A 230,686-nucleotide genomic window follows, 5' to 3' on the forward strand; every position below is an offset into this window, starting at 1 on the left:
TGTGCAGCACGACATCAGCCCACCGCGCCGGCGTCTTGAAACCCTATCGCTGACCCTGAGTCGGCGTTACGTGGAGTGCAGTGAGGCGGTCTGGGTCGCGCCGTTGGATGCCGTCAGGCAAGACCTGAGCCGCGGTACATTGGTTGAGTTGGATTTGGGCATTCGTGAACCGGGCGGCTCGGTTGGCATGTGCAGCAACCCCGCGCTGCACATGCCACTGGCGACCCAATGGTGCGTGGAGGTGCTGCGCGAAGTGGGGGAGGAGTATCGCGAGGGTCGCTATCCATAACCATTTGGATATGGATAGCGGCTGTTTTTTCAGTTTTGGATCAGGTCTTGCCGGGAGAAACTGGGCGACAGGCTGCTGCCCATCAGCCGTTACCCATAACAACCAAGGAGACTGATATGTCTGATGCGGACAACGCCCGCTTCGTCATCCGTGACCGTAATTGGCATCCCAAGGCCTTGACCCCGGATTACAAAACTTCGATCTTGCGTTCCCCCCGGCAAGCCCTGGTCAGCATTCCTCAGTCTCTCTCGGAAATCACCGGGCCGGACTTTTCCCACCTGAAGATGGGCCAGCACGATAACGATCTGCTGCTCAACTTTAACCACGGTGGGCTGCCCATCGGCGAGCGCATCATCGTGGCCGGGCGGGTCTGTGACCAATACGGCAAGCCGATCCCCCACACCCTGGTCGAGATGTGGCAAGCAAATGCCGGTGGTCGCTACCGGCACAAGAAAGACAGCTACCTGGCAGCCATCGATCCGAATTTTGGTGGCGTTGGCCGGGCCTTGACCGACCACGACGGCAACTACAGTTTTCGCACGGTCAAACCTGGCCCGTACCCGTGGCGCAACGGACCCAATGACTGGCGGCCTGCGCACATTCACTTCTCGATCAGTGGCCCGTCTATTGCTACCCGCTTGATTACTCAGCTGTATTTTGAAGGCGACCCGCTGATCCCCATGTGCCCGATCGTCAAGTCGATCGCCAATCCGGATGCGGTGCAGAGCTTGATCGCCAAGCTCGACATGAGCATGGCCAATCCGATGGATTGCCTGGCTTATCGCTTTGATATCGTTTTGCGCGGTCAACGCCAGACCCATTTCGAAAACTGCTGAGGAGGCACGCGCATGCCCGTTCAACTTTTACCAGAAACCCCTTCGCAAACGGCTGGCCCTTATGTACACATTGGCCTGGCGCTGGAGGCGGCTGGCAATCCGCCCCGCGAGCAGGAAATATGGAACGAGATGGCCAAACCCGGAGCGCCGGGCGAGCATATTCTGCTGGTGGGTAATGTCTATGACGGCAATGGCCACCTGATCCGTGACTCGTTCCTGGAGTTTTGGCAGGCCAACCACGAGGGTGTGTACGACGTCGAATACAACCTTGAAAACCCCTTCAATAGTTTTGGCCGGACCGCCACCACGGATGTCGGCGAGTGGACGTTGAAAACCATCAAGCCGGGCGTCGTTCGCAACGCAGCCGGTGTGCCCATGGCGGCGCATATTAATGTGTCGTTGTTTGCCCGTGGCATCAACATTCACTTGCAGACTCGCCTGTACTTCGACGATGAGGTCGAGGCCAATTCCCTCGACCCGGTGCTTAACCTGATCGAGCAGCCGCAACGTCGGGAAAGCTTGATCGCCAAGCGTTGCACCGTTGACGGCAAGCTGGCCTACCGCTTTGACATTCGTGTTCAAGGTGAGGCGGAAACAGTGTTCTTCGACTTCTAGGGTTTCAAGCCTGCGTGCGCTGTACCGGTTGTTTTCCAAGCGTTTAATAAAAATAAAGGAAATTTCGCATGACTGTCTCCGTACCTGCGCCGGTGGCCGGCACGCTCGATGTCGAGGCGTTGATCAACGCCAAAGTACTTTCCACCTAACAATGGCTGATCGTGTTGCTGTGCTTTCTGATCGTGTTCCTGGATGGTCTGGACACGGCCGCCATGGGTTTTATCGCACCGGCGCTGAGCCAGGACTGGGGCATCGATCGCGCCAGTCTGGGGCCGGTGCTCGGCGGAATCTTGCCATTGGTGGTGCCCGCGGCGCTGGCCACCGTTGCGGTCGTGATCAAGGGGCTGGTCAGCCATGCGGACGCCACCTGAGATGACCTGACTGATTTCTGAATTCTGGAGTAATGGCGTGAACAGACCCACCAATCAACTCTTCGATAGCTATTTCACACAGTCGACCATGCGCGAGGTCTTTTCCGATCAGGGGCGGGTGCAGGGCATGCTTGACTTCGAAGCCGCTCTGGCCCGCGCCGTAGCCGACATGAAGCTCATTCCCTTTGAGGTACAATGGCGTGACCCGTGATGAGATCAAGGAAGTCTTGATGCAGAATGCTATCTACTGTGGCATTCCCGCTGCCAACGCGAGCTTCCATCTTGCTGAATCCATCTGGGACGAAGTGGGCGTGGAGTCGTTGTGAAACTCCAGATTTACTGACTGGCAGTAAACCTGGACTATTACGGTCTACCTCACCCCGCAATATACAACCCCCCATTCACATGCAGCACCTCACCCGTCATGAAGCTTGACCCGTTGCTGCACAGAAAGGCGATCACCGAGGCGATCTAAAGGCTATCGAAACCCAGTCGTTCAAGCTGCATTATCAACCGCAGATAGAAGCGCTCGGGTCGGGTGGTCGGGGTCGAAGCGTTGTTGCGCTGGGAGCATCCGGAAAAAGGATTTATCTCACCTGCGGTGTTTGTACCGGTGGCAGAGGACAGTGGTCAGATCATCCCGCTGAGCCTTTGGGTACTCGATACGGCCTGCGCGCAGCTGCGCCAGCTAGGCGAGCAGGGCATCACGGGCATTTCGATGGCGGTGAATATTTCGCCGATGCATTTCCAGCGTGGCCAGTTCGTCCAATGTGTCCAAGCCGCCTTGGAGAAACATGGTCTGCGTGGTGAGCAGTTGGAGCTGGAGATCACCGAGTCGCTTCTGTTGCATAACGCTGAACAGGCGATCGATACGGTGCACCGGCTCAAGGCGTTGGGGGTGCGCATTGCGCTCGATGATTTCGGCACCGGTTTTTCCAGCCTCAGCTACCTCAAGCGGTTGCCCATCGACAAGATCAAGATCGACCGCTCGTTCATCCAGGACATCGCCACCGACCATCATGATGCAGCGATCACCCAAGGCATTATTTCCATGGCCCATCACCTCAGCCTGACGGTGGTCGCCGAAGGCGTGGAAACGGCGTCTCAGGTGGATTTCCTGAGAGGCAGTCGCTGCGATGTTTTTCAGGGGTATTACTTTGCCAAACCGATGCCCTCTGCGGAAATCGAAGCGTTCCTGAGCCAGCCCGCGTCCCGTCCCTGACCGGCCATTCTGAGAAATCCAGAGTGAAGTTTTGAAAGCTTTCAAGCAGTAGCAACTTATCGGTGCTCCATGGGAGTTCCATGGTCGGTGATCAATGGCCGTAGGCTTGATTGGAGAAACTATTTACAAAAAACGCCCCTGCAAGTAATCGGCGTTAAGCGGCGTGAAGCAGTTGATGCCCTACGCCAATAGTTATTTTTAGCATTATGCAGGAAGCCCTCTATTCAGTTTTCAGTGTTGATACAAATGTAGCCAGCGAAGGATCTTTTTCAGCATTTTGCTTGTGCCTGCCGATGAAAATCCACTCGTCCTCTGTCCAAAGAATTCGTGTTGTCTTAGGTGCTTTGCAGTCAAAAACAACCTGATAGATTTTTGTTTCTCGCTGCTGGACGACGACGCATTGCTCAAGGCAAACCCACAATCGCTGCCCGGGCACCAGTGTTGGCGCATTGAGCGGGACACACAGCTTAATTTCTGTTTTTCGCATGATGACTTTCGTCCCTAAAATTCAGAAACCGTACGCGGTAAATCGAAAGACGGTGGTTCTGCTAATGACTAGCCTCCGAGGGTGCATATGTGCATAATATTATCATGCAGTGATAATAGAAAGGCAATCTGCTCGACCTTGCCTCAGGCAGGCGACGTCTTTTGCTTAACTGCCGGGAGGCAAAATCACGCATGAGAACAGCAAGATTTGAGCGCTTGGAGAGCTGCATGAGACGTGAGGACGTAAAAATAAAACACGCTGAAGGCATTCAGTTTGACACCCATTTGATTGCCAATCCGGCCAACACCCAGGAGTGGATCGCCTTCTTTAAAAAGGATGCAGGAAGAAGCTTTTTCCTGGTCAATGACAACGAAGAAATCGAACCCTTCCGACACCTTGATGATTTGATTCATGAGCTGCGTGAAATCGGCATCAAGGTGGCTGAAATTCATTTGTGAATTATTTTTCCTTGGAGTGTCGTCATGTCTGTCAGGGTCGAACATCTGTCTGGTCAGAGTGAAGATCTATGGTCCGTGTGTGTAGGTACCCGGCGAATTCAGTTCCGCAATGAACAGGGTGCAAAGGACTACGCGGCAACGCTGAAACAGCGGATAGAAGCTCCACATATGTACCCGTATGCAGTGCCGGCAACCGGTAACGGAAACTGCAGTAAGTAATTGAAGGTGTTGCCCTTGTTTTGGCTGGACGGTGATCACCATGGACCTTTCGCTCTCGGCCCGGAGGGAACAGATATAAAACGCCAGCTCTGACTGAGCTGGCGAATACGTCTATCTAGTCACGCAAGTAGGCTACCAGGGCGTCAGCGAAGGACTCGGTCGTTCCGCTTCCCCCCATGTCCGGTGTCACCTGATCGCGGGCGGTTTTCAGGACAACGCGGATAGCGGTACGAATGCGTGTCCCCTTGTCCACCATGCCCAGATAATCAAGCATGTCCGCGGCAGCCAACAACAATGCACAAGGGTTCGCGATGTTCTTGCCAGCGATGTCCGGTGCCGAGCCGTGGACCGCTTCGAAGATGGCCGCATCGGCACCGATGTTCGACCCGGGCGCCAAGCCCAATCCACCCACCAGGCCTGCGCACAAGTCTGAAAGGATGTCGCCAAACAGGTTGGTGGTGACAATGACATCGAATTGATGGGGGTTCATTACCAACTGCATACAGGCGTTATCGACGATCATTTCGTGGAATTCGATTTCCGGATAGTCCGCAGCGACCTCACGCGCGACCTCAAGAAACAAACCGGAGCAAGACTTGATGATATTGGCCTTGTGCACCGCGGTAACTTTCTTGCGGCCTTTGCTACGAGCCAGCTCGAACGCGTATCGCACGATGCGTTCGGAGGCTGTGCGTGTTACGCGAATGCTCGCCAAAGCGACTTCGCCGTCTTCGGAAATACTCTGTCCTTCGGGTAAGTACGCCCCCTCGGTATTTTCGCGCACCGTGATGATGTCGATATCTTCGAAGCGCGAACGGGTCCCCGGGAAACTGATCGCCGGTCGGACATTGGCGTAGAGATCGAAATGGCGGCGCAGGTGGACGTTGATCGATGAGAACCCGCGGCCAATCGGTGTCGTCAGCGGGCCTTTAAGTGCGATGCCATGTTTGGCGATCGTATCGATAGAGGCGGGCGGCATCAGCTGTCCATGTTGCTGCAACGCCTCCAGGCCGGCCTCAACGAAGTCGTAGCGAAGATTGCAGTCAAGGGCGTCGAGTACGCGTAGCGTCGCTTGCATGATCTCGGGGCCGATGCCGTCGCCCTTGATGATTGCGATTGTTCTGCTCATGGTCTCTTCCTTAACAGAGCTTTGTCAGCCTGCTGTATTGATTGGTTGATTGAGACGGGTGTCGCGAATATGCGCATAACATTACCATACAATGTTAATGTTATGCGGCGGGCGCGCTCAGCAAAAGTCATTGGCTCACTTTCGCATGACGCGGCGGACAAAAAGCCTGACGTCATCAAAGGCAGGCACGATTGCCAGCGTCACCAGAACCATCGCGAGCGGTACCGTTGAGATGTAACCAATGTGCTTGAACCCAAATGCCCCCACCACGCCGCCGAAGAAAAAATTCAGCGCCAGCAGTATCAGTATTTTGAGCCGGGTCCGATTGGCGAGAACTTTTGGGTGTGTCGATGGGCTGGCGGCATTCCAGTAAAAGAGTTTTCCCAACTCGATTCCGATGTCCGTGATGATGCCGGTGATGTGTGTCGTGCGGATTTCGGCTTTTGAAATTTTGGTGATCACCGCGTTTTGTAGCCCCATGATGAAGCACAGGAGCATCACGGTGACTGACACGAACAAACCATTCACTGTGGAGAGTCGGGCGCCCAGAAAGCCAAAGCAGATAAGCAGAAAGGCCTCGACCAGAAGGGGCACTGCAAACTCACTGTGCATCCGTCTGCGTCGGGAGTAATTGACCATGACCGCAGAGCACGCAGCCCCAACCAGAAAAGACAACAATGCGCCGGTGCCACTGAGCACCAGGTCGTAGGCGCCCAGCACACTGTTGTCTGCCATCGAAGAGACGATGCCGGTCATGTGTGAGGTGTACTGCTGCACTGCCAGGAAACCGCCAGCGTTGATTGCTCCCGCGACGAAGGCCAAGGCAAACCCAAGATGTCGGTTTGCAGCGGTGGTACGCCTTCGCCCGGTGAGACTCCTGACATATTTGATCGGCATTTATTCACCGTTGTCTCAAGCATATGAGGAGCAAAAGCTTAAAGCGGGTAGTGCGCCGGGTAATGCAGCTTTGCAACGCCGGTGTCGATAGCGGCCTTGGCCACAGCACCGGCTATTGCTCCGAGCAGGCGAGCATCGAGCGCTTTGGGGAGAATGTAATCGCGGCCAAACTCAAGTTTATCGACGTTGAATGCTTGCAGCACTTGCACCGGTGTCGGCTCCTTGGCCAATTGGCGCAGGGCTTCCACCGCCGCAATTTTCATCGCTTCGTTGATCCGGGTTGCGCGAACATCCAGCGTTCCGCGGAAAATGAACGGAAAGCCCAGGACGTTATTGACCTGGTTCGGGTAATCAGAGCGACCGGTCGCCATGATCAGGTCATCACGTGTGGCCATGGCCAGCTCGTAGCTGATTTCAGGGTCCGGGTTAGAGCAGGCAAACACGATCGGGTCAGGTGCCATCGCTGCCAATGCTTCTGCCGGGAGGAGATTGGCTCCAGACAGGCCGACAAACACGTCAGCGCCGGTCATGGCTTCCATCAGCGTACGAGGGCCACCGTCGTTGACGAACTGTGCTTTGTATTGATTGAGGCCTTCCCGAGCGGAGTGGATAACACCGACACGATCGACCATGTACAGGTTGCTTTTCTGAGCGCCGAGACTAAGCAGCAGGCGCATGCAAGCAGTGGCGGCGGCACCGGCGCCGAGGCAAACAATTCTCGCATTCCCCAGGGTTTTGCCCTGGATCTCAAGTGCATTGAGCATGCCGGCGGCCGTGACGATGGCCGTACCGTGCTGGTCGTCATGGAAGACTGGGATGCTGCACTGTTCGATCAGTGCTTCTTCGATTTCAAAGCACTCGGGCGCTTTGATGTCTTCCAGGTTGATGCCGCCAAAGGTGTCGGCAATGCGCACGACGGTCTCGATAAAGGCCTGGGAGCTCTCGGCATTGACTTCGATATCGATCGAATCGATTCCGGCGAAACGCTTGAACAGCAATGCTTTGCCTTCCATGACCGGCTTGCTGGCCAAGGGGCCTAGATTGCCGAGGCCCAGAATGGCCGTGCCGTTGGTGATCACGGCCACCAGATTTCCTTTACCGGTGTAGCGGTAAGCGTTCTCCGGGTCCTTCGCAATTTCGCGTACGGGCTCCGCTACGCCTGGGCTGTAGGCCAGTGCGAGTTGGGCGGCTGTGTCGGCGGGCTTGGTCAGCGCGATGCTGATTTTTCCTGGGGTTGGGAATTCGTGGTAATCCAGTGCGGCCTGCTTGAAGTCGGTAGTCATGCGATCACCTGATTAGACATTGATTATAACCACATGTTAACACTATTATAATGCGAGGCAGCGAGGTCCTGACCCACAGACACGGATCAAATTGCCGGCTGAACGCTGCTGATGAAGGGGTTTGTCAGCAGCGGACCCACTCTATTGGCCCTGAGACTTCAGGGTGGGCCTGTATCTGTTGGTCAATAGAGATCCTCCTGTGCTTGAACCCGCCTTAGGCCACCTCGTGTGGCCATTTTTTTGCGCGCTCGAATGTCCCCGGCGTCAAGACGCTGAAGTGACGGACGTGGCTCAAATGAAGGCGGTGATCAAAATAGCGGGGAGCGAAAGGGGAGCAGGCCATGACAAAGGCGCTGAGACAACAGTTCAGGTGTCGTTCCGAGCTGTCTTTCGAACAATCAGAAATGGACTTCGGCGGACTTGATACCCAGCGCTCGAAGCTCGCGGATCAGTTCATCGAGTTGTCCAAATGACTCGATTTCCTCGTTGTCATTGACCAGGAAATAGCTTCTCCCAGCTTCCTTTTTGAAAAGGATGATCCATTCGTGCGTATTGGCCGGGTTGGCTATCACATGCGTGTCGAAATGCATGCCTTCACCGTGTTTGGTTTTGACGTCTTCGCGTTTCATTCGGGGTCTCCGGGCATATGTTTATGCGCTCTCGACACTGTATCTACTGTGTCGCTGGTGTCGTACGAGGCCAGGCCAATTGCTTTACTATTATCACTACGTGTAAATAGTATGCACATGCCATCAAAGCGAGGCTAGTCATGATTGCGATACGAGAAGCTTGGAAAGCAGGCTTGTTAGGGCGCGAGCATTGGCTTCGAAATATCGTCTCGGGGGTCATCGTCGGCGTCGTGGCGCTACCCTTGGCCATGGCATTTGCCATCGCCTCGGGCGTCAAACCTGAGCAAGGGATTTACACCGCCATTGTCGCGGGTCTCTTGGTTTCGCTCTTCGGCGGGAGCCGTCTTCAGATAGCTGGCCCGACAGGGGCATTCATTGTCATTTTGGCGGGTGTGACCGCCAAATATGGCGTTGATGGCTTGCAGATCGCGACGATGATGGCCGGTGCAATATTATTGCTGCTCGGCATCACCAAGCTTGGCGCACTAATCAAGTTCATTCCCGATCCCGTGATCGTTGGGTTCACCGCCGGCATCGGGGTCATCATTTGGGTCGGGCAATGGAAAGACTTTTTGGGCTTGCCGAAAATCAGTGGCGACCATTTTCATGAGCGGCTCTGGCACCTCGTCCAGGCTCTGCCCGGCCTCCATGTGCCCACGACCCTGTTAGCCTTTTTAAGCCTGCTGTTGGTGATACTCGCGCCTAAAGTACCCGGCGTAAGGCGTGTTCCCGGTCCTCTGATTGCCATGGTCGTTGTGACGGCGTTGCACGCCTGTTTTCAATTCGATGGCGTGGCAACGATCGGGAGTGCATTCGGGGGGATTCCTCAAGGACTGCCCAACATTGGCCTTCCTGAAATAACGCTGCCGCAGATCATTGAATTGATTGGTCCTGCGTTCGCGATCGCGATGCTGGGGGCGATCGAGTCGCTGTTGTCTGCTGTTGTCGCCGACGGGATGGCCGGCACCAAACATGACTCCAATCAGGAGTTGATCGGACAAGGCATTGCCAACCTGGTCACTCCTCTGTTTGGTGGCTTTGCTGCGACAGGCGCGATCGCTCGAACAGCGACCAACATCCGCAACGGTGGCAACAGCCCCATTGCCGGTTTTGCGCACGCCGTCACGTTGATTTTATTGATCCTCTTCCTGGCACCTCTGGCTTCGGATATCCCGCTGTGCGCGTTGGCCGCGATCTTGTTCGTGGTCGCTTACAACATGAGCGAACTGAAGCACTTCAAACGCATGGTCAAACGAGCCCCAAAAGCGGACGTTGCGATCCTTTTGATCACGTTCAGCCTGACCGTTTTCAGCGACCTGGCGATTGCAGTGAATATCGGGGTCATTCTCGCCATGCTGCAGTTCATGCGTCGGATGGCTTCATCTGTAGGGGTGCAGTTAATGGTCGAAAAAGAGCTGGAGGCAGAGTTGCGCCTGAATGGGCATGTACATCTTCCACCTGGTGTTTTGGTTTACACCATTGAGGGGCCTCTCTTCTTTGGCGCCGCAGAAACCTTTGAGCGGGTTTTGGCTCAGACGCACACCGATCCCGGGACGTTGATTATTCGTCTGAAGCGGGTGCCGTTCATGGATATCACGGGCTTGCAAACGCTGCTCGAAGTGATTGAGCAGCTGCGTAAACGCAGCATCGTCGTGAAGTTGTGTGAAGCCAACGAAAAAGTCCTTGGCAAGCTCGACAAGGCAGGGGTTCTTCAGGCACTCGGCTCACAGCATTATCATGCTGACTTCAGTGGTGCACTGGGCAGCTACGCCGAGATCGACAAGCCCCAGGGCTAGCGATGAGGTGCAACAGAGTAGAAGGCGCGATGAGCAGGCATTCGTCGTGCCCGCTCATGCGCAGATGAATCACTTGCCATTGGCCGCAGTTTTGCTTTTGGTGGCGTAGGACACGCCGTGCGTCTCCAGATAGTCCCGAATAAGCTGACGAACGACCTGAGAGGGCGTCAGATCCTGAGACGCGCACAGCTCTTCAAGCGCTTTTTTCTTGACGGGATCAATGAGCACAGTTAGTCGTGCAGTCTTATTTTCCATGGAATTGCCACTACCCTAAAACGGTCGATGTTAATCAAATTGTAATAGTCGGGGATTTATTTGTCACCGATTAGGTTCGTGGAAGCGCTTTTCCCTCCATCACCGGCTTGCTGGCAAGAGATCCCTGGTTGCCCGGATGCAGAATCGACGCTCCGTCGGCAATGATCGCGACGAGGTGGCCTTTACCTCGCACGCCTCAGCTGTGCTTTTATTATCATACTATGATAATGTTATTAGACCTTGATGTGTGTCTTTGAGGGCGCTTCATTTCAAGAACTTCTCCCATTTGCAGTACAGGCTGGTTCCGTAGATGAAGGCTTACCACGCTGATTGGGTGATTTATTACTGTGAGTTGTCAGGCGTTGCAGCCTTCGCAGTGACCGGCACCCTGATGGCAGGGCGAAAATCGTTGGACTGGTTCGGTGTAATCACCCTCAGTTTGGTCACCGCTTTAGGCGGCGGTGCCTTGCGTGACGTACTGATGGCACATTATCCGATCGAGTGGATTTCCAATGAGAATGGCTTTTTGGTAGCGGTCAGTGCTTCGCTAGGAACCATGATTTGGGCGAGGACCTTGAAAACCTTCAACGAGAAGGTGTTGTTGGTAGCCGATGCATTTGGATTGGCAGTATTTACGGTCAGAGGAACAGATATGGCTCTTCAGCAAAACCTCCCTCCCAGCATCGCAGTGATCATGGGTGTAGCTACCGCAGTCGCCGGGGGTGTGATACGTGATGTGTTGTGTAACGAAATACCGTTGGTGTTTAAACGTGAGGTTTATGCATCCATCAGTATTCTGGGTGCCGTCGCCTACATCACGCTGTTGAATTTGCAGATGTCTCTTGAAGTAGCGTCTGCAATCGCCATTGCGTTCGTTTTCGTCAGCCGTATTGCCGCCATTCATTGGAAATGGAAGCTACCCAGGTTCCATGTAGTCGATTGATCTTGTTGCCTGGCCGACAACGCTACGCTCTATAAGAAAACATGAGTGATGCCAAGTCTCTCTGCCGGTGATTTCGCTGATATTCAGGTCCGCAGTTGCCTCGAGCCAGACGATTTCCTCGTGGTCGCGCTGATAGTTTTTGGTCATGCCCTCGCTCGTATGCCCTGCAGTTTTCTGCCCGTCCTTTCCGGCTTGCCGGCGGAGCGCTCGATGATGTGAGAGGCGTTCGTGCCCTTGGCGACGACCTGGTAGCGAATCGCTCAATGAATCATTGAGTGACCTCATGGTCATAGCACTGACTTTTTCCATCAGGACTTTAAATGAAGCGCGCAGTAATGATTTTCTTGGCTGTATCGGGGTCTATCCTGCTGGTCGGCTGCGGGCATCACCGTGACGGTGGAGACAGGCATGATCGGGGCCACCACGATCGTGGCTACGAACGTGGTCATGATGATCGCGGGAATGGTCGATACGATCGTCGTGATGATTATCAGCGGCATAATCGGGATCGGGATCGGGATCGTAGAGACGACTGACCCCTGACAACGACGCCCCGTAGCGGGGCGTCTGTAGCGCAATACCCGGTCAACCCATCACAGCGGGTTGACCAGATGCCCGCCATCCACGGTCAACACTGCACCCGTCATGAAAGCGCCGGCATCGCTGGCCAGCAGCAGAAATGGCCCTTCCAGTTCCCGCAGCGCACCCAGGCGGCGCAGGGGTACGCTGTCGCGGATGTAAGCCTGGCCTTTGTCGCTGTCAAAGTAGTCGTCGTTCATTTCGGTCTTGAAGTAGCCCGGTGCGATGGCGTTGACGCGAATCTGATAGCGCGCCAGTTCCAGGGCCAGAGACTTGCTCAGCTGGACCACGCCGGCCTTAGCAGTGCAGTAGTGGCTATGGCCGGTGCCGACACGCAAGCCCAGGATCGAGGCAATGTTGACGATGCTGCCGGGCTTCCCGGCCTTGGCCAGGCGTTGCGCAGCGACCTGGGCGACACGCCAGACCCCGTCGAGGTTGGTCGAGAGCATCTGCCGCCAGTCTTCCTCGCTGACGCTCAGTACCTGTTGCGCGTTACCGATGCCGGCGTTGTTGAGCAGCACGTCGATCACGCCGAATGCCGCTTCGGCAGCATCGAAGGCGGCCTCGACGCTGGCCCGATCGGTGACATCGAGTGTCACGGCCAGGGCCTGGCCGCCTTCGCGCTGAATGTCTTCAGCCACGTTGCCCAGACGTTCCAGGCGCCGGGCCGCCAGCACCACTCGGGCGCCAGCCTGCGCCGCCACCCGAGCCAGGTGCGCGCCGATGCCACTGGAGGCGCCGGTGACCAGTACGGTTTTGCCAGCCAGGGAAAAGCTGTTGAAAATGTCCATCACAGCACCTCGAACAGGCCGGCCGCACCCATGCCGCCACCGACGCACATGGTCACCACCACATATTTCACACCGCGCCGTTTACCTTCCAGCAGGGCATGGCCGACCATCCGTGCGCCGCTCATGCCGTAAGGGTGGCCGATGGCGATCGCACCGCCGTTGACGTTCAGTTTGTCCGGATCGATGCCCAGGGTGTCACGGCAGTACAGGACCTGGCAGGCGAAGGCCTCGTTAAGTTCCCACAGGCCGATATCGTCCACCGTCAGGCCGTGTTGCTTGAGCAGCTTGGGCACCGCCAGCACCGGGCCGATGCCCATTTCTTCCGGGGCCAGGCCGGCCACGGCAATCCCGCGATACAGGCCCAGCGGCTTGAGGTTGCGCTGCTCGGCGAGGCGCGCCTCCATCAGCACGCAGGCGCTGGCGCCGTCCGACAGTTGGCTGGCGTTGCCGGCGGTGATGCAGCCGCCGTCGATCACCGGCTTGAGTTTGCTCAGGTCACCCAGCACGGTCTGCGGGCGATTGCCTTCGTCCTGGTGCAAGGTGACCTGCTCGTGACTGACGGCGCCGGTAGCCTTGTCGACCACTTGCTTGGTGGTGGTGACCGACACAATCTCGTGGCTGAACAACCCGGCCTGTTGGGCCGCGGCGGTGCGCAGTTGTGACTGCAGGGCATAGGCATCCTGGGCTTCGCGGCTGATGCCGTAGCGCTGGGCGACCCATTCGGCGGTCTGCAGCATCGGCATATAGGCATGCACGGCGTTGCGGACGACCTGCGCATCCTGCTCGGCCATGGCCCATTCCATATGGTGATTCTGCACCAGGCTGATGTGTTCCTGGCCGGCGCCCAGGGTGACCTGCATGCCGTCGACCATGATTTGCTTGGCGGCGGTGGCGATAGCCATCAGGCCCGAGGCGCACTGCCGGTCCAGGGTCTGGCCGCTCACGCTGGTGGGCAGGCCGGCCGCCAATGCGGCCATGCGGCCCAGGTTCCAGCCGGCGGTCCCGGCCGGCATGGCGGTGCCCATCACCAGGTCCTCGATTTCGTCGGCTTCGATACCGGCACGCTCGACGGCTGCGCGAATGGCGTAGCTGGCCATGCTCGGCGATTTCAGGTTGTTGAACGCGCCTCGAAAGGCTTTGGCGATCGGCGTGCGGGCGGTGGAAAGGATGACGGCTTCACGCATTTTCAAATGTCCTGTGCAGGGTGAGGGCGGCCATCGGTTGATGGCCGCACAAAAAAAATCAGCGCCGTTCGATGATCAGATTTTCTCGATCCGGGTCTTGCCGGCGGCGACCAGGCGCTCGAGCAGCGGGGCAGGCTGCAGCCACATCCGGCCGTAAGCCCCCAGGCTCTGGCGGTAGTGCTGGATGCGGCTCAGCAGCACATCCAGGCCGAGTGTCTCGGCATAGTGCAGCGGGCCGCCGCGCCAGGCCGGGAAGCCATAGCCGTTGATCCAGACCAGATCGATATCGCTGCTGCGTTGAGCGATGCCTTCGTCCAATAGCTGGATGCCTTCGTTGATCAGCATGAACAGGCACCGATCATGAATTTCCTGGTCGCTGATCGCGCGTCGTTCAATCCCCAGGTCGCCTGCGATGTCCTCGGCAATCGTGACTGTCTCGGGGTCTTCAAGGCGCTCGCGGCCCCGGTAAATGTAGAAGCCCCGCGCCGTTTTCTGTCCGTAACGACCGAGGGCATAGAGTGCGTCGGCGACCTTGCAATAGCCGGGGTCTTGCTCGATCACATCACGGCGTGATTCGCGCACCAGGAAGCCAACGTCGATGCCGGCCAGATCGGACATGCTGAACAGGCCCATGGCCAGTCCGAGGTCGGTCAGTACCTTGTCCACCTGTGCCGGGCTGGCGCCTTCGAGCAACAGGCGATGAGCTTCGCGGGAGTAGGGTTCGAGCATGCGGTTGCCAATGAAACCAAAGCACACACCGGACACCACCGGGATCTTGCCGATGCGCCTGGCGATCTTCAGCGTGGTGGCCAGTGCATCGGCTGCCGTGGCCTGGCCGCGCACCACTTCCAGCAGGCGCATCACGTTGGCCGGACTGAAGAAGTGCAGGCCGACGACATCCTGCGGGCGGCGGGTGACAGCAGCAATGGCATCGACATCCAGGGTCGAGGTGTTGCTGGCGAGGATGGCTCCAGGCTTGCACACCTCATCCAGGGTACGGAACACCTGCTGCTTGACGGCCAGGCTTTCGAATACGGCCTCGATGACCAGGTCGGCATCGGCGATGTCGGCATAGTCGAGGGTGCCGTGAAGCAGCTCCATGCGCTGTTCCAGTTGCTCGGCGGTCAACTTGCCGCGCTTGATACTGATCTGGTAGTTGTTGCGGATCTGTAGCAAGCCACGGTCCAGCGCTTCAGGCTTGAGCTCAAGCAAGGTGACCGCAATACCCGCGTTGGCAAAGCACATGGCAATGCCGCCGCCCATGGTGCCAGCGCCAATGATGGCGACTTTGTCGATGGGGCGGATCGGCGTCCGGGCATCCACCCCCGGCAGCTTGCCCACTTCACGCTCGGCGAAGAACACATGCCGCAGGGATGCCGACTGGCTGGACGATTCGACTTGCCGAAACAGTTCGGCCTCTTGCGCCAGGCCCTCGGCCAGCGGCAGGGTGCAGGCGGCTTCGAGTGCGGCCAGCACCTGCTGTGGGGCGAGCTGGCCTTTCCAGCGGCGCTCGTTGGCGCTGCGGTATTGAATGAAAAAATTATCCGGCAGGCCGCTGGCCGGATTCGGATAGGCAGGGCAAGGGCGGGCCGGGGCGTGGCTGGCGAGCAGTTCCCTGGCCCATGCGCGAGCCTCGTCCAGCAGGCTCTCGGCGCGGCCGGCCAGGCGTTCGAGCAAGCCTTGCGCCAATGCTTGCCGGGCATCGATCGGTTGGCCGCTGGCGATCATCTCCAGCGCCTGTGCCGCGCCAATCAGGCGGGGCAAGCGCTGGGTGCCGCCGGCGCCAGGGATCAGCCCCAGTTTGACTTCCGGCAGGCCAAAACGGGCATTGGGTTCGCCGATGCGGTAGCCGCAGGCAAGGGCCAGTTCCAGGCCGCCGCCCAGGGCCACGCCGGAGATCGCGGCAATCAGCGGCTTGTCCAGTTGCTCCAGGCGCTGGAGTATGGCGGGCAGGTGCGGGCTGGCGAACGCCGCCGAATGGCCGAACTCGTTGATGTCGGCACCGGCACTGAAGGGCAAGCCGTGACCGTGCACGATGATGGCGTGCACGGCCGGGTCGGCGGCCGCCTGCTCGAAGGCTTGCAGCAGCTCGGCACGCATGGCCTGGCCGAGTGCATTGACCGGCGCGTGAGACAGGCCGATCAGGGCCACTTGATGGTCGACTTGATAGTGGATCAGGGCACTCATGGAGCGTCTCCTTGCAGTCGTTGAAATGTGTGTGGGAATGGCTTCAGAACCAGCGGTCCTGCATGTCGAGGCAGAGGCGATTACCCGCGCTCAACAGGCGCGCACAGGCCTCGAGCGGCGCCAGCTCCCAGTCCATGAAGTAGCGGGCAGCCTGTAATTTGCCCTGATAGAAGTGGGCTTCGCTGTTGTCCGCGCTCAGCCCCGGCTGGTTCAGTGCGCGACTGGCGAGCAGCGCCTGGCGTAGCCATAGCCAGCCCACCAGCACCCGTCCGAACAGGTCAAGGTAGGCGGTGGCATTGGCAAGGCCGGCGGTGGCATCGGCAGCGACCTGGGCCTGCAGGTCAGCGGTGACCCGTTCAAGGATGCCCAGGGCCTCCTGCAGCGCCCCGGCCAGTGGTGCACAGGCGGCATCGTCGCGGGCCTCGACCAGGCTGTTGCGCACGACGGCGAGAAACAGTTGATAGCCTTCACCTCCCTTTGGACCCAGTTTGCGTCCCAGCAGGTCCAGGCCCTGGATGCCTTCGGTGCCTTCATGAATGGGGTTGAGCCGATTGTCGCGGTAGTTCTGCTCCAATGGGTATTCACGGGTGTAGCCCGCGCCCCCCAGGACTTGAATGCCAATGTCGCTGGCAATCACGCCGTAGCGCGACGGCCAGGACTTGACCATGGGGGTGAGCAGGTCGAGCAATTCAGCGGCGTCGTGGCGTGCTTGCGGGGTCGCGGCGCTGTGGGCATCTTCAACCAGCGAGCTGGCATACAGGCACAGGGCCAGGCTGCCCTCGGCATAGACTTTTTGTTGCAGCAGCATGCGGCGTACATCGGCGTGCTCGATGATCCGCACCTGCGGTGCCAGCGGATTTTTGCTGTCCGGCAAGCGACCTTGCGGGCGTTCGCGGGCGTAATCCAGTGCATGCAGATAGCTTTGAACGGCCAGGCTGGCCGCGCCCAGGCCGACACCGATGCGCGCCTCGTTCATCATCTGGAACATATAGCCCAGGCCTTTGTGAGCCTCGCCCAGCAGATAGCCGACGGCACCCCCTTGCTCGCCGAAATTGAGCACCGTGGAGGTGGTGTTGCGGTAGCCCATTTTGTGCAGCAGGCCCGCCAGCGCCACGTCGTTGCGTGGGCCGATGCCCTGATCTTCATTGACCAGGAACTTGGGCACCAGGAACAGCGAAATACCCTTGACCCCAGGCGGTGCACCTTCAATACGGGCCAGCACCAGGTGCACGATATTTTCAGTCAGTTCGTGGTCCCCCCCGGAGATGAACATCTTCTGGCCGAATACCCGGTAACTGCCATCGGCTGCGGGTCGCGCCACGGTGCTCAGGTCACCCAGTGCCGAGCCCTGGCCTGGCTCGGTGAGTGCCATGGTGCCGCTGAAGCGGCCATCAAGCATGGGTGGCAAGAAGCGCTCACGCAGCTCATGACTGGCGAAATTGCTCACCAGGTTGGCCGCGCCAATGGTCAGGAACGAATAGGCGACAGTCGAGATGTTGGCGGCATTGAAATAGGCCATGCATGCCCGTAACAGCACTTCTGGCAACTGCAGGCCGCCATCCGCGAAATCGTGGTGAGCGGCGAGGAAACCCGCCTCGGCAAACGCGTTCCAGGCCACCTTGGTTTCGGCAATCACCTGCACTCGCTGGCCGTCGAAGGTCGGTTCCTGGCTGTCGCCCTTGTGGTTGTGCGGGGCGAAATACTGCGCTGCCACTTGGCGTGCGGTGTTCAGGGTCGCGGCAAACACGTTGCGATCATGATCGGCGTAACGAGGGCGCTGCAACAGCGCCTCGGTGTCGAGCAGTTCGTACAGCAGAAAGCTCAGGTCGCGTTCATTGAGTAACAGGTCAGTCATGGCGGCTCTCGACGAATGCAGGAAGACGTGCCATGGACGAGGGATCCATCAGGCAGCGCATGGCTCGACTTTTTAGCAGGCGTCGATGTTCCGCGCGTCCTACCTGAGGTGGATTTAGGGGTGGAGCCGCTTTGATGAGGGTGGAGGCGCGAACCTCAGTCGATCAATTTCAAGGTGCGTGCCGCTTGCAAGGCACTGTCGCGGTCGCTGGCATCCAGCTTGCGGAACAGGTTGTTGATATGGGTCTTGACCGTGCTGAGGCTGATATACAGGCCTTCGGCGATCTGCGGGTTGCCCTGGCCCCGGGCCACTCGGCGCAGCACGTCCTGCTCGCGGCGGGTCAAGGGCTCCAGTAACCCGGGCGTTTCAGCGGCCCCGGGGATGGACGGGGGGCGCGGCAGGAAGATCAACTGTTCGCGCGACGGCAGGGGTTGTTGCAGTTCAAGCTGGCGCCGGGTAGCGGGGTTGAGCAGTTGCTTGAACAGCTCGCCAAATGGGCGACCTTCGTGCTGCAGCAATTGACCGAAGCCATGGCGGGCTGCCAATTGCATCGCCTGTTCGAGCACGGCGAGGGTGGCGCTGCGTTCGTCGTGATCTTCATGCAGGGTGGCCTGGAGCAGATACAGGTCAACCTGCAGTTGCTGATTGTCCTCCGCCCGCGCTTGCTCCTGCAGGTTGCCGACAATGCTCTGGGCGGCCTGGTGCTGGCCCAGATAACGCTGGACCCAGGCATACGCCAGCCACTCTTCGGGTTGCAGCTCATGGCCATAGCGCCGCTGGCACCAATGCCAGTCCTTGAGCCATTGGGCGATGAAGGCTTGATCGTCCTCGCGCACTGCAAGCCGGGCGCGACAGGCGTTGGCCTGGCGATACAGGGCATACAGTTTGAACTCGCGAGCGAGTCGCCGGACTTCATCCCAGCGCTCGCGGGCCTGGGGCAGGTTGCCTTGCGCCGCCAAGGTGCACGCCTGGTAGTGCAGGACCCATGGCAAGCCCGCGCTATGCGGAAAATGCAAGGCGATGACCTCCGCCTGGTTGAGGCATTGGGCTGCCTGTTCCAGGCGATTTTGTTGCAGCAGGACCAACCCCAGCCCCAGATGCCGGTACAGGTCATAAAAGCTGCGGGGTATGTTCGCGGGCAGCGGCTGGTCGAGTGCGAGGAAGCGCTTGCGGGCCAGTTCGGGCGTACCTTGGGCCAATTCGATCTGGCCGAGCAGCATCTGCACGCTGTTGGTGTAGCCGCTGAGCGCCAGCGTTTGCAGTTCCGTCAAGGCGCGCTGCGCGTCCTGTCGGGCCGCCTGCAATTGTCCCAGGGCAAACAGGCCACTGGCGCGATTGAACAGCAGCACCGCGGTAGCCGCGTTGGTTTGCGGATACTGCGCCAGCGCCTTGTCGACAATGTCCAGGCCGTGGCTGAAGTTGCCCCCCAGAAAGGCCAGGCGACTGCGCAGGAAAGCCAGGGTCTGGTGCACACGCTCCGGGTGCTTTTCAGGGATCACCTGGCGGTGCAATAAACGCTGCAGTTGCGCCATGCAGACGCTCGCACGGCCAATGTCGTTGGTGACGATGAGCGTACTGGCTTCGGTGATTGCCAGGGTGAAATGATCGATCCCGATCTCGCCCGGCACATCGGCGAGGCAGTCGACGATGGACTTGACCCGGCCTTCGCGCAACAGGTCGAAACTGTGGTGCTCGATCACCGCGAGCAGGCGGTTGAACTCTCTGGCGCGCCCTAATTGATAAACCGTTTCGGCATAGCAGCATTGTTCCTGCAGCCAGTCCGCGGCCATCCGGTGCAGGCGCAAAAGTTGTGGCTGATCTCGGCGGCGCAGGCGCTGATACAGGGTGCGCCGCAGCATTGGGTGATAGCTGTAGGGCAAGCGTTCGCCACAGCGTTGCTGGATAAACACGTCCTGGCTCTGCAATTGTTGAATCAACCGAGGTGCGTTGCTCTGCCCACTCAGTTTGACGGCCAGTTCGCCGTCGAAGGTGTTGACGACCGAAGTGCGCTCGAGAAAGGACAGGAGCTCATTGGGCAGGTGCCGCAGCACTTCTTCCTGCAGAAACCGGGCGGTGTAGTCGACACTTGCGAGAGCCGTCACGCCTGTTTCCGCAGACTCGTGGGTGATCGGGTGCGCATGTTGATCATGGTTGCCAAGGCCGAACAGAATGCCGCTGATCCAGCCTTCGCTGGCAGCCAACAGGTGGTAGCCGCTGTCACTGCTCAGCGCCACACCGCGTGCGGTGGCCAGTTCCCGGACCTCCATGCTGTCGAGTACCAGGCTCTGCGCGTCCAGTATCTGCAGCCGATCGTCCCGCCGCAGATGAGTGAGACGCAGGGCCGGCGTACCTTCGCAGGCCGCCATCAGCCGCAGGTGGGGAGGGGCGTACCGCAGCAATTCGTCCAGGTAGCGGCAAGACCCTTTGGCCCTTAACAGATGCAAGTCATCGAAGAACAGCGTGAAGCGTTCATGACGCTGTTCCAGGTCCGTGAGGATCGCGGCCCAGAGTGACGGCTCATCACGGGTGCTCAGCGAACGCTCGGGCAAGGGCAGCCGCAGGAGCCTGCTCAGGTGCGCGAGAAAACTCAGCGGCTGGTTGTCGCTGGCATCACAGCGGTACCAGGCCCAGGGCTCGCCCAGGCTGGCGGCATACTGGGCAAGCAGGGTGCTCTTGCCATAACCGAGGGGGGTGGCGATCAGGGTCAGCAGGCAACCTCGTTCGGCGGATGCCTGCAGGCGTTGCAGCAACTGCGGTCGCACAATTGCGCGGGAGGGTAAGGGCGCCGAGCGCAATTTGCTCGGTTGGATCGAGGGTTGGTTCAGCGCCATTGTGTATTTCCCACACTCTGCTATCGGACGACTTTATTGTGCTGTGCCTGCAAATAGCAACCGCCCGGTGAGCGCGCCCTGTGTCGAGCCAGGCTTGCGTCAGCGCAGCAGCGACGCCGTTGCTATTGCAGTCGCCGCCAAAGCGTAGATCGACTGATGCCCAGTCGAGTCGCCGTTTGCGCCAAGTTGCCGTCGCAGGCTTTGAGCATTTGCTGTACGTACTGCTTTTCTTTTTCCTTGGCGACGCTTTTCAAATCGGTGATTGCCGCTGCTGCCGGGTCCGGAGCCTGGGGCAAGGTCTGACGGTTCAGCAACTCGGGGATCACCAGGGCGAGGCCCAGGTCATCGATCGCTGTGCCTTGCAACAGATCCTGGGCCGAGAGGGTGGCGCGTTCGATGATGTTTTCCAGTTCGCGGATGTTGCCGGGCCAGTGATACGTCATGAGGTTGGGCAGCAGTGCGTCCAGCAGTCGCGCTTGCAATGGCGAAGGAGGATTGTCGCCGTTCAGGCGATGCACAATGTCGCGAGCAATGAGGGCGATGTCTTCACTGCGCTCCCGTAGCGGCACCGTCTGCAGGCGCAGGATGTTCAGGCGATAGTAGAGGTCGCTGCGAAATCCCCCGGCGTCGATGGCTTGAGAGAGGTCCTGATGGGTGGCAGCGATGATGCGGATGTCGATGCTGATCGGTTCTGTCGCGCCAAGGCGCAGGACTTCGCGCTCTTGCAGAACGCGCAGCAGGCGGGTCTGCAGTGAGACCGGCATGTCGCCGATTTCATCAAGGAACAGCGTGCCGCGGTGGGCGGCTTCGAGCAGGCCGGGTTTACCGCCTTTGCGCGAGCCGCTGAAGGCGCCTTCCTGGTAGCCGAACAGTTCGCTTTCCAGCAGCGATTCGGGGAAAGCCGCGCAATTGATCGCGACGAACGGGCCACGCTGGCGGCTGCTGATATTGTGGATGCCTTGCGCCAGCAACTCCTTGCCGGTGCCACTTTCGCCAGTGATCAGCACGGTAGAGGCGGTCGCCGCGTAGCGCTCGGCCAGCTTCAGCATCTGTCGGGTGGCCTGGCTATTGCCGCTGATTTGCTCAAGGCGGTATTTGGCCGAGAATCCGCCAGGACGGTGGGTGGAACGAATGCGCTGGTCGGCGCGTTGTACCGCCGAGGTGTCCTGGCAAGTCAGCACCAGGCCTGTGCGTTGGCCGTCTTCCAGGATCGGCAGGATATTGCTGACGACCATGTGCTGGCCCAGGCGGATCACGGTGTTTTCTTCGCCGACGCCGCCGCGCAGCACCTCGTCCAACGCCAGTTCCGGGCAGAGTTCCTGCAGGGGGCGGCCCAGCATCCGGCTTGCCGGCATCCCCAATAGCGCTTCCAGCGCAGGGTTCAGCGATTGCACGATGCCCAGGTTGTCCACGGCGGCAACGCCTGTCGGAATGTGCTGCAGCACCCCGTCCAGATGCCGGCGTTTAGCGATCTCGATGCGCTGGCTGTGCAGGATTCCCAGCGCCTCTTCCAGCGCTTTGCGCACGGTGTCCTGGCTCAAGGAAAGCACCCCGTGCAGGCCGGCCCGTTCCGCCAGTTCGACCACGGTCGATGAGCCAATCACTGTCTGGCAGCCAAGGGTGCGAGCGCGCTCGACCGCCTGCCGGGCTTCTTCGAGCGTGATGTAACACGCCTGGTGGATCTGCACCGTGAACAGCGCCGCCATCGAGTCGAGGTCGGCGTTGATCCGCGCGTAACTGAGGACTGCGATGTGCGGGGAGCGCAGTCGCGCTTGTTCCAGGGCTCGCAGCAGATCGGCACCCCCCACCCGCATCGACAGGACGGGGCGAGTCAGGTGTCTGCGCAAGTAGGCAGCGGTAGCGCCTGCGCAGACGAACACTTCAACCTCGTTGTTTTTTTCCAGCTCGCGAGCCAGTGGCAGGGCCTCCTCGACGGTGGTGTCCAGCACCCGGATGCTGGTTTCGGCCGAGTACTCAGGCAGCACGCTGTTCACCACCCGAGCCAGATGGCTCAGTTGCAGTGGGTGCTCCAGGTGGCTGATCAGGACGATGATCCGGGGGTGGCGGGGTTGCATGGCCAGTGAGCTCTTTCTGCTGTTTCAAGTAGGTGTCATATATGACTGGAGTTGTTTCCAGATTGCAACGTCGAGGGCTCATGCAACGTCCTGCCAGCAGCGGGCTGGATGGCTGGAGCGCCCGTGTTGCCGAGGGTTGAACCCTCTATCGCCACGGGATGAAAGAACTGGCCCGGCAATTGCTCAAGCGAAGCTGCCATCTTTAATTCCTACATAAATCCAACAAGTCAGGTGCGGCGATTCATGAGAGGTCCGAACGAAGCAGCGGTGACAGTGCCGCAGCCCGAAGAACAGCTGAAACAAACCCGGCTTGAAACCTTCCTTTGCGTCCAGGCTGGCGCGCAACGGGTCACCCTTGAACAGCAGCAGCGCCTGTCTGGCGGCGCTATCCAGGAGAACTGGTTGCTGGACGTGAGCGTGGAGGGCGGCCCGTATGCGGGTCGCCAGCGCTGGGTCCTGCGCAGCGACGCGCAGTCGGCGGTACAGGAGAGCCTTAGCCGCGCGCAGGAATTCGCGGTGCTGAGCTCGGTCCACCGTGCTGGCGTCAAGGTGCCGCAGCCACTCTGGCTGTGCGAAGACGCCTCGGTGCATGGGCGGGCATTTTTCATCATGGCGTGGGTGTCCGGCATCGCCGCCGGTCACCGGCTCACCAGCCAGTTGGGCGCTGAAGGCGATCCACAGTTGGCGGCTGACCTGGGCGCCAACCTGGCGCGCATCCATCGCATCTTGCCTGCCCAGGCCCGACTGGATTTCCTTGGCGACCCGCAACAGGTATCGGTGCAGGCTTCGATTGACTCCCACCGCGTGGTGATCGACCGCCTTGAGGTGTTTCAGCCCGTGCTGGAGTGGGGGCTGCGCTGGTGTGAAGCAAACGCGCCGAAAACTTCTGCCCCGTGTTTGCTCCATGGTGATTTCCGCACCGGCAACTACCTGGCCGAGTCCAGCACGCTGCAAGCGGTCCTGGACTGGGAATTCACCGGTTGGGGCGATCCGCGTGAAGACATCGGCTGGTTCACCGCCCGTTGCTGGCGGTTCTCCCGACCTGATCTGGAGGCCGGCGGCATCGGTACGCTGGAACACTTCATGCGTGGTTACAGCGAGGTTTCCCCGCTCAGTCTCGAGCGCGACGAGTTGGTGTTCTGGCAGGTCATGGCCACGTTGCGTTGGGCGGTCATCGCCCTGCAACAAGCCCAGCGGCACTTGTCCGGTGAGGAGCCCTCGCTGGAACTGGCGCTGACGGGAAGGCTGATCCCCGAACTGGAGTTGGACATATTGCGTTTGACTGGAGGCTTGCGCCGATGAACATCCGTCCCGATGCGAGTGAGCTGCTGGCGATTGCCCGCCAGACCCTGCTCAGCGAGTTACTGCCGCAGCTACCGGACAGCTTGCGCTACAAGGCGCTGATGGTCGCCAATGCCATGGCGATTGCCGGGCGCGAGTGCCGTGACGGCGAGTGTGCGGATGCCGTCGAGGCTCAGCTGCTTGCGGCACTGCTGGACGATAGCGAGGCGTCACTGACGGATGCCCGTCAGGCCCTTTGCCAGGCTATCCGCCAGGGCCGTTTCGATGAGCCCGGGCCTGATCAGGATCGCCTGTTCCCGGCGCTCTCGGCGATCACCCGGGCGCGGCTGTCCATCAGCAATCCGAAGGCGCTCGGCCAATGAATACCCAGCCGGTCTATCGTCGTCGTTGCTACCTGGTACGCCATGGTCATGTGGATTACTTTTCGCCCGCCGGCCAGCCGTTGGATCCGCGCAACGTGCCGCTCTCTGCCCTGGGAGAAGATCAGGTACGCCAGCTGGCGCAGGTGCTGGCGTCAGTCAGTTTCGACCGTGCGCTGTGCTCCGACTACCCGCGAGCCCGGCAGACCGCTGAAGTGTTGCTGGGTGATCAGCCGATTGAGCTCCAGGCATGCGCGCAGCTACGGGAAGTGCGTGCCGGCCGCCTGCGCGAGATTGCGCCTGAACAGGTGCAACGGCAGGTCAGCTACGCCTTTGACAGTTTCGCCGAGCCTGACGGCAGATTTATCGGCGGCGAGCGCTGGAGCGATTTCGACAGCCGCATCATGGCCCGCTTCGAGGAGGTCCTGGCCGAGCCCGACTGGCAGAGCCTGCTGCTGGTCAGTCATGACGCCGTCAATCGCCTGCTGCTGGGCTGGGCCCTGGGTGGCGCGCGCGGTTGCGCCGCGGGCCTGGAGCAGGACAACGCCTGTCTGAACATCATCGATATCGACATGCAGGCCGGCCGCATCCTGCGCCGCTACGTCCGTGTCGTGAACCTGACGCCTTACGACCTCCCCAAGGCAGGCCAGCGCCAAACCGTGATGGAGCGCATCCACGCGCAACTCGCGCCTCTTACCGAGCAACGACCCTAGTCGAATAGCACCAAGGACCCTCATGAACTTCACGATCCCCCAAGAATTGCAGGACCTGCGCGACAAGACTCGCGCGTTTATCGCCGAGCAGGTGATCCCCATGGAAAACGATCCTCGGCTCACGTCTCACGGCCCCAGCGAAGACTTGCGTCAAGAGCTGCTGGCCAAAGCCCGTCAGGCCGGTCTGCTGTGCCCGCATGCCAGTCGCGAAATGGGCGGTGCAGGCTTGAGCCACTTCGCCAAAGCGATCGTCTTCGAGGAGGCCGGCTATTCACCATTAGGCCCCATTGCGCTGAATATCCATGCGCCGGACGAAGGCAACATTCACCTGATGGACGAGGTGGCCACGCCGGCCCAGAAAGATCGCTGGCTGCGGCCTTTGGTCAGTGGGCAGATTCGTTCCTGCTTTGCCATGACCGAGCCTGCGCCTGGCGCCGGCTCCGATCCGTCGATGATGAAGACCGTCGCCGTGCGTGACGGCGACCACTACGTCATCAATGGTCGGAAGTGGCTGATTACCGGGGCCGACGGTGCCGGGTTCGCGATCATCATGGCGCGCATGGAAGACGACTCCGCGACCATGTTCCTGGCTGATATGAACACACCCGGGATCATCCACGAACGGCAACTCAAGACCCTGGACAGCTGCTTTGCAGGCGGCCATTCAATCCTGCGTTTTGAAAATGTGCGGATTGCGGCCACCGATGTGCTGGGCGAAGTCGGCAAGGGCTTCCGCTACGCGCAAGTGCGCCTGGCGCCCGCGCGGCTGACCCACTGCATGCGTTGGCTGGGCGCTGCCCGCCGGGCCCACGATATCGCCTGCGACTACGCGCGAACCCGCGATTCGTTCGGCAAAACCCTGGGTGAACACCAGGGCGTCGGCTTCATGCTGGCGGACAACCAGATGGCGCTGCACAGCACGCGCCTGGCCATTTGGCATTGCGCCTGGGTGCTGGACGAAGGCGGTCGGGGCAATGTCGAGTCGAGTATGACCAAGGTGCTGAGCGCCGAAGCCCTGTGGCATGTGGTCGATCGCTGCGTGCAGATTCTGGGTGGCCGCGGTGTGACGGGGGAAACCGTTGTCGAGCGGATCTTCCGCGACATCCGTCCATTCCGTATCTACGACGGCCCGAGCGAGGTGCATCGCATGAGCCTGGCGAAAAAGATCCTCGACGGCCACAAGGACTTTGCCTGAGCCCTGCCGTTACTCGCTTGCGACGCCAGTCGCGCCGTGACCGGCAGCGAGATAGCGGTGGATGCAGGGCACTTGTGCAGCACGTTATAGATGAATTTTTGATGAGGGCCACGAGCCCTTATCTGATCGGACTGGACGTTTAAACCAACATGAACCCACTGCACAACAAAGTCGCCGTGATTACCGGTGCCGCCAGCGGCTTCGGTCGTGAACTGGCAATTGCCTGTGCCAACGAAGGCATGCGCCTTGCGTTGACCGACATCGATGAGAAAAACCTGCAGGGCACGGCTGACTTGCTGCCATCGGACACGCACGTGCTGACGATGAAATGTGATGTCGCCCAGGCCGAACAGGTCGAGCAGCTGGCGGTGGCGACCTACGCGCGCTTCGGCGCCGCGCACCTGCTGTTCAACAATGCCGGCGTTCTGGTCGGCGGCCCGCTGTGGACCACGACTGCGCAGGACTGGGCGTGGATGATCGGCATCAACGTGATGGGCGTGGCGCATGGTATCCGCAGTTTTGTGCCGCGGATGCTGGCGCAAAAGGATCAATGCCACATCGTCAATACCGCGTCGGTCGCCGGCCTGCTGTCGGTGCCTGGCAACGGGATCTATTGCGCGACCAAGCATGCGGTGGTGACGATGTCTGAATGCCTGCAGCTGGAATTGCAGGAGGAAAACGCCTCGATCGGCGTGTCGGTGCTGTGCCCGGCCTTTGTACCGACGGGCATCGCCGATGCCGGGCGAAACCGTCCGGCCGAATTGGCTGACACCAATCCACTCAAGGAGAAGTACGAAGCACAGGTGCGCAAGGCGACGCAGGCCGGGAGGCTCAGCGCGGCCGACATCGCGCGCATTACGCTTGATGCAGTGAAGCAAAACCGCTTCTACATTCTGCCTCATCAAAAGATCAAGAGCCTGATCGAGATGCGCATGGGCGACATCCTCGACGAGCGCAGTCCGACCCAAACCCCACGCTGAAGCATCGCTTCCCGGGCTGCCGCTTGCGGTGAGGTCCGGGATCGCGAAGTTTACTCGAGCCCAGAGACGCGACGTGGCTTTGACGTGAGCAGCGCGCGATTGGAAACTCATTTTAAAGCCAATAAAAGTAGATGTTTTGTCGAAAAAAATAGCATTTTTCGGCGGTAAATTTCGCGTAAAAATTTATTTGAATCCTCGCTTGGAATAGCTTTTTTCTGCGCTCCTGTTTTTGACCAGGAAACACTTTTTTCATCTAAAAATCGATTTAGATTATGTAAGCCATTGATTAATAAAAATAAAGTATCTCTCTGGCTGGTTTTTAGATGCTTGCAAAATTGTTACCGAGATGTGCGTCAGTGGTGCAATCCTTCAAAAAATGTACCGAAAATACACACTATTTTATTTGTGAAAATTCAATTGACAATTCACGTAATTATTACGATTTTAGATTAAGCATTCGACAAGCCCTGACGGTCGGACTCATCGGTAAAAACGCACTGCGCGACGGATAAAAATCGGTGAAAGGCATGACGATCGTCGTCGAGGAATTGGCATTGGGACGCCGGGCCCGGTTGGAGCAATCAGCCCATAAAATCGTCCATTTATTAAGGATGTACGTCATGTACAGTTGCCCGCGTCAACGTTCTACTAATGCGAACCTCGTTTGCCGGGCTCTGCGCCTGGGCTTGCTCGGCCTGGGGCTTGGCGCGATTGCGCAGCAAGGCTTCGCCGCTGAAGTGAAGATCAAGCGCGACCATTACGGCGTCCCGCATATCTACGCCCAGGATCTACGTGGGCTGTATTACGGTTATGGCTATGCGGTTGCCCAGGACCGTTTGTATCAGATGGAAATGGCCCGTCGCTCCAGCAATGGCACGGTTGCCCAGGTGCTGGGCAAGGGCTATCTGGAGGCCGACAAGGCCACTCGCTCAAATTTCGATCCCGCCAGTATTCGCGCGCAATTGCAGGCCTTGCCTGCCGATGACCGACAGATTTTTGAAGGCTATGCGGCGGGTTTCAATGCCCGCATCAAGGAAGTCCTGGCCGACAAGTCGCGCTTGCTGCCGATAGAGTTTGTCGAGGAAGGTTTCGAACCCGCACCCTGGAGTGCTGAAGATGTCGCCAATATCTGGGTTGGGCTGATCCTTAACCGATTTTTTGCCGGTACCCAGGAAGTCGCCAACCTGCAATTGCTGGAGCGACTCAAAGCATCGCGTGGTGATCTGATTGGGCAACAACTGTATGACCAGATGCGTTGGCTTGAGGACCCGAAAGCACCGACAACTTCGGCAAAGGCCGCCGGACCGCTGCGAAACTACAATGCGGTGCAAAACCTGCGACCCTTGTCGGTCGCCGCGGCACAGGATTGGCGTAGCCTGCAGGTCGCCCGTTTAGGTGAAGCAGCGGCGGATGCCATGCCTACCGCCAGCAACGCCTGGGTCGTTGCCCCGGCGAAAAGCCAGGACGGTCGTACAGTGCTGTTCAACGGTCCACAGCAGGGGTGGTTCAACCCCAGTATCACCTACAGCGTTGGTTTGCACGGGGCCGGTTATGACTTTACCGGCAGTACCCCGGTGGCCCTGCCGGCCATTCTGTTCGGCAGTAACGGCCATATCGCCTGGGGATCGACTGTCGGGTCCCTGGACACCAACGACGTCTATCAAGAGCAACTCAACCCGCAGAATCGTTTTGAGTATCGCCACGACGGCCATTACACGCCGATGCACAAGCGAATCGAGACCATAGCGGTGAAGGGCGAGGCGCCCTACACGCTTGAGGTGTACTCGACCGTCCATGGTTTTGTCAGTACCTGGGACGTACCCAATCAAACGGCTTACAGCCAGAAGCGCAGCTGGGAAGGGCGTGAAATCGAAAGCCTGCTGGGGTGGGCCAACCTGGCCAAGGCCCGCAGCTGGGATGAGTTTCTGCTTCAGGCCGAGCGGGTCAGCGTCTCCATCAACTGGTTCTATGCGGACGCCCAGGGCAATATCGGGCACGTGGCGGTGGGCAAGCAACCACAACGCCCGGACAACCAGCCGGTACAGTTTCCGGCATCGGGTGATGGCAGCATGGAGTGGCAAGGTTTCCTGCCCTTTGACGCCAACCCGCGCAGCTACAATCCGGACCAGGGGTATCTGGTCAGCTGGAACAACCAACCCGCACCGGGCCTACGCGCCGACGGTGCCAACTACTCCCATGTCGATCGGGTCAACGAGTTGATCGAGCCTTTGCAGGCCAAGGCAAAACTCAGCCTGGACGACATCTGGAATGTGGATCGCCGTGGCGCATTTGCTGACCTCAACGCGCGCTATTTTGTGCCTGCGATCGTCGCGGCCACCCGCAGCCTGCCGGGTTCCGATCTAGCGCGCCAAGCCGCCGATATCCTGCAACAGTGGAATCTTCAAGGCCGTGACGATCAGGGCAAGGGCGTCTATGACAGCCCGGCGGTGCCGATCATGCGGGCGTGGTTGCCGGCCATGTACAGTCGGGTATTGCAAGATGATCTGCCGGCAGAGATCTTTCAAACCTATGCCCAGGCCGGTTACCCGGACCAGTACAGCGGTGCCTCGCCACAGCCAGGGAAAGCCTCGAAGTTGTTGTGGAATGCGCTGCAGGGCAAGCAAGCCAGCGTTCCCCAGCGGTATGACCTCTTTAATGGAGAGTCGCCTGATGCGGTGGTCCTGGAAGTCCTGCGCTCCACGATCAAATCCTTGCAAGCCACCCAGGGCATAGACCTGCAAGCCTGGCGCACACCGGTGACCAGCATGCGTTTCGCTGCAGTCAACTCGATTGGTGTGCCTTGGGCTTCGAAAGACCGACAACCCACCCTTGCACCGTTCATGAACCGTGGCAGCGAAACCTTCAGGGTCAGCCTGGGTCGCGACGGGGTGAGCATGTGCTCTGCGGCGCCTCCGGGTCAGAGCGGTTTTGTCGCGGCCAATGGAGAGGCGGACAAGCATGTGGCGGATCAGTTGGCGCTTTATCGTGAGCATGGCTGCAAGCAGGATTGGCTGAGCGAGGAGCAGGTCGAGGCAAATCTTGAGTCGAGCATGACGTTGCATTACTGATGGCTGATTTGGGCTAGGACGAAAAAGCCCGGCGCTTGGCCGGGCTTTAGATTTTCAACTGCTCAAACTTTCCAGGCGCGGTAAATCGCCAAGCAACCCTAAAGGCAGCGCCGCCACTTATCAGCTCTGATTGTTGAATTATTGAGGGCCACCATTTCACGAGGTTCTGCGCCTTGCTCCAATACGGCTCCTGACCCCATTGTTTTGCTAGGCAAAAAATGGGCAAGCCGCAGTCGCGAAAAGCCTTTCGCTCCGCGTCGCCTTTGGTGAATTTGTCTTGCGACACGACAGTCCATCGCCCGTCGGCTTTCAACTCTGAAATCCAATCGATATCGCTGGCGTTTTGCTTGAACTTATCCCGAAGGGCTACCACTTGGTGCCCTTCTGGTTTGCATAGCTCATGAAGGGCTCGTGCTATCGCGGGTGGGAGATTGTTATCAATCAGAAAATTCAAGCAGCAATCCTATGCTCAAAGGTCACTGCCGCATCCACTGCGGCAGCCGGAATTTCAAAAATCATTGAGACGCGTTTTGCATCCTGCCCTTCGGCCAGATATGCATGGTAAATCGCCGCGGTGTCGACGCCAGTGGAAGATAAGACAGGCTTGCCAAAATTGCGATTTGGGTCCAGCACGATTGCCTTGCTTCGCTTGACTGGATACCAGCGCTGCGCCATTCCCTCACCTGTGTAATCGATCCCCTCATAAAGTGAGGGACCGATTACCTGCCTGAAAGCATATTGTCGCTTTGCGAGGTCGAGAATTGCTTCATCGCCAGTTTCGTCAAAGACTGTCGCAAAGATACTCCTGCCATCGGTTTGGAAGCGCTTGCAGGTGAAAGGGTAGCTCTGATCAAAAATCTCTCTGGCCTGCCTGGAGGCCGAGCGGATTGCCTGAAGGCTTACGCCGTGCCTTCGAAAGGCATGCACGAACCTGATCTCCAGGAGATCATGGAAACCCAACAGTTTTTCCTCTGAAAATTCTAGCTCCGGCATCCAAAGCCCGGAATGCTGAATGCCCTCGGATTTGTAGCCAAACATCCATCTACGGATATCTTTCGCCGGTATGCCCGTGTATATGGCTGCCTCTGCCGGCGTATAGATCCCCACCCCAATGAGGCGGCTTGCGGCGTCTACTTTTTTCATGCTCCCTCCTTGGTCCGTGGGCTTGCCAAAAAATCCATTTTGGAGATGAATGAGATTTCGTTCAACAAATCTTAGACGGAGTGTATCTGGAAAGGTTACTTTTCGGCCGACATTTCCACTTCGAGAGCGCCGCCGCGTGCACCTCAAGCAATGTCGTCAGGGGTCCAGGCCGCTCAATCAGGTATGAACCCATGGAAAGAGGCAAAACTCTCAACCGGTTCACGTGATGTTTCAAGGCTGTTTTCCGGTGCATCACGATCCTCGTGGCCGAGCGCGATGCCGCAGACCAGAATGTCATTGTCTGCGAGGGGCAAGTGCGCGCGTATGACCTGGTGATACCACGCGAATGCCGCCTGGGCGCAGGTATGCAAGCCCTGGCCTCTGGCGGCGAGCAGAATGTTCTGGATGAACATGCCTAAATCCATATAGCTCCCCGTGTTGAGTCGGCGGTCAAGGCTGATCAGCAGACCGACCGGGGCATCGAAGAACTGATAGTTGCGCAGCATTTGCCGGTCACGTGCTGCGGGATCATCGCGCTTGATCCCGAGCTTTTCGTACAGGCTGAAACCCACTTCGCGGCGGCGTTGCTGATAGGGTTCAAACCATTCAGTGGGGTAGTACTCATATTCGGCGGCATGCTGCCCGGCTTCGTCGGTTGCTGATGCGATGATGTCGTTGCACAGGTTCTGCTTTGCCTGACCGGTCAATACGTGGACATGCCAAGGCTGTACATTGTTGCCGCTGGGGGCTCGTGAGGCGACCTTCAGGATATGTTCGATCACTGATTTCGGGACGTTCCACGGCATGAAGCTTCGAACGGATTTACGCGAGCGGATCGCAGCATCTATATGCATTTCAGGAGTCTCCTAGGCGGTTTTTCAGCGAAATGTGGGCGAGGATCACTTACCAGAATTTAAAGGTGTAGCCGACGATAATACGGTTCTCATCGATGTCTGTGGTGCGGCTTCCGCGGTAGGCGACGTTGCGCAACCGCAGGTTGATGTTTTTCAGCGGTCCGCTCTGGACCACATAGGCGATATCGACATTGCGTTCCCATTCCTTGGCGTTGGTACCTGCGATTTCAAAGTTGTCGCCTGACACATAGCGCGTCATGAACGTCAGCCCGGGCAATCCGACCGTCGCTAGATCGTAGTCGTAACGCAGCTGCCAGGAGTCTTCCCGGGCACGCAAGAAATGATGGTAGGTGACGGTGTTGAATGCCCATGGGTCGGTGCCGCCGCCGATGAAGGGCATGCCGGTGTCGCCGCTCTGGTTCTGGTAGCTGGCGCCGAGGGCGTGACCTTTATAGGACAGGGTCAACATCGTTCCCAGGTTGCGGTTGTCGACGTTGGTGCGACCCTCATGTTCACTCTGGAAATAACGGACTTCCGACCTCAGGTTCAATCCCTCGGCCAATGGCTGGGTGTGAATGAGATTGCCGTAGTGCTGGCTGTAGTTGTCCTGTAACTCGGCGAAGAAGTAGGTGGTGGTCAGGTTCGGCAGCAGCGCGTAAGTAGCGCCCGCATAGTTGAAACGGTCAGACGCGACGCCCCCGCTGGAACCATCGGCAAACATGCTCATGTCTTCGTAGTTGGTCGAGTTGCGCAGGCGGGTGGCGCGAAACTGGCCGCCGGTCAGGGTGAGCTTGTCGATGTCACTGGAGACGATCTGCGCCCCTTCAAACGTCTGCGGCAGCAAGCGGGTGTCATTGCGAAACGCGATCGGCAGGGTCGGTGCGTGAGTGCCGACAGTCAGCAGGCTCTTGGCCATTTTGACTTTAGCGGTAGGGCCGATAAAACCAAAGCTGTCCGGGACCTCGCCATCTCTCTGCACGGGCAGGGCGCCCGCACCGGTCGTGCCGCGACCGGCATCCAGTTTTACCCCAAGCAGCCCGAGCGCATCCACACCAAAGCCCAGCGAACCCTCGGTGAAGCCCGAGTTGTAGCGCAACATGAAGCCTTGGCCCCATTCTTCAGCCTTGTGATGGGCCGTGTTGGGGTTGTCCCGAAAATCACGGTTGATATAGAAGTTACGGGCTTCAAGCGTCAGGTGGCTATCGTCGTTGAACTCGGCTATGGCCTGTTGAGCGACGATGCTGGTACTGATTGCGAGTGTGATGGACCAGGTTCTTGAGGGGTTATACATGGTTCGACCTCTTGTTTTTATTGTGGTGAACGGCCAGCTATTGGGTTCAAGCGGCGATCTTTTTTTCGGGACGAGTCATCCCGTAAAACGAACCTTGAAATTCGCTTTTTGTTGTCGCTGATCAGTCGCTGAAGGTTATTCAGTTGAGCTCGGCGTAGCCCCTGATTCGGATGTTTCCTTTTTCATTGGTGAGTACAAGTTCACGTAACCGGGTGCCTGTTTGATACAGCCGAGGCTGATCGCCCAGCGCGATGGGCGACAGGAATCGCACGCCAAAACGCCGCAGGCGGGCGGCACTCAATAGTGCGCCGAGCATTCCCATACCCAGCATCCCCTGGGCGAAAACATCTGCATGCCCGGCTCGGCAAGCTATGGCTGGCTCCAGATGCACGGGGTTCGGATCTCCCGAGGCGAGGGCGAAGGTGTTGATTTGCTTCAACCGGCACCACGCCCGTGGGCATGGAGAAAAACCAATCTGCGTCGCGACGCATGGCAGGAAGAGCGGCCTGTCCGGTATGGGCCTAGTCCTCGAGCCTTGCCTGCTGCTCCTCGCCGAATGAAATCCTGGCCAGGTCGTCTTTGAACTTGTTCAGGTAGTGCAGGAAATTGACGGTGTCGTCGAAGCTGAAGCCCTGCAAACCTTGCTGATAAAACTGATAAATCCGATCTTGCAGCGCGTTCCAGTATTCCCGACCCTGTTCGGTCAGCCGGACCAGGCGAGCGCGCCCGTCATCCGGATGAGGCACGCGCAGCACGTGGTTATCCCGCTCCATGCGCTTGAGCACGCCATCCAGGCTTTGCCGGCTGACGAACAGGTACTCCGTCAACTGGTTGAAGGAGATACCCTCCTCGAAACCGGCTCGGGACAGGGCGCCCAGTACCGCCCATTGCACGGTGCTGATGCCCATCTCGTTCTGCACTTGGCGCTGCAATACGTTGCCGGTTTGAAACAGCCGGAAAAATAAAGTGTTCGGTATGCTGCGGTTTTCGTTAGCGTCCATTACATGTCCTCGCTGCCCGGTGGGCGTCGGTAGGCCGATAAGGTCACCTGCCTGCCGGTGCAGACAAGGTGTTATTTGGGGATGTACTCGCGAGCGATGATATTTTTCATGATTTGCGCAGTACCGTCACCGATCTGCAGGCCAAGTACATCACGAAGACGCTGGGCAAATGGCAGATCTTCACCCCAACCGGTGTGGCCATGGGCGAGCAGGCACTGCTTGACCACGTCAAACGCCAACTTGGGTCCCCACCACTTGTTCATCGCCGCTTCGGCGTTGTGCGGTTGTCCAGTATCTTTGAGCCATAGCGCGTAGTAACACTGCAGACGCGCAGCTTGCACGTAGGTCTGGAATTCCGCCAGAGGGTGAGTCAAACCCTGGAATGCCGCCAGTTGCTGCCCGAATGCCTCGCGCTCGGTCAGCCATTTCCAGGTCTCATCCAGCGATTGCTGGGCTATCGCCAGGCACTGCAGGCCAATCAACGCGCGGCTGTAATCGAAGCCCTGCATCACTTGCTTGAAGCCTTTGCCTTCATCGCCCAGGCGATGGCTGGCATGCACCTCGACGTTGTCGAAGAAGATCGAACCACGTCCGATGGCGCGCTGGCCGGCGTCTTCAAAGCGGGTGGTGCTGATGCCGGGCAACGTCATCGGAACCAGGAAGGCACTGATACCGTTGGCGCGGGATTCCTGGGTGCCGGTGCGGGCAAAGACCACCGCAACGTCGGCCTGATCGGCCATCGAGATGGAGGTCTTCTCGCCATTGAGCACATAGGTGTCGCCCTTGCGCTCGGCCTTCATCCGCAGGCTCGCGGCGTCTGAGCCGCCACTGGGTTCGGTCAGGGCGATGCAGACGATTTTCTGCCCGCCAGTAATTGCGCCCAGCCATTCTTTGGCTAGCTCAGGCGAGGCGTGTTGGGCGATGATCTGGCCGTTCAGCGAAGCCAGCAGTGGTATGTAACCCACGTTGAAATCACCGCGCGAGATCTCCTCGATGATGATGCCGGCGGTCACGCAGTCCAGGCCGCTGCCACCGAATTCTTCCGGCAGTTCGCCGCCGAGCAGACCCATTTCACCCATCTGCCGGATCACCGTGCGTTCAATCTGGCCGCTGATGTCGCGCTTGCGGTAACCGGGCGCAAGTACTTCGGCGCTAAAGCGGGCAACGCTTTCACGAATAGCGTTTTGTTGTTCGTCGAATGCGAAGTTCATGATGCTCTCCAAGCCAGGGCCGGGGGACCGGCAGCGGATAAACTGCCGGTAATAGGGTCACTTGTAGAATTTGCGGAACTCGGGCTTACGTTTTTCCTTGAACGCGGCGACGCCTTCCTTGGACTCTTCGGTGTCGTAATACAGGCTCAGGGCCTGCATGCCGAGGGCACCGATGCCGGCGATATTGGCGCTGTCGGCGTTGAATGAGCGCTTGGCGATGGAGAGGGCGGTCGGACTCTTCTCGAGAATCTCGTCACACCATTTCTGCACTTCGGCATCCAGCTCTTCATGTGGCACGACCGCGTTGACCAGGCCCCAGTCGTAAGCTTGCTGGGCGCTGTATTTGCGGCACAGGTACCAAATCTCGCGGGCGCGTTTTTCGCCGATGATGCGCCCCAGATAGGCCGTGCCGAAGCCCGGATCTACCGAGCCGACTTTCGGGCCGACCTGGCCGAACACGGCTTTTTCGGACGCGATGGTCAGGTCGCAGACGACGTGCAGGACGTGACCGCCGCCGATGGCAAAGCCGTTGACGCGTGCGATTACCGGCTTGGGCACTTCACGGATCAGGCCCTGCAACTCTTCTACCGGCAGGCCGATCAGGCCGCGGCCATCGTACTGGCCTTCATGGGCCCCCTGGTCGCCGCCGGTGCAGAACGCTTTGTCGCCGGCACCGGTGAACACGATGACGCCCACTTCCTTGTTCCAGCCAGCACGGTTGAAGGCGTGGATCAGCTCCATGCAGGTCTGGCCGCGGAACGCGTTGTAGCGATCAGGACGGTTGATGGTGATGGTCGCAACACCTTCGACTTCGGTGTACAGAATGTCTTCGTAATGCATGGGAGTTCTCCTGGTTAACCGGCCATGGTCAGGCCGCCGGACACGGAAATAACCTGTCCGGTGATGAAATTGGCGTCGTCGCTGGCCAGCAGGGCGATGATCCCCGGGTAGTCTTCCGGTTGACCGAGGCGGCGCATCGGCACGGCGTTCTTGAAGGCTTCCATCAGCTTTTCCGGGTTGCTCGAGGTCGCCGCTACGCTTTTGAGCAGGGCGGTATCGGTCGGGCCGGGGCAGACCACATTGAAGTTGATGTTTTTGGTCGCCAGTTCCCGCGCCAGGGCTTTCGACAGACCGACCAGTCCCGCCTTGCAGGCGGCGTAAACGGCTTCGCCGGAGGAACCGACACGGGCCGCATCGGAAGCCACATTGATGACCTTGCCACCCCCCGCTTCAAGCATCTTCGGCAGGACCACGTGGTGCATGTTCAGCGCCCCGGTCAGGTTGATCGAGATCAACTGTTGCCACATGGCCGGCTCGGTTTTGAGGAACGGCATGAAGCGGTCGAAGCCTGCGTTGTTAACCAGTACGGTCGGTACACCGAGGTCTTTTTCAATGGCCGCGACGGTGTCGACAATGGCGGCGTAATCGGTGATGTCGGCGGCGTAAGCCTTGGCCTTGGCCTTGCTGTCCGCTTCGTTGATCAGGTCGACGGTGGTTTGTGCGGCACTGGCATCGCGATCAAGTACGGCGACCAGGCAGCCTTCGGCAGCGAAGCGCAGGCTCACGGCCCGACCAATGCCGCCACCGCCGCCGGTGATGATTACGGTTCTTCCAATAAGACCTTTCATGCAGCAGTCCTCATCTTGTTTTGATTGATTTGCGGGCATTGCCAATCATTGGCGCGTGGCTGAACCCAGCCGGATATCCATGGCCAGTTCGCGCAATTTGAATTTCTGGATTTTTCCCGATGGGGTGCGCGGCAAGGCCGGCAGCACTTCCAGGTATTCGGGCAGGTAGTTCTTGGTCAGGCGCTGTTGCAGGAGGAAGCTCACCACTTCTTCCAGCGTCAGGCTGGAGTGGCCGTTGTGCAGCGTCACATAAGCGCACAGGCGCTCTCCCAGGCGTGGGTCCGGGCAACCAACCAGCGCCACGGCACAAATGGCCGGGTGCTTGTAGAGCAGGTTTTCGATCTCCACCACGGGAATGTTTTCGCCGCCGCGAATAACCACATCTTTGGTGCGACCCGTGATGCGGATGTAACCCTGTTCGTCCATGCGCGCCAGGTCGCCGGTAGCGAACCAGCCATGGTCGTCCACGCCGTAAAGTTCGGGGCGCTTGAGATAGCCGACGAACAGACTGCCGCCGCGTACCAACAAGTTGCCTTCCGTGTCGCGGGAGACTTCCCGACCATCCTCATCGACGATGTTCACCTCCATGAACGGCAGGGGCAGGCCATCGGTATGAATGGCGCACTGGGCATCGTCGTGTGGGCGGGTCATGGTCACCGCGCCACTCTCGGTCATTCCCCAGGCGGAAATCACCTTGGCGTTGACCGCCGTACCGGCCTTTTCCACCAGGGCGCTGGGGATAGGGGCGCCCGCGGCAACAAAGGTCTGCAGCGATGACAGCGCTTCGCGGTGATCGGGGGCCATATCGATCAGATCGGTCAGGAAAGGTGTCGACGCCATGGTGAAGGTCGGCCGTTCGGCTTCAATGACTTTTACCGCGAAGCGTGGATCCCAGATGTCCTGCAGCACCGCGGTGCTTTTCAGGTAAATCGGCATCATCAGCCCGTAGAGGAAGCCGGTCTGGTGCGCGATGGGCGAGGCCATGAAGACGATATCTGCAGACCCCAGCTGCAAGCGTTCGGCATAGGGGCGTACGTTGCTGAACAGGGTGTTGGAGGTGTGCAATACGCCCTTGGGCTCGCCGGTCGTGCCCGAGGTGTAAAGCAGCTGCACGACATCGTCACCGCCCAGGCGGCGTTCGGCAAACAACGCCGCCGTGTCTGTTTCTTCCTCCCAGGCGCGTTGCAGCAAGACCTGCTCGAAACCGTCAGCGCGGTGGTCGCCACCTATCACCAGTACATGCTCGAGCGCGGGCAACTCGCCGCGCATTCCTTGCACCATGGCGGCGTGATCGAACCCTCGGAAGTGATGCGGGATCACCAGCACCCGGCTCTGTGCGTGGCCGAGCATGAAGGCAAGCTCGCGCTCACGAAAAATCGGCATCAGAGGATTGAGAATCGCGCCGATACGTACGCAGGCCAGGTGCAGCGCGGTGATCTGCCACCCGTTTGGCAGCTGGCAAGACACCACGTCTGCCTTGGCGACACCCAATGCCGCCAGCCCCGCCGCCATGCGAGTCACCAGGCTATCCAATTCGCGGTAGCTGAAAGCCTGCCGTTCATCCTCGTTCACCCGGTAGGCAATCACCGCCACCGAATCTGGCGCGGTCAGCACCGCCTGATCCAGATAGTCTGTAATGATATTGTCATTCCATGCACCTGACTCAATCATGGCGGAACGTCGTTCTGGCTGCATGTTTGTCTTGGTAGTCATTGTTAGCACCAGTGGATAGGCGATTTGTTATTGTTTTTCTGCGAGAGCTTGCGCTTTCCGATGGAGGTGAAGATACGCGCTCTATTTTTAATATGTCAATATGTTGTCTTTATTTTTTGATGTCGATAGACTCGGCTGCAAGCGTCCGAAGCCGTGCAGCGGATCTTCGGGTCATGCGGCTTGCCGCAGTCAGGAACGAGTGGTGAATGTCATGCCCTACGACAATATTTTGGTGGAGCGTCATGAGAGCGTCGGTCTGATCCGGCTCAATCGACCCGCGATGCACAATGCGTTGAGCGACGCGCTGATGAGTGAGTTGGGCGAGGCATTGCGTGCCTTCGAACGGGATGACGGCATCCGCGCCATGGTGATTACCGGTAACGACAAGGCCTTCGCCGCCGGTGCCGATATCGTCGAGTTGCAGTTCAAGGGGTTCGCTGACGTCTATCTGGAAAATTTTGTGACGGCGAACTGGGAGGAGGTGACCCGCTGCCGCAAGCCGGTGATCGCTGCGGTCGGCGGGCTGGCTTTGGGCGGCGGGTGCGAGCTGGCGATGATGTGCGACCTGATCATCGCGGCCGACAGTGCGCGTTTTGGTCAACCGGAAGTGAAGGTCGGCACGCTGCCGGGTGCCGGCGGTACCCAGCGCCTGGCCCGCGCGGTAGGCAAGGCCAAGACCATGGACCTGTGCCTGACCGGGCGCACGATGGATGCGGCCGAAGCGGAGCGCAGCGGGTTGGTCAGCCGCGTCGTGCCGGCGGCGAGCCTTTTGGACGAAGCACTGCAGATCGCCCGGCAGATCGCCGAATTTTCGGCGATGGCCGTCAGGCTCAATAAAGAAGCGGTCGATCGTGCCTTTGAAACCACCCTGGCCGAGGGCGTGCATTTTGAGCGGCGCCTGCTGCACGCCTGCTTTGCCAGCGAAGATCAGAAGGAAGGCATGCAGGCGTTCGTGCAAAAGCGAAAACCACTGTGGAAACACCGTTGAACGGATTTTTTGCCCGGTCAAAACAACAATAAAAGCAGGCGAAACGCTTGCAGGAGTTACCCGATGTCATCTCCCGTGCAGTGGTCCCGCGAAGGGGCGATAGCTGTTGTGTGCATCAATAATCCGCCGGTCAATGCCCTTGGCCACAGCGTGCGCGCAGGCTTGCTGGCAGCGTTCAACGCCGTCGAGCGGGATCCCGGGATCAAGCTGGTGCTGCTGTATTGCCTAGGCAGAACCTTTATAGCCGGTGCCGACATCCGCGAGTTTGGCAAACCCCCGCAAGCGCCGATCCTGCCGGACGTCACCTTGTCTCTGGAAAACTTCACCAAGCCGTCACTGGCCGTGCTGCATGGCTCGGTGTTGGGCGGCGGTCTCGAGGTGGCGCTGGCCTGTCATTACCGCATCATCGAGGCCAACGCCAAAGTCGGACTGCCAGAGGTCAAGCTGGGGCTGTTGCCGGGTGCCGGCGGGACCCAGCGGTTGCCACGCCTGGCCGGTGTCGCCAAGGCACTGGAGATGATCGTGGGTGGAGAGCCGATCAGCGCGGCCGAGGCCAAGCGTCACGCCATTGTCGATGAGGTGTATGAGGGTGAGCCGTTGGCCGCTGGCCTGGCGTACGCCCGGCAGTTGTTGGCGCAAGGCGTGCAGCCACGCCGCAGTGGCCATGCCTCGATACCTGCGGGTGTCAGCGGCACTGCCGAGTTGCTCATGGCCAAGCGCGATGAGGTGCAACGCAGCCAGCCAGAGTCGTTCTCGCCGGTACGTTGTATTGCCGCCATCGAAGCGGCGACCTCACTGTCCTTGAGCGATGGCCTGCAGCGCGAGCGCGCGCTGTTCCTTGAGTGCATGGCATCACCCCAACGTACGGCGTTGATCCAGGCATTTTTCGCGCAGCGTCAAGCGGCTAAAGCGGTGGGTCCCGATGCATCGGTTCCCCCCTGCACACCACCGGCGCCACTGCTGGAACGCCGGGTCGCCGAAGGCAAGACAGTTGCCGAGCTGGATCAGCAAGGCTGAACAGGTCGCTTGCGGCCAGCCAGCCTGACGCTGGCCCCACCCCCATCGAGGACTTTGCATGGACATCAACTACACCCCCGCCGAACTTGAGTTTCGCGATGAGGTACGCGCCTTCCTCAGCGCTGCCGTACCTGACGACATTGCTGCAAAAGTTCGCCTCGGCAAGCATCTCGACAAGGAAGACCACCTGCGTTGGCAAGGGGTGCTGGCCAGGCGCGGCTGGTACGCCGCCAACTGGCCGGTAGAGCAGGGTGGTACTGGCTGGAGCGTGGTACAGCGCCACATCTTCGAAGAGGAGTGCGCCGCGTTCGGTGCGCCGCGGTTGATCTCGTTCGGGGTCAACATGGTCGCCCCGGTGATCATGAAGTTCGGCAGTGAGGCGCAAAAGGCCTACTACCTGCCGCGCATCCTGTCCGGGGAAGACTGGTGGTGCCAGGGCTACTCCGAGCCGGGAGCCGGTTCCGACCTTGCCAGCCTGAAAACCCGCGCGGTGCTGGACGGCGACCACTACGTGGTCAATGGCCAGAAAACCTGGACCACCCTCGGTCAGCACGCCAACCTGATTTTCTGCCTGGTGCGCACTGACCCACAAGCCCAGCAGCAGCGCGGCATTTCCTTTCTGTTGATCGATATGGCGACGCCAGGCGTCACGGTGCGGCCCATCATCACCCTGGAGGGCGAGCACGAAGTCAATGAAGTGTTTTTCGACAACGTGCGTGTGCCCGTCGCCAATCGGGTGGGTGAAGAAAACAAGGGCTGGACATGCGCCAAGTTCCTGTTGACCCATGAGCGCACCGGTCAGGCGGGCATTGCCCAGTCCAAGGCAGCGCTGGCGCAACTCAAATCGGTCGCATCTCAGGAATTGCGTAACGGCCTGCCGCTGCTGGATGACCCGCTGTTTCGGGTACAAGTTGCCGAAGTGGAAATGCAATTGATGGCCATCGAGATGAGCACGCTGCGCATCCTCGCGGCCGTGCAGGGCGGTGGTGTGCCTGGGGCGCAAAGTTCGATGCTGAAGATCAAGGGGTCCGAGATTCGCCAGGCGATCAGCCACCTGATGCGCAAAGTGTTGGGCGTGCATGCCTTGCCTTTCGCCGAGGAAGAGCTGGACTACGCCTTTGCCGGTGAGCTGTTGCACACCGACTACAGTGCCGCGCCAGCCGGCCAGTATTTCAACCTGCGCAAGCTGTCCATCTACGGCGGCTCCAACGAAATCCAGAAGAACATCATTGCCAAGATGATTCTTGAGCTCTAAGGAGGCACCCCCATGGACTTCAATCTCAGCGAAGAGCAGCAGATGCTGCAAGACACCGTCGCCCGTTTGACGCGCGACCGTTACAGCTTTGAACAGCGTGAGCAGTTTTACCGCAGCGAGACGGGATTTAGCCGTGAGTTCTGGAACCAGCTCGGTGAGTTGGGCCTGAGCGCCGTACCCCTTGCCGAGGAATACGGTGGCTTCGGCGGCAGTGGCGTCGACACCCTGCTGGTGATGACTGAACTGGGCCGCAACCTGTGCCTGGAACCTTATCTTCAGTCGCAAATACACGGCGCCGGACTGCTGCAGCAACTGGGCAGCGCGGACCAGCGTGGCCAATGGTTGCCGCAAGTGGCGACCGGTGAGCTGCAGCTCGCGGTGGCACTGGAAGAACGCCAGAGCCACTATCACCTGCACGATGTGCAGAGCCGCGCCGAAGCCGTCGAGGGCGGATGGCGCCTGACCGGGCATAAATGCGCGGTGGTCGGCGGCCACAGCGCCGGTCTCATTCTGGTCTCGGCGCGCACCGCTGGCGGCGCTCTCGACGAGTCCGGCATCAGCCTGTTTCTGCTGGACCCGCAGGCAGCGGGTGTGCGCCGCCGTGAATACCCGTGCATCGATGGCCCCCGCGCGTGCGACCTGTATTTGGATGGCGTCGTGCTCCAGCACAATCACCTGCTGGGTCCTGCCGGCCAAGCGCTTGCGGCATTGCGTTACCAGCAAGGGCGGGCGGTGGCGGCGCAATGCGCGGAGGCGATCGGCAATATGCAGGAAGCCTTCAGTCTGACGCTGGACTATCTGAAAACCCGTCAGCAGTTCAGCGCGCCGATCGGCAAGTTGCAGGTGTTGCAACACCGCATGGCGGACATGCGTGGCGAGCTGGAATTGGCGATTTCCATGGCCACGCTGGCCGCCTGTATCGCTGACGACCCCGACAGTGACGAACGCAGTCGCGGTCTGGCCGCCGCCAAGTTCATCGTCACTCGCGCCGCCCGGTTCATTGCCGAGCAAGCGATTCAATTGCACGGCGGCATCGGCATGACCTGGGAATACAACCTTGCCCACCATGCCAAGCGTCTGGTCATGCTCAGCCACCAGTTGGGCGACGACGACCATCATTTGCAGGCCTATGCCGATTTGATGCGCAACGCCTGAACACCCTTTACGGCCGGACACTGCGCTGGCGGTCTACTACAGGAACAGATCATGAAAGTACTGGTCGCGGTAAAACGTGTGCTCGATTACAACGTCAAGGTTCGCGTCAAGGCGGACACTTCCGGCGTCGACCTCGCCAACGTCAAGATGTCGATGAACCCGTTCTGCGAAATTGCCGTGGAAGAAGCCGTACGCTTGAAAGAGCAGGGCATTGCCAGCGAGATCGTCGTTGTCAGCGTCGGTCCCTCCACCGCCCAGGAGCAACTGCGCACCGCGCTGGCGCTGGGGGCCGATCGCGCCATCCTCGTCGAATGCGCTGAAGACCTGACGTCCCTGGCGGTGGCCAAGCTGCTCAAGGCTGTAGTCGACAAGGAACAGCCGCAACTGGTGATCCTTGGCAAACAAGCCATCGACAGCGACAACAACCAGACTGGCCAGATGCTCGCAGCATTGAGCGGTTATGGTCAGGGCACGTTCGCATCCAAAGTCGAGATCAGCGGCGACACGGTTGCCGTGACTCGCGAAGTCGACGGCGGCGCGCAGACGGTTGCCCTGAAACTGCCGGTGATCGTCACCACCGACCTGCGTTTGAACGAGCCGCGCTACGCGTCGCTGCCCAACATCATGAAAGCCAAGAAGAAGCCTCTCGAAGTAGTGACTGCGGACGCTTTGGGCGTTTCCACCGCCTCCACTAACACCACCTTGAAAGTCGAAGCGCCGGCTGCACGCAGCGCGGGGATCATGGTCAAGTCGGTGGCTGAGTTGGTCGAGAAACTGAAAAACGAAGCGAAGGTGATCTGAATGACTATTTTGGTGATTGCTGACTATTCCAAAGACGCGCAGGACAACACAGTGCTGGCCCCGGCCACGCTGAACACCGTGGCGGCCGCTGTCAAAATCGGTGGTGATATTCATGTGCTGGTGGCCGGCGCTTTTGTCGGCGCGGTGGCTGAAGCCGCGGCGAACATCGCGGGCGTGGCCAAAGTGCTGGTGGCCGACAACGCCGCCTACGCGCATCAGCTGCCGGAAAACGTCGCTCCCCTGGTTGCAGCTCTTGTTCAAGAAGCAGGGGCTGCGGGCTACAGCCACATCCTGGCTGCCGCCACTTCCAACGGCAAAAACATCCTGCCGCGCGTTGCCGCGCAGCTGGACGTTGACCAGATCTCCGAGATCATCTCGGTAGAAAGCGCTGACACCTTCAAGCGCCCGATCTATGCCGGTAATGCCATCGCCACTGTGCAGTCAAATGCATCGGTCAAAGTGATCACCGTGCGGGCCACCGGTTTTGACCCGGTCGCTGCTGAAGGGGGTTCGGCGGCTGTTGAAGCCGTTGCGGCTGCCCACGACGCTGGCATCTCCAGCTTCGTTGGCGAAGCACTGGCCAAGTCCGATCGCCCGGAACTGACCGCTGCCAAAATCGTCGTGTCCGGCGGCCGTGGCCTGCAGAACGGCGACAACTTCAAATACCTGTACACCCTGGCCGACAAGCTGGGCGCGGCTGTTGGCGCTTCCCGCGCCGCGGTCGACGCCGGTTTCGTCCCCAACGACATGCAGGTCGGACAGACCGGCAAGATCGTCGCGCCACAGCTGTACATCGCGGTCGGTATCTCCGGCGCGATCCAGCACCTGGCCGGCATGAAAGACTCTAAAGTGATCGTGGCGATCAACAAGGACGAAGAGGCGCCGATCTTCCAGATCGCCGATTACGGCCTGGTGGCTGATCTGTTCGAGGCGGTTCCAGCGTTGGAACACGCGCTTTGAGGAGTTCTTATGACCACGTTTAAACAGATCGGTGTCATCGGTAGTGGAGCAATGGGTCGTGGTATTGCCCAGTTGTTTGCCAGCGCAGGGGTCGAGGTGCTGCTGCACGACAGCCGCAGCGAAGCGACCGAACAAGCGCTTGGGCACAATCGCGAATTACTGGAGCGTGCAGCGGCCAAGGGCAAGATCAGTGCCGAAGCACTGGCCGGCACCCTTGGGCGTATGCGCGCGGCGCACACGCTGCAGGAACTGGCGGGTTGCGACCTGCTGATCGAGGCCATCGTCGAAAATCTCGAGGCCAAACAGAACCTGTTCCGGGAGTTGGAACAACTGGTTAGCCGCGATGCAGTGTTGGCCAGCAACACCTCGTCGCTGTCGATCACCCTGATCGCCAGCGCCTGTGTGCATCCTCAGCGGGTCGCCGGTTTTCACTTCTTCAATCCGGTCACGCTGATGAAAATTGTCGAGGTGGTTCGCGGGGAACGGACCGATCCGCAGGTCATCGAACGGCTGTCGGCGCTGGCACACCACGCCGGGCACTTCGCCGCAGTGACCCCGGATTCGCCAGGGTTTCTGGTCAATCATGCTGGCCGCGCCTACGGCCCGGAAGCGCTGCGCATTCTCGCCGAAGGTATTGCCACGCCGGCGCAGATAGACCGGATTCTCAGGGATTGCCTGGGCTTTCGCATGGGGCCGTTCGAGCTGTTCGACCTGGTCGGTCTGGACATTTCCCATGCGGTGATGGAGTCGATCCACGACCAGTTCTATCAGGATCCGCGCTACACCCCTTCATCGCTGGTGCCGGCACGCCTTGCCGCTGGCTTGCTCGGGCGCAAGACCGGGCAGGGCTTCTATCGCTATGAGGAAGGCCGAGTGGTCGAAGACGCCCGAGTGGAGCTGCCGCAGGTGGCTATCAATCAGCCGTTCTGGCTGGACTGCCGTGAGGCTGCGATGCGCGACAAGATCGGCGCCGTGCTGGCGAGTGCCGGTGCGGTGCTGGAGCAGGGTGAGCAACCTGGCTCGAATGCTATCTGCCTGGTCACGCCGCTGGGTGAAGACGCCAGCAGCGCGATCGCCCGCCGGCAACTCCCTGTCGCCCGCAGCCTGGCGCTGGAAACCTTCGCCGGTTTTGACGTCCGCAGAGTGCTGATGCGTCATCCGGGGCTGGATGCCAACGTACTGGCGCAGGCGCGGCAGGCGTTAGGCGCGGATGGTGTGCCGGTGGAGGTGATCAACGACTCGCCCGGTTTCATCGCCCAGCGTGTGCTCGCCAGTATCGTCAATCTGGGGTGCGAAATCGCTCAGCGGCGCATCGTCGATCCCGCCACCCTGGACCGTGCGGTGCAGCTGGCATTGGGATACCCCCACGGCCCGCTGGGTTTCGGCGATCAATACGGGGCCATGAACATCCAGCAGATCCTGCAGGCACTGCACGATCTCTATCAGGAGCCACGTTATCGGCTCAGCCCTTGGCTGCGCCGCCGCGTACAGCTCGGCCTGCCCCTGACCACTCCCGAGGAATCAGCATGAATGCCTACATCTACGACGGCCTGCGTTCGCCCTTTGGCCGCCACGCGGGCGCCCTGGCCAGTGTGCGCCCCGATGACCTGCTGGCCTCGGTCGTGCGCGCCCTGATAGCGCGCAACCCGTTCGCTGCCCAAGACTACGAAGACCTGATTGTCGGCTGCACCAACCAGGCCGGTGAGGACGCACGTAATTTGGGTCGCCACGCGGCTTTGCTGGCAGGGCTGCCACCTACGGTGGGTGGCCTGACCGTCAACCGCCTGTGCGGTTCGGGGTTGGCATCAGTGCTCGACGCTGCCCGCGCAGTGCAAGTCGGGGAGGGTGAGCTGTTTATCGCGGGCGGTGCCGAGAGCATGAGTCGCGCGCCCTTCGTGATCGCCAAAGCGGAAAATGCCTACTCGCGAGAGTTTCGCGCCTTCGACAGCACCATCGGTGCGCGCTTCCCCAATCCGCAGGTGGAAGCCGAGTTCGGTGCCGATTCGATGCCGGAAACCGCCGACAACGTCGCCCGCGAGCTCGGTATCAGTCGCGAGCAAGCCGATGTCTATGCGGCGCGCAGCCAGGCACTTTTCGAGGCAGCCGTACAGGACGGTTTTCATGCCGGCGAAATCCTGCCAATCGAAGTACCGCAAGGTCGCAAGCAACCACCCAAGCGGGTCGAGTGCGATGAGCATCCGCGTCCCGACAGCAATTTTGCCAGCTTGTCGCGACTGCGCCCGTTATTCGAGGGGGGCGTAGTCACGGCCGGCAATGCTTCGGGGGTGAATGATGGTGCGGCCGCATTGCTGATCGGTTCGCAGGCCATTGGCGAGCAATACGGGCTTGAACCACGCGCGCGGATTCTGGCCGGCGCCATCGCCGGCGTTGAACCGCGGCTAATGGGGCTTGGCCCGGTGCCGGCGATTATCAAGGCACTGCAACGGGCCAATCTACGCCTGGCCGATATGGATCTGATCGAAATCAACGAAGCCTTCGCCGCGCAGGTACTCGGCTGCGCCAAACAACTTGGCCTGGCGTTCGATGATCCGCGCCTGAACCCTAATGGCGGGGCCATTGCCATCGGTCACCCGCTGGGCGCCACCGGTGCGCGCCTGGCGTATAGCGCGGTGCGTCAATTGGAACGCAGCCATAGTCGGTACGCCCTGGTCAGCCTGTGCATTGGCCTGGGGCAGGGCATTGCCTGCGTTATCGAACGCCTCGACTGACAAAACAAAAACACCCAAGAACGGACCCGGAGAATTACCCATGGCCAACAAGGCAAGCTTCAACTGGATCGACCCGCTGTTGCTGGATCAGCAACTCACCGAAGAAGAGCGCATGGTGCGCGACAGCGCCCAACAGTTCGCCGCTGACAAACTGGCGCCACGGGTGCTGGAGGCGTTCCGGCACGAGCAGACCGATCCGGCGATCTTCCGCGAGATGGGCGAAACCGGACTGCTGGGCGCGACCATTCCCGAAGCCTACGGCGGCAGTGGCCTGAACAATGTGTGCTACGGCTTGATCGCCCGTGAAGTGGAACGTGTCGACTCCGGGTACCGCTCGATGATGAGTGTGCAGTCGTCGCTGGTGATGGTGCCGATCAACGAATTCGGCAACGAAGCCACCAAACAGAAATACCTGCCCAAGCTGGCCAGTGGCGAATACATCGGCTGCTTCGGCCTGACGGAACCAGACCATGGCTCGGATCCGGGCTCAATGATCACCCGGGCGAAGAAAGTCGACGGCGGGTACCGCCTGACCGGTGCCAAGATGTGGATCACCAACAGCCCGATCGCCGACGTGTTTGTGGTTTGGGCTAAAGACGATGCCGGTGAGATTCGCGGTTTCGTTCTGGAAAAAGGCTGGCAAGGCCTGAGTGCTCCGGCGATTCATGGCAAGGTCGGCTTGCGTGCGTCGATCACTGGCGAAATCGTCATGGATAACGTGTTCTGCCCGCAGGAAAACGCCTTCCCGGATGTGCGTGGCCTGAGAGGTCCTTTTACCTGTCTGAACTCTGCCCGTTACGGTATCAGTTGGGGAGCGCTGGGGGCAGCCGAAGATTGCTGGCATACCGCTCGGCAGTACTGCCTGGATCGCAAACAGTTCGGTCGCCCCCTGGCGCAGACCCAACTGATCCAGAAAAAGCTTGCCGACATGCAGACCGAGATCACGCTTGCCTTGCAAGGCTGCCTGCGCCTTGGTCGAATGAAGGATGAAGGCACCGCAGCGGTGGAAATCACCTCGATCATGAAACGCAACAGCTGCGGCAAGTCGCTGGATATCGCCCGCCTGGCCCGGGACATGCTTGGTGGCAACGGTATCAGCGACGAGTTTGGCGTAGCCCGGCATCTGGTCAACCTGGAAGTGGTCAACACCTATGAAGGTACCCACGACGTGCACGCTCTCATCCTGGGCCGAGCGCAAACCGGTCTGCAGGCGTTCTTTTAGACTGCTCTCGGATTCGGCGAATCGGATGACTCACGATTCGCCAGGAATCAACAGCCGCCCAATAAGACTACGCAAGGCATCGCGCTCGGTAGCACTCAGGTGTTGCGTCAGGACCTGCTCGACGTTTTCTACGCGTGGCTTCAACTCGTTCAGCAGGGTCTGGCCAGGCGTTGTCAGGGACAGCGCCTTGCGGCGCTTGTCCTGCAGGTCGCTGACCCGCGCCACCAGACCGTTGCGCACCATGCGCGCCACCAGTTCGGCAATGGTGGCGCGGTCCAGGTCAAGGGGCTCGGACGGTAACGGGTAGCCACCCCTGCGGTGTATTTGCCGGCTTGCACAAAGTAGGCTTGCAACTCTGTCGGATCCACGCCCCCGGCAGCGGGGTTCAGCGGGTCTTTTGGTCGTGCACCGATCATGGCTGACCATTCCTTGTCGAAGCCGATCAGCTCTTGCGCCACTGGCTGGCGTTCTTGTGAATAGCTGGCCAACAGGCTGGAGGGGCTGCGGCCTTCAAGCACGGCTGCCATTTTCCAACCCAGGTTGAAGGCGTCCTGCATCGAGACATTCATCCCTTGCCCGGCCTTGGCGCTGTGGGTATGACAGGCGTCGCCCGCAATGAATATTCTGGGTTCGCGATCGTTCCCCGCGGCGTCGACAGAGTCGTCGAAACGATCGGTCAGGCGTTGGCCGACTTCGTAGACAGAAAACCAGGCGACGTTTTTCACTTCCAGTGTGTAGGGTTGCAAGATCCGCTGCGCGGTGGCGATCAGTTGCTCGGCACTGGTCTCGCGGATCGTTGTGCGGTTTTCCTCGGTCACCTCGCCCAGGTCGACGTACATGCGCACCAGGTCAATGCGGATACGGCATCGTGACCAAGTCTTGCTCGGACTCGGTCAATACCTTCTACGGTGCGCTCATAGGCGTCTTTTGAAGGTGTCGGCCGGTTGGCATTGTGCAAAAACGCAGGACCGTCCAGAGACGTTGAAAATTGGAATTTATGCTGCTCCGCGAAATCCAGGACTTCGTCAGTCAAATGGTGGAGCGTGGTCGTGATCACATATTGGATGCTTCGTTGCTCGGCTACATTACGAGCCGCTACTAATCCAACAATTTGTCGAATTCGGTCGAAGGCCAGAAGTGGTTCGCCGCCCTGAAACTCGACGGTGATGACGGGAGAGGGCGATTCGAACAAGCGATCTACTGCCAGCTCGGCATGCTCAGCTGACATGTCATGACCCGAGCCACCGAGCGGGGCTCGCGAGACTTGGCAGTATCGGCAGGTGTGGTTGCAGCGCAACGTGACAACAAATATGTGCAGTGCCGGACCATCAAGGACGAAGGATTTACGACTACGATATTGAGCCGCCATGTCAGGGACGGGATTGTGTCCGTGGGGCTCAAATATAAAATAGATGTCTTTGTTTTTCGACGCGGTCGTCCGGAATGGCTAGAGACGACCCAAGACTGCGCAAATGGCGGCTATGACCTGATGGGCCTCACTAAACAACAGGTGATTGACGACGTGCTCGAGCGCTACGAGGCCCACCTCGCGTTTCTCACCTTCGCTACGGAGAGCGATATCGCATCGGTGCTCACTCCGCCGATATAGAGCCAGGATTATTACTTATCGGCGCGCGGTCGGAGGGGTGGATATTGCTCATGGGGTATCCCCAGTCAGGCGCTGCCCTCCGTGACCGCATCCGCAGCACAATGTATTGTCAGATTTGGGAACTCAGGGAGGATCTTGATGTTTTGGTACGGCAGCAAAAAAGACAGATTCCGGGTCCAGCGGTGGATATCAATCATCGTGCTGTGTGTAGGCGCACTTTTTTTGATATCGGGTATATATCAGTACGTTTCATGCCAGGGGCCTGGGTACCCGATATTCAAGGCGCTCGTCATGATGGGTGTCGCAAGTGTCATGTTTTACATTGCTGATAAATGGTGATGATGGCCATGAGTGTTGTGATAGCGCACTGGGATGTATCAAGAGGCTCTTCATTCCCTCGCCTGAACGAAGAGCCTCTTCATCATCAGCGCACACACTACGCGCCTGAGTAGCGGGCGGCTTCGCCTTTGGCCGGCCAGTCATCCTCGTCAGCTTTTTCGCCACCTTCAGCCTGCTGTCCTTCTTTCTCAAGCTGCTCTCGAGCGAGCCGCCAATAATGGCCTTCAGCGCCATCCGGACGAGCATCCCTTTCCCACAATTCATAAGCTCTTTGGCGGATTATCGATTCGTCAATCATGGTCATTCCTCCAGTGATCGAGCGTTCCTCAGAATAGGGGCTACGCCAGATCGTAAAGGTTCAACCTGATTCAGGCAGATGTGTTGCAGTGCCCGTTGCGGGTCAGTCTTCTGGCAGGTTATTGAATATGATTTCCAGGGTGCTGTTCAGCTTGGTGATCTGGGCTTCGGTCAGGCCTTTGAAACTGGTGCGGAAGATATCGCTGGTGCCCCGCTGGATTTCTTCGATGGTATGGCGGCCGATCTCGGTGAGAGAGACCTGGGTCACCCGCCCGTCGCTGGCGCTGGTATTGGTCTCTACCAGGCCGTCGGCTTTCATGCGATAGACGATTTTGGTGATGGTCGAGAGCTTGGCGATGGCATGGATGGAGATTTCCGAAATGCTCGACTCGCCGTTCTCCTTGAGGATGAACAGAATCCGCCAGCGCGGGATGTCCATATCGATTTTTTTCAACGCTTTCTCCATGGCCATGGAGTAGCGGCCGTGCAGGCGAGCCAGCCAGTAGAAGGGGAACTCTTCCTTCTTGAAATCCTCGCTGGCGGGGTTGTATCGGCTCAGGCGCTTTTTCGGGGTGGTCATAAAGGTTGGCGTAGTCTTTCTGTGAACTGGGTTTGATAGCGGGCGTCATTGTCGCGCCGCCCGCGGCAAAAAACCAGCGGACACGCCGCAGCGTGTCGGGCCTGATGCTCGAAGCTCGATAAACTCAGCCCTGAACAAAGCGCTGGGCCAGGTCCAGTTGGGAGTTGGCCAGTTGATGCAGCTCCTCGCCGATCTGGGTGCTGCGTCGGGACTGATCGCTGCTGGTCTGCGCCAGGCTCACGATCTGGGAAATCTGCCCGTTGATCTCCTGGGCGACTTGACCTTGCTGTTCGATGGCCGAGGCCATCTGCAAACTCATGCCGGAGATCTGCCCGACTTCCTCGCAGATGCGTCGCAGCGCCGTCTGTACCTGTGCCACATCTTCGCGGGACTCGCGCGCGGCCGTTTCGCCGCGTTGTGCGGTGGAAAGCGCCAGGGCGCTGCCGTCGCGCAACTGCTCGATGGAGCGCTGGATCTGTTCGGTGGATTCGCGGGTCCGGGTCGCGAGGCTGCGCACCTCATCGGCGACCACCGCGAAACCGCGTCCGGTCTCTCCGGCACGGGCCGCTTCGATGGCCGCGTTCAGCGCCAGCAGGTTGGTCTGTTCGGCGATGCTGCGAATCACATGCGCGACACCGCTGATGGATTCGATCGACTCCGCCAGGTGGCTGACCGCCTGACCGATCTCCTCGACCGAAGTGCACAGGCCGGTCATCGAACGCTGGCTCTGCCCGGACATCCGGTCGCCTTCGCGGGCCAGGCGATCCACGGCTTGAGTGGCCTCGGCCGCGTGTTGCAGGTTGCGCGACAGCTCCTGGATCGTCGCACTCATCTGATGCACCGCCGCGGCGGACTGCTCGGCTTCCTCGAGTTGCCGTTGCAGGTGACCCGACTGGGCCTGCACCAGCGTCGATGATTCTTGCGCGCGTTGGCGCACGGTCTCGCCGTTGATCCGGATGCGCGCCATGACCGTGCGCATCCGCGTGTTCTGGCTGTGGAGGGCCATGTCCAGGCGGCTGGCGACGCTGGCGCTGCCGTCCTGCAGCGGCGCCAGCAAGGCATCGCTGTAGGCCTGAGCATGGCGTGCCATGATCCGGCGAACATCCGCCTGCTGCGTGGCTCGCCATTGCCAGGCCGCGGCGATTACGCCGCCAAGCACCAGCAGGCCCGGTACCAGCTCGATCTGCCCGCCGAGCATGGCGCCGGTGACCCCGAGCCCCAGCAGCCAGGCGATCCCCTGATGGCTGGCGTGTTCCTGCACGCGTCGGCTTAACGTCAGCGGGTTGTGGCCGTCATTCAAGCGGCGATAGAGCTGTTCCGCTCGCAGGCGCTGGGCGTCGTCCAGCGGGTGATACGCGGTCCCCAGCGCGTTCAGCTGACCGCCTTCGAACAGCGGCACCACATAGAGATTGCACCAGAAGGTCGTGCCTTGTTTGTCGCGGCCGATCATGGGCGCGGTCCACGGCACGCCGCTGCGCAGGGTGTCCCACATGCGATCCATGACTCGCTCGGGCATCAGCGGGTGATTGATCAGTTCATGCGGCTGGTTGAGCAAGTCTTCGCGGGCGTAACCGCTGAGCGCCAGATAGGCATCGTTGCAGGCCAGCAGATGACCGCGGACATCCAGGCGCGAGATCGGGACTTCTGGCGGTGCCGCAACGATCACCGGCGGTGTGTGTTCCTTTGAGTTAGCCACGCAACGCTCCTGCGATTACCAGCACTGGCCGCGTTCGGCGCGCATTTTGCGAACCATGGCGTCGAAAAATTTTACGGCGAAGCCGCTGTCCCGGATCAGCATGGCGGTGAGTTCGGCGCACTTCTGGCTGATCGCCTCGGGCAGCGGATTGTCTTCACCCCCCAACGCGCCGGCCTGGCACTGGATTTCGGCGGCGCGCTGCACCGTCCACAGCAGGAAGAACGCCTTGGCGATGCTGCTTTCACCGACGGCAATCCCATGGTTGCGCAGCACCAGGATGTGCTTGTCGCCGAGGCTGTCGATCATCCGGGCTTTTTCGTCATCGAACAGCGTGATGCCTTCGAAGGTGTGGTAGCCGATGCGCCCGTAGAGTTGCGCCCCGTAAAAGTCGTGATGGGCAAAGCCGGCCTTTTTCATGACGATCGCCGAAATCGGCGTGGTGTGCGTGTGGATCAGGCACTGGATGTCTGCTCGGGCGCCGTGCACCGCGCTGTGCAGGGCGAAACCGGCCGGGTTGCCGTCATAGGGCGAGTCTTCGAGCTTCTTGCCGTGCAGGTCGACCTTGAGCAGGTTGGCCGGCGTCACTTCGGTGTAATTGAGGCCGAACGGGTTGACCAGGTAATGGTGCGCCGGGCCGGGCAGGCGTGCGGAAATATGGTTGAAGATGGTTTCGGTCCAGCCGAAGTAATCCACCAGGTGGTAGCAATGCGCAAGTTGCACGCGCAGTGCCCATTCTTCGTCGCTGTACGCGTGGGGTTTTGCCATTGGGCTGTGGTCCATGTCGGAGTCCTTGTGGGTGTGGGTCAGTGACGGGCCTGTTCGCCGCGAAAGCGCGCCAGGGCGATGAGGTGCCGGGTGACGGGCATCGGGATGGCCATGCAGTCGGCCAGCTCCAGCACCGCGTCGCCGATGGCGGCCAGCTCCAGGGGACGGCCTTTCTCATAGTCCTGCAGCATCGAGGTGCGCACCGCGCCCATGCCGGCACCGAGCTCAAGAAAGGTCTGTGGGTCGATGCTCACTCGCGCGCCATACGCGGCGGCGGTCAGCAGCGCTTCGTGCAGGCAGCTGCTGACCAGGTCGCGCAACTCCGGCAGGCTGTAAAGCTGCTCGAGGGTGGCGCCGGTAATCACCGAGAGGGGGTTGGAGGTGAGGTTGGCGATGATCTTGGTCCACAGGTTGTCGCGGATGCGGTCGGTGGCCCGCGCTTCGATGCCGACACTTTCGATCAGTGCGCGCACACGTTCCAGGCGCGGGCTGAGGCGGTTGTCGGGCTCGCCGAAAATCATCAGGTGCGGGGTGTGCGATTCGGCCACGGCGTTGGCCGGGCAGTGCGCGGTGATGAACACCACGCAGCCGATCACGTGGCGCAGGTCCAGGGCCTGGCTGAGCATTGACTGCGGATCGACCGCGTGCACCCGTTGCCCGTCGTAGCGTCCGCCTTCGCCGTGGAAGTACCACCACGGCACGCCGTTGACCACCGGGACCACCACCGTTTCGGCGCCGATCATCGGTTGCAGTTGCGGCAGCAGAGTGGCCAGGGCCTGGGCCTTGGCGCAGAGAAAAATCAGGTCCTGCTCGCCAAGGCTGGCGGCGTCGTCGCTGGCCTCGACGCGCACATGGTGCTGGCCGTCGAGGTCGGACAGGTGGATGCCGTCCCGGCGGATGACGCCCAGGGTTTCACCTCGGGCCAGTACCTTGACCTGGTGGCCGCTGACAGCCAGGCGTGCCGCCAGGGTGCAGCCGATGGCACCGGCACCGGCGATGCCGATGCGCAAGGGGGAAGCGTTCATCGTAGCTCCGGATTATTCAAAAGGGCCTTGCCAAGCGGTAATGGCTGTTCAGGGCGATATGATGTTTATGCCTTCCGCACATGCCGCCGATCCCCTGTGTAGGAGCCGGCTTGCTGGCGAAAGCGGCCGAAAGGTCGATGCAAGACATGGGGGCCTCTTCGCTGGCAAGCCAGCTCCTACAGCGAAAGCGTCCGACCAGTCGATAAATACATCGACTGACCCACCGCAATCGCCCTGTAGGAGCCGGCTTGCTGGCGAAAGCGGCGGCACATTCAACTGAGATGTTGACTGATAGAACGCCTTCGCTGGCAAGCCAGCGCCTACAGGGGGCGGTGTCGTATTGAAGTGTCAGGTGGCGAGCATTTCCTGATGCTTGCTGGCCAGGCCCAGGTACGCTTCGATCACCCGTGGATCGTCAGCCAGTTGCCGGGCCGGGCCCTGCATGGCGATCTGCCCGGTTTCCAGCACATAGGCGTAATCGGCCACCCGCAACGCGGCGCGTGCGTTCTGCTCCACCAGCAGGATCGACACCCCTTGCTCGCGCAGGGCGGTGATGATGCGGAAAATCTCCCGGGTAATCAGCGGCGCCAGGCCCAGGCTCGGCTCGTCGAGCATCAGCAACTTGGGCTTGGCCATCAGCGCCCGGCCCACGGCGAGCATCTGCCGTTCACCGCCGGACAACGTCGCCGCCAGTTGCTCGCGGCGTTCCCACAGGCGCGGGAACAGTTCATAGACTTCAGCCAGCGTCTCGCTGTAGCGCCGGTCCCCCCGGCGATGGCGTTGAAAGGCGCCGAGCAGCAAATTGTCGGCCACGCTCATGCTGGTGAACAGCTCGCGTTTTTCCGGCACCAGGCCCAGGCCCCGGGAGACCATCACTTCGACTTCCGGCAGGCTTTCCAGGCTGCCGTCGAAATGCACCTGGCCCCGGGAGCCGAGCACGCCCATGATGGCCGACAGCAGGGTGGTCTTGCCGGCGCCATTGGGGCCGATCACCGTCACGATCTGGCCCTTGCCGACCGTCAGGCTGGCGTCGCTCAGCGCTTCGACTTTGCCATAGGCCACGCTCAGGCCCTTGATCTCCAGCACGGCGTCGTCGACCTGGTTACGCGGCGCGAGGTGCGATTCCACTTGCATGTTCATCATTCAACTCCTCCCAGATAGGCTTCCAGCACCGCCGGATCCTTCTGTACGTCTTCGGGCAGGCCTTGGGCGATCCGCTGTCCGAACTCCATGACCACCACGCGATCGACCAGGCCCATGACGAAGTCCATGTCGTGCTCGACCAGCAGGATCGCCATGCCTTCGCTGCGCAACCGGCTGAGCAGGACGCCAAGGGCTTCCTTTTCTTTCAGGCGCAAACCGGCGGCGGGTTCGTCGAGCAGCAGCAGGCACGGATCGGCGCACAAGGCGCGGGCGATTTCCAGGATCCGCTGTTGGCCGAGGGCCAGGCTCCCGGCCTCTTCGTACAGGTAGTCACCGAGGCCTACGCGCTCCAGCTGACGCCTGGCCTCGCCGAGCAGCTCGGCTTCTTCGCGACGATCCAGGTGCAGGGCCGCCGACAGCACGCCTTGCTGGCCACGCAAGTGCGCGCCGATGGCGACGTTCTCCAGCACGCTCATGTTGCCCAGCAGTTTCACGTGCTGGAAGGTGCGGCTCATGCCCATGCGCGCCACTTGCCGCGAGTTCATGCCGTTGATCTTTTGACCCATGAACAGCACTTCGCCGCTGCTCGGGGTATCGACACCGGAGAGCTGGTTGAACATGGTGCTCTTGCCGGCACCGTTGGGCCCGATCAGCGCGAGGATTTCGCCGGAGCGGATTTCCAGGCTCATGTCGTTGTTGGCCACCAGCCCGCCGAAGCGCTTGGTCACATGCCGAGCCTCAAGGATCAGCTCGCCATGCCTGGGCAGTGGCCGGCGAGGCAGGGGCGCAGCCGTGGCGTCTCCATTGCGGACCTTGGCTCGCACCCTGAAGCGGGCGGGCACCAGGCGTGTCAGCAGTGGCCACAGCCCCCCGGGCGCACGCTGCATCAGGATCACGATGAGGATGCCGAACACGATGATTTCGTAGTTGCCGGTGTTACCCAACAGGTGCGGCAACCAGTCCTGCAGCCATTGCTTGAGCATGGTCAGGATGCCGGCGCCGAGCAGGGCGCCCCAGACGCTGCCGACCCCGCCGATCAAGGCCATGAACAGGTAGTCGATGCCCATGCTCAAACCGAAGGGCGTCGGGTTGACGAAGCGTTGGGTGTGCGCATAGAGCCAGCCGGAAATCGCCGCGAACACCGCCGAGATGACGAAGATCACCATCTTCGAACGGAAGGTGTTGACCCCCATCGACTCGGCCATCACCTGGCCGCCCTTGAGCGCACGGATGGCGCGGCCTTCACGGGAATCCAGGAGGTTCTGGGTGATGACGATAGCCAGCAACAGCAAGGCCCAGATCAGGTAGAAAATGTGCTCGCCTTTATCCAGTTTCAGTCCGAACAACGAAATCGAGGGCAAGCCGCCGACGCCGGTGTGGCCGCCCAGGGATTCCAGGGTGCCGAACAGGTAGTACAGCGAAAGGCCCCAGGCGATCGTACCCAGCGGCAGGTAGTGTCCCGACAGCTTGAGCGTCAGCGCGCCGAGAATCAGCGCGACCGAGGCGGTGAGCACCACCCCGACCAGCAGCGTCAACCAGGGAGACGTCCCGGCCCAGGCCAGCCACGCCGGCAATTGTTCGGTGGTGGTCAGATAGGCAGAGGTGTAGGCGCCCAGGCCGACGAACGCGGCCTGGCCGAAACTGGTCATGCCGCCGACACCGGTCAGCAGCACCAGCCCCAACACCACCATGGCGTACATGCCGATGTAATTGAGCAGGGTGACGTAGTACGGCGGCAACAGCAGCGGCGCGACGCCCACCACCAGCAACAGGGCAAGCAACAGATAGCGCGGATTCATTCTTCTTCCTCCACATGACGACTGGTGAGCGAACGCCAAAGCAGGAACGGAATGATCAGGGTGAACACGATGATTTCTTTATAGGTGCTGGCCCAGAACATCGAGAATGCTTCGATCAGGCCCACCGCCAGGGCGCCGAGGGCGGCGACCGGATAGCTGACCAGCCCGCCGATGATCGCGCCGACGAAGCCTTTGAGGCTGATGACGAAGCCGGAATCGAAATACAGCGTGGTGATCGGTGCGATCAGGATCCCCGAAAGCGTGCCGATCAGGGCCGCGAGCACGAAGGTCGACTTGCCCGCGAGGGTCGGTGAAATGCCCATCAGCCTGGCGCCCATGCGGTTGACCGCGGTGGCGCGCAAAGCCTTGCCATACAGCGTGCGCTCGAAGAACAGGTACAGGCCGACGATCAGCCCCAGGGACACCGCCAGCACCCAGAGTGTCTGGCTGTTGAACGTCACCGGGCCCAGTTCCAGCCCGGCTTCGGAAAACGGCCGGGTGCGGGCGCCTTCAGGCCCGAACAGCAACAGCGCGATACCGACCATGCTGACGTGCACGGCGATCGACACAATCAGCAGGACCAGCGAACTGGCCGAGGCGATCGGCTGGAACACCAGGCGGTAGATCTGCGGCCCCAGCGGCACCACCAACGCCAGGGTCAGCAACGCCTGGACCGCCATCGGCAACTCGGCCAGCGGCAAGGTGTTGATCAGTACCGCCAGCAGCCCTGCATAGCCGAGCTTGAAGAGAATGCGCACGGGGAACCGAAAGGCCTGGCTCGAACGCGCCGCGCCCCACAGATCGAGTGCGCAATCGATCAGCGTCAGACCGAGCAGCAACCAGACCAGAGCGGTCGGGTGACCACTCTGCAAAGTGGCCATGGTCAGGGCGCCATAGGTCACGAATTCACCCTGGGGGATCAACAGGATCCGGGTCACGGTGAACACCAGGAGGATCGACAGGGCCAACAGCGCATAGATCGCGCCATTGGTCATGCCGTCCTGGCCCAGCAGCATGGCTATCTGGAAATTCATAATGAGAGCTCTTTTCTACAGATTGAATATCAGGCCCGCCTGCCGGCGCAGGTCGACTCGTCGGCAATCGGGCAGGGCGCGCAGTGGGCTGTGCGCCCGGGTTTCGATCAGTTGTCGTGCAACAGCGTCCAGTTGCCGTTCTTGACCACGATCAACTCGCGACCGCGTTCGTCGAAGCCGCTGTGGTCTTGCAGCGTCATGTTGTAAACACCCTGGGTGCCGGCCAGTTCATGGCTTTGCTCGAGTGCATCACGCAGGGCCGCACGAAACTCGGGGGTGCCTGGCGCCGCTTTCTTCGCCGCAATCGGGATCGCCTGCTGCAGCAGCAGGCCGGCGTCGAAGGTGTTGCCGCCGAAGGTCGCCGGTTTGCTGCCGTTGAGCTTTTCGTAGGCGGCGGTGTAGTCGCTGGCGATCTTCTTCGACGGGTGACTGTCCGGGATCTCATCGAGTACCAGCATCAGGCTGGCGGCCAGGACGGTGCCCTCGACTTTTTTGCCGCCCAGCTTGAGGAAGTCTGGCAGTGCCGCGCCGTGGGTCTGGTAGACCTGGCCGCGATAGCCCTGGTCGAACAGCGTGGTCTGCGGCATCACGGCCGAGCTGCCCGGCGCTGCGACCAGCACCGCGTCGGGACGGCTGGCGAGCACTTTCAGGCTCTGGCCGGTGACCGAAGTGTCCTGGCGCTGGAAGCGCTCGTTGGCGACCACCTTGATGTTCTGCGCCGCTGCCAGGCCGGCCATGACCTTGGCCCAGTTTTCGCCATACGGGTCGCCGGTGCCGATGAAGCCGAGGGTCTTCACGCCTTTTCTGGCCATGTGTTCGAACAGTGCCTTGGCGATCAGGTCATCGTTCTGCGTGGTCTTGAACACCCATTTCTTCTGCTCGGTCATGGGCAATACCACCGCTGCGGTGCCCACCGGCGCCAATAACGGCACGCCTGCCTCGGCGGCGAACTGGATCACGCCCATGGCGTTGGGCGAACCGCTCGGGCCGATGATCGCATCGACATTTTCTTCGTCGATCAGTTTCTTCAGCGCCTTAACCGTCGCGGTCGGATCGCTCGCGTCATCCAGGGAAATGTACTTCACCACCTGGTCGCCGGCCTGGGTCGGCAGCAAGGGCACGGTGTTTTTCTGTGGCAGCCCGACCAGCGCGATCGGCCCGGTGGAGGAGGTAATGACACCGACTTTCACTTCCGCCTGCGCGGCGGCGGCGCAGGCGGCACTCAACAACAACGTGGACACGGCTTTTCTGAAAAGCATGACTTTCTCCGAAGAGTTGCAACGCTGCAAAAGGCTAATGGCCGGCCGCCCCGACCACCACGTGGTGCGAGTACGGCCCAAGGTACGGCCCTGTTTTTTTTTGGCGAACCGCTGTGGCACCCGGGGTCTGTTACCGAGCCATCCGGGTGCCGGTCGACCATGAGCGATCGGTCGAGGGCGATGAGGGCAAAAGCAGATTGCATGCCAGAAATTTTTTCGTGCATGGCGCAAGGCCGCTACTTCGATCTCCGCTACGCACGGTTCGCAGCAGCCTGGCCTGGACATTCTGACGGTGTGTCGGAGGGCCATCAGAGGGGCCGCTGAAATCGGCAGCACGCCATACCGAACAAGGCTTTGATCTGGATCATGGAAGCCTCAAAAAGGCAGAAAAATAGCGACAATAAACACTAAAAAAATGATGATTTTTTAGGTGTTTTTCAGGGGTTGTTTTTGCTCGGATTATTTTTTGTAAATGGTTTTTGGCAGACGATCCGCTTCGGATATTTTTCCAGATGTTTCGCTGTGACAGGCATGTAGAAATAGGCTTAAAATCATGTTTTATAACAATAAAATGTAAAAAATACGGATTATTAAGGCTTTTTTCAGGTGTTACCAAAGTGCACGCCATTGGGGCGGTACGGGAAAATATGCACCGAAAATACACACTCTTTTATTTGGTAAAATTCAATTGACATTTCACGTAAATATTACGATTTTAGATTTAAGCATTTGCCCCGGCCTTCATGCCGAGGTCATCCATCCCGGTGACACATAACGAGCAGGTAAAGAGCATGTCGATCGTTGTCGAGGATTTAGCCTTAGGAGGGAGCGGCCTTTCGGTCATGGTGAAAGACACCATCGATATCGCTGGCTACCCGACCCGCGCTTCAAGCAGCGCACTGGCCGATGCTCCGGCAGCCGGCGAACATGCCCAGGTGGTCCGGGCGCTCCTGGACGCGGGCTGCCGGATCAGCGGCAAAACCAGCCTGCATGAGTTGGCGTTCGGCACTACCGGCCTCAACGCCTGGACGGGCACTGCAGCCAATCCGCGTTACCCGGGCTATATACCGGGCGGCTCTTCCAGTGGTTCGGCGGCCGCGGTGGCGGCGGGACTTTGCGACTTCGCATTGGGCACCGATACCGGAGGTTCGGTACGGATTCCAGCGGCGTGCTGTGGTGTCTACGGCCTCAAGCCGACCTTCGGCCGTGTCAGCCGCAAGGGTGTCATGCCAGCGCACAGCACCCTCGATTGTGTCGGGCCGCTGGCACGGGATATGGAATGCCTGATCGACGCGATGCATGCCATCGACCCGACGTTCAAGGCGGTATCGGTGCCGGAAAATCTGTCCATCGGCGTCGTCGCCGTACACGCCGACGAACACATCCGTGCGGTGGTGAGCCAGGCCCTGGGTCGTTCGCGCTTCGCGCTGGTCGAGCAATCGCTGCCCGGCATGTCGGCGGCGTATGGCGCGGGAATGGCGATCATCAACGCCGAAACCTGGGCCGCGTGTGGCCATCTTCTGCAAACCGGTCGGGTGGGCAACGATGTCGCCGACCGTCTGCGCGCGGCCAGCCTGACCTCTGCCGAGGCTGTAGAAGAGGCCGAAATCATCCGTCGCGCGTTTACCGCAGAAGTGGACGCAGCCCTGGCCATCACCCCGATCCTGGCCCTGCCGACCATGCCCGATTTTCCGTTGCTGGTCGCCGATGCGGCCGACACTCGCGCCGCCCTGGGCATGACCTCCCTGGTGCGCGCTTTCAATCTGTCCGGTCACCCGGCTCTGAGCATTCCTCTGGAAAGCGCTTCGGGACTTCCGGTCGGCCTTCAACTCATTGCCGCCCATGGCGCGGACGAACTGCTGTGCGCAGTCGCCCGCGAGCTGGTCCGGCGCCTGGAAGAGTAATCGTCATGCTTACTGTGGAGAAACCCATGACTGCGCCAAGCGAGCTGCATCAACAGCGCCGCGTGCCGATCACGGCCAATGAAGCCTTTCAGAAACTGCTGGGCGAGATTCGTGCGCGTGCCCGCAGCGAAGAATTCGACCAACAGAAATTCATCTCGCAGGATGTCATCGAACAGTTCCGCGAGCTCGGCGTCTATCGGGCCCTGGTGCCCAAGCGGTTTGGCGGTGACGAGCGTTCGCCGGCCGAGTTTTGCCAGATGGTGGAAGACATCTCCATCGCCGACGGGTCCGCCGGTTGGGTCGCCAGCTTCGGCATGAGCCCGGTTTACCTGGCGGCGCTGCCACTGGAAACCATCAAGAAAATTTATGCCGACTCGCCTGACGTGGTATTCGCCGGCGGGATCTTCCCGCCGCAGCCGGCGTCCTTTGTCGACGGTGGCCTGGAGGTCAACGGCCGCTGGAAATTTTCCAGCGGTTGCATGGGGGCGTCGCTGATCGGCGTGGGCATCAGCCCGAAAAACGGCGAGATGCTCGGCCTGCCACGGCTGGCAGTGATGCCTCGGGAAAAAGTACGGATCGAGGAAACCTGGAACGTCGTCGGCCTGGTCGGCACCGGCAGCCATGACGTCGTCGTCGAAGGCGTGGTGGTACCGGAGGAGTGGACCTTCGTCCGCGGTGGTCCGTCGAATCTTGACGAACCGTTCTTCCGCTATCCGTCACTGTCGTTCGCCACCCAGGTGTTGTCGGTGGTCGGCCTGGGCGTTGCCCGCGCGGCACTCGATGAGTTGAGCGGCATGGCCAGTGGACGAATCTCCGTGACCGGTGCGCCGTCGTTGTCCGACCGGCCGCTGGCCCAGGTCGAGATGGCCAAGGCCGAAGCGTCGCTGCGCGCTGCGCGTTCGTGGTTCTACCAAGCCATCGACGATGCCTGGGACAGCGTGCTGGCCGGCGTTCCGGTGAGCGTCGAACAGACCAACATGCTGCGCTTGTCTTCGACCCACGCCACACGCGTCGCGGCCGATGTCGCGCGCACCGCGCAAATGCTCTCGGGCATGAGCGGGGTCTACCGCACCAGCCCTCTGTCGCGCTTCGTCAACGACACCCAAGTCATTACACAGCACGCCTTCATGGGCGATATGACCTACCAGAACGCCGGCGCAATCTTCTTCGGCAATAAGCCGCTGCCGGGCTACCTGTAATTTTTTCCTACTGATTGGTGAATCCCATGACTGATAAAAAAGCGTTGCGCGTCCTGTTCTGCATCGGCATCAACCAGAATTTCTTCGATGCTCCACGTCCCGAAGCGCTCGAAGTCTGGGCCGCGTTCGGCGCCATGTGGAACGGCATCGCCGACCTGCCGGGCGTCACTGTGCTGGGCAACATGGACGACGATCAGAGCATGGTCGGCCCGTCCGCCGGCTGGCCCTGGACCACGTACCTGTTGGCCGATGTGCCAGACATCGAGACCGTCCACGCCGCCTGCAATCTGTTTCGCACCACAGAGGTCGGCGATGGCCCTTACAAACTCTGGAAGTATTGCAAGGTCGAGGCCCGTACCGGTCGCGAACTGATCATCCAGCGCTGAGTCGAGAGAAGTCGCCATGTCATCACAAGAACATTTGCGCGCGCTGGAGCAGCGGCTCGAACAGCTGGAAAGCGAGAACGCGATCCGCGCCTGCATGAACCGCTACATGGTGCTGTGCGATGAGCTTGGCGTGGATTCGCCACTCGAGGAGCTGGCCGGTTTGTTTACTGCGCAGGCGGTCTGGGAAGGCAAGGGCGCCAGGTACCAGAACAGCTTCGGCGGTTACCAGGGGCGCGAGGCGATCAAAGCGATGTTTGCCACCTACATGGTCGAACCGGCGCATTTTTCGCTGAACGTGCACTTCCTGACCTCGGAACTTATCCGGGTCACTGGCGATACCGCACAGGCCAGCTGGGTGATGTTGCAGACCTCGACCTTTGCCTCGGGTGCCTCGCACCTCAACAGTGCCCGCCTGACCGTGCGGTTCGCGCAGGAACAGGGGCAGTGGCGCATGGCGCACTTTCAGACCGAGAACCTGTTCAGCCGTCCGGTTGACACCTGGAACAGCGCCGCGCACTTGCCCGTACCCGGCCAGTCCGGCCAGTCCTGAACGGTACTGAACAGCAACGCCCAGAATTCTTAGAGTCGGCGAGCCATGCCGACGAGGAGTGATCGTGAATAACCTGATAAACACCGTAACCCTGGACGCCAGTCCGTCCGACCTGGTCCTGCATGACCGCGTCCACACGTCGTTGTACACCGACGGCAAGATCTTCGATCAGGAGCTGGACAAGATTTTCTACAGCACCTGGATCTGGGTCGCCCATGCCAGCGAGATCCCCGAGTCCGGCAGCTACAAGAGCACCTACATCGGCAAACAGCCGGTGATCGTGGTGCGCGACCGCAAGAAAGACGTGCATGTGTTGCTCAACCGCTGCCGCCATCGTGGCGCAACGGTGTGTGAACACAAGAAGGGCAAGACCAACAGTTTCGTCTGCCCTTATCACGGCTGGAGCTATGCCCTCGACGGCAGCCTGCGCGGTGTGCCGCACCCGGAAAGCTACGCCGATTGCCTGGACAAGGCCGAGCTGCCCTTGGTCAGCCTGCGTGTCGAGCAGTACAACGGCATGATCTTCGCCACCTTCAAGGATGACATCGAGCCCCTCGTCGACTTCCTCGGCCCGGCAAAGAAGTGGATCGACCTGTTCATGAAGCAGGGTGCCGGTTACCCGGTCAAGGTGGGTGGCGAGCATCGTTTCCGCTTCCCCGGCAACTGGAAAATCCAGCTGGAAAACACCACCGACGCCTATCACTTCCCGCTGGTACACAAGTCGTTCCTGTCGTCGGTGGATGAGCAGACCCTGGAGTTGTTCGATTTCGTCAAGGGGCCGGGCTATGTCGAAGACCTCGGCAACGGCCACAGCGTGATGGTGATGATCCCCGACCTGGTCGATCTGGAAGCCAACCTCGACCTGCCGATCCCGGAGCGTTTCGAAGACCTGGCCGTGCAGCTGCGCGCGGAAGGCCAGGACGAACAAGCGGTACGCCGCATCGTGCGTGCGGTCGGCGGTTCGGGCTTCAACCTCAACCTGTTCCCGAACATCGCCTGTTCCATGGCGTTCTTCCGGGTGCTGCAACCGATCGCGGTCAACGAAACCGAGATCCATCACGCGGTGATCACCATGGACGGCGGCCCGGCCGTGGCCAACCGTTATCGCCTGCGCCTGCATGAGCACTTCCAGGGCCCGATGGGTTTTGGCACCCCGGACGATTCCGAAGCCTGGGAGCGCGTGCAACGCGGTGCCAGCGCCGGCACCGATCTGTGGATCATGCTCAACCGCGGCTTGCCGGGTGAACGAGCGTCCGAAGACGGGCTGGTGAGCGATGTGAGCGCCGAGACCGGCATGCGCGCTGGCTACCAGCAGTGGAAAAAGATGATGTCGGCCTGAGTCGACGGAGAACACCATGATTAATCTGCAATTGCTCAACCAGGTCAGCGCTTTCATCTGGCAGGAAGCGGACATGCTCGACCACGGCGATTTCGTCGAATGGCTGGATCTGTGGACCGCGAACGCGACCTACATCATCCCGATCGATCCGCTGGAAACCGATTTCGAGAACACCCTGAACTACGCCTACGACGATCACCACATGCGTCAGTTGCGCGTGACCCGCCTGACCAGTGGCGAGTCGATTTCGACCACCCCGCGGGCACGCACCGTGCGCAGTCAGTCGCGCTTTCGCCTGTTGTCGGATGCAGACGGGGTGGTCACCGTGCGGTGCGCGCAGAACCTGCGCGAGTTCCGCAAGGATGTGCTCAAGCAGTACACCGCCGATGTCACGTTTGAACTGGTGCGCAGCGGTGACAGTTTCAAGATTCAGCGCAAGCTGATTCAGCTGATCAACTCCACCGATACCCTCGCCGGTATCGGCTACATCCTCTGAGGACGTTGCCATGACACAGGTTGCATTGGTCACCGGCGCGGCCCAGGGGCTGGGCAAGAGCATCGCCGAACAACTGTTGAACGCCGGCTACCGGGTGGTCGTCAGCGACCGTTCGTTGGAGTCGGCACAGGCCACCGCCGCCGAACTCGACGGCACGGGCGAGCGGGTGCTGGCGCTCAAGCTCGACGTCTCGAGTAAGGCCGATTTCGAAGACGCGCTGGCGGCCGTCGTGGCGCATTGGGGCGAGTTGCAGGTGGTGGTGAACAACGCCGCGATGACCATGACCACACCGGTGATGCAGATCAGCCCGGAAGAGTTCGACCGTGTCGTGAGCGTCAACCAGCGCGGCACCTTTGTCGGCTGCCAGGTGTTCGGCAGCTACCTGGCGACCCGCGGTTACGGGAGGATCATCAACATGGCTTCCCTGGCCGGGCAGAACGGCGGCACCGCGACCGGCGCGCATTACGCCGCGTCCAAGGGCGCCATCATCACCTTGACCAAGATCTTTGCCAAGGAACTGGCGGCGTCCGGTGTCACGGTCAACGCCATCGCCCCAGGCCCTATCGAGTCACCGGCGGTGCGCGCCGCCGTGCCGCCCGAGCGCCTGGAAAAACTGATCGAGGCGATCCCGGTCAGGCAATTGGGCAACGCCGCGTTCATCGGCAAGCTGATCGTGCAACTGGCCAGTGAAGACGCCTACTTCACCACCGGGGCGACCTGGGATGTGAACGGCGGGATCTTCATGCGCTGAAGTTTTACGGATTGGAAAAGCAGCGGGGGCGCGCAGATGCGCTCCCTTACAACACATTCGGGATGGCCTGTATGAGCGATCAATTATTGAAAGTCGTCGTGCGCAAGCGCGAAGAGCAGGGCGAAGGAGTCGTCGTACTGGATCTGCGCGATCCGTCGGGACAGCCTTTGCCCGCCTTCGAGGCGGGCGCGCATGTCGATATCCACCTCAAGACCGGGCTGGTTCGCCAGTATTCGCTGTGTGGTAACCCGGCCAACGCCGACGCCTACCGCTTGGGCGTACTCAAGGATCCCGCCTCGCGCGGCGGTTCGGTGGCGGTGCATGAATTACTGCAGGAAGGTCGCGAGATCGAGATCAGCCTGCCGCGCAATCATTTTCCGTTGGCGAGCGATGCCCGCCGCTCGATCCTGATCGGCGGCGGTATCGGTATCACCCCGATGGTCGCCATGGCCTACGCGCTGAATGCCCGCGACAGTGATTTCGAACTGCATTATTGCGGCCGTTCGCGTAGCCGCAGCGCCTTTCTCGAAGAGCTGGACAGCGCTGCGTTCGCTTCGCGGTTGCGCACGCATTTCGACGACGAAGCAGCCGAACAGAAACTCGACCTGCACGCCGTGCTGGGCACCGCGCAGGCCGGCGTGCATGTGTATGTCTGCGGACCGGCCGGTTTCATGGACTGGGTCATTGCCCAGGCCCTGGCAGCGGGGTACGCCGACGATCATGTGCACCGCGAATACTTCCAGGTCGAAGTCGACGCCTCGGGCGCCGGTTTCGAAGTGGTTGCCCGGCGCAGCGGCAAGACCGTACAGGTTGCCGAGGGCCAGAGCATCGTCGAGGCGCTGACTGCCGTGGGCATCAAGATTGAAGTGTCCTGTGAGCAGGGCGTTTGCGGCACCTGCTTGTGCGACGTCATCGAAGGCGAACCGGATCATCGCGACGTCTATCTCACGGATGACGAAAAATCCGCCAATGACCAGATTCTGGTGTGCTGTTCCCGGGCCAAGTCCAAGAAACTGGTGCTGGATATCTGATAGACCGGAGGGTAAGACCATGGTCGATACAACTGGATTTCGTAACTCAATGGCAATGCTTGGTGGCGCGGTTTCGGTCATCACCACCGATGGCCCCGCGGGTCGTTTCGGCTTTACCGCGTCTGCGGTGTGCAGCGTGACCGACCAGCCGCCGACGTTGTTGGTGTGCATGAATCGCTCGTCGTTTTCCAATGTGCATTTCAAGAGCAACGGCGTGCTCAGCGTGAACGTGCTGACCCCGGGTCACCAGGAGGTGTCGGGGGCGTTCTCCAACCGCCATCTCGATACCGAGCAGCGTTTTTCCTGCGCCTCCTGGAGCACCCTGGAAAGCGGTGCGCCGCTGCTGGATGAGGCACTGGTCAGTTTCGACTGCCGAATCGCCCAGGCTCATGAAGTGGGATCGCACACGATTTTCTATTGCGAAGTGCTGGGTATTCGTAATGGCGAAAGCGAGGAAGGCCTGGTGTATTTCAATCGCGCCTACCACCGGTTGGGAGATGCCTCCAAAGCAACTTCCTGAACCTGTCGTTATCCGGGAAATACCGATAAGACTTTCCAATATCGTTGAGTTTGATAATAACTAGAAAGCGGTTGTCGCTGTTTTGGCGAATGGCTGTGTTACGACTTTTTTGCAGTAAGTGGTTATAAAAACAATACTGCGGATTGACTGCCAAAGTTGCACTTTTGCTGAATTGATCTGCTTCCACTAGCCGTGCCTTTGTGCATGTAAAAAAGAAGGAAAGTTTGATGTTTCAGAAGAGCTGGGTAAGCCGCGGCGTCGCCACTGCGGCGGTGATGGGGATCTTCACACCGGTGGTTGCGCATGCCGACTTCGTCGACGACAGCCAGGTCAGCCTGGGGATGCGCAACTTCTATATCGACCGCGATTTCAAACAGCATGACGCCCCGCAATCACGGGTCGGCAGTTGGACCCAAGGCTTCGATTTTCGCGCAATCTCGGGTTACACCGAGGGCACGCTGCAGTTTGGCCTGGACCTCTCGGCGCAGTACGCCTATCGCCTGGACGGCGGCGGTGGCCGTGGGCCGGACACCATCATTCCGTACGACACCAGCAAGGGCGAGCAAGTCCGGGACTATGGCCGGGCGGCGCTGACCGGGAAGGTTCGTTACAACAAGACCGAGCTGAAGATCGGTGAGCTGCGTCCGACGTTGCCGGTGGCTTACATCGACGACTCGCGGCAATTGATCACCACCTATCACGGGGTGCAGATCGAATCCAAAGAAGTCGACAAGCTGACGCTGACCGGTGGCCGTTTTACCGAAATCAGTTCCCGGGAGTCTTCCAATACCGAAAAGATGTACTTGTTCAATGGGCCCAACATTAAACGTCGCAGTGACGGCCTGAACTTCGGTGGCGCCACCTATGCGTTTACCCCGAACTTGTCCGGTACGTATTTTTTCGGTCAGCTGGAGGATATCTATAAACAACACTATCTGGGCTTGACCTACAACCATGACCTGGGTGCCGGTTACGGCTTGAAGACAGACCTTCGTTACTTCAATAACAGTGAAGACGGCAAGGCACTGTATGGCGATATCGACAACAAGTCCTACGGGGTCATGACCACGTTGAAGAAGGGGGCTCATGCCATCGGTGTCGGCTACCAGCGCATGCTTGGCGAATCGACATTCCCGACGCTCAACGGCTATGCGCCGCAGCCTTACCTGGTGAACTGGTCGACAGTGGCGTTCGTCAAGCCGAACGAAAGCTCCTGGCAACTGCGTTATGACTACAACTTCGCGGGCATCGGTTTGCCAGGGTTGAAATTGATGACGCGTTACATGCGCGGCACCGGTGTCGACCGGGGCAGCAATGCCCTCGACCAGAACGTCGAAAGCGAACGCAACATCGTGCTCGGTTATGTGGTGCAAAGCGGAGCGCTCAAGGACGTGGGTTTCGAATGGCGCCGCATCGACGTCAAGACGCGCTATGGCAATGGCAATGCGTCGGGACCGGACTATCAGGAAAACCGCCTGGTCACCACATACACCTGGAAGTTCTGAAGTCCCCCGTGAGCCCTTCGCGGCTTGCGGGTCTGCCCGCGCATCCGGGCAATGTCGATGTTCACTGTTTTTCCTTGGCCCGGGGCGCTCCTCCCGGGCTTTTTTTCGCAGCGGTTTTTAGCCCGCCCTTCAAGGATTGCCTATGCGTCGTTTCTATACCGGCTCCGACTTGAATCGTGTGCACAGCATTGCCGAACTGGCCGACATGGCCCGGCGACGCTTGCCTTACTTTGCCTGGGAATACCTCAGCGGCGGTGCGGAGGCTGAACTGACGCTCAAGGATAATCTCGACGCGTTCAGTGCTTATGGCTTGCACGCCAGAGCCATGGTGCCGTGCCATGTCCCCGACACTTCCCGGGTCTTGCTCGGCCGGGTGTTGCCCTTGCCGATGCTGATCGGGCCGACGGGCTACAACGGCCTGCTGCACCGCGATGCCGACATTCACCTGGCCCGGGCGGCGACAGCGCGTGGTTTGCCTTTCAGCCTGAGTACCGCGTCCAACACCTCGCTGGAAGACCTTGTCGCGGCGGTGCCCGGCGTCGACCTGTGGTTCCAGCTGTACGCCATGCGCGATCCGCGGGTGCAGAACGATTTGCTGCAGCGGGCCGCCGCCGTCGGTTGCCGGACCCTGGTGTTGACCTGTGATGCGATGGTGCTGGGCAATCGCGAATGGGATCGGCGCAACTTCGCCAGGCCGCGGCAGCTGGCATGGCGCAACAAGTTCGACGTGCTCCGCCACCCGCGCTGGCTCAAGCAGGTGATGTGGCCATCCGGGCTGCCGGGCATGGGCAACCTCGAACCGTACTTGCCTCCGGCGGAGCGTAATCCCCTGGGATCGATGGCGTTTATCGGCAAGCAGATGGATACCTTGCTCGACTGGGACATGCTGGCGCGTTTGCGTGACCGATGGGGCGAGCGACTATTGCTCAAGGGCGTGTTGCATCCGGCGGATGTGGAGCGCGCCATCGCCCTGGGGCTCGACGGTGTGGTGGTGTCCAACCACGGCGGCCGCCAATTGGACGGCGCCCTCGGCAGTCTCGACGCACTGGCGGCCATCGCCCCGCAGGCACAGGGCAAGCTCAGCCTGCTGCTCGACGGCGGGATCCGGCGTGGCAGCGATATCGTCAAGGCGCTCGCCCTGGGGGTCGATGCCGTGTTGCTGGGGCGTTCCACGCTTTACGGTGTCGCGGTGGCGGGTGAAGCCGGCGTCGGCAAGGCGCTGGACGTGTTGACGGATGAACTGGCGCTGACCATGAACCTGATGGGCTGCACCCACCTCAACCACCTCGACCGCGACAGCGTGTTCGCGCGTCGACGCGCATAACCCCCTGTAGGCGCTGGCTTGCCAGCGAAAGCGGAGAGTCAGGCGAAGCAGATGTTGAATGTACTGGCCTCTTCGCTGGCAAGCCAGCTCCTACAGGGTTCGGCGGTGCCAGCCCCTCGCGTGAACACCGCAAACCCCCTGTAGGCGCTGGCTTGCCAGCGAAAGCGGAGTGTCAGGCGAAGCAGATGTTGAATGTACCGGCCTCTTCGCTGGCAAGCCAGCTCCTACAGGGTTCGGCGGTGCCAGCCCCTCGCGTGAACACCGCAAACCCCCTGTAGGCGCTGGCTTGCCAGCGAAAGCGGAGTGTCAGGCGAAGCAGATGTTGAATGTACCGGCCTCTTCGCTGGCAAGCCAGCTCCTACAGGGTTCGGCGGTGCCAGCCCCTCGCGTGAACACCGCAAACCCTCTGTAGGAGCTGGCTTGCCAGCGAAAGCGGAGTGTCAGGCGAAGCAGATGTTGAATGTGCCGGCCTCTTCGCTGGCAAGCCAGCTCCTACAGGGTTCGGTGGTGCCAGCCCCCTCGCGTGAACACCGCAAACCCCCTGTAGGAGCTGGCTTGCCAGCGAAAGCGGAGTGTCAGGCGATGTAGATGTTGAATGTACCGGCCTCTTCGCTGGCAAGCCAGCTCCTACAGGGTTCGGCGGTGCCTGCGCCCTCGCGTGAACACCGAAAACCCCTGTAGGAGCTGGCTTGCCAGCGAAAGCGGAGTGTCAGGCGAAGCAGATGTTGAATGTACTGGCCTCTTCGCTGGCAAGCCCGCTCCTACGAGGATCGTGGTCGCACACGACCAGGTGATTGCGTTGCAGAATCGGAATGACACTTGCGCGTTTCGGGCAGTGGGGCGCCGGGGCCGTTGCTAGGATCGAAGCTCTTCTACAGCCATGCCACACCTGACGGGCTTGCTGCCCGGTATCCGCACTTCGATATGCGCACCCGGGGTAAAGCCGGCCGGATATTGCGTAAATACGCGAACCGGGCATCAGGCGCGGAGTAGGGCAAAAGCGACATACCCAGCCCAAAATTAATTTGACATATGTTATTTGTGATCACATATTGGAGCCATAAGAACGTCCAATGTGAGCCCTTCCTCATGACAGATCGCCCAATCCTCCTGCCCACCATGCGTCAGGTTTCCCGCGACACCCTGCAGGATCAGGTCTACCGCCAGATCCGTGAAGCGCTGATGAGCGGCCGCTTCCAGCCAGGCCAGAAACTGACCATCCGCGGTCTTGCCGAGGCGCTGGGTTCCAGCCCGATGCCGGTGCGCGAAGCACTCAATCGACTCAGCGCAGAGAACGCCTTCGAAGTCACCGAGACCTCCCGCCTGCGTGTGCGCATGATGACCCCCGAACGACTGCGCGAGATCCGCGACGCCCGGGTTGCGCTCGAAGGCCTGTTGGCCGAGAAGGCCGTCATCCTGCTCAACGACGCCGACCTTAAAGACATCAGCCACCTGTGCGACCAGATGCAGCAAGCCGCCGACAGCGTCGATGTGGCCCGCTACCTGTGGACTAACTTCGCCTTCCACCGGCGCATCTATGCAGTGGCCAAAGCTGACCTGACCATCGCCGCCGTGGAGAATTTCTGGCTGCACATGGGCCCCTGCTTTGCGCTTGTCGCACCGGACAAAGCGCACCTGCAGCGCTCGATGGAAGCGCACAACCGCATCGTCGAGGCCCTGGCCGCGCGTGACGGGGCTGCGGCCCGGGCGGCAGTCACCGACGACATCATGCAGGCGGCCGACTCCCTGGCACGCCTGATCGACAAGGGCGACCGGTCACGGTCGCCGGTTTCTGGAGTAAAGAAAGCATGAGCGTTCTCAATCGACTGATTCCCTACACCGGCCTGCGGGTGCTGATCTCTGGCGGCGCGGCCGGGATCGGTGAAGTGCTGGCAGCGGCTTACATGGAGGCGGGTGCAAAAGTGCATGTGTGTGATGTCAGCGAAGCCGCCATTGCAGCATTCCGCGACCGTTACCCGGACAGCGTTGCCACCCGTGCCGATGTGGGTGACCCGGCGCAGATTGAGGCGGTATTCAAGGTTCAGCGCGAACAGTTCGGTGGCCTCGATGTCCTGGTCAATAACGCCGGGATCGCCGGGCCGACCGCCGGGATCGATGCGGTCACCGACGAGGAATGGCAGCGCACCATCGACATCAACCTCACGGCGCAATACCGCTTTGCCCATCACGCGGTGCCGCTGCTCAAAGCGTCACCCAACGCACATCTGATCCACATCGCGTCGGTGGCCGGCCGCCTGGGTTACGCCTGGCGCACGCCGTATGCCGCGACCAAGTGGGCCATCGTCGGCCTGATGAAATCCCTGGCATCCGAGTTGGGTGAAAGCGACATCCGCGTCAACGCCTTGCTGCCCGGCATCGTCGAAGGCCCGCGCATGGACGGGGTGATTCGCGCCCGCGCCGAGCAGATGAACGTGCCAGAAGCGCAGATGCGTGGGGAGTACCTGAAAAAGATCTCGCTCAAACGCATGGTCACCGCCGAGGACGTTGCCGCCATGGCGCTGTTCCTGTGTTCGCCCGCCGCACGCAACGTGACCGGCCAGGCCATCAGCGTCGATGGCAACGTCGAGTACCTCTAAGCGTCTCGACTTCGGTTACAACAACGGCCGGACATAATCCGCGTCGAGTGACCCCAATAACTTTCTCGCCAAGAACAAGAACGGAGAACACTCATGTCCAAAAATCGCCCGATCATCATTACCTGCGCCGTCACTGGCGCCATCCATACGCCGTCGATGTCGCCGCACTTGCCAATCACCCCGCAGGAAATTGCCGACGCCGCCATTGGTGCCGCCGAGGCCGGCGCCTCGATTGTGCACCTGCATGCCCGCGATCCAATCGATGGGCGGCCGAGTCAGGATGTCGACCTGTTTCGTCAGTTCCTGCCGCAGATCAAGGCCAAGAGTGACGTGGTGATCAACATCACCACCGGCGGTGCGCCGACCATGGGCGTGGAAGAACGCCTGCAGCCTGTGGCACAACTCAAGCCGGAACTGGCGTCGCTGAACATGGGATCGATGAACTTCGGGCTGTACGAAATGCTCGATCGTTTCACCGAATTCAAGCACGACTGGGAGCGGCCATACCTGGCCGAGAGCGACGACCGGATCTTCCGCAATACCTTCCGCGACATCGCTCACATTCTCAACGCCTGTGCCGAGAACCGTACCCGTTTTGAAATTGAATGCTACGACATCGGCCATCTGTACACCGCCGCACACTTCCTGCAGCGCGGGTTGCTCAAGGCGCCGATTTTCATTCAGTCGGTGTTCGGTCTGCGCGGCGGCATCGGTGGACATCCCGAGGACCTGGCGCACATGCGCCGTACGGCCGACCGCCTGTTCGGCGACGCGTACCAGTGGTCGATTCTCGGTGCCGGCCGCAATCAGATTCCGCTGGGCACCATGGGCCTGTCGATGGGCAGCCATGTACGCGTCGGCCTTGAGGATTCGCTGTGGGACGGGCCCGGCAAACTGGCCGCGTCCAATGCCGATCAGGTCAAGCGCATTCGCACGGTGATCGAAGCCCTGGGCGGGCGCGTGGCGACGCCGGATGAGGCGCGGGAAATGCTCGATCTCAAGGGCAAGGACCAGGTCGATTTTTAATAGCGTTGTCATGATGGCGCCGGCCTGGGTGGTCGGCGCCTGGTGTTGACAACGAAACCTGTCCTCTTCATAAAAACAGTCAGCTCAGCTTTTTTTTGCTCACGGCGGCCAGCGTTGCCGGGGCTTCTCTACAGCTGTAGCTGCAAGAGGTTTGCGCGATGACAATAACAAGAACCATCGGAACACCTGATACCCCCCGAGACTCGGCGACGCTGAACAAGTTGATGTTCGTCAAGCTGATGCCGTTGCTGATTGCGGCCTACGTGCTGAGCTTTCTTGACCGGACCAACATCGCGTTGGCCAAGCATCAACTGGATATCGACCTGGGCATTTCCGCTGCCGCCTACGGGCTGGGAGCCGGGCTGTTCTTTCTCACCTACGCACTGTCGGAAGTGCCCAGCAACCTGATCATGCACAAGGTCGGCGCGCGGTTCTGGATTGCGCGAATCATGGTCACCTGGGGTTTGATCTCGGCGGCGATGGCGTTCGTCCAGGGCGAAACGTCGTTCTACGTGTTGCGCCTGCTGCTGGGCATCGCCGAAGCGGGGCTGTTCCCTGGCGTCATGCTGTACCTGACATACTGGTTCGGCCGCGAACAACGGGCGCGGGCCACCGGTTATTTTCTGTTGGGCGTGTGTTTCGCCAACATCATCGGCGGGCCACTGGGTGCCGCGCTCATGCAACTGGACGGTGTGTGGGGCTGGCGTGGTTGGCAGTGGATGTTCATGCTCGAGGGCCTGCCGGCGGTGTTCTTCGCCATGGTGGTCTGGAAAAAATTGCCGGACCGTCCCAGCAAGGCGCCTTGGCTGAGCGCCGCCGAAGCCGAGCAGATCGAACGGCGGTTGGCCGCTGAATCGGAGGAGGGCGCCGGCGCCGGCGGTCACTCGTTCAAACAATGCCTGACCCCGCAGATTCTGTTGGCGATCCTGGTCTACTTCTGCCACCAGATCACGATCTACACGGTGATCTTTTTCCTGCCCGGCATCATCGGCAAATACGGCGAGCTGAGTACCTTGCAGATCGGCTTGTTGACTTCCCTGCCTTGGCTGGCGGCCGCTGCGGGCGCTATCGCACTGCCCCGATTTGCCACCACGCCGGCGCGTGCCCGGCAAATGCTGGTCGCGGGTTTGCTGACCATGGCCGCAGGCCTGGGAATCGCCTCGCTGGCGGGACCGGTGATCAGTCTGCTGGGCTTCTGCATATCGGCGGTGATGTTCTTCGTCGTGCAGTCGATCATCTTTCTCTACCCCGCTTCGCGACTCAAGGGCGCGGCGCTCGCAGGAGGGTTGGGATTCGTCAACTCGTGCGGCCTGCTGGGCGGTTTCGTCGGCCCCTCCGTGATGGGGTTGATCGAGCAAAGTACCGGCAATGCCATGAACGGCATGAAAATCGTGGCGATTATCCTGGTGCTCGCGGCGATAGCGGCATTGCGATTGCGTCAGGGCCATGAGCACAAGGTGGATAAACAACGGCTGCAAAGTCGGCGACAGCCTGTGTGAGTGCGCGCTGATAACAATGCTGCCGGTCGGGGGTGGGAGTGGTCGTGGTATCCGCGACATTTCCACCTCGGTTTCCCATCGGACTGGGCGCTGTTGAATTTGCGTTATGCCCCGGTCCTGCCATTTGAGATTCGACCCAAGATCGTGATTGGTTTATTTTTTGTTCTTAAAGCACCCTTTTTGGTGCTTTTTTCTTGTTTTTTTAAACCCGTTTGGGGTCGGTGAATCATGTTCGGGAATGAGTTCCAACTGCGAACCGTGCCGAGTATCTGGCCAGACGAATCGGCCTTGGCGCCGCTTGGCAGAAATGCGGTCCCGAAAAAAGAGACCGCAGCACAGGCCGCAGGGCTTACTCACATTCGGCCTCAGTCAACCCCAGCTACTCACGCGGATCGATCTGATTCAGCACCTGATTCGCCGTGATTTCTGCCAGCATGATGCTATTGGAAATGCCCAACAAGGCGTGACGCGACCCGCCGTCCAGATGATCCACCACGTGATGAACAATCACATCGACCGAGGCCAGCGTTTCGACCAGATAAACCATGAGGGTCTCGGTCGTCGCCTTTGGGTCGACGGTAAACAGCGTGCTGGGTGTGCGCGGGGTGGCTTTGATGTCGGCAGTCGAGGGGAAGTGAAAATCGAGGGCGTGTTCGGCAGCCTCGTTGTGTATGTTTGAATCGGGTTCGTTTGGGGATGCTGGAACGGTGTTCGGAGGATTGGGTGTGACCTTGAACATATCTTAGGTTCCTGAAGGTGTGCCAACCCCCCTGCTGCTAAACGAAGAGGGTGGCAGCTGCACGCAGGTTAGCAGACCGGTGAACCTAAGAAACCGGCGCGCCCAAGGGCGCCCTGCGCACAGCCACCATCAAAATGCAGGCAAAAAACCTGGCTGATAGGAGCGTTGCACGTCTTAGGTTATCTATGGGCTGCTAAACCCGATCACTGATGGGCAGTGACGCGAATCAAGTTACCTAGCGGCCCCAAGGCGCACAAGCCGGCGGATTCTGGCGTACCCGTAGGCAACGGCGCAAGGTGTTGTAGCTTTCAGAAGGTAAGCAGTAGGACGTTTAAACACGCGCCTTGCGCGGATGTTTAATTTGCAAGCGAAGGTGACGGCACGTCTTATTTTCGCAAGACAGGAGACCTGGCGGTGAGCCAACGGATTTATATCAGCGGAGCTTCAGGGGCAGGCGTGAGCACGTTAGGAGCAGCATTGGCTGAAAGGCTTCGCATACCTCATGTTGATGTCGATGATTACTATTGGTACCCGACGGATCCACCCTTCGAAAAATCACGTCCGCCTGAAGAGCGACTGGTTCTGATAAAACGAGTGCTGGCTGATCTCCCTTGGGCGCTGTCCGGATCATTGGATGGCTGGGGGGGCGAGGTGATTCAAAGCGCTGATCTGGTGGTATTCGTTGACACTCCGACACCGCTCCGTATGGAGCGCTTGAGGTCACGCGAATCACGACGGTATGGCCCGCGCATTTTGCCTGGCGGCGATATGTATGCGAACCACCAAAAATTTCTCACATGGGCGCAAAGCTATGAAGCAGGCAGTCGAGCGGGCCGTAGTAGACCTAGACATGAGCTGTGGCTCAAGCACTTGACTAAACCAACCCTCAGATTGAACGGAGAGATCGCGATCGCAGAAATGGTGATGACTGTAGTCGCGGCGATTTCAGAGTTGACTCACCAGGAATCAACAAGCGGTTGAATCGCTCTAGTCCCGAAATAGATCAGTCACCCTTTTTGGTCCACGGTAACGCCGGACTTGGTCTGGCTCCCGCGTTGACGTTCAGTGCTGCGTCCCTTGCCATGTTTGAGATCCGGGGCGGCGCTGTTGGCACTGGTAGAGCTGTCTTCGGGTTCGGCTTTTTTTTGTGCCGCAAGTTGAGCACGAAGCTTGCCAATTTCCTGATCCAGCTCCAGAGTTTTCTTGCTCTGCAATGACTTCCAGTTGGCTTCAAATTGCGTGGAACCAAAAGAGCTGGGCTTGTAAGACTGATACCAATCACGCGCATTCTGCAAGGATGCTCTCGTTGCTGGAAATATTGGAACCCACAGGCATTTGCAGTGCAGGCTTCAGAACCGCTTTCAAAATTTATGCCAGTTAAATTTAATTCATTATTTATCGAGTGTATCAATATATAGTCGAAGATTAAGCCCGTTATTTTTATCTAAATTTGAGATAAGTGTGCAAGAAGTTGCGCAGTTTCTTGCGCATGCTGACGATTTGGTTTTGGTCGGTGGCCGCGTCGTGAGCGGGCGGGGTGCTTCAAAAAACTCATCTAAATTAAATTTTTTGTTTGCGATGCTGCGTAAGTGATTGTTCGCACATTGATAATATTTTTAAGGATAAGGTGTTTTGATAGATGGAGTGCGGGAACTTTCAGGTTTTTACTTTGCATGAGAAATGATAAGATATGGGCCTTCAGTTTGCATGTATAAGGATATTTTAATGGTCGGACGCGTTTTATTACCCCTTTGCACTTTACTGCTGCTTACAGGCTGCCAAGCGCAACCTTCCCCTCTACCAAAAAGCGAAAAACTCTCACCCTATAAGGTCTCTCAGATTGCTGCGACCATTGAACAGAAATACCCAAAACTTTCCACCGAGGTTCGCGGCAAGCTACTGAATACCGTGGTGCAGTCATTGGATAACATGGTGTTTGTCGAGGGTGGCGAGTTCCAGATGGGCGATTTTGGTTGGCCGTATGATGATGACCCTACAAATATGTGCGACTGGCCATGCGGTGTGGCCCCGGAACGGATGGGCCATATCAGCATGGACGGCGATGACGACTTCGTCCATCCGGTCAAGCTGAGCAGTTACTCCCTGTCAAAATTTCAGGCAACACTGGGCGATTTCGATTTGTTCTTTATTGCTCAGGGCAAACCGTTGTTTGATGCTGAATATCGTGAACGAGAAAATTTAAAGATTAAGCGTTACGCACCGAACCTACCTGCACCGGCCAAAAGCTGGCAAGAAGCCAAGGACTACTGTGGTTGGTTAGGGGAGCTAAGTGGTTTTCCAGTGGATCTACCCACAGAAGCCCAGTGGGAATATGCAGCCCGCAATCGTGGTCAACATGTGATGTTCTCCACCGACAATGGGAGCTTGAACTATGGACGAAACTTTCCCAAACCAGGCTCAGGTCATACCTTTGCAGTTGATAGCTTTGTCCCTAACCCACTGGGGATTTATAATCTGTCTGGGAATGCCACCGACTGGGTCAATGACTGGTACGACAAAGACTATTACCGCCACTCACCACTCGAGAATCCTACCGGCCCTGAAACGGGCACACATCGGATTCACAGAGGATCGAATTATCCAGAAGATCCATTGCTCAGCGCTAGTACAGTACGACGGTGGGCTGATAAGCCTGTAGCTGAGGGGTACTTTCAAGGGAATGGTTTTCGCTGTTCTATTCAATTCAATAAGCCGCTATAAACTCCGAAAAATAAGAGGGCGCTATTACGCCCTCGTTATTGGTTCACGATTTATGCCAGCCCATCAAATCTGCCACTGTTCTGCGCAGCCACCAGCACAGCCTCCTTACGCCATGCGTTGCTAGGGCTCCAGGCCACTCGGACCGGACTGTCGGAAGTCTGATTAATCGCCAGGCTGTCAATAAAACGATTGAACTGGTCTTGTTCGTGCCCATTGAGCAAGGCGTTGATCCGTTCCAAACTCGCCATGGCCTTGACCTTTGTCCCGTCGAGGGAACAATGCTCCAGCACTTCAATAAATTGCCGCCTGCGACGTACCTCGGACAGAAGAATGACCAGGGCCTTCTCCTGCTTTTCGTTGAAGCTACCAGTCCCCCTGGCAATAACCCCTTCTGTTAGCAGGTAGACCATCGGCCCAATGGTTTTAGGTGGCAGCATGCTACTGGAATATCTCGCTCCCGAAGCCGCTTCCTTATAAACAGTTGGTTGTGCAACTTCTTGCGCATGCTGGCGATTTGGTTTTGGTCAGTGTTTACATAGTAAGCGGACGGGGTGCTTTCAGAAAAAATCATTTGAGTAAATTTGGTCGTTTGCGATGCTGCATAAATGGTTGTTCGTACATTAATGACATTTTTAAGAATAAGGTGTTTTCGTAGGTGAGAGGCAACGATTTTCAGTTTTTACCTTGCATGAAAAATGATAAAATTTTGCCTTTCAGTTTTCCTTCATAAGGATATTTGAATGGTTGGGCGCATTTTATTACCCCTTTGCACTTTACTGCTGTTTACAGGCTGCCAAGCGCAACCTTCCCCTCTACCAAAAAGCCAAAAACTCTCACCCGATAAGGTCTCTCAGATCGCTGCGACTATTGAACAGAAATACCCAAAACTTTCCACCGAGGTTCGTGGCAAGCTACTGAATACCGTGGTTCAGTCACTGGATAACATGGTGTTTGTCGAGGGTGGTGAATTCCAGATGGGAGATTTTGGTTGGCCTTATGACGATGACCCGACAAATATGTGCGACTGGCCATGCGGTGTGGACCCGGAACGGATGGGCCATATCAGCATGGACGGTGATGACGACTTTGTTCATTCCGTTAAACTGAGCAGTTACTCCTTGTCGAAATTTCAAACAACACTGGGGGATTTCGATTTGTTCTTTATTGCTCATGGCAAACCGTTGTTTGATGCTGAATATCGTGAACGAGAAGAGTTACAGGAAAAGCTTTACGCGCCCAAGCTGCCAGCGCCGGTCCAAAGCTGGCAAGAAGCCAAGGACTATTGCGGTTGGTTAGGGGTGCTAAGTGGTTTTCCTGTGGATCTGCCCACTGAGGCCCAGTGGGAATATGCCGCACGCAATCGTGGGAAGCATGTGGCGTTCTCCACCGACAATGGGAGCCTGAGCTATGGACGTAACTTCCCTGCATCGGGTAAAGGTAAACGGACCTTTGCGGTTGATAGTTTTGTTCCTAACCCCTTGGGGATTTACAACCTGTCTGGAAATGCCACCGACTGGGTCAATGACTGGTATGACAAAGACTATTATCGCCACTCACCGCTTGAGAATCCGACCGGCCCCGAGACAGGCACACTCAGAATTCGTAGGGGTTCGGGGTATGGCGAAGACCCATTGCTCAGCGCGAGTACCGTACGACGGTGGGCAGATGAACCTGTAAGAAAACGGCACGCCCCAGGCTATAGCTTCCGCTGTTCAGTGCAATCCGATCAGCCGCTATAGAGCAGAAACAATGAGGGCGCTATCAATACGCCCTCATTATTTGCTCAGCGTTTAGGCCAAACCATCAAACCGGCCGCTGTTCTGTGCGGCCACCAGTACTTTCTCCTTGCGCCAGGCATTGCTGGAGCTCCAGGCCACTCGGACCGGAATGTCGGAAGTCTGATTAATCGCCAGGTTGTCAATAAAACGATTAACCTTTTTCCCGTCAAGGGAACAATGTTCCAACACTTCGATAAATTGCCGCCAGCGACGTACCTCGGACAGAAGGATGACCAGAGCCTTCTCCTGCTTTTCGTTGAAGCTACCAATCCCCCTAGGAATAACCCTTCTATTAGCAGGTAGACCATCGGCCCAGTGATTTCAGGTGGCAGCATGCTCAGAGGAACATCTCGCTCCCGAAGCCGCTTCCTTATAAGCAGTTGGTTGTGCAACTTCTTGCGCATGCTGGCGATTTGGTTTTTGTCGGTATCTACAAAGTAAGCGGGCGGGGTGCTTTCAGAAAAAATAATTTAAGTAAATTTGTTCGTTTGCGATGCTGCATAAATGGTTTTTCGTACATTAATGACATTTTTAAGAACAAGGTGTTTTCGTAGGTGAGAGGCGACGATTTTAAGTTTTTACCTTGCATGAAAAATGATAAAATTTTGTCTTTCAGTTTTCCTTCATAAGGATATTTGAATGGTTGGGCGCATTTTGTTACCCCTTTGCACTTTACTGCTGCTTACAGGCTGCCAAGCGCAACCTTCCCCTCTACCAAAAAGCCAAAAACTCTCACCCGATAAGGTCTCTCAGATCGCTGCGACTATTGAACAGAAATACCCAAAACTTTCCACCGAGGTTCGTGGCAAGCTACTGAATACCGTGGTTCAGTCACTGGATAACATGGTGTTTGTCGAAGGTGGCGAGTTCCAGATGGGGGATTTTGGGTGGCCATATGACGATGACCCGGCAAATATGTGCGACTGGCCATGCGGTGTGGAGCCGGAGCGGATGGGGCGCATCAGCATGGATGGTGATGACGACTTTGTTCATCCCGTTAAACTGAGCAGTTACTCCCTGTCGAAATACCAAACAACACTGGGCGATTTCGATCTGTTCTTTATTGCTCATGGAAAACCGTTGTTTGATGCGGAGCTACGTAAGCGTGAGGATTTACAGTTCCGCTATCAACCCGACTTACCAGCTGCTACCCAAAGCTGGCAAGAAGCCAAGGATTATTGCGGCTGGATAGGTAAATTGAGCGGTTCCCCTGTGGATTTACCTACAGAAGCCCAGTGGGAATATGCCGCCCGCAGTCGTGGCCTGCATTTGTTTTTCCCTACTGATAACGGCAGTTTGAACTACGGACGCAATTTTCCTCTCGAAGGAAAGGGGCGCACATTTGCTGTAGACAGCTTTGTTCCTAATCCGCTAGGACTATACAACATGTCAGGCAACGCTACCGACTGGGTAAACGATTGGTACGATAAAGACTATTACCGCCACTCGCCATTGGAAAACCCTCAGGGTCCTGCTACAGGAACGGAACGAATCCGTCGAGGCACAAATGCAGGCGAAGATCCTTTGCTCACGGCTAGTACTGTTCGGCGATTCCCTAATGAGCCTGTAAGAAGCAGGCATTTACCTGGCACAAGTTTTCGTTGCGCGGTTCAATCCAATCAGCCACTTTAAAGCACTTCAGCAACCAACAAAGGCGCTTTCAAGCGCCTTTGTAGTCGTTCAGAATTATGCCAAACCAGCAAATCGGCCACTGTTTTGTGCCGCCACCAGTACGTTTTCCTTACGCCAAGCATTGCTGGGGCTCCAGGCCAATCGGACCGGACTATCGGAAGTTTGATTGATCGCCAAACTGTCAATAAAACGATTGAATTGGTCTTGTTCACGGCCGTTAAGCAAGGAGTTGATTCGTTCCAAACTTTCCATGGCATTGACCTTTGTCGAATCGAGTGAGCAATGCTCCAGTACTTCAATAAATTGCCGCCATCGACGTACCTCGGACAGAAGAATGACTAGGGCCTGTTCTTGTTTTTCGTTAAAACTACCAATCCCCCTGGCGATAACACCTTCCGTTAGCAGATAGACCATCGGGCCAATGGTTTCAGGCGGTAATACACTCAAAGGAATGTCCTGCCCCTGAATCCGCATGATCTTATCTGTTTTGTGACGAATGAGATAATCGGCTAGCGCTCCAGCTTCAACTTTAGTTGCTTGTCGATCTTCCCACCAAGCAAGCATTTCTTCGCGTCCTAACTCAAACCCCTCAATGGTCTTTTTCACTGGAGAGGTCGCCACCTGATACAGTCCTGAAGCCAAGTAGCTGAAAGCGTCTTTCGTCACACCCAGCAGATGCCTGTAATCCATATACGCCAAGGCATTGCAAAACAGCAACGTCAGCTTCCCAACCTGCTCAAGATCCACCACCGTACCAAACCCACCACCGGCACCAGGACCGAATACCAGTGAGCCTTTGCAGTTAAACGCTAATCGGTTCTTCGCGATGCTGAAGCCAAACTCACCGCTGGCACCGATCCCCAAAGCGACGTTTCCTTCAGCCTTGATCTCGGCCAGCTTAACCCAGTTGTTACTGGCATTAGTCTGGCTGAAGACTGCCTTTCCTATCCCTTGCTTTTCCGGTTCAACCCACTCAAACGCACCACTCAGCGCACCACCAGTTTGAGCACCGGCAAAGGCCTCGCACTTGACGCCGATGTTGCCACTGGGACCGATCTCCATAGCCGGCGTACCCAGCAGCGCGGTGGCGCCTGCGGGTGTTTCCGTTGGCTTGTATTGTGTTTTTACACCGGCGTCGCCCTGTAACTTCGCTCCTACAAAACATGACAGCTCCAACTTGCCGCTCATGCGAAACACGCCCATCGGGTGAAGCACTTCTTGTTTTAGGGCATTACGATAGGCCATGTTTGCCACGTATCCGCCCTGATCAGGAAAATACGAATTGAGGGATGCTGATGCTTCCGCCAGCGAGAACGCCGCGCTCCCTTTAACCCCCACGTCGATATTGCCCTCTTTGGGGTTCCAGTTGTTCACCCCTGCACTAGCACTCGCGGCGAAGCGCAAGATATGGGCTTCGGCGTATATGGCATAGGGCGATGCATCACTTTCATTAGAAGTCCAGGACACTTCCTGATGCAGCGTGTTGAGCAGGTTGTCCTGTTTGCTGGTCCAGGTACTGATCTTGAGTTCCAGATTGCCCAAGGGTCCGGCTTTGCGTCCTCCACCGACCGCATTTTTTATGTCCTTGATCAGGTCAGCGGCCAGTTGCTTGTTGAAGGGTTTTCCGGCGATGACGCGGGTAGGGACTCGGACATTCCATGGGGTGGTAGTTCGCCACGGGATCGAGATGTAATGACGCCGAGTCGGGTCGCTGAATAGGATGATTTCAACTACGGTAACGCCGGACTTGGTCTGGCTCCCGCGTTGACGTTCAGTGCTGCGTCCCTTGCCATGTTTGAGATCCGGGGCGGCGCTGTTGGCACTGGTAGAGCTGTCTTCGGATTCGGGTTTTTTCTGGGCCGCCAATTGAGCGCGGAGCTTGCCGATTTCCTGATCCAACTCCAGGGTTTTCTTGTTCTGCAATGACTTCCAGTTGGCTTCAAATTGCGTGGCACCAAAAGAACTGGGTGTGTAACGCTGATACCAATCACGCGCCTCCTGCAAGGCCGCCATTGTCCCCTGAAGATCTTTATCGGTGGTCAGCGGTGCGGCTGTAGTTTGCTGGGGCTTGGTGTCACGCGTCAGCAACCCGGCGCCTTCGGCTTTGACCGCCCAAGCATCTTTGACACAGCCGGAGCACGCGCAGCTGGCGTTGGGATCTTGAGTCTTCTTGCACTGCGTGGTGGGCAGCGCCTTAGCGAGATTCTGATGCAGCTCATCCATCAGTTTCTGGACAGCCCCGATTTCCTGCTTCAGTGCCTTGGACTGTTTGTCGGTCAGGACATAAAAATGCGGCTCGCCGGTAATGTGGGCCACATCGACCAGCTCTTCATCACACTCGGCCTGCCCCTTGAGTGCGGTGGAGGTGGCACTGTCTGCATGCATCGGTGGCGGCAGTGCCGGCTTAGGCGCGGTGTTGGGGAGCTTCAGCTCCCAGCCAGGCTTGATGTAGTTGGGATCGGTGATGATCGGGTTAAGCGCTTGTATCTCAGCCGTTTTAGCGCCGTGTTGCTGGGCAATTTCCCCCAACGTATCGCCGCTTTTAACCGTGTAGGTGTTGTTCATCGGATCATCGTCCTTGTGATTCAGAGACGCTCAAGCTCGATTAGCTTGTCGCCAAGGCCCAAGTCATCACGGGCCAATAATTCGGTATTTGGGGAACTGCTCCAGAAGCCATCGCCCTGACGCAACGCCAGGCGTAACCAACGCTCATGCTCGGCCAGTTGCAGATACCCTGTTTGCCGGGCCCCGAGCAGTTGCCGATGAACGAACTCCACCGGTTTAGGCATTGACAATGCCGCCTGATAATCCAGGGCTAACCGTCCGGCCAGTACTTTTAAGCGGTGCTCATCCATCTGAGCCTGGCGCTCGAAGCTCAGGTGCAACCAGCCAGGCTCCTGAATCTCAACGTCCGGGTCAGGTCGAGGGTTAGCCAGATGGCGCCAGCCCAGCTCGTTGCGCCAGACCATATCGGTGAGCGGCCCCATGAACTGCAACAGCTCCGTTTCATCGAGGCTGTTCAGTAGCGGCTCCAGCCAGCGCGGATCGAAAAAACGCATCAACTGGGCCGGCGTGTCATCGGTGCTGATGGTCAGCAGGCTGCGCCAATGTTCAACGGCCCTCTCGAAGGATTGCTCATCCTCCATATAGGCAACACACCCGGCATCGGCCCGCTCCAGCAGCCTGCTGGCGTGCTCCATCGAAGCACCGGGTGCAGGACACAGCAATGCAAATGGCCCGGCAGCTTGCAACCCGGCATACGGGGTATCGTCGAAGAGCGGTATACAACGTTCGACGCCATAGGCAGTGAACTGATCTACATAAGTTGGTAAATCCGGGTCAAAACTGGCATCCAGAATCACACACAGGACGCCCGGTGCCCCAGACGTCTGAAAGGGCGAGGAGATGGACTTGATCATGCCGTCTTACCTGGATGGTGGATTGGGCAATGACCTGAGGCATCGAGCTGACAACCAGGAATAGGTAAGAGAGCACCTGCCATCGCCTGCTTTTGGTAAAAAGGCAGGCTGGGAAGCGGCAATGCTTGTGGCGCCGTCATCCCTTCAAGCATTCCGGGCAACACCGGAGCCGCAGCGGTTCCCGAAGCGGGTGCGCCACCTAGTTGAATCTCGGTGCTGCTGAAAATACCGCCAGGGCCAATCACGATATGCTGGCCACCGCCTTTCAAGGTGATGCTGGCCCCTGCGTCCAGGATCAGATGGGCACCGGCCTTGAGGTGGACTTGTTGACCCGCCTCAATCACCACCGTTTGCCCTACACGGGTGTGGCTGCTGGCGGCTACCTGCAAATAGTCATTGGCTTTGAGCTGGACTTTGCGGTCCGCGGTGACGGTGCGTTGCTCTTCAGCTTCCAGCACCGCAATGCTGTTGCCCTTGATGGTTTCCCGGCGTTCGTTACCCACTTCCAATCGACTGTCGTTTTCGACCCTCTGCTCCATGTCACGCTGAGCCCGCAGGTAGATCAGTTCCTGCCCAGCACGGTCTTCAATCGACAGCTCGTTGTAACCTCCACTGGCGGGCGAGCTTTGGCTACGCAGGACCGTTTTGGTTTTGTTCGCGGGCAAGGGGTACGGCACCGGCGTGACCTTGTTAGGCACGCAACCGGTAATCAACGGATTGTCGGGATTACCTTCCAGGTAGGTCACCACCACTTCCATGCCGATGCGCGGGATGGTCACCGAGCCGAAACCTTCTCCCGCCCAACTGGAGGACACCCGTAGCCAGCAACTGCTCTTGTCACTGCCCAGTTCGGCGCGATCCCAGTGGAACTCGACCTTGACCCGCCCGTACTCATCGCAAAAGATTTCTTCCCCTGCTGGACCGGTGACTCGGGCAGTCTGACTGACCAATACCGATTTACGCGTGACCAGCGGTGGACGGTAGAACACGTCCCAAGGGATTGCGCTGAAGGTATTACGGTAACCTTGGGTGAAGCCATCTTCGGGTTTGGTGTCGCTGGTGACCGACTCCTCAAGAGCCTGGGGCTGCTTAGCTGAGTGCGTCACACTGAGCAATAGCCACAAATCGTTGCACTGCTGACGCGGATGTTTAGTCAGGTCAAAGAAGTGGCCACTGCGCAGGATTGGCTGGTCGCTTTGACCCTCGGCCAACTGGTAGTCGGTACGGTGTCGCTCCAGGGCTTGCCGGGCAAGCTGGTTGCCGAGCTTTTCATTTTCGATTCGCACCGGGTAACGGTAGTCTTCAAGCGCAGGACTGAACTCGGCAGTGAATTGGCTTTCCAGCAGCAGGCTTGGACGTTTTAAATCGTAGCCCCGGCGTGTGGCCGTGCTGGTACGAGTGCTGAAGCGCATGGAGAACTGGCTGACGACCGGGTGATCAGCCGCCAAGCCAGAGCCTTGCTGATAAGGCGTGCCGCCCAGCTTGGGGAAAAAGGTCTGATCGTCGGTGAATACGAGCTGATGACCATCCTGGCTGTGTTGGTGGTGCCACGAAATCCCATCTTCACTGCACAGCCGCTGAATGAATTCGAGGTCGTTTTCACTGTATTGAGTGCAGTATTCGCGCTCAGGGCTGGTCCTGACGTGAAAGGTATACGCGTCGGCTTGGATACCGTGTCCGTTGAGTACCTGGGCGATGATTTGTGGCACCGTCAGGTGCTGGAAGATCCTTTGATTGTGGCTGAATTGCAAATAGTGCAGAGCAGGCACCAAGGTCAGGTGATAGCGGGTCAGTCGCTTACCCGCTTCACCCACAAAAACATCTTCGATACGCCCATGAATACCTTCCCCATTCAGGCCAAACTGGAGAAAAGCCGGCTGACTGAGCAGGCTCTCAAGATCGAAATCAGGGGATTCACTGACGAGTTCAACCTGGATCGCATACAAGCTGCTGATGGCTTCCGTGCCCTTAAAGGCCAGTACCTTGAACTCGTTGCGAACAGAGGGAATCAGTAACGTGAAGTGCGCAGCATTGGCCGGCGCGAACATACGCTTATCCTTAGCTGAGAGAGGAGACAAAACGCGACGCCCACTTAGACGTAATAAACGGCATCAACCGCTAAAAAGATCGATGCCGTGAGACAGCTAGTCAGTTTCAGCCTGCAACTGGGGTGCGCCAGTCATCAGAACCAGAGGTGCCAGACACTTCATGGGTCCAGGTGATTTTGCGGTAGGTGAACTCAACGTCTTCCAGATGCGTGAAGTGCAAGTTCGCCGGGTCCTGGCAGTTATGCATGTAGTCCTTGATGTCGACGATGATCGCGTCTTCAAGTTTGGTGGTGTAGTAGTGCTCTTGAGTGCCTGCTGCGGAGGTGCGGTACCATTGGATGGTAATCTCGGTCAAGCGCTCACCGGAAGTCAGTGCAGACAGCAGCAATGGCGAGGACTTGTCGAACACCTTCGTGATTTTGACAGGTTTGTGAACGCGTTGACCGGTTGGTTGACCCGATTGCGGATCGCGAGGAATGATCATTTCGTGGCTGAAGCCCTGAACCATGACCTGGTCTTCATGCCCTTCCTGGTAGGTGTTGCCGACTGAGTCGGCGGTGAAAGCACCGGCGGTGATCAGACCCTGCTTGGTACCCGTGATGGACATATATGCTGGCGTAGCCATGGATGCTCTCCTTGCTGAAAAATATAGGAACCCGCAGGCATGTTTGCATTGCAGGTTCCAAACTACGATCAAGGTTTATGCCAACGATATTAAATTCCTTATTTATCAAGGACATGCTTGGTAAGACGAAGATTAAGCTCGTGGTTTAAATAGAAAGCCCACATAAAAGTGCGCAGGAAGCTGCGCAGCGCTGTGCAACTTATGGCGCAGTTGTCTGTACGTGATGAAATATATGTTCTGCAGAGATCCATCCACAGGGTTGTCCACAATTGCGTGTGCAGTTTTTTGCACACTTTGCGCGATGCGCTAATATTTGACTGCTACAAAATGCCAGGAAGGTGTGCGGGAATTTTCCTAGCGAACTTTAAGAATCTTCCTACATTTTATCTGTCGCAATGACTGTAAGATTGCTGAATGATTCTTTGCATTCATCTCGCCTGATCTTGGCATGCTCTAAAATCGCCAGACGAAATGGGAAATGCCAGAAGATATAGCCACATTGCAATTGTTTGGGTCTGGCTGACGTCTACTTATGTATTAATGCAATGGCGCGACGTTTGATGCTTTATAGATAAAGCTCATTGGGCTATGAGGGTTCTGTAATTTCGCATGCGCGCCCTTGAAATGGCGGTGCAAGGCTTCGTCGTTTTTTTTCTGCTGTCCGACACCATTAAAGTTCCAATGAGTGTGGCGCGGAAATCTTAATTAAAGGTCATGGATGTCTTACACCAGTAAACTTTCTGCCCATTATCTTGAGCTCGCGAAAGCCTCTATTTCCCAAGAAGGCTTTGCGGGTGAGGACGTTCGTTTTTCTAGCGAGTATGAAGCATTGGAAGGCGAGCTGGGTAAAGCCCAATCCATGCACGAAAGCGGTCAGATCGATTGGCAGAAAATTTGCGAAAACAGTGAAACCTTGCTGCGCACACTGTCCAAGGATTTACGAGTTGGGGCTTGGCTGACCTGGAGCCTGTACCAGCGCGAATCCTTCCAGGGGCTATTGGCTGGTCTCGGACTTCTGCAATATCTGTGTGAGCACCATTGGGCTGAGATTCATCCGAACAAGACCCGCACCCGCGCTGCTGCCCTGAGTTGGCTGGTTCCGCGTCTTGAGCAAGTGCTAAACGAAAATATCGCGATCAAAGAGCAGTTGCCGCTGTTCCGCCGCCTGGTCGAACACCTTGAGGGCCTTGATTCCGCGTGTACAGAGCATTTGGGCGATGACGCGCCACTGCTACTGCCGATCTCCCGCCGTCTGAAAAACATGGTCCAGCGCGCCGCCGATAACCAGCCGGAGCCCGGCGGGGTGGGTGCTGCGGTTGCGCAGGTTAAACAGGTTGCTACGCAGTTGTTCACCCCTGGTGCGCAGATCGACAATGAGAAAGAGGCCCACAAGGCTTTGCGTGCCCAGCAGGAAAGCGCCCGTCCATTGTGCGCCTGGTGGCTCAAGCAGAAAGCCACCGATCTGCGCGCGCTGCGCCTCAATCGCACGCTGTTGTGGCTGCCCATCGACGCGATTCCTGAGCGCAACACCGAGCAGATCACCGCGTTGCGCGGTCTGCCGGTGGACAAGCTGAAGACCTATCAGGATCGCTATGATCAAGCCAAATACGCAGACCTGATCGTGGAGCTGGAGGTGAGCTTGGCGAAGGCGCCATTCTGGTTCGATGGCCAGCGAATGGTCTGGGAGTGCTTGCAAGGGCTGAACGCTGAGGTGGCAATGCGCGAAGTGGAGATTCACTTCGCGCTATTTATGCAGCGCCTGCCCGGCATCATCGAACTGCGCTTTCACAACGGCACCCCTTTCGCAGATCCGGCCACTCGCGCTTGGATCAGTGCCAACGTCACGCCGCACCTGCAAACCTCCAGTGCACCACGCAAGGTTGAAGCAACCGATACCCAATTGGCCTGGGAGCTGGCCCTGGAGGAAGTCCTGCCGATCTTGCGCAAAGAGGGTCTCAAGGCGGCCGTGCAGATCCTCAAGCAGGGCCTGCAAAGCGCCCACGGCGGGCGAGTTCGGTTTTTCTGGCAATTTGCCCTGGCGCGGCTGTGCTTCGCAGCCAAGAAATACGAACTGGCCAAGACCCAGCTCGAAACCCTCGATCAAACATTACACGACTCAGGTCTGCAAGACTGGGAGCCCGATCTTGTGCTCGAAGTGCTGCATTTGCTGCATAGCTGCTGCGAGTTATTACCGCAGAACCATGCTGTGCGAGAGCGCAAAGAAGAGATTTATCGCAGGTTGTGCCACCTCGATCTCGAAGTGGTACTCGAATAGGCCCCAGGGCCACCACCGCAAGGAGAAAAGCCATGGCCAAAGAAGGCTCTGTAGCCCCCAAAGAACGCATCAATGTCACCTTCAAACCCGCCACTGGCGGTGCTCAGGAAGAGATTGAACTGCCGCTGAAACTGCTGGCAATCGGTGACTACACCCACCGCAAGGACGAACGTAAAGTCGAGGATCGCAAGCCGATCAGCATCGACAGGATTACCTTCGACGAAGTGCTGGCCAAGCAAGAGTTGGAGCTGACGCTGAGCGTGCCGAACCGTCTTCAGGAAGAAGGTGACACTGAAGAGCTGGCGGTGAAATTGCGCGTCAGCTCAATGAAGGACTTCAACCCGGCCTCGCTGGTCGAGCAGGTACCTGAACTGAAAAAACTGATGGAGTTGCGCGACGCGTTGGTGGCCCTCAAAGGCCCGCTGGGTAACGCACCTGCGTTTCGCAAAGCTATCGAAGGCGTTCTCGCCGACGACGAATCCCGCAGCCGCGTACTGGGTGAGCTGGGGTTGAACGCCGTAGCCCAAGACGCTTGAGTCTTTATCAGCCAAGGAAGCCAACACAATGAGCACCAGCGCAGCACAGCAAAAGAGCAAAGAGAGCGGCGAATACAGCATTCTCGACAGCATCATCGCCGAAACCCGTCTGACGCCGGACGATGATGCCTACAATATTGCCAAGCGCGGCGTGTCGGCCTTCATCGAAGAGCTGCTCAAGCCCCAGAACAACGGTGAACCGGTCAAGAAGGCCATGGTTGATCGTATGATCGCCGAGATCGATGCCAAACTCAGTCGCCAGATGGACGAAATCCTCCACCACCAGCACTTCCAGTCACTGGAGTCGTCGTGGCGCGGCCTACAGTTACTGGTCGATCGCACGAACTTTCGCGAAAACATCAAGATCGAAATCCTCAACGTCTCCAAAGAAGACCTGCTGGATGACTTCGAAGATTCGCCGGAAGTGATGCAGGCTGGCTTGTACAAGCACATTTACACCGCTGAATACGGTCAGTTCGGTGGTCAGCCTGTGGGCGCGATCATCGCCAACTACTTTATGTCCCCAAGCTCGCCGGACGTGAAGCTGATGCAGTACGTGTCCAGCGTTGCCTGTATGTCTCACGCGCCATTCATTGCTGCGGCCGGCCCGAAATTCTTCGGCCTGGAAAGCTTCACCGGTCTGCCGGACCTGAAGGATCTGAAAGATCACTTCGAAGGCCCGCAATTCGCCAAATGGCAGAGTTTCCGTCAGTCGGAAGACTCCCGTTACATCGGCCTGACGGTCCCGCGGTTCTTGCTGCGTAACCCGTACGACCCGGAAGAAAATCCGGTCAAATCGTTCGTCTACAAAGAAACCGTCGCCAACAGCCACGAGCATTACCTGTGGGGCAACACCGCCTACGCATTCGGTACCAAATTAACCGACAGTTTCGCCAAGTTCCGCTGGTGTCCGAACATCATTGGCCCGCAAAGCGGTGGTGCAGTTGAAGACCTGCCGTTGCACCACTTCGAAAGCATGGGCGAAATCGAAACCAAGATTCCTACCGAGGTTCTGGTTAGCGACCGTCGTGAATACGAACTGGCCGAGGAAGGCTTCATTTCCCTGACCATGCGCAAAGGCAGCGACAACGCCGCGTTCTTCTCCGCAAGCTCAGTGCAAAAGCCCAAGTTCTTTGGCATCAGCGCAGAAGGTAAGGCAGCAGAGCTGAACTACAAGCTCGGCACTCAACTGCCGTACATGATGATCGTCAACCGCCTGGCCCATTACCTGAAAGTGCTGCAGCGCGAGCAGCTCGGGTCGTGGAAGGAGCGTACCGACCTGGAGCTTGAACTCAACAAGTGGATCCGCCAGTACGTCGCCGACCAGGAAAACCCAAGCGCCGAAGTCCGTGGCCGTCGTCCACTGCGCGCTGCCCAGATCATCGTCAGCGATGTCGAAGGCGAGCCTGGCTGGTACCGCGTCAGCCTGAACGTACGCCCGCACTTCAAATACATGGGCGCTGATTTCACCTTGTCGCTGGTTGGCAAGTTGGACAAAGAGTAAGCGGAGCCTAACTCATGACCGGATACGGCAGCCTTTTCGAACGCCTGGGTGGCGACGCGGACAAACGCGTCGGCTGGAGCCGCGAGATTTCCGCCATGGCGTCCGTGGCTGCCCATCTGGCCAAGATGCTCAGCACCCGTGCGGGCAGCGTGCAAACGCTGTCCGATTACGGGCTGCCCGATCTCAATGACATGCGTCTGAGCCTGCACGACTCCCTAAGTCAGGCCCGTTTGGCCATCGAAAATTTCATCGAAGCCTACGAGCCACGCCTGAGCAATGTGCGTGTCATCTCCCTGCCGCGTGATCACGATCAGCTTCGCCTGTCCTTCAACATCGAAGGCCTGCTGGAAGTGGATGGTTTCAAGCGGCAAGTCAGTTTCGCCGCGTGCCTGGATGGCAGCGGTCAAGTCAAGGTCAGCTAATGAAATTCGTATGTCATGACGTCCAAAAAGGCAGGAAGCGAATAGTCATGAACACGGTTGAAGCGCAGGGTTACCTGAACGGTGTGACCGTGGGTGATTTGTTCAGCAGTCTGGCATTTAGGACAGCTTCTTTATGAGATCCAATACCAGGCAGGTACCCCGTGTCCTTTAACCACTACTACCAAAGCGAACTCACTGCACTTCGTCAATTAGGCCGTCGCTTCGCCGAGCGTAGTCCGGCGCTGGCGCCTTTCCTCGGACAGGCCGGGCGGGATCCGGACGTGGAGCGGTTGCTGGAGGGGTTTGCGTTCCTGACCGGACGTCTGCGCCAGAAACTCGATGACGAGTTACCGGAGCTCAGCCATTCGCTGATGCAACTGCTGTGGCCCAACTACATGCGGCCGCTGCCGTCGTTCAGCATTCTGCAGTTCGATCCGTTGCAACGCTCTGGTCCGGCATTGATGGTCGAACGCGATACACCAGTGGAAAGCGTTCCGATTGATGACGTGCGTTGCCGCTTTCGCACCTGCTATCCGACTGAAGTCCTGCCGTTGGACCTGACTGCACTGAACTACTCGGTGAAGGGCGACGGCTCGCTGTTGAGCCTGCGTCTGGAAATGAGCGCCGACGGTCACCTCGGCGAGTTGGAATTGAGCCGCTTGCGTCTGCACTTTGCCGGTGAGCGCTACATTAGCCAGATGCTGTACCTGAGCCTGTTGCGAAACCTGGAAGGTATCGAACTGATCCCGCTGGATGCCACCGGCAAGCCCATCAACGGAGTCAACGGCACGCCGATGGCGTTCAAAATGCCAGGTGACCGCGTGCAGCCGGTGGGGTTTGCCGAAGAGGAAGCGTTGATCCCGTATCCGCTGAACACGTTCCGCGGTTATCGCTACCTACAAGAGTATTTTGCCTTCCAGGACAAATTTCTGTTCGTCGACATTAACGGCTTGGACCTAATCAAGGCTTTACCGGTAGACATCCTCAAACAGGTACGCGGCCTGGAGTTGCGTTTCGACATTCGTAAGAGTGGAGTCCTGCGCATGCGTCCGACTCTGGACAACGTGAAGCTTCACTGTACTCCCATCGTTAATCTGTTCACGCACCATGCGTTGCCGATCCGCCTTGACGGCAAGCAGGACGAGTACCTGCTGCTACCCGCCGAGTACGACCTGGAAAACTGCGGTGTGTTCTCGGTGGAAACCGTGACTGGCTGGAAACCTGGCGGCCTCGGTTATCAGGAGTATGTTCCGTTCGAATCCTTCGAGCACGACCCTAGTTTCGACGTACCCAACAGCCGTCCTCATTACAGCATTCGCCAGCGTTCTTCCTCGCTGCACGACGGCCTCGACACTTATCTTAGCTTCGGTATTCGCCACACCGAATCCCAGGAAACCCTGTCGATTGACCTGATGTGTACCAACCAGAACCTGCCACGCAAGCTCAAGCTCGGCGACATCAGCGAGGCTTGCGAAGAGACGCCGGAGTTCCTGAGTTTCCGCAACATTACCGCGGCCACTTCGAGCTTCGCGCCGCCACTGAATCGCGACTTCCTGTGGAAGCTGATCAGCAACATGTCGCTCAACTATCTGTCGCTGGCCGACGTCAACGCGTTGAAGGTGATTCTCGAAACCTACGACTTGCCGCGCTACTACGACCAACACGCTGAAAAAGTCAGCAAACGCCTGCTCGGCGGACTCAAGTCGATCAAGCACCAGCACGTCGATCGATTGCACCGAGGGTTGCCGGTTCGCGGGCTGCGCACTGAGCTGACCATCGACCCGCAAGGGTATATCGGCGAGGGCGACCTGTTCGTTTTCGCTTCGGTTCTTAACGAGTTTTTCGCGCTTTACGCCAGCCTCAATTCGTACCACGAGCTGCGGGTAAAAAGTACGCAGGGAGAGGTGTACCAATGGACACCACGTATGGGCCTTCAGCCGCTTCTTTAAGCGGACTGACCCGAGGAATACGCGAGTACTCGTTGTTTCAGTCGGTGCTGCTGGTAGTTGACCGGCTGCGCGAGGCGCACCCGCACCTGAGCCAGGATGACTTGTACGATCAGTTGGAGTTTCAGGCCAACCCGAGCCTGGGCTTCCCCGGCAGCGACGTTGATCGCGTGGAGTTTTTTCACGAGGACGGTCACCTGCGCGCGCGCCTGCGTTTCAACCTGATCGGCCTGGTCGGTTCCGGTTCGCCGCTGCCGGCGTTTTACGGCGAACAAGCCCTGGGCGACAGCGAGGACGGCAACCCGACCCGTAACTTCCTCGACCTGTTTCACCACCGCCTGCAACGGTTGATGCTGCCGATCTGGAAAAAATATCGCTATCGCGCCAGCTTCGAGAGTGGTGCCCTCGACCCTTTTTCCTCTCAGCTGTTTGCCCTCATCGGCCTCGGCGGTGAAGAGATTCGGCGCGCCCAGGAGCTGAATTGGAAACGCCTACTGCCGTATCTGGGCTTGCTCAGTTTACGCGCGCATTCGGCTGCGCTGATCGAAGCGGTGCTGCGTTACTACTTCAAACACGCCGAACTGACCATTGAACAGTGCATTGAACGCCATGTGGAAATCCTCGATGAGCAGCGTAATCGCCTGGGGCGAGCCAACACCGCGCTTGGTGAAGACGTGGTATTGGGGGGGACCGTGCGCGATCGCAGCGGCAAGTTCCGGATTCACATTCGTGAACTCGACTGGCAGCGCTTTCACGAGTTCCTGCCAATCGGTTTTGGCTACCAGCCGCTGTGTGCGCTGGTGCGGTTCACCCTCCGTGACCCGCTTGATTACGACATTCGCCTGATGCTGCGCCAAGAAGAAATTCGCGAACTGCGTATTGGCGAGCAAAACGCTTGTCGCCTGGGATGGACCAGTTGGCTCGGCCGCGAAAAAGCGGACGGCGTGGTGACTCTGGGCAGCAAAACTTATTAAGGACAGATGACAAATGATTAACGTAGACCTGCAACAACTCATCCAGGCTCTGGATGCCGAAACCCGTCGTGACCTGGAAAGTTCGGCCGAACGTTGTGTGGCTCGTGGCGGCAGCAAGATTCTTGTCGAAGACCTGCTGCTGGGTTTGTTGGAGCGTCCGCAAGGCTTGCTTGCCCGCGCGCTGCTGGATGCCGAAGTCGACGCTGGTGAACTCAGTGCAGCGCTGCAATCACGGGTCGAGCACAGCGCTTCGCGCAACCCGGTGTTCGCCCCGGAACTGGTGCAGTGGCTGCAAGATGCCTTGCTGGTTGCCAACCTTGAGCTGGGCCAGACCCAGGTCGAACAGGCGGCACTGATTCTCGCGTTGCTGCGTAACCCGATGCGCTACGCCGGCAGTCGCTACCAGCCGTTGCTGGCCAAATTGAATATCGACCGCCTGAAAGAGTTCGCTTTATCCCAGAAAGAACCGTCAGGCACTGGTAAACCGGCTATGTCGGGTGAGCTCATGTTGCAACGCTTTACCCACAACCTGACCCAGCAGGCCCGTGACGGCAAACTTGACCCAGTGCTGTGCCGCGACGGCGCGATCCGCCAGATGGTTGACATCCTTGCTCGGCGCCGCAAGAACAACCCGATTGTTGTCGGCGAAGCTGGCGTCGGTAAAACGGCCATCGTCGAAGGCCTGGCCTCGCGCATTGCTGCTGGTGAAGTGCCACAAGCGTTGAAAGGCATCGAGTTGCTGTCACTGGACCTGGGCCTGTTGCAGGCCGGCGCCAGCATCAAAGGTGAATTCGAGCGTCGCCTCACAGGTGTGATTGACGAAGTCAAAGCTTCGCCGAGGCCGATCATTCTGTTCATCGACGAAGCCCATAACCTGATCGGCGCGGGCGGCCATGCCGGGGGCTCCGACGCCGCCAACCTGCTTAAGCCAGCGTTGGCCCGGGGAGAGTTACGCACCATCGCTGCGACCACCTGGGCGGAGTACAAAAAGTACTTCGAAAAAGACCCGGCGCTGGCCCGTCGATTCCAGCCGGTGCAATTGCACGAGCCAACCGTCAGCGAGGCGGTGACCATTCTGCGTGGCCTGGCTCAGGTCTACGAGAAGAGCCATGGCATCTACCTGCGCGATGACGCGGTAGTCGCAGCGGCAGAGTTGTCCGCCCGTTACCTTGCCGGACGTCAGCTGCCCGACAAAGCCGTCGACGTGCTCGACACCGCTTGCGCCCGCGTGCGCATCAGCCTCGCCGCCGCCCCGGAAAGCCTGGAGCGCCTGCGTGGCGAACTGGCTGAAGGTGGTCGTCAGCGTCAGGCCCTGCGCCGCGATGCCGAGGCCGGTCTGCTGATCGACCGCGAAGGGCTGGACGCATTGGAAGATCGTCTGGCCGAAGCTGAAGACGAGATGGTCGGGCTGGAGGCCCTCTGGGCCGAACAGAAAGAACTGGCCAAGCGCCTGCTGGATCTGCGGCAGCAACTGGCCAAGGCCCGTGAAGCTGCTGCCGTCGAGCCAACCGTCACGGTTGAAGAAGACACCGAAGGCACCGTGATCGAAACGCTGCCGGTGGACGAAGCGCAAAGCGTCGAAACCCTGGAAGCCGCACTCAACGAAACTCACAAAGCACTGACCGAGTTGCAAGTCAAAGATCGACTGGTGAGCTTCGAGGTCTGCCCGCGGCTTGTGGCTGAAGTGATCAGCGCCTGGACCGGCGTACCCCTGGCGCAGCTGGCCCGTGAGCACAATGCCAAGGTTGCCAGCTTCACTGCTGACCTGCGTACCCGTATTCGCGGTCAGGAACAAGCCGTTCACGCCCTTGATCGCTCGATGCGCGCTACCGCCGCCGGCCTGAACAAGCCCGATGCACCCGTGGGTGTGTTCCTGCTGGTTGGCCCAAGTGGCGTCGGCAAGACCGAAACTGCATTGGCCCTCGCTGATTTGTTGTACGGCGGCGATCGCTTCATCACCACCATCAACATGTCCGAATTCCAGGAGAAGCATACCGTTTCGCGCCTGATCGGTGCGCCGCCAGGCTACGTCGGTTATGGCGAGGGCGGCATGCTCACCGACGCAGTGCGACAGAAACCGTATTCCGTCGTGCTACTCGATGAAGTCGAGAAGGCCGACACGGATGTGCTCAACCTGTTTTACCAAATCTTTGACAAGGGCGTAGCCAACGACGGCGAAGGGCGTGAGATCGACTTTCGCAACACGCTGATTCTGATGACCTCTAACCTGGGCAGCGACCACATCAGCGAACTCTGCGAAAACGGCGCACGGCCGTCGGCTGAAGTCCTCGAAGAAACCATTCGACCGGTGCTGAGCAAGCACTTCAAACCGGCGCTGTTGGCGCGGATGCGCGTGGTGCCTTACTACCCGGTCGGCGGGCCGGTGCTACGCGAGTTGATCGAAATCAAACTCGATCGTCTCGGCGAGCGCCTGAACCGTCGTCGGCTCGATTTCACTTACTCACAGGACCTCATCGATCACCTGGCCGAACGCTGCACCCAAAGCGACAGCGGCGCACGCCTGATCGACCATTTGCTGGACCTGCACGTGCTGCCGTTGGTGGCTGACCGTTTGCTGGACGCGATGGCCGTAGGTGAAAGCCTCAAGCGCGTTCACACAACGCTTGACTGCAACGCCAGCGTGATCTGCGAGTTCGCCTGAGGTGGGTGTGATGTTCAGTCAAGTGCCGCAACCACTGGTCTATGCCGAAGCCTTACTTACGCAGTTCGCCAGCCTGTCGCGAGCGACGGATGGAACTGCGCTGCTGTGTGACTTCGTGCGCGGACTGGCCGAGCTCAGCGGTTGTGAGTTGGCACAACTGTACCTGCTGGACGCCACCCATACCTGCCTCGGGATGAATGCGGAGTGCCTCAATGGCAACCTGCAACCCCGTGAAACGTCTAGCTTGCCAGCGGATTACAACGGCGAGCAACTGCTGCAATTTGCGCTGTGCCAGAACCGCGTAGTGTGCATTGGTGAATTGAGCGGCAGTCTGCACGAGACCAGTTTTCTGCCGAGCCAGGCGAGGCCATGGCAATCACTGCTGTGCGTGCCGCTGGTCAATCAGCAGAAATCTGTGGAAGGGTTATTGCTGTGTGCCAGTCATCAGCACATCGAACTGCAAGGCTTCGCCGATTCGTTTAGTCGACTTGGCTCGTTCGTGTTGGGCCATTTGCATTTGCTGCAACGTTTACGACGGCCAAGCGGCGGCGCATCGCCGGCACCGGTCGCCGCTCCGAGCGCCAGCGGTTATGGCCTGACGGGTAAAAGCGCAGCGATGCGCCAGGTCTATTCGTTGATTAGCAAAGTCTTGCACAGCTCCTACACCGTGCTGCTGGGTGGCGAAACGGGTACTGGCAAAGAGGTGGTAGCCCGGGCGATCCACGAGTGCGGACCGCGTCGTTCCCAGGCGTTTATCGTGCAGAACTGCGCGGCGGTCCCGGAAAACTTGCTCGAAAGCGAGCTATTCGGTTACCGCAAAGGAGCCTTCACGGGTGCCGACCGGGACCGATCCGGGCTGTTCGATGCAGCCAACGGCGGAACCTTGTTGCTTGATGAGGTCGGTGACATGCCACTGTCGCTGCAAGCCAAGCTGTTGCGGGTGCTGCAAGAGGGCGAGGTTCGTCCGCTGGGCTCCAACGACACCCACAAGATTGACGTGCGCATCATTGCCGCGACACATCGGGACTTATCGGAACTGGTCAGCCAAGGGAAGTTTCGCGAGGATTTGTACTACCGTCTCGCGCAGTTTCCTATTGAACTACCGGCGTTGCGTCAACGCGAAGACGACATCCTCGACTTGGCACGGCACTTCGCCGACAAGGCCTGTACGTTCTTGCAGCGCGATGAGGTGAGTTGGTCCAACGGAGTGCTGGATCTTTTGGCTAGCTACGCGTTCCCCGGCAACGTGCGTGAACTCAAGGGATTGGTCGAACGTGCGGTGCTTCTCTGCGAAGGCGGCGAGTTGCTGGTAGAGCACTTCTCCCTGCGTATGGACACCACACCTGAGGTCGTAAAGCTGAACCTGCGTGAACGGTTGGAGCAGATTGAACGCAGTCTGCTGATCGATTGCCTGCGCAAGAACGACGGCAATCAGACTCTGTCCGCTCGCGAGCTCGGTCTACCACGGCGCACATTCCTCTACCGCCTCGGACGCCTGAACATCAACGCGGGAAATGTCGATGGGTAGGCCCAATACGCTCGATTTCAATCCCCCCGCTTTTAACAGCCTTAACCGTAAGGGCCGGCGCTTTGTGCCGCCCCTGGAGACCCTCTGATGACTATTTGTCACTGGCAAGCCGTCTTTCTGACAGTTGTCGTTCTATGTGGCCTCGGCGGCTGCAGCGGCAATTACAAATACAACGACAACACCTATCGCCCATTGGGCGATACGCAGGCGGTCAATCGCGGCAAGTGACCGCAAGGAGCATCACCATGGAACTGGTTTTCGAAATAGTGAACACCAAGCAGTTCGTACCTACGCAGCTGTGCCAGAAGACCTTCAAGCAGGCCGGCGGCGTGATTGGTCGGGGGGAGGATTGTGACTGGATCATTCCGGACCGCGAGCGTCACCTGTCCAACCATCACGCGTTGATCAGCTACCGCGAAGGTACGTTTTTCCTGACCGATACCAGCAGCAACGGAATCCAGAATAGTGCCAGCGGCGCACGCTTGCACAAGGGCGACACGGTACGTATCGAGCACGGCAGCGTATACGTGCTGGGTGATTTCGAGATCCGTGCACGACTAGTTCACACCCTGGCGACTTCCGATAAGGAGGCCGGTCGTCCGCAAGCCGCAGGCAGCATCATTCCTGATGATGCGTTCCTCGAACTCGACCCGCTGAATGCTCTAGACCAGCAGGAACGTGTGTATTCAGAAATCGACGAGCTGATCTCGCCAAGCACGGCGTCGGAAGACACCCGTCAGCGCGCCGACTATGCGCGCATTGACACGGAAAGCCTGATGGTGCCGGAGCTGATCAATGCCCCGGCCGAACCTACGCTCGCCCCGGTGCCGAAAGCCGTCGAGCGTCAGAGTGAAAGCTTCTGGGATAACTTCGGTGCTGCCCTGGGCGTGGACTTCAAAGGCCTCGACCACAACGCCAAGGAAGCGCTCGCGCTCAACGCCGCACGCCTGCTCAAGCAAAGCGTCGGCGGTTTGCAGCAGAGCATGCGTACCCGCAGCGAACTTAAGAATGAACTGCGCCTGGCCCAGACCACCGAGCAAGGCACGCAGAAAAACCCGCTGAAATTAGCCGTTGATGCCGGTGAAGTGCTGGGCATTCTGTTGCAGCCGAACAAGCCGGGCCAGTTGCCAGCCGAGCAGGCGATTTCCCGTGCGTTCCGCGATTTACAGGCGCATCAGGTCGCGTTGCTGACCGCCAGTCGTGCAGCGGTTCGCAGCACTCTGGAGCATTTCTCCCCACAGCAACTGACCCTGCGTTTCGAGCGTGACAACAAGCCGTTGCTGGCCACCTCTGGCAGTCGCTGGAGAGCTTATGGGCGCTATCACCAGGCTTTGCGCCAGGATGATGGTTGGAGCGAGCGCCTGCTGGCCCGCGACTTTGCTCAGGCTTACGAAGAACAGATCCGCCTGATTTCCACCCTCCACACCGACCACCAAGGATGATGCGCATGTCTCGCCGCTCGACTGATTTTTTTAAGGTGCTGACTGCACTGACCACCTTGGCACTGTTGGCCGGTTGCTCGACGCTATCGCCATATTCCCACGTCACCAAACTCAACCTAAAGCTGACGGCCAGCGATCAGTTGAACCCGGACCTCAACGGTCGTCCGTCGCCAATTGTCGTACGTCTGTTTGAGCTCAAGCACCCTGTGGCGTTCGAGAACGCGGACTTCTTCAGCCTGTACGAGCGCGCCAAGGAGTCCCTGGCTCCGGACATGGTGTCGACCGAGGAGCTGGAGCTGCGTCCGGGCGAAACCGTCGAACTCAAGCTTAGCGTGGAGGAGGGTAGCCGCTACGTCGGTGTCCTCGCCGCCTACCGTGACCTGCCGGATACCAAATGGCGCTACACCCTGCAAGTCGCCCCGGTGGACGTCACCGACGCCGACCTGACGCTCGACCAGAGCGGCATTCGCACCACCCATGAATTGCTAGTCAAGGCGGCTGACTGACCATGAACTCCCATAAAGTCATTTGGCAGGAAGGCATGTTGCTGCGTCCGCAGCACTTCCAGCACAACGATCGCTACTATGACCACCAGATGAAGACACGCACCCAATTGCTGGGCAGCTACATCTGGGGCTTCCTCAACCTGGACATCGACTTGCAGTTCCTCAACATGGGCAAACTGGTGATCAGCCAGGCATCAGGGATTCTGCCGGACGGTAGCCTGTTCGAACTGGGTGGTAATACTGAGCCGCTGGCCCTGGACGTGCCGCCGAACACCGGCAACACGCCAATCTACCTGGCGCTGCCGTTGGTCACCGGAAACCACATCGAAGCCCGTCGGCCGGAGCAGTCCGACGTGCTGGCGCGCTATACCGCATACGAAGCGGAAGTAGCCGACTCCAACGCTGGCGACGACTCCGCCAGCCAGGTCAGTTGCGCCCGCCCGGACTTCAAACTGTTGCTAGGCGAGCAGCAGAGCGATCAGGCGTATGTGAAGCTGAAGATCTGCGAAGTACTCGATACCACGCCGGACGGCGTGATCAGCCTTGCCCCGGAATTCGTACCAACCTACATCCAGGCGCATGCCTCCAGCTACTTGCTGTCGTGCCTTAAGGAAGTAATCAGCATGCTCGGCAACCGGGGCGACGCCATCGCTGAGCGGATCCGTTCCAATGGCAAGGTGGGTGGCGCAGAAGTCGGCGACTTTATGATGCTGCAACTAATCAACCGTACCGAACTACTCCTGCGTCACTACCTCAGTCTGGAACAGGTGCATCCGGAAGAGTTGTACCGCACGCTGCTGACCATGCTCGGCGATCTGGCGACGTTCTCCAGCGATAGCAAACGTCCTCGTCTGGACAGTCGTTACCAGCACAGCGATCAGGGAGCAAGTTTCCGTAAATTGATGGACGCGATACGTCAGGTGTTGTCGATGGTGCTGGAACAGCACGCTATTGAGCTGGAGCTGCAAGAGCGTCAATACGGGATCATCGTCGCGCCGTTGCACGACCACAAACTGCTAGGTTCTGCCTCGTTTGTGCTGGCCGCGAGTGCCAACTGCGACTCCGACGAACTGCGCCATCGCTTGCCGGCGCACCTCAAGGTCGGCCCGGTGGAGCGTATCCGTCAACTGGTCAACCTGCACCTGCCAGGCATCAAGGTCAAACCGTTGCCTGTGGCCCCGCGGCAGATTGCGTTCCACTCCAACAAAACCTATTTCATTCTCGAACTCAGCTCCGAAGACCTGGCACAACTCGAACGCTCAGGCGGTTTCGCGTTCCACGTGTCCGGCGAATTCGTCGAGCTTGAACTGAAATTCTGGGCCATCAGGAACTGACCGACATGATCAAGGAAACGGAATACAGCCAGGACGATAAAACCGTCCTGCTCGACCGTCAGGGCCACGGCCCTGCGTCGAGTCCGCTGACGGATTTCGCTGCGCCGCCACGCTTCGAGCAGCTTGAAGGACGCATGATCTACGCTGCGCGCCTGCGCCCGGCCGAAGCGTTCAATATCAGTCTGAATTCGCTGGTGGCTGCAGCGTCCGAGTTGCTGTCTGAAGTGGTACGGCTCAAGCACAGCGACACTCGCGAAGACATGCACGTGCTCAACGAGCGACTGGCCACCGGGTTGAAACTGTTTGAAATCAATGCCTTGCACAATGGTGCCGAAAGCAGCCAAGTGATGGCCGCCCGTTACGTGCTCTGCACCGTGGCTGACGAAGCTGTCGTCACCACGTCGTGGGGCAACGAAAGCGAGTGGTCGAAAATGAGCCTGCTCAGCAGCTTTCACAACGAAACCTTCGGCGGCGAGAAGTTCTTCCAGCTGTTGGATCGCCTGTCGAAAAGCCCGGTCAAGCACCTGCCGATGCTGGAGCTGATGTACTTGTGCCTGTCTTTGGGTTTCGAAGGCAAGTACCGCGTACAAGCTCGCGGCATGCTCGAACTCGAAGGCATCCGCGACGCCTTGTATCGCCAGATCCGCCAGTTGCGCGGCGATGCGCCACGCGAGTTTTCACCTCATTGGGAAGGCCTGAACGGTCAGCGCCGTAGCCTGGTGCGCATCGTGCCGGCGTGGATGGTGGTGCTGTTCACCTTCGTCTGTCTGGTGGTGATGTATTCGGGCTTCGCCTGGGTACTGGGCGAGCAACGCGACACCGTTCTGCAACCATATCAATCGTTTGATCCAGCGGCGGCCCAGCCGCAGTCGCAGCCGTAAACAGGAACGTGTGATGAAAAAGCTTTTCAACAAAGTAGGCACATTCTTGTGCAAGACCTGGGTCTGGACGCTGCTATTGGTGCTGTTTGTTGCGCTGCTGGTGTGGTTCACCGGGCCGCTGCTGGCGGTTGATGACTACAAGTTTTGGGAAGGTTCGACCTCCCGCTTGCTGACCATCAGTGTGCTGCTCCTGATCTGGGGCCTGACCATGGTCTTTGTCAGCTGGCACGCTGGAGTGCGCACAAAAGCGGTCGAGGAAAGCGAAGACGGCCAGGATCGTATCCGCCGCGAAGAGCAGATCGACGAAGAGCAGAATGAGTTAAAGACGCGCTTCAAAGATGCATTGAAAACCCTGAGGACGTCGAGCGTGTATCGCGGTCGTAGCGAGCGCTGGCGCAGTGATTTGCCATGGTACCTGCTGATTGGCCCGCAGGGCAGTGGCAAAACCAGCTTGCTGGACTTCTCGGGGCTTGAGTTTCCGATCAACAAGATCGACCGCAAACTGACCCGCGACACCCTCGGCACCCGACACTGCGACTGGTACTTCGCCGATCACGGCGTGCTGATCGACACTGCAGGCCGTTACTTGACTCAGCCGGATGCCGAAGTCGATGGCAGTGCCTGGAGCACGTTGCTCGACTTGCTGCGCAAGCGTCGCCGCAATCGTCCGCTGAACGGTGTACTGGTGACCATCCCGGTGGAAACCCTGATGAGCAGCAGTGAACAGGACCTTGAAACCCTGGCCCGCCAGGTACGTGTGCGCCTGCAAGATGTGCATCAGAAGTTGCACGTTGATGTGCCGATTTACCTGGTGCTGAGCAAGGCGGATCGCCTGCTCGGTTTCGATGAGTTCTTCGACCAATTGACTCGCGAAGAAAGCGATCAGGTGCTCGGTACCAGTTTCCGCAAGGATCAGAGCGGTACTGATGTGACCGTGCTGCGCACTGAGTTCGAAGCGTTACTGCATCGCCTCAACAGCCAGGTGATCACGCGCATACACCAGGAGCGTGACACCCAGCGCCGTGGCCGCATCCTCGACTTCCCGCATCAACTGGGGCAAATCGGCGAGCGTCTGTGCCTGTTCGTCGATATGGCGTTCACCGGCAACCGGTACCAGCGTGTCAGCCAGTTGCGCGGTTTCTACCTGACCAGTGCCCCGCATCTGACTGAGGAAATGGACGCAACCACCGCCGGCATCGGTGCCAACCTGGGCATGAACACCGGCGTGCTGCCGACGCTGCGCAGTGGCCGTTCGCGCTTCATCCACCATTTACTCAGCCGGGTAATTTTCCCCGAGGCCGATCTTGCAGGCCTGGACAAACGCGAACGCAGCCGCATCCACTGGGGCCAGCGTGCGCTGTATGTGGGCTCACTGGCTGCACTGGCGCTATTTGGCATGCTCTGGGCCGGCGGTTTTTCCGCCAACTACGAGCGCCTGGAAAACCTGCGTAACCTGGCACAAACCTGGACCCAACAGAGCTCGACCCTCACCACCCGTGATGACTCCATGGCGGTGCTCAAGACCCTTGACACCCGCTACGCGGCGACTCAGGTGTTCCCGAAAAAAGGCGATGCGAGTTACCACGAGCGTGGCGGTCTGTATCAGGGTGAAGACGTTAATCCGGTGGTTAAGACTGCCTATGAACGTGAGCTTGAAGGACAGCTATTGCCACGGGTCGCGACCCTGCTAGAAGGGCAGATTCGCGCCAACATGAAAGACCGCGAACGCCTGCTCAATAGCCTGCGTGCATACCTGATGTTGAATATGAAGGATCGCCGCGACGCGCCGTGGCTCAAGGACTGGGTTGCCACCGAGTGGTCCCAGCGATACACCGGCAACACCACTGTGCAAAATGGCTTGAACAACCACTTCGAGCGCTTGCTAAAACAGCCGTTTATCTATCAGCTTAATGATCAGTTGGTGGCTCAGGCGCGCCAGGTTTTGCGCAGCGAGTCCCTGGCTAACGTGGTATATCGGATGCTGCGCGAGCAGGCTCGTAACCTGCCGGAATACCGTTTAAGCCAACACCTTGGCCCACAGGATGCGCTGTTTGTTGGCACCGATTATGTGATCCCGGGGTTCTACACCCAACAGGGCTATCAGCAGTATTTTTCGGTTCAGGGCTCGATGCTGGTCACCGATATCCTAAGTGACAACTGGGTACTAGGTGAAGGCTCGGGTATCAGTGTTATGGACTTACGTCGCCTGATGGTCGAACTCGAGCAGCTGTATTTTCGCGACTATGCCAACTACTGGGGGGAAGCGGTGGGCCGGATCGCGCTGCCGGCCATCAACGATTTTAGTGACGGCGCCGAGCAATTGGCGGGCCTGACATCTGCCAATTCGCCGATCCTGCAACTGCTAGTGCAAGTGCGTGAAAACACCCGATTTCCAGTGGTCGCTGACACGGCAGATGACGCCGCCGATGCGGCAGGGAAACTGGCAGACAAGGGCGGTAAGCTCGGAAAATTAGCGGTCACCGCGGCCGGCAAGGCGGCTGATGCCTTGGTGAAAAAGCTGCCGGATACCTCGAAGAAGTCCCTGCAAAGTCGCTTTGAGTCGCTGCACCGCTTGCTGGATGACAACAACGGCCCAACCGCTGACCTGACCCCGGCCCTTACCGCCCTCAACGACCTGCAAATGCAGATGGCCAGCCTGGCCCGTGCCAGTTCTCCGGAGCAAGCCGCGTTCGAAATGGCCAAGACCCGCATGGGTGGCCAGCGTGATGCGCTGAGCAACCTGCGCAATGCGTCGGGCCGTCTGCCGCGCCCGGTGAGTGTGTGGTTCAACGTATTGGCTGAAGATACTTGGCGTCTGGTACTCAGCGATTCCTATCGATATCTGAATCAGCGCTATCAGAGTGAGGTGTACAGCTTCTACGGCAAGGCGATCAGCAAGCGCTATCCGTTCAGCGCCCACAGCGCCAGTGACGTGGCGATCAGCGATTTTCGCGAGTTCTTCAAGTTCCAGGGGATTGCCGACCGCTTCTTCGACAGCTACCTGCGTCCATTTGTCAGCGGTGATCCGGGTAACTACCGCATGCGCAGTGTCGATGGTCTCAGTCTGCCGATATCCAAGGTCTACCTTGATCAGATGGCCGCCGCGCTCGTGATCCGCCAGAGCTTCTTCGCCGACAACCCAGCCGAACCTCAGGTGCAGTTCAAACTGGAGCCTTACACCCTCGACCCGGCTGTCAGCCGTTCCGAGTTCAAGTTTGGCGACAAGACCATCGAATACCGTCATGGCCCGATAGTACCGATGTCGTTCAAATGGCCAACCGACACTGAAGACGGGCGTACCAGCCTGGTGCTCGACAGAATGGTCGGCCGCCCGCTGGGGATCGAGAAGAACACTGGCCCTTGGTCGTTGTTCCGTCTGTTTGATCTGATGCAGACCGAATACCTGACCGGCCGTGACGTGCTGGTGCTCAAGGCTGACGTAGGTGGCCTACGCACCAACTACTTACTGACCAGCCAGCGCACGCCAAACCCCTTCGACATGGGCGTGCTGCGCACCTTCCGCATGCCGGTGCAGCTTTGATGCTGGTAGCCAGCCCCTGGCGCAGTGCTGCGCGCACTGATGCCGGCAAGGTTCGCGCGCGCAACGAAGATGCTTTCCTGGACGCTCCACAGCAGGGGCTGTGGGTGGTCGCAGACGGTATGGGCGGTCATCAGGGGGGCGATATCGCCAGCCAGTTGATCGTCGCCAGCCTGGCGGAATTGCCAGTGCAGGATGATTTCGACGAACGACTCAAAGGCATCCGCCAGTGCCTGCACTGGCTCAACCGCCGCTTGGGCCAGGAGTTGACCGTCACAGCCGGGCGCCACGAAAGCATCATGGGCAGCACTGTGGTGGCGCTGCTGGTGGAAGGCAATCGCGCGGCCTGCATCTGGGCCGGCGATAGCCGCTGCTATCTGTGGCGCGGCCAGCGTTTGTATCAGCTATCCAAGGACCATTCACTGCAACAACAACTGATCGACGAACAACGAATAAGCGTCGAGCAGGCCAAGGCCCATCCTGCCGCATATGCCCTGACCCGCGCGGTCGGGGCAGCCGAGAAATTGGTCCTGGATGTGCTGGAGCTTGAGGTCTATCCCGGCGATGCGTTTTTGCTCTGCAGCGATGGCTTGTATCAAGGGCTCAGCAGCGATGCACTCGGCAACGCCTTGAGCCTGACGGCGCCGCAGGTTGCACTGGAACGTTTGTTTGACAGCGCACTGCGTGGCTCGGCCCGGGACAACCTGACAGCTGTGGTGATCCGCCAATGACTGAACTCATGCGACCGACCGACGATCTGCTGGTGAGCGAAGGGCAGTACAGCAACCTGACCTACTTTGCGTTCGCCAAGTCGTACAAGGCTGAGGCCGCGCTGATGCCCATCAAGGCCAGGATCGGTGAAATGCCTGACATACTGGCAGGCCGTTACCGCATCGAGAGATTGCTCGGTGCCGGTGGCATGGGTGCGGTTTACCGTGCACGAGACTTGCTGGGCGAACAGTTCGGCGATCCCGCCCCTTACGTCGCGCTGAAAGTTCTCAGCGAAGAATTTGCCGAGTCGCCGGACGCCAGCGCCTTGCTTTACAGCGAGTTCGCCCTGACCCGACGCCTGCGTCACGACAACGTTGTGCGTTTGCACACCTTTGAAGTGGACACCCATTGCCTGCGCGCCTTTATTACCATGGAGCTTATGCGTGGGTTGACCCTGGACAACTTACTCTGCGAGCGGCCCCAAGGTCTGCCATGGGAAGAGTTGCGAGACATCACGCTGCCGTTGCTCGATGCACTAGCCTACGCCCATGCACGCGGCGTGCTGCATGGTGATATAAAACCCAGCAACGTTATGCTCAGCGAAGAAGGCGTGCGCCTTTTTGACTTCGGCCTTGGCCAAGCGGACGAAGGCATCCTGCCCGGTCTGGCGCACCTGAACCGCGAACGATTCAACGGTTGGACTCCCGGCTACGCTGCTCCGGAGTTACTGGAAGGCCAGCCACTGTCCGCCAGCGCCGACATCTACAGCGTGGCTTGTGTGATTTACGAGCTGTCGGGAGGCAAGCACCCGTTCCGCCACTTACCCTCGACCCAGGCCCGCAATGAGCATCTGGAACGCGAGCTGCTAGCACCTGAGAACTTGCCAAAATATTGCTGGCCAGCGTTGCGTGCAGCGTTGGCTTTCGACGTGGCGGATCGAACGATCACTGCCAAACAATTGCGTGACGCTTTCACCGTCACTCCGTCTTGGCTGCAACGCTTGATGCATTGGCGTAACTGATGACTACTGAACAGGGAGCAAAGCGAATGAATCGCTCTGGTCCCGAAATAGATCAGTCCCATCGATCGCACCCAGGAAAAGAAGCCAAAAAGTATCAGGTAGAAGAGGCTCGCGAGTTTCTTCAGCGAGCAGGAGTTGAGCTATGAACAGCATGACCTATAAGGGCTATGCGGCCCGAGTCGAGTTTGATGAGCGGGACGACATCTTCGTCGGCCGGGTGTTGGGTGTGCGTGACATCATCAGCTTTCACGCCGATTCAGTGGCCGAGCTGCGCGCCGGGTTTGCTGCCGCTGTTGAGGATTATTTGGCGGACTGTGGCCCGCCGACTTGACTGAAGTTCACTGTCCGGAACAAGCGTTCCGGCAGCGTCCTTGTTGTTTTTGCCCTTCAAAACGTCGGCGGGGTAATCACCCATATCACCACCGCGTCCACCTCGCCGGGGTTGCCGTAGCGATGGGGTTCCTGGCTGGAAAAACTGAAACTGTCGCCTTCGTTGAGCTGGAAATGGCGCTCGCCAACCCACAACTCGAAACTGCCGCTGAGCAGGTAGCCGGCTTCTTCGCCTTCATGGCTATAGCTTTGCTGGCTGTAAGTGCCTGGTGGAAAGCGCGAATGCAGGATCTCCAGCTGGCGGTTGGGCTGCGGGGTCAGCAATTGGTCGACGATGCCGTCTTCGTAATGCACGCTCATCCGGCTGTGCTTGCGGACCACATAACCGCTGTCCTCGGGGGCCGTGCTGGCTTCGCTGGCGAAGAACCACTGGATGGTCACGCCCAGGCTGCGGGCGATGTTGAACAGCGCCGGGATCGACGGGTAGGCCAGGTTGCGTTCCAGCTGGCTGATGTAGCCCGCTGTCAGCTCGCTCATGTCTGCCAGCGCGGCCAGGGTCATGCCCCGGCGTTTGCGCAGGCCGCGAATGCGCGTGCCGAGGAAGTGCGGCCCTGCGGCAGCGGGCTGACTGGCGGGCGCGCTGGCAGGCGGCAGGTTGCTGCTGTTGCTCATTGCGTGCTCCGAAACGGACGGTGCCCGAGCGGGTTGAAACCCTCGGGCCTGATGGCTGGCAAAGGCCGGGAGTATAGAGCAGCCTCAGAGGTCCCACGCAACCCTCAAGCCTTCATAAATCGCTTCTTCGGCGGTGCGCGGTGCCAGGCAGTCGCCGATCCGCCGGAACTCCACCAGCCCTTGCAGTTCCGCACCGAGGGTATCCACCGGCTGATGGCCCTGGCACAGCACCAGCGTGTCGATGTCTTCGAAAATGATCGGCTCGGCGCTGGCGGTATGCTGCATGTACACGGCGCTGTCATCGCAGCCGTAAAGGCGGGCGTAAGGTGTGATGGGAATGCCCGACTTGTGCAGTTCGCCGGCCAATTGATCGCGCACGTACAGTGGCAGGTTTTCTCCACAATGGGTGCCATTGACCGCCAGTTGTACCTGATGGCCGGCACGCACCAGGCGTTCGGCGATGCCAGGGCCAATCCAGTCGCACCGCCAGTCGACCACCAGCACCGAGCGTCCCGGCGTGACCTCGTCGCGCAGTACCTGCCAGGCATCCACCACGTGCAGGTCGCCACCCCGTTCGAAGGTCGGCCAGTAGGGTTCGGCGCCAGTTGCAACAATCACCAGGTCCGGCCGTTCGCGTTCGACCAGCGCCCGGTCGACGCGGGTATTGCACACCACGCGTACGCCAGCCAGGTGCATTTCCCGCTGCAGGTTGGTGCTGGCGCCGCCGAATTCGCTGCGCCGCGGCAGCAGTTGCGCCAGCAGGATTTGCCCGCCGAGCTGTGCACCGGCTTCGTAGAGTGTGACCTCGTGCCCGCGTGCGGCGGCGACGGCGGCCGCCTTCATCCCGGCCGGGCCGCCGCCGGCGATCAGGATGCGCTTGCGGTTGGTCGTCGCGTGCAGCTTGCCGAAAATCAGCTCGCGACCGGTCTCCGGATGCTGGATGCAGGAAATCGGCAAGCCTTTGTGAAAGTGCCCGATGCACGCCTGATTGCAGGCGATGCACGCGCGCACATCCTCGCTGCGTCCGGCATTGGATTTGTTTGGCATCTGCGGGTCGCAGATCAGGGCGCGGGTCATGCCGCAGACATCGGCCTGGCCACGGGCAATGATCAGCTCGGCTTCTTGCGGCTGATTGATGCGCCCGGTGACGAACAGCGGAATCGACAGGCTGGCCTTGAACGTCCCGGCCTCCTTGGCCAGGTAGGCCGCTTCGATGGCCATCGGCGGCACGATATGCACCGCACCGCCCAACGATGCCGACGTGCCGGCGACGATGTGCACGTAATCCAGTTGCTGCTGCAATGACTTGACCGCCGCCAGCGACTCGTCTTCGGTCAGGCCTTCGGGGTCGCGCTCATCGGCACTGATGCGCAAGCCGATGATGAACTGCTCATCGGTGTTGGCGCGGACCGCCGCAATGACTTCGCGCAAAAACCGCAGGCGCTGTTGCAGGTCGCCGTTGTAGCCGTCAGTGCGCCGGTTGACCCGCGGGTTGATGAATTGTGCGGGCAGGTAACCATGGCTGGCGACCACTTCCACGCCGTCCAGCCCGGCCTGGTATAAACGCCGGGCCGCCGCGCCATAACCGGCGACGATCTCGTCGATCATGGCTTGATCCAGCGCGCGCGGCATGACCCGAAAACGCTCGTTGGGTACCGCCGAAGGCGAGTAGGCGACGGCCAGCAAGCCATCGCTGGACTCCATGATTTCCCGGCCCGGATGGAAAATCTGCGAGAGCACCACCGTGCCATGGGCATGACAGGTGTCGGCCAGCTGTCGATAACCGTCGATGCAGGCGTCATCGGTGGCCATCAGCACATGGGAGGTGTAGCGCGCACTGTCATGCACCCCGGCAACCTGCAGCACGATCAGCCCGACGCCGCCTTCGGCACGCGCCCGGTGATAGGCGATCAGTTGCTCGTTGACCAGGTTGTCGGTCGGCATCGAAGTGTCGTGGCCGCTGGACATGATGCGGTTCTTGAGACGCTTGCCACGGATCTGCAGCGGTTCGAACAGGTGCGCGAACGCTGGGGTGGAAGTCGGCATGGTGCGATACTCCAGGCGAGCCGAAGCTGGAAAAACAGGGGGTTCGGCGTTGTTATTATTTCGCTATAGAAATTTACCCTCAGTAAAAAATCAACTTGTTTTTTTAATGGCGGATAAATAGATTGGGACGTCGAGTCCTATTCTTCGCGCAGACGATCAGCCCAGAGAGCAGAAACAATGAATGAAATTGCACATCCGGCGGCTGGCGCTGCCGAGCAGGTTTCCAGCGAGCAACTTGTTACAGAGCGACGTCTTACCGAAGAACGCCTGCGCCGGGAGCTGGCTGCGTGTTATCGGTTGATCGCGCACTTTCGCATGAGTGACCTGATTTTCACCCACATCTCGGTGCGTCTGCCGGGGCCCGAGCATCACTTCCTGATCAACCCCTATGGGCTGATGTTCGACGAAATCACCGCCTCCAGCCTGGTCAAGATCGACCTCGACGGCCGTGCGGTGGAGCCGTCGCCGTATCCGGTCAACCCGGCGGGTTTCGTGATTCACAGCGCCATCCACCGTGCCCGCGAAGATGCACAGTGTGTGCTGCATACCCACACCCGGGCCGGGTGCGCGGTGGCGGCGTTGAAGTGCGGGTTGTTGCCGGTGAATCAGATCTCCATGGAGTTCTACGAACGGGTCGCTTACCACGACTATGAGGGCGTGGCGCTGGATCTGGGCGAGCAGCAGCGACTGGTGCATGACCTGGGTGACAAGACGGTGTTGATGCTGCGCAACCACGGTTTGTTGACCGTTGGAGCAAGCATCGGCCAGGCGTTTCTGCGCATGTACTACCTGGAAAAAGCCTGCGAGATCCAATTGGCGGCGCAGGCCTGCGGCGAACTGGTGCTGCCACCGGCGGCCGTTTGCGAGCACACCGAGCGCCAGTTCAACGAGCCGGGTCGGCCATTGGCGGAGGGCGAGCTGAACGATCCGGATGCCATGCAGTTGGCATGGTCGGCGCTGTTGCGGTTGGCGGATCGAGTGGCGCCGGGTTATCGCGATTGAGCGCAATGCCCTGAGGCGGGGGGCTTGCTCCAATGCCAGTCAGTTAAGTGAAAGGTGTGCCCCCTGTAGGAGCGAGCTTGCTCGCGATGGACGTTAACGATAACGCGTGTTTTCTGAACAAACGCGCCACTCTTGAGTCCATCGCGAGCAAGGTCGCTCCTACAGAGATGCTGTACAGTTGTTCAGCTCAGTGGCCGCAAAAGACCGGCCCAACGACTGTTCCAAGGAGATCGATGCCCATGACCCAGGAAGCCCGCTTTTCCCGAATGGAGCCGGAGTTGCGCAAGGCCAACCTGATCGAGGCAACGCTGGTGTGCCTCAAGCGCCATGGCTTCCAGGGGGCTTCGATCCGCAAGATCTCGGCTGAAGCGGGGGTGTCGGTCGGGTTGATCAGCCATCACTACTCCGGCAAGGACGAACTGGTGGCCGAAGCCTATCGGGCGGTCACCGGGCGAGTCATGAGCCTGTTACGCGACGCCATGGAGCAAGCCGCACCGAATGCCCGTGAGCGTTTGTCGGCATTTTTTCGTGCCTCGTTCTCCGCCGAACTGCTGGACCCGCAACTGCTGGATGCCTGGCTGGCGTTCTGGGGCGCGGTCAAGACCGCCGAGGCGATCAATCTCGCCCATGAGCATTCCTATGGCGAATACCGCAGCGAGTTGCGCAAGGTGCTCAACGATCTGGCCCGGCAGGAGGGTTGGGAGGCTTTCGATGCGGACCTTGCCGCCATCAGCCTGAGCGCGCTGCTCGATGGCTTGTGGCTGGAGTCGGGACTCAACCCCGGCACCTTCACCCCGAGCCAGGGCATGCAGATTTGCGAAGCCTGGGTCGATGGTTTGCAGGCCGGCGGTCGCCAGCGTTTCAGTTTGCAGACAGAGGGCTGTTGATCGATCGTTCAGCTATAGCTACTCTCTGCCGCTCAAGCGAAACAGATTCTAATAAGAAACATGCCCATCGGGCTTATGCAGGAACACCAAGCGATGACTCCTCGGGTACTGATCGTCGACGACGATTTGCTGATTCGCGAACTCCTTCACGCCTATCTTTCGCAAGAAGGTTACGACGTGCATTGCGCCGCGACGGCGGAACTGGCCGAAACTTTTCTGGCGACCAACACGGTCGACCTGGTGATGCTGGACATCCGCCTGCCGGGCAAGGATGGCCTGACCCTGACCCGCGAGCTGCGGGTGCGCTCGGAAGTCGGGATCATCCTGATTACCGGGCGCAATGACGAAATCGACCGCATCGTCGGCCTCGAATGCGGCGCTGACGATTACGTGATCAAACCCCTCAACCCGCGTGAACTGGTGTCGCGGGCCAAAAACCTGGTGCGCCGGGTGCGCCATGCCCAGTTGCAGCAGCCGGCGCCGGCGCTGCGTCAGGTCAAACAGTTTGCTGCCTGGGGACTGGACACCGATCGCCGCCGCCTGATCGATGATGCCGGGGGCGAAACCCTGCTGACCCAGGGGGAATTCCAGTTGCTCAGTGTCTTCCTGCGCAACAGCGGGCATACCTTGAGCCGCGATCAGTTGATGGATCAGATCCGCAACCGTGAATGGGTACCCAACGACCGCTCCATCGACGTGCTGGTCGGGCGCTTGCGGCGCAAGTTGCATGACGACCCTGCCGAGCCGCAACTGATCATTACCATCCATGGCGCCGGTTATTTGTTCACCGCCAGCGTGGCTGCCTGAACCCTATGTGGCGACTGCTCGGGTTACTGCTGGCACTGACCGGCACATCGGTGGCGGCCGAGACCCTTCGCTACTGCGATTATCCGGTCTACCCACCGATTTCCTGGAGCGACGGCAAACAGGTGCGCGGCCTGGCGCCCAGTGTGGTGAAGACGTTATTTGGCAACCTGGGGTACGAGGTCGAGATCGTCGTGCTGGGCAACTGGAAGCGCTGCCTGCTGGACGCCGCCGAAGGCCGGGTCGACGTGGTCCTGGCCTACAGCACGGCGCAGCGCGAACAGAGCATGCGCTTCTCGACGGTACCGGTGTTGCGTGAAGAGGTCGCGGTGTTCTTCAACCGCCAACACCCGGTGAAGTTCGAACGGCTTGAAGACCTCGGCAACTACCGCGGCGGCCTGCTGTTTGGTGAAAGCTATGGCCTGGACTTCGATCGCTTCGTCGCCCGGCACGGCAATATCGAATGGGTCTCCGACAGTCGACAGAACTTCGGCAAGCTGATTCGCGGCAGAATCGACTTCATCACCCATGAGCGGCGCACCGGGCAGCTGTTCGTGGAAAACCTGCCGGGTGCCGCCGACATCCAGGCGTTGCCCCAGTCATTGAACGTCGACTATTTGCGGGTCGCCGTATCGCGCCGCTCCACGCTGGCCGAGCGCATGCCCGCGATCGACGCCGAACTGCAGCGGATGGTTGACGCGGGCGAGATCGAACGCTGGTTGAGCGAGAGTGAAGCCACCTATCGCGACATGATCAAGCTGCCGGCGGACACGCCATGAGCCGCGCCAGCCCCGGCGGCCTGTTGCGCCGCCTGCTGCTGTTCATCCTGCTGTTCAGCCTGTGCTTCACCATTCTCGCCAGCACCGTGCAGCTGTATTTCGAGTACCGCCGTGAAATGCGCGATATCGATTCGCGCATGGAGTTGATCCGCGCCGGCTACCTGGCCAGCCTGGAACGCAGCCTCTGGGATCTGAACCAGGAGCAGTTGAATGTGCAACTGCGCGGCCTGGTGGATTTTTCCGATGTGGCCCGGGTGCATTTGCGCAGTCCCGATTTCGATCTGCTGCAAGGCAGCCCCGCGCCGGCCGGCCCCCTGCGCATCGAGCGTTTCCAGCTCAATTACCAGCCGCCGTCCGGCCCGTCGCGGCATCTGGGCGAGCTGGAAGTCAGTACCGACCTGGACGCGGTGTATCGCCGGTTGTACGCCACCGGCCTGACCAGCCTGTTATGGATGAGCGTGTTCCTCTGCGGGCTGGCGGTGGCGCTGTCGGGGTTGTTCTACCGGCTGGTGACTCGGCATTTGCAGGTGATGGCCGATTTCGCCCGGCGCATTGCCGCCGGTGACTGGCATGAACCTTTGCGCCTGGACAAAAGCAGCACCGGCCGCGAAGACGAAATCGATACCGTGGCTCACGCCCTGGATGACATGCGCCGGGCGATTCTCAGCGATATCCACCGCCGCGAAGTCGACCGCCTGGCGCTGCAGGACAAACGCGACGAACTGCAGAAAATGGTCGAGCGGCGCACGGCCAGCCTGCTGCGCGCCAAGGATGAGGCCGAAGCGGCCAACCTCGCCAAGTCGCGCTTCCTCGCCACCATGAGCCATGAACTGCGCACGCCACTCAATGGCATTCTCGGCATGGCCCAATTGCTGCGCGGCGCCAGCCTCGACGAGCGCGATGGCAAACGCCTGGAAGCGCTGTACAAAGCCGGCGAAGGTCTGCTGACGATTCTCAACGAAGTGCTGTATTTCGCCCGGCTGGAGGAGGGCGAAAGCCATCCGGAGCAGGTCGACTTCTCGCTCAGGCAACTGCTCGATGAGGTACTGACGCTGCTGGAACCGCGAGGGTTGAGCAATGGCACGCAACTGCAGTGTCGGGTTGATCCGCAGGTCGACGATCGTTGTCGTGGCGCCGAGCAGTTTTTACGTCAGGTGTTGAGTAACCTGTTGGCCAACGCCATCAAGTTCACCGAGGCCGGACACATCAGCGTCGACGTCGCGCTACTGGCCGCGGGCGACCCGGCCACAGGGCAACGCCTGCGGTTCAGCGTGACCGACAATGGCATCGGCATCGCGGCGTCGGTGCAGGAAAAGATCTTCGAGCGCTTCACCCAGGCCAGCGAAGACGTGGCCCAGCGTTATGGCGGTACCGGGCTGGGACTCGCCATCAGTAAACACCTGGTGCAGTTGCTCGGCGGGCGCATCGGAGTCGACAGCCAGGAAGGGCAGGGCAGTTGCTTCTGGTTTGAGCTGACGCTGCAACCGGCTTTGGCCGCGGCGCCTGTCACGCGCGCCACTTCACCGGTTCAGCCGCTGGGCATTCTGGTGGTCGAAGACGTGGCGCTGAACCGCGAGGTGGTCAGCGGCCTGTTGGAACGCGACGGGCATCGGGTCAGCCTCGCGGAAGATGCCGAGCAAGCGCTGGAACTCTGCCGCCGGCACTCCTTCGAGCTGATTCTGCTCGATGTGCATCTGCCGGGCATGAGTGGCGTCGAACTGAGCAAGCTGATCCGCCGCACACCGGGGCCCAATCAACACAGCCGGATCTTCGCCCTGACTGCCAGCGTGCAGCCGGCGCTGGTGCGCGGTTATCTGGATGCCGGCATGCAAGGCATTCTCGCCAAGCCGCTGAAGCTCGACAACCTGCGCCAGGCACTGGCCGGTGAACGGCCGATGCCCGAGCCGGCAGCGGACACTCATCCGCTGGGCGGGCAACTGATGGACTGGCAGTTGCTGCACACCCATCGCAGCTTGCTCGGCGAGCAGAAACTTCAGGGTTTGCTGGGGGTGTTGCGCGACTCGATTGCCCAGCACCGCGTGGCGCTGCTCGAAGCCATCGAAGCCGGTGACTGTACCGAGGTTGCGCATCTGGCCCACCGTTTGGCCGGGAGTAGTGACTCGCTGGGCTTTTGCGCCTTGGCCGAGGTCTTGCGCGCCCTGGAAGTGGCGGCACTTGTCAACGACACGGCGGCGGTGCAAGCGCTGGTGCCGAGGTTTCATGGGGTGTTGCAGGGTTCGCAAGCGGTACTGGCGGACGTGTTGCACGCCTGACGTACAAAATCGTTACGACTTTGTACAACTTTGATCTTCAGCTTCAACGCGAACTTACATGGCTTTCCAATAATCGGCACAACCGCGCTTGACGCGGTCTTCGAAGCTTATTGGAGATAATAATAATGAACTGCCGTAAAGCTGATCTTTCCCCGCGCGATGACCTCCTGTCATCCGCCGCGCACCTCGCCCAGTCTTGAGAGGTGCTGCCATGAGCGAATCTATCGAACGTAAAGGCATCCAACTGACCCGAGCCTTGAAAAGCCGGCACATTTTCATGCTGTCGCTGGGCGGGGTGATTGGCACCGGGTTGTTCATGGGCTCGGGCGTCACCATCAACCAGGGCGGGCCGATGGGGGCGATCCTGGCTTACCTGGTGGCCGGCTTCCTGATGTACCTGGTGATGGTCTGCCTCGGCGAGCTGTCGGTGCAGATGCCGGTGTCCGGCTCGTTCCAGACCCATGCGACAAAGTACATCGGGCCCGCCACCGGGTTCATGATCGGCTGGGTGTACTGGATGAGCTGGGCGACCACGGTCGGCCTGGAGTTCACCGCGGCGGGCATGTTGATGGTGCGCTGGTTTCCGAGCATTCCCATCTGGTATTGGTCGGCCCTGTTCGTGGTGGTGCTGTTCGGGTTGAACGCCCTGGCCACTCGCGCCTTCGGTGAAGCGGAATACTGGTTCTCCGGGATCAAGGTGGCGGCGATCCTCGGTTTTATCATCGTGGGGGTCCTGGTGATTTTCGGCGCGATACCGCTGACCAGCGGCGCCCCGGCGCCGATGATGACCAACCTGATCGGCGACTCGCTGTTCCCCAACGGTCTATCGGCGGTGTTCGCGGTGATGATGACGGTGGTCTACGCCTTTCAGGGCTGCGAAATCATGGGCGTTGCCGCCGGCGAAACCGACCAGCCGGAAAAGAGCATCCCCAAGGCGGTGCGCAACGTGGTGTTCCGGGTGCTGATCTTCTATGTGCTCGCCATCGTGGTGCTGTCGGCCATCGTTCCATGGCAGCAGGCCGGGTTGATGGAAAGTCCGTTCGTGCAGGTGTTCGACATGGTCGGCATTCCTTACGCCGCCGACTTGATGAACTTCGTGATCCTCACTGCGATTCTCTCGGTGGGTAACTCCGGCCTGTATGCCTCGACGCGGATCCTCTGGGCCATGTCGAAAACCGGCATGGCCCCGAAAAGCCTCGCGCCCTTGAGTTCTCGCGGCGTGCCGTTGCGGGCGCTGAGCATCACCCTGTGCTTTGCCCTGGTGTCGCTGCTGACCAGCTTCATTGCCGCCGACACCCTGTTCATGGTGCTGATGGCCGTCAGCGGCATGGCCGGTACCGTGACCTGGATCGTGATCGCGCTGGCGCAGTATAAATTCCGTCGCGCCTTCATCCGGGAAGGCGGCCAGCTCAGCGACCTGAAATACCGCGCACCGTGGTTCCCGTTCCTGCCGCTGCTGTGCATCGCCTTGTGCTGCTCGCTGTTCGTATTCCTGGCGCTGGACGAGACGCAGCGTCCGTCGCTGTATTGGGGTTTTGGTTTTATTGCCCTGTGCTATGGCGCTTACTTCCTGACCAACCGCAAGCGCCAGGCTGATATGGCGCAGACGGTGCCGACGGTTTAAGCCGGCAAAACACTGTAGGAGCAGCCGGTCGCCCCCCTGTAGGGGCTGGCTTGCCAGCGAAGGCGGCGTGTCAGTCGACACATGTATTGGCTGATAGACCGCCTTCGCTGGCAAGCCAGCTCCTACAGGGATCTCCTCGACCTCAAGCCCCCCCGTATTCAGTTGTTCGAAGATGTAACAGTTTTTCCGAAGGTATCTGTGATTCCTAATTAATCTGTTTAAAAACAACAAGTTATACAGATTATACGGCTGTTACAAACACCCAGGCCACAGGATTGCCGTCTTACTGAACACTCGTTTAGTATGGTCGCCATGTCGCTCCCTCCCTCATGCCAAACACAACAATTCGAGGACTCGTATGACTACTCAATCTTCTCTGCTCAGTCAGGTCGAAGCGGGTGTTGCCTGGATCACGCTCAACCGTGCCGCGCAACGCAACGCGCTGGACATTCCGACACTGAAAAGCCTTCACGCCTTGCTCGACCAATACAACGTCGATCCGGCGGTGCGAGTGATCGTGCTGACCGCGACCGGCCGCAGTTTCTGCGCCGGTGCCGACCTCGCCGAATGGGCCGAAGCCGAGGCCCGCGGTGCGCTGGAAAGCTACGGCTGGACGGAAACCGCCCACGCCATGATGAGCCGTCTGTACAGCCTCGATAAACCGACCATTGCCGCGATCAACGGCACCGCCGTCGGCGCCGGGATGGATTTGACCCTGTGCTGCGACTTGCGGGTCGCCGCGCAGTCCGCCCGGTTCAAGGCCGGATACACCAGCATGGCCTATTCGCCGGACGCCGGTGCCAGCTGGCATCTGCCACGGCTGATCGGCACCGAGCAGGCCAAGCGCCTGCTGTTCCTCGATGAACTCTGGAGTGCCGAGCGCGCCCTGGCGGCCGGCCTGGTCAGCGAAGTCTGCGCCGATGAACAACTGCCAAGCGTGGTGGGCGAACTGGCCGCGCGCCTGGCCAGCGGCCCGACCTTCGCGTTTGCCCAGACCAAGCAACTGATGCGTGAAGGCGCCCGGCGCAGCCTGCCGGAACAACTGAGCGCGGAACTCGCCGCCGGTTTGCTTTGCGGTCGCAGTGTCGATGGCGCCGAGGCCTTGCGCGCAGCGATGGAAAAACGTCCGCCTGCCTTTGTCGGTAAATAAGCTTGGCCAATAAATCCGGCATCGCAGCCCTCGAATAAAAACGATTATCGAAGAACAGGTAGCGTTATGAATTTCCAGCTGACCCAAGAACAAGACATGTTGGTGGACGCGGTACGCAGTTTTGTCGCCAAGGAACTGCTGCCCCATGAAGAAGCGGTGGATCGTGCCGATGAAGTGTCGCCGGAACTCGCCGCGCAGATTCGCGGCAAGGCAGTGGCGGCGGGTTTCTATGCCTTCAACATGCCTGAAGAAGTCGGCGGAGGCGGGCTCGACTACCTGTCCCAGGCCTTGATCGAACGCGAACTGTCCAAGGTGTCGTGGGCGCTGCATGTGTTCGTCGCACGCCCGTCGAAAATCCTCATGGCCTGCACCGGCCAGCAGATCCAGGACTATTTGCTGCCGTGCATCCAGGGCGAAAAGATCGACTGCTTCGCCCTCACCGAACCGGGTGCCGGCTCCGATGCCAATGCGATCAAGACCCGTGCCGTGCGCGACGGCGACGACTTTGTGTTGAACGGCAGCAAGCACTTCATCAGCCATGCCGGCCACGCCGATTTCGCGATTGTCTTCGCCGTGACCGACACCTACGAACACAACGGTCGCCAGCGCAACGCCGTGACCTCGTTCCTGGTCGACCGGGGCACGCCAGGCATGACGATCCGTCGCGGGCCCAAGTGCGTCAGCAACCGCGGTTATCACACCTATGAAATGTTCTTCGACGATTGCCGCGTCCCGGCCTCCAAAGTGCTCGGCGAAGTCGGCAAGGGCTGGGAAGTGGCCAATGCCTGGCTGACCGCCGGGCGGGTGATGGTCGCCGCCAACTGCGTCGGCCAGGCCCAGCGGGCGTTGGACGTTTCGCTGCAATGGGCGGCGGACCGCAAGCAGTTCGGCCAACCCATCGGCACCTATCAAGGGGTGTCGTTCAAGCTGGCCGACATGGCCACGCAAATCCGCGCGGCCGAACTCTTGACCCTGCACACCGCCTGGAAAATGGATCAGGGCAGCATGACCGACGGCGAAGCCGGGATGGCCAAGTTGTTCGCCAGTGAAGTGCTCGGGCGCGTGGCCGACGAAGCGGTGCAGATTTTCGGCGGCATGGGCTTGATGGACGAAGGTCCGGTCGAGCGCATCTGGCGCAACGCCCGGATCGAGCGCATCTGGGAAGGCACCTCGGAGATCCAGCGTCACATTATTTCCCGCGAATTGCTGCGGCCGCTGCTGCGCTGATCAGGTCGGAGAACAGACATGTCCCAACAGATTCGCGACAACCTCAAACGCCTGCTCGCGCCGCGCCACCTGGCATTCATTGGCGGGCGGAGCATGGCCCGTGCGCTCAAGCGATGTGCCGAGGGCGGTTATCAAGGCCAGATGTGGCTGGTCAACCCGCAGCACGACAGCCTCGAAGGCGTGCCCTGTGTGCGTAGCGTAGCGGACCTGCCGTGTGGCCCGGACGCGGTGTTCATCGCCACCAACCGCGAGCTGACCTTGACCTGTGTCGCCGAACTGGCGGCCAGGGGCGCGGGCGGGGCTATTTGCTACGCCTCGGGTTTCGCCGAGACCGGCGCGCAAGGCCAGGCCCTGCAAGACCAGTTGCTCAAGGCGGCTGGCGACATGGCCTTGCTCGGCCCCAACTGCTACGGCTTGCTCGATTACCTGCACAGCTCGGCCCTGTGGCCGGTCGCCCATGGCGGCAAGACCGTGGAGAAGGGCGTTGCGGTGCTGACCCAGAGCGGCAACTTTGCCTACAACCTGTCCATGAGCGACCGCTCGTTGCCGGTGGCCTATATGGCATCAGTCGGCAACCAGGCGCAACTGGGCATCGCCGAGCTGATGGATGTGCTGCTCGACGAGCCGCGCGTCACCGCGATCGGCCTGCATCTGGAAGGCCTGAAAAACGTTCCGGGCTTTGCTCGCGCGGCACACAAGGCGCTGGAAAAAGGCATTCCGATCATTGCGCTGAAAACCGGGGTGTCGCAGATCGGCGCCGAATTGGCCCTCAGCCACACCAGCTCGCTGGCCGGTTCCGATGTGTTGTACGACAGCCTGTTCGAGCGCCTCGGGGTGATTCGCGTCAGCGGTCCGGTGAGCTTTGTCGAAACCCTGAAAGCCGCTGCCTGCGGCAATCTGCCGGCGGGCAACAGCCTGATCGCCCTGGCCTGTTCCGGTGGCGATGCGGGTTTGATTGCCGACTATGCCGAACGCAATGACTTGAGCCTGCCCAAGCTCGATGAAAGCCAGCGGATCGAGCTGGATCAAGTGCTGCCGAGCTACGCCAACCTGGTCAACCCGCTGGATTTCACCACGGCGATCTGGGGTGACCGCGAAGCGCTGGACAAGATGCTCGACAGCGCCCTGCGCACCGCAGCCGACGCCGCGGTACTGGTGCTCGATTACCCCTCGGAGGCCACCGGCGAGCGCAAGGAATGTGACCTGCTGCTGGAGCTGTATTGCGCGGCGTTGAGCCGTCACGGCAAGACCGGTTTCGTCACCTCGGCCTTTCCCGAACTGCTGCCGGCCAGTGCTCGCGAACGTCTGCATGCGCGCGGTGTAGCGGCATTGCAGGGCGTCGAGGATGGCTTGGCGGCGTGGGGGCGGATCGCCGGTTATCAGCGCAAGCGCCTGGCGCTGCTGGCACTCGGTGAGTCGGCGCTGGTGCCGCTGTGCCCGCAAGCGCTGGAAGGCGAGGGGCAACTGCTGGATGAATGGCAATCCAAGCAGGCCTTGCGCGCCTTCGGCCTGCCGACACCGCAAGGCGTGTTGAGCACGCCGGACGAGGCGTTGCACGCGGCGAATTCACTGGGTTATCCACTGGTGCTCAAGGCGGTCAGCGCCGAGCTGCCGCACAAGACCGAAGCCGGTGCCGTGGCCCTGAACCTGCGCGATCCGCAGGCCTTGAGCGACGCCCTGGAGCAGATGCGCGCGCGGATCGCCGACTATGCACCGGGGGTGGCCTTCGATCAGGTGCTGCTGGAGCGCATGGCAACCCCGCCCCTGGCCGAGTTGATCGTGGGGATCAAGCGTGAAACCGGCTTCGGCCTGGCGCTGGTCATCGGCGCCGGGGGGATTCTGGTGGAGCTGCTCAAGGACAGCCGCAGCCTGCTGTTGCCCACCACTGATGGGGCCATTCGCCAGGCGTTGTCGAGCCTGCGCAGCGCCGCCTTGCTGCAAGGGTTTCGTGGTCGCGAAGCCGCGGATCTGGAGGCGCTGGTGGCCGCGATCCGCGCCGTGGCGGACTACGCCTGTGAGAACGCCGGGCAGTTGCTCGAACTCGATGTGAACCCATTGTTGGTCGGTGCCCAAGGCACCACTGCGGTCGATGCGTTGATTCGCCTCGGCCAAGCTTGAGGATCTGAGCATGCAAAGCAAAACCTTGACCGGCGGCCAGACCCTGGTGCGCCTGTTGGCCAATTACGGCGTCGACACTGTGTTCGGCATTCCTGGCGTGCATACCCTGGAGCTGTATCGCGGCTTGCCCGGCAGTGGCATTCGCCATGTGCTGACCCGGCACGAGCAGGGGGCCGGTTTCATGGCCGACGGCTATGCGCGGGTCAACGGCAAGCCGGGGGTGTGCTTCATCATCACCGGCCCCGGCGTGACCAATGCCGCGACCGCGATCGGCCAGGCCTACGCCGACTCGATCCCGATGCTGGTGATTTCCAGCGTCAACCATACGGCCAGCCTGGGCAAAGGTTGGGGTTGCCTGCACGAAACCCAGGATCAGCGCGCCATGACCGCGCCGATCACCGCGTTTTCGGCGGTGGCCTTGAGTGCCGAGGATTTGCCCGAGCTGATCGCCCGCGCTTTCGCGGTGTTCGACAGCGAACGGCCGCGTCCGGTGCATATTTCGGTGCCGCTGGATGTGCTGGCCGCGCCCGTCACGCGTGACTGGAGCAATGAGGTGGTGCGCCGTCCGGGACGCGGCCTGCCGGCGGCCGAGGCGCTGGATCAGGCGGTGGCGAAACTGCAGGCGGCACGCCGGCCGATGATCATCGCCGGCGGCGGTGCGCTGAATGCCGGCCAGGCGCTCGAGGCCTTGAGCACGCGGCTGGGCGCGCCGTTTTTCAGCAGCGTCGCCGGCAAGGGCTTGTTGCCGCCGGATGCGCCGTTGAATGCCGGGTCGACCCTGTGCGTGGAACCGGGCTGGGCGCTGATCGCCGAAGCCGACGTGGTGCTTGCGGTGGGCACCGAGATGGCCGACACCGATTACTGGCGCGAACGTCTGCCGCTGAATGCCGAGCTGCTGCGGGTGGATATCGACTCGCGCAAGTTCAACGATTTCTATCCGTGCACGGTGGCCTTGCAGGGCGATGCGCGGCACACCGTCATGGCCTTGCTGGAGCGCCTGCCTGAATCCGCACGCGACGCGAGCGCTGCCATCCAGGCCGTCGACACTTTGCGCAAAGCGGTGAAGAACGGGCACGGCACCTTGCAGTCGATCCATCAGGCGATCCTCGATCGGGTTTCGGCCGAACTGCCGGACAACGCCTTTATCAGCAGCGACATGACTCAACTGGCCTACACCGGCAACTACGCCTTCAGCAGCCAGGCGCCGCGCAGTTGGCTGCACCCGACCGGCTACGGCACCTTGGGTTATGGCCTGCCGGCGGGTATCGGCGCCAAGTTCGGCGCGCCGGAGCGGCCCGGATTGGTGCTGGTCGGCGACGGTGGTTTTCTCTACACCGCGCAAGAACTGGCAACCGCCGTGGAAGAGCTGGACAGCCCGCTGGTGGTGCTGTTGTGGAACAACGAAGCCCTGGGGCAGATCCGCGACGACATGCTCGGCCTCGACATCGAGCCGATTGGCGTGCTGCCGCGCAACCCGGATTTTGCCGCATTGGGCCGCGCCTTCGGTTGCACCGTGACGCAACCCCGCAGCCTGGACGAACTGCAAACCGACCTGCGTGCCGGCTTCCAACGAAACGGCGTGACCCTGATCGAACTCAAGCACGCCTGTGCGCTGGTCGGTTAAACCCTCAACAAGGAACAAGCCCATGCGTTTTTCCGATCTGACCCAACGTGTCGCCGGTGACGGTGCCGCCGCCTGGGAGATTCATTACCGCGCCCTGGCGCTTCAGGAGCAGGGCCGGGACATTTTGTTGCTGTCGGTGGGCGACCCGGATTTCGATACCCCGGTGCCGATCGTGCAAGCGGCCATCGACAGCCTGCTGGCGGGCCATACCCATTACGCCGAAGTGCGCGGCAAGCGTGCCCTGCGTGAAAGCATCGCCAAACGGCATCGGCAACGCAGCGGCCAACCGGTCGATGCCGACCAGGTGGTGGTGCTGGCCGGCGCGCAATGTGCGCTGTTCAGCGTCGCCCAGTGCGTGCTCAATCCCGGCGATGAAGTGATAGTCGCCGAGCCGATGTACGTCACCTATGAAGCCGTGTTCGGTGCCTGCGGCGCAGTGGTGATTCCAGTACCGGTGCGCTCCGAGAACGGCTTCCGGGTGTTGCCGGAAGACGTCGCCGCCCGCATTACCCCGCGCACTCGCGCGTTGGCGCTCAACAGCCCGCACAACCCGTCCGGCGCCAGCTTGCCGCGCACCACCTGGCAGGCGCTGGCCGAGCTGTGCATTGCCCATGACCTGTGGCTGATTTCCGACGAGGTCTACAGCGAGCTGTTGTTCGAAGGCGAACACGTCAGCCCGGCCAGTCTGCCCGGCATGGCCGAGCGCACCGCGACCCTCAACAGCCTGTCGAAATCCCACGCCATGACTGGTTGGCGCGTCGGCTGGGTGGTCGCGCCACCGTCACTCGCCGGGCATCTGGAAAACCTCGCGCTGTGCATGCTCTACGGCTCCCCGGATTTCATCCAGGACGCCGCGGTCGTCGCGCTGGAGACCCAGCTGCCGGAACTCGAGGCCATGCGCCAGGCCTATCGCCAGCGTCGCGACCTGGTCTGCGAATGCCTGGCCGACTGCCCTGGCGTGCGTGCCCTGAAGCCCGATGGCGGGATGTTCGTGATGGTCGACATCCGCGACACCGGGCTCAGCGCCCAGGCCTTCGCCGACCGCCTGCTGGATCGACACGGCGTCTCGGTGCTGGCCGGTGAAGCGTTCGGCCCGAGTGCCGCCGGGCACATTCGCCTGGGGCTGGTGGTGGGCACCGAACCCCTGCGCGATGCCTGCCAGCGGATTGTCCGCTGCGCCAATGAGTTGATGGAGGGGCGGGGCGATGCGTAATTACAGCAGGCTGTTTATGGATGGCGCCTGGCACCTGCCTTCCGGCCAGGGCCTGGCCGAGGTGATCAACCCGGCCACTGAACAGGTCGCAGGCTCCGTGCCGTTGGGCGACGAGCGTGACGTTGATCGCGCTGTGGCCGCGGCCCGACGGGCCTTTGGATCATGGTCGCGCACCTCGTCCAGCGTCCGCGCGGCGTATATCCGCGCACTGGTCGAGCAGCTGCGAGCGCGGGCGGACGAAATGGCGCAGGTGATCACCGCCGAGCTCGGCATGCCGGTGCAGTGGTGTCGCTCGGTGCAGGTTGAGGGACCGATCGCCGGGCTGGAACACTACGTCGAAATCGCCGGGTTGATGGATGAGGTGCGCGAGGTCGGCAACTCCCTGGTGATTCGCGAGGCGGTGGGTGTCTGTGCCTTCATCAATCCGTGGAATTACCCGCTGCACCAGTTGATCGGCAAGCTCGCGCCGGCACTGGCGGCCGGCTGCACGGTGGTGGTCAAGCCGAGCCAGGAAACCCCGCTGCATGCCTTCCTGCTGGCGGAAATGATCGAGGCCATCGGTCTGCCGGCGGGGGTGTTCAACCTGGTCAGCGGGCCCGGTTCCAAGGTCGGTGAAGCCTTGGCCAGGCACCCGGATGTCGACATGATCTCGTTCACCGGCTCCACCGGCGCCGGCGTCCGCGTGGCCCAGGCGGCAGCGCCTTCGGTCAAGCGGGTGTGCCTGGAACTGGGCGGCAAGTCGCCGCTGCTGATCGGCGAAGATGCCGATCTGGCGGCAGCGGTGCGCTACGGCGTGCAGGATGTGATGATCAACTCCGGACAGACTTGCACTGCCTTGACCCGCATGCTGCTGCCCGCCAGCCGTTATGCCGAGGCGCTGGAGCTGGCCCTGGCCGAGACCCGAAGCCTGCGCATGGGCGATCCGCTCGACCCGCAGAGTTTCCTTGGCCCGATGTGCTCGGCCGCGCAACGGCGCACCGTGCGTGATTACATTCAAGTCGGTCGGCAAGAGGGCGCGCGGCTGCTGTGTGGCGGTGAATCGGCCGACGAGTTCGAGCGCGGGTTTTACCTCAAGCCGACGCTGTTTGCCGACGTCGACAATCGGATGCGCATCGCCCAGGAAGAAATCTTCGGCCCGGTGCTGTGCCTGATCCCCTATGCGGATGAAGCCCAGGCCATCCAGATCGCCAACGACTCGCCGTTCGGCCTGTCCAGCGGCGTATGGGCCGGTAGCGCCGAGCGTGCACTCGGGCTGGCGCGGCAGCTGCGCGCCGGGCAGTGCTTTATCAACGGCGCGGCGTTCAACTATCAGGCGCCGTTTGGCGGCTATAAACAGTCAGGCAATGGTCGCGAATGGGGTGAAGAAGGGCTGGCCGAGTTTGTCGAGGTGAAAGCGATGCAGCTGTGATCTCGCCATGAGCGCGGGCGGGCCGCAGGCCCGCATGGCGTTATACCTGGGCACCTCGCTGCTGCAACTGGCAGCGGGGTGGCCCAAGCACCGCAAAAAGATCCCAGGCTGCGCCAGCGCCTGCACCAGCCAAATCAAGCCCTGTCGCGGTTTTCCAGCGGGGTATCGAAGGCCACGAACAACTGGTCGGCGGTGATGCTTCCGAGATCCAGCCGCATGTTGTTTTCCAGCATGGCGAACAGCCGGGTGAACACTTCGAAGACCTTGCAATGGTCTTCCATGCCGGAGAACGGGTTGTCGATTTTCTCGGCGATCAGCGAGCTTTCCTGCACCGCGTCGTAGACCTCGCGCAGGGTGATTTCATTGGCGGGCCTGGCCAGGGTCAGCCCGCCCTTGGCGCCGCGATAGGACTTGAGAATGTCCGCCTTGACCATCTGCGACACCAGATTGCGCACCCGCGTCGGGTGGGTTTTTACCCACTTGGCAATGGTTTCGGTGCGCAGCTTCTGCGGTGCGTTAGCGGCAACGAACGACAGGATGTAAGAAGCGGTGATCAAGCGGGTCGACTGGCTCATGAGGCGGAAGGCTCCCTGTAGAAACCGGATTATTCAATCGATGAAAAATACCCGTCAGGGCGTGGAATTTACGTTGTGAAGTCGTTAATGTATTTGTTACGGTAACAATTAGGAATGTTAGCAGATTCGGTAGGACCTTCGAATCATTTTCTCTGCAATCGATCAGGGGCAATGTAATGAGCGATAACAAAAACAAGATTACTCAAGCGATTAATGACTGCAATCTTCCTCGTCGGGATTTCCTCAAAGGCAGCGCCGCCGCCGGCCTGGTGGCCGCTGCGTTTTCCATGGGCCTGCCGTTCGGGGCCTTTGCCCAGGAAAGCACGCCCAAGCCGGGCGGCGTGCTGCGCCTTGGCCTGGCGGGTGGCAGCACCACCGATTCGCTGGACCCGGGCTCCTGGAGCGACACGTTCACTTTTGTCGGCTTCTCGGCGGTGTACAACACCCTGAGCGAAATTGGCGTGGACGGCACCGCGATTCCCGAGCTCGCCGAGCGCTGGGAATCGTCGCCGGATGCGCGGATCTGGACCTTCACACTGCGCCAGGGCGTGACCTTCCACAACGGCAAGAGCCTGACCGCCGAAGACGTCGTGGCGTCGATCAATCACCACCTGGGCGAAAAATCCACCTCGGCGGCCAAGACTGTCCTCGGGGATGTCGCCCAGGTGCGCGCACAGGGCACCGATACGGTGGTCTTCGAGTTGCATTCGGGCAACGCCGACTTCGCCTATGTGGTGGCCGATTACCATTTGGTGATCATGCCGAGCAAGGACGGCGTTGCCGACTGGCAAGCGGGGGCGGGCACCGGCGGTTATCGCCTCAAGGCCTTCGATCCGGGCGTGCGCATGGCCCTGGAACGCAGCCCCGATTACTGGAAACCCGGCCGGGCGCATTTCGCCAGCGCCGAGTTGATCGGCATTGCCGACGGCGCGGCGCGGATCAATGCGCTGGTGACCGGGCAGGTCGATGTGATCAACAAGGTCGACCTCAAAACCGTGGCGCTGCTCAAGCGCAATCCGAACATGGTGATCGAAGAAACCAAGGGCGCGCAGCACTACACCTTCCCGATGCTGTGCGACAGCCAGGACTTCAGGAACAACGACATCCGCCTGGCGATGAAGTACGCCATCAACCGTGAAACCCTGCTGGCCTCGATACTGCACGGCTATGGCCTGGTCGGTAACGATCATCCGATCCAGCCCGGCAGCCGCTTCATCAATACGGCGCTGGAGCAGCGCAGCTATGACCCGGACAAGGCGCGATTCCACCTGCGCAAGGCCGGCGTCGAGTCGCTCAAGGTGCGCCTGCAAGCGTCCGACGCGGCGTATACCGGCGCGGTGGACGCCTCGGTGCTGTTCAAGGAGCAGGCGCGCCAGGCGGGGATCGATATCGATGTGGTGCGCGAGCCGGCGGACGGTTTCTTCTCCAACGTCTGGATGAAGCAACCCTTCACCACCTCGTTCTGGTACAGCAGCCTGACCGCCGACCGCATGTTCAGCATCGGTTACGCCAAAGGCGCGGCCTGGAACGAAACCCACTGGGACAACGGGCGCTTCAACCAGTTGCTGAACGCCGCGCGCGGCGAGATGAACGACCCGCTGCGCCGCGAGATGTACAACGAAATGCAGGCGCTGTGCCGCGACGACGGCGGGGCGATTGTGCCGTTGTTCGCCAGCTCCGTGGCCGCCCGCTCGAAACGCGTCAGTCATGGCGAACTCACCGCACCCTACGGCGAACTGGATGGTCTGCGGGTCATCGAGCGCTGGTGGCAAGCCTGAGCACCTGATCGTTGATGGCCGACCTGCGCGCAGGTCGGCCACCCTGTGCCATCCCGGAGGATTCTGCGGTGAATAGTATTTTCAAGTTGCTGTTGCAGCGCCTGGCCCTGGGCCTGTTGTCGCTGTTTGCGGTGTCGGTGATTATTTTTCTGGCGGTCGGCATGCTGCCGGGCGATATCGCCCAGGCCATGCTCGGGCAGTCGGCGACGGCCGAAACCGTGGCGGCCTTCCGTGCCCAGCTGGGGCTGGACTTGCCGCCATTGACCCGCTTCGTGCAGTGGATCTGGCAGCTGCTGCAAGGCGACCTCGGGGTCTCGCTGGCCAACCAGCGGCCGATCGCGGAGCTGATCGGCACGCGGTTGGGCAATACCCTCAGCCTGGCGGCCTTGGCGGCATTGGTCTCGGTACCCTTGGCGCTGCTGCTGGGGATGCTCGCGGCCTTGTATCGCAATAGCTGGTTCGACCGCCTGCTCAACACCTCGGCACTGAGTGCGGTGTCGTTTCCGGAATTCTTCGTCGCCTACCTGTTGATTCTGCTGTTTTCGGTGAAGCTCGGCTGGTTCCCGAGCATCTCCAACCTGGCGCCGGATGCCTCCTTCGGCACGGTGCTGGAACGCTCGGTGTTGCCGGTGGCGACCCTGAGCCTGGTGGTGATCGCGCAGATGATGCGCATGACGCGTGCGTCCCTGATCAACCTGCTGGCCAGTCCCTATATCGAAATGGCCCGGCTCAAGGGCATCAGCCAGTCGCGGATTATCTTCCGGCATGCCTTGCCCAACGCGCTGGCACCGATCGTCAACGTGGTGGCCTTGAACCTCGCGTACCTGGTGGTTGGCGTGGTGGTGGTCGAGGTGGTGTTCGTCTACCCGGGGCTTGGCCAGTTGCTGGTGGACTCGGTGGCCAAGCGCGACATTCCGGTGGTCCAGGCCTGCAGCCTGATCTTTGCCGCGACCTACATCCTGCTCAATACCACGGCCGATGTGCTGTCCATCGCCAGCAATCCACGCCTGATGCATCCGAAGGGGTAGAACATGAGCCTGCTTAAAGAACTGGCCCGGGCACCGCTGAGTGCGAAGTTCGGGATTCTGGTCATCGTTGTGTACATCCTGGTGGCGCTGTGCGCTCCGGCATTGGCGCCCTATGGCGAAACCGAAGTGGTCGGCGAGGGCTTTGCGCCCTGGAGCGGGCAGTTCCTGTTGGGCACCGATAACCTCGGTCGCGACATGTTCAGCCGGCTGGTGTATGGCGCCCGCAACACCCTGGGCATCGCTTTTCTCACCACGGTGCTGGCGTTCCTGCTCGGTGGCTTTTGCGGTTTGATCGCGGCGATCAAGGGCGGTTGGGTCGATCAAGGCCTGTCGCGAGTCGTCGACATCCTGATGGCGATTCCACAACTGATCTTCGCCTTGCTGATTCTCAGTGTGGTCGGCACCACGGCCACTTCCCTGGTGTTGGTGATCGCGCTGCTGGATGCCACCCGGGTGTTTCGCCTGTCTCGGGCGGTGGCGATGAACGTGGTGGTCCAGGACTTCGTCGAGGCGGCGCGGCTGCGGGGCGAGGGCTTGTGGTGGCTGGTGACCCGCGAAGTGTTGCCCAACGCTGCCGCGCCCTTGATTGCCGAATTCGGCCTGCGTTTCTGTTTCGTCTTTCTGTTTATCAGTGCGCTGTCATTCCTCGGCCTGGGCATTCAGCCACCGACTGCCGACTGGGGCAGCATGGTCCGGGACAATGCGGTGCTGATCACTTTCGGCGACATCAGCCCGCTGCTGCCGGCACTGGCAGTGGCGTTGATCACGGTAAGCGTCAACTTCGTCGTCGACTGGATGCTGCATAAATCCAGCGGCCTCAAGGAGTGCTGAACATGCACCAACCCTCTTGCAACAACGACCAGCCGCTGCTGGAAATCCGCGGCCTGCATATCGAAGGTCATTACGAAGACGCCTGGCATCCGCTGATCAAAGGCATCGACCTGACCCTGCAACGCGGCGAGGTGCTGGGCCTGATCGGCGAGTCGGGTGCCGGCAAGTCGACCCTGGGCCTGGCAGCCATGGGTTATGCCCGTGACGGCTGCAAGATCACGGGCGGCTCGGTGCGCTTCGACGGCATGGAACTGTTGCAGGCCAAGCCCGACACCCTGCGCAAACTGCGTGGCCTGCGCATCGCCTACGTGGCGCAAAGTGCCGCGGCATCGTTCAACCCGGCGCATCGGCTGATCGATCAACACGTGGAAACCGCGGTCAACAATGGTGGTATCAGTCGCGCCCAGGCCGAAGCCGAAGCGGTGGAGCTGTACCGGGTGTTGCGCCTGCCGAATCCCGAGCAGATCGGTCAGCGTTATCCGCACCAGGTGTCGGGCGGGCAACTGCAACGGGTGATGACCGCCATGGCCATGGCCTGCCATCCGGACCTGATCATCTTCGACGAACCGACCACGGCCCTCGACGTCACCACCCAGATCGAAGTGCTGGCGGCGATTCGCGACGCGGTGGCGCAGTTCGGCAGTGCGGCGATCTATATCAGCCATGACCTGGCCGTCGTCGCGCAAATGGCCGACCGCATCATGGTGCTGCGCCACGGCAAGCTGGTGGAGGAGGCCGAGACCCGCACCATGCTCCGCGACCCGCAGGAGGACTACACCAAGTCACTGTGGGCGGTGCGCAGCTTTCGCACCGAACCCAAGCCGTGCCCGCAACAGGAAGTGCCGTTGCTGGAACTGCGCCAGGCCTGTGCCAGCTACGGTCACCAGCCGGTGCTGCACGATGTTTCGCTGAGCCTGTATCGCGGCCAGACGCTGGCCGTGATTGGTGAGTCCGGCAGTGGCAAGAGTTCGACGGCGCGGTTGATTACCGGCCTGCTGCAACCGACTTCCGGTCAGGTGCTGTATGCCGGCGAACCCCTGCCGGCGGACTTCCGCCAGCGCAGCAAGGAGCAGTTGCGTCGGGTGCAGATGATCTACCAGATCCCGGACACCGCCTTGAATCCCCGGCAGCGGATCGTCGACATCATCGGTCGGCCGCTGACGTTTTACCTCGGCCTGAAGGGCAAGGCCCTGCGCGCCCGGGTCGCCGAGTTGCTGGAAATGATCGAGCTGGATCCGGCGACGTTCATGGAGCGTCAGCCCCGTGAATTGTCCGGCGGGCAGAAGCAACGCATCTGCATTGCCCGGGCGCTGGCGGCCGATCCGCAGTTGATCATTTGCGACGAAGTGACCTCGGCCCTCGATCAACTGGTGGCCGAGGGGGTGCTGAAGCTGCTCAATCGAATCCAGCAGCAGCTCGGCGTCGCTTATCTGTTCATTACCCACGATGTCGCCACCGTGCGCGCGATTGCCGATGAAGTGGTGGTGATGCAGCGCGGGCGGGTGGTCGACCACGGCTCGCGCAGCGCGATCTTCACCCCGCCGCATCAGGACTACACCGGCCTGCTGTTTTCATCCGAACCGGAAATGGACCCGGACTGGCTGGATCACCTGCTCGCCCAGCGCGCTGGCCAACCCGCGCCTTCCAAGCTTGAAATCGTCTGAGGAATTAACCATGAACGTACTGATTGTCCACGCCCATCCCGAACCCAACTCTTTCACCGCCGCCCTGCGCGATCAAGCGGTAGACACCTTGAAGGCCCAAGGGCATGAAGTGCAGGTCAGTGACCTGTATGCAATGAACTGGAACCCGGTGGCCAGCGCCGAGGACTTCTCCTCGCGGGAGAATCCGGACTATCTGGTCTATGCCCTGGAGCAGCGTCTGGGCGTTAAAAGCCAGTCGCTGGCGGCGGATATCCAGCAAGAGTTGGACAAGCTGCTGTGGGCCGACCTGCTGATCCTCAACTTTCCGATTTTCTGGTTCTCGACGCCGGCGATACTCAAGGGCTGGATCGACCGGGTACTGGTATCGGGCGTGTGCTACGGCGGCAAGCGCTTCTACGACCAGGGCGGGCTCAGCGGCAAGAAGGCGCTGGTGACGGTGACCCTGGGCGGACGCGAGCACATGTTTGGCGAGGGCGCGATTCATGGCCCGCTGGAAGACATGCTGCGGCCGATCCTGCGCGGCACCCTGGCGTATGTCGGATTCGAGGTGCTGGAGCCGTTCGTGGCCTGGCACGTACCGTACATCAGCGACGACGCGCGCAAGGACTTCCTGCGTGGCTATCGGCAACGCCTGGAAACCATCGCCGACGACCAACCCATCGAGTTCCCGCGCCTGTCGCAGTTCGATGAGGCGCTTTACCCGTTGCCCGGCCAGCGGGTGGCCGGCTGAGTCGCTGAGTCGGCGAAGGCGAGCGGTTCATTGCCGTTGGTTGGGCAATGCTGGTTTCGCGATCAGTCGGACGACCGGCCGATCTGCCAGACATAGGGCGGTTCGGTGCCGTTGATTTCCCAGTCGCCGATGATGCGCTCCTTGTAGATCAGCGGGTTGTGTGAAGCCGCGGTGCGCGCGTTGCGCCAGTGCCGATCGAGGGCCTTGCCGGTGCTGGTGGCCGAGGCGCTGAGCGCGTTGAACAGGTCACTGGTGGCGCGCAGCACCAGGTCGGCGATCACCACTTGGGCCTGGGCCGATTCCAGTTCGGCAGCGATGTTGGCCTCGCGTTCGGCGACTTCGTCATGGGCGAAGCGGCTTTCGTATGCGACCTGCAAGGCGGCCGCCGCGCGCAGGGTGGTGGCATGTGCGGCGTAGACCTGCGCCGACGCCTTGCCCACCACCTGCTGCACCTGGACGTCCTGGCTGACGTGGCTGGCATTGCCGGTGCTGAAGATGCGCGTGCGCTTGCGCACTTCTTCGGTGATGTCGTTGACCGCGGCACGGCCGGCACCGGTCTGGACCGCCAACAGCACCAGTTGATAGAAGGCCGTCTGGTACTTGAAGCGGGTGGCGAAGTCCAGCAGGTTCTCGGCTTCCACCACCGCATTCTCGAACACCGAGGTGCCGCTGCCGGTGGTGCGTTGGCCAAAGCCATCCCAATCGTCGCTCTGGGTGATGCCCGGTTGCTGCACGCGGACGGCGGCAATCACGTCGGCGCCGGTGTCGTCGCGCTGGGCATAGAGGTCGATCCAGTCGGCGAAGATGCTGCCGGTGCTGTAGTACTTGGTGCCGTTGACCACCCAGTGTTCACCCAGGCGCGAGACCCGGGTACCGACCTGGCCGATCTTCACGCTGCCGATTTCGGTCCAGGCGTTGCCCACCAGTTCACCCTCGACAAACCGCTTGAACCAGGTGTCCTGCGGCGCCTCGGCCTGCGCATTGAGGCGGTCTTCGACAAAGGCAAAGTGACCGCGCAATGCCTGCGGCAGGTTGGAATCGGCGGCGGCCAATTCGATCAGCAATTCAAACAATTGGGGCAGGGAAGCGCCGGCGCCCCCGTACTGCACCGGCACGCGCACGGCGCCAAAGCCGGCTTCCTTCAGCCATTTCACCTGCTCAAAGGGCAGGCTGCGCTGTTGCTCGCGCTCCAGTGCGCCGGCGGCGATGCGGGCAAAGATCGGCCGGAAGCGCGCGGCCAGGGCCTGGTAGTCGGTGCCGCTGGAGAGGGGGTGTGGCAGGTGCTGTTGCTGGACGGTCATGGTGCAGCTCCTTATGAAGGCAAGAGAAAGCAACAGAGCAGTGGATCTGTTGCGTTCTGCTGTCAGTGCACAGGTCGTGCCTGGCGCTGCAACGCCCGTTTTTCCGGGCGCGCGGGGTGTTGGCAGCGTTCGCTTCTGTCGTCTGCCGGGCAACTTGTTGAAGCGTTGACCGCCTGGCAACAGTGGCCGAGGTGCGCTGCGTTGCGTGGACCCGCAGGCAACTGTTGGGGGTGCAACAGTTGATCAACAGCCTGTCCGGCAGGCGACACTGCGCAAGTCCGAAAAAAACTTATAACTCTTTGATAAATATAGATTTATTTAAATGGCACGGTTGCTGCTCTAGTCCTTGTGCAGGTGCCGCGGTGGCCTCTGCCAGCACGAGGACGGGCAATGGGCAACACACTGAAAGTGGTCGCGGTATCCGGGAGCGTACAGCGGCCTACGCGCACCCTGGTGCTACTCAAGGCGCTGGTCGCCGGCCTTGCGCAACAGCTGCCGATCGAGCTGCACCTGATCGAGTTGTCCGAGGTTGGCCCGCAGTTCGCCGGGGTGCTGCGCCGTGAGGACTTGCCCGCGGCGGTCGAGGCCGATCTGCGGGCCATAGAAACAGCCGACCTGCTGATCGCGGCCAGCCCGGTGTACCGCGCCTCGTACACCGGACTGTTCAAGCACCTGTTCGACTTCGTCCATCACCAGGCGTTGAACAACGTGCCGGTGTTGCTGGCCGCCACCGGTGGCTCGGACCGCCACGCCCTGATCATCGATCACCAGTTGCGCCCGCTGTTCGGCTTTTTCCAGGCCCTGAGCTTGCCCATCGGTGTGTATGCCGCCGAAGCCGATTTCACCGATTACCGGATCACCAGCCCGCAGTTGCTCGAACGCATCGAGCGCGCTGTCGAGGCGGCGGTCCTGAGCCTCCAGCCGAACGCCAGCGCCGCCTGACGTCCCCGGTCGACCCTCACTTCAACGAATCAACGGAGTACATGCAAATGAGCCAGGACAACATCAAGTTTGCCTACTGGGTGCCCAACGTCAGCGGCGGCCTTGTGATCAGCAAGATCGAACAGCGCACCAGCTGGGACATCGATTACAACCGCAAGCTGGCGCAAATCGCCGAAAAGGCCGGCTTCGAATACGCCTTGTCGCAGATCCGCTTCACCGCCGGTTATGGCGCCGAAAACCAGCACGAATCGGTGACCATCAGCCACGCACTGCTGGCTGCCACCGAGAAGCTCAAGGTGATCGCCGCCATCCTGCCCGGGCCCTGGAGCCCGGTGCTGGCGGCCAAACAGCTGGCCAGCATCGACCAGTTCACCAACGGTCGCGTCGCGGTGAATATCGTCTCGGGCTGGTTCAAGGGCGAGTTCCGGGCCATTGGCGAGCCGTGGCTGGACCACGATGAGCGCTATCGCCGCTCGGAAGAATTCATCCAGGCGCTCAAGGGCATCTGGACCCAGGACAATTTCAGTTTCCATGGCGATTTCTACCGCTTCCATGACTACACCCTCAAACCCAAGCCCCTGCAGCAACCGCACCCGGAAATCTTCCAGGGTGGCAGCTCGCGCGCGGCGCGGGACATGGCTTCGCGAGTGTCCGATTGGTATTTCACCAACGGCAACACCGTCGAAGGCATCAAGGCCCAGGTCGACGAGATCCGGGCCAAGGCCGCGATCAATGGCCACTCGGTGAAAGTCGGGGTTAACGCCTTTGTCATTGCCCGCGAAACCGAGGCTGAAGCCCGCGCGGTATTGCAGGAGATTATCGCCAAGGCCGACCCCGAGGCCGTCAACGGTTTCGGCAGCGAGGTGAAGAACGCCGGCGCCGCAAGCCCTGAAGGCGAGGGCAACTGGGCCAAGTCCACCTTCGAAGACCTGGTGCAGTACAACGATGGCTTCAAGACCAACCTGATCGGTACGCCGCGGCAGATTGCCGAACGCATCGTCGCCCTCAAGGCGGTGGGTGTGGACCTGGTGCTCACTGGCTTCCTGCACTTTCACGAAGAAGTGGAGTACTTCGGCCGCCACGTGTTGCCGCTGGTGCGTGAGCTGGAGCGCGAGGCAGTCGCGGCCAAGGTTGCGGCACTCGCCTGAAGGAAGGGAACGGTCATGCCGACATTCACCGATAACCCGCAACCCGGCACCTTGCCGCAGTGGCTGCAACAGCAGGCGCGTCAGCAAGGGACGGGCATCGCCCTGCGCCATAAACGCCTGGGGGTGTGGCAGGTGCGCACCTGGCGCCAACTGGCCGCGGAGGTTGAACAGCTGGCAACGGCCTTGCAAGTGCGTGGTTTTGTGCCAGGCGCAAGCTTGGTGATTGTCAGCCGCCCGCGGCCGGAGGCGTTGATGGCGGCCCTGGCGGCACAATGGTTGGGTGGCGTGGCCGCGCTGCTGGATCCGCTGGAGGCTGCGGCCGCGCAGGTGCCGCTGTTGCGTGAGCTGCACACTGAATGGGTGTTCGCCGAAGGCCACGGGGAGATTCAGCGCCTGCGCGCCGCCGGACTGGCGCCCAGGCTGCTGATTTACGCCGACGGCCGCGGCCAGGCGGGGGTGAGCCAGGCCGGCGACACCCTGGCGTTCGCGCAACTGCAGCAGCAGGGCAGCGATCACCGGCTGGAACCCCAGGCCCGCGCCGAGCGCACGGCCTTTGCGTTCTACCGTTTGGGCGCGGGGCAGCGCATCGAGCAGCAGCGTATCAGCCATGCCGAATTGCTCCAGGAAGGCCGGCGCCTGGTGCACAGCGAGCAGCTGGGGCGGCAGGAAGAAGCCCTTGCGGCGCGAGCGTTTGCCGCGGGTGGTCACGCGCGTTATGTGTTGGCGCCCTGGTTGATGGCCGGCTTTCGCCTGAATTTCCCCGAGAACCTCGCGACTCGCGACCAGGACCGCCGTGAGCTGGGCCCGACGCTGGTGGCCGGCACCCGGGACACCTACGAGCGCCTGCATGCCCAAGTCCTGGCCCGCCTGCCGGAACCAGGCAGCTGGCGCCGGCGCCTGGTGGATTGGGCGCTGGTGGCGAACCCCGGTGCACTGCAACGGCACCTGGGGTACTGGCTGATCCGTCGGCCGTTGCGCGACGTCCTCGGCTTTTCCCGCACCCGTGTGCCGTTACTGGTGGGCGAGGCACTGGCACCGCCCACCCTGGCCTTTTTCCAGGCGTTGGCGATTGAGGTACGCAGCTGGCCGGACCCGGCGCAGTGGCACCGCCCCTTGCCCTGGCCAGCCCCGCTGGTCAACGGCTGGATCGAAGACAGCCCCCAACCCGCCTGAAGGACATGACGCATGACACAGACACAGGCGACACAGGTTGAACAGCTGCTGGTGCTGGAAAACATCGGCTTGTCGTTCAAAGGCGTCAAGGCGGTGACCGACATCAGCTTTGCCGTGGCCACCGGGGAGATTTGCGCCTTGATCGGCCCCAATGGCGCGGGTAAAAGCTCGCTGCTGAATGTGATCAACGGCGTGTACCAGGCCCAGCAGGGGCGTATCCGCTTTGCCGGAGAAGCGCACCGGCGCATGCGCCCGCATGATATGGCGGTGCGCGGCATTGCCCGGACCTTTCAGAACATCGCCTTGTTCAAAGGCATGAGTGTGCTCGACAACGTGCTCACCGGACGCACCCTCAAGCGGCGCAGCAGCTGGATCGAGCAGGCCCTGCGCATCGGCCGCGCCGCGGGCGAAGACGACCGCCAGCGCGAGGCCGCCGAACGGATCATCGACTTTCTGCAGATCCAGCCCTGGCGCGACACCCAGGTCGGCAAGCTGCCTTATGGCTTGCAGAAACGGGTGGAACTGGCGCGTGCCCTGGCCGCCGAACCGCGCTTGCTACTGCTGGACGAACCGATGGCCGGGATGAACGCCGAAGAGAAGCAGCAGATGAGCCGCTTCATCGTCGACATCAACCGTGAGCTGGGGACCACGGTGGTGTTGATCGAGCACGACATCGGCGTGGTCATGGGCATTTGCGATCACGTGGTGGTGCTCGACTACGGCCGCAAGATCGGCGACGGCCCGCCCGATGAGGTGCGGCAAAACCCCGAGGTGATTGCCGCCTACCTCGGCACGCGCCACTAACCCCCGAGTCTGCAGCGCCGCCCGCTATCGGGTGGCCGGGGACTCTTTGCCCGCAACACAGGAAGGCTCATGGAATTTTTTTTCGAGGTGTTGATCGGCGGGCTGCTGGCCGGGGTGATGTACGCCCTGGTGGCCATCGGTTTTGTCCTGATCTACAAGGCGTCCGGCGTCTTCAACTTCGCCCAGGGCGCCATGGTGCTGTTTTCCGCGCTGACGTTTGTCAGCCTGCTGGAGCGCGGGGTGCCGTTCTGGCTGGCCTTTGTCATCAGCCTGGCGGCAATGGTCCTGCTGGCGGTGGCGGTGGAGCGGGTGGTGTTGCGCCCGCTGGTCAACCGTCCACCGATCACCTTGTTCATGGCCACCCTCGGCTTGTCCTACGTGATCGAAGGGTTCGCCCAGGCGCTGTGGGGCGCTCAGGTGCATGGCCTGGAATTGGGCATCAGTGACGAGCCACTGGAGCTGGGCGGCATGCTGCTGTCGCAATTCGATATTTTTGCCGCCGTCACCGCCGCGTTGCTGGTGTTGGCGCTGTCGCTGCTGTTCAACAAGACCCGTATCGGTTTGTCGTTGCGTGCCGTGGCCGATGATCCGCTGGCGGCGCTGGCCGTGGGCATCCGCCTGCAACGAGTCTGGGTGTTGGTGTGGGCGGTGGCCGGGTTTGTCGGTCTGGTGGCCGGCCTGCTCTGGGGCGCGCGGCTGGGGGTGCAGTTTTCGCTGTCGCTGGTGGTGCTCAAGGCCTTGCCGGTGCTGATCATCGGCGGCTTTACCTCGATCAGTGGGGCGATTGTCGGCGGCTTGATCATCGGCGCCTCGGAGAAGCTGGCCGAGGTGTACCTGGGCCCCGTCATCGGCGGCGGCATCGAGAACTGGTTTCCCTATGTGCTGGCGCTGCTGTTCCTGCTGGTGCGGCCGGCCGGGCTATTTGGCGAACGCGCGATCGAGCGGGTTTAAGGAGAGGCGTGATGTTTTATCAGGAAGCCGGTCAGTTCAGTACTCGCTATGCCCAGGACCGCCGGGTGTTTCGCCTGCGTCAGGACCGGTACGGCCTGGTTGCCTTGCTGCTGTTGGCCTTTGTCGGTGTGCCGTACCTGGGCAACGACTATTGGTTCAGCGCCATTCTGATTCCATTTCTGGTGCTGTCACTGGCCGGGCTGGGGCTGAACCTGCTGACCGGCTATGCCGGGCAGTTGTCACTGGGGTCGGCGGCCTTCATGGCGGTGGGCGCCTTTGCCACTTACAACGTTGAACTGCGGGTGCCGGGCTCGCCGTTGTTGCTCAGCATGGCCCTGGGTGGGGGCGTGGCAGCGCTGGTGGCGGTGCTGTTCGGCCTGCCCAGCCTGCGGATCAAGGGCTTCTATCTGCTGGTGTCGACCCTCGCCGCGCAGTTCTTTGTGACCTGGGCGCTGACTCGCTTCAGCTGGTTCTCCAACAACAGCGCCTCGGGGGTGATCAGCGCACCGCGCCTGGAAATTCTGGGGGTGGACCTGAACTCGCCGGTGGGTCGTTACCTGCTGACACTGGGCGTGGTGGTGGCGTTGTTCTGGCTGGGCAAAAACCTGGTGCGCAGCGAATTGGGGCGCAACTGGATGGCCGTGCGTGACATGGACACGGCCGCCGCGGTGATGGGCATTGCGTTGCTCAAGACCAAGCTGTTGGCTTTTGCCGTCAGCGGCTTCTTTCTCGGGGTGGCCGGAGCGCTGTGGGCCTTCACTTACCTGGGCACCGTGGAGCCCCATGGTTTCGATTTGAACCGGTCGTTCCAGATCCTGTTCATCATCATTATCGGTGGCCTGGGCAGCATCCTCGGCAACTTCCTGGGCGCGGCGTTCATCGTGCTGTTTCCGGTGCTGCTGTCGAACCTGGCGGCCTTGTTGCCAGCCGGGCTGATCGATGCCGGGCAGATGGAAAACCTGCAGAAGATGGCATTTGGCGCCCTGATCATTGTGTTCCTGGTCAAGGAGCCGGAGGGCCTGGCGCGCCTCTGGCAAACATTCCGCGAGCGCGCCCGGGTGTGGCCGCTGCGCTACTGAGCAAACGGCGCAGGCAGGGTCTGCGCTTCGATCCTTGTGCGGCAACCGTGCGATTGAATCATTGATAAGGAAAATACCGATGTCCAAACGTTCTCTACTCAGTGGCCTGGCGCTGGCAATCAGCCTGAGCGCCGCCTTTCCCGCGCAGGCGGCTAACGAACAGTATTTCCCGCTGCAGAGCTATCGGGTCGGTCCTTATGCCGCCGGTGGTAGCGGTTTTTTTGGCGGGTTTATCGACTACCTCAAGTACGTCAATGCCAATGGCGGGGTCGACGGCGTCAAGCTGACCTGGAGCGAGTGCGAAACCGAGTACGTGGTCGAGAAGGGCGTGGAGTGCTATGAACGCCTGAAAAAAGGCCTCAATGGCGCGCCTGCCGCCGCGACCAATCCGCTGTCGGTGGGCATTGCCTATGCCACGCTGGAGCGCTCGACCGCGGACAAACTGCCGCTGATTACCATCAACCACGGCCGTACCGATTCCACTGACGGCAGCGTGTTCCCCTATGCCTTCCCGTTGCAGCTGAACCCGTATTCCGAGGTGTCGGCGATCATCAACTACATCGGCCAGCAGGCCGGAGGCCTGGACCAGCTCAAGGGCAAGAAGATCGTCACCCTGTATCACGGCTCGCCCTACGGCAAGGAAACCAATGAGGTGTTGCAGACCCTGGCCGACAAGTACGGGTTCAAGCTGACCCTGCTGGAAGTGCCCCATCCAGGCAACGAGCAGCAGTCGCAATGGCTCAACATTCGCCGGGAAAAACCCGACTGGGTGATTCTGCGCGGCTGGGGCGTGATGAACCCGGTGGCGTTGAAAACCGCGCAGAAGGTCGGCTTCCCGGCGGATCACATCATCGGCAACATCTGGAGCAACTCCGAGGACGATGCCGCCCCCGCCGGTGCCGCCGCCAAAGGCTATATCGCGATCACCACGCACCCCTCGGGCACCGATTTCCCGGTCCTGCAAGGCATCCAGCAGCAGGTGGTGGCCAAGGGCAATGGTGACCTGGCCGATCCGAAACGCTTTGGCACCGTGTATTACAACCTCGGGGTGGTGAACGGCATTCTCAACGTTGAAGCCGTGCGCATTGCCCAGGAAAAATTCGGCAAGCAGCCGCTCACCGGCGAGCAGGTGCGCTGGGGTTTCGAGCATCTCAAGCTGGACGAAGCCCGCCTCAAGGAGCTGGGTGCGCTGGGCCTGGTGCAACCCTTGCAGCTGTCGTGCTCGGACCATGAAGGGGGCGGTGCGGTGCGCTTCCAGCAGTGGGATGGCAGCCAGTGGAAACTGATCAGTGACTGGGTGCAGGCCGATCGCGCCTTGCTCAGGCCGATCATTGAAGCCTCGTCGCACCAGTACGCCAGGGAACAGGGCATCACGCCGCGCGATTGCAGCCAGGACATTTGATTAGTGTAGGCGCTGGCTTGCCAGCGAAAATCGTTAACGAAAACCTGTGTTTCCTGGATTAACGCGGCCCTTGTAGGAGCTGGCTTGCCAGCGATGGTCGTTAACGAAAACCCGTGTTTTCCTGGTTCAACGCAGCGCATTTAAATCCATCGCTGGCAAGCCAGCTCCTACAGGATGCTCGGCTGCCTTGGAGAGAACAGCATGAACCCAGTACCGATCTTGCAGATCGACGCGATTGAAGTCCTTTATGAACAGGCCATCCTCGCCGTGCGCGGGGTATCCCTGGTGGTGCCGCAAGGCCAGATCGTGGTGTTGCTGGGGGCCAACGGTGCCGGCAAAAGCACCACGTTGAAGGCCGCGTCCAATCTGGTGAGGGCCGAGCGGGGCGAGGTGGTGCAGGGGCGGATTCTCTATCGGGGCCAGGATGTCACGCGTAGTACGCCCCATAGCCTGGTGGCCGGCGGACTGGTGCAGGTGCTGGAAGGCCGGCATTGCTTTGCCCAACTGACCGTGGAGGAAAACCTGCTGACGGGCGCCTTTGCGCGTCAGGTGTCCCGTGGGCAATTGAAGGCGGATCTGGAACGAATCTACAGCCAGTTTCCACGCCTCAAGCTGCGGCGCAAAAGCCTGGCCGGCTACACCTCTGGCGGTGAACAGCAGATGGTTGCGCTGGGCCGGGCGTTGATGGCCCGGCCACAGCTGGTGTTGCTGGACGAACCTTCGATGGGGCTGGCGCCGCAGGTTGTCGAGGAGATCTTCGAGATTATCCACCAGCTCAATCAGCGCGATGGCGTGAGCTTTTTGATTGCCGAGCAGAACATCAACCTGGCCCTGCGTTATGCCCGGTACGGCTACGTGCTGGAAAGCGGCCGGGTCGTCAGCGAAGGCACGGCCGAGCAGTTGGCCGCGCGCAGTGATATCCAGGATTTCTACCTGGGGGGCGGCACCGGTGGCACAGGGGCTGCGGCTTGACCACAGGTGAAGTGGCGAGGGCCCATCCCTGCTCTGATCGTTGAGCCAGGGATGAGCTCGCTCGCCGTTCAGATCGACAGGTTAACCACTTTGATCGCCTGGTCGGTTTGTGCCGGACGGCGTTTGTTCACCACCAGCTCACCGACCCTGATCAGCATGGTGCGGGTGATGTTGCGGCTCAGTCCCAGCAGGCTGGCGGTGTGCACCTGGTTGTAATGGCAGAAGCGATAGGCCGCGCGCAGCAGCGCTTCCTCGACCCGCTCATGCAGGGCGCCGCTTTCTTCCTCGAACAGCTTCTGGAAGGCTTGCTGCAACCGGGCGTCGGCACTGTCGTCCGGGACGGTGTTACCGGCTTCCTGGCGGTCGATACGCAGGTTGGACAGGTGCAAATCCTGGACGCGGATCAGATTGTCACGGCAGATCAGCAGGGTGTGGTGGATGACGTTTTCCAGCTCGCGAATATTGCCCGGCCATGCATAACTCACCAGTTTGCGTTCAGCTTCGGCATCCAGCACCACTTCGCCATAGCCCAGGCGGTGACTGTATACGGCGATGAAGTGACGGATCAGCGGCAGGATGTCGCCCGGTCGCTCGCGCAACGGGCTGAGTTCCAGGCTGACCACATTCAGCCGGTAATACAGGTCCTCGCGAAAGTGCCCGGCGTTGATGGCTTTTTCCAGCTGCACGTTGGTCGCCGCCAGCACCCTTACATCGATGGGGATGCTTTTGCGTGAACCCAGGCGAACCACTTCACGCTCCTGCAGCACCCGCAGCAACTTGACCTGGATCGGCATCGGCAGGTCGCCGATCTCGTCGAGGAACAGCGTGCCGCCGTTGGCTTCTTCGAACCAGCCGGCCTTGGCGCTCAGGGCACCGGTGAAGGCGCCTTTTTCGTGGCCGAACAGTTCGGCCTCCACCAGGCTTTCGGAAAAGGCCCCGCAGTTGACTGCGATAAACGGCTTGTTGCGACGGGCGCTCAGGTTGTGCAGATGCCGGGCCACCAGCTCCTTGCCGGTACCGGTGTCACCGATAATCAACACGCTGGCATCACTGGGCGCCACCTGTTGCAGGTGCGCCAGCAGCGCCTGTGATTTCGGATCTTCGAAGACTTGCGCGGTGGCGCGTATCGAGGTGGCCAGGGCCGGGGAGGGCGGCAGCGTGAGTAATTGCATGGTCGGGCCTATGAATAAAAGGACGGGGTGGGCAGCGCCGAGTTGAGCGCCCAGTCACCCAGTTCATGGAGCTTGTAGTCCACGGGGTCGTGCAGGGTCTGGGTGCGCAGGTTGCGCCAGTGACGATCAAGGCGCAGCGCGGCATGGGTGGCGCGGGCGCCGGTCACTTCGAACAGGCTGCTGGTCAGGTCCAGGCCGGTGCGGGTGGCCGCGACCTTCGCGGTGGCAATGGCCAACGCCAGCTGGCCACGCTCCTCGGTGCCTAGCCGGTGCTCCTTGCTCCAGGCTTTGTCGAGCAGGGTGTTGGCGCGTTCAGTGAGCAGGCGCACGCTTTCCAGTCCGACCCAGAATTCGCCGTAATGGCGCAGGATATAAGGGTCTTGATTGGCCTGGCTGACGTTGGCCTTGAACCAGGGGCGCGTTTCCTTGAGGGTGTAGTTGCGAGCTTCTTCGAACGCGCCCTCGGCGATACCGAGGAAGATATTGACGAAGGTCAGTTGGGCGATCAGCGGGCGCAGGCAGGCAAAGGGCGTGCTCAGCGGGCCGGGCTCGAGCAGCAGTTCATTCTCTTCCACGCGGACCCGCTCGAAGGTGGCGCTGCCGCTGTCGGTCTGCCGTTGGCCGATATTGTCCCAGTCGCCGTGCAAGGTGATGCCAGTGCGGTGACTGGGAATGGCGGCGATCAACAGTTTGCCGCTGGTGGATTCGTCCAGCGCCGAGGCAATCAGCATTTCCGAATCGGCGGAGCCTGAGCAGAAACTCTTGCGCCCGGAAAATTCGCGCCAGCCGGCGAGCTTTTTCGACAGGGTGCGGGTGTCCAGCGGGTTAAGGGCGTTGCCCCAGAACCAGTTGTTGCGTGCGGTCTGTTCGAACCAGGGCTGCCACTGTTCTGGCCGGGAAAATAGACGCACCGTGGCCAGCATCAGATGCTGGAAGCCGAACACATGGGCAATCGAGCTGTCGACCCTGGCGAACTCGCGCACCACTTCCAGGGTGTCGCTCCAGCTGGCGCCAAGGCCACCGTATTGCTGGTCGATTTTCATCGCCAGCAGGCCGCTGCGGCGCAGCTCGTCACGCTCGGCTTTCGGCGTGCCGCCCAGATGATCGCGTTCGGCGGCGGTTCGGGAAAACTCGGCGGCGAGCGTCCGGGCGACCTGCAGCGGGGTTTCAAGTCTGGATGTAGGGATGGCGGTCACAGGCTGTTCCTCAGGCTGTTTTCCGCAGGTAAGTGGAGTGCTCATGGGCGCTGTTCCTGTTCGAATTGCGGAAGGTGCAGCCATCAGAGCAAAAGCTGTTCCAGTGTTGAAATAGCTATAAAAAACAATAAGTTAATCTGTTGTTTGGTCTCGACTGCTGTTGCCGGGGTCGTTAACTGTTGAGCGACTGTTGCGTGAGCAACAATGGCGCTGCTGTTTGTCTGGCAACACCGAGGCATCCATGAGCTGAATGTAAATGATCTAAAAACCATCTAATAAATACTTTTTGGTTATTAGCTTAAGGCTTTATCGGGCTGGAGTTTGCCAGTGGGTAAAACTCCCCAGGTTCATTGCGAACCATGGGGAGTGAATGATTGATGCGCGAGAACGGCAGGCCGCCTCTTACCCTGGCATTGTCCAGGATTGCAGGGTGTAGCCCCCCTGGTTCAACTCGGCGCGTACCTGTTCCAGCACGCTTTCCAGCTGCGCGGGGTCGGAATAGGCACTGCTTGGGATCTGTTTACGACAAATACGCGTACTGGCCCGGTCGATGACGGTCAGGCTCAATTCGCCATTCCCGTCTTGCGGAGCCCAGGCGATGCATTGGAAAGGTTCGAATGCGTGGCCGGCAATCAAAAGTGCTTCGTTGATGCGGAGCGGGGTGCTCATGGGTCTCGTCTCTCCTTGTACCCAAACAAATGATGTGCCGTCGGTTGGGTGCTGATTTCTACTTCTTTTTATTAAGCTGCAGGAAAGGCGATTGTTCGGTATCGACGGGCCGTGCGGAAGTGTTTGAAGGTGACGTTCCCCTGTCCATCGGTGCCACGTCTTGTTCGTCGAACTATTGAATCAGAAAAAACGGTTCATCCACCCAGCGATACCGGCAGCCGCAGCGGTGGCATCTCGCTCCGGACTCGATTGCCATGCCGAATGCCTGTTCGCAGCAGGAATGACATGACCTGTCACTCCTGCCGCTATCAGCGTTTATGGTGAAACCTGGGGCGTATTTTCAGCGGCGACCAAGCGTGAAACAGCGGCGCTTCTGCATCACCCGCGCGTTCTCACTCATGGACGTAGCGCCCTGGAGCCGGCTCCAGTTCAGCATGGCGTTTGCGCCCGGCCACTGTCGGTGCCGTGCGTTCCGCTCCGGCACGTTCGGTAACCCAGTCAGCCCAGTGGGTCCACCAGGTGCCGGAGTGCTCGCTGGCCTGCGCCAACCAGTCATCTGCGTCCACGGTCGGAGCCGGGCCGGTGAAGTGGCGTGACTTGGGGTTGCTCAGTGAGTTGATCAGGCTGGCGATATGCCCCGCGTTGCTGAGTACGAAACTGCGCTCGCCACCAAATAGCTGGGCCGACTGGTAACAGCCTTTCCAGGGGGTTACATGGTCCCCCTCTGCCGCCATGAAATAGCTGTCGCAGTCGATAGCGCTTGCCTCGAAGGGTGAGCCGAGCACGGTCAACGGCCCGTCGACCAGGGCGTTGTCGCCGAAAACATCGAGGAACTGGCTGTGCAACGCCGCTGGCATGCGAGTGCCATCGGCATTCCAGGCCATCACATCGATCGCGGGTGGCAATTCACCCATCAGGTAATTGTTGTGCCAGTAGTTCCACACCAGGTCGTTAGGACGCAACCAGGCAAAAGCTGCGGCCATATCGCTCGAACTCATCACGCCGGCCCTGGCGGATTTCTCACGGACCAGCTTCAGCAAGGGGGCCGGGGAAAACGCGCCGAGGGGCATCGGATAATCGAAGTCCAATAACATCACACCAAAGGACGCGGCGTTCACCGGGCACTTGCCCTGAGCCACACTGTGGTTCAAGGCCGCGCTGAGAATGAAGCCTCCGGCACAGATGCCATGGGCATTCACTTCGGCGCCATCGGCAATCTCGCGCACCACCTCCAGCGCTTCGAGCACGGCGGCGGCGTAGGTGTCGAGATTCCATGCGGCGTGTTCAGGGTTCGGGTTGCGCCAACTGATCGTGAAGAAGTGCAAGCCGCGACTGACCGCGTATTCGATAAAGCTGCGTCCCGGCGCCATGTCGAGGAAGTAGTACTTGCCGATCATCGGCGGCACCAGCAGCACCGGACGCTCACGCACCGTGGCGGTGACCGGGTGATATTCGATCAGCTCGAACACCTCGCAGCGATACACCACCGAACCTGGGGTGACCCCCAGGTTCTCGCCGACTTTAAAGCCGCTGGCATCCACCTGAGTGGGCATGCCGCGATTATGCAGCACGTCGTGGAGCCAGTTTTTGCTCCCTCGCAGCAGACTGGTTCCGCCCGAATCGAAGGCTTTTTGCAACGCCGCCGGATTACCCAGCAGGGTATTGGTCGGCGCGGCGGCACTGGTCCATAGATCAAGGGCAAAGCGCAGTTGTTCCCGGGTACGCCAATCCGGTGTGTCGAGTCGATCGGCCAGGCCGTTGACACTGCGTGACCACGCCAGATAGGCCTGGCCCAGACGGCGGTAACCCGGATGTTCGCGCCAGGCCGGGTGGGTGAAACGCCGATCACCTTTCTCAGGCTCGATCTTCGAAGTGCCAACGCCGATTGAAGCCAGTTGGCTGGTCAGCTCAGCACTGGCCGCGACGACCCGGGCGCTGTTTGTTGCCAGGCGCGCCAATCGTGCGAACAGCGATTCCTTCCTGGTGGCCTTGTCCGGAGTCGTTTTAGGCGGTGGGACGACAATGAGCTGATTGTTCGTTCTTTTTTTGCTCATGGCTGGTGTTCCTTGTTGTTGGTCGAACTGGGCTTTTTAAGAGCTTAGGAGAGCCCTGTGGTTGGTGCATGGTCCGCTTGGATAGTGAGCGCACAATTGCCAACTGCCCATCCACCCAGCCAGGGCCTGGCATGGACCGGCTATGCAATGCAGCCGGATTTCTACTGATTCACAATAAGTGAGCACTATTGCGACAAGCGTCCCATGACGACTTGAAGCCGACCCTCCCGATCGAGATGGTAGCGTTGCAGATCCTGCGCCAGGATCAACTGGCCGGTGAAACAGGCCGATGCTTCCTCGCGGATATTCCCAATGAACGGGCAGTGCTGCGCACGAAATAGGCGTCCGGCATGCTCAACGTCAAGTCCATGCGCCAGCGAACATCGTCGCATGCGGCTCGGTGGGGCGAACACATCAGTCGGAGTTGGGTTTGTTTATCGATTTGCTGCGCCGAAAAGCGCAGGTTTTTTGACCGGAAACAGCACAGTACCCGCCATTGGGCGGGTCGTTATTGCCTGAAAAAAATGCGCGAAGCAGAAATCAATCAGCGTCGAAGGCGGACCTTCTCCCAGCTGCGGTCAACGTAAAACGATCCGGTATCGCCACGAATGGAATAGAGTGTCGCTCTATAGAAGGCCGTCCGGCGGGAGCAGTGCAGCCCGCGCAGTTTGTCGTAGGCCCATTTCCAACCATGCTTAGGTGCGCTGTTCATAGAGATCCCTATACCCCTGTCATCCGTTCCTTGATCGTAGCTGGTAGCCAATTAGTGGCCAACCATTGTTTTCCGGCGTCAAAAAACCGTTCTGGAACCGACCGGGTTGTTCTTTTACCTGATGAAACGCTCGGATCGCCGCACCGCAGCGAAGGCGACCTGAAGATCGCTATACGTCTCCAGGGCTCCTTCGCGAGCAAGCTCGCGCCCACAGTGACCGAGGACTTTGCGCATGCCTGCTAGTCTGCAGGATTCCTCGCCGCCGTCCTGCGCGATCAGGCTATGATCAAGCTATATGAACCGGACCCACTGACTTATGGCCGTTGACCTGGAAGCGCTCTACCCCAAACTGATCCATCTGATGCTGGACACGGTCTTCGTGGTCGACAGGCACAATCAGATTGCATTTGTGAGTGATGCCTGTGAGGCACTGCTCGGTTACCGTGCCGACGAGCTGACCGGCACCCCGATCACCGACTATATGCATCCTGATGACCTGGCGGTCTCGCGAGCCTCGATTGTCCGGGTCATGAACGGTCACCCGCACTTCGATTTCCGCAACCGCTATATCCGCAAGGACGGCGGTATCGTGCACATCCTCTGGGCTGCCTTCTGGTCCGAGGAAGTGGGCGCGCGGATCGGTGTCGCCCGGGACGTGACGGCCCTCAGCCAGGCCGAGGAGGAATTACGCTTCCTCGCCCATCATGATCCGCTGACAGCACTGACCAACCGGTCGCTGTTCAATGATCGACTGGACTCGGCCCTGCGCACGGCACACCGCCACGACAGCACGCTGGCGTTGCTGTTTCTGGACATCAATGACTTCAAGGGCATCAATGATGTCCACGGACATGCCGTGGGCGATCGTGTGCTCTGTGTGATTGCACGACGGCTGGAAGGCTGCGTGCGTGAAACGGACACGGTGGCCCGGATGGGCGGTGATGAATTCACTGTGCTGTTGACGGATCTGCAGTCGGAGACCGCCGCTTGCGAGAAAATGGCGCAGATTCTCGCGGTCATGAGCGAGCCGCTGGGCCCCGAATTTGGCGGGCTGAAAATGCCGTCCTGCAGTATCGGCGTGGCGTTTTATCCCGCGGACGGGGAGGATGCCGATACGCTGCTCAGCCATGCGGATGACGATATGTACCGGATAAAAAGGCGCCATTCTGCAACGAGGTAGGGCGGGAAAGAGGCTGACCGTCAGCACGACATCGAGCTTGGCGACCTGATGCACAAACTGTACGATCGCCCTTTCGCCCAAACGCAATGCGTGACTAGGGAATATCAATGCATCAGGTTGCGCAATGTTATCTTGGCGTATGGAAGCGGCGTTTGATCCAGCACCGCTCAGGGCATTCGGACAGTGAAACGGCCGTGTATTGGCTACAGACACCGCGACTGTTTGCCGACCTGCGAATCCCCTCCAATCCGCTCCCAAGCCTGGCGCTCGAAGAACTCAGTCACTCTCAACATCTGGCGTTGTGTGAACAGAAAGGTTTCGCCGGGGTGACCCGGATAGATGCCGACATTTGCCAATGGCATCGCAAAATGGACTATCAGCCGGCCAGTGGTGCAGAAGACATTGGTCGCATGCACTTCGAAACCAGCGAGTGCCTGATCGAAACCGCCCTGGACGAAAGTTACTACGAAATATGGGATCGCTTGCCCGACTCCCTCGGCGCTTGTCGTGGCCAATGGTTGCAAGCAATGGATGAGCCCTCGCGTGCGGGCTGCCTGCTATTGGTCGGGGACTATTTTCTGTTCGCCGCCAGCCGTCCCACACCGCTGACACCGGGCCCTCATCTGCGCGAAACGTTCAGGCAACCCGAAAGCTCAATAAACCCTGCTTCCCTGTTCGCCTGCGAACTGTCTTTTGGCCGGCATCACGCCGGAGAAACCCCATGGAAAATCGAGTGCTCAACGCTCCCCGCCAACACGGGCCAATGCCTGCTGCCATCATCGGTGGACCCGTTTGCCCCGGATATTTTCGCCAATGAAGCCGTCATGTCTTCACTCGGCACATTCATTCCGGCTGGCGGTTGGCGCTGTGCGCCTGACCCGTGACAGCTCCACCGTCATAAATCAGCTTAAAAACCCCGAAGGGCTCAAGCGGTTAGTGGAGTTGGGTGACGGTGGAGGCTTGTGGTGATCAAGCGATTCGCCGGCCCACTAGTCCCGCACGAATCGCTGCACCATCACCCGTAACAAACGATCATCCTCTCCCGCTGCGCCAATCACCTGCAGCCCCACCGGCATGCTCTTCACCTGCCCCACCGGCAGGCTGATCGCAGGCAGCCCGGTGAGGTTCCAGGCACTGGTATGGCTGAGCAGCGCGGCACGCACATCGATGTCCTGCTCACCCACCCGGACCTCGCGCGCATCAATTGCTGTCGCGGTAATCGGCACGCTGGGCGAGACCAGGAAGTCATAGTGCTCGAACAGGCGCGCCATCGCCGCCTTGAGCCGTGCCTGGCTGGCCAGGGCGCGGATGTATTGCCAGCCCCTTACTTCACGCGACAATTCGAGGCGCTCGCGCACCTCCTGCTCGAACGTGTGCGGTGCATCCTGCATGCGCTCGGCATGCACATCGAAGGCCTCGGCGCGTTGCAATACCAGCAAGGTATCTTTCATTGCGGCCGCTAGCGGCTCCAGTTCGGCAGTATCCTGGAGCGCCTCGCCAAACAGCTGCTGCGCCGCCTGGTACACCTGCCGATCCAGCTCGGCGTCGACCGGGCCGAAGCTGCCGCTGGTGATCCAGCCGACCCGCAACGGTCGAGGGTTGGCCGCGGGTGCACAAACCCGCCCAGCCACCACCTCGAACAGCAGGCGCGCATCCTCGACGTGGTTGGCGATCGGGCCCACGTGGTCGAGGCTCGATGACAGCGGGAACACCCCCTGAAGCGGCACGCTGGCAAACGATGGCTTGAAGCCGACCACTGCGCACAACGCCGCCGGAATACGGATCGACCCGCCGGTGTCGGTGCCCAGCGCCAGCGGCACCATGCCGCTGGCCACCGCAGCGGCGCTGCCGGCGCTGGAGCCGCCAGTGATGCAGCTGGCATCCCAGGGGTTACGTGCCGCGCCCTGCAGCGAGCGGTCGCCGGTCGGGCCGTAGGCGAATTCGTGGGTCAAGGTCTTGCCGACAATGACCGCGCCCGCCTCGCGCAGGCGCTGCACGCACAGCGCATCGCGGCTCGGCTTGAAGCCTGCGAAATGCGCCGAACCGTAGGTGGTGACGTAGTCGAAGGTGTCGATGTTGTCTTTGACCGCCACCGGGATGCCGTGCAGCGGGCCCAGGTCCAGGCCCTGGGCGAATAGATCGTCGGCCTTGCGCGCCTGGGCCAGCGCCACCGGTGCATCGACCTGAACGAAGGCGTTCAAGATCGGATTCAGACGCTCGATGCTGTCCAGGGCTGCTTGAGTCAACTCGACACTCGTCAGGCTGCCCGCGCGCAGACGTTCGGCCAGTGTGATGACCGATTGACCAAAAAAATATCCAACGTGAGGAGGCTTCGCCAGGCTCATACAAACAACTCCATCAAACTGCTGCGGGTAAAGGGGAAGGGGTGACCTGCCGACTGCCGGGACGCACCATCAGCATTGCGCTCATGCCCAGTGCAGTGGCCACCGCCGCCGCCACGAACATCGACGAGTAGCCATAGCGCACGGTCAGGTAGCCGGTCAGCATTGGCGCGATAAACGAAGCGGTGTTGGCGATGAAATGGGTCATGCCGCTGTAGGCTCCGACCCGGTTGGACGGCGCGGTGTCGATCACCACGGCCCAGTAGACCGAGTTGGGCAGCGCGTTGAGGGCGTTGGCCAGGGTCATCAGGGCAATCACGCCCCACACGGTCTGGGCCTGCGATACCAGGATGAAACAGAGCGTGGTCAACAGCAGGCAAGTCGCGGCCAGCCAGCTGCGTGCCACCTTCAGGTTGCCGGTGCGGCGCAACAGCAGGTCGGAGATCTTGCCGCCCAGTAGCACGGTGAAGCAGGCGCCGGTCCACGGAATCATGCCCATGTACCACAGCGACGACAGGTTGTAGTGGAACTCGTCCTGCAGGTATTTGGGGGTCCAGGTCAGCAGCAGGAACGTCACGTACACGAACGAGAAGTAACCGACCGCATTGAGTATCAGGTCCTTGTTCTTGAAGAAATGCCATATCGGCGCAACGCTGGTGGTCGGGGTTGAAGCATTGGCTGCCGCGGCGCGTTCCCGTCGCAGGAAATCAAGCTCGGCCTTGGACACCCGCGGGTTCTCATCAGGGGTGTTGGTAAAGCGCGTCATGAAGAAAATCAGCAGCGCCAGGCTGACCACGCCCAGCACCACGAACATGCTGCGCCAGCCGCCAGTCAGGGTTTGCAGACCTACTGCTACCGGGGCGGTGAGCAGCGCGCCCAGTGGTGTGCTGAGCAGTCCAACCGAGACCACGAAGCCGCGTTCCTTGGGCGTGGCCCAGTTGGCCACGCTTTTGTTGATTACCGAGTAGGCCGGGCCTTCGGCAAAGCCGAACAGCACACGGATAGTGGCGAAACCGGCCATGGCCGAGCCTCCCATGAATGCCAGCCCGAGGTCACCGGCAAACGCGGTGGCGATCTCGAAAATCGACCAGGTGGCACCCGCAATCAGCCAGATGCGCTTGGCGCCAAAGCGGTCGGCCAGGATGCCGCCGATCAACGCCCCGAGGATGTAGCCGTAGCCGAAGTAACCCAGGACTTTGCCCCAGTCGGCCTTGTCGAAACCGTACTCCGGAAGAATGCTCGCCGAGGCATAGGCAATCGCGCCGCGGTCAATGTAGTTGAGCAGTGCCATCAGCATGATCAGGAAGAAAATCTGGTAGCGGAAAGACGGAATAGCTGCGCTCTTCATAGGGATCTGACTCTTCAAAATGATGGCAGAAGTCAAAAAGTCGGCCGCGTCCGGCGTATTTTTATTGTGTTGCCCAAACGTTTGGGTAGGCAAAATGTAGAGACGGAGAAAGTTTTAGTCAATCGTTTGGGTAAAGGTTTTTTTTCCGGGAAGAGGTCCCGGTTGAGGTAGAATCCCGCGCTGAATAATGCACGGTGGAAGACGCTCAAACATGCCGAATCAATCTCGCCCCGCCACCCTGAAGTCCATGGCGACTGCACTCGGGGTGCATGTCTCCACGGTATCCCGGGTGCTCAATGGCGACCCGGCCGGGGTTGAGCGAGCGGCGTCGGCCGAGGTGGTGGCGCGTATCCGCGCGTTGGCCAAGGAGCTGGACTATCGGCCGAACACCCAGGCATCCAACTTGAAACTGCGTAAAAGTCAGGAAATCTGCGTGCTCATGCCACGCCTCACCGACCTGGTGATGGCGACCATTTATGACAGCATCGACAGTGCGGCCGAGGAGGCCGGCTACCTCACTTTCGTCTCCAATACCGACGACCTGCAGCCGCGCCAACTGGCCCGTGCCGAGCATGCCTTGCGCCGCTCAGTGGCCGGGTTGATCGTGGGTGACTCGCACGTGGGTGAAAACCAGCCCCTACTCGATCTGCTTACACGCAAGCACATTCCCTACGTGCTGGTCAGCCGGCAGATTGCGGGCCACCTCGCGGCGGCCAGCGACGACGAATTGGGCGGCTGGTTGGCGGCCGAACATTTGTATCTGCTGGGCTGCCGCGAGGTGGCGATCCTGGCTGGCGAACGGCATGCGTCCACCGGCGCTGATCGTACCCGCGGGTTCATCCGCTATTACCGTGAGCAAGGTGTCACCCTGCGCCCGGAGTGGATTCTCAATGGTCCTTTTGACAGCCACACCGGGCACCGACAAGGCGAGTATCTGTTGGGGCTCGACCCGCGCCCGCAGGCTTTTTTTGCGGTCAACGACTTCCTTGCCATCGGCCTGATGGGAGCCGCGCGCGACAAAGGGTTGCAGCCGGGCAAGGACATTGCCGTGGTCGGCTTCAACGACATCCCGCTGGCCAATGAACTGATCGTTCCACTGACCAGCGTGCGCCTGCAGATGGCACAGATGGGGCGGCATGCGGTGGAGTTGCTGCTCAAGCGCATCAAGGGCGAGGCCGCAGAGTCGATCATCCTTGCGCCGCAGTTGCAGGTGCGGGCGAGTTCCTCGTTGTTGCGCGAAAACCCAAGTGCTGGCCCGACAGGATGAGCAAAGCGGCCCCGTCCATGCTGTCGGTAAGCGCCGTCAAACGTTCAAGGGACGTGGGTGCCGGCATTTCCGGTAACGGGTGGCTGGGCCAAACCCAGTCGTGCTCCCGAACATCCTCGCTATTGAGCGCCCCGACCTTTTCAAACAGAGGACATGATGATCTGTTACGACCTGGAGTTTCCTGAGCGGGTACGGCTACCGGCATTGGCGGGTGCGGAGCTGCTCTGCGCTCCGGTCAATTGGCCCGATGGCCCGATGGCCCACGACCGGAAACCGAGCGCCCAGCTGAAGTCATACGCGTTCAGGCGAATGCGGCGGTCAACCGCATGTTCATCGCCGCGTGTGATCGCCACGGCCACGAGCGCGGGGTCGACTGGGTTCAGGGATCGGTCATCGTCGACGCCGACGGTTATCCTCTGGCAGGGCCGACGGAGCTGGCAGGCGAGCAGATTTTGCTGGCGACGATGAACCTCGCCCAAGCGCGTAACAAGCGCATCGGTGACCGGAACGACGTGCATTGCGATCGTCGTCCTCAACTCTATGGCAACCCACTTCAGTAACAGGCAATAGGGGTTACGCACTGGTCGCGATGACATTGAACCTGTTCGCTGTTCGCCGCGATACCGATGCACCGCTGCCATTTGTTGAACCCTGAGTGCTTATGATCGAACCGCCTCGAATGGCTGGAGGCCGTCATTCCGGTTTCCGCCTGGAGCAGGGCTTACTTCGCTGCCGTGGTTGCGCTGCTCACCTCTCTATAGATTGCCTGCAGATTTTCTGTGCGTTCCCGCGTATTGGGGTGGCGCATCACCGGCGATTTAACGATGTCGTGCATACTTTCAGCCAGCGCCTCTCCATCGTTGCTTGGGGGCTTGGCGGGCGCCGAGGGTTCCATCTTGGGCAAGTCCGCCTCAAAGGCATTGATCGAGGCGGCCAGGTCCTTATTGTTGGGGTAGACATGGCTGAGCATCCTCACTGCACAGGAATCGGCCTGCAGCTCCTGGTCCACGTGGTGCTTGGTGAACTGTCCTTTTTCCAGCTTGACGCGGTCGACGACGATGGCCGGGTTGCTCTTGGCAGCTTCCAGGGTGTCGATTAGCTCCTTCTTCACTGAAAATGAGTCCACGACCAGGCTCTGCATTTCCTTGGTTTCGTGGCGCTGCAGTACGTGGGACACCTCGTGGGCCAGGGCGAAGTAGGCCTTGGGCTGGCGTTCGGGACTGTCGAGCAGCCCTTGATCGATGTACAAGTAGCCACCCGGCAGGGCGAGGGCGTTCCGGTTGGAGGTCTTGAGGATGAAGAGCTTGAACCTGTAGTCGTAGGGTTCGTCGACGCTGGCGAGGATCTCGCGCAACATCTTATCCGCCGTGGGGTAGTACTTGCGCCCCAGTTTACTCTCGCGCGACAGGACGTCCGTGCGCGCGTTGTGCTGGCGTTCGGCGTAGAGCTCCTCGGCCGTCATCGGCATCCAGTTGAGTTGCTTGGCGGCCAGTCTGGTCGAGTCGGAAAGCTTGTCGGTGCCGGGCTGGGCAGGCGTCTTGCCCAGCAGGTGACCGAGCTGGCCTGGCAGGTCCTTTATACTTTCCTTCATGCTGAACACCGCCAACGAGGCAAAGTTGTCGGTCAGCTGGTAGGGCTGGACCAGCTCCGGGCAGTTTTTGTCGAGCACCACCAATGCCCTGGGGGAGAGGGTGGTGATCTGTTTGACTTTTACATCACTCTTCGCGGAATCGAACGGGTTGGACAGTTGTGATGCACTGCAGGCGGCCAACAGGGCGGCGAGTGCCGGTGCCCAGAGCGTTGCGTTGCACAGTTTCATGAGACCTTCCGGAACAGGCCCGAGCCTGTCATTTTAGTTGTTGCTGGAGTTGGTTGATGCGCAAGTCCCGGGCGCCGTAATATCCCTCCTCATCGAACGTCGCTGCTTCGTAGATCAACCGCTGGGTGGCGTCCGGGACGTCTTTGCGCAGCTGTTCCAGACGCTTGCGCACCGCTGGGTCTTTCTGGGCCTCGGCGAGGTTGGCCTGAGCCTGCTGGGGATTGAACGGGCGATCTTCCTCCAGCTTGCGCCCGCCGACTTTGTGAGTGTTGGCCACGCTGTCCAGCACCGAGACCAGCGAACCACATTCGACGGGTTTCGATACATCACTCGAGAACGCCGCTACCACCCGGTCCCAGGCGCTGCTCCTGGACTTCAGGTTGAGCGCTTGCAGTCCCTTGCACTGCTCGCCCATGGCACTGGTGCCAAAGAGCAGAAGCAGGGCCATCACAGGCAGGTTCAAGGTTGTTTTTCTCATCGTTTGGCTCCACTAGTAATGGGTGACGATCAGGAGCAGGGCATAACCCAGCAGGGTGAAAAAAGTCACGCGCCGCACCAGCAGCGCGAGTGCCACCCAGAATTCACGCACTTTGAATTGCTGTGCAATTTCACCGACGATGAAATACGAGCATCGCTGGTAGAGCGTGCGTCTGGGCTCCGGGTGTTTGCGCAGTTCCGTGGCAACTATTTCCTGGAATCGGTCCGAACCCTCTTTATGCGCCTTGTCCAGCCATCGGACCAATCCCTGGCGCTGGCGGTGTCCTTCTTCCACGGCCTCGTGCACCGCGCCGACAAAAAAGCTCTCGATCAACATCCCGAGGGCGATGGGGATGGGCGAGAGCCAGTAGTCGCTGGTGCTCAACAGATAAAGCGAAACGAAAGTGGTCACCAGGACCAGCCCGATCAGGGCACCGCCGAGGACGAATACAAAAAATGGAGAGATCTGGCGTTTCCAGGGCCTGTGGCTGAATCGCATGGCGAAATAGCGCCGCCAGCAGAAGCTGATGAACCCACCGAAGAGCAGGCCAATGCCAACCTCCCCAGCGAAACCGAGCAGATGACTAAACTCGTTCGCTGGATGCACAAGGGACATGTAGGCCGCCGCATGTACCTCGACACCGTACATAATGCCCAGAGGGGTCAGGTAGGTATCATCGTCGCCATAACTGCCACCGAAGAACACCACCGGTAGCTCCCACGGGCGCTGAAACCCTGGCCACTCGGAAAGCAGATCGCGCTGTGACGGCAGAACCAGGGCCGATACGGGACGTAACCCCGTGATGTATTGCCTGGGGTTGATCAGAAACTCCTTGGGCTTGTTTTTTGTCGGCAGGTCCAGGCAATTGCCGTCTTGTCTGCTCGAGTACGCCAAGACGGCCTTTGCCGCCAGCTTTTCCTTATCGCATTCGATTTTAATGACCAGGCCATAACGGAAAGGCAAGCTCGGCTCTCCAAAGTCGATATTCGCCGCTTTCATCCGCTCCTTCCAATTGTTGATGACTTTTGTTGCCTCCTCGTCCTTCAGCTTGAGTGGTTCCATCAGCACCGTCCTGGTAGTGCGTGGACTATTTTCCAGCAGCTGATTGAGCGGCTCCTGACAACCCGCGCGGCTCAGGGTGGAGCGTGCCTCTTCCTTTTTCGCCGGGGGCGACAAGTCCAGATCGATGACCACCAGCTTGGGCGGTATAGGGAGTTCGTAGAGAAACTTGAGGTCGGCCCACAGTTGGCAGCGATCCAGCGGAGAGCGTTCGTGGTAGTAGCCTTCATAGCTCCGTTGGTCTATAACGACCACTGCAACTTCAGGGTGGGTTGCATTGGCCGAGACGTCCATCGCGCTGAGGTTGCCAAGGCCGATAAAGGCATAGCTGTCGATGGCATCGAGCACATGAAAGTGAAGATGGCCAATGGTCACGAGTGAGGCGACAACCAGGGCACCGGGCAGATGGTGCGGCAGATGGTGCGGCAGATGGTGCGGCAGGTGTGCAATCCCACGACCTATCGCCCGCAATACATCCGCTCCCCAACGGACAGGCCGCCATCGCCTTGAACCGGTTTTTTGAAATGCCTCTGGCATTTCGTGCGCTCCGTGACCAGAAAACCCTGAGGGCAGGCCGCTGCCGTCTGAGCGTCACTGCTTGGGCCAGAGGCGGGCACCCGGCAAGGTTTGGTGTCCAGAGAAGGCGAGACGCTATCCATGAAATCTAGCAGCTATCACGTGCTTCGCGTGCTCGGTGGCTGCAAATACGCGCCGACTTTGCGTCGGAAGAAAATTGACAATAGCACTTTAAAGTATAAGGATATTCCTAAAGGATATTACGGCGCGATCAATCGCTTTCCATCTACGCCCCTCACGGGGCATAAGTAGTTGGCTGACGCCGTGAATTAGCCAAAAAAAAAAGGAGCCCAGAACCGATGAATCTTGCAACGAGATTCGGCCTCAAGACCAGCATCAGCGCCTGCGTGTTCATGCTGGCGACCGCAGCAAACGCCGAGCCCCAAGGGCAGAAAATCTACACCCAGGGGGGCGCGTCCCCTGCAGCCATGGCTTGCGGCACCTGTCATGGCGCCAATGGGATGGGCACCGATAGCGCAGGGTTTCCCCGTCTGGCAGGGTTGCCGCAGGGTTATCTGGTCAAGCAGCTTGAGGATTTTCGCTCGGGCAAGCGGGCCAACGCCGTGATGCAACCCATCGCATTGGCACTTGAGGAGGCCGAAAGCAAGGCGGTAGCCAGCTATCTGAGTGCACTGGATATCGCTGCGCGCAGTGTTGCTCCGGACCCCGCGGGAGGTCCTGGCAGCGCTGCTGAAAAACTGGTCAAACAAGGAGACTGGAGTCGTAACATTCCAGCCTGTGTGGCGTGTCACGGAGTGGGTAACCGCGGCGTGGGAGAAAGTTTTCCTCCGCTCGTTGGCCAGTCCGGCGCCTACATTGCAACCCAGTTGAATGCCTGGCGCAGCGGTACGCGCAAGAATGATCCAAATGACTTGATGAGTCATATCGCGCGCTCGCTGAGCGACACTGAAATTAAAGACTTGTCAGCCTATTTCGCCAGCCTGAGCGGGGAGGCTAAACAATGAACTTTCCAGCGAAAATACTGCTCACCGTCGCGATAGCCGTGCCACTTCTGGCTGCGAAGACGTATTACGAAGAGCGCGACATGGCGCCCATCGTGAAGGACCCGGTCGCACAGCCAGACGTTGGCAATGCGCACAAGGATGCAGCCGTGGCGGGTGAGCCGACCCAGCCATCCAGCCCTCTGGTATTTACGCCACCGCAAGAGTCGGAGCTGCCAGACAATGCATTCGGGGAGCTGGTGCGGGAAGGGCGGGATATTTTTACCAATACCCAGAAGCATGCTCCTGAGTTTGTAGGCAATGGACTCAACTGCAGCAATTGCCACCTCGATCAAGGTCGCAAGGCGGGGTCTGCTCCTCTTTGGGGGGCGTATGGCATGTACCCGGCCTATCGAAAAAAGAACAACAAGGTCAATACGTTTACCGAGCGCATGCAGGGTTGCTTCGAGTTCAGCATGAACGGCAAGGCACCCGCCAGTGATAGCCATGTGATGAAAGCGCTCGGCACCTATGCCTATTGGCTCTCGACCAAAGCGCCGGTGGGGCAGGACCTGCCAGGGCGCCTCTATCCGGTTATCCCGGCACCGGAAAAAGGCTTTGATCTGGTCAAGGGCAAACAGATTTATGCCGACCAATGCTCCATCTGCCATGGCGGCGAAGGGCAGGGCCAAAAATCCGCAGGCGTGTTCGTATTTCCGCCGCTTTGGGGCAAGGACTCTTACAACTGGGGCGCGGGGATGCACCGTATCAATACGGCCGCCGGTTTCATCAAGCAAAACATGCCGCTGGGCAAGGGCGATTCCCTGACGGATGACGAAGCCTGGCATGTCGCCGCTTATATCAACAGCCATGAGCGACCACAGGATCCGCGTCTGGTCGATAACTCCGTTGAAAAGACCCGCAAGAAATACCATGAGGGCGACGGCGTCAACTTATATGGAGAGTCCGTCAATGGTGTGATGCTGGGGCAAGGCATCAACTAACCGACTCAACGCCGGCAGCGACGCCGTGTGTGAACACGGCTTCGCGCAGCGCATCTTCATCTGGCAAGTTTCATCTCGCGCAGGCGGCATTAGTTCGCCGTACGCCGTGTCCCTGCCATCCGACGGTTGGACTTTTCCTCGAGCTGGATAGCGAAATCCATGGCCTCTCGGTAACTACGGAAGTCCCAGGTCTTGCCGGTGTATCGCTCGACGACCTGGAAGATGCCGAGCCTCATGGTCACCACCTGAAAGCGCACGCCACGGCGCGATTTGAGTCGCTTGCGCCGGAAGAAATCGATGGGTGCCACATTGGAGTGGACAAGCAGGTCGTCTAGCTCATCGATGCGCTGCACAAAGGATGGATGCATGGCTGATCCTCTTAAGTAGAAGCCTGTATGCGTAAGCACTCGTGCCGCTAGTTGCTTGCCAATGCAGGCAGAGGTGAGTTCTGGACTAAAAGCTGATGGATCTATTGGCGGGAGCACAAACGGTCCAGCCCTGAATGAAATAGATAAGTCTATTTTTGGCCATCGTGCCGGTTTTTTTGTTCACATGCCGTTCGTCCAAAGTTCGCCGCTTGTTAGTGTCTTGCCGTATCTAATGTTCAAGCACATACCTCGCGCTTATCAGAACGGAGAGCCAACATGGACATTGATGAAAATGCCCCTGGAAACATATCTCAGAAGGGCGTAACGAGCGGTACGGATAATGAAGCAGGCCATGACCCCAGGCGCAATGAATCTGAGGTGCCGTTGCCGGCGGACGACGAAGCGCCAGTGGATGAAGAATTGGCGGATCTGGATACCGATGGCGGGGGTGGATACGATCATGGCAACGGATTGAAGCCGTAATGGATTTGGTTGGATCAGGTAGCCGGTGACATCGGCACACCTTCATCCAGAGGTAAATCAACGCAAGATCAAAAGATCGCAGCCTCGCTTCGCTCTGCAGCTCCTACTCGATCACCGGTGGACAGATGAATTGTGGTCAACGCCGAACCTGGTAGGAGCCGGCTTGCTGGCGAAGGCGTCGTCATGGGCGCTGCAAGGCTCGAGGCCGCTTCGCCGGCAAGTCAGTCTCGCTCCCACCAAAAGCCCCCCGACCCCAGGCGCGATAGCGCGGAGTCGAAAAAGGGGCGGAGTCTCGAGTCTGTAGTGATGACTTAATCCCACATATTGGGTTCATAATTCATATATTGAACTTATTTCGGCTCTGGTTTATGGTCTGCCGTACCCAAGGGACCCGGCGGTTATCGGGCACCGAAAATAAAGACAATAAAAGGAATTCAGCCCATGACCGGTCCTTCGCTGGACAGCCGTCTGCACGCCAGCACCATGAAGAAGCTCAATCTGAAGCTGATTCCGTTCCTGATGCTGTTGTACATGGTGGCTTACATCGATAAGTCGAATATTTCGGTGGCGGCGTTGACCATGAACGCCGACCTGGGCCTCAGCCTGCGGATGTACGGTATCGGCGTCGGGTTGTTCTTCCTCACCTACATCCTGTTCGAAGTGCCCAGCAGCCTGATCCTGACCAAGGTCGGTGCGCGGCGCTGGATTGCGCGGATCATGATCACCTGGGGCATCATCGCCGCGGGCATGAGCTTGATCCAGAGCGCCAACCAGCTGTACGTCATGCGCCTGCTGCTCGGCGCCGCCGAAGCCGGTTTCACCCCCGGGATCATCTACTATCTGTCGCAGTGGTTCCCGCGCAGCGACCGGGCCAGGGCGATGTCATGGTTCTACATTGGCGCGGCACTGGCGTCGGTGATCGGCCTGCCGTTGTCGGGCGCTTTCCTGCATCTGGACGGTCTGTTGGGGGTCAACGGCTGGCGTTGGTTGTTCCTGCTCGAAGGCATCCCGGCGGTGGTGCTGGGCATCGTGGTCCTGCGTTACATGCCTGACTCGCCGACAGCCACCCACTGGCTGGACAGCGCGCAGAAAGCGTGGCTCAGCCGCACCCTGCAGGCGGAACAGGCGACCACGGTGATCTCTCACAAAGACGCCTGGCACGTCGCCTTTCGCAGCCGCCAGGTGTGGTTGCTCAGCCTGTTCTGGTTGCTGCAGGCCTTCGGCACCATTGGCGTAACGCTATTTCTGCCGCTGATCGTGCAGTCGGTATCGAAGCAGGGCTCGTTCGTCGTCAGCCTGCTGTCGGCGATGCCGTTTTTCCTGGCCTGTGTGTTCATGTACCTCAACGGCCGACATTCCGATCGCTCCGGCGAGCGAGGCTGGCATCTGGGTGGGCCGCTGTTGCTGGCCGGGGTCATGCTCGGCCTGGCGGTGTTTACCGGCAACCAGTGGCTGGCGTATGTGCTGCTGGTGGTGGCGGTCGGCCTGAACTGGGCGGCGACGCCAGTGTTCTGGGCGACCACCACCGAATACCTGTCCGGGCCCGCGGCCGCCGTGTCGATCGCCTTGATCAACTCCATCGCCAACATCGCCGGGCTGGGCCTGCCACCGGTGATGGGCTGGATCAAGGACGCCACCCATAGCTACGATTATGCCTTGCTGCTGGTGGCCGTCGCGTTGCTGGCCGGAGGCCTGCTGGGCCTCTATCTGGGCGGCGAACGCAGCCGCAGGGCCACGCATGTTGCTGCTGTCCAGGAGGGGCATTGATGAAATTTACCGTGCTTAAAGTCGCGCATCTGCCGCCGATGCTCAGCGAGCGGCTGCATGCCGATTATGAGGTGCTCGAGGGCAGTGAGCGCGGCGACGAACTGGATGCCGCCCAGGCCCGGGGCATCCGCGCCCTCGTCGCCAATGGCGAGTCTCGGGTGCGGGCCGGTTTGATCGATCGCCTGCCTGACCTGCAGGTGATCATAGTGTTCGGTGTCGGTTATGACGGTATCGACGTCGAGGCTGCCCGGGCCCGTGGCATTGCGGTCACCCACACGCCGGACGTGCTCACCGAAGACGTCGCCGATTTCGCCATCACGTTGATGCTCGGCACTGCCCGTCGCCTCGCCCAGGCCGACCGTTTCGTGCGTGAAGGGCGGTGGCAGCAAGGGCCGTTTCCATTCACCCGCAAGGTCAGTGGCAAACGCCTGGGAATCGTTGGCCTGGGTCGGATCGGCAAGGCGATTGCGCAACGCGCCGCGGCGTTCGACATGCACATCAGCTACCACGGTCGGCAGCCGCTGGCGGTGGATTATCCGTATTACGCTTCGGTGACCGAACTGGCCGCGGCGGTGGATTTTCTAGTGGTCGCCGTCGGCGGTGGGGACTCGACTTATCACCTGATCGATGCCGCTGTACTCGATGCGTTGGGCAGCACAGGCATCCTGATCAACGTAGGGCGCGGCAGTGTGGTCGACGAGGTGGCGCTGGCACAGGCATTGGCCGAGGGTCGTCTGCTGGGTGCCGGGCTGGACGTGTTCGAGGATGAACCTCGGCCGCACGCTGGCTTGCTGGACCTGGACAATGTCCTGCTCGCGCCGCATATGGCGAGTGCCACCTGGGATACGCGCCGGGCGATGTCCGATCTGACCTTGGCCAACCTGGCCGCGCATTTTGCCGGGGAACCGTTGCCTACGCCGATCCCGGGGTGACATGAAGCCCCGGTGGCACGCGGTCAGAGCGTCTCGCTGATCCGCTCATATTCGGCTTCCAACCAGGCTGCGCGGTCCCGGGCCTCCTCGATGGACGAGAATGAATCTATGTTCTTTCCGCACTCGGTATCGACCGAGAACATCGCGGTGCCATGGGTAGAGTGATCTATGACTTGGAATTTCATGTGGGGACCCTCGGCGCTGGAGCCGGGTAATGGGAAATCGAAAAGGCCGGTCGAATCAGTGACGGCGGATAGTAATGAGCGCAATTGGGCGTCAGTGATCCGTACTCGTTGGTGAATTTTGACTAGCGGGACCAATGGATGTTCAAAAAATCGCAGCCTCGCTTCGCGGGGCGGCTCCTACAGGGTATGACTGGCGCGCTTGCACCCTCCTGAAAAAAAGTATCAGTCCGCATCACCTCACGCGTTAGCCACCACCCTCCTTCGATGGGATTCTTCCCTCGGCGCTCGTCGATCCTGTTACGCACATGTCGGCTGCGGCTTTACCTACAAATACAAAAAAAGGAAAAACCATGGTCACTCGCGAATCGTCTCGAGGGTTGTTGCTGGGCATGCCTGTCTGTCTGATATGGGGTTACGTCGCCATTGCTCTGTTCATGACAGGGGACGGCATCGAGCTGGCGTTCCTGTCGCGGTACATCGTCGACCTCGGTTTCACGCCGACCCAGGCTTCCTTGCTATTCACCGTGTATGGCCTGCTCGCAGCCTTGTCCAGCTGGAGTTCCGGGGTGTTGGCCGAGACCTTCGGCCCGCGGCGGATCATGTTGGTCGGCGTCGTGGCCTGGCTGGTCTTTCATGGGTTGTTTCTGACGTTCGGCCTGAGCGCGCAGAACTACCCGTTGATGGTGCTTTTCTACGGCATCCGCGGGCTTGCCTACCCCTTGTTCATCTACGCGTTCCTGGTCTGGATTGCGCAGGTCACGCCCGGTGCTCGCCTTGCCTCGGCGATGGGTTGGTACTGGACGATGTATTCCATTGGTATCGGTTTTCTCGGTACGTATCTGCCAAGTCTGAGCATCTCGCGGATCGGTTTTATCGGCACGCTGTGGATGGCGACATTCTGGGTCGCGCTGGCGGCGCTGTTGATTGTGTTCATGGTCAAGGACCGAGGCGCGGCGCGCGAGGATACGCCTGCACGCCTCGCCGAGCGTTTGCGCGAGTTGAGCCGAGGGGTCACGATCCTGTTCGATCAACGCAGCATTCTGATCACGGCCATCGTGCGCATTATCTGCAACCTGACGCTGTTCGGTTTCCCGGTCATCATGCCGCTGTACCTGACATCGGCCGAGATCGGTTTCACCATGGAGCAATGGTTGCACCTGTGGGGAGTGATGTTCATCGTCACCATTTTCACCAATGTGATCTGGGGATGGGTCGGTGACCGGATCGGCTGGCTGCGGCAGATGCGCTGGTTCGGTTGTGTCGGCGGTGCGCTGGCGACCCTGGCGTTCTATTACGTGCCCCTGATGTATGGCGCCCAGTTCGAACTGGCGATCGTCGCCGCGGTGGCACTGGGCGTTTGCGTCTCGGCGTTCGTGCCCATGGGCGCGGTCTTTCTGGCTATTTCCCCCGAGCGCAAGGGCGCGGCCATTTCTGCCCACAACCTGGCCGCCGGGCTGTCGAATTTCATGGGGCCGGCCATCGCGACCCTGACGATTTCCTGGCTGGGGGTGCAAGGGGTGGTGTGGGTCTATGCCTCGTTGTACCTGGTGGGCGCGGTGTTGACCTGTTTCATTCGTGTCGAGCAACCCGGACTCGGGACGGACGCCGAGCCGGTTGCACATTTCCCCACCCGGGCCCGTCCTGAAAAAGCGATGTGAACAACGAGATTCAATATCCCACGACTCAGCCTTGCGCCGGGCCTGCTCAGCTTTGCGCTGCACTCACCTCGCCAGTAGCCATGGATTTATTGCGCACGCTCCTGTACAGCAGGCTGGACACCATGAATCCGACAATGGCCAACAGGCTCATCAGGCTGAAAACGTAGTTGTAGCCTTGCTGCCCCGGGAAATGGTCGAGGATGGCGCCGTAGATGACGTAGGCGAACATGCCCGGCGCGTAGCCGATCAGGCAGCCGATGCCGAAGGCGGAACCGGTGATGTGTTGAGGGATGCCGACTTCACCCATGGGCGCCCAGAACACGCCGCGCATGGAAAACACAATCAGCGCGAAGGACAGCGTGGCGGCCATGCCCGCATAGATGAAACCCGGGTTTTTCGGGATCAGCAGGATCACGCCCATCAGCGGCAGCAAGGCCAGGAATGCCCACTTCAAATAGCGACTGGTGCTCTTGAACTGCTTGTCGGCAATGAAGCCGCCAGCGGGCCCGCCCAGGATCTTCAGGAAGTACTGGTTGATGATGCCGTAGGCGCCCACCAGTGCCACGGGCAGCCCGTACATTTCCTTGAGGTAGGGAATGAAATAGGTCAGGCCACAGTAGACGATGTAGACCATGAACACGTTGAGGCTGACCAGCCAGATACCCGGCACCTTGATGGCTTCGAGCAGATTCGCCATACCGTTTTTCGGCTTGGCGATCGACTGCGCGGTGCCGCCCTTGAGCAGGAACCAGGTCAGGGTGCCTGCCAGAATATCGATGACCGAGTAGAAGAGGATGGCCGATTTCAGCCCGGTCTCGCCAGAGCCCATGGCCACGAACACGCCCAGCGCCGAAAAAGCCACCAGGGTGTCGATGACGCCGCGCCCACCTTCCAGCAGCCCGAACAACCGCCCCTGTTCCTGATCGTCACCCAGGTTGCGGATGGCTTTGAGCAGCGAGGGCCAGAAGATGCAATCGGCGCAGACGGCCAGCAGGCTGAACACGATCAATAGATTGCTGAACGGCGGAAAGGTCGCCAGATACAGGCCCAGGCCACCGGTGCCGATCAGGCCGATGGGGATCAGTTTGCGCGTGTCGTAGCGGTCCGCCAGAACCCCGCCGAGGACGAACAGCGCAGTGGCGATGATGGCGTTGGCGCTCAATAGCAGGCCGATCTCAGTGTGGCTCAAGCCCATGAATTCTTGCATGGGGATGTAGAAGGCGTCCTTGAGGTTCGCCAGCTTGTAGATGGTGCCACCACCGAGGATGAGAATCAGGAATCTGAGCCATTTGGCCTTGTCACGAGTTGTCATTATTGTTCTCCACGTCAGGTTCAGGCGTTTTCGCGGGTGGCCAGGGTCAACTCGGCCAGGGTTCGGAACTCGGCCAGCAGGCCGCGCACATAGGCCACCTGGTTGTTCGCCCAGCGGTGTTCATCGGCCAGCATTCGCTCCAGCGAATAGCCGGCCGGCAGGGCGGTTTCACTCATTTCCCGGTACGCAATGAAGGGGTCGGCCGCCTCGAGGGTCTGGCGGAATGCCGGGGCGACGTAGTGGTTTTCCTGCTCGAGAATGAACGCGATCACTTGCGGGGTTGAGTCGCCGAGCATCAACAGTTCGAACAGCATGCGTGCGTTGGGCAGATCGTCTTCGTCGCTGCCCTGCAGCACGCCGTAATGGCCGAAGCCGTTGTGCTCGGGGACGACGCGCACACCCTTGAGGTGGGTCTGGCGGATGTGCGGCGCCAGGGTCCGCAGCGCCTGCAGGGGCTGTTCGCAGGCATTGATCATGTTGCCGAAATCGAACAAGGCATGCAGCCGCGGGTGGTCTAGCCGGGTCAGCAGTTGCGCGATCTCGCCGCTCTTGAGTTCCTCATGCTGCTCGAAGTCGAAGAACAGGTCGTGCTCATCGGCCTGCTGCGCGAGGTAATGCAGGTCAGACTCGATCAAGTCCATGACCCGGGACAGCGTGCCTTCGTAGCGTGAGTAGACGCGGATGTTGCGGGTGCCCAGGGCCTTGGCGATGGCGATCACCTGATCGACATCTTTTTTCAGCGTGCTGCTGATTTCCAGGTGCACCGCCAGGCCGAGCGCCTTGGCCTTGGCGGCAAACGCCTGCAGCTGTGCGGGTGTCATCCGGCTCAGGCTGTTTTCCTCGCCGTCCAGCAAATGCAGGCTCAGACCCTGCAACTCGTGGCGATAGGCGAAGTCCAGCAGGTCGGCGGGCGTGACACGGCCATGGGTGAGGTTGGTCAGCAAGGGATAGGCATGGGCAAACAGGCGCAGTTGCCCAAGGCGGTCTAGCAGTTGGCGGGCCAGTGCTTCAGTCAGCAGGGGAGGTGTTCCGGCCCCGGCAGCCTTGTGGCTGAGCAAGGCATTGAATCGCGCTTGGATCTTATTGTTCATTCGAGTCGTTCCTGGTTCAGACGCCGGGTCTACCGGCGCAGCCTTTATCGCGCCAGTCAGGAACTCTCGATAGATCCACTATCAGTTAAATCTTATGACCACTTGCCTTCAGGTGGCCTGCTGCAGATAGCCCATCTTGCCCAAGGCCCGGGCCAGCGCCGCGACACGCTCCTGCGCCTGGCCCTCAGGTGTACCGGCGAAACCGATGAGCAGGGCCGGCGGCAGGACATGCTCGAGGCAGTAATCGCTCAGGGCATAGGTGTGGATGTTGTGCCGGGCCAGTTCCCTGGCGATGGCGTCGTCATCGAGCGTGGGTGGCAGCCAGGCGATCAGGTGCATGCCGGCTTCCACCGGGGTGAGGGTGAAGAAACCGCCCAGTTGTTGCCGGAGCTGCTCGACCAGAGCGTGCTGGCGCGCCTGGTACAGCGCGCGCATGCGGCGAATATGGCCGAGGAAGTGGCCTTCGCGCATGAAGTCCGCCGTGGTCGCCTGCAGCAGGGTGGGCGGGCTGCGATCCATCACCGCGCGCAAGGTGCAGAAGGGTTCGACCAGGGCTTGCGGCAGGATCACATAGCCCAGCCTCAGCGAAGGGAAGAGGACTTTGCTGAAGGTGCCGACGTAGATCACTCGCGCCATCCGGTCCATGGCGTAGAGCGCGGGGAGGAGGCGGCCGCTGTAGCGAAACTCACTGTCGCAATCGTCCTCGATGATCCAGCTCTGCTGCTGCGCAGCCCAGTCGATGAGCGCCTGGCGCCGCGCATAACTCAAGGTGACGCCCAGGGGATGCTGGCGAGACGGTGTGGTAAACACCAGGCGCGCGTCCGGGCACTCGGCCAGGCCCTGCTGGACATCGATTCCCTGTTCATCGATACGCAACGGCACCACGTTGGCACCCTGGGCTTGCAGGGCAATTCTCGCCGCGATATGCCCCGGGTCTTCCATCCACACGCTGTCCTGCGGATTGAGCAACAGCATGCCCAACAGGTTGAAGGCTTGCTGGGCCCCTGACACGATCACCACCTGTTCGGCAGTGCAGTCGATGCCACGGGCATCGAAGACGTACTCGGCAATCGCCGCGCGCAAGGCCTGCAGCCCTTGCAGTTCGCCGTAGCCGAGCAGGGCCTTGGTCGGCTTGAGCAGGTGGCGGTTCATCAAGCGCCGCCACACAGCCAGCGGGAACGCGTCGTAGGAACTGTGGCTGGGCAGGAAGGAGGTGGGGGCCGCCGGATCCCAACCGGTATAGGAAACCCCGCGAAAGTGACTGCTTCGCAGCGACAGCATGGACTGGCTCAGGTCGGACAGGCGCGGGGGCTGGCGCTGCTGCTCGTCGTCGGCAAGCCCTCGATGCTCCCACTCATTGCCGACATAGGTGCCCGCTCCGGTGCGCGAGGCCAGGAAACCTTCGGCGATCAGCTGATCGAAGGCATTGAGAATGGTGATCCGTGACAGCGCCAGTTCCTTGCTCAGGGTTCGCGTCGACGGCAGGCGCACGCCCCCTTGCATTTTTCCGCTGAGAATCTGTTTGCGGATCTGCAAATAGAGTTGGCGGTACAGGGGGATGGCGCTGGCACGGTCCAGCTCGATAGCCGACAGCAGCAAACCTGCAGGGGATTTCATCACATGCTCGCCTGGAAAAAGGGTGGCTTGACCTGGAACACCTTCAGGTACCGAGGTGCGCAGGGTATCGAGAGGCACCGAATAAGTCATCCACCACAGGCCTTGCTGCCGGCGGTCGACTGTCATGAAATGAAAAGCCATTGTCGCCTGATGTAAAGCGGCTCGCCAGGCTGAGTCCTACAGTCCAATCAGCGCAAATCGACGCTGCACAGACTGGAGAACAAGAAAAAATGGCCAACGCCGTACGCTTCTACGAAACCGGTGGTCCCGACGTCCTACGCTATGAAGAGGTCGACGTCGGCGAACCCGGTCCAGGCCAGGTCCGTCTTCGTCATGTGGCGGTCGGCCTGAACTATGCCGACACCTATTTTCGCAATGGCACCTACCCGATCCCGATGCCGAACGGCATGGGGGTTGAAGCGTCCGGCGTGGTGCAGGCCATCGGCGCAGGGGTGACCAACGTACAGGTGGGCGATCGTGTCACCTACACCGGTTTTCTCAACACCCTGGGGGCCTACAGTACCGAACGCCTGATCGCGGCCGCGCCGCTGATCAAACTGCCGGAAACCATCAGTTTCGAGACGGCCGCCGCCATGACCATGCGCGGGCTGACTTCGGCGTACCTGATGCGGCGCATCTACGACTTCAAGCCCGGCGACAGCATTCTGCTGCACGCGGCTGCCGGCGGCGTCGGCCTGATCGTTTCGCAGTGGGCCAGGCTGCTTGGCCTGAACGTGATCGGCACCGTGTCCACCGAGGTCAAGGCTGAGATTGCCCTGGCCCATGGCTGCGACCATGTGATCAATTACAGCCACGAAGATGTCGCCCAGCGTGTGCGCGAGTTGACGGACGGGGTAGGGGTCAACGTGGTGTTCGACAGCGTCGGCAAGAACACCTTCATGGGCTCGCTGGACTCGCTCAAGCGGCGTGGCCTGATGGTCTGCGTCGGTACCGCCTCCGGCCCGATTCCTGATTTCAACCCGGCGCTGTTGGCGATGAAAGGCTCGCTGTACATGACCCGCCCGGCGCTGGCCGACTACATCGCCGATCCGGCAGAAAAAAACGCCCTGGCCGGCGAATTGTTCGACCACGTCGGCAGCGGTCGGATCAAGATCGAGATCAACCAGCACTATGCCTTGCAGGATGCCGTCCAGGCGCACCGCGACCTGGAATCACGCAAGACCACGGGCTCGTCGATTTTCGTCATTTAAGGAGTCGCCAGCCATGAAAGTCGAACAATTGACCTGCAGCATTGGCGCCGAACTGATCGGCGTCAACCTCGCCGATGCGGTGCATGACGACGGTCTTTTTGCCGAGATTCGTGCCCAGTTGCTCCAGCATCGGGTGGTGTTCCTGCGCGATCAGGACATCAGTCGCGCTGAGCACCTGGCCTTCGCCCGCCGCTTCGGCGAGCTGGAAGATCACCCGGTGGTCGGCAGCGATCCGGATCATCCCGGGCTGGTGCGCATCTACAAGACCCCGGATCAGCCGCTGGACCGCTACGAAAACGCCTGGCACACCGACGCGACCTGGCGCGAGGCGCCGCCGATGGGCTGCGTGTTGCGCTGCGTGGAGTGCCCGCCGGTGGGCGGCGACACCATGTGGGTCAACATGGTCGAGGCCTACGCGCGCTTGCCGGAAGACGTGAAGGTGAAGATCGCCGACCTGCGCGCCCGCCACAGCATCGAAGCCAGCTTTGGCGCCGCCATGCCGATCGAAAAGCGCCTGGCGCTCAAGGCGATGTACCCGGATGCCGAGCACCCGGTGGTGCGCACCCATCCGGAAACCGGGGAGAAGGTGCTGTTCGTCAATGCCTTCACCACCCACATGAGCAACTACCACACCCCCGCACGGGTGCGCTTCGGCCAGGACGCCAACCCGGGCGCGAGCGAGCTGTTGCGCTACCTGATCAGCCAGGCCTACATCCCCGAGTATCAGGTGCGCTGGCGCTGGAAGCCCAACAGCATCGCCATCTGGGACAACCGCAGCACCCAGCACTACGCCGTCATGGATTACCCGCCGTGCCATCGCAAGATGGAGCGTGCCGGGATCATCGGCGACAAGACGTACTGATCGACCCCTCTGCATTCGCACTCGTAAACACGTTTGCCCGGCACGATCCCGGGTGGACGCGACAATCATAAGAACAGGAGTAAACCATGCAATTCTTCGACGATTCCCTGCACCCGGAAAACATGGAAAAAGTGGTTATCACCGTGGCCCCGTACGGCCCGGAATGGATGCCCGAAGACTTCCCCGAAGACATCCCGCTGACCATGGACGAGCAGGTGCAAAAAGCGGTCGAATGTTATGAGGCCGGCGCCACAGTCTTGCACTTGCATGTGCGCGAACTGGACGGCAAGGGTTCCAAGCGCCTGTCGAAATTCAACGAGTTGATCGCCGGTGTGCGTGAAGCCGTGCCGGACATGATCATCCAGGTCGGCGGTTCGATTTCCTTCGCGCCGGAAAGCGATGGCGAAGCCGCCCTCTGGCTGTCGGACGATACGCGCCACATGCTGGCCGAGCTGACGCCCAAGCCGGATCAGGTCACGGTGGCCATCAACACCACCCAGATGAACATCATGGAATTGCTGTATCCGGAGTACCTGGAAGGCACGTCCCTGGCCAACCCCCTGTATCAGGCGGCGTACAGCGAGATGACCGTACCGGCAGGCCCGGCCTGGGTCGCCGAGCACCTCAAGCGCCTGATGGCCAACGGCATCCAGCCGCACTTCCAGCTGACCGGCATGCACGCCATGGAAACCCTCGAGCGCCTGGTGCGCCGGGGCGTCTACAAGGGCCCGTTGAACCTGACCTGGATCGGTATCGGTGGCGGTTTCGATGGCCCCAACCCGTTCAACTTCTTCAACTTCATCCACCGCGCGCCAGACGGTTGCACCCTGACTTCCGAGTCGCTGCTCAAGAACGTCATGCCGTTCAACACCATGTCGATGGCCATGGGCATGCACCCGCGCGTGGGCAATGAAGACACTATCATTGATCACAAGGGCGATCGTTTCGGTTCGGTTGCACAGATCAAGCAAACCGTGCGCATCGCGCATGAACTGGGTCGCGAGATCGCCACCGGCAAAGAAGCCCGTGAGATCTACCGCATCGGCGTGCAGTACCAGAGCATCGAGGAAACGCTGCTGGCCAACGGCATGGCCCCCAACCGCAAGGCTGGGCAGAAAGGCGTGCCGCAACGCGGCTGATCGGCAGGCGATGCGGGCGGCCGATGGTCTCCCGCTCGCTGCCCTGCTACACGCTTGATAACAACAATAAAACAAAGCTTTGAGGAGGCTGCATGGCCTTTCACCCAATCGCCGCAGACGATGACGACTGCGCTGTCGGTGTTGCGCGCCCGTATGCCTGGATCGTCTTCGCACTGACGTTCGGGCTGTTGATTTCCGATTACATGTCGCGCCAGGTGCTGAACGCGGTGTTCCCGATGCTCAAGGGTGAATGGGCCCTGAGCGACGGCCAGCTCGGCCTGCTCAGTGGCATTGTCGCGCTGATGGTGGGCCTGCTGACATTCCCGCTGTCGCTGCTGGCCGACCGCTTCGGCCGGGTCAAGAGCCTGGCGCTGATGGCCTTGCTCTGGAGTCTGGCGACGCTGGGCTGCGCCGTGGCGCAGGACTATCAGCAGATGTTCATTGCCCGCTTCATGGTCGGCGTCGGCGAAGCGGCGTATGGCAGCGTCGGCATCGCGGTAGTGATTTCGGTGTTTCCCAAACACCTGCGTGCCACGCTGGCCAGTGCCTTCATGGCGGGCGGCATGTTCGGTTCGGTATTGGGCATGGCGCTGGGCGGTGCAATCGCCGCCAAGCTGGGCTGGCGCTGGTCGTTTGCCGGCATGGCGCTGTTCGGCCTGCTGCTGGCCGTGCTGTACCCGATTATCGTCAAGGAAGCACGCATTGCCCCGCAACGCGCCGCCCAGGCGGCGAACAAGGCGGTTGCTGCGGTCAAGCGGCCGTTGCGTACGCTGTTTGCCAGCCGCTCGGTGATCGCCGCCTACATCGGCAGTGGCTTGCAACTGTTCGTCGGCGGCACTGTGGTTGTGTGGATGCCCAGTTACCTCAATCGGTATTACGCCATGCCCACGGACAAGGCGGGCGGCGTCGCGGCGATCATCGTGCTGTGCAGCGGTGCGGGGATGATCCTGTGCGGCATGCTCAGCGATCGACTGAGTCGCCATGCGCCGGAGCGCAAAGTCTCCTTGGCCATCGCCTATTGCCTGGGCAGTTGCCTGCTGTTGTCGGCGGCGTTCGCCCTGCCGCCAGGCCCTGCGCAACTGGCGCTGATCTGCCTGGGCATGTTGATTGCCGCGGGCACCACCGGGCCGTGCGGCGCGATGGTTGCCAACCTGACCCATTACTCGGTCCACGGCACGGCGTTCGCCACGCTGACCCTGGCCAACAACATGCTGGGGCTGGCGCCCGGGCCGTTCATCACCGGCAGGGTGTCCGACCTTATCGGCTTGCAGGCGGCTTTTCAGCTGGTGCCCCTGGTCAGCCTCGCGGCAGGGGCCGTGTTCTTTTATGCCAAGTGTCATTACCTTCGGGACATTGCCCGGCTCAAGGGTGAGCGGGTCGCCGATCCGGTGGGCAAATCCGTGTCAGAGGTGCCCGCACCATGAGTACCCTCGCTCTTACCCGTATCCACAGCCGAACGCGCGAATTGGCGCCAGGGTTTATCGTCAGCCTGATCGTGGCCGCCGCCGCGTCCTTTCTGTCCGAGCATTACGGCGCGCCGGTGATGCTGTTCGCGTTGTTGCTGGGCATGGCGCTGAACTTCCTGGCCGGCGACGGAGCCTGCAAGGCCGGCATCGAGTTCACCGCACGCACCGTGTTGCGCATCGGCGTGGCGCTGCTGGGCATGCGCATCACCCTCGAGCAGATGGTTGCGCTGGGCTGGAAGCCTGTGGCGCTGGTGGTGATCCTGGTGGTGGTGACCATCGGCGTGTCGGTGATCGCCGCCAAGGCCCTGGGCTTTCAGCGTTTGTTCGGCATGCTCACCGGCGGGGCCACCGCGATTTGTGGTGCCTCGGCCGCGCTGGCGCTGGCGGCGGCCTTGCCCAACCATCCGCAGAAAGAACGGGCGACGTTGTTCACGGTGATCGGAGTGTCGGCGCTGTCGACCCTGGCGATGATCGTGTACCCGATGATTGCCAATTGGCTGTCGTTGTCACCGCAAATGGCGGGCGTGTTCCTCGGGGCGACCATCCACGATGTCGCCCAGGTGGTCGGTGCCGGCTACAGCATGTCGACCGAGACCGGCGATACGGCCACGGTGGTCAAGCTGATGCGGGTGGCCATGCTGCTGCCGGTGATCGTCTGCGCCGCGATGATTACCCGGATGCAGGGAGCCGACCCGGCCGGCAAACGACCGCCGCTGTTGCCATGGTTCGCCGTCGGGTTTCTGATATTGGCCTGTATCAACAGCACCGGCTGGATAGCCCCGGTGGTGCAGGGCTCGGTCAATGAGCTGTCGCGCTGGTGCCTGGTGGTGTCCATCAGCGCCCTGGGCATGAAAACCCAACTCAAGGAGCTGGCGGCGGTGGGCATCAAGCCCATCCTGTTGATGTTGGGGGAGACGGTGTTTCTCGTGGTGCTGGTGCTGTTGCTGCTGCGCTGGGGGGGATAAATATCTACCAGGCATGAAACCTGTGGGATCCACACCGGTTTTTGCGGCGACTGTACCAGCGGTCGCCGCTTTTTTTTTGTGCAGCCTCTTTCAGTCCTCCGAAAGTTGCTCAGGGCGGGGCAGGGGGCTTGGCTCGCCGGGTGACTTGGGTTGTTTTTGCGCGCTGCGCCAGGCCGCCGGCGGCATGCCGAACTGGGCGATGAACCAGCGCGTGAAGGAGCTCGCCATGGAGTAGCCGAGCATGTCGGCGATCCGGCCCAACGAGTAGTTCGGGTTGTCCAGGTAGCGCAGCACCAGGTCGCGGCGCACGTCATTGATCAAGTCATTGAAGGCACACCCGTCGTCTTTGAGACGGCGCTGCAGCGTGCGCACGTTCATGCCCTGGGTCTGGGCAATCTGCTCGATGGTGGCGCGTCCCATCGGCAACAACAGGTAGATGGCCTTGCGCACCTCGAACAGCATCGAAGGGCCTTCGTGACCCAGCAGCGAGTCGAGGTAACTCTGGGCGTAACGCGCCATGGCCGGATCGGCATGGGGGTTGGTCATGTCGAGGCTGGTGTTGGGACAGACAATGCCATTGAACTCGCTGCCGAACTCCAGTTTGCAGCCGAACAGACGGCGATGCAGCTGCAGGTTGTCGGGCGGCTGGTGCGTGAAGTTGACGCTGTAGGGTTGCCAGTGTGTGCCGAGCAGGGCGGCGCACAGGCGGAACATCACCCCGATCGCCAGTTCATTGGCTTGTCGGCAGGACATGGGCGAGTCGGCGACCACCTCTTCGCGAATGATCACCATCTTGCCGGCCTCTTCAATGAACAGGGCCAGCGAGTCGTTCATCAGGTGACGGTAATGCACCAACACTTGCAGCGCGTCACGCAGCGTTCGCTGGTGGCTGAGCAGCAGGCTGACCACCCCGAAGTGCGAGAGCTGGCGCGACTCGGCCATGCTCAGGCCGAAGCTCTGGCAGCCGCTGGCGGCGGCCGAATCCTCCAGCAGACGCACGGCGGCATCGATGGGGATGCGGTGTTCGGGCGCCAGCAGCTTGGCTTTGCTCAAGCCGACGCCGGCGAGTACATCGCGCGGGTTGAACCCCAGGTACTGGGTGACCTCCAGGTAGTTGGTCAAGACGGCGGCGCGAACGAGCTTGGGCATGCGAAGGTCTTTCCTGGCCGGTTGCGATTCGAATTAGCGTGGCGACTATATCCAGCACATCGGCAATTGAACAGTTGTGACGTTGTCCCGGGCGCTCGTCCGATTCTGTCCCCAATCACCACGCTTGTCCTGCAGCAATCGACGCTTACCCAGTGATTACGGTGAGCTTCGCAGCAGCGGCGGGGACGTTCGCCCCCTGTCCGCTGCATGCCAGCGCCTGGAAATTTGTCATGAAAAGAAAAGTGCCTGACGTCCAATGAAAAGCGCCTCGGGCGAGCTCTCTCTAATGTCGGTCCTACAAAAAGCCCCTGGCGAATAACGCCAGTCGAGTCATCGAGAGGGCGGCTGCGCTGAAAACAAATAAAAAAAGGCGGAGACAACGCAATGCATAACACTAAGCGTCACGGGTTCGTACCCTCGCGTTACACCCTGTTGGCCTCGGCCATTCTGGCCGCTGCCGTGCCGGTCGCGCAGGCGGTCGAGCTCGACACAGGGAACCCGGACTGGGCCGTGCGTCTGGATAACACCGTGAAGTACAACTACGGCGTACGCACCGAAAGCGCCGACAAGCGGATGCTGGGCACGCCGAACAACAACGACGGCGACTACAACTTCCGCAAGGCCGGGACCAACATCACCAACCGTGTCGACCTGTTGACCGAGATGGATGTGGTCTATCAGGACCACGTGGGTTTTCGCGTCAGCGCGGCCAGTTGGTACGACAAGGCCTACGAGAACACCGGTTCCAATTCCAACCCGTTCGTCAACGGCAATGGCGGGACGTCGGGCCTGGTCGCCAATGATCCGCGCCTTGCCGCGGTCAGCGGCGACAACGTCGGCAACGGCAGCCCGCACCTGAGCAACTATGCGCGGCGTTACTACACCGGTCCCTCCGGCGAAATCCTCGATGCCTTCGTGTTCTACAGCACCGAAGTGGGCGAGGAGTCGCTGCTGAACGTCAAGGCCGGCCAGCACAACGTGTTCTGGGGCGAGACCATTCTCAGCCCGGTGCACTCGATCAGTTACGGCCAGTCCGGCCTGGACCTGGCCAAACTGGCCGCCTCGCCCGGTACCGAGGCCAAGGAACTGTTCGTTCCGCGCAACCAATTGTCGATGTCGTTCACGGTCAACCCCGAGTTGACCGTGGGCGCTCAGTATTTCCTCGATTGGGATGCCGCCCGCCTGCCTGAAGCCGGTACCTACTATGGCGGTTCCGATCTGGTCGGCTTCGGTGCGCAGTCGTTCCTGCTGGGCAACACCAATGGCGTGGTGCCGGGCAGCCCCCTGGGCTGCGGCCTGGCGCCCTGCAACGGGCTGACCAATGTGCGTCGCGGTCATGACCTGACGCCGGACAAGCGCGGCGACTGGGGGATCATGGCCAAGTGGTCGCCGGCCTGGCTGGATGGCACCCTCGGCGTTTACTACCGCGAGACTTCGGAAATCCTCCCGCAAGCCTGGCTGGATGCCAGGGGCCTGAGTTCGGCCAACCCCAATGGCACGCCGCCGGCAGGGCAAGTGCCTGCGGTAGTGAATACGCTCAACTCGTTGAGCACCGCCACCTATCAGATGGCCTATGCCGACAACATCAAGATCGTTGGCCTGAGCCTGTCCAAGGACGTTGGCGGGGTGAGCGTCGGTTCGGACCTGAACGTTCGTCACAACATGCCGCTGGCCAGTATCCCGGCGATCGTCAGCACCAACAGTCCGCTGGGTCTGGGCGCGGGTCTTGGCCTGTTGCCGGCGCGGACGGCGGCTACCGGCGTGGTGTATGACACCCCGCAAAAGGGCGACAGCATGGCCGCCACCGGCGACACCTTGCACTGGACGCTCAACGGCCTGATGACCTTCCCGAAAACCCCGGTGTTCGATTCGGCCAGCCTGCTCGCCGAGTTGTACTACAGCAACCTGCTCAAGCTCGATAGCAAGAACGAAGCGCTCTACAAGGGCAAGGACAGCTACCGCGGCATCGACGCAGCGACCCGGGACAACTGGGGCATCGCGGTCAACTTCACACCGACCTGGTACCAGGTATTCCCGGGGGTCGATCTCAGCGCCCCGATGTCGATCAACGTCGGCCTCGACGGCGTGTCGCCGGTGTCCGGTGGCGGTGCCAAAGACACCGGTAACTATGCCATCGGCCTCGGGGCCGTTGTGTACAACAAATACTTCGTCGACCTGAAGTACGTGGACGCCTTCGGCAAGACCGACAAGTGCGACGCCAGCGGCCTGAGCACCGGCGCGGCCAGTGCCGGCAGCGGCGACGGCTCGACACCCAATGCCTTTAGCGGCAATGAAAACTACGCCTGTTACGCCGGTGGCTACTCAGCCTTCTCCGGTGGAGGGGCCACGACTGAGGACCGTGGCGCCGTTTACCTGACGATGAAAACCACTTTTTGAGTCACCACTGATTTGCTCAATGCAAGCAGGAGAATAACAAGATGAAATTCGCACAAACCGTGTTGGCCGCTTCTCTGGCGATGGTCATTGCCGCCCAGGCGCACGCCGCTGTATCGACTCAGGACGCCGCCAGGCTGGGCACCAGCCTGACCCTGGTCGGGGCTGAAAAAGCCGGGAATGCCGATGGTTCGATTCCCGCGTATGCCGGTGGCCTGACCACGCCGCCGGCCAGCTTCAAAAGCGGTGACAGCATGCGCCCCGATCCCTTTGCCGATGAAAAACCGCTGCTGGTGATCGACGGCAAGAACGTCGATCAGTACAAGGGCGCGCTCACGGCGACCACCGTGGAACTGGCCAAGCGTTACCCCAGTTTCCACGTCAATGTCTACCCGACCCACCGCACCGTCTCGTTGCCAAAAGCCGTGCTGGATAATGGTCTGAAAAATGCCACTGGCGCCAAGTCCCTTGAGGGCGGGTTGGCTATCGATAACGTACTGCCCGGCGTGCCGTTCCCGATCCCGCAGTCGGGCAACGAAGCGATGTGGAACTTCCTGTTGCGTTATCAGGGCGTCAGCATCAACTCCAAGTACGACTCCTGGAACGTCGACTCCGCCGGCGTACCGAGCCTGGCAACCACCGGGCAGGCGTTCATTTCCTATCCGATCTACGAGAACCTGGCGCAGCCGATCAGCAGCGCCGACGTGTACTACCAGATGAAGTTGTCCTACACCGGCCCTGCGCGCCGGGCTGGCGAAGCGGTGATGCTCAAGGACGCGGCCAACCCGCTGCAGCAACCCCGTCGTGCCTGGCAATACCTGCCAGGGCAGCGCCGGGTCAAGCTGGCCCCGAACCTGGCCTACGACACGCCTAACCCGGGCACCGCCGGCGCGGGCACCTACGACGATGTGTTCGTGTTCAACGGTGCACTGGATCGCTACGACTGGAAGCTGGTGGGCAAGCAGGAAATGATCGTGCCCTACAACACCTACAAGCTGACCTACGCCCAGGACCCCAAGGCGCTGACCACCGCAAATCACCTGGCGCCCGAGTACGTGCGTTGGGAAAAACACCGCGTCTGGGTCGTGGAGGGCACCCTCAAGTCCGGCGCCCGCCACATCTATCAGAAGCGCCGCTTCTTCCTCGACGAAGACAGCTGGACCGCTCTGGCCTCCGACCAGTATGACTCGAGCGGCAAGCTGTACCGTGGCTCCTTCGCCTTCCTCAGCCAGAGCTACGACAAGCAGATCCCGGACTCCACGCCTTTCATGATCTACGACATGGTGGTGGGGTCCTACAACATCAACGGCGTGGTCGGGCCTTACGGCGGCATCAAGTACATCGATCCGCTTTCCAAGACGCAATGGTCGGCTGAGTCCCTGGCAGGTAGCGGGATTCGTTAAGCAAACCGCATTGTAGGAGCGAGCCTGCTCGCGATGAATCAGAGGGCGGCGCGGGCATCCAGACAGCACGCGTAATCGTTCACGTCTATCGCGAGCAAGCTCGCTCCTACAACGGCATGAGCTGCACTGCGCGAGGTGCGGCGCGGTTTCCCGAAGAGGACGCAGTATGTGTTCGTATAAAAATAATATGTTGCAGCTGGCCTTTGGCGTTGTGCTCTGCCTGTCGCAGGGTCTCAGCCAGGCGTCCGGTTACGTCGACGTGCTGGATCTGCCGGCCAAGGTCAGCGCCTTGGCCGGCAACAGCCCGTTATCGGGCATGGCCCGGGCCGGTGACCGACTGGTTGCCGTCGGACAGCGTGGCCACATTCTGTATTCCGATGACGTCGGCAATCACTGGCAGCAGGCCGCCGTGCCGGTCAGTTCCGACCTCAATGCCGTGAGTTTTCCGTCTGCCACCCAAGGTTGGGCGGTGGGCGGCGACGGCGTGATCCTGCACAGCAACGACGCGGGTGCGACCTGGCACAAGCAACTGGACGGCCGCCAGATCGGGGCCTTGCTGGTCAAGCATTACCAGGCGTTGGCCAGTGCAGAACCCGGCAACGAACAATGGCCGCTGCTGGTCGCCGAAGGCGAGCGCCTGGTGGCGCAGGGTGCCGACAAACCCTTGCTCGATGTCTGGTTCGCCAACGACCAGCTGGGTTATGTGGTCGGGGTGTTCAACCTGATCCTGCGCACCGAGGACGGCGGCCAGAGCTGGACGCCGTTCCAGGACCGCACCGACAACCCGCAGGGCTTTCACCTCAACGCCATCGCCTCCACTGGCGATGCGCTGTACATCGCCGGCGAGCAGGGCTTGCTGCTGAAGTGGGATGACGCGCAGCAACGCTTCGCCGCATTGCAAACACCCTATCAGGGCAGTTTTTTCGGGGTGGTCGGCAAGCCTGGGGAAGCGCTCGTCTACGGCTTGCGCGGCAATGTGCTGCGCAGCACCGATGGCGGTCTCAGCTGGACCCCGCTGGACACCGGCCTGCGCATCAGCATCACCGCCGCCATGGTCGATGCCCAAGGTAACTACCGCTTGTTCACCCAGGGCGGGCAGAGGCTGGCGAGCCAGGGCGTCGGTGCGCAAATGCACTGGGCGCGGCAAGTCGAGCCGGTCCCGGTGACGGGCGTCGTGCGCGCCGCCAACGGTGCGCTGGTGGTGGTGGGCAGCCGTGGTGTACGGACGCTGTCCGTTGAATAAGCCCTCGAACCCTAAAAGCGAGAACCCAGACATGGGCAATATCAAACAAGACACCATGCCGGTCATCCGCGATCTGCGAGACTTCGACCGGTGCTCCGGCAATCGGCTGGAGCGGCTGGTATTCAACTACCGCCCGCTGTTCATGGTGCTCATGACACTGGTCACCCTGGTGCTGGGCTATATGGCGGTGACGCGTCTGGAGCTGCGTCCCAGTTTCGAGAAAATGATTCCGCAGAGCCAGCCGTACATCAAGAACTTCCTGGAAAACCGCCAGTCGCTGCGCGGCCTGGGCAACTCGGTGCGGGTGGTGGTGGAAAACACCCAGGGCGATATTTTCGACCCGCACTACCTTGAGGTCCTCAAGCAGGTCAATGACCAGCTGTTCCTCACCGAAGGCGTCGACCGCGCCTGGATGAAGTCGCTGTGGAGTCCAGGCGTGCGCTGGACCGAAGTCACCGAGGAAGGTTTCCAGGGTGGCCCGGTGATGCCCGATGCCTACCAGGGCAAGCCTGAAGAAATAGACCAACTGCGCCAGAACATTTCCCGTGCCGGTATCGTCGGCAGCCTGGTGGCCAGCGACTTCAAGTCCACCATGTTGATCGTGCCGCTGCTGGACAAGGCCACGGCCAGCGGTCAGCGCATCGACTATCACGCCTTTTCGCAGATGCTCGAAGAGCAGTTGCGCGACAAGATCGAGTTCGCCGGCGACAGCGCGGCTCGCAAGGCCGGGGAGGAGGGCAAGGGCCAGTACAAGGTCCGGGTGATCGGTTTTGCCAAGCTGATGGGCGACCTGATCGACGGGCTGATTCAGGTGATGATGTTCTTCGGCCTGGCCGTGGTCACCTCGCTGGTCATCATCTATTGCTACACCCGTTGTGTGCGCAGCACCCTGCTGGTGGTCGGCTGCTCGCTGATCGCGGTGGTCTGGCAGCTGGGCATTGTCGCGTGGCTGGGGTATGCCATCGACCCGTACTCGGTGCTGGTGCCGTTCCTGATCTTTGCCATCGGCGTGTCCCACGCGGCGCAGAAGATGAACGGCATCATGCAGGACATCGCCCGCGGCACTCATAGGCTGATCGCCGCACGCTACACCTTCCGCCGCCTGTTCATTGCCGGCGTCACCGCGCTGCTCGCCGATGCCGTCGGTTTTGCGGTGCTGATGCTGATCGACATCCCGGTGATCCGCGACCTGGCGATCACCGCCAGCATCGGTGTGGCCGTGCTGATCTTCACCTCGCTGCTACTGATGCCGGTGGCGCTGTCCTATGTCGGCGTCGGCGCGAAGGCGGCCGAGCGCGCGCTGAAAATCGACACCCGTGCCGAAGGGCACAAAGGCTTTGGCAAACTGTGGGACATGCTCGATCGCTTCACCACCCGCAGGTGGGCGACCGGGGCGGTATTGGTCGCGGTACTGATGGGCATTGGCGGCTTCATGGTCAGCCTGCAACTGAAGATCGGCGATCTGGACAGTGGCGCACCGGAGTTGCGGGCCGACTCGCGCTATAACCGTGACAACGCCTACATCACCAGCCACTACGCGCTGTCCAGCGACCTGTTCGCGGTGATGATCAAGACCGCGCCGGAAGGTTGCCTGAGCTATAAGACGCTGATCCTCGCCGACCGCCTGGCCTGGGAGCTGCAGCAATCCCCCGGGGTGCAGGCGACGTCTTCGCTGGTCAACGCCGTGCGGCAGATCACCGCCGGTACTTACGAGGGCAACCCCAAGCTCAACAGCATCCAGCGCAACCAGGACGTGCTGAACTACGCCGCGCAGCAAGCCTCGGTCAACTCCCCGGAGTTGTTCAACAACGACTGCTCGCTGATGCCGGTGATCGCCTTCCTCAAGGACCACAAGGCCGAGACCCTGGACGCGGTGGTGGCCATCGCCGAACAATTCGCCCGGGATAACAACAGCGAAGATCGCCAGTTCCTGCTGGCTGCCGGGTCCGCCGGCATCGAGGCGGCGACCAACATCGTGGTGCGCGAGGCCAACCGCACCATGCTGTTGTACGTCTACGCGGCGGTGACGTTGTTCTGCCTGATCACCTTCCGCAGCTGGCGCGCCACGCTGGTGGCCCTGTTGCCGCTGGTGCTGACCTCGATCCTCTGCGAGGCATTGATGGTGGTCATGGGCATTGGCGTGAAGGTGGCGACTCTGCCGGTGATCGCCCTCGGCGTCGGGATCGGTGTCGACTACGCCTTGTACCTGCTCAGCGTGCAACTGCAGTACCAGCGCCAGGGCCTGCCGTTGTCCCAGGCTTATCGCAACGCCGTGTCGTTCACCGGCCGGGTGGTGGGGCTGGTGGGCATCACCCTGGCCGCCGGCGTGGTGTGCTGGGTCTGGTCGCCGATCAAGTTCCAGGCCGACATGGGCATCCTGCTGACCTTCATGTTCCTGTGGAACATGCTCGGCGCGTTGATCCTGATTCCGGCCCTGTCGTACTTCCTGCTGCGTAACCCCGTTGCGCAAGCCCCTGAGGCGCAAACGGGTAAAACCGGTACATCCCAACGTCAGGACATGCCACATGCCCTGACCACTTCCGAGTAAGCAACGATGTCTGATTACAAAGCTCCCTTGCGCGACATGCGCTTCGTCCTCAACGAGGTCTTCGAGGTGTCCCGGCTATGGGCCGGTTTGCCCGGCCTGGCCGAGGTGATCGATGAAGAAACGGCTGCCGCGATCCTGGAAGAGGCCGGCAAGATCAGCGCCGAAGTGGTCGCACCGCTGAACCGCAGCAGCGACGAGCAGGGCTGCACCTGGAACAACGGCGCGGTCCAGGCGCCGGACGGTTTTGGCGCCGCCTACCAGGCCTTCGCCGAAGGCGGTTGGGTCGGCGTTGGCGGCGATCCGCAGTTCGGTGGCATGGGCATGCCCAAGGCCATTTCGGCCCAGGTCGAGGAGATGGTCAACTCGGCCAGCCTGTCATTCGGCCTGTACCCGATGCTGACTGCCGGTGCGTGCCTGTCGATCAACGCGCACGCCAGCGAAGCGCTGAAACAGAAGTATCTGCCAAACATGTATGCCGGCACCTGGACCGGCTCCATGTGCCTGACCGAGGCGCATGCCGGTACCGACCTGGGCCTGATTCGCACCCGGGCCGAACCTCAGGCCGACGGCAGTTTCAAGATCAGCGGAAGCAAGATCTTCATCACCGGCGGCGAGCACGACCTGACCGAAAACATTATCCATCTGGTCCTGGCCCGGCTGCCGGATGCGCCCGCCGGCCCCAAAGGCATTTCGCTGTTTCTGGTGCCCAAGGTGCTGGTCAACGACGACGGCTCGCTGGGCGAGCGCAACGCGCTGTCCTGCGGCTCCATCGAACACAAGATGGGCATCAAGGCGTCGGCCACCTGCGTGATGAACTTCGACGGGGCCAGCGGCTGGATCATCGATGCGCCAAACAAAGGCCTGGCGGCGATGTTCACCATGATGAACTACGAACGTCTGGGCGTGGGTGTCCAGGGCCTGGCGTTGGGTGAGCGCTCGTACCAGAACGCCGTCGAATATGCCCGGGACCGCCTGCAGAGCCGTGCGCCGACCGGTGCGCAGCACAAGGACAAGGCCGCCGACCCGATCATCGTGCACCCGGACGTGCGGCGCATGCTGCTGACCATGAAAGCCCTGAACGAGGGCGGGCGGGCGTTCTCCAGCTACGTGGCGCTGCAACTGGACACCGCCAAGTACAGCGATAACGCGCCAACCCGCGCCCGCGCCGAGCAACTGGTGTCGCTGCTGACCCCGGTGGCCAAGGCGTTCCTGACCGACATGGGGTTGGAAACCACGGTGCATGGCCAACAGATCTTCGGCGGCCATGGTTACATCCGCGAATGGGGCCAGGAGCAATTGGTGCGCGATGTGCGCATCACCCAGATCTACGAAGGCACCAATGGCATCCAGTCCCTGGACCTGGCCGGGCGCAAGATCGTCGGCAGCGGCGGGGCACTCTACCGCTTGTTCGCCGACGAGATTCGCCAGTTCACCGCTAACGCCAGCGCTGAACTTGGCGAGTTCACCCAGCCGTTGAACGCCGCCGTGGACACCCTCGATGACCTGACCGCGTGGCTGCTGGATCGGGCCCAGGGCAATCCCAACGAAATCGGCGCCGCCTCGGTCGAGTACCTGCAGGTATTCGGCTACACCGCCTATGCCTACATGTGGGCCCGGATGGCCAACGCGGCCATGGGCAAACAGGCCGAGGATGACTTCTACCTCAGCAAGCTGGGCACCGCGCGTTTCTACTTTGCCCGCCTGCTGCCGCGCATCCATTCGTTGAGCGCGTCAGCCAAGGCCGGCAGCGCATCCCTCTACGAGCTGGACGCAGCGCACTTCTGATCGAAAGAACAAGGAACCCAACCATGATGGCGACAAAAATAATTCCGCCCGCCGACGGCGCCTACGCCTATCCCTTGCTGATCAAGCAATTATTGCTGTCTGGCGTGCGTTACGAACCGGGGCGGGAAATCGTCTACGCCGACAAACTGCGCTACAGCTACCAGACCCTCAACCAGCGCATCCGCCGACTGGCCAACGCCCTGACCGCGGCTGGCGTCAAGGCCGGGGATACCGTGGCCCTGCTCGACTGGGACAGCCACCGGTACCTGGAGTGCTTCTTCGCCGTGCCGATGATCGGCGCGGTGTTGCATACCGTGAACATCCGTCTTTCGCCGGATCAGGTGCTCTACACCATGAACCACGCCGAGGATGACCTGGTGCTGGTGCATGACGATTTTGTGCCGCTGGTCGAGCAGATCCACGGACAGCTGAAGACCGTCAAAGGTTACATGCAGCTCACGGACGACAGAGCAACGAACACATCGTTACCGGTGCTGGGGGAATATGAAAACCTGTTGTCCGGTGCGGCAGACCAGTACGACTTCCCCGATTTCGATGAAAATTCGGTGGCGACGCTGTTCTACACCACCGGCACCACCGGCGCGCCGAAAGGGGTGTATTTCACCCATCGCCAGTTGGTGCTGCATACCCTGAATGCCGTGGGCACGCTGGGCGCCTACCAAAGCTTTGCGCTGTTACGTTCCGACGACGTCTACATGCCCATCACCCCGATGTTCCACGTGCATGCCTGGGGCGTGCCCTATGTCGCGACCCTGATGGGCATCAAGCAGGTGTACCCCGGCCGTTACGAACCCAATAGCCTGGTGCGGTTGTTCCGTGAAGAGAAGGTCACCTTCTCCCATTGCGTGCCGACGATTCTGCAAATGATCCTGAACTGCGAGGAAGCGCAACGGACGCGTTTCGACGGCTGGAAAATGCTCCTGGGCGGCAGTGCGTTGACCTTGGGCATTGCCAGCGAAGCCAGCGCCAAAGGCATTCAGGTGCACAGCGGCTACGGCATGTCCGAGACCTGCCCGTTGCTGTGCCTGACTTACCTGCGTGACGCAGACCTCGATCAATCCAGCCAGGCGCAACTGGCCACCCGGATCAAGACCGGCACGCCGGTGCCGATGGTCGACCTGAAAATCATCGATGCCAGCGGCAACGACGTGGCCCATGACGGCGAGTCGCTGGGCGAGATCGTAGTGCGCGCGCCCTGGCTGACCCAAGGCTATTTCAAGGAGCCGGAAAAGGGCGCCGAGCTGTGGCACAACGGCTGGCTGCACACCGGCGACCTGGCCTCCATCGATCCGCTGGGTGGCGTGGAAATCAAGGACCGCATCAAGGATGTGATCAAGACGGGCGGGGAGTGGATCAGCTCCCTGGAACTGGAGAGCCTGATCAGCGAACACGCGGCGGTGATGTCGGTCGCGGTGGTGGGCATTGCCGATGAGCAATGGGGTGAGCGGCCCATGGCGCTGGTGGTGTGCGAGCCTGGGCAGTACCTCGATCGCAAGATCCTGGAGACGCACCTGCAAGGGTTTGTCGAGCGTGGCCGCATCAACAGATGGGCGATCCCCAAGCAGTTCAAGTTCGTCGCCGAGATTCCCAAGACCAGTGTCGGCAAGATCAACAAGAAGCTGATCCGGGAAAGCGAATCGAGCTGAAAAGCTACGCCAATGTAGCAATCACCGCAGATCAACTGTGGGAGCGAGACCGGCTTGCCGGCGAAGGGGTCATCAAATTCAACATGGATGTTGACTGATCGACCGCTTTCGCGAGCAGGCTCGCTCCCACAGGGTTAGCGTCGCAGACGAATTTTCTGCCAATTGTCCTGGCTGGTGCAGGATCCGGTGTCGCCACGCATCCAATAGAGGGTCGCCCGGTAAAGCGCCGTGGTCCGGGAGCAGTGTAATCCACGAAGTTTTTCGTAGGCCCATTTCCAACCATGCTTAGCTGAGCTGCTCATCCCAAGTACCTGTCGAGGCCATCCCTTCCCGAATGGTAGCAGCTGAATAACAAGTGGGATCCAATTGATTTCAGGCGTCAAATATTTGTCAAGCTCCGCTGCGACGGCTCTGGGTTGGGCGTCCTGCGCCGGTCAGCTCGATTCGGCGATGTCATCGTCGAGGGTCTCGGCCGGCGATTCCTCTTGCCCGGGCAGTTCGGTGATCACACTGAAGTCGCTGACTTCGACCGCGCCCGATCCATACCCCAGCAGATGGAAAGAGAACGCCTTGCGCGACTGCGGATTGGGGAAGCTGAAATCCATCTCCAGTGGCTGGTCGACCGTGACGAGCATTTCGCTGGGCAGGCCCAATTGCACATCCTGTTCCAGCTCCTTGGTCTTGAGCTGGATGTAGGCGTTCTGATGGGGGTCGACCGAGCGCACGGTCAGGCGCACGCGGGTGTGGGAGCCTTTGGGCATTTCAAGGTACTGCGCGCCGATCAGGTTGTCGGCCCAGTCATCCTTGATCTGCGCCTGGAGAGGAATGATGGTCGGGCTGCCGAACTGGTAGTGCAGGCTCTGCGGTGTCTGCAACAGGGTGTGATCCAGGGCTGCGGCGCGTGCCGTGATCTGGCGCGCACGCTTGCCGCCGTATTGACCGGTCAAGGTCGCACGTTCGGCGATGAAGCCTTCGCTGGCGTAATACCGGCAGCGCTGTTGAAAGTCACACTCGGTGAAGGTGCCCTGGCCATCGTGGTAGCGCAGCTTGCCGTTGGTGAACGACATGATCTCGCGGCCGGTATCGTACTGGCGAAACAGCGAGCGACCGCTCAGGGTCGCAGGGATAGGCAAGGCGAAGTAGTCGAGGATCGAGGTGCTCAGGTCGACATGGCCGTATACCCCGGTCTTGATCTGCGGCAGCTGCGCTTGCTCGGGTGCCAGTGTCAGGTTGAAGCCCCAGGAAGACGCGAGGCGCACGCCGTCGATGCCGTGGGATTCGTCGGACGTGATCACCACCAGGGTGTCCTTGAGGACGCCCTGGCGTTCCAGGCCGCCGAGGAATTGCCCAAGGGCATCGTCCAGGTAACCCACGGCGGCTTGCTTGGCGGTGTCATATCGCTGCAAATAGTCGTCCGGGGCCGAGTAGGGCTGGTGCGTGCCGACGGTCAGCAGCGTCAGCATCCACGGCTTTGGGTTTTTCTCCAGCTGGCCGACGTAATCCAGCGCGCCTTCGAAAAAGGCCTTGTCATCCTTGCCCCACGGGAAGTCGAGGTAGGACGCATTGGTGAACCATTCGAGGCCATGGGTCGCGTCGAAACCGATGTGCGGCATGATCTTGTCTTTGGCCATGAAGCGCAGCCCGGCGCCCTGAAGGTAGTGGGTGGAGAAGCCGTTCTTGCGCAACTGTGCCGGCAGGCAGGCCTGGTTGCGTTCGCTCTGGGTCAGCATCTCGATGCCTTTGGGGGTGCCATTGTCGAGCTTGTCGTAATCGCCGCAGAGCATCGCGTACAGGCCACGAATGGTCTGGTGGCTGTGCAGCACGTAGTCCGTCGTGTTCATGCCCCGTTCCGCCCACTGGCTGAGATGGGGCATCAGGTTCTCTTGATAACTGCTGTGCAGGGCCTGGCGGTTGACTCCGACATAGGCGCCGGGAATGCCTTCCAGGGCAATGATCAACACGTTGCGTGCACGTCCCGGGGCTGCCAGCAGTCGTTGGCCGGTCAGGTCGAGCTCGGTGAGCCCTGCCATCTGCGGGGCGACATCGATCTCGTCACCTTCCAGCCAGTCTTGCGCGCGCGCTTGAACCTCGCCCACGCCGGCGGCCAGCACCTGGTGCGGCAAGTTGAACACATGCCACTGGTCGGCATCGGTCGGTTGCAGGTGTTGCGCACCCCAGTGAGCGATCAACAGCGACAGTGGCACCGACCAGGCATGACGGGGCAGGCGCGGTGCAGGTGTCGCAGCGCCCAGCCAGTGGGTGCACAGCCACGCCATCAGTCCCAGCAGCAAGGTGGCGGCCAGCCAGGGTTGGGCGAATCCGCCTCCGGTGGAGTTTTCCAGAAACTGCGGATCGATCAGGTAATGCAAGTCCGAAAGGGTGGGCAACCGGCCGACCGCGCTGACCAGTTCGGCGGTCGCCACGGTCATGAGGCCCCAGGCCAGCAATATCGGCAGGGCCAGCCACAAGGGGCGACGGTGCAGGAGCACGATGAGCAGGCTCGCAATGCACAGGTCCGACAGGTAGCCATGTGGATTCGACCAGCCCAGCGCTGCACGCAGGCACAGGGGCATGATCAGAACCAGTCCGATGAGGGCGATGAGACGCGCGTAGGGGTGTCGTAAACAGTGACGAATGATGTTCACAAAAGTTTTTCCAGACATTAAAGCTTCATATCAATGTGCTGGATGGTATCAAGTGGCGACAAAACTGGCCCGGGTATCAATGGGTGGAGGCGGTTTTGAGCGGGTGCCTGGTCTGAATATTGTTTGACATAAAGTGTCAGGGCGATCGCAGCGCTAACTGCACGCCACGCTGACCGCTTTCGCGGCGCGTTTCAGTTCCTGTCTGACGTCGGCCGGTATCCGCCGTTTCATGGGGCGCTGGTCGAGGAATATCTGCTCGCCCCGAGCATTGATCTCCGCGTCGATAGCGGCTGCCTGGGCTTCGATGGAGGCTGCGTGAGCTTCTATCACCCGGTTGACCTCGGCTTCATTGGTCGCCGCGTCGAGGGCATCGATCAAGGCCGCCACTTTGGCTTCCTCGTCCTTGGCGTACTCTTCGACCGACAATCCGGCGGCCAACGCCCGTGCGCGGATTTCCACGCTTTTGAGCGCCTGCTTGGCTTCGTTGCACCGCGCGTCCACTTTGCGGTGTTCGACGGTGTTCCACTGGATGAGCCCATAGGTCATCGCTCCGATCACCGCGACGGCGATGCCTCCCATGAGGGTTCGCTTCATCGTTGCACCGGCGATCGGCTGGGGAGTGAGGGTTCTTTTTGCATCGCTTCAACTCTACTCGAGGAGTTGAAAGCGTAGCATCGGAACCGGCCGCCCCCCGGTTGACCGTCGGGTATTGGCGAAGCAAAAAGTTGAGTGTTTCAGCGGTGTTACGACTGTAACGCTGATGTCTCAAGCAGGTCGTTCACATCGGCCAGGGTCGGAGCATGGGCGCCGGCATGGCGGCACGACAGGGAGGCGCAGGCTGCAGAGAATCGCAGGCGTTCGCGCACGTCGCCAATGCCGAGCAAGTCCGATGCGAGCCAGCCGGCCATGCACGCGTCGCCTGCACCGACCGTATCGGCCACGGTCACCGGGATCGCCGGTTGCTCGTACTGGCTGTCGGGGGTGTGAAGCAGCATGCCATGCTCCCCCCGGGTGAACAGGATTTCGGCCATGGGATTAAGCGCGCGCAGCTCGTCCAGTGCCTGGTGTTCGCTCAAGCCCGGGTAGATGTGCCGAAGGTCTTCGTCGGACAGCTTGATCATGTCGGCCAGGGCGGTCATCGTCGGAAAGGTCTGTTCGCGATAATGGCTGTCCATCAAATTGCGCCAGTTCGGGTCAAAGCTGATTCGTTTGCCGGCTGCCTTGGCTTGCTCGGCGAGCGTTACCAGGCGGTCTCCCAGGGGCTGACGCGCCAGGCTGATGCAGCTGAAATGACACACTTGCGCCTGCTCGATCCAGCCGGGCGGCAGCAGGTCCGGATCAAAAAACAGATCGGCCTCCCCGGCAAAAAAATAGCGTGGAGGGCGGCTCGACGGGACGATGGCGACCAGGGGATCGCGGTTCACTCGTTGTAAGAATCGCAGATCCAGACCTGCCGCTTGCGACTGCCGGGCGATCTCGTCGCCCAGGGAATCGGTGCTGACGGACCCGGCGAAGGCGCTGTCGACGCCCAGGCGACTCAGTGCGCGTGCCACGTTCCAGGGCGCGCCGCCCGGGTAGCCTTGCCATTGTCCGGGCGTACCCTGGACAAGGTCGGTCAGGGCTTCGCCAAATACGATTGCGCGAGGCAATACCATGGTCATTTCCTCAATTTTTTCCTGGAGTGATGGCTGTTGGCTGATCCGGGGCGATCACCGGACACCACTCGATCAATGGGCTGTGGTGAACGGAAGGGCGGGGCGAACTGCGTTGCGGTTGAACAGCGTCATTGCCGTTGCGCGACGATATTCGCTCGGAGTCTGGTCCATTTCGATCCGGAAATGCCGGTTGAAGTTGGAGAGATTGGCGTAGCCCACCTCAAAACAGATGTCGGCCACCGACATCTCTGTCTGCAACAACAGCCTGCAGGCGCGTTGAACCCTGAGCTTGCGCATGAGATCGATGAAGCCATGACCGGTAATTCTTTTGAAGAAGCGCGAAAACCCCGGCTCGCTCATGTCCAGGCGTCGCGCGATGACCGATAGCCGAGGGTCGTCTGTCAGCTCGGTCAGCAGATAGTCGAAGGCCTTGTTGATGCGCTCGGAACTGCGGTCATCCAGGGTCGGCACATAGCAGGCACTGGCCAACGAGTGCGCATCCTGCGTGGGCGCGTTGAGCAGCGTGTTGATCAGCTGCAGGAACAGGATCAGGCGTTCGAGCCCTTGCGCGGGACCTATGGCTTCGAGCAATCGAGCGGCCTGCACGGCGGTTGCCCCGGTGAACTCCAGGCCGCGACGGGCCCGTGCAAACAGGTCCTGCAACTCACCCAGCTCAGGCAGGGTGCCGCGCAAGGCCAGGAGGGCTGCACCGTCGAACTGCAGCACCACATCGCGCCCGGGCAGGAATTCACCGGGTGCCAGGTCGCCTATCCAGTCATGGGGCAGGTCGGGGCCGATCAGCGCGACATGACCTGCGCCAAACGCACCGATGTAGTCGCCGGCGACCAGCTTGCCGCTGCCTTGGCGGATCAGATGAATCTCGAATTCAGGGTGATGGTTCCAACGAGCCAGGGCGTAGGGGTAGTCGTGTTCGTACCAGTGAAAGCACTGATCGGGCGCAGGCAGGATGACCTCCAGCTCGGCGGGTCGCTGTTCGAACAGAGCGGCTCGGCTATCAGGCATGGCATGCCCCTTTTATTGTTATTTGATCTTCGTGTATGACCAACATACCTCCTCGCGGCGAGTTCCGGCTAGCACCGCTATTACCCACGACTGATACTTTTTTGCCTTCGGAACTGTTTTCCATCCAGTGGTTAAAAAAGTATCGGTCGAGCATCCGCTACGCGTTTGTCCGGGGCTTTCCAAGGGTGCTGTAATCGAATCGTTTGGCGCGGTGGAATGAAAATCGCCGACCTGACGCGATCCCCGTAGGAGCTGGCTTGCCAGCGAAGAGGCCCTCAAGTTTTGCATTGATCTCAAGGCCGCCTTCGCCAGCAAGCCGGTTCCGACAAGAAAAACAAACAGGGGCCCATCATGGCCAACCTGAAAATCAAGAACCTGCAAAAAGTTTTCAAACAAACGGATAAATAATCAATGAAACGACTGCAAGGTAAAAGTGCACTGGTGACCGGATCGGCCCGCGGCATAGGACGAGCCTTCGCCCAGGCCTATATCGGCGAAGGGGCAACGGTCGCCATCGCCGACATCAATCTGGAGCGAGCCCAGGCCACGGCCGACGAACTGGGGCCGAACGCCTACGCCGTGGAAATGGACGTGACCGACCAGGCGTCCATCGATAACGCCATCGCTGCCGTCATCGCGCAGACAGGCAAGTTGGACATCCTGATCAACAATGCCGCGCTGTTCGACCTGGCGCCCATCGTCGATATCACCCGCGACAGTTTCGAACGTCTGTTTTCGATCAACGTCGCCGGAACCCTGTTCACCCTGCAGGCCGCGGCGCGCCAGATGATCCGCCAGGGACATGGCGGCAAGATCATCAACATGGCCAGTCAGGCGGGGCGCAGGGGCGAGGCGCTGGTAGGGGTTTATTGCGCAACCAAGGCCGCGGTGATCAGCCTGACGCAATCCGCCGGCCTGGGCCTGATCAAGCACGGGATCAATGTCAACGCCATCGCACCAGGCGTGGTGGATGGCGAGCATTGGGATGGCGTCGATGCCATGTTTGCCAAATTCGAAAACCGGCCACTGGGCGAAAAGAAACAGCTCGTGGGGCAGGAAGTGCCTTTTGGCAGAATGGGCACGGCTGAAGACTTGACGGGGATGGCGATTTTCCTGGCGTCGTCCGAGAGCGAATATGTGGTGGCGCAGACCTACAATGTCGATGGTGGTAACTGGATGAGCTGAAACTGTAGGAGCAAGCTTGCTCGCGAAAAGCCCGCGAACGCTGCGGCGCGTCAGGCTGGTCGCGTTATCGTCGACGACCTTCGCGAGCAAGCTCGCTCCTACAGGGATTGGTGGTGTTCAGGCAATGGTGTTCACACCAAATAACGACTCGCGTGGGTGTGGGGGCTAGTGACGGCGGTGTCATCTGCGTGTCATCCAGCTCTGGCAAGCTCCTGGCAAACCCTCTTGCGCCCGGCGATACGCCGGGCGCTGGCTTGTGCATCTGCCAGGAATTCCCACCATGAAAGGAGACGCCTCTCTGTTCGCCGCCATTGACCTGGGGTCCAATGCGTTTCGCATGATGATTGGGCAGTCGGTCAAACGAGACCAGCAGTTGGTGATCCACGAAGTGAAAACCCTGCGTGAACCTGTCCGCCTGGCGGAGGGGGCTCAGGGCGGAGCGCTGGACGAACTGGCGCTGGATCGAGGCTGGCAGGCGCTCGCGCGATTTGGCAAAAAGTTGCGCGGCTTCGAGGCCGGGCGGGTGCGGGCGGTGGCGACCAGCGCCGTGCGCGAAGCCGACAATGCGCAACTGTTCCTGGCCAGCGCGGAGCGCCACCTGGGTTTTCGCATCGATGTCATCTCCGGGCATGAAGAGGCCCGACTCGTCTACGCCGGCGTGGCCCACACGGTTCCGGGTACGGAACAGATGCGCCTGGTGGTGGATATCGGCGGCGGATCCACCGAACTGATTCTGGGCCGGGGCGTGCAACCCCTTGTCACCGAGAGTATCGCCATCGGCAGCGGCACCTTTGGTGCGCGCTACTTTCCGGGGGGCAGCGTCACGGCCCAGAGGCTGCTGGAGGCCGAGCGAGTCGCCACGCTGGCGTTTGAAAAAGTTGCGCGGCGTTATCGTGCGCTGGGCTGGCAGCAGACCATCGGCTCTTCAGGCACCGCCCGCATGCTGGCCAAAGTGCTCAAGGCCAACGGTTTGAACGACTTTGGCCAAAACGGCATCACCTACAGCGGCCTGTTGCGCCTGTCGTTGCGCCTGCTGGAAGTGGGGCACGTCAAGAAGCTCCGCCTGGCGGGCTTGCAAGCCCATCGCCTGAGCATCTTGCCGGGCGGCCTGGTGCTGATGCTGGCGGCATTCAAGGTCTTTGGCATCACACAGATGACGGCCTCCGAACCGGGTTTGAGGTTGGGTGTGCTTCATGGGCTGATGTCCAGACACTAAGCTTCAACCACCACTTGCAGCAGTCGGTCGGGGGATCATTTCAGCAATGCACTTCTGAGCTCTTCAATGGTTTCGATGAGCAGTTCATAGGACACCGGCTTGCTCAGATGACGATCGAAACCCGATTTTCGCGATTCCTCGATATCGCTTTCGGCGCCGTAACCGGTCAATGCGATGGCTGGAACCGCCTGAATCTGCGGGAGCTCGCGCAGCGCGCGCATCAGTTCGTGGCCGCTCATGACCGGCATGCCGACATCGGAGATCACCAGGTCGTATTGGCCCGTCTGTGCCGCTTTCAGCGCCTTCACCGGTTCAGAGAAGGCAATGACTCGGGCATCCTCCATTTCCAGCAGCATTTGCAGGGTTTCCAGAACCTCCGCCGAGTCGTCCACCAGCAGCACCGTGACGCCGGCTAGGCGTCCTGACAGTCCGTCGGTGGGTGCGGGTCGCGCCGTGTCTTCGGCAGATTGGCTCAGCGGCAGCAGGACCGTGAAGGTACAGCCCTGGCCCAGGCCTGCGGAGCTCACTTCGACACTGCCGCCATGGGCTTCGGCCAGTTGCCTCACCAACGACAGACCGATCCCCAGCCCATCCCGTTGATGGGTCGCATGCTGATTGGCGGCCTGGCCAAACAGTTCAAACACTTCGCTGATGCTCTGCGCACTCAAGCCTGCGCCACTGTCCTTGACCTCGAGCCGGGCCATGTCGCCCTCGCGACTGGCCACCAACTGGACCTGGCCGCCCGCCGGGGTGAATTTCAGCGCATTGTTCACCAGGTTCCAGATGATCTGCTCCACTCGGGTCGGGTCGGCATTGATCGTCAGCGGTTGACCCGCGTCGGGCATGCGCAGGGTGACGTTGATGCCTGCTGCGTCATCACTGACGACGGCATGAATGTCTTGCAACACTTGGCACACGTCCATGGCGGCAAGCTTGAGTTTGAGTTTGCCCGTGCGTAAACGCGCCACATCCAGCAGGTCGTTGATGATGCGTGCCTGACTGTTGACGGCGTCACAGATGGTGTCGACCGCCTTGGCCGCGGGGGCCAGGGATTTGGTAACGGGCAGGCGTCGCAACAGCTCCGCGTTGAGCTGGATCAGATTGAGCGGATGCTTGAGCTCATGGGACATGACGGCGAAGAACTCGTCTTTCAGATGGCTGCTGATCTGTGTTTCAGCCAACTGCTGGTTTTGCTCTTTGTGCAAGCGTTTGTGGCCAGTCAGGTCCCGGGCAATCTTCACATAGCCCTTGAGGTTCTCACCCTTGAGCCGCGTCACCTCGCCGCGTAGCGCTCAGACACTGAGGCCGTTGTTTGCAGGTGCGGATCGTTGGCGCTGGGTAGCGTGATTTCCCTCGCGTTGCGCCACAGCTCCAGCAGTTTTTGCGGCATTTCCACGACCGGCAGCACGACGCAAAAGGCCCGTTCGCGGTGTGCCAGGGCCAGGTCGCGGAAGAACAGATCGATAGAGGCATGGCGGCTGTCGCCAGGGCTGACTTCAAGATAACCGTCACCATGGGTTCATGAGCCGATCTTGACGAGGAATGTTTCGGGACGACTGGCGCTCATCCATGACAGAACCAGCGTCGGGACCAGACATTCTTTAAACCTTCCGAAGGCGAGCAGGGTCGATAGGTGAAGACCATCGGCTTCGCTGAATCGAGGGACCCTCAATGATTGGCGTCGTGATACCCGCCCATAATGAAGAAAAACATATTGCCACCTGCCTTTCATCCGTCTTGCTTGCCGCAAAACATCCGGGGCTCGAAGGTCGCCAGGTAACGGTGCTGGTGGTGCTGGACGATTGTTCAGACGCCACAGACCGGTTGGTCGCTGCCCTGGAAGTCAGCGCGTTGATGGTCTGTTTCCAGAATGTCGGGAAAGCCAGGGCGACCGGTGCGGAACAACTGCTCAGTGCTGGAGCGCAGTGGCTCGCCTTTACCGATGCCGACACGGTGGTGCCTCCCGATTGGCTCGCACGCCAACTTGAATTCATGGTTGATGCGGTGTGCGGAACGGTCGAGGTCGACAGTTGGGATGATCATGGCGAGTGGGTTCGCGCCAGGTATATGGAGCGCTACCAGTTCATCGAGAACCATCGCCACATCCATGGCGCCAATCTCGGCCTGAGTGCCACCGCGTATCGCGACGCTGGCGGTTTCCAGCATCTGGTAGCCCACGAAGACGTGCACCTGGTTGCCGCACTTGAACGAATCAATGCCCGCATTATCTGGACGGCAACCAACCCGGTCGTTACCAGTGCGCGCAGGGATTACAAATGTTGCGGCGGCTTTGGTGAATACCTGCTGTCCCTCACGGTGACGCCTGCGTTGTAAAAAGCCGTCCATCCAGGGGCCAATCTCTACCCGGTGAGCGATAGAGGGCGGGGTCAGTACAGGGTTCCATCGAGATGACTGACTGTCGTGGTTCTCACTCATAACGCATCGCTCATCATTCCTTTGGAACTCCCGACAACTGCGCTCCGTCCTTTGAAATGAGGGGGGCTGCGGGTAATTCGTGGCGGACCCTATAACGCTTTTTTTATATGGAAGGCGAGGAACGTCATGAATACTTCAGACACCAGAGCTGGCACTCAGACAGATCAGCAGGACAACACAGGGAGGCCTGAGCAAGACTTTCAACATTTGAAGGAAGACGTAACCGAGGTGCTGGGCGGCGCGAGGCAACAGGTGGATGCGCAGTTCGGGCAATACCGCGATACAGCGGCGGATCAGATCGAGGCCCTGGCCAAGGGCGCGAAGTCCGTCCTTTCCGAACTTGAAAGCAAGGACACGCTCGGCATGTCCGACTACCTCGCCGACATGGCGCACTCCATGAGCGGCCTGGCAGGAAATCTGCGCGGCAAAAGCGCCGAGCAGCTACTCCATGATGGGGCCGACCTGGCTCGCAGCAATCCGGCACTCTTCATCGCCGGCAGCATCGCGCTGGGCTTTGGCCTGTCGCGCTTTCTGAAAGCCGGCAGTGCCCCTGCCGCGACCTTTGCCGATGCCAGTGACCCGGCCACCGGCAGCTCTATGCCGCCGTCAGGCGGTTTCGGCGCCCATCGGCCTTATGAAACCTCCGTTGCATCGCGCACCGATCCGGGGGCCGGCCTGGCCACCGGCATCACGCCGGCGTCGCCGAATGAACAGGACCACCCTTCGGACTTTGCCACGACGTCGACACCGGGTTCGACAACCTTCAAAGGAGAATTGTGATGAACAGACAAGATCCGGATTTTCCAGGTTCAAGACCGCTGTCCGCTCCCGAACAGGACGCCTCGGTAGTCGGATTGTTGCGGCAATTGTCCCGTGAAGTGCCCGATCTCTTCAGCAAGGAGCTGGCGTTGGCCAAGGCCGAGTTGCAAGCCAGCCTCACCACGCTCAAGGCCGGCATTGCCGGTGTGGCGGGGGGGACGATTGTCCTGTTGGCGGGGTTCATCATCTTGTTGATGTCCGCCGTCTACGGCCTGAGCATGGTGATGGCGCCATGGTTGGCCGCGCTGATTGTGGGCATCGTGGTGATGATTGTCGGGTTCGTCATGCTGCAGTCGGGGAAGAAACAATTCGAGCCGTCCCACTTCAAGCCTGAACGCACGCTGGGCGCCTTGAATAAAGACCAGGAAGCGCTGCGGAGGAAAGTCTCATGAACCGTGAATTGGAGATTGAATCGCAAAAGAGTCCGGAAGCCATCGAGCGCGAAATCGATGCGCAGCGAGCAAGCATCGGCAATATCGTCGATGCCCTGGAAAGCAAGTTTACGCCGGGCCAGATGTTCGACCAGGCATTGGGGATGATGCAGAGCAACGGCACGACGTTCCTGACCAACCTGGGGACCAGCGTGCGTAACAACCCGGTTCCGGCTGTAATCACCTCGGTTGGATTGCTGTGGTTGATGATGAGTCAGAACCGTCCACCGACGCCACGTCCGGACTATCGAACTGGCCCAAGCGCGGCGGACAAGGCTGGGGAGTGGGTTGATGGCTTGACCGACGGTATCGACAGTGCGCGGGACCATTTGCACCACACCGCGGACTCGTTCAAAGAGGGCTATCAGACGGTCAAGGGCAAGGCGGTAAACCTGGGCGACAATCTGGGCGCTGCCACGGAAAACATCAGCCATGCGATGCATGATGCCAGTGACCGTTTGGCACGCAGTACCCAAGTGATGAGTCATCAATTGCGCCATTTGCTGCAGGAACAACCGCTGATGGTCGCCGCTGCGGGCATCGCGTTGGGTGCCATGTTGGGCGCGGCATTGCCTTCGACGGCGACGGAGCAACGTTATCTGGGCAAGACCAGTGCAGGCCTGGCCGACAAGGTCAAGCAGCAGGCTCGGGAGGGGTTCGAGGCGGTGCGCGATACAGTGACAAAGACGACGGATCACCCGGATATGGACGTCAAGCCGAATGGGGAACCGCGCCCGGGCCCCGCGAGCGAAGCGAGTGCAGCCGACCTGTCGCGAGGATTGGGTACTTCGTGATCGGGCGAGTGACGGGAGGTCCAACGGGCCTCCCGTGTTGCTGGAACCATCGGAAAACCCTGGGGCTCACTGGTTCACAGTGAGTTCCAGACCCCGCCATCCGCGACCGGGACATCATTCAGGTCGAAGGGATTGACCCCTTCGAGGCAGCCGATGTTGAAACCGAACTCTTCCGGATTGTTGCTGAGTCGGTGATGCGTATAAGTGCCGCAGTTTTTACAAAAGTAATGCTCGGCCACATGCTTGCCGAACTGATACCTCGACAGCGCGGACTTGCCCCTGATCACCTTGAGATCTGCCCATTCCACTGCGGCGACGATTGCGCCTTTGCGTTTACAGAACGAGCAGTCGCACCGGTGTGGACTGGGAACGCCTTCAGGCAAATGGATCTCGAGGATAACGGCGCCACAATGACAACTGGCCCGGTGATGCGTGCGGATAGCGGTATTACCGATTTTCTTCAGCATCACTCTGCGCTGGTCATTGATATCGGTGACCACGGCTTGCTGCGGGTTGCTTGGGCTCATGAAATTGAAACCTCTGTCCAATCCAGTTTTGCGGATTCACGCCATTTAACCTCGGTCACTCCATACTTTTCCGCTTGGGGCTTGGAGATCATTTTAAGTGGCGGCCTACCCGGTTTAGGTATGGGTGCTATTCCGGCATCACAGCTTGCCCAATGCCATGCATCGGCATTGCGCATCGGTTTTGCCCGGATGATGAACGACTTCGACTCTCCGTGAAGCTTGTATTCGATGACGTAAAGACAGGTACTCATGAGACCCCCTCCATTTGCTCATAGAGAAAGGAGTGGCCGCGTCAAAAAAAATTCAAAAGGTTTGCATAGACCTGATTACTGGTTGATTTGGATCAACATACTGCGAATCAGGCCAAAACTCACTCTAGCTGATAGTGGCGGATTTGCCGGTTTTCATCGACCACTGACATGTCCAGCGTCCGGCACAAAAACCTGTGGTCACCAAAGCTAAGAACGATTCGCACGAGCACAGGATGCTATTGCAGCGACGGTTCCTGGCGTATATGCAGCAGAACCTGACCGAGAAGATATCTGTGGGGTGATATCCGTCGGTTCAGTCAGGAGAGCGGGTGCTGCCCATCTGCTCTCGAGGGGGCAGTCAGGCGGGGGGAAGCATCATCGTGATTGGAGAAAGCTGTGGGCTGCGGATGAACCCGGCTTTTTCATAAAGCGTCACCAGCCTTTCATTCAACGGGTGGACTACGAGGGCGGTTGTCCCGACTTCGCTGGCTGCTGCGATCGTTCGGATAATCGCGTCCCTGAGCAGATCGCCACAATCGAAGGCGCTCAGCTCATGGATGTCCTTGAGTTTTTCCGGGGCGGTCAGCTCCAGCGAGGCGGCCTTTCCAGCAGTTGGCGCAGACATTCGTTACTCCTTAACGGGTTTGACTCCAGCGCTTGTTCAAACGCATCAAATTCATGGTTGGCAAGGACAAACAGGCGTTGATCCAGAATGACTTCCTCGGCTTTTTTACAAGCGGCATCCAGGATAAAGCTGGTCCGGTCGCTTCCCGAAATGGCTGCGGCGAAAGCTATACGGGTCGGTTGAGCCGGCTTTTGGCAAACCTGCATGCAGCCCTATCTCTTCAACGCCGGGTATAAATCACCATCAAAATGGCCCCATGCTCCGAACCCGCGCTGTGTGCCGCGCCCGGGGCGCGGCAACAATAGTCGCCGACCTGCAACGTGCGATCCTGATCAAAGAACGAGCCCTGCAGCACGAACAGTTGCTCAAGCTCCCCGGCATGGGTGTGGCTGGGGACATGGGCGCCGGGGTCGACTTTCATCAGCAGGGTCTTTTCCCCGCGCTCGGCGTCTTCGAACAGCGGCTTGATCCAGAAGCCTTCAGCCGCCGTCGGCTGCCAGTCATCCGTCGAAGACGAATAATAGAGCGAGCCTTCGACCGGGCCCTGGACGCCGTTTTTACCGGCAATTTTCCAGTTGGGGGTTTGATTGTCCGGCATGCCTGCTTCACCTCGATAATGGGTTCGCCTACAAATCCTTGACCAGTCGCAAGGCATCGTAGATCGCGGCGTGGGTATTGCGCGCGGCCACTGCATCGCCGATCCGAAACAGTTGGAATCGGCCTTGCGGGTTGGTCACGACCTGCTGTGGGTTGCCGACGATCAGATCCTGGTGTTCAACCACGCCAGCATTGCTGGAGGCGGGTTTCAATTCGAAATAGAGTTCGTCCAGCGGTCGGGTACCGTGGTTGATCACCACTTGATCGACCCGTCGCACCTTGCGTGCACTGCCGTAGTCGCTGTCGATGGTCGCCAGCAACTCCGCGCCTTCGCGTTCGACGGCGAGCAGGCGGAAGGTGACGGTGAAGGTGGTATCCAGGGCTTGCAGCGAGCGCATGTAGGGCACCAGGTTCATCGCCATGACTTCCGGGGCAAAGGTCCGGTCCGGGGTCATGATTTCGATTTTTGCCCCGGTCTTGGCGATGAACTCGGCGGCTTGCAGGGCGGCATGATCACCTGCGTCGTCGAACAGCAGGACGTTGCGCCCCGGTTTCACATCCCCGGAGATAATGTCCCAGGTCGAAACCACCAGCTCATTGCCGGCGCTGAGAATCTCGGTGTGGGGCAGGCCGCCGGTGGCGATGATCACCACGTCCGGATTCTCGTCGTGGATGGTGGCGGCCTCGGCCCAGGTGTTGAAGCGAAAGCTGACACCACGGGCCAGGCACTGGGTCATGCGCCACTCGACGATGCTGATCATTTCCCGCCGGCGCTCCGATTGCGCCGTGAGCCGAACCTGGCCGCCCGCCTGGTTGGCCGCTTCGAACACCACCACCTCGTGGCCGCGCTCGGCGGCCACCCGCGCCGCTTCCAGCCCGGCGACTCCGGCGCCGACTATCACGATCTTGCGTTTGCCCGGCGCCTTGGGGATGTCATGGGGCATGCTGGTTTCACGGCCGGTGGCCGGGTTGTGGATGCAATAGGCGGCACCGCCCTGATAGATCCGGTCCAGGCAATAGTTGGCACCGACGCAGGGGCGAATATCCTCTTCGCGACCCTCGATGATTTTGCGCACGATATGCGGATCGGTCATGTGCGCGCGGGTCATCCCGACCATGTCGATCTTGCCCGAGGCGATGGCATGGCGGGCCGTGGCCACGTCCGGGATCTTCGCCGCATGGAAGGTGGGGAAGTCGGTGGCGGCGCGAATCTCTCCGGCGAAGTCCAGGTGCGGCGAGTTGCGCATGCCCTGGATCGGGATCAGGTCGGTCAGGCCGGCGTCGGTGTCGATATGGCCGCGCACGACGTTGAGAAAGTCGACCATGCCGCTGTCTTTCAGGCGCCTGGAAATGTCCAGGCCATCGGCCGCGGTCAACCCGCCGGGCATTTGCTCGTCGCCGGTATAACGCACGCCGACAATGAACTCATGGCCGACTCGCTGGCGAATGGCGCTGAGAATGTCGAAGGTAAAGCGCAGCCGATTGTCGATGGAGCCGCCATAGGGGGCCTCGAGGTCGTTGGTCAGCGGCGACCAGAACTGGTCCATCAGATGCCCGTAGGCTTGCAGTTCGATGCCGTCCAGGCCGGCAAACTTCATGCGCTCGGCGGCATCGGCATAGTCTTTGATGATGCGTTCCACATCCCAGTCTTCCATCTTCTTCGGGAAGGAGCGGTGGGAGGCCTCGCGCTCGAATGACGGTGAGACCACGGGCAGCCAGTCGCCCTTGTCCCAGCGCGTGCGCCGGCCCAGGTGGGTCAACTGGATCATCACCGCGGCGCCATGCTCGTGGCAGGCGTCGCTCAGGTCGCGCATCCAGCCGACCACCTCGTCCTTGTAGGCCAGGATGTTGTTGAACACCGGTGGGCTGTCGCGGGAAACCGCCGCGGACCCGGCGGTCATGGTCAAGGCCACGCCGGCCTTCGCCCGTTCCACGTGGTAGGCGCGATAGAGGTCCTTGGGCATGCCATCCACCGGGTAGGCCGGCTCATGGGCGGTGGTCATGATGCGATTTCTGAGCGTCAGGTGCTTCAACTGATAGGGCTGGAGGAGCGGATCGTTCAGCATCGTCAAGACTCTCCGGAAGAGGGCATCGGACCAGGGGTGAAATTACGTTAGGGTGAAATGTACACCTGTGTCAATAAGCTGGACACTGGTGTACATTTTACTTGCGCGACCTCGGATGAGCGACTAGGATCGAGCCATGAACGCACAAACCAAAGCAGTGGAAACCGGCTGGAGAGGGTCCCTGGAAGGGTGGCTCGACGCAGCGTATGAAAGCCTGACCGAGTGCGGTGTCGACACGGTGCGGGTGATGCCGCTGGCGAAAAAACTGGGGCTGTCGAGAACCAGTTTCTACTGGTTTTTCAAGGATCGCGAAGAGTTGCTCGGCGCCTTGATCGAACGGTGGCGGGTGAAGAACACCGGCAACCTGATCGCCCAGACCGAGTGTTATGCCGAGAGCATTGCCGAGGCGATGCTCAACGTATTCGACTGTTGGCTGAACCCCGACCTGTTCGACTCGCAGTTCGAATTTGCCATGCGCAGCTGGGCCTTGCAGTCCGCGGAAGTGGCCGAACATATCCGGGTCGCCGACATTGCCCGGCGCGAAGCATTGATCCGGATGTTCGTGCGTTTCGACTATGCATTCGAAGCCGCCGATGTGCGCGCACGCACGATTTACCTGACACAGATTGGCTACATCAGCACCAACACCCGGGAGGATGTCGGGGAGCGAATGCGCCGGATACCCGAGTACGTGAAGATATTCACTGGCCAGGAGCCCCTGGAGCGCGAATTGAAACGCTTCTACTCCCGCCATGGGTATGTGATGGACGATGTGTCCCCTGACTGACCGCGACCTCAGACTGACAAAGGCAGGTTCCTATGTTCGAAGCGCCCACGATAGGCATTATCGGTGGATCGGGATGGCTTGGCCGCTCGATAGCCCTGGCGATGCTCGACAAGGATTTTGTCCAGCCCGATGCGTTGGTGCTGTCGAACCGCAGCGCCAGCCACCCGTTCGCGGATTCCAGGTGGTCGCAGGTGCCGGTCACGCATGACAACCAGGCGCTGGTGCGACGTTGTGAAGTGGTCATCCTGTCCGTGCGCCCCGAGCAGTTTTCCGACCTGCAGATTTGCGCTGAAAACCGCCTGGTGATTTCCCTGATGGCCGGCGTGCCCCTGGAAGACGTGGCGCGGCGGACCGGCAGTCGGCAGGTGATACGCGCCATGCCCAATGCCGCGGCGGAAATCGGCAAGTCCTATACGCCCTGGTTGGTCACGCCGCAGGTTACCGACCAGCAGAAAACCTTTGCCCTGCGCCTGTTCGAAACCTTCGGCAGCGCCGATCAAGTCTTCAGTGAAAGCCATTTGAACTACCTGACGGCACTGGTGGGAACCGGGCCCGCTTACCCGGCGTTGCTGGCTCGCACACTGTTCGAGCATGCCGTGAACAGTGGCTTGCCGCCTGACGTTGCCCGACGCGCAGCGCATGCCGTGGTGGTCGATGCCAGTCAGCTGATCGGCAACGGACACTCGGTCGACGAACTCTTGCGGGCGCTCATCAGTTACCGCGGCGTCACGGCGGCGGGCCTTGAAGCCATGATCGCCGGCGGCTTCGATACAACCATAAAAGCAGGCCTGGAAGCGGCGACCTCGGCCGCCAGTTCCATGAATCCGTTTGCCCGTTCTGCTGACACCATAGAAGGTCCAATGACGCGGTAGTTGACCCTTCTTAACTCTGGCCGCAATCGAGGGTAGCGTTTATGAATGTAAAGTCTTTCTCGAAGACGGGACTTGCCCTGGCAATCGTCGCATGCAGTGGCTGGGTGGCAGCGTCCGAGTGTGGTGATGTGACCATCGCCAACATGAACTGGCAATCGGCGGAAGTGATGGCCAACGTCGACAAGCTGATCCTCAATGCGGGCTACGGTTGCAATGCCGACCTGGTCTCCGGGGATACCGTGCCGACCATCACCTCCATGGTCGAGAAGGGCCGGCCCGATATCGCGCCCGAAGGCTGGATCGACCTGGTGCCGGAGGTTGCCAGGACGGGTATTCAAAGCGGCAACCTGATTCAGGCGGCGAGTTCGCTGTCCGACGGCGGTTCCCAAGGGTGGTGGATTCCGAAATACATCGCTGACGCCCATCCGGACATCAAGAGTTTCGATGACGTGAAGAAGCACCCTGAACTGTTCCCGGCCCCGGACGATGGGAAAAAAGGTGCGATCTACAATGGTCCGCAAGGGTGGGGCGGTACCGTGGTCACCGCGCAGTTCTACAAGGCCTACGGCTTCGAGAAGGCCGGGTTTGTCCTGGTGGATACCGGTTCGGCGGCGGCGCTGGACGGTTCCATTGCCAAAGCCTACGAGCGCAAGGCGCCCTGGCTGGGTTTTTATTGGGCACCCACCGCCCTGTTGGGCAAGTACCCGATGGTCAAGCTGGACAATGGCCACACAGTCGATCCGGTGGAGTGGAAGCGTTGCAACACGGTCGCCGACTGTCCTGATCCAAAACCCAATGGCTGGCCGATCGACCGGGTCTTCACCTTGACCACCAAGTCCTTCGCCGCGCGCTCGCCGACGGTCATGGCGTACCTGAACAAGCGCGCCTGGTCCAACGAGACGGTGAACAAACTGATTGCCTGGATGAGCGATAACCAGGCCACCGGCGAGGAAGGCGCCAAGTACTTTTTGAAAAACAACGAAGCGCTCTGGAGCCAGTGGGTCACCCCTGAAGCGAGCGGCAAGATCAAGGCTGCGCTTTAATCCGGCGGGTCAATGCAGCCCGTTGCGACAGGCTGCACCGACCTTGCGCAGACCCCAATAAAAACACCCATGTATTGAAATGACCTGCCAGCGTTCTTACGGTCTTCTACGAAAGGGGAATGTGATGGAATGGTTGACCAGCTTTCCACATATGGAGGACGAAAGACTCCGGGCTTTGAAAAAGGCCATCGACGGAGCCTTTCGCAACTTCACCAGCACCTACGGCGACAGCTTCGAAGCCTTTTTCCAGCCGTTGCAGGTTTTCCTCAACCAGTCCGAAAGGTTCATGACCACGACACCCTGGCCGATCATCATCGTGCTGGTCGCCTTGATTGCCTGGTTCGCCAGTCGCAGCTGGAAAATCGTCCTGGGTTGCGTGTTCACCCTGATGGCGATCGGGTACCTGGACATGTGGAGCGACACGATGAAGACGTTGTCGATGATCTTCGTCTGCACCGTCATTTCCATCGTCATCGGCTTGCCGACCGGCATTGCCATGGCACGCTCCAATCGCCTGCGCAACCTGGTCAGTCCGGTGCTGGACGTGATGCAGACCCTGCCGAGTTTTGTCTACCTGATTCCGGTGGTGATGTTGCTGGGCATCGGCAAGGTCGCGGGGCTGATTGCGGTGGTGGTGTACGCCTTGCCACCGATGATCCGCCTGACCAATCTCGGTATCCGCCACGTCGATGCCGAAATGCTGGAGTGCGCCGATGCCTTCGGTTCGTCCAGTTGGCAGAAACTGAAAAACGTCCAGTTGCCATTGGCGTTGCCATCGATCATGGCCGGCATCAACCAGACCATCATGATGGCCCTGGCGATGGTGGTCATTGCCTCGATGATCGGGGTCCAGGGGTTGGGGCAACCGGTGCTCAAGGCCATTTCCAACCAGTACTTCACCCTGGGCATGTTCAACGGCCTGGCCATCGTCGGCATCGCGGTGATCTTCGACCGGGTCAGCCAGGCCTACGGCAGACGACTGCAAAAGCATCTGGAGGTGGTCCATGGCCACTGATCAGTCGAATGATTTCGGCATCGAAATCAGGCATCTGTACAAGATCTTCGGTTACCGGGCGCACGCCAGTATCGAGCGGGTCAAACAGGGCATGAGCAAGACCGAGCTGCTGAGCAAGCACAGTCATGTCCTGGGGCTGAAGGACATCAACATCAGCATGCCGTCCGGCGGCATCCAGGTGATCATGGGGCTGTCCGGTTCGGGCAAATCGACCTTGATCCGCCATATCAACCGCTTGATCGACCCCACGGCCGGTGAAGTCCTGGTCGGCGGCGTGGATGTGCTCAAGATGAGCCAGAGCGACCTGCGCGAATTTCGTCGCCACAGAATTTCCATGGTGTTCCAGAAGTTCGCGCTGTTGCCGAACCGGACCGTTCTCGATAACGCGGTCTATGGCCTGGAGATCCAGGGATTGTCCCGTGGCCGGCAAGTGGAAATAGCCACGGGCTGGCTGGATCGGGTGGGGCTCAAGGGCTACGAGCGTCATTATCCCAATCAGCTGTCGGGCGGCATGCAGCAGCGCGTCGGCCTGGCCCGGGCACTGGCCAGCGACGCGCCGATCCTGCTGATGGATGAAGCCTTCTCGGCCCTGGATCCGCTGATCCGCATGGACATGCAATCGGTACTGCTGGACCTGCAAAAGGAGATCAGGAAGACCATCGTGTTCATTACCCATGATCTCGATGAAGCGCTGCGCATTGGCGATCGCATCGCCATCCTGCGTGACGGTGAGGTGGTGCAACAGGGCACCCGACAAGAGATCGTGATGAACCCCGCCGACGATTACATCGCCAACTTCGTCAAGGAAGTGAACCGCGGGCGGGTGATCAGCGTCGAGGCCATCATGCGGCCGTTTGTCGGGGTAAAGCCCGGCGCAACACTGGCAGTCGCCATGGACACGTCCCTGGAGTCGGCGGTCCAGCGCCTGGTTGAAGCGGGGCTCGATGAGCTGGTGGTCACCGATGGACGGGGGCAGCCTGTGGGGCAGTTGGCGCTGAAGTCGATTATCGCGACCATGGTCACCTCGACGGTGAGCGAGGCGTCGCCGGTGGTGCAGTCGAGAGCCGTGCCGGAAGCGACACGGCTCACAGAGGACTGATTATTGGCGCAACGCAAAACAGTCCGTGCGCGGTCAGCCCTTGGCTGCCATCGCGGTGACTTCCACTCGCATGCCTTCCACCGCCAAAGCGGCCACGCCAACAGCGGCGCGCACCGGCCAGGGCTTGGCGAAGAAGCGCTGGTAAACCTCGTTGAAGGCCGCGCGGTCGGCCATGTCGGTGAGGTAGATGGTCAGGTGCAAGACCCGGTCCATGGAACTGCCGGCGCGCTCCAGCGCGATCTTCAGTGCCTGCAGGGTGCACTCGCTTTGCTCGACGATGCCGCCGAGTTCCAGGCTGCCGTCGGCACGGGTAGGGATCTGGGTGGAGACCAGGAGGCCACCGAAACCGGCGACGTCGGAGGAGATGGATTCCGCGTCGGGATCGGGTACGAAGGTGATGTCTTGGTTTGCCATGGGGAGCTCTTGTCGAGGGGTGATGAGGTGGCGGCCTTGCGCCTTTGGGCAGGGCGAAGGCCGTTGATTCTACATCGACCTCGTAACCGTAAACATCATGCTGCGCGTATCGCCTGACCCGACGGGTATTTTGTAGATCATGCCTATATCCGTTACTGCCGTCGACTCAGGGTTTCGCGCTTACGGCAGGTCACCTGGAAAAACCGGAATGCCGCCCGACCCCAAGTAACCAAAGGTTCTTGCCCCGTCGGTCGGTACTCCACCTGTTTGATCTCGCTCGGGGCGATGCCTTCGCGCAGTTTGTCCACGGCTCAGCGGATGATTGGCGACTCAGAAATCAGTACTGCACACGTATAATCAGCGTCCGGATTGCGTGGGACGTCGTAGAAGTTGGTGCGGGAAGATTATTTTTTAATGTGTGGTGGTAATGAATTAATTTTTCTAGGTTTTTGATGGTCCGTTATAGATATGACCTCGGCGAAACTGTGTCGTAATTTATATCTGGCGATCATAACCTGCGCAGTGATTATACCAGCCAGCATAATCAGGCCTCCCGTTACTTGGATGGCTGTCAGACGCTCACCGAGTAACAAGGATGCGAAAGCGGCAGCAAAAAGTACCTCGAGCGTCGCCATTTGACTCATCGTCGACGAAGGCAAGTAACGCTGCGCCGACACCCCCATAAAATAGGCGGCTACGGTAGACACTACGGCGAGCCAGGCAATCATTGCCCACAACGGTATATCTGAACCTCCAAGTCGAGCCGTTTCAACCAATGCATTACGCCAGGGGAATTCGTGTGGCGGGGCGAGGATGCCAAGAGCAATTGCGCCGATTGTCGCTCCCAAAGCAGATAAGGCAATGGGGTCACGAGTGAGAAGCCCTCGTTCAGTGAGCAAGAAGCGTGCGGCCAACGCGACCGCCGTTCCTACACCTGCAATGACTCCAAGCACATCGAAACTAAACGCTGCCCACACTTCACCTACTAAAGCCAAGCCTGAGAGGACCGCGACGCATCCTAGCCAAATCGCAGGAGGAAGCGGTGCCCTGCGCACCAGCCTTATCCAAAGCACAATCATTACTGGTGCTAAATACTCAAGCAGCAGAGCGATGCCAACAGGCAGCCTGGATACTGCGACCGTGTACAAACTTTGGTTCATGCAGAAGGCAAGCACGCCAAAGCCAACAATCAGTGGCCACTCGGAGACTTTCACCAGTAAGTGCCTGGGATTTCTGGACAAGGCCACCAGAAGCATGATCAGCGCAGCAAGGGTCATGCGCGCCTGCGTGATCTGCAGTGCAGAGAGTCCTGATGTGGACAGGGCCTTGGTCACAGGACCCGCAGTGGCAAAGCAAACGGCTGATAGGACGGCTAACAGAAACCCGATCAATATTGGGCGTTCAAACGGAGCATTAGCCATTTAGAACATCACCTCAGCCCATGCCTCACGGCATGAAAGGCTGCCTTCGATAGCAAGATCAAACCTCGCTCGAATCTCTAGAAAAATCGCATAGGTCTTATCGAGAATTTGACCATCGAGGGTGCCGACGCTGACCCACTCAATAGCTGTACCAGCAAGCATTATCTCGGATGCGGATCGTAACTCGGCGGGTGCGATAGGTCGTTCTATAACAGTTAACCCCATGTCTTGGGCCATAGTAATAAGATTGTTCCAAATCAATAACCCATCATCGGGGATTAATATCGAAGTGCGTTTTTCGTCAAATAATCGAGTGATATTATGAGCCAGAGAGACCCCTGCCACGCCCAAGGGGAGTCTATCGTCGTCTACCGCTTTATTCACTATTGGATCGTATTCACCACAGGTCAGCAGATTGTAACTGAACCTCAAAATTCTGAGGCTTTTTATCAGCATTGGAGTTTTAATCCCGCCTTCAGGGCCAGGAAAAAAAATAGATTCAGACTCCAGAATCTTGACTTCGTTAGCGTTGAGGTCGGAAATTATATCTTCGTAATCTAAAAGATTTGTGTGCCCTCCACCACAGAGTGCCTGCCGTTTACAATAAAGTGCTAAAAATTTTGGACTAGGACTCCACCCGGGAGCTTCAGTATGGGCACGTATCATATTTATGCTTTGTGAATACGCCTTGTCGTCGAAGCCAGGCTTGTAGGTGACATCGTGTTCGATAGAACCATTGTATTGTTTTATAAAACAACCCAGTGACTGCATAAGCGAGATCGCTTTGCTCTGCCCACCCAGCCCCACGACTAAACAATACCCAGAGTCATCTAACCGTCGCGTTACGCCTTCGTGACGACCGTTCTGTTTCAGTTTAAATTCAGAAAATTCAACAATATCCATTTGATGTCCTGATTGTTTGGTATTAGGAGCGTCTGTTAGTGATTGGCTTTAGATTGTCGTGATGCCCATCGATAAGCTCACTGAAGCTAAGTATTCGTCTCGGTGATGTGTCATTTTTTTTCAAGCGCTGGCACCACAAACCTAGTGCGAGGCGAGTAAGTTCGTCAAGAGTTTATGAAATTATCAGAAGCGACCTGCAGAGTTGAAGTGTGGTTCCTAAATAAATGTAATACTTATCCTGAAGGTCTGTAAGAATTGTCCTGTGGTTCAACTATATTTGTTTGTTATTAACTAGTGCTACCATATTGCGTGATATTTAAATGGTGTTTTTTTTCCATGCAATTGACAGGCTTGGCCTCTCGATACTGGGTGTGGGTAATTATCGAAATAAGGCTGGGAGAGACCTCGGTGCTCATGCAAGGTGAACCAGCTTGGCTGGATATCGTAATCGTGTGTTGGGCAGCATATGGCTCTAACAGCTTGGGATCATGCGCGTCGATCCGACTGATGCAGACTGGCACGTGGGTGGTTTATTACAGTTGGACAACCCCCATTCAACCTGGAAATGATGGCGAGCTCTCTACGGACCAGCATCATCAGCCGCAGTAATACTGAATCGCGATAGAAGCGGCGGTATCACTGGGAGAAGTCGAGTGCCTATGCCCGCCCTTGAATGGCGAGCATCGCCGACAAGGTCAAACAGAACGAAACCGCAAAACCCGCGCACCGTCGACAGGGTCGATCAGGTAATGCGCGTGCACGCCAAACGTCTCCTGCAAGCGCTGCGGGGTCAGCACCTCCAGCGGCTTGCCGAGGGCCACCAGTCGCCCTCGTTCCAGTACTGCCAGGCGATCACAAGTGAGTGCCTGATTCAGGTCATGCAGGGCGATCAATGTCGTCACCGGCAGCGCCTGCACCACGTTCAGGATGGCGAGCTGGTGCTGGATATCCAGGTGGTTGGTCGGTTCGTCCAGCAACAGAATCTGCGGGCGTTGGGCCAGGGCGCGAGCGATGTGCACACGCTGGCGTTCACCGCCGGACAGGCTGTGCCAGGTGCGGTTTGTCAGGTGTGCCGCATCGACGTCGCACAGCGCCTGCTGGACAATGGCAGCGTCCTCGTGCGACCACGGACTCAAGGCCGACAGCCACGGCGTCCGGCCCAGGGCGACGGCATCAAACACGTTGATGGCATCCAGCGTGTCGGCCTGTTGCTCGACCACCGCCAGGGTTTGCGCAACGGTTCGCCGCGCCAGCGTCTTGAGGCGCTGGCCGTTGAGGTGAATGTCGCCCCGGCTCGGCACACGCACGCCGGCCAGCAGTTTGAGCAGCGTGGATTTCCCCGAACCGTTGGGCCCGACGATGCCCAGGGTTTCGCCTCGGCGGATGTCCAGGTGGATATCGTGCAGCAACTCGGCGTCGCGGACCTGGAAGCCGAGGCTGGAACAGCTCAGCACACAATCGCCGATAACAGGGGTGGCGGCATTCATCGGGCATTCCTCCTGCCGATCAGGATCAACGCGAACACCGGCGCGCCGACCAATGCCGTGATGACCCCGACCGGGATCACCTGGCCTTTGATCAATGTCCGGGACAGGACATCGGCGGCGATCAGAAACAGCGCACCCCCCAGCGCACTGGCCGGCAGCAGGCGCGCATGGCGGGTGCCCAGCAGCAGTCGCACGGCATGGGGAATGACTAGCCCGACGAAACCGATGGAGCCGACAATCGAGACCATCACGGCCGTCACCAGGGCGGCGCAGCTGATCAGCAGCAATTGCACCCGGCGTACCGGGATGCCGAGCGAAGCGGCGGAGTCGGCACCAAAGGTGAAGGCGTCCAGCGCCCGCCGATGCCACAGGCAAACGGCGAGACCGGCCACTGCCACCGGGACGGCCAGCCACACCGACGGCCAGCGCACCCCGCTGAGATTGCCCAGCAACCAGAACATGATGCCCCGGGCCTGCTCGGAACTGGCCGACTTGGTGATCAGGAACGCCGTGAGCGCATTGAATAGCTGCGAACCGGCAATCCCCGCGAGGATGATTTGCCCGGTGCCGCCGGGTGAGCCGCTGGCACGGGCCAGCAATACCACCAGGGCGAAGGCGGCCACAGCCCCGGCAAACGCCCCGACCGACAGCGAAATCAGGCCCGCCCCCAGCCCCAGCAACGCCACCAGCACCGCGCCCGTCGAGGCGCCGGCGGAGATACCCAGCAGGTAAGGATCGGCCAACGGATTGCGCAACAGCGATTGCAGGACCACCCCGCAAGTGGCCAGGCCCGCACCGCAGGCCGCCGCCACCAGCGCGCGGGTCAGGCGATAATTCCAGACGATGCCTTCGTCGATCGGGTCGAGGACATGACCGGCAGCCCACAGTTTATTGGCCAGCACCTGGACCACCACACCCGGGGCGATGGGCGTTTCACCGATGGCCACACCGGCAATGACGGCCAGCAGCAGGGTCACGGCGGCCAGGAATGTGCGAATCAACGTCCTGGTCATTTTGGCAAGTCATAGCCGTTGATGGCCGTTGCCAGGGTTTCAAGACCGTCGAACATTCTGACGCTGGCCTGCATGGCCATGGCGTCCAGGATGATGATGCGGTTGTTTTTCACCGCGTCCATGTTGCGGGTCACCGGGTCGCTGCGCAGGAATGCCAGTTTCTGCAGATGGTCGTCAGCGGGGAAACGACGGCGATCCATGCGGGCGATGACCAGGAAAGTCGGGTTGGCCTTGGCGATGGTTTCCCAGCCGACGGTCGGCCATTCTTCGTTGGATTGCACCACGTTGCGCACGCCCAAGGTATTGAGCATGAAGTCGGGAATGCCCTTGTGGCCGGCGACATAAGGGTCGATATCCAGACTGGCACTGGAGAACCAGAACAGCGCACTGGTGTGCTTCAGGTCCTTGTTCCGCACCGTGGCGACAGACTTCGCCAGGCTGGCCTTGAGTTCGTCGTTCAACTGCCGGCCACGTTCCTGCACATCGAAGATCTCGGCCAATTGGCTGATGCTCTTGTAAATGCTGTCGATGCGAAACGCCTCCAGGCGTGTGCCGTCGGCGCCGACCAGATTGTCCTTGGCTTCGCAGTCGGAGGGCATCAGGTAGGTCGGGATCTGCAGCTCGTGAAACTGCTCGCGGGTACCGACCACGCCTTTCGGGCCGACCATCCACTCCAGTTCCACGGCCACCAGTTGCGGGCGTTTGCCGATCACCGACTCGAAACTCGGCTCGTTATCGGCCAGGCGTTGGATCCGGTCGTTCTCGGTCTTGTACGTGGCCAGCACATCGTTGAACCACAGCGAGGTGCCGACCAGCGTGGGGCCAAGCCCCATGGCGTAGAGCATTTCGGTGCCGGCCTGGCCGATGGTCACGGCGCGGCTCGGCGCCTGCTCGAAGGTCAGCTTGCTGCCGCAGTTCTCGACCGTCAGGGGATAGTGGGTCGGGGCCGCATGCGCGAGGGTGGACAGACCCAGGGCGGTGACGAGGGTGGCAAGGCGTGACAGCAGCATGACGCAATCTCCAGTTGACCGTACTCGGAGCAGGGGCACGGCCTGGAAACACATCATCGAACGCTGCCGTTAAAGCACGGACGTAGCACTCACCGGAGGTGACGCACGGCGCAAGGATGTCCTTCCCGGACACCCCGCCGGTTAGTGATTTGCTTGGCCGGCAGGTCTCCTGACTGATGCGTCATCGCCTGGCTCCAGCCTTCCCGGGAGTGATCCCAGTGGCAGTTCAGGAGCAGGCTCAGCACCTACAGTTGCGGGGGCAGTTCCGATTGATGCCGTGTCGGGCATCTCGGATTCCCTATTAATCCCATGTGGAAACCGGCGGCCGGCATGGTAGTCGATCATGGCGATCAACGGTCCAGTATTTTTTCGTGGCGCAACCATCAGAAGTTGATCGAGGCGCTCAACCGGGCCGTCAGCGGCGCACCCTGGAACAGGTAGCCGTCGCCCAGGTATTCGCCGGCGTCACGCCAGTAGCGCTTGTCGAACAGGTTGTCCACGGTCAGGCGGAACACCGTGTCGTAACCGTCGATGCGGGTGCTGTAGCGGCTGCCGAGATTGAAAATGGCGTAGGCCCCGGTCTCTACCCCGCCCTGGCGATTGGCGTATTTGCTGGCGCTGTATTGCATCCCGCCGAGCAGGGCCAGGCCATCGATCCCGGGCAGGGCGTAGTCGCCCTGGAAGCTGGCGCGCAGCGTCGGCACATTGATTGCCTGATGCCCTTCATAGGCCGGCGTGCCGCTGTCGCTGACCCGGGCGCGGATCGCCGCGACACTGGCGGCGATCTGCAGGCGCTGGCTGGCCCAGCCATTGGCCGAGAGTTCCAGGCCGGTGTTCTTCTGTTCGCCCTGCTGGGTGAAGGTGAAGGTGCCGTCGTCATTGGGCCGGGAGTACTGGTACGCCTGGCGGATCTGGAACAGCGCCGCGGCCAGGCTGATGCGCTGCCAGTCGTACTTGATGCCCGCCTCGATTTGCCGGGACACGGTTGGCACGAGGATTTCAAAGGCGTTGGTGGTGAACCAGGCCGCTTCGCCACCCAGGGACAAGCCCTTGCTGTAGCGGGTGTACAGCGCCAGGTTGTGCAGCGGCTTGTAGATCATCGCGGCCTGGGGCAGGAACACATAGCGTTGGGTATGCCGGGTGGTCTCGCCCTGGCTGTCGAAGGTCTCTTCATCCAGGCGCACTTCACGCCCGCCGAGCACGGTCTGCCATTGTTCGTTGAAGCTGATCCGGTCATTGAAGAACAGCCCGTACTGGCGGCTGTCAAGGCGTCGATAGGCGTCGTTGAGCGGACCGTCGTAGCGCGGAAAATCTGCTGGTTCGCTATCGATATTGGCGCTGCCGATCATCACGTTGATGGTGTCGCGTTTATCCACCACGCGGCGAAACGCGCTGGTGCCTACGCTCAGTTCATGACCAAGGCCACCGGTGTCGAAGTCGCCAGTGAAGGCAGCCTGTACCTCGTCATTGCGGCGGGTATCGTCAGGGCTGCGGAAGTCGTAGATGTCGTAGTCGCCCTCGGGGCTGAAGTAGTTGGGCACCGCGGCGCTGGCGCAACTGGCGGAACCGTAGCAACCCCAGGCGAACGAGCTGTAGTCATCGATCACCACCCGGCTGCGCGAGGCGCTGACATTGCCTTTCCAGGTGTCGCTGAAGCGATATTCGAAGTTGCCGTTGAGGTTCAGCGCATCAGTGGTGACGGGTTTCGAGCCGCTCTGATGGGCCAGCAGTTTTTTCGGCGAGGCGTGGTGTGGCAGGCGGGTGCCGCCAAGCAATTGATAGCCCGGTGCGGCGCGCTGTTCCCTGGTCTGGTACTCGGCATCCAGTTGCAGCAGGGCATCGGGGCTGATGTTCCAGTCGAAGGCCAGGGAGGCGAAGTCGCGCTGGCCATTAGTGTGCTCGACATAGGAATGCAGCTCTTCATGGGCCACGTTGGCGCGTAGCCCGAACTGCTGTTCATTGCCGAAGAATCCGCCCACGTCTGTGGCCAGGTAGCCGCTGCCACGGTCGTCCGTGGAGACAGTGACCGAACGCACGTCGGCCGGCCGCTTGGTCACGTAGTTGACCAGCCCGCCGGGCTCGCTGACGCCGCTCTGCAAGCCGGAAAGCCCCTTGAGCAATTCCACCTGTTGTTTGTTTTCCAGGCCGACGTTCTGCTCGCCGGTGATGGTGCGGCCGTTGATCTTGTAGCTGCTGGCGGAGTTGAGCGAGAAGCCACGCACGACGAAGTTTTCGTAGTAGCCGACCGGCGCGTAGCTCTCACCCACCGAGGCATCGTTCTGCAGGACTTCGCTGAGCAGGCGGGCCTGCCGATCCTTGATCAAGGCTTCGGTGACCACTGAAATCGAGGCCGGCGTATCGAGCAATGGCGCGGCGTCGAAACCGCCGACCGAGGCGCTATGGGCCTGGTAGCCAGAGGTGTCTTCGCCCGTCACGGTCAGCGCCGGGAGTTCGGTGTCGGCGGCCTGCGCGGTGTCGGCCAACAGCAGGCCCAAGGCCAGAAGATTGAGCGTGAACCGTGGTGCGGACACTCCCTTGCGGGACGTCCGGTAAAGCCTATCCATGAATACTCCTCGACGATTGCGATCACGGGCCGGGCGGACACCGGGATCCGCGGCCCGCTCTTGAAGCGAGGCATCATACAAGAGGATCTAGTCGCGTCCGCCGTTATCGATCCGGATAGGCGGTAAAGAGCAGTTGGCCAGGTACCAGGTACAAAAAAGCGGAAACCCATTAATGGGTTTCCGCTTTTTTTTACTAGTAAGAATCGGTGATTATCCTAAGGCTTTCAGATCTCGACATCCTTCGCATCCACCGCGCCGCCACAACCGGTCGCCGCCCCAGCTCCCCCCGCACCGAAACCGGTGACCCCGGCGTCGGCCAGTGCCGGTTACCTGAAAAACCCGGCGCCGGAATACCCCTCGCTGGCCATGCGTCGCGGCTGGGAAGGCACGGTGCTGTTGCGGGTGCATGTCCTGGCCAGCGGCAAACCCGGCGACATCCAGATCCAGAAAAGCAGTGGCCGCGATCAACTCGACGCCGCCGCCCTGGCCGCAGTCAAACGCTGGAGTTTCGTCCCGGCCAAGCAGGGCGATGTCGCCCAGGACGGCTGGGTCAGCGTGCCCATCGACTTCAAAATCAAGTAACTCAACCCTCACGATATCGACCGCGGGCCACCTGACAAAAGGCGCATCGCTACAACTGATCCATTGCCTTGTTGGAGAGCCTGACCATGAACCTGATTGCATCCCCCTTCGAATCCATCGAACACGCCGTCATCTGGCTGTTGATTATCTTCTCTGTCGCGACATGGGGCCTGGCCTTGCTCAAGGGCGTGCAGTTCACCCGCCTGAAGACCCAGGACCGCAAATTCCATAAACACTTCTGGGCCGCCCCCAGTCTCGATTCCGCCGCTGAATTGGCCCATAGCCAACCGGGCGCCGCCGCTCGCGTGGCACTGGCCGGTTACGCGGCGATCCAGGTCAGCGATCAACCGGGCACTGACCTCAATCAGTCGATCAACCACCAGAACCGCCTCGAGCGCGCCCTGCGCCAGCAGATCGTGCGTGAGCGGCGCTCGCTGGAAAGCGGCCTGGCAATCCTCGCGAGCATCGGCAGCACCTCGCCCTTCATCGGTCTGTTCGGCACCGTCTGGGGCATCATGTCGGCCTTGAAAGGCATCAGTGCCGCGGGCTCGGCGAGCCTGGAAACCGTGGCCGGGCCGATCGGCGCTGCGCTGGTCGCCACCGGTGTCGGCATCGCCGTCGCGGTGCCGGCGGTGCTGGTGTACAACTACTTCCTGCGGCGCCTGAAGCTGACCGCCGCCGACCTCGACGACTTCGCCCACGACTTCTACAGCCTGGCGCAGAAAAACGCATTCCGCGTGCTGCTGCACCCGGTACTGAGCAAGTCCGGCGCGACCGTCGCCGGGCAGAAAGTCAAGGAGGCGTCCTGAGATGGCCTTTTCCACACAAGACAGCGATGAAGTGCTCAGCGAAATCAATGTCACGCCCTTGGTGGACGTGATGTTGGTGCTGCTGGTGGTGTTCATCGTCACCGCGCCGCTGCTGACCAATGCGATCCCGATCAACCTGCCGAAGACCGAGGCGGTGGCGCCGGTGGAGCAGAAAGATCCGCTGGTGGTGAGCATCGACGACAAGGGCAAGGTGTTCATCAACAAGGACGAAATCCAGGCGGACCTGCTCGAGTTCAACCTGCAGGCGGCCAAGGCGAAAAACCCTGATGTGCGGGTGCAACTACAGGCGGATAACGGGGTGAATTATGGCGAGGTGGCGCGGGCGATGGCGTCTATTGAACGGGCGGGGATTACCAAGTTGTCGGTGATTACGGCGAAGTAGGGGGACCATTAAGGAAAGGTCGATGTTTATTTTTTGGGTCGCTCTCCAGGCTGGAGGGCGGCTTTTTTTGGTTCTTTCAAAATAAAATATTTCTGAAATACGGAAATTTCCGACGTGATCAGTGGACTTTTCCGGCATTCATTCTTGCCCCTTCTTGTTAGTGTGCCCGCCAATTTCGCGTGCACAGACCATGGACGGTTTGGACATCGCGCTTCATTTCCTCTCTGCTTAAGGAAAAGCGTATGTTCCAGTCGGCCAATACGGCGCATTTTTCGTTGCACATCCCCACGGTTCGTAACGATTTCAACGTCCTCGCCTTTGACGGTGTCGAGGCCATCAGCGCCTTGTATGCGATCCACGTGGAACTGGTCAGCGAACACCCGGATTTCGATCTGGAGAGCCTGCTCGGCCAGCCCGCGTTTCTCCAGTTCGGTCTTGATGGCGAAGGCCTTCATGGCCGTATCGAAGACGTATTGGTGGGGGAGGCCGGCAAGCGCCTGACCCGTTATCACCTGACCCTGGTCCCGGCGTTGCACTACCTGCAATTCAGCCACAACCAGCGGATTTTCCAGCACCTGACCGTGCCGCAAATCATCGCTCAGGTGTTCAAGGGCCACGGCATTCAGGCCGATGCGTTTGCCTTCCATGTCAGCACCAGTCCCGAGCGCGAGTACTGCACGCAATACGGGGAAAGCGACTTCGAGTTCGTCCAGCGCCTGTGCGCCGAGGACGGCATCGCCTGGCATCATCAGCATTCGCCAGACGGTCATCTGCTGGTGTTCAGCGACGACCAGACCTGGTTCCCCAAACTGGGCGAAACCCCTTATCAGCAAGACTCCGGCATGGTGGCGGACAACCCGGTCGTCAGCCAGTTTTCCCTGCGTCTCAGCACCCGCACCAGCACGGTCACGCGCCGGGACTATGACCTGAAACGGCCGAGTCTGCTGCTGGAGAGCCGCTTCAGCGCCGAGTTCAGCCCTGAGCTGGAAGACTATCGTTACCCGGTGTTCATCAAGAACGAAAGCCGCGGCAAACAACTCGCTCGCCAAGCCTTGGAGCGGCACCGTGCCGATTACCGGCTGGCCGAGGGCAAGAGCGATCAACCCACGCTGCGCAGCGGTCATTTGTTCGACTTGACCGAACACCCGCGCAAAACCTGCAACGATTTGTGGTTGCTGGTAAGCCTTTATCACGTTGGGCGACAACCTCAATCACTGGAAGAGGCCATCACCAGCGACGTCAAACCTGAAGACGGCTTCACCCAAGGCTATCGCAACAGTTTCAGCGCCATTCCCTGGGACGTGTTTTATCGGCCACCGATACCTGCACAAAGACCGGCGCTGGTCAGCCAGACCGCCCGGGTCACCGGGCCTGCCGGCGAAGAGATTTATTGTGATGAGCATGGCCGTGTCCGGGTCGAGCTACCTTGGGATCGGGCCGAACTCAACAGCGAAAAAAGCAGCTGCTGGCTGCGGGTTTCATCCAGTTGGGCGGGAGAAAACTTTGGCGCGGTGACCATCCCGCGCATCGGCATGGAAGTCGTCGTCACCTACCTGGAAGGTGATCCCGACCAACCGTTGATCACCGGGTGTGTGGTCAACAAAGTCAACTCCGCAGCGCATCCATTGCCCGAGCACAAAACCAAAACCGTCTTGCGCAGCCACAGCTCCCCGCACACCGGGGGTTACAACGAGCTGTCGCTGGACGACCGCGCCGGGCAGGAACAAATCTACTTGCGGGCGCAGCGCGATATCGAGCAACTGATCCTCAACGATAGCGACACCAAAATTGGCAATGACCGTCGCGAACAGATCACTCGCGACAGCCACAGCCTGATCAGCAACGACCGTTTCGAACAGGTGGACCACCACAGCGCCAGCCTGATCAAGGGCGACGAGTTGCACACCACCCAAGGCGTGCGCAACACCGTGATCGGCGGCGATGAACTGATCACCATCACCGGCAACAGCAGCACGACGGCAGGCGGCACCTTGGTGATCCAGGCCGGTGCGCAGGCCCACGTCACCGCGGCCAACGTGGTGATCGATGCGGGGATGAGCCTGACGCTCAAGGCCGGCGGTCACTACATCGTGATCAATTCGGGCGGAATTTTCAGCAGTGTGGCCATTGTCCAGGGTGGGGCTCCGATGCCCGGGGTGCCTGTGCAGCCCGCGCTTTCAGCGATTCCACTCGCTGCCGAGGTCATGGTTATCAACACCATTCCCAGCGAAGCCTTGCTCAAGCAAAACATCGTGTTTCGTGAGGCCAGTACGGGGATTTGTCCGGTGTGTGAGGCTGCTCAAGAGCGTCAGGCAACCGAGGAGGCTCAAGCATGACTTCTGTTACTCCGGAAAAGGGTCTGCTCCTGCTTGACGGTGCCCGGTATGAGGACGCTATTGATTGGCTATACGAGCACTACGGCTCGGATAATCCTCAGTCGCTGTTCAAAGGGACCGCTTACGAGTCCATTTGTGCCGCAGGGCCATTTCTGCTCGATGCCTCGCTCGGCAGCGCAGCTTATACCGCGTGGTGGGGTGGCTCCGACCTGCAACATGGTGTGTGGCTGGCATCTCCAAAAAGCACTCAGCAATTGTTACCCACGCTTCAACGTCGCCTACGCATTTTTGATGAGCAACAGCGTGAGCTCTGGTTGCGACTGGCGGATGGCTCTGTTCTGAACCGCGCCTGGTTGGCCGGTGCGCAATGGCCGACAGGCTTTTGGTTTGGCGTAGACAGCGTCTGGCTACGGCATGGCAACGCGCAAGTGTGCGCATGGGAAAACGAAGCGCCTGAATACGACGCTGCACCGGCCAATAAAGGTCTGGCGGCGCAAATCACCCTGCCTGAGCTGCTTCTGCATGCACTAAGCCTTCCAGCCAACCCGGAGAAAAATGCATGAGCGCCCGGAATAAGATCCGCGTTGGAACCTGCCCGCTGTTCGCTGCCGTTTTGCCCCTGCGATACGCCCTCGGCCCAACCGTCGCTGTCGATACCGAAGCCTACGACTTGCCGGCATTGAGCGGCGCGTTTCCCCAGTTGGGGCCTCGTCATCCTGACTTGACCGGGCATGCGCTCAATTACACCTCGCGTTTGTTGCGCGACGGCTGGCTCTACGTCTGGGAGAGCAGTCAACCAAAGTTGGTGGAGTATCAGGTCGAAAAAGCTCAGCTTACCCAAACCCCGCGTGCGGGCAGGGTAATCGACACCCGGGTCAAACCCCATCTGGTGTTAAGAGCTGGCGACCCTGCCGGATTGGTCTGGTCGCCCGTTCGCTGGAGTGAAGCGCAATACCAGGCCGCCAAAAAAGAGCCCGCCGTGCGTCAGCGCATCATGCGCAGTTTTGTTCCGGGTGTCGCACCGTTCAGTGGCAAGGTAGACACCGTCGCCAAGCAGATTGGCGAATACAACGATGCGACGAGCTATGGCTGGAGCGCGGAGCCCGAGATGGAGCACGCACCCGACTGGTTGAAAGTGCTAAAGCAGATGAAGGCTTGCGAGCAACAAACCTACGCGGTCATTGATGACGCTTGGGGCGTGCTGCTCGACCTCGCCGCATTGATGCGTGTGCGTAAAGAAGCGTTCGACAGTTACCAGGAGCATCACGCTGAAACGTGGGCGATGGCCAGTGTCATCAAGTCACTCAGCGAAGGCGACCGTCAACTGAGTGCACAACTGCCGTCTATCACTCGCTATGACGAACTCCAGCGGGCTTGGAAAGATCAAGAGCTCCAAAACAATCGGTATACCGCCGACACGCGGCATCTGGCTCAACTCTGGGTGGCGTGGTTCAACACTCTGCAAGTGACCGGTGCGTCGAGCATGGATGCCGCTTGTGGCCATTTCGACATTACTCAGTCGATGGCGCGTGAGGCGCTGGAATTGCATTTCGCGGCGGCTTGCCTGGGACCGGCTGGTACCAGTGTCGTCGCCGAGGCCATTACCCTCAGCCTGAACGGCAACTCGCCGGGAAAACCATGGCTGCTCTGGGCTTTGCTCGGGTTGCCTTCACGGCTGGGTGTTGGCGAAATCAAATACCTTGTGGACGCCAGTGATGTGGCCCGCGATAACCAGGCTGCTGTTCAAGAAGGCGCCAGCAAACTTGCCAGAGCCTTTGGTTATGCCGATGCGCTGAACAAGACCGCCGACAAACTCAAGCAGCACAAACCTGCAGCCAGCCTCGAAGCGCTGTTTTTGGCCATTTCTCCCGTCGCGGCGGCGCAATTGCACCACGCGGACAACGCCAGCAGCACAGCCGGACGGCTGTACATGGCGGCAGCCCTGTCCCGCAGCGACCAGCGCATCCAGACCTCGGGCGTCACGCCGCGTCAGTTAGGCGAGTGGTACAGCGATTTGATGGGGACGCGCCAGACATTGCCCGCCCATTTGAGCGTCGCACCGCTGGTCAGCGGGGTGGCTGACGGTATCCCGTTCATGCATTTGGTGCCAGCCAGCACCAAGCTGCCACCGTTGCCGGTGAATCTCGCTGCGGGTGGTGAATTGAGCCGTGTGTTTGATTTGAAAGGTGCGCTGAGCAAGGCGCCGATCAAGTCGATTGTGATGGTGGTGGCGGGGGTGAACTTTGTTTCATCGGGAGAACAGCTTTTTGAAAAGCGAACCTACAAAAGCGTGTTTAGCACAGCCGGGGCGGCGATTGGTATTGGTGCCGCAGCAGCTGCGGTCTTTCAGCGAGTGGCGGAGGTTGATTGGGCGTCAGCCGTCCGCCATAGCGGTAACTCTTCAGTTTCATCTCGGCTGCTTTTAAGCAAGGCGTTAGGGCGGGCTGCCACTGCTGCTTTGGCGCAGGGCGTTTTTCTGGCATTTGATGTCGTGCTCTATGGGATCGACGCTTTTGAGGCCTACAAAGCAGGTGATTTCGACACGGTGGCCGCGAACTTGGCGGTAGCAGGCGCTTCGCTGGCCAGTATCAGGCTTCAGGTCCAGGCTTTTCGGGCACTACGAGTCGCGCGGGCTGCTGTAATCGCAGGGGATGTGGCGACTATTGCCAGAGGAGTCAACGTGGTGCCCCATTTGGGGGCCAAGTTATTGGGTTTAACAGTTTTAATTGTGGGCGGAGTTATCGCCCGTCTTTATACGACTGACTCGTCGCTAGAAAAATGGGTGAAGAGCAGCCGTTTCGGCATACGTCCCGACGACACCTGGTCCCACGACTATGCGCTGTCCATGGATAAGCTGTACCCAGTTCTGTTTCCTATCAGCTTTGACGCCTGCCGGTTGGCAGAAATGCATCCCTATCAAGGACAAGTAACCTCCACCTACCTACTGCTGAAACTACCGGGAGAAAACGTGCAACTGACCGACGCCATGATTCACTTCAAGGGTGTCGAAGTTTGGGGCGATACACTCGGCTATCACTCCGATCAGATCAAAAAGGTTGAATGGTCGGGCAAAGATTTTGCTAGACACAGCGGTACCCGTATTCCTGTATCCGCCGGCATTACTCCTTACCGCCGTGTTTACCATGAGGATGGAGTAAGGGACTTGAAGTGTATTGAGGGAGAATTGATCTATTCCCCACAAGACGGACTGACGCTACCCGCGGTAAAAATTATGGAACGAGCATGGATATGAATACGCAAAAGACACCCCGCTACAGCGCTTCACCCACGGTCATGCTTGAGGCGGACAAGTCGACGGGTGAACAACCTATGGAGTTGTTCATTGTCGACGAACACACCGAGTATTACTTGGCGTTGCAAGCAGGTGGAGACTCTGATCGAGGAATGCTGACGGGAGTGCTGGGCGGAATGGGGGGCTGCGCTTTGGTAGGGCTTGGCGTTATAGGTGCAATGCAAGGCAAATTCGACATCACCTATATGACGTTTGTTACAGGAATATTCCTGTTTCTGGTGCCTTTCCTTTGGGAAGTCCTTCGCGCCTTACCATTGCCCATCCTATTTAACCGCCGAACCCGTGAAGTGTACTTAGATCATGAGGGTAATCTTTACCACGCTCCATGGGATGGCATCTCCGCCGTAGTCAGTGAATTCCAACTGGTAGGTGCTCAAATCGGTGGTATGCAAAGCGCCTCATTGGAAATTAGGGTGTGGAAATTCGAAGAGCCGGGAACGGCTCTGATGGTCAGCCTCGGCTCTCCGCTCGGTAAAACATTGGCGATGCAAAAAAGCTTTTGGGAGTACATCCGTTCCTACATGAATAATGGCCCTTATTTCGATGAGCACGGAAACCACAGTGAGTCGGATGCGTTTGTAAGAAGCCAGTTGGCGGTGCGATTCAAAATGAGCGACAGCTTCAAACACACCCTGGCGCAATTAAAGCAGGCGAAGAAGGACGCTGGTGGCAAAAACTATTTACAGATTAGCGATGTAGCAAAACTGATATTCGAGCCACTGCTTTACCCGCAGGACCGAATTCAAGAAATTACCTACAGCCTCGCCAAACGCCGCTCCCGCAACCTGTGGCCAAAAGTTGTCACTGAACGCCTGAAGGCCGGCGGCCCCACCACGCGACTTGTCGATCTGGAGCGTGATCGGGGTTGTGGCACATCGAAGGAGAGTTGATCTTTCATCCGCAAGAAGGACTGATGCTGCCAGCGGTAAAAATCACGGAACGAACATGGATATGAATACGCCATTCACATCACGCTACAGCGCTACACCCACGGTAATACTTGAAGCGGACAAGTCGACGGGTGCACAACCGATGGAGTTGTTTATTACCGATGAGCACACCGAGCATTACTTGGCGTTACAAGCAGGATGTGAATTTCATAGAGGGGCAATGGCCGGACTCTGTGGGTGGGTTTTCATTGGTTGTATAGCTGTAGGTATTTACAGTCTTATTCAAAGCGCAGAACTGAAAGGGCTGTACATAATGGTGGGAATTGGTCTGCCGATGTTTGTGGTGCCGTTCCTATGGGAAATCCTTCGTCCTTTACCTCTTCCGATTTTGTTTAATCGCCGCACCCGTGAAGTGTATTTCGATCAC

At 60.1% G+C, this 230,686-nt stretch carries 196 protein-coding genes, 11 pseudogenes and 1 riboswitch (2 of these 208 running past the window's edge); of the genes and pseudogenes, 127 read left to right on the forward strand and 80 right to left on the reverse strand.

Annotation, left to right across the window (positions count from 1 at the left end):
- From pcaQ to ELQ88_RS13000, 7 genes and pseudogenes are all read left to right on the forward strand, one after another.
- Positions 1-289 carry the 3' portion of a pca operon transcription factor PcaQ gene (gene pcaQ / locus ELQ88_RS12965; protein ID WP_138965473.1) on the forward strand. Its footprint begins 641 nt before the window's first position, so the window shows 289 of its 930 coding nt (coding positions 642-930); the start codon falls outside the window, past its left edge; its stop codon occupies positions 287-289.
- Positions 290-405: 116 nt separating this feature from the next.
- Positions 406-1,125 carry a protocatechuate 3,4-dioxygenase subunit beta gene (pcaH, locus tag ELQ88_RS12970; protein ID WP_138965475.1) on the forward strand — a complete coding sequence of 240 codons (720 nt, stop codon included), beginning with the start codon at positions 406-408 and terminating at the stop codon, positions 1,123-1,125.
- Positions 1,126-1,137: 12 nt separating this feature from the next.
- On the forward strand, positions 1,138-1,740 hold the full coding sequence (gene pcaG / locus ELQ88_RS12975) for a protocatechuate 3,4-dioxygenase subunit alpha (protein ID WP_138965477.1): 603 nt from the start codon (positions 1,138-1,140) through the stop codon (positions 1,738-1,740).
- 68 nt (positions 1,741-1,808) lie between these two features.
- Positions 1,809-2,021, forward strand: a pseudogene (locus tag ELQ88_RS12980) (aromatic acid/H+ symport family MFS transporter); the annotation flags it as partial.
- Positions 2,022-2,148: 127 nt separating this feature from the next.
- A pseudogene (locus tag ELQ88_RS12985) lies at positions 2,149-2,304 on the forward strand (3-carboxy-cis,cis-muconate cycloisomerase); the annotation flags it as partial.
- Positions 2,300-2,437: pseudogene (locus tag ELQ88_RS12990) on the forward strand (carboxymuconolactone decarboxylase family protein); the annotation flags it as partial. The pseudogenes ELQ88_RS12985 and ELQ88_RS12990, both read left to right, overlap by 5 nt.
- 142 nt (positions 2,438-2,579) lie before the next feature.
- Positions 2,580-3,333, forward strand: a pseudogene (locus ELQ88_RS13000) (EAL domain-containing protein); the annotation flags it as partial.
- A 220-nt stretch (positions 3,334-3,553) separates the two neighbouring features.
- Here ELQ88_RS13000 and ELQ88_RS13005 read toward each other — a convergent pair.
- Entirely contained in the window at positions 3,554-3,820 is a 267-nt protein-coding gene (locus tag ELQ88_RS13005; protein ID WP_128874154.1) for a hypothetical protein, read from the reverse strand.
- 227 nt (positions 3,821-4,047) lie between these two features.
- Between ELQ88_RS13005 and ELQ88_RS13010 the strand changes: the two genes are divergently transcribed.
- Positions 4,048-4,278 (forward strand): hypothetical protein, encoded by a 231-nt coding sequence (locus ELQ88_RS13010; RefSeq protein WP_138965479.1) that lies wholly within the window; start codon positions 4,048-4,050, stop codon positions 4,276-4,278.
- A 334-nt stretch (positions 4,279-4,612) separates the two neighbouring features.
- On the opposite strand, the gene ELQ88_RS13020 is transcribed toward ELQ88_RS13010, so the two are convergent.
- The 4 genes from ELQ88_RS13020 to ELQ88_RS13035 all read right to left on the reverse strand — a co-directional run bounded on the left by ELQ88_RS13020 (position 4,613) and on the right by ELQ88_RS13035 (position 8,435).
- Positions 4,613-5,626 carry an isocitrate dehydrogenase gene (locus tag ELQ88_RS13020; RefSeq protein WP_128874157.1) on the reverse strand — a complete coding sequence of 338 codons (1,014 nt, stop codon included), beginning with the start codon at positions 5,624-5,626 and terminating at the stop codon, positions 4,613-4,615.
- A gap of 135 nt (positions 5,627-5,761) precedes the next feature.
- The gene (locus tag ELQ88_RS13025; RefSeq protein WP_138965483.1) at positions 5,762-6,523 is read right to left on the reverse strand and encodes a YoaK family protein; all 762 of its coding nucleotides are present in this window, start codon (positions 6,521-6,523) and stop codon (positions 5,762-5,764) included.
- Positions 6,524-6,561: 38 nt separating this feature from the next.
- Positions 6,562-7,806 (reverse strand): malic enzyme-like NAD(P)-binding protein, encoded by a 1,245-nt coding sequence (locus tag ELQ88_RS13030; RefSeq protein WP_138965485.1) that lies wholly within the window; start codon positions 7,804-7,806, stop codon positions 6,562-6,564.
- 398 nt (positions 7,807-8,204) lie between these two features.
- Complete coding sequence (locus ELQ88_RS13035; protein WP_128874159.1) at positions 8,205-8,435, reverse strand: hypothetical protein; 231 nt, start codon at positions 8,433-8,435, stop codon at positions 8,205-8,207.
- Between the two features lie 140 nt (positions 8,436-8,575).
- Between ELQ88_RS13035 and ELQ88_RS13040 the strand changes: the two genes are divergently transcribed.
- Positions 8,576-10,231 carry a SulP family inorganic anion transporter gene (locus ELQ88_RS13040; RefSeq protein ID WP_138965487.1) on the forward strand — a complete coding sequence of 552 codons (1,656 nt, stop codon included), beginning with the start codon at positions 8,576-8,578 and terminating at the stop codon, positions 10,229-10,231.
- A 69-nt stretch (positions 10,232-10,300) separates the two neighbouring features.
- Here ELQ88_RS13040 and ELQ88_RS13045 read toward each other — a convergent pair whose 3' ends face one another.
- Positions 10,301-10,486: a ribbon-helix-helix protein, CopG family gene (locus ELQ88_RS13045; protein ID WP_045060687.1), complete on the reverse strand. Its 186-nt coding sequence runs from the start codon at positions 10,484-10,486 to the stop codon at positions 10,301-10,303.
- 310 nt (positions 10,487-10,796) lie between these two features.
- Between ELQ88_RS13045 and ELQ88_RS13055 the strand changes: the two genes are divergently transcribed.
- Entirely contained in the window at positions 10,797-11,429 is a 633-nt protein-coding gene (locus ELQ88_RS13055; RefSeq protein WP_128874162.1) for a trimeric intracellular cation channel family protein, read from the forward strand.
- 63 nt (positions 11,430-11,492) lie between these two features.
- On the opposite strand, the pseudogene ELQ88_RS34630 reads toward ELQ88_RS13055, so the two are convergent.
- Positions 11,493-11,633: pseudogene (locus ELQ88_RS34630) on the reverse strand (integrase); the annotation flags it as partial.
- Between the two features lie 204 nt (positions 11,634-11,837).
- Here ELQ88_RS34630 and ELQ88_RS35050 point away from each other — a divergent pair.
- Positions 11,838-11,972 carry a hypothetical protein gene (locus ELQ88_RS35050; protein ID WP_346342817.1) on the forward strand — a complete coding sequence of 45 codons (135 nt, stop codon included), beginning with the start codon at positions 11,838-11,840 and terminating at the stop codon, positions 11,970-11,972.
- Between the two features lie 50 nt (positions 11,973-12,022).
- On the opposite strand, the gene ELQ88_RS13070 is transcribed toward ELQ88_RS35050, so the two are convergent.
- The 6 genes from ELQ88_RS13070 to prpR form a co-directional block, all read right to left on the reverse strand.
- A complete protein-coding gene (locus ELQ88_RS13070) occupies positions 12,023-12,799 on the reverse strand; it encodes an SDR family NAD(P)-dependent oxidoreductase (protein WP_138965493.1) in 777 nt (258 codons plus the stop codon).
- The gene (locus tag ELQ88_RS13075) at positions 12,799-13,983 is read right to left on the reverse strand and encodes an acetyl-CoA C-acyltransferase (protein ID WP_138965495.1); all 1,185 of its coding nucleotides are present in this window, start codon (positions 13,981-13,983) and stop codon (positions 12,799-12,801) included. Before ELQ88_RS13075 ends, ELQ88_RS13070 begins: the two co-directional genes overlap by 1 nt.
- A 75-nt stretch (positions 13,984-14,058) precedes the next feature.
- The gene (locus ELQ88_RS13080; RefSeq protein WP_138965497.1) at positions 14,059-16,170 is read right to left on the reverse strand and encodes a 3-hydroxyacyl-CoA dehydrogenase NAD-binding domain-containing protein; all 2,112 of its coding nucleotides are present in this window, start codon (positions 16,168-16,170) and stop codon (positions 14,059-14,061) included.
- 43 nt (positions 16,171-16,213) lie between these two features.
- On the reverse strand, positions 16,214-18,025 hold the full coding sequence (locus ELQ88_RS13085) for an acyl-CoA dehydrogenase (protein WP_138965499.1): 1,812 nt from the start codon (positions 18,023-18,025) through the stop codon (positions 16,214-16,216).
- 155 nt (positions 18,026-18,180) lie between these two features.
- On the reverse strand, positions 18,181-20,856 hold the full coding sequence (locus ELQ88_RS13090; RefSeq protein WP_178084688.1) for a LuxR C-terminal-related transcriptional regulator: 2,676 nt from the start codon (positions 20,854-20,856) through the stop codon (positions 18,181-18,183).
- A 122-nt stretch (positions 20,857-20,978) separates the two neighbouring features.
- Positions 20,979-22,931 (reverse strand): propionate catabolism operon regulatory protein PrpR, encoded by a 1,953-nt coding sequence (gene prpR, locus ELQ88_RS13095; protein ID WP_138965501.1) that lies wholly within the window; start codon positions 22,929-22,931, stop codon positions 20,979-20,981.
- A gap of 243 nt (positions 22,932-23,174) precedes the next feature.
- Between prpR and ELQ88_RS13100 the strand changes: the two genes are divergently transcribed.
- The 6 genes from ELQ88_RS13100 (at position 23,175) to ELQ88_RS13130 (ending at position 30,548) form a co-directional block, all read left to right on the forward strand.
- Positions 23,175-24,233, forward strand: a complete 1,059-nt coding sequence (locus tag ELQ88_RS13100) for a phosphotransferase family protein (protein ID WP_138965503.1) — start codon at positions 23,175-23,177, stop codon at positions 24,231-24,233.
- Entirely contained in the window at positions 24,230-24,595 is a 366-nt protein-coding gene (locus tag ELQ88_RS13105; protein ID WP_138965505.1) for a DUF6285 domain-containing protein, read from the forward strand. The genes ELQ88_RS13100 and ELQ88_RS13105 overlap by 4 nt, the downstream gene beginning before the upstream one ends.
- Entirely contained in the window at positions 24,592-25,305 is a 714-nt protein-coding gene (locus ELQ88_RS13110) for a histidine phosphatase family protein (RefSeq protein WP_128874249.1), read from the forward strand. The genes ELQ88_RS13105 and ELQ88_RS13110 overlap by 4 nt, the downstream gene beginning before the upstream one ends.
- Before the next feature lie 22 nt (positions 25,306-25,327).
- Positions 25,328-26,500, forward strand: a complete 1,173-nt coding sequence (locus tag ELQ88_RS13115; protein ID WP_138965507.1) for an acyl-CoA dehydrogenase family protein — start codon at positions 25,328-25,330, stop codon at positions 26,498-26,500.
- A 149-nt stretch (positions 26,501-26,649) separates the two neighbouring features.
- Positions 26,650-27,480, forward strand: a complete 831-nt coding sequence (locus ELQ88_RS13125) for an SDR family NAD(P)-dependent oxidoreductase (RefSeq protein ID WP_138965509.1) — start codon at positions 26,650-26,652, stop codon at positions 27,478-27,480.
- Positions 27,481-28,100: 620 nt separating this feature from the next.
- Positions 28,101-30,548, forward strand: coding sequence for a penicillin acylase family protein (locus tag ELQ88_RS13130; RefSeq protein WP_161599959.1), 2,448 nt, complete (start codon positions 28,101-28,103; stop codon positions 30,546-30,548).
- A gap of 46 nt (positions 30,549-30,594) precedes the next feature.
- Here ELQ88_RS13130 and ELQ88_RS13135 read toward each other — a convergent pair whose 3' ends face one another.
- The 10 genes from ELQ88_RS13135 to ELQ88_RS13180 form a co-directional block, all read right to left on the reverse strand.
- Complete coding sequence (locus tag ELQ88_RS13135) at positions 30,595-31,002, reverse strand: hypothetical protein (protein WP_138965513.1); 408 nt, start codon at positions 31,000-31,002, stop codon at positions 30,595-30,597.
- Positions 30,999-31,586 (reverse strand): DUF433 domain-containing protein, encoded by a 588-nt coding sequence (locus tag ELQ88_RS13140; RefSeq protein WP_178084754.1) that lies wholly within the window; start codon positions 31,584-31,586, stop codon positions 30,999-31,001. Before ELQ88_RS13140 ends, ELQ88_RS13135 begins: the two co-directional genes overlap by 4 nt.
- A gap of 278 nt (positions 31,587-31,864) precedes the next feature.
- Positions 31,865-32,545 carry a nitroreductase gene (locus ELQ88_RS13145; protein WP_138965517.1) on the reverse strand — a complete coding sequence of 227 codons (681 nt, stop codon included), beginning with the start codon at positions 32,543-32,545 and terminating at the stop codon, positions 31,865-31,867.
- A gap of 49 nt (positions 32,546-32,594) precedes the next feature.
- Complete coding sequence (locus ELQ88_RS13150; protein WP_138965519.1) at positions 32,595-33,836, reverse strand: OprD family porin; 1,242 nt, start codon at positions 33,834-33,836, stop codon at positions 32,595-32,597.
- A 139-nt stretch (positions 33,837-33,975) separates the two neighbouring features.
- On the reverse strand, positions 33,976-34,275 hold the full coding sequence (locus ELQ88_RS13155; protein ID WP_218190538.1) for a MaoC/PaaZ C-terminal domain-containing protein: 300 nt from the start codon (positions 34,273-34,275) through the stop codon (positions 33,976-33,978).
- A gap of 82 nt (positions 34,276-34,357) precedes the next feature.
- Complete coding sequence (locus ELQ88_RS13160) at positions 34,358-34,837, reverse strand: MarR family transcriptional regulator (protein WP_138965521.1); 480 nt, start codon at positions 34,835-34,837, stop codon at positions 34,358-34,360.
- Positions 34,838-34,908: 71 nt separating this feature from the next.
- Positions 34,909-36,048 carry a cyclohexanecarboxyl-CoA dehydrogenase gene (gene aliB / locus ELQ88_RS13165; protein WP_128874273.1) on the reverse strand — a complete coding sequence of 380 codons (1,140 nt, stop codon included), beginning with the start codon at positions 36,046-36,048 and terminating at the stop codon, positions 34,909-34,911.
- A gap of 57 nt (positions 36,049-36,105) precedes the next feature.
- Positions 36,106-36,888, reverse strand: coding sequence for a 2-ketocyclohexanecarboxyl-CoA hydrolase (gene badI / locus ELQ88_RS13170; RefSeq protein ID WP_128874274.1), 783 nt, complete (start codon positions 36,886-36,888; stop codon positions 36,106-36,108).
- Positions 36,889-36,902: 14 nt separating this feature from the next.
- A complete protein-coding gene (locus ELQ88_RS13175; protein WP_128874275.1) occupies positions 36,903-37,676 on the reverse strand; it encodes an SDR family oxidoreductase in 774 nt (257 codons plus the stop codon).
- Between the two features lie 45 nt (positions 37,677-37,721).
- On the reverse strand, positions 37,722-39,389 hold the full coding sequence (locus ELQ88_RS13180; RefSeq protein WP_138965524.1) for an AMP-binding protein: 1,668 nt from the start codon (positions 39,387-39,389) through the stop codon (positions 37,722-37,724).
- A 211-nt stretch (positions 39,390-39,600) separates the two neighbouring features.
- Between ELQ88_RS13180 and ELQ88_RS13185 the strand changes: the two genes are divergently transcribed.
- The 9 genes and pseudogenes from ELQ88_RS13185 (at position 39,601) to ELQ88_RS13225 (ending at position 49,516) form a co-directional block, all read left to right on the forward strand.
- A complete protein-coding gene (locus ELQ88_RS13185; protein ID WP_138965526.1) occupies positions 39,601-40,377 on the forward strand; it encodes an enoyl-CoA hydratase in 777 nt (258 codons plus the stop codon).
- A gap of 63 nt (positions 40,378-40,440) precedes the next feature.
- A pseudogene (locus ELQ88_RS13190) lies at positions 40,441-41,286 on the forward strand (enoyl-CoA hydratase-related protein); the annotation flags it as partial.
- Positions 41,287-41,452: 166 nt separating this feature from the next.
- Positions 41,453-42,649: an acyl-CoA dehydrogenase family protein gene (locus tag ELQ88_RS13195; protein WP_138965530.1), complete on the forward strand. Its 1,197-nt coding sequence runs from the start codon at positions 41,453-41,455 to the stop codon at positions 42,647-42,649.
- Between the two features lie 12 nt (positions 42,650-42,661).
- On the forward strand, positions 42,662-43,804 hold the full coding sequence (locus ELQ88_RS13200; protein WP_138965532.1) for an acyl-CoA dehydrogenase family protein: 1,143 nt from the start codon (positions 42,662-42,664) through the stop codon (positions 43,802-43,804).
- 51 nt (positions 43,805-43,855) lie between these two features.
- Positions 43,856-44,605 (forward strand): electron transfer flavoprotein subunit beta/FixA family protein, encoded by a 750-nt coding sequence (locus ELQ88_RS13205; RefSeq protein WP_138965534.1) that lies wholly within the window; start codon positions 43,856-43,858, stop codon positions 44,603-44,605.
- On the forward strand, positions 44,606-45,565 hold the full coding sequence (locus tag ELQ88_RS13210) for an FAD-binding protein (protein ID WP_138965536.1): 960 nt from the start codon (positions 44,606-44,608) through the stop codon (positions 45,563-45,565).
- Positions 45,566-45,574: 9 nt separating this feature from the next.
- Positions 45,575-47,095, forward strand: coding sequence for a 3-hydroxyacyl-CoA dehydrogenase (locus ELQ88_RS13215; protein ID WP_138965538.1), 1,521 nt, complete (start codon positions 45,575-45,577; stop codon positions 47,093-47,095).
- Positions 47,092-48,294 (forward strand): 3-oxoadipyl-CoA thiolase, encoded by a 1,203-nt coding sequence (locus ELQ88_RS13220; protein WP_138965540.1) that lies wholly within the window; start codon positions 47,092-47,094, stop codon positions 48,292-48,294. The genes ELQ88_RS13215 and ELQ88_RS13220 overlap by 4 nt, the downstream gene beginning before the upstream one ends.
- Before the next feature lie 40 nt (positions 48,295-48,334).
- Positions 48,335-49,516, forward strand: a complete 1,182-nt coding sequence (locus tag ELQ88_RS13225) for an acyl-CoA dehydrogenase (RefSeq protein ID WP_128869947.1) — start codon at positions 48,335-48,337, stop codon at positions 49,514-49,516.
- A 30-nt stretch (positions 49,517-49,546) separates the two neighbouring features.
- Here the strand turns inward: ELQ88_RS13225 and ELQ88_RS13230 are convergent, their stop codons facing one another.
- The 12 genes and pseudogenes from ELQ88_RS13230 to ELQ88_RS13290 form a co-directional block, all read right to left on the reverse strand.
- Positions 49,547-49,759, reverse strand: a complete 213-nt coding sequence (locus ELQ88_RS13230) for a hypothetical protein (protein ID WP_138965542.1) — start codon at positions 49,757-49,759, stop codon at positions 49,547-49,549.
- Positions 49,690-50,355, reverse strand: coding sequence for an FAD-dependent monooxygenase (locus tag ELQ88_RS13235; protein WP_138965544.1), 666 nt, complete (start codon positions 50,353-50,355; stop codon positions 49,690-49,692). Before ELQ88_RS13235 ends, ELQ88_RS13230 begins: the two co-directional genes overlap by 70 nt.
- Before the next feature lie 8 nt (positions 50,356-50,363).
- Positions 50,364-50,936: pseudogene (locus ELQ88_RS13240) on the reverse strand (radical SAM protein); the annotation flags it as partial.
- A gap of 625 nt (positions 50,937-51,561) precedes the next feature.
- Positions 51,562-51,762, reverse strand: coding sequence for a DUF2934 domain-containing protein (locus ELQ88_RS13245; protein ID WP_161599960.1), 201 nt, complete (start codon positions 51,760-51,762; stop codon positions 51,562-51,564).
- 102 nt (positions 51,763-51,864) lie between these two features.
- Complete coding sequence (locus ELQ88_RS13250; protein WP_128869944.1) at positions 51,865-52,341, reverse strand: MarR family transcriptional regulator; 477 nt, start codon at positions 52,339-52,341, stop codon at positions 51,865-51,867.
- 124 nt (positions 52,342-52,465) lie between these two features.
- Positions 52,466-54,037: a methyl-accepting chemotaxis protein gene (locus tag ELQ88_RS13255; protein WP_228761604.1), complete on the reverse strand. Its 1,572-nt coding sequence runs from the start codon at positions 54,035-54,037 to the stop codon at positions 52,466-52,468.
- Positions 54,038-54,052: 15 nt separating this feature from the next.
- A complete protein-coding gene (locus ELQ88_RS13260; protein ID WP_178084689.1) occupies positions 54,053-54,817 on the reverse strand; it encodes a class II aldolase/adducin family protein in 765 nt (254 codons plus the stop codon).
- Positions 54,818-54,840: 23 nt separating this feature from the next.
- Complete coding sequence (locus tag ELQ88_RS13265; RefSeq protein WP_138965548.1) at positions 54,841-55,827, reverse strand: 2-dehydropantoate 2-reductase; 987 nt, start codon at positions 55,825-55,827, stop codon at positions 54,841-54,843.
- Positions 55,828-56,175: 348 nt separating this feature from the next.
- Entirely contained in the window at positions 56,176-56,970 is a 795-nt protein-coding gene (locus ELQ88_RS13275) for an ABC transporter ATP-binding protein (RefSeq protein WP_178084690.1), read from the reverse strand.
- Positions 56,967-58,769: a branched-chain amino acid ABC transporter ATP-binding protein/permease gene (locus tag ELQ88_RS13280; protein ID WP_138965552.1), complete on the reverse strand. Its 1,803-nt coding sequence runs from the start codon at positions 58,767-58,769 to the stop codon at positions 56,967-56,969. The genes ELQ88_RS13275 and ELQ88_RS13280 overlap by 4 nt, the downstream gene beginning before the upstream one ends.
- Positions 58,766-59,803 carry a branched-chain amino acid ABC transporter permease gene (locus tag ELQ88_RS13285; RefSeq protein WP_138965554.1) on the reverse strand — a complete coding sequence of 346 codons (1,038 nt, stop codon included), beginning with the start codon at positions 59,801-59,803 and terminating at the stop codon, positions 58,766-58,768. Before ELQ88_RS13285 ends, ELQ88_RS13280 begins: the two co-directional genes overlap by 4 nt.
- Before the next feature lie 107 nt (positions 59,804-59,910).
- Positions 59,911-61,062, reverse strand: a complete 1,152-nt coding sequence (locus tag ELQ88_RS13290) for an ABC transporter substrate-binding protein (RefSeq protein WP_138965556.1) — start codon at positions 61,060-61,062, stop codon at positions 59,911-59,913.
- 791 nt (positions 61,063-61,853) lie between these two features.
- Here ELQ88_RS13290 and ELQ88_RS13295 point away from each other — a divergent pair.
- From ELQ88_RS13295 to ELQ88_RS13365, 15 genes are all read left to right on the forward strand, one after another.
- Positions 61,854-62,966, forward strand: a complete 1,113-nt coding sequence (locus ELQ88_RS13295; RefSeq protein WP_138965558.1) for an amidase — start codon at positions 61,854-61,856, stop codon at positions 62,964-62,966.
- 26 nt (positions 62,967-62,992) lie between these two features.
- A complete protein-coding gene (locus ELQ88_RS13300; protein WP_138965560.1) occupies positions 62,993-64,165 on the forward strand; it encodes an acyl-CoA dehydrogenase family protein in 1,173 nt (390 codons plus the stop codon).
- 26 nt (positions 64,166-64,191) lie between these two features.
- The gene (locus tag ELQ88_RS13305; protein ID WP_138965562.1) at positions 64,192-64,551 is read left to right on the forward strand and encodes an IacB protein; all 360 of its coding nucleotides are present in this window, start codon (positions 64,192-64,194) and stop codon (positions 64,549-64,551) included.
- A gap of 16 nt (positions 64,552-64,567) precedes the next feature.
- Positions 64,568-65,101 (forward strand): nuclear transport factor 2 family protein, encoded by a 534-nt coding sequence (locus ELQ88_RS13310; protein ID WP_138965564.1) that lies wholly within the window; start codon positions 64,568-64,570, stop codon positions 65,099-65,101.
- Between the two features lie 64 nt (positions 65,102-65,165).
- Positions 65,166-66,440 (forward strand): aromatic ring-hydroxylating dioxygenase subunit alpha, encoded by a 1,275-nt coding sequence (locus ELQ88_RS13315; RefSeq protein WP_138965566.1) that lies wholly within the window; start codon positions 65,166-65,168, stop codon positions 66,438-66,440.
- A 19-nt stretch (positions 66,441-66,459) separates the two neighbouring features.
- Positions 66,460-66,936, forward strand: a complete 477-nt coding sequence (locus ELQ88_RS13320) for an aromatic-ring-hydroxylating dioxygenase subunit beta (protein ID WP_138969513.1) — start codon at positions 66,460-66,462, stop codon at positions 66,934-66,936.
- 10 nt (positions 66,937-66,946) lie between these two features.
- The gene (locus ELQ88_RS13325) at positions 66,947-67,687 is read left to right on the forward strand and encodes an SDR family NAD(P)-dependent oxidoreductase (protein WP_138965568.1); all 741 of its coding nucleotides are present in this window, start codon (positions 66,947-66,949) and stop codon (positions 67,685-67,687) included.
- A gap of 71 nt (positions 67,688-67,758) precedes the next feature.
- Complete coding sequence (locus tag ELQ88_RS13330) at positions 67,759-68,718, forward strand: PDR/VanB family oxidoreductase (RefSeq protein ID WP_138965570.1); 960 nt, start codon at positions 67,759-67,761, stop codon at positions 68,716-68,718.
- Positions 68,719-68,737: 19 nt separating this feature from the next.
- Entirely contained in the window at positions 68,738-69,238 is a 501-nt protein-coding gene (locus ELQ88_RS13335) for a flavin reductase (protein WP_138965572.1), read from the forward strand.
- Between the two features lie 227 nt (positions 69,239-69,465).
- Complete coding sequence (locus ELQ88_RS13340; RefSeq protein ID WP_138965574.1) at positions 69,466-70,743, forward strand: OprD family porin; 1,278 nt, start codon at positions 69,466-69,468, stop codon at positions 70,741-70,743.
- 142 nt (positions 70,744-70,885) lie between these two features.
- Positions 70,886-72,067, forward strand: coding sequence for an alpha-hydroxy acid oxidase (locus ELQ88_RS13345; RefSeq protein ID WP_138965576.1), 1,182 nt, complete (start codon positions 70,886-70,888; stop codon positions 72,065-72,067).
- A 1,089-nt stretch (positions 72,068-73,156) separates the two neighbouring features.
- Positions 73,157-73,879, forward strand: coding sequence for a GntR family transcriptional regulator (locus ELQ88_RS13350; RefSeq protein ID WP_128869943.1), 723 nt, complete (start codon positions 73,157-73,159; stop codon positions 73,877-73,879).
- Positions 73,876-74,664, forward strand: coding sequence for an SDR family oxidoreductase (locus ELQ88_RS13355; RefSeq protein WP_138965578.1), 789 nt, complete (start codon positions 73,876-73,878; stop codon positions 74,662-74,664). Before ELQ88_RS13350 ends, ELQ88_RS13355 begins: the two co-directional genes overlap by 4 nt.
- A gap of 93 nt (positions 74,665-74,757) precedes the next feature.
- Positions 74,758-75,690: a 3-keto-5-aminohexanoate cleavage protein gene (locus ELQ88_RS13360; protein WP_064677006.1), complete on the forward strand. Its 933-nt coding sequence runs from the start codon at positions 74,758-74,760 to the stop codon at positions 75,688-75,690.
- 158 nt (positions 75,691-75,848) lie between these two features.
- On the forward strand, positions 75,849-77,189 hold the full coding sequence (locus tag ELQ88_RS13365) for an MFS transporter (protein ID WP_128869941.1): 1,341 nt from the start codon (positions 75,849-75,851) through the stop codon (positions 77,187-77,189).
- Between the two features lie 379 nt (positions 77,190-77,568).
- On the opposite strand, the gene ELQ88_RS13370 is transcribed toward ELQ88_RS13365, so the two are convergent.
- Positions 77,569-77,928, reverse strand: coding sequence for a hypothetical protein (locus tag ELQ88_RS13370; RefSeq protein WP_138965580.1), 360 nt, complete (start codon positions 77,926-77,928; stop codon positions 77,569-77,571).
- A 414-nt stretch (positions 77,929-78,342) separates the two neighbouring features.
- Here ELQ88_RS13370 and ELQ88_RS13375 point away from each other — a divergent pair, with 414 nt between their 5' ends.
- On the forward strand, positions 78,343-78,909 hold the full coding sequence (locus ELQ88_RS13375) for an adenylate kinase (RefSeq protein WP_138965582.1): 567 nt from the start codon (positions 78,343-78,345) through the stop codon (positions 78,907-78,909).
- Positions 78,910-78,935: 26 nt separating this feature from the next.
- On the opposite strand, the gene ELQ88_RS13380 is transcribed toward ELQ88_RS13375, so the two are convergent.
- Positions 78,936-79,223: a hypothetical protein gene (locus ELQ88_RS13380; protein ID WP_138965584.1), complete on the reverse strand. Its 288-nt coding sequence runs from the start codon at positions 79,221-79,223 to the stop codon at positions 78,936-78,938.
- Between the two features lie 412 nt (positions 79,224-79,635).
- Between ELQ88_RS13380 and ELQ88_RS13385 the strand changes: the two genes are divergently transcribed.
- Positions 79,636-80,649 carry an SUMF1/EgtB/PvdO family nonheme iron enzyme gene (locus tag ELQ88_RS13385; protein ID WP_228761605.1) on the forward strand — a complete coding sequence of 338 codons (1,014 nt, stop codon included), beginning with the start codon at positions 79,636-79,638 and terminating at the stop codon, positions 80,647-80,649.
- 50 nt (positions 80,650-80,699) lie between these two features.
- Here the strand turns inward: ELQ88_RS13385 and ELQ88_RS13390 are convergent, their stop codons facing one another.
- Positions 80,700-81,086: a hypothetical protein gene (locus ELQ88_RS13390; protein WP_138965586.1), complete on the reverse strand. Its 387-nt coding sequence runs from the start codon at positions 81,084-81,086 to the stop codon at positions 80,700-80,702.
- A 303-nt stretch (positions 81,087-81,389) separates the two neighbouring features.
- On the opposite strand from ELQ88_RS13390, the gene ELQ88_RS13395 reads away from it, so the two are divergent.
- Together ELQ88_RS13395 and ELQ88_RS13400 are read left to right on the forward strand one after the other, a co-directional pair.
- Positions 81,390-82,388 carry an SUMF1/EgtB/PvdO family nonheme iron enzyme gene (locus ELQ88_RS13395; RefSeq protein WP_138965588.1) on the forward strand — a complete coding sequence of 333 codons (999 nt, stop codon included), beginning with the start codon at positions 81,390-81,392 and terminating at the stop codon, positions 82,386-82,388.
- Between the two features lie 678 nt (positions 82,389-83,066).
- A complete protein-coding gene (locus tag ELQ88_RS13400) occupies positions 83,067-84,059 on the forward strand; it encodes an SUMF1/EgtB/PvdO family nonheme iron enzyme (protein ID WP_138965590.1) in 993 nt (330 codons plus the stop codon).
- 54 nt (positions 84,060-84,113) lie between these two features.
- On the opposite strand, the gene ELQ88_RS13405 is transcribed toward ELQ88_RS13400, so the two are convergent.
- From ELQ88_RS13405 to ELQ88_RS13420, 4 genes are all read right to left on the reverse strand, one after another.
- A complete protein-coding gene (locus ELQ88_RS13405; RefSeq protein ID WP_138965592.1) occupies positions 84,114-86,624 on the reverse strand; it encodes a LysM domain-containing protein in 2,511 nt (836 codons plus the stop codon).
- Positions 86,625-86,644: 20 nt separating this feature from the next.
- Positions 86,645-87,478: a DUF4123 domain-containing protein gene (locus ELQ88_RS13410; RefSeq protein WP_138965594.1), complete on the reverse strand. Its 834-nt coding sequence runs from the start codon at positions 87,476-87,478 to the stop codon at positions 86,645-86,647.
- On the reverse strand, positions 87,475-89,526 hold the full coding sequence (locus ELQ88_RS13415; protein ID WP_138965596.1) for a type VI secretion system tip protein VgrG: 2,052 nt from the start codon (positions 89,524-89,526) through the stop codon (positions 87,475-87,477). The genes ELQ88_RS13410 and ELQ88_RS13415 overlap by 4 nt, the downstream gene beginning before the upstream one ends.
- A gap of 106 nt (positions 89,527-89,632) precedes the next feature.
- Positions 89,633-90,151 carry an Hcp family type VI secretion system effector gene (locus ELQ88_RS13420; protein ID WP_138965598.1) on the reverse strand — a complete coding sequence of 173 codons (519 nt, stop codon included), beginning with the start codon at positions 90,149-90,151 and terminating at the stop codon, positions 89,633-89,635.
- A gap of 718 nt (positions 90,152-90,869) precedes the next feature.
- Here ELQ88_RS13420 and tssA point away from each other — a divergent pair.
- From tssA to ELQ88_RS13510, 17 genes are all read left to right on the forward strand, one after another.
- Complete coding sequence (gene tssA, locus ELQ88_RS13425) at positions 90,870-92,426, forward strand: type VI secretion system protein TssA (RefSeq protein ID WP_138965600.1); 1,557 nt, start codon at positions 90,870-90,872, stop codon at positions 92,424-92,426.
- 32 nt (positions 92,427-92,458) lie between these two features.
- Positions 92,459-92,962, forward strand: a complete 504-nt coding sequence (gene tssB / locus ELQ88_RS13430; protein WP_138965602.1) for a type VI secretion system contractile sheath small subunit — start codon at positions 92,459-92,461, stop codon at positions 92,960-92,962.
- 28 nt (positions 92,963-92,990) lie between these two features.
- Positions 92,991-94,466 carry a type VI secretion system contractile sheath large subunit gene (gene tssC, locus ELQ88_RS13435; protein WP_138965604.1) on the forward strand — a complete coding sequence of 492 codons (1,476 nt, stop codon included), beginning with the start codon at positions 92,991-92,993 and terminating at the stop codon, positions 94,464-94,466.
- 14 nt (positions 94,467-94,480) lie between these two features.
- Entirely contained in the window at positions 94,481-94,888 is a 408-nt protein-coding gene (gene tssE, locus ELQ88_RS13440; RefSeq protein ID WP_138965606.1) for a type VI secretion system baseplate subunit TssE, read from the forward strand.
- A gap of 161 nt (positions 94,889-95,049) precedes the next feature.
- On the forward strand, positions 95,050-96,837 hold the full coding sequence (gene tssF, locus ELQ88_RS13445) for a type VI secretion system baseplate subunit TssF (RefSeq protein ID WP_138965608.1): 1,788 nt from the start codon (positions 95,050-95,052) through the stop codon (positions 96,835-96,837).
- Positions 96,801-97,808: a type VI secretion system baseplate subunit TssG gene (gene tssG / locus ELQ88_RS13450; protein WP_138965610.1), complete on the forward strand. Its 1,008-nt coding sequence runs from the start codon at positions 96,801-96,803 to the stop codon at positions 97,806-97,808. The genes tssF and tssG overlap by 37 nt, the downstream gene beginning before the upstream one ends.
- Positions 97,809-97,821: 13 nt before the next feature.
- Positions 97,822-100,470: a type VI secretion system ATPase TssH gene (tssH, locus tag ELQ88_RS13455; RefSeq protein WP_138965612.1), complete on the forward strand. Its 2,649-nt coding sequence runs from the start codon at positions 97,822-97,824 to the stop codon at positions 100,468-100,470.
- Between the two features lie 10 nt (positions 100,471-100,480).
- On the forward strand, positions 100,481-101,998 hold the full coding sequence (locus tag ELQ88_RS13460) for a sigma 54-interacting transcriptional regulator (RefSeq protein WP_138965614.1): 1,518 nt from the start codon (positions 100,481-100,483) through the stop codon (positions 101,996-101,998).
- An 87-nt stretch (positions 101,999-102,085) separates the two neighbouring features.
- Positions 102,086-102,226, forward strand: a complete 141-nt coding sequence (locus ELQ88_RS13465; protein WP_138965616.1) for a type VI secretion protein — start codon at positions 102,086-102,088, stop codon at positions 102,224-102,226.
- 17 nt (positions 102,227-102,243) lie between these two features.
- On the forward strand, positions 102,244-103,440 hold the full coding sequence (tagH, locus tag ELQ88_RS13470) for a type VI secretion system-associated FHA domain protein TagH (RefSeq protein WP_138965618.1): 1,197 nt from the start codon (positions 102,244-102,246) through the stop codon (positions 103,438-103,440).
- A 5-nt stretch (positions 103,441-103,445) separates the two neighbouring features.
- Positions 103,446-103,946: a type VI secretion system lipoprotein TssJ gene (gene tssJ, locus ELQ88_RS13475; protein WP_138965620.1), complete on the forward strand. Its 501-nt coding sequence runs from the start codon at positions 103,446-103,448 to the stop codon at positions 103,944-103,946.
- 2 nt (positions 103,947-103,948) lie between these two features.
- Complete coding sequence (tssK, locus tag ELQ88_RS13480; RefSeq protein WP_138965622.1) at positions 103,949-105,280, forward strand: type VI secretion system baseplate subunit TssK; 1,332 nt, start codon at positions 103,949-103,951, stop codon at positions 105,278-105,280.
- A 5-nt stretch (positions 105,281-105,285) separates the two neighbouring features.
- On the forward strand, positions 105,286-106,161 hold the full coding sequence (icmH, locus tag ELQ88_RS13485; protein WP_138965624.1) for a type IVB secretion system protein IcmH/DotU: 876 nt from the start codon (positions 105,286-105,288) through the stop codon (positions 106,159-106,161).
- A gap of 13 nt (positions 106,162-106,174) precedes the next feature.
- A complete protein-coding gene (gene tssM, locus ELQ88_RS13490; RefSeq protein WP_178084691.1) occupies positions 106,175-109,702 on the forward strand; it encodes a type VI secretion system membrane subunit TssM in 3,528 nt (1,175 codons plus the stop codon).
- Positions 109,702-110,430: a PP2C family serine/threonine-protein phosphatase gene (locus tag ELQ88_RS13495; protein ID WP_138965628.1), complete on the forward strand. Its 729-nt coding sequence runs from the start codon at positions 109,702-109,704 to the stop codon at positions 110,428-110,430. The genes tssM and ELQ88_RS13495 overlap by 1 nt, the downstream gene beginning before the upstream one ends.
- Positions 110,427-111,431, forward strand: coding sequence for a serine/threonine-protein kinase (locus ELQ88_RS13500; protein WP_178084692.1), 1,005 nt, complete (start codon positions 110,427-110,429; stop codon positions 111,429-111,431). The genes ELQ88_RS13495 and ELQ88_RS13500 overlap by 4 nt, the downstream gene beginning before the upstream one ends.
- A 142-nt stretch (positions 111,432-111,573) precedes the next feature.
- Complete coding sequence (locus ELQ88_RS13510; protein WP_228761606.1) at positions 111,574-111,762, forward strand: type II toxin-antitoxin system HicB family antitoxin; 189 nt, start codon at positions 111,574-111,576, stop codon at positions 111,760-111,762.
- Between the two features lie 56 nt (positions 111,763-111,818).
- On the opposite strand, the gene ELQ88_RS13515 is transcribed toward ELQ88_RS13510, so the two are convergent.
- Together ELQ88_RS13515 and ELQ88_RS13520 are read right to left on the reverse strand one after the other, a co-directional pair.
- Positions 111,819-112,433 (reverse strand): cupin domain-containing protein, encoded by a 615-nt coding sequence (locus ELQ88_RS13515; RefSeq protein WP_128869940.1) that lies wholly within the window; start codon positions 112,431-112,433, stop codon positions 111,819-111,821.
- 84 nt (positions 112,434-112,517) lie between these two features.
- Positions 112,518-114,479, reverse strand: coding sequence for an FAD-dependent oxidoreductase (locus ELQ88_RS13520; RefSeq protein ID WP_138965630.1), 1,962 nt, complete (start codon positions 114,477-114,479; stop codon positions 112,518-112,520).
- 177 nt (positions 114,480-114,656) lie between these two features.
- Between ELQ88_RS13520 and ELQ88_RS13525 the strand changes: the two genes are divergently transcribed.
- The 12 genes from ELQ88_RS13525 (at position 114,657) to ELQ88_RS13580 (ending at position 130,588) form a co-directional block, all read left to right on the forward strand.
- Entirely contained in the window at positions 114,657-115,481 is an 825-nt protein-coding gene (locus ELQ88_RS13525) for a class II aldolase/adducin family protein (protein WP_128869938.1), read from the forward strand.
- Positions 115,482-115,720: 239 nt separating this feature from the next.
- Positions 115,721-116,368 carry a TetR family transcriptional regulator C-terminal domain-containing protein gene (locus ELQ88_RS13530; RefSeq protein ID WP_128869937.1) on the forward strand — a complete coding sequence of 216 codons (648 nt, stop codon included), beginning with the start codon at positions 115,721-115,723 and terminating at the stop codon, positions 116,366-116,368.
- Between the two features lie 93 nt (positions 116,369-116,461).
- Positions 116,462-117,175 (forward strand): response regulator, encoded by a 714-nt coding sequence (locus tag ELQ88_RS13535; protein ID WP_138965632.1) that lies wholly within the window; start codon positions 116,462-116,464, stop codon positions 117,173-117,175.
- Between the two features lie 5 nt (positions 117,176-117,180).
- A complete protein-coding gene (locus ELQ88_RS13540) occupies positions 117,181-117,951 on the forward strand; it encodes a transporter substrate-binding domain-containing protein (RefSeq protein ID WP_138965635.1) in 771 nt (256 codons plus the stop codon).
- Positions 117,948-120,224, forward strand: coding sequence for an ATP-binding protein (locus ELQ88_RS13545; RefSeq protein WP_138965637.1), 2,277 nt, complete (start codon positions 117,948-117,950; stop codon positions 120,222-120,224). The genes ELQ88_RS13540 and ELQ88_RS13545 overlap by 4 nt, the downstream gene beginning before the upstream one ends.
- A gap of 211 nt (positions 120,225-120,435) precedes the next feature.
- Complete coding sequence (locus ELQ88_RS13550) at positions 120,436-121,848, forward strand: amino acid permease (RefSeq protein WP_128869934.1); 1,413 nt, start codon at positions 120,436-120,438, stop codon at positions 121,846-121,848.
- A gap of 358 nt (positions 121,849-122,206) precedes the next feature.
- Positions 122,207-122,998, forward strand: a complete 792-nt coding sequence (locus ELQ88_RS13555) for an enoyl-CoA hydratase-related protein (protein WP_128871510.1) — start codon at positions 122,207-122,209, stop codon at positions 122,996-122,998.
- 66 nt (positions 122,999-123,064) lie between these two features.
- A complete protein-coding gene (locus tag ELQ88_RS13560) occupies positions 123,065-124,225 on the forward strand; it encodes an acyl-CoA dehydrogenase family protein (RefSeq protein ID WP_138965639.1) in 1,161 nt (386 codons plus the stop codon).
- An 18-nt stretch (positions 124,226-124,243) separates the two neighbouring features.
- Positions 124,244-126,343, forward strand: coding sequence for an acetate--CoA ligase family protein (locus ELQ88_RS13565; RefSeq protein ID WP_138965641.1), 2,100 nt, complete (start codon positions 124,244-124,246; stop codon positions 126,341-126,343).
- 10 nt (positions 126,344-126,353) lie between these two features.
- The gene (locus ELQ88_RS13570) at positions 126,354-127,967 is read left to right on the forward strand and encodes a 5-guanidino-2-oxopentanoate decarboxylase (protein WP_138965643.1); all 1,614 of its coding nucleotides are present in this window, start codon (positions 126,354-126,356) and stop codon (positions 127,965-127,967) included.
- A gap of 22 nt (positions 127,968-127,989) precedes the next feature.
- Positions 127,990-129,180: a pyridoxal phosphate-dependent aminotransferase gene (locus tag ELQ88_RS13575; protein WP_138965645.1), complete on the forward strand. Its 1,191-nt coding sequence runs from the start codon at positions 127,990-127,992 to the stop codon at positions 129,178-129,180.
- Complete coding sequence (locus ELQ88_RS13580) at positions 129,173-130,588, forward strand: aldehyde dehydrogenase family protein (RefSeq protein ID WP_138965647.1); 1,416 nt, start codon at positions 129,173-129,175, stop codon at positions 130,586-130,588. Before ELQ88_RS13575 ends, ELQ88_RS13580 begins: the two co-directional genes overlap by 8 nt.
- Positions 130,589-130,722: 134 nt before the next feature.
- On the opposite strand, the gene ELQ88_RS13585 is transcribed toward ELQ88_RS13580, so the two are convergent.
- Positions 130,723-131,163 carry an Rrf2 family transcriptional regulator gene (locus tag ELQ88_RS13585; protein WP_128871508.1) on the reverse strand — a complete coding sequence of 147 codons (441 nt, stop codon included), beginning with the start codon at positions 131,161-131,163 and terminating at the stop codon, positions 130,723-130,725.
- Positions 131,164-131,339: 176 nt separating this feature from the next.
- Between ELQ88_RS13585 and ELQ88_RS13590 the strand changes: the two genes are divergently transcribed.
- The 5 genes from ELQ88_RS13590 to ELQ88_RS13610 all read left to right on the forward strand — a co-directional run bounded on the left by ELQ88_RS13590 (position 131,340) and on the right by ELQ88_RS13610 (position 137,194).
- Positions 131,340-132,941 (forward strand): ABC transporter substrate-binding protein, encoded by a 1,602-nt coding sequence (locus ELQ88_RS13590; RefSeq protein WP_128871507.1) that lies wholly within the window; start codon positions 131,340-131,342, stop codon positions 132,939-132,941.
- A 68-nt stretch (positions 132,942-133,009) separates the two neighbouring features.
- On the forward strand, positions 133,010-133,969 hold the full coding sequence (locus tag ELQ88_RS13595) for an ABC transporter permease (protein ID WP_138965649.1): 960 nt from the start codon (positions 133,010-133,012) through the stop codon (positions 133,967-133,969).
- Between the two features lie 3 nt (positions 133,970-133,972).
- Complete coding sequence (locus ELQ88_RS13600) at positions 133,973-134,800, forward strand: ABC transporter permease (protein ID WP_128871506.1); 828 nt, start codon at positions 133,973-133,975, stop codon at positions 134,798-134,800.
- A 2-nt stretch (positions 134,801-134,802) separates the two neighbouring features.
- Positions 134,803-136,464: an ABC transporter ATP-binding protein gene (locus ELQ88_RS13605; protein WP_178084693.1), complete on the forward strand. Its 1,662-nt coding sequence runs from the start codon at positions 134,803-134,805 to the stop codon at positions 136,462-136,464.
- Between the two features lie 10 nt (positions 136,465-136,474).
- On the forward strand, positions 136,475-137,194 hold the full coding sequence (locus ELQ88_RS13610; protein ID WP_138965651.1) for an NAD(P)H-dependent oxidoreductase: 720 nt from the start codon (positions 136,475-136,477) through the stop codon (positions 137,192-137,194).
- Positions 137,195-137,256: 62 nt separating this feature from the next.
- Here ELQ88_RS13610 and ELQ88_RS13615 read toward each other — a convergent pair whose 3' ends face one another.
- A complete protein-coding gene (locus ELQ88_RS13615; RefSeq protein WP_138965653.1) occupies positions 137,257-138,495 on the reverse strand; it encodes an acyl-CoA dehydrogenase family protein in 1,239 nt (412 codons plus the stop codon).
- 390 nt (positions 138,496-138,885) lie between these two features.
- On the opposite strand from ELQ88_RS13615, the gene msuE reads away from it, so the two are divergent.
- From msuE to ELQ88_RS13655, 8 genes are all read left to right on the forward strand, one after another.
- Positions 138,886-139,437 carry an FMN reductase gene (gene msuE / locus ELQ88_RS13620; RefSeq protein WP_138965655.1) on the forward strand — a complete coding sequence of 184 codons (552 nt, stop codon included), beginning with the start codon at positions 138,886-138,888 and terminating at the stop codon, positions 139,435-139,437.
- A 47-nt stretch (positions 139,438-139,484) separates the two neighbouring features.
- Positions 139,485-140,585 (forward strand): dimethylsulfone monooxygenase SfnG, encoded by a 1,101-nt coding sequence (gene sfnG, locus ELQ88_RS13625; protein WP_128871503.1) that lies wholly within the window; start codon positions 139,485-139,487, stop codon positions 140,583-140,585.
- Between the two features lie 15 nt (positions 140,586-140,600).
- Positions 140,601-141,758, forward strand: a complete 1,158-nt coding sequence (locus ELQ88_RS13630) for an AMP-binding protein (RefSeq protein WP_138965657.1) — start codon at positions 140,601-140,603, stop codon at positions 141,756-141,758.
- 12 nt (positions 141,759-141,770) lie between these two features.
- The gene (locus tag ELQ88_RS13635) at positions 141,771-142,562 is read left to right on the forward strand and encodes an ABC transporter ATP-binding protein (RefSeq protein WP_138965659.1); all 792 of its coding nucleotides are present in this window, start codon (positions 141,771-141,773) and stop codon (positions 142,560-142,562) included.
- Positions 142,563-142,631: 69 nt separating this feature from the next.
- Positions 142,632-143,513, forward strand: a complete 882-nt coding sequence (locus ELQ88_RS13640) for a branched-chain amino acid ABC transporter permease (RefSeq protein WP_138965661.1) — start codon at positions 142,632-142,634, stop codon at positions 143,511-143,513.
- Between the two features lie 11 nt (positions 143,514-143,524).
- The gene (locus tag ELQ88_RS13645; RefSeq protein ID WP_138965663.1) at positions 143,525-144,592 is read left to right on the forward strand and encodes a branched-chain amino acid ABC transporter permease; all 1,068 of its coding nucleotides are present in this window, start codon (positions 143,525-143,527) and stop codon (positions 144,590-144,592) included.
- Positions 144,593-144,671: 79 nt separating this feature from the next.
- Positions 144,672-145,994: an ABC transporter substrate-binding protein gene (locus ELQ88_RS13650; protein ID WP_138965665.1), complete on the forward strand. Its 1,323-nt coding sequence runs from the start codon at positions 144,672-144,674 to the stop codon at positions 145,992-145,994.
- A gap of 201 nt (positions 145,995-146,195) precedes the next feature.
- Positions 146,196-146,966, forward strand: coding sequence for an ABC transporter ATP-binding protein (locus ELQ88_RS13655; protein WP_138965667.1), 771 nt, complete (start codon positions 146,196-146,198; stop codon positions 146,964-146,966).
- 68 nt (positions 146,967-147,034) lie between these two features.
- Here the strand turns inward: ELQ88_RS13655 and ELQ88_RS13660 are convergent, their stop codons facing one another.
- The 4 genes from ELQ88_RS13660 to ELQ88_RS13675 all read right to left on the reverse strand — a co-directional run bounded on the left by ELQ88_RS13660 (position 147,035) and on the right by ELQ88_RS13675 (position 152,057).
- Positions 147,035-148,138 (reverse strand): sigma-54 dependent transcriptional regulator, encoded by a 1,104-nt coding sequence (locus ELQ88_RS13660; protein WP_138965669.1) that lies wholly within the window; start codon positions 148,136-148,138, stop codon positions 147,035-147,037.
- A gap of 8 nt (positions 148,139-148,146) precedes the next feature.
- Positions 148,147-149,334 (reverse strand): acyl-CoA dehydrogenase family protein, encoded by a 1,188-nt coding sequence (locus ELQ88_RS13665; RefSeq protein ID WP_138969516.1) that lies wholly within the window; start codon positions 149,332-149,334, stop codon positions 148,147-148,149.
- Positions 149,335-149,736: 402 nt separating this feature from the next.
- Positions 149,737-150,003 carry a hypothetical protein gene (locus tag ELQ88_RS13670; protein ID WP_128871498.1) on the reverse strand — a complete coding sequence of 89 codons (267 nt, stop codon included), beginning with the start codon at positions 150,001-150,003 and terminating at the stop codon, positions 149,737-149,739.
- Positions 150,004-150,395: 392 nt separating this feature from the next.
- The gene (locus ELQ88_RS13675) at positions 150,396-152,057 is read right to left on the reverse strand and encodes an alpha/beta fold hydrolase (RefSeq protein WP_138965671.1); all 1,662 of its coding nucleotides are present in this window, start codon (positions 152,055-152,057) and stop codon (positions 150,396-150,398) included.
- A 1,028-nt stretch (positions 152,058-153,085) separates the two neighbouring features.
- Between ELQ88_RS13675 and ELQ88_RS13680 the strand changes: the two genes are divergently transcribed.
- Positions 153,086-153,949: a sensor domain-containing diguanylate cyclase gene (locus tag ELQ88_RS13680; RefSeq protein WP_138965673.1), complete on the forward strand. Its 864-nt coding sequence runs from the start codon at positions 153,086-153,088 to the stop codon at positions 153,947-153,949.
- A gap of 152 nt (positions 153,950-154,101) precedes the next feature.
- Positions 154,102-154,833: a hypothetical protein gene (locus ELQ88_RS13685; RefSeq protein ID WP_228761607.1), complete on the forward strand. Its 732-nt coding sequence runs from the start codon at positions 154,102-154,104 to the stop codon at positions 154,831-154,833.
- 105 nt (positions 154,834-154,938) lie between these two features.
- On the opposite strand, the gene ELQ88_RS13690 is transcribed toward ELQ88_RS13685, so the two are convergent.
- Both ELQ88_RS13690 and ELQ88_RS13695 read right to left on the reverse strand, forming a co-directional pair.
- Positions 154,939-156,294 carry an amidase gene (locus ELQ88_RS13690; RefSeq protein ID WP_138965675.1) on the reverse strand — a complete coding sequence of 452 codons (1,356 nt, stop codon included), beginning with the start codon at positions 156,292-156,294 and terminating at the stop codon, positions 154,939-154,941.
- 13 nt (positions 156,295-156,307) lie between these two features.
- A complete protein-coding gene (locus ELQ88_RS13695; protein ID WP_138965677.1) occupies positions 156,308-157,639 on the reverse strand; it encodes an MFS transporter in 1,332 nt (443 codons plus the stop codon).
- 211 nt (positions 157,640-157,850) lie between these two features.
- On the opposite strand from ELQ88_RS13695, the gene ELQ88_RS13700 reads away from it, so the two are divergent.
- Positions 157,851-158,906 (forward strand): LacI family DNA-binding transcriptional regulator, encoded by a 1,056-nt coding sequence (locus ELQ88_RS13700; protein ID WP_138965679.1) that lies wholly within the window; start codon positions 157,851-157,853, stop codon positions 158,904-158,906.
- Here ELQ88_RS13700 and ELQ88_RS34640 read toward each other — a convergent pair.
- Positions 158,878-159,063, reverse strand: a pseudogene (locus ELQ88_RS34640) (LysR family transcriptional regulator); the annotation flags it as partial. The gene ELQ88_RS13700 and the pseudogene ELQ88_RS34640 overlap by 29 nt on opposite strands.
- Between ELQ88_RS34640 and ELQ88_RS13710 the strand changes: the two are divergent.
- Positions 159,060-159,466: pseudogene (locus tag ELQ88_RS13710) on the forward strand (nitrilase-related carbon-nitrogen hydrolase); the annotation flags it as partial. The pseudogenes ELQ88_RS34640 and ELQ88_RS13710 overlap by 4 nt on opposite strands.
- A 161-nt stretch (positions 159,467-159,627) precedes the next feature.
- Here the strand turns inward: ELQ88_RS13710 and ELQ88_RS13720 are convergent.
- Genes ELQ88_RS13720 through ELQ88_RS13730 form a run of 3 tightly spaced genes read right to left on the reverse strand, consistent with a single transcriptional unit; the run spans position 159,628 to position 162,799 of the window.
- The gene (locus ELQ88_RS13720) at positions 159,628-160,725 is read right to left on the reverse strand and encodes a M48 family metalloprotease (RefSeq protein ID WP_138965681.1); all 1,098 of its coding nucleotides are present in this window, start codon (positions 160,723-160,725) and stop codon (positions 159,628-159,630) included.
- 28 nt (positions 160,726-160,753) lie between these two features.
- Entirely contained in the window at positions 160,754-161,203 is a 450-nt protein-coding gene (locus tag ELQ88_RS13725) for a hypothetical protein (RefSeq protein WP_138965683.1), read from the reverse strand.
- 12 nt (positions 161,204-161,215) lie between these two features.
- The gene (locus ELQ88_RS13730; protein ID WP_138965685.1) at positions 161,216-162,799 is read right to left on the reverse strand and encodes a CHASE2 domain-containing protein; all 1,584 of its coding nucleotides are present in this window, start codon (positions 162,797-162,799) and stop codon (positions 161,216-161,218) included.
- A gap of 338 nt (positions 162,800-163,137) precedes the next feature.
- Between ELQ88_RS13730 and ELQ88_RS13735 the strand changes: the two genes are divergently transcribed.
- Both ELQ88_RS13735 and ELQ88_RS13740 read left to right on the forward strand, forming a co-directional pair.
- Entirely contained in the window at positions 163,138-163,803 is a 666-nt protein-coding gene (locus ELQ88_RS13735) for a c-type cytochrome (RefSeq protein WP_138965687.1), read from the forward strand.
- Positions 163,800-164,783 (forward strand): c-type cytochrome, encoded by a 984-nt coding sequence (locus tag ELQ88_RS13740; protein WP_228761608.1) that lies wholly within the window; start codon positions 163,800-163,802, stop codon positions 164,781-164,783. The genes ELQ88_RS13735 and ELQ88_RS13740 overlap by 4 nt, the downstream gene beginning before the upstream one ends.
- Positions 164,784-164,872: 89 nt before the next feature.
- Here the strand turns inward: ELQ88_RS13740 and ELQ88_RS13745 are convergent, their stop codons facing one another.
- Complete coding sequence (locus ELQ88_RS13745) at positions 164,873-165,151, reverse strand: hypothetical protein (protein ID WP_138965689.1); 279 nt, start codon at positions 165,149-165,151, stop codon at positions 164,873-164,875.
- A 276-nt stretch (positions 165,152-165,427) separates the two neighbouring features.
- On the opposite strand from ELQ88_RS13745, the gene ELQ88_RS13750 reads away from it, so the two are divergent.
- The 3 genes from ELQ88_RS13750 (at position 165,428) to ELQ88_RS13760 (ending at position 168,333) form a co-directional block, all read left to right on the forward strand.
- Entirely contained in the window at positions 165,428-165,634 is a 207-nt protein-coding gene (locus ELQ88_RS13750; RefSeq protein ID WP_128871486.1) for a hypothetical protein, read from the forward strand.
- A 441-nt stretch (positions 165,635-166,075) separates the two neighbouring features.
- On the forward strand, positions 166,076-167,401 hold the full coding sequence (locus tag ELQ88_RS13755) for an MFS transporter (protein WP_128871485.1): 1,326 nt from the start codon (positions 166,076-166,078) through the stop codon (positions 167,399-167,401).
- Entirely contained in the window at positions 167,401-168,333 is a 933-nt protein-coding gene (locus tag ELQ88_RS13760; RefSeq protein WP_138965691.1) for a 2-hydroxyacid dehydrogenase, read from the forward strand. The genes ELQ88_RS13755 and ELQ88_RS13760 overlap by 1 nt, the downstream gene beginning before the upstream one ends.
- A gap of 23 nt (positions 168,334-168,356) precedes the next feature.
- On the opposite strand, the gene ELQ88_RS34110 is transcribed toward ELQ88_RS13760, so the two are convergent.
- On the reverse strand, positions 168,357-168,518 hold the full coding sequence (locus ELQ88_RS34110; RefSeq protein WP_161599961.1) for a hypothetical protein: 162 nt from the start codon (positions 168,516-168,518) through the stop codon (positions 168,357-168,359).
- Between the two features lie 350 nt (positions 168,519-168,868).
- Here ELQ88_RS34110 and ELQ88_RS13765 point away from each other — a divergent pair, with 350 nt between their 5' ends.
- Positions 168,869-170,176, forward strand: coding sequence for an MFS transporter (locus tag ELQ88_RS13765; protein ID WP_138965693.1), 1,308 nt, complete (start codon positions 168,869-168,871; stop codon positions 170,174-170,176).
- A gap of 46 nt (positions 170,177-170,222) precedes the next feature.
- On the opposite strand, the gene ELQ88_RS13770 is transcribed toward ELQ88_RS13765, so the two are convergent.
- The 3 genes from ELQ88_RS13770 to ELQ88_RS13780 form a co-directional block, all read right to left on the reverse strand.
- Positions 170,223-171,488, reverse strand: coding sequence for an MFS transporter (locus ELQ88_RS13770; RefSeq protein ID WP_138965695.1), 1,266 nt, complete (start codon positions 171,486-171,488; stop codon positions 170,223-170,225).
- A 20-nt stretch (positions 171,489-171,508) separates the two neighbouring features.
- Positions 171,509-172,579 (reverse strand): TIM barrel protein, encoded by a 1,071-nt coding sequence (locus ELQ88_RS13775; protein WP_138965696.1) that lies wholly within the window; start codon positions 172,577-172,579, stop codon positions 171,509-171,511.
- Positions 172,580-172,687: 108 nt separating this feature from the next.
- A complete protein-coding gene (locus ELQ88_RS13780) occupies positions 172,688-174,196 on the reverse strand; it encodes a PLP-dependent aminotransferase family protein (protein WP_138969518.1) in 1,509 nt (502 codons plus the stop codon).
- A gap of 230 nt (positions 174,197-174,426) precedes the next feature.
- Between ELQ88_RS13780 and ELQ88_RS13785 the strand changes: the two genes are divergently transcribed.
- The 5 genes from ELQ88_RS13785 (at position 174,427) to ELQ88_RS13805 (ending at position 179,839) form a co-directional block, all read left to right on the forward strand.
- Positions 174,427-175,407, forward strand: coding sequence for a quinone oxidoreductase (locus ELQ88_RS13785; RefSeq protein WP_138965697.1), 981 nt, complete (start codon positions 174,427-174,429; stop codon positions 175,405-175,407).
- Between the two features lie 13 nt (positions 175,408-175,420).
- Positions 175,421-176,269, forward strand: a complete 849-nt coding sequence (locus ELQ88_RS13790) for a TauD/TfdA family dioxygenase (protein ID WP_138965698.1) — start codon at positions 175,421-175,423, stop codon at positions 176,267-176,269.
- An 86-nt stretch (positions 176,270-176,355) separates the two neighbouring features.
- On the forward strand, positions 176,356-177,408 hold the full coding sequence (locus tag ELQ88_RS13795; protein ID WP_138965699.1) for a 3-keto-5-aminohexanoate cleavage protein: 1,053 nt from the start codon (positions 176,356-176,358) through the stop codon (positions 177,406-177,408).
- A 92-nt stretch (positions 177,409-177,500) separates the two neighbouring features.
- On the forward strand, positions 177,501-178,832 hold the full coding sequence (locus ELQ88_RS13800; RefSeq protein WP_138965700.1) for an MFS transporter: 1,332 nt from the start codon (positions 177,501-177,503) through the stop codon (positions 178,830-178,832).
- Positions 178,829-179,839, forward strand: a complete 1,011-nt coding sequence (locus tag ELQ88_RS13805) for a putative sulfate exporter family transporter (protein WP_128871479.1) — start codon at positions 178,829-178,831, stop codon at positions 179,837-179,839. Before ELQ88_RS13800 ends, ELQ88_RS13805 begins: the two co-directional genes overlap by 4 nt.
- Before the next feature lie 90 nt (positions 179,840-179,929).
- Here the strand turns inward: ELQ88_RS13805 and ELQ88_RS13810 are convergent, their stop codons facing one another.
- Entirely contained in the window at positions 179,930-180,988 is a 1,059-nt protein-coding gene (locus tag ELQ88_RS13810) for an AraC family transcriptional regulator (protein ID WP_138965701.1), read from the reverse strand.
- 384 nt (positions 180,989-181,372) lie between these two features.
- Here ELQ88_RS13810 and ELQ88_RS13815 point away from each other — a divergent pair, with 384 nt between their 5' ends.
- From ELQ88_RS13815 to ELQ88_RS13840, 6 genes are all read left to right on the forward strand, one after another.
- The gene (locus ELQ88_RS13815; RefSeq protein WP_128871478.1) at positions 181,373-183,385 is read left to right on the forward strand and encodes a DUF1302 domain-containing protein; all 2,013 of its coding nucleotides are present in this window, start codon (positions 181,373-181,375) and stop codon (positions 183,383-183,385) included.
- A 41-nt stretch (positions 183,386-183,426) separates the two neighbouring features.
- Complete coding sequence (locus ELQ88_RS13820; protein ID WP_138965702.1) at positions 183,427-184,785, forward strand: DUF1329 domain-containing protein; 1,359 nt, start codon at positions 183,427-183,429, stop codon at positions 184,783-184,785.
- A gap of 166 nt (positions 184,786-184,951) precedes the next feature.
- Complete coding sequence (locus tag ELQ88_RS13825) at positions 184,952-186,028, forward strand: YCF48-related protein (RefSeq protein ID WP_138965703.1); 1,077 nt, start codon at positions 184,952-184,954, stop codon at positions 186,026-186,028.
- Positions 186,029-186,059: 31 nt separating this feature from the next.
- Complete coding sequence (locus tag ELQ88_RS13830; protein ID WP_138965705.1) at positions 186,060-188,576, forward strand: MMPL family transporter; 2,517 nt, start codon at positions 186,060-186,062, stop codon at positions 188,574-188,576.
- 6 nt (positions 188,577-188,582) lie between these two features.
- The gene (locus tag ELQ88_RS13835) at positions 188,583-190,361 is read left to right on the forward strand and encodes an acyl-CoA dehydrogenase C-terminal domain-containing protein (RefSeq protein WP_138965707.1); all 1,779 of its coding nucleotides are present in this window, start codon (positions 188,583-188,585) and stop codon (positions 190,359-190,361) included.
- Between the two features lie 23 nt (positions 190,362-190,384).
- On the forward strand, positions 190,385-192,028 hold the full coding sequence (locus ELQ88_RS13840; protein WP_138965709.1) for a fatty acid--CoA ligase: 1,644 nt from the start codon (positions 190,385-190,387) through the stop codon (positions 192,026-192,028).
- A 434-nt stretch (positions 192,029-192,462) separates the two neighbouring features.
- On the opposite strand, the gene ELQ88_RS13845 is transcribed toward ELQ88_RS13840, so the two are convergent.
- From ELQ88_RS13845 to ELQ88_RS13860, 4 genes are all read right to left on the reverse strand, one after another.
- Positions 192,463-194,691 (reverse strand): LTA synthase family protein, encoded by a 2,229-nt coding sequence (locus ELQ88_RS13845; protein ID WP_138965711.1) that lies wholly within the window; start codon positions 194,689-194,691, stop codon positions 192,463-192,465.
- A 135-nt stretch (positions 194,692-194,826) separates the two neighbouring features.
- A complete protein-coding gene (locus ELQ88_RS13850) occupies positions 194,827-195,267 on the reverse strand; it encodes a hypothetical protein (protein WP_128870351.1) in 441 nt (146 codons plus the stop codon).
- A gap of 149 nt (positions 195,268-195,416) precedes the next feature.
- Positions 195,417-196,328 carry a carbohydrate kinase gene (locus tag ELQ88_RS13855; protein ID WP_138965713.1) on the reverse strand — a complete coding sequence of 304 codons (912 nt, stop codon included), beginning with the start codon at positions 196,326-196,328 and terminating at the stop codon, positions 195,417-195,419.
- A 72-nt stretch (positions 196,329-196,400) separates the two neighbouring features.
- Positions 196,401-197,351, reverse strand: a complete 951-nt coding sequence (locus tag ELQ88_RS13860) for an AraC family transcriptional regulator (protein ID WP_138965715.1) — start codon at positions 197,349-197,351, stop codon at positions 196,401-196,403.
- 411 nt (positions 197,352-197,762) lie between these two features.
- Between ELQ88_RS13860 and ELQ88_RS13865 the strand changes: the two genes are divergently transcribed.
- Positions 197,763-198,536, forward strand: a complete 774-nt coding sequence (locus tag ELQ88_RS13865; protein WP_138965717.1) for an L-iditol 2-dehydrogenase — start codon at positions 197,763-197,765, stop codon at positions 198,534-198,536.
- Positions 198,537-198,816: 280 nt separating this feature from the next.
- Positions 198,817-199,752 carry a Ppx/GppA family phosphatase gene (locus ELQ88_RS13870; protein ID WP_128870354.1) on the forward strand — a complete coding sequence of 312 codons (936 nt, stop codon included), beginning with the start codon at positions 198,817-198,819 and terminating at the stop codon, positions 199,750-199,752.
- Positions 199,753-199,787: 35 nt separating this feature from the next.
- Here ELQ88_RS13870 and ELQ88_RS13875 read toward each other — a convergent pair.
- A pseudogene (locus ELQ88_RS13875) lies at positions 199,788-201,035 on the reverse strand (ATP-binding protein); the annotation flags it as partial.
- Between the two features lie 388 nt (positions 201,036-201,423).
- On the opposite strand from ELQ88_RS13875, the gene ELQ88_RS13880 reads away from it, so the two are divergent.
- The 4 genes from ELQ88_RS13880 (at position 201,424) to ELQ88_RS13895 (ending at position 204,232) form a co-directional block, all read left to right on the forward strand.
- Positions 201,424-202,086 (forward strand): glycosyltransferase family 2 protein, encoded by a 663-nt coding sequence (locus tag ELQ88_RS13880; RefSeq protein ID WP_128870356.1) that lies wholly within the window; start codon positions 201,424-201,426, stop codon positions 202,084-202,086.
- A gap of 228 nt (positions 202,087-202,314) precedes the next feature.
- Positions 202,315-202,968, forward strand: coding sequence for a hypothetical protein (locus ELQ88_RS13885; protein ID WP_128870357.1), 654 nt, complete (start codon positions 202,315-202,317; stop codon positions 202,966-202,968).
- Entirely contained in the window at positions 202,968-203,399 is a 432-nt protein-coding gene (locus ELQ88_RS13890; protein WP_138965721.1) for a phage holin family protein, read from the forward strand. Before ELQ88_RS13885 ends, ELQ88_RS13890 begins: the two co-directional genes overlap by 1 nt.
- Positions 203,396-204,232: a DUF3618 domain-containing protein gene (locus ELQ88_RS13895; protein WP_138965723.1), complete on the forward strand. Its 837-nt coding sequence runs from the start codon at positions 203,396-203,398 to the stop codon at positions 204,230-204,232. The genes ELQ88_RS13890 and ELQ88_RS13895 overlap by 4 nt, the downstream gene beginning before the upstream one ends.
- A gap of 74 nt (positions 204,233-204,306) precedes the next feature.
- Here ELQ88_RS13895 and ELQ88_RS13900 read toward each other — a convergent pair whose 3' ends face one another.
- The 6 genes from ELQ88_RS13900 to ELQ88_RS13930 form a co-directional block, all read right to left on the reverse strand.
- Positions 204,307-204,699, reverse strand: a complete 393-nt coding sequence (locus ELQ88_RS13900) for a GFA family protein (RefSeq protein ID WP_128870373.1) — start codon at positions 204,697-204,699, stop codon at positions 204,307-204,309.
- Between the two features lie 56 nt (positions 204,700-204,755).
- Positions 204,756-205,010 carry a DUF6555 family protein gene (locus tag ELQ88_RS13905; RefSeq protein ID WP_128870359.1) on the reverse strand — a complete coding sequence of 85 codons (255 nt, stop codon included), beginning with the start codon at positions 205,008-205,010 and terminating at the stop codon, positions 204,756-204,758.
- 358 nt (positions 205,011-205,368) lie between these two features.
- The gene (locus tag ELQ88_RS13915) at positions 205,369-205,635 is read right to left on the reverse strand and encodes a hypothetical protein (protein ID WP_138965725.1); all 267 of its coding nucleotides are present in this window, start codon (positions 205,633-205,635) and stop codon (positions 205,369-205,371) included.
- Positions 205,593-205,841 carry a DUF1778 domain-containing protein gene (locus tag ELQ88_RS13920; protein WP_228761609.1) on the reverse strand — a complete coding sequence of 83 codons (249 nt, stop codon included), beginning with the start codon at positions 205,839-205,841 and terminating at the stop codon, positions 205,593-205,595. Before ELQ88_RS13920 ends, ELQ88_RS13915 begins: the two co-directional genes overlap by 43 nt.
- 14 nt (positions 205,842-205,855) lie before the next feature.
- Positions 205,856-206,233 (reverse strand): cupin domain-containing protein, encoded by a 378-nt coding sequence (locus tag ELQ88_RS13925; RefSeq protein ID WP_161599962.1) that lies wholly within the window; start codon positions 206,231-206,233, stop codon positions 205,856-205,858.
- A 28-nt stretch (positions 206,234-206,261) separates the two neighbouring features.
- Positions 206,262-208,298: an NADH:flavin oxidoreductase gene (locus tag ELQ88_RS13930; protein WP_128870361.1), complete on the reverse strand. Its 2,037-nt coding sequence runs from the start codon at positions 208,296-208,298 to the stop codon at positions 206,262-206,264.
- A 136-nt stretch (positions 208,299-208,434) separates the two neighbouring features.
- On the opposite strand from ELQ88_RS13930, the gene ELQ88_RS13935 reads away from it, so the two are divergent.
- The 5 genes from ELQ88_RS13935 (at position 208,435) to ELQ88_RS13955 (ending at position 213,114) form a co-directional block, all read left to right on the forward strand.
- Positions 208,435-209,085, forward strand: coding sequence for a TetR/AcrR family transcriptional regulator (locus ELQ88_RS13935; RefSeq protein ID WP_128870362.1), 651 nt, complete (start codon positions 208,435-208,437; stop codon positions 209,083-209,085).
- Positions 209,086-209,117: 32 nt separating this feature from the next.
- Positions 209,118-209,957, forward strand: a complete 840-nt coding sequence (locus ELQ88_RS13940) for a pyrroline-5-carboxylate reductase dimerization domain-containing protein (RefSeq protein WP_138965729.1) — start codon at positions 209,118-209,120, stop codon at positions 209,955-209,957.
- 41 nt (positions 209,958-209,998) lie between these two features.
- The gene (locus tag ELQ88_RS13945) at positions 209,999-211,000 is read left to right on the forward strand and encodes an ABC transporter substrate-binding protein (RefSeq protein ID WP_138965731.1); all 1,002 of its coding nucleotides are present in this window, start codon (positions 209,999-210,001) and stop codon (positions 210,998-211,000) included.
- 124 nt (positions 211,001-211,124) lie between these two features.
- The gene (locus tag ELQ88_RS13950) at positions 211,125-212,015 is read left to right on the forward strand and encodes a proline/glycine betaine ABC transporter permease (RefSeq protein ID WP_128870365.1); all 891 of its coding nucleotides are present in this window, start codon (positions 211,125-211,127) and stop codon (positions 212,013-212,015) included.
- Complete coding sequence (locus tag ELQ88_RS13955; RefSeq protein WP_138965733.1) at positions 212,005-213,114, forward strand: glycine betaine/L-proline ABC transporter ATP-binding protein; 1,110 nt, start codon at positions 212,005-212,007, stop codon at positions 213,112-213,114. Before ELQ88_RS13950 ends, ELQ88_RS13955 begins: the two co-directional genes overlap by 11 nt.
- Positions 213,115-213,147: 33 nt before the next feature.
- Here ELQ88_RS13955 and ELQ88_RS13960 read toward each other — a convergent pair whose 3' ends face one another.
- The 7 genes from ELQ88_RS13960 to ELQ88_RS13990 all read right to left on the reverse strand — a co-directional run bounded on the left by ELQ88_RS13960 (position 213,148) and on the right by ELQ88_RS13990 (position 221,926).
- Positions 213,148-213,528 carry a RidA family protein gene (locus ELQ88_RS13960; RefSeq protein ID WP_128870367.1) on the reverse strand — a complete coding sequence of 127 codons (381 nt, stop codon included), beginning with the start codon at positions 213,526-213,528 and terminating at the stop codon, positions 213,148-213,150.
- Positions 213,529-213,932: 404 nt separating this feature from the next.
- A complete protein-coding gene (locus tag ELQ88_RS13965; protein ID WP_138965735.1) occupies positions 213,933-214,949 on the reverse strand; it encodes a DMT family transporter in 1,017 nt (338 codons plus the stop codon).
- Positions 214,950-215,852 carry a hypothetical protein gene (locus ELQ88_RS13970; protein WP_138965737.1) on the reverse strand — a complete coding sequence of 301 codons (903 nt, stop codon included), beginning with the start codon at positions 215,850-215,852 and terminating at the stop codon, positions 214,950-214,952. It abuts the gene before it with no gap.
- Positions 215,853-216,547: 695 nt separating this feature from the next.
- A complete protein-coding gene (locus tag ELQ88_RS13975; RefSeq protein WP_128870372.1) occupies positions 216,548-217,339 on the reverse strand; it encodes an ABC transporter ATP-binding protein in 792 nt (263 codons plus the stop codon).
- Complete coding sequence (locus ELQ88_RS13980; protein WP_138965739.1) at positions 217,336-218,352, reverse strand: iron ABC transporter permease; 1,017 nt, start codon at positions 218,350-218,352, stop codon at positions 217,336-217,338. The genes ELQ88_RS13975 and ELQ88_RS13980 overlap by 4 nt, the downstream gene beginning before the upstream one ends.
- On the reverse strand, positions 218,349-219,362 hold the full coding sequence (locus tag ELQ88_RS13985) for an ABC transporter substrate-binding protein (protein WP_138965741.1): 1,014 nt from the start codon (positions 219,360-219,362) through the stop codon (positions 218,349-218,351). Before ELQ88_RS13985 ends, ELQ88_RS13980 begins: the two co-directional genes overlap by 4 nt.
- A 141-nt stretch (positions 219,363-219,503) precedes the next feature.
- A riboswitch (cobalamin riboswitch) is annotated at positions 219,504-219,700 on the reverse strand.
- Between the two features lie 45 nt (positions 219,701-219,745).
- Positions 219,746-221,926: a TonB-dependent siderophore receptor gene (locus ELQ88_RS13990; RefSeq protein WP_138965743.1), complete on the reverse strand. Its 2,181-nt coding sequence runs from the start codon at positions 221,924-221,926 to the stop codon at positions 219,746-219,748.
- Between the two features lie 252 nt (positions 221,927-222,178).
- Between ELQ88_RS13990 and ELQ88_RS13995 the strand changes: the two are divergent.
- From ELQ88_RS13995 to ELQ88_RS34645, 8 genes and pseudogenes are all read left to right on the forward strand, one after another.
- A pseudogene (locus tag ELQ88_RS13995) lies at positions 222,179-222,508 on the forward strand (energy transducer TonB); the annotation flags it as partial.
- An 86-nt stretch (positions 222,509-222,594) separates the two neighbouring features.
- The gene (locus ELQ88_RS14000; RefSeq protein ID WP_138965745.1) at positions 222,595-223,317 is read left to right on the forward strand and encodes a MotA/TolQ/ExbB proton channel family protein; all 723 of its coding nucleotides are present in this window, start codon (positions 222,595-222,597) and stop codon (positions 223,315-223,317) included.
- Position 223,318: 1 nt separating this feature from the next.
- Positions 223,319-223,720, forward strand: coding sequence for a biopolymer transporter ExbD (locus ELQ88_RS14005; RefSeq protein ID WP_128869506.1), 402 nt, complete (start codon positions 223,319-223,321; stop codon positions 223,718-223,720).
- A 242-nt stretch (positions 223,721-223,962) separates the two neighbouring features.
- On the forward strand, positions 223,963-226,056 hold the full coding sequence (gene tssI / locus ELQ88_RS14010; RefSeq protein ID WP_138965747.1) for a type VI secretion system tip protein VgrG: 2,094 nt from the start codon (positions 223,963-223,965) through the stop codon (positions 226,054-226,056).
- Positions 226,053-226,619, forward strand: coding sequence for a DUF4123 domain-containing protein (locus tag ELQ88_RS14015; RefSeq protein ID WP_138965749.1), 567 nt, complete (start codon positions 226,053-226,055; stop codon positions 226,617-226,619). Before tssI ends, ELQ88_RS14015 begins: the two co-directional genes overlap by 4 nt.
- Positions 226,616-229,309, forward strand: coding sequence for a toxin VasX (locus ELQ88_RS14020; protein WP_138965750.1), 2,694 nt, complete (start codon positions 226,616-226,618; stop codon positions 229,307-229,309). Before ELQ88_RS14015 ends, ELQ88_RS14020 begins: the two co-directional genes overlap by 4 nt.
- Positions 229,300-230,259, forward strand: coding sequence for a hypothetical protein (locus tag ELQ88_RS14025; protein WP_138965752.1), 960 nt, complete (start codon positions 229,300-229,302; stop codon positions 230,257-230,259). The genes ELQ88_RS14020 and ELQ88_RS14025 overlap by 10 nt, the downstream gene beginning before the upstream one ends.
- Positions 230,260-230,314: 55 nt before the next feature.
- Positions 230,315-230,686 carry the start of a hypothetical protein gene (locus tag ELQ88_RS34645; RefSeq protein ID WP_228761610.1) on the forward strand. 390 nt of this gene lie beyond the right edge of the window, so 372 of the gene's 762 nt are visible here — the first part of the coding sequence; the start codon lies at positions 230,315-230,317; its stop codon lies beyond the right edge, outside the window.

The organism is Pseudomonas sp. MPC6 (assembly GCF_006094435.1).
In the GTDB taxonomy this organism is placed as follows: Bacteria; Pseudomonadota; Gammaproteobacteria; order Pseudomonadales; family Pseudomonadaceae; genus Aquipseudomonas.

Coding starts and splice junctions, on each gene's coding strand:
- pcaH (WP_138965475.1), top strand. CDS start 406: ATGTCTGATGCGGACAACGCCCGCTTCGTCATCCGTGACCGTAATTGG.
- pcaG (WP_138965477.1), top strand. CDS start 1,138: ATGCCCGTTCAACTTTTACCAGAAACCCCTTCGCAAACGGCTGGCCCT.
- ELQ88_RS13005 (WP_128874154.1), bottom strand. CDS start 3,820: ATGCGAAAAACAGAAATTAAGCTGTGTGTCCCGCTCAATGCGCCAACA.
- ELQ88_RS13010 (WP_138965479.1), top strand. CDS start 4,048: ATGAGACGTGAGGACGTAAAAATAAAACACGCTGAAGGCATTCAGTTT.
- ELQ88_RS13020 (WP_128874157.1), bottom strand. CDS start 5,626: ATGAGCAGAACAATCGCAATCATCAAGGGCGACGGCATCGGCCCCGAG.
- ELQ88_RS13025 (WP_138965483.1), bottom strand. CDS start 6,523: ATGCCGATCAAATATGTCAGGAGTCTCACCGGGCGAAGGCGTACCACC.
- ELQ88_RS13030 (WP_138965485.1), bottom strand. CDS start 7,806: ATGACTACCGACTTCAAGCAGGCCGCACTGGATTACCACGAATTCCCA.
- ELQ88_RS13035 (WP_128874159.1), bottom strand. CDS start 8,435: ATGAAACGCGAAGACGTCAAAACCAAACACGGTGAAGGCATGCATTTC.
- ELQ88_RS13040 (WP_138965487.1), top strand. CDS start 8,576: ATGATTGCGATACGAGAAGCTTGGAAAGCAGGCTTGTTAGGGCGCGAG.
- ELQ88_RS13045 (WP_045060687.1), bottom strand. CDS start 10,486: ATGGAAAATAAGACTGCACGACTAACTGTGCTCATTGATCCCGTCAAG.
- ELQ88_RS13055 (WP_128874162.1), top strand. CDS start 10,797: ATGAAGGCTTACCACGCTGATTGGGTGATTTATTACTGTGAGTTGTCA.
- ELQ88_RS35050 (WP_346342817.1), top strand. CDS start 11,838: ATGATCGGGGCCACCACGATCGTGGCTACGAACGTGGTCATGATGATC.
- ELQ88_RS13070 (WP_138965493.1), bottom strand. CDS start 12,799: ATGGACATTTTCAACAGCTTTTCCCTGGCTGGCAAAACCGTACTGGTC.
- ELQ88_RS13075 (WP_138965495.1), bottom strand. CDS start 13,983: ATGCGTGAAGCCGTCATCCTTTCCACCGCCCGCACGCCGATCGCCAAA.
- ELQ88_RS13080 (WP_138965497.1), bottom strand. CDS start 16,170: ATGAGTGCCCTGATCCACTATCAAGTCGACCATCAAGTGGCCCTGATC.
- ELQ88_RS13085 (WP_138965499.1), bottom strand. CDS start 18,025: ATGACTGACCTGTTACTCAATGAACGCGACCTGAGCTTTCTGCTGTAC.
- ELQ88_RS13090 (WP_178084688.1), bottom strand. CDS start 20,856: ATGGCGCTGAACCAACCCTCGATCCAACCGAGCAAATTGCGCTCGGCG.
- prpR (WP_138965501.1), bottom strand. CDS start 22,931: ATGCAACCCCGCCACCCCCGGATCATCGTCCTGATCAGCCACCTGGAG.
- ELQ88_RS13100 (WP_138965503.1), top strand. CDS start 23,175: ATGAGAGGTCCGAACGAAGCAGCGGTGACAGTGCCGCAGCCCGAAGAA.
- ELQ88_RS13105 (WP_138965505.1), top strand. CDS start 24,230: ATGAACATCCGTCCCGATGCGAGTGAGCTGCTGGCGATTGCCCGCCAG.
- ELQ88_RS13110 (WP_128874249.1), top strand. CDS start 24,592: ATGAATACCCAGCCGGTCTATCGTCGTCGTTGCTACCTGGTACGCCAT.
- ELQ88_RS13115 (WP_138965507.1), top strand. CDS start 25,328: ATGAACTTCACGATCCCCCAAGAATTGCAGGACCTGCGCGACAAGACT.
- ELQ88_RS13125 (WP_138965509.1), top strand. CDS start 26,650: ATGAACCCACTGCACAACAAAGTCGCCGTGATTACCGGTGCCGCCAGC.
- ELQ88_RS13130 (WP_161599959.1), top strand. CDS start 28,101: ATGTACAGTTGCCCGCGTCAACGTTCTACTAATGCGAACCTCGTTTGC.
- ELQ88_RS13140 (WP_178084754.1), bottom strand. CDS start 31,586: ATGTTTGGCTACAAATCCGAGGGCATTCAGCATTCCGGGCTTTGGATG.
- ELQ88_RS13145 (WP_138965517.1), bottom strand. CDS start 32,545: ATGCATATAGATGCTGCGATCCGCTCGCGTAAATCCGTTCGAAGCTTC.
- ELQ88_RS13150 (WP_138965519.1), bottom strand. CDS start 33,836: ATGTATAACCCCTCAAGAACCTGGTCCATCACACTCGCAATCAGTACC.
- ELQ88_RS13160 (WP_138965521.1), bottom strand. CDS start 34,837: ATGGACGCTAACGAAAACCGCAGCATACCGAACACTTTATTTTTCCGG.
- aliB (WP_128874273.1), bottom strand. CDS start 36,048: ATGAACTTCGCATTCGACGAACAACAAAACGCTATTCGTGAAAGCGTT.
- badI (WP_128874274.1), bottom strand. CDS start 36,888: ATGCATTACGAAGACATTCTGTACACCGAAGTCGAAGGTGTTGCGACC.
- ELQ88_RS13175 (WP_128874275.1), bottom strand. CDS start 37,676: ATGAAAGGTCTTATTGGAAGAACCGTAATCATCACCGGCGGCGGTGGC.
- ELQ88_RS13180 (WP_138965524.1), bottom strand. CDS start 39,389: ATGACTACCAAGACAAACATGCAGCCAGAACGACGTTCCGCCATGATT.
- ELQ88_RS13185 (WP_138965526.1), top strand. CDS start 39,601: ATGCCCTACGACAATATTTTGGTGGAGCGTCATGAGAGCGTCGGTCTG.
- ELQ88_RS13195 (WP_138965530.1), top strand. CDS start 41,453: ATGGACATCAACTACACCCCCGCCGAACTTGAGTTTCGCGATGAGGTA.
- ELQ88_RS13200 (WP_138965532.1), top strand. CDS start 42,662: ATGGACTTCAATCTCAGCGAAGAGCAGCAGATGCTGCAAGACACCGTC.
- ELQ88_RS13205 (WP_138965534.1), top strand. CDS start 43,856: ATGAAAGTACTGGTCGCGGTAAAACGTGTGCTCGATTACAACGTCAAG.
- ELQ88_RS13210 (WP_138965536.1), top strand. CDS start 44,606: ATGACTATTTTGGTGATTGCTGACTATTCCAAAGACGCGCAGGACAAC.
- ELQ88_RS13215 (WP_138965538.1), top strand. CDS start 45,575: ATGACCACGTTTAAACAGATCGGTGTCATCGGTAGTGGAGCAATGGGT.
- ELQ88_RS13220 (WP_138965540.1), top strand. CDS start 47,092: ATGAATGCCTACATCTACGACGGCCTGCGTTCGCCCTTTGGCCGCCAC.
- ELQ88_RS13225 (WP_128869947.1), top strand. CDS start 48,335: ATGGCCAACAAGGCAAGCTTCAACTGGATCGACCCGCTGTTGCTGGAT.
- ELQ88_RS13230 (WP_138965542.1), bottom strand. CDS start 49,759: ATGGTGCGCAACGGTCTGGTGGCGCGGGTCAGCGACCTGCAGGACAAG.
- ELQ88_RS13235 (WP_138965544.1), bottom strand. CDS start 50,355: ATGTACGTCGACCTGGGCGAGGTGACCGAGGAAAACCGCACAACGATC.
- ELQ88_RS13245 (WP_161599960.1), bottom strand. CDS start 51,762: ATGATTGACGAATCGATAATCCGCCAAAGAGCTTATGAATTGTGGGAA.
- ELQ88_RS13250 (WP_128869944.1), bottom strand. CDS start 52,341: ATGACCACCCCGAAAAAGCGCCTGAGCCGATACAACCCCGCCAGCGAG.
- ELQ88_RS13260 (WP_178084689.1), bottom strand. CDS start 54,817: ATGGACCACAGCCCAATGGCAAAACCCCACGCGTACAGCGACGAAGAA.
- ELQ88_RS13265 (WP_138965548.1), bottom strand. CDS start 55,827: ATGAACGCTTCCCCCTTGCGCATCGGCATCGCCGGTGCCGGTGCCATC.
- ELQ88_RS13275 (WP_178084690.1), bottom strand. CDS start 56,970: ATGATGAACATGCAAGTGGAATCGCACCTCGCGCCGCGTAACCAGGTC.
- ELQ88_RS13280 (WP_138965552.1), bottom strand. CDS start 58,769: ATGAATCCGCGCTATCTGTTGCTTGCCCTGTTGCTGGTGGTGGGCGTC.
- ELQ88_RS13285 (WP_138965554.1), bottom strand. CDS start 59,803: ATGAATTTCCAGATAGCCATGCTGCTGGGCCAGGACGGCATGACCAAT.
- ELQ88_RS13290 (WP_138965556.1), bottom strand. CDS start 61,062: ATGCTTTTCAGAAAAGCCGTGTCCACGTTGTTGTTGAGTGCCGCCTGC.
- ELQ88_RS13295 (WP_138965558.1), top strand. CDS start 61,854: ATGTCGATCGTTGTCGAGGATTTAGCCTTAGGAGGGAGCGGCCTTTCG.
- ELQ88_RS13300 (WP_138965560.1), top strand. CDS start 62,993: ATGACTGCGCCAAGCGAGCTGCATCAACAGCGCCGCGTGCCGATCACG.
- ELQ88_RS13305 (WP_138965562.1), top strand. CDS start 64,192: ATGACTGATAAAAAAGCGTTGCGCGTCCTGTTCTGCATCGGCATCAAC.
- ELQ88_RS13310 (WP_138965564.1), top strand. CDS start 64,568: ATGTCATCACAAGAACATTTGCGCGCGCTGGAGCAGCGGCTCGAACAG.
- ELQ88_RS13325 (WP_138965568.1), top strand. CDS start 66,947: ATGACACAGGTTGCATTGGTCACCGGCGCGGCCCAGGGGCTGGGCAAG.
- ELQ88_RS13330 (WP_138965570.1), top strand. CDS start 67,759: ATGAGCGATCAATTATTGAAAGTCGTCGTGCGCAAGCGCGAAGAGCAG.
- ELQ88_RS13335 (WP_138965572.1), top strand. CDS start 68,738: ATGGTCGATACAACTGGATTTCGTAACTCAATGGCAATGCTTGGTGGC.
- ELQ88_RS13340 (WP_138965574.1), top strand. CDS start 69,466: ATGTTTCAGAAGAGCTGGGTAAGCCGCGGCGTCGCCACTGCGGCGGTG.
- ELQ88_RS13345 (WP_138965576.1), top strand. CDS start 70,886: ATGCGTCGTTTCTATACCGGCTCCGACTTGAATCGTGTGCACAGCATT.
- ELQ88_RS13350 (WP_128869943.1), top strand. CDS start 73,157: ATGACAGATCGCCCAATCCTCCTGCCCACCATGCGTCAGGTTTCCCGC.
- ELQ88_RS13355 (WP_138965578.1), top strand. CDS start 73,876: ATGAGCGTTCTCAATCGACTGATTCCCTACACCGGCCTGCGGGTGCTG.
- ELQ88_RS13360 (WP_064677006.1), top strand. CDS start 74,758: ATGTCCAAAAATCGCCCGATCATCATTACCTGCGCCGTCACTGGCGCC.
- ELQ88_RS13365 (WP_128869941.1), top strand. CDS start 75,849: ATGACAATAACAAGAACCATCGGAACACCTGATACCCCCCGAGACTCG.
- ELQ88_RS13370 (WP_138965580.1), bottom strand. CDS start 77,928: ATGTTCAAGGTCACACCCAATCCTCCGAACACCGTTCCAGCATCCCCA.
- ELQ88_RS13385 (WP_228761605.1), top strand. CDS start 79,636: ATGTATAAGGATATTTTAATGGTCGGACGCGTTTTATTACCCCTTTGC.
- ELQ88_RS13390 (WP_138965586.1), bottom strand. CDS start 81,086: ATGCTGCCACCTAAAACCATTGGGCCGATGGTCTACCTGCTAACAGAA.
- ELQ88_RS13395 (WP_138965588.1), top strand. CDS start 81,390: ATGGTTGGGCGCATTTTATTACCCCTTTGCACTTTACTGCTGTTTACA.
- ELQ88_RS13400 (WP_138965590.1), top strand. CDS start 83,067: ATGGTTGGGCGCATTTTGTTACCCCTTTGCACTTTACTGCTGCTTACA.
- ELQ88_RS13405 (WP_138965592.1), bottom strand. CDS start 86,624: ATGAACAACACCTACACGGTTAAAAGCGGCGATACGTTGGGGGAAATT.
- ELQ88_RS13410 (WP_138965594.1), bottom strand. CDS start 87,478: ATGATCAAGTCCATCTCCTCGCCCTTTCAGACGTCTGGGGCACCGGGC.
- ELQ88_RS13415 (WP_138965596.1), bottom strand. CDS start 89,526: ATGTTCGCGCCGGCCAATGCTGCGCACTTCACGTTACTGATTCCCTCT.
- ELQ88_RS13420 (WP_138965598.1), bottom strand. CDS start 90,151: ATGGCTACGCCAGCATATATGTCCATCACGGGTACCAAGCAGGGTCTG.
- tssA (WP_138965600.1), top strand. CDS start 90,870: ATGTCTTACACCAGTAAACTTTCTGCCCATTATCTTGAGCTCGCGAAA.
- tssB (WP_138965602.1), top strand. CDS start 92,459: ATGGCCAAAGAAGGCTCTGTAGCCCCCAAAGAACGCATCAATGTCACC.
- tssC (WP_138965604.1), top strand. CDS start 92,991: ATGAGCACCAGCGCAGCACAGCAAAAGAGCAAAGAGAGCGGCGAATAC.
- tssE (WP_138965606.1), top strand. CDS start 94,481: ATGACCGGATACGGCAGCCTTTTCGAACGCCTGGGTGGCGACGCGGAC.
- tssG (WP_138965610.1), top strand. CDS start 96,801: ATGGACACCACGTATGGGCCTTCAGCCGCTTCTTTAAGCGGACTGACC.
- tssH (WP_138965612.1), top strand. CDS start 97,822: ATGATTAACGTAGACCTGCAACAACTCATCCAGGCTCTGGATGCCGAA.
- ELQ88_RS13460 (WP_138965614.1), top strand. CDS start 100,481: ATGTTCAGTCAAGTGCCGCAACCACTGGTCTATGCCGAAGCCTTACTT.
- ELQ88_RS13465 (WP_138965616.1), top strand. CDS start 102,086: ATGACTATTTGTCACTGGCAAGCCGTCTTTCTGACAGTTGTCGTTCTA.
- tagH (WP_138965618.1), top strand. CDS start 102,244: ATGGAACTGGTTTTCGAAATAGTGAACACCAAGCAGTTCGTACCTACG.
- tssJ (WP_138965620.1), top strand. CDS start 103,446: ATGTCTCGCCGCTCGACTGATTTTTTTAAGGTGCTGACTGCACTGACC.
- tssK (WP_138965622.1), top strand. CDS start 103,949: ATGAACTCCCATAAAGTCATTTGGCAGGAAGGCATGTTGCTGCGTCCG.
- icmH (WP_138965624.1), top strand. CDS start 105,286: ATGATCAAGGAAACGGAATACAGCCAGGACGATAAAACCGTCCTGCTC.
- tssM (WP_178084691.1), top strand. CDS start 106,175: ATGAAAAAGCTTTTCAACAAAGTAGGCACATTCTTGTGCAAGACCTGG.
- ELQ88_RS13495 (WP_138965628.1), top strand. CDS start 109,702: ATGCTGGTAGCCAGCCCCTGGCGCAGTGCTGCGCGCACTGATGCCGGC.
- ELQ88_RS13500 (WP_178084692.1), top strand. CDS start 110,427: ATGACTGAACTCATGCGACCGACCGACGATCTGCTGGTGAGCGAAGGG.
- ELQ88_RS13510 (WP_228761606.1), top strand. CDS start 111,574: ATGAACAGCATGACCTATAAGGGCTATGCGGCCCGAGTCGAGTTTGAT.
- ELQ88_RS13515 (WP_128869940.1), bottom strand. CDS start 112,433: ATGAGCAACAGCAGCAACCTGCCGCCTGCCAGCGCGCCCGCCAGTCAG.
- ELQ88_RS13520 (WP_138965630.1), bottom strand. CDS start 114,479: ATGCCGACTTCCACCCCAGCGTTCGCGCACCTGTTCGAACCGCTGCAG.
- ELQ88_RS13525 (WP_128869938.1), top strand. CDS start 114,657: ATGAATGAAATTGCACATCCGGCGGCTGGCGCTGCCGAGCAGGTTTCC.
- ELQ88_RS13530 (WP_128869937.1), top strand. CDS start 115,721: ATGACCCAGGAAGCCCGCTTTTCCCGAATGGAGCCGGAGTTGCGCAAG.
- ELQ88_RS13535 (WP_138965632.1), top strand. CDS start 116,462: ATGACTCCTCGGGTACTGATCGTCGACGACGATTTGCTGATTCGCGAA.
- ELQ88_RS13540 (WP_138965635.1), top strand. CDS start 117,181: ATGTGGCGACTGCTCGGGTTACTGCTGGCACTGACCGGCACATCGGTG.
- ELQ88_RS13545 (WP_138965637.1), top strand. CDS start 117,948: ATGAGCCGCGCCAGCCCCGGCGGCCTGTTGCGCCGCCTGCTGCTGTTC.
- ELQ88_RS13550 (WP_128869934.1), top strand. CDS start 120,436: ATGAGCGAATCTATCGAACGTAAAGGCATCCAACTGACCCGAGCCTTG.
- ELQ88_RS13555 (WP_128871510.1), top strand. CDS start 122,207: ATGACTACTCAATCTTCTCTGCTCAGTCAGGTCGAAGCGGGTGTTGCC.
- ELQ88_RS13560 (WP_138965639.1), top strand. CDS start 123,065: ATGAATTTCCAGCTGACCCAAGAACAAGACATGTTGGTGGACGCGGTA.
- ELQ88_RS13565 (WP_138965641.1), top strand. CDS start 124,244: ATGTCCCAACAGATTCGCGACAACCTCAAACGCCTGCTCGCGCCGCGC.
- ELQ88_RS13570 (WP_138965643.1), top strand. CDS start 126,354: ATGCAAAGCAAAACCTTGACCGGCGGCCAGACCCTGGTGCGCCTGTTG.
- ELQ88_RS13575 (WP_138965645.1), top strand. CDS start 127,990: ATGCGTTTTTCCGATCTGACCCAACGTGTCGCCGGTGACGGTGCCGCC.
- ELQ88_RS13580 (WP_138965647.1), top strand. CDS start 129,173: ATGCGTAATTACAGCAGGCTGTTTATGGATGGCGCCTGGCACCTGCCT.
- ELQ88_RS13585 (WP_128871508.1), bottom strand. CDS start 131,163: ATGAGCCAGTCGACCCGCTTGATCACCGCTTCTTACATCCTGTCGTTC.
- ELQ88_RS13590 (WP_128871507.1), top strand. CDS start 131,340: ATGAGCGATAACAAAAACAAGATTACTCAAGCGATTAATGACTGCAAT.
- ELQ88_RS13600 (WP_128871506.1), top strand. CDS start 133,973: ATGAGCCTGCTTAAAGAACTGGCCCGGGCACCGCTGAGTGCGAAGTTC.
- ELQ88_RS13605 (WP_178084693.1), top strand. CDS start 134,803: ATGCACCAACCCTCTTGCAACAACGACCAGCCGCTGCTGGAAATCCGC.
- ELQ88_RS13610 (WP_138965651.1), top strand. CDS start 136,475: ATGAACGTACTGATTGTCCACGCCCATCCCGAACCCAACTCTTTCACC.
- ELQ88_RS13615 (WP_138965653.1), bottom strand. CDS start 138,495: ATGACCGTCCAGCAACAGCACCTGCCACACCCCCTCTCCAGCGGCACC.
- msuE (WP_138965655.1), top strand. CDS start 138,886: ATGGGCAACACACTGAAAGTGGTCGCGGTATCCGGGAGCGTACAGCGG.
- sfnG (WP_128871503.1), top strand. CDS start 139,485: ATGAGCCAGGACAACATCAAGTTTGCCTACTGGGTGCCCAACGTCAGC.
- ELQ88_RS13630 (WP_138965657.1), top strand. CDS start 140,601: ATGCCGACATTCACCGATAACCCGCAACCCGGCACCTTGCCGCAGTGG.
- ELQ88_RS13635 (WP_138965659.1), top strand. CDS start 141,771: ATGACACAGACACAGGCGACACAGGTTGAACAGCTGCTGGTGCTGGAA.
- ELQ88_RS13640 (WP_138965661.1), top strand. CDS start 142,632: ATGGAATTTTTTTTCGAGGTGTTGATCGGCGGGCTGCTGGCCGGGGTG.
- ELQ88_RS13645 (WP_138965663.1), top strand. CDS start 143,525: ATGTTTTATCAGGAAGCCGGTCAGTTCAGTACTCGCTATGCCCAGGAC.
- ELQ88_RS13650 (WP_138965665.1), top strand. CDS start 144,672: ATGTCCAAACGTTCTCTACTCAGTGGCCTGGCGCTGGCAATCAGCCTG.
- ELQ88_RS13655 (WP_138965667.1), top strand. CDS start 146,196: ATGAACCCAGTACCGATCTTGCAGATCGACGCGATTGAAGTCCTTTAT.
- ELQ88_RS13660 (WP_138965669.1), bottom strand. CDS start 148,138: ATGCAATTACTCACGCTGCCGCCCTCCCCGGCCCTGGCCACCTCGATA.
- ELQ88_RS13670 (WP_128871498.1), bottom strand. CDS start 150,003: ATGAGCACCCCGCTCCGCATCAACGAAGCACTTTTGATTGCCGGCCAC.
- ELQ88_RS13675 (WP_138965671.1), bottom strand. CDS start 152,057: ATGAGCAAAAAAAGAACGAACAATCAGCTCATTGTCGTCCCACCGCCT.
- ELQ88_RS13680 (WP_138965673.1), top strand. CDS start 153,086: ATGGCCGTTGACCTGGAAGCGCTCTACCCCAAACTGATCCATCTGATG.
- ELQ88_RS13690 (WP_138965675.1), bottom strand. CDS start 156,294: ATGAGCCTGGCGAAGCCTCCTCACGTTGGATATTTTTTTGGTCAATCG.
- ELQ88_RS13695 (WP_138965677.1), bottom strand. CDS start 157,639: ATGAAGAGCGCAGCTATTCCGTCTTTCCGCTACCAGATTTTCTTCCTG.
- ELQ88_RS13700 (WP_138965679.1), top strand. CDS start 157,851: ATGCCGAATCAATCTCGCCCCGCCACCCTGAAGTCCATGGCGACTGCA.
- ELQ88_RS13720 (WP_138965681.1), bottom strand. CDS start 160,725: ATGAAACTGTGCAACGCAACGCTCTGGGCACCGGCACTCGCCGCCCTG.
- ELQ88_RS13725 (WP_138965683.1), bottom strand. CDS start 161,203: ATGAGAAAAACAACCTTGAACCTGCCTGTGATGGCCCTGCTTCTGCTC.
- ELQ88_RS13730 (WP_138965685.1), bottom strand. CDS start 162,799: ATGCCAGAGGCATTTCAAAAAACCGGTTCAAGGCGATGGCGGCCTGTC.
- ELQ88_RS13735 (WP_138965687.1), top strand. CDS start 163,138: ATGAATCTTGCAACGAGATTCGGCCTCAAGACCAGCATCAGCGCCTGC.
- ELQ88_RS13740 (WP_228761608.1), top strand. CDS start 163,800: ATGAACTTTCCAGCGAAAATACTGCTCACCGTCGCGATAGCCGTGCCA.
- ELQ88_RS13745 (WP_138965689.1), bottom strand. CDS start 165,151: ATGCATCCATCCTTTGTGCAGCGCATCGATGAGCTAGACGACCTGCTT.
- ELQ88_RS13750 (WP_128871486.1), top strand. CDS start 165,428: ATGGACATTGATGAAAATGCCCCTGGAAACATATCTCAGAAGGGCGTA.
- ELQ88_RS13755 (WP_128871485.1), top strand. CDS start 166,076: ATGACCGGTCCTTCGCTGGACAGCCGTCTGCACGCCAGCACCATGAAG.
- ELQ88_RS13760 (WP_138965691.1), top strand. CDS start 167,401: ATGAAATTTACCGTGCTTAAAGTCGCGCATCTGCCGCCGATGCTCAGC.
- ELQ88_RS34110 (WP_161599961.1), bottom strand. CDS start 168,518: ATGAAATTCCAAGTCATAGATCACTCTACCCATGGCACCGCGATGTTC.
- ELQ88_RS13765 (WP_138965693.1), top strand. CDS start 168,869: ATGGTCACTCGCGAATCGTCTCGAGGGTTGTTGCTGGGCATGCCTGTC.
- ELQ88_RS13770 (WP_138965695.1), bottom strand. CDS start 171,488: ATGACAACTCGTGACAAGGCCAAATGGCTCAGATTCCTGATTCTCATC.
- ELQ88_RS13775 (WP_138965696.1), bottom strand. CDS start 172,579: ATGAACAATAAGATCCAAGCGCGATTCAATGCCTTGCTCAGCCACAAG.
- ELQ88_RS13780 (WP_138969518.1), bottom strand. CDS start 174,196: ATGAAATCCCCTGCAGGTTTGCTGCTGTCGGCTATCGAGCTGGACCGT.
- ELQ88_RS13785 (WP_138965697.1), top strand. CDS start 174,427: ATGGCCAACGCCGTACGCTTCTACGAAACCGGTGGTCCCGACGTCCTA.
- ELQ88_RS13790 (WP_138965698.1), top strand. CDS start 175,421: ATGAAAGTCGAACAATTGACCTGCAGCATTGGCGCCGAACTGATCGGC.
- ELQ88_RS13795 (WP_138965699.1), top strand. CDS start 176,356: ATGCAATTCTTCGACGATTCCCTGCACCCGGAAAACATGGAAAAAGTG.
- ELQ88_RS13800 (WP_138965700.1), top strand. CDS start 177,501: ATGGCCTTTCACCCAATCGCCGCAGACGATGACGACTGCGCTGTCGGT.
- ELQ88_RS13805 (WP_128871479.1), top strand. CDS start 178,829: ATGAGTACCCTCGCTCTTACCCGTATCCACAGCCGAACGCGCGAATTG.
- ELQ88_RS13810 (WP_138965701.1), bottom strand. CDS start 180,988: ATGCCCAAGCTCGTTCGCGCCGCCGTCTTGACCAACTACCTGGAGGTC.
- ELQ88_RS13815 (WP_128871478.1), top strand. CDS start 181,373: ATGCATAACACTAAGCGTCACGGGTTCGTACCCTCGCGTTACACCCTG.
- ELQ88_RS13820 (WP_138965702.1), top strand. CDS start 183,427: ATGAAATTCGCACAAACCGTGTTGGCCGCTTCTCTGGCGATGGTCATT.
- ELQ88_RS13825 (WP_138965703.1), top strand. CDS start 184,952: ATGTGTTCGTATAAAAATAATATGTTGCAGCTGGCCTTTGGCGTTGTG.
- ELQ88_RS13830 (WP_138965705.1), top strand. CDS start 186,060: ATGGGCAATATCAAACAAGACACCATGCCGGTCATCCGCGATCTGCGA.
- ELQ88_RS13835 (WP_138965707.1), top strand. CDS start 188,583: ATGTCTGATTACAAAGCTCCCTTGCGCGACATGCGCTTCGTCCTCAAC.
- ELQ88_RS13840 (WP_138965709.1), top strand. CDS start 190,385: ATGATGGCGACAAAAATAATTCCGCCCGCCGACGGCGCCTACGCCTAT.
- ELQ88_RS13845 (WP_138965711.1), bottom strand. CDS start 194,691: ATGTCTGGAAAAACTTTTGTGAACATCATTCGTCACTGTTTACGACAC.
- ELQ88_RS13850 (WP_128870351.1), bottom strand. CDS start 195,267: ATGAAGCGAACCCTCATGGGAGGCATCGCCGTCGCGGTGATCGGAGCG.
- ELQ88_RS13855 (WP_138965713.1), bottom strand. CDS start 196,328: ATGGTATTGCCTCGCGCAATCGTATTTGGCGAAGCCCTGACCGACCTT.
- ELQ88_RS13860 (WP_138965715.1), bottom strand. CDS start 197,351: ATGCCTGATAGCCGAGCCGCTCTGTTCGAACAGCGACCCGCCGAGCTG.
- ELQ88_RS13865 (WP_138965717.1), top strand. CDS start 197,763: ATGAAACGACTGCAAGGTAAAAGTGCACTGGTGACCGGATCGGCCCGC.
- ELQ88_RS13870 (WP_128870354.1), top strand. CDS start 198,817: ATGAAAGGAGACGCCTCTCTGTTCGCCGCCATTGACCTGGGGTCCAAT.
- ELQ88_RS13880 (WP_128870356.1), top strand. CDS start 201,424: ATGATTGGCGTCGTGATACCCGCCCATAATGAAGAAAAACATATTGCC.
- ELQ88_RS13885 (WP_128870357.1), top strand. CDS start 202,315: ATGAATACTTCAGACACCAGAGCTGGCACTCAGACAGATCAGCAGGAC.
- ELQ88_RS13890 (WP_138965721.1), top strand. CDS start 202,968: ATGAACAGACAAGATCCGGATTTTCCAGGTTCAAGACCGCTGTCCGCT.
- ELQ88_RS13895 (WP_138965723.1), top strand. CDS start 203,396: ATGAACCGTGAATTGGAGATTGAATCGCAAAAGAGTCCGGAAGCCATC.
- ELQ88_RS13900 (WP_128870373.1), bottom strand. CDS start 204,699: ATGCTGAAGAAAATCGGTAATACCGCTATCCGCACGCATCACCGGGCC.
- ELQ88_RS13905 (WP_128870359.1), bottom strand. CDS start 205,010: ATGAGTACCTGTCTTTACGTCATCGAATACAAGCTTCACGGAGAGTCG.
- ELQ88_RS13915 (WP_138965725.1), bottom strand. CDS start 205,635: ATGTCTGCGCCAACTGCTGGAAAGGCCGCCTCGCTGGAGCTGACCGCC.
- ELQ88_RS13920 (WP_228761609.1), bottom strand. CDS start 205,841: ATGCAGGTTTGCCAAAAGCCGGCTCAACCGACCCGTATAGCTTTCGCC.
- ELQ88_RS13925 (WP_161599962.1), bottom strand. CDS start 206,233: ATGCCGGACAATCAAACCCCCAACTGGAAAATTGCCGGTAAAAACGGC.
- ELQ88_RS13930 (WP_128870361.1), bottom strand. CDS start 208,298: ATGCTGAACGATCCGCTCCTCCAGCCCTATCAGTTGAAGCACCTGACG.
- ELQ88_RS13935 (WP_128870362.1), top strand. CDS start 208,435: ATGAACGCACAAACCAAAGCAGTGGAAACCGGCTGGAGAGGGTCCCTG.
- ELQ88_RS13940 (WP_138965729.1), top strand. CDS start 209,118: ATGTTCGAAGCGCCCACGATAGGCATTATCGGTGGATCGGGATGGCTT.
- ELQ88_RS13945 (WP_138965731.1), top strand. CDS start 209,999: ATGAATGTAAAGTCTTTCTCGAAGACGGGACTTGCCCTGGCAATCGTC.
- ELQ88_RS13950 (WP_128870365.1), top strand. CDS start 211,125: ATGGAATGGTTGACCAGCTTTCCACATATGGAGGACGAAAGACTCCGG.
- ELQ88_RS13955 (WP_138965733.1), top strand. CDS start 212,005: ATGGCCACTGATCAGTCGAATGATTTCGGCATCGAAATCAGGCATCTG.
- ELQ88_RS13960 (WP_128870367.1), bottom strand. CDS start 213,528: ATGGCAAACCAAGACATCACCTTCGTACCCGATCCCGACGCGGAATCC.
- ELQ88_RS13965 (WP_138965735.1), bottom strand. CDS start 214,949: ATGGCTAATGCTCCGTTTGAACGCCCAATATTGATCGGGTTTCTGTTA.
- ELQ88_RS13970 (WP_138965737.1), bottom strand. CDS start 215,852: ATGGATATTGTTGAATTTTCTGAATTTAAACTGAAACAGAACGGTCGT.
- ELQ88_RS13975 (WP_128870372.1), bottom strand. CDS start 217,339: ATGAATGCCGCCACCCCTGTTATCGGCGATTGTGTGCTGAGCTGTTCC.
- ELQ88_RS13980 (WP_138965739.1), bottom strand. CDS start 218,352: ATGACCAGGACGTTGATTCGCACATTCCTGGCCGCCGTGACCCTGCTG.
- ELQ88_RS13985 (WP_138965741.1), bottom strand. CDS start 219,362: ATGCTGCTGTCACGCCTTGCCACCCTCGTCACCGCCCTGGGTCTGTCC.
- ELQ88_RS13990 (WP_138965743.1), bottom strand. CDS start 221,926: ATGGATAGGCTTTACCGGACGTCCCGCAAGGGAGTGTCCGCACCACGG.
- ELQ88_RS14000 (WP_138965745.1), top strand. CDS start 222,595: ATGAACCTGATTGCATCCCCCTTCGAATCCATCGAACACGCCGTCATC.
- ELQ88_RS14005 (WP_128869506.1), top strand. CDS start 223,319: ATGGCCTTTTCCACACAAGACAGCGATGAAGTGCTCAGCGAAATCAAT.
- tssI (WP_138965747.1), top strand. CDS start 223,963: ATGTTCCAGTCGGCCAATACGGCGCATTTTTCGTTGCACATCCCCACG.
- ELQ88_RS14015 (WP_138965749.1), top strand. CDS start 226,053: ATGACTTCTGTTACTCCGGAAAAGGGTCTGCTCCTGCTTGACGGTGCC.
- ELQ88_RS14020 (WP_138965750.1), top strand. CDS start 226,616: ATGAGCGCCCGGAATAAGATCCGCGTTGGAACCTGCCCGCTGTTCGCT.
- ELQ88_RS14025 (WP_138965752.1), top strand. CDS start 229,300: ATGGATATGAATACGCAAAAGACACCCCGCTACAGCGCTTCACCCACG.